The following is a 228966-nucleotide window of genomic DNA, read 5'->3' on the forward strand; positions in this document are numbered from 1 at the left end:
CACCGAATCCGACGGTTCCGCGGTCATCCGCGTCCTGAGCTACAACATCCGCTCGATGCGCGACGACACAGCCGCCCTTGCCCGCGTGATCAGGGCCTGCGCCCCGGACCTCGTCCTGGTCCAGGAAGCCCCCCGCTTCTTCCGCTGGCGCAAGAAGCTCGCCCGCCTGGCCTCCGCGTCCGACCTGGTTGTCCTCTCCGGCGGAGGCACCGCCGCGGGCCCGGCCCTGCTCTGTTCCCTCCGCGCCACGGTCGAACGCACCGAGGACGTCCTCCTCCCCCTCACCCCCGGCGAACACCGCCGCGGCTTCGCGACCGCGGTCGTCCGCTTCGGCGGCGCCCGCCTCGGCGTCCTCAGCTGCCACCTCAGCCTCCGCGACGACGAGCGCTACGACCAGGGCGGCATGCTGCTCGACCGGCTGGCCGGCATGGGCGTGGACCACGCGATCGCGGGCGGCGACCTCAACGACCGCCCCGGAGGCCGGACTTTCACCCGGCTGGCCAAGGACCTCCAGGACTGCTGGGCCACCAGCCCCTGGGGCGCCGAGTACACCTGGACCCCCGGCAACCCCTTCCAGCGCATCGACGCGATCTTCGCCACGCAGGGTGTCGAGGTACTGGGCTGCGGGGTGCCGTCGGAGCAGCCGGGAGTGACGGAGACGGACTTGAGGGCGGCCACGGACCACTTCCCGGTCCTGGCCGCCCTCAGAATTCCCGCCGCTCGATAACGTCAGACGACGGCCCCGCGCCCGGGGTCGTCCCCCTCCTCGTCGTCCGTCCGCATCCGCATCACCAGCGTGCCGAAGCCGCCGAGGAAGCCGCCGATGCCGACGGTCGCCAGCCACCAGGTCATGTCCCAGCCGAGCAGCACCGCGAGCAGCAGCAGGATCGGGCCGCCGATCACCCCGAGCCAGGCGAACTTGGCCGTCGTGTCGGCGGCCGGCAGCGGCGGCGGCTCTGGCGGCACGAAGTGGCCCTCGTCGTCCTCGTCGAAGTCCTCCTCGGAGGAGTCCGGCGCGGTGTAGTCACGGGGGCCGCCGACACCGGGCGCGAAGGAGACGGAGCTGCCCAGCGGCTTGGCGGGCGCGGGCTCCTCTGTGCCTTTGTCCTTGTCCTTGGAGTCCTTGGAGGACTGCTCCTTGGCCTTGGGCTGCTCGTCGTTCTTCTCGGGGTCGAGCAGCGCCAGGTCCTCGATCGACTTGAACGGCTTGGCGCCCGGCGGATCCTTGGGCTCGTCGCCGTATCCGGCGACGATCGCGGCCCACGCGGCCTCCTCGTCGAACGGGACGCCCTGCTCGTCCGGTTCGAGGCCCTCGCGGTCGGAGTCGTGCTCAGCCACCTGTGGCCGTCCCTTCCTGCTCGCTCACCCGGCCCGTGTCGGACGCCTGCTTGCCGACACTGGGTGCGAGCCGGCCGATGAACGTGAAGCTCTCCTCGAAAATCCGGTCCGCGTCGTGGTCCAACGTCGCGACGTGGTAGCTCTGTTCCAGCAGGATTTCCGTCACGTCGGCCGAGGAAACGCGACTGAGCACACGGGCCGAGTCGGCCGGCGGCACCACATGGTCCTGGGTGCTGTGCAGCAGCAGGAGCGGCTGGGTGACCTGCGGGAGCTCGCGGTCGACCAGCCGGAAGAAATTGCGCAGCGAGTGCGCGGAGTGCAGCGGCACCTTGTCGTAGCCGACCTCGTCGCTGCCCTCCTTCGCGATGTCGCTGGCGATGCCCGGCGCCGTACGCACCAGGTGGCGGGCGACCGGAAGGGCGTACGCGGCGAGGCCGTGCACCTTGATACCGGGGTTGACGACCACGACGCCGCTGATCTCGTCGCCGTGCCTGGCGGCCAGCCGCAGGGCCAGCGCGCCGCCCATGGACAGGCCCGCGACGAAGACCTGCGAGCAGCGCTCGCGCAGGGCGCGCAGCTCGCGGTCCACCTCCGCGTACCAGTCCTGCCAGCCGGTGAGCTGCATGTCCTCCCAGCGGGTGCCGTGCCCGGGCAGCAGCGGCAGCGACACGGTGAGGCCGCGCTCGGCCAGATACTCCGCCCAGGGGCGCAGCGACTGCGGGGAACCGGTGAAGCCGTGGCAGAGGAGAACTCCGACCTCCCCGCCCTCGTGGCGGTACGGCTCGGCTCCGGGGAGGACCGGCACCTTCGGTCTCCTGTTCATGAGAGGGGCGTGTTCATGTTCATGAAGAAGGGTGTGCGTCAGTGAGGCGTGAACGAGTCCAGGTGCGGTCAACCGTACGCGACCGCACTGACACCGACCAGGGCCGTCGGGTCCTTTGACGGTGCTCCGGGTTAAGGTCTGATCGACGAGCACAGGAGGCACTCGGTTGTTGTACGGCACGATGAAGGTCGCCATCGGTGGGCCGCTGAAGGTCGCCTTCCGGCCGTGGGTGGAGGGCCTGGAGAACATTCCGGCGGAGGGCGCCGCGATCCTGGCGAGCAATCACCTCTCGTTCTCGGACTCGTTCTTCCTGCCCGCGGTCCTCGACCGCAAGGTCACCTTCATCGCGAAGGCCGAGTACTTCACCACACCCGGGGTGAAGGGCAAGCTGACGGCCGCGTTCTTCAAGGGCGCAGGCCAGCTCCCGGTGGACCGCTCGGGTGCGCGCGGGGCGGGCGAGGCCGCGATCAAGGCCGGGATCGACGTCCTGGAGCGCGGTGAACTGTTCGGTATCTATCCGGAGGGCACGCGCTCCCCGGACGGCCGTCTGTACCGCGGCAAGCCCGGCGGCCTCGCGCGCGTGGCGCTCGCCAGTGGCGCCCCGGTGATCCCGGTCGCGATGATCGACACGGAGAAGATCCAGCCGCCCGGCAAGGTCGTCCCGAAGCTGATGCGCCCGGGCATCCGGATCGGCAAACCGCTCGACTTCAGCCGGTACAACGGCATGGAGCACGACCGTTTCGTGCTGCGCGCCGTGACCGACGAGGTCATGTACGAAATCATGAAGCTCTCCGGCCAGGAGTACGTCGACATCTACGCGACGGCCGCCAAGCGGCAGATCGCGGACGCGGCGAAGGCCGAGAAGGAAGCGGACAAGGCCACCAGGGCCGCGCTCGCACAAGCGGAGAAGGAACAGACCAGCCCCTAGGGTGGGGCCGGCTGTGTCGGGGGTGGGGATCATGGCCAGGCGCGAGCGCGTCATCAGAATGTCGGTCGAGCAGCCGCTGTGGCGTGCCCTGAGCGGCTACCGGGTGCTGACCATGCTGTACGCGGTCGGACTGTTCGCCTCCGAGTACGACCAGTTCGACCGCCCGGGCATCGCGATCGCCTTCTACGTCGTCCTGTTCGTCTGGACGTTCGCCACCCTGCCCCGCGTGCAGAGCGCGGTCGCGTGCACCAAGCGCTTCCTCGCCGCCGACCTCGCGATCGCGCTGACCGGCATCGTCCTCACGCCGGTCGCGGCCGACGCCCACCACATAGACAGCGGCGGCCCCACCCTGCCGTCGATATGGACCGCCGGCTCGGTCCTCGCCTACGCCATCAAGGGCGGCTGGCGCTGGGCCGCGTTCGCCTCCACCCCGGTCGCCGCCGCCAACCTGATCGAGCGCGGCTCCCCGGCTCGCGACACCGTCCACAACGTGGTCCTCGTCTGGGTCGCCTCCATCGCGATCGGCTACGTCGTGGAGGTCGCCCGCGCCTCCGAGCGCACCCTCGCCCGCGCCCTGGAGATCGAGGCCACCACCCGGGAACGGGAGCGGCTGGCCCGGGACATCCACGACGGTGTCCTCCAGGTGCTGGCCATGGTGCAGCGGCGCGGTGCGGTGCTCGGCGGCGAGGCGGGCGAGCTGGGCCGGATGGCGGGCGAGCAGGAGATCGCCCTGCGCACCCTGGTCTCCGGCGGCCTGGTCCCCGTCTCCCGGGTCTCGCTGGACGCGGCGGAGGGCGCGGTCGTGAGGGCCGTGGAGGAAGAATCCGACGAGGTCGACGACGGGCCGGTCGATCTGCGGTCGCTGCTCGCGCCGTACGCCGCCGCGAAGGTGAGTTTCGCGGAGCCCGGTGCCCCGGTGCCGTTGCCCGCGCCCGCCGCGAAGGAGCTGGCCGCCGCTGTCGGTGCCGCCCTGGACAATGTGCGCAGGCACGCCGGTGCGGACGCCCGTGCCTGGATCCTGGTCGAGGACGAACCCGGGGAGGTCGTGGTGACCGTACGGGACGACGGGCCAGGTATCCCGGAGGGGCGGCTCGCGCAGGCCGAGGGGGAGGGGCGGCTCGGGGTCGCCCTGTCGATCCGGGGGCGGCTGCGGGACCTGGGCGGGAGTGCCGAGCTGGTCTCGATTCCCGGGCAGGGCACGGAAGTTGAGCTGAAGGTACCGAAGTCGCGGGGGAAGGCGGGGACACGATGAGTGAGCAGCGGGGCCCGATCAGGGTCATGGTGGTCGACGACCACCCGATGTGGCGCGACGCGGTCGCCCGCGACCTGGCCGAGTCCGGCTTCGAGGTGGTCGCCACCGCCGGGGACGGCGAACAGGCGGTACGCCGGGCCAAGGCCGCCGCCCCGGACGTACTCGTCCTGGACCTGAACCTGCCGGTGCTGCCCGGCGTCCAGGTCTGCAAGGAACTGGTGGGCGCCAACCCGGCGTTGCGCGTCCTGGTCCTCTCCGCGAGCGGTGAGCACGCCGACGTGCTGGAGGCGGTGAAGTCGGGCGCGACCGGCTATCTGCTCAAGTCGGCCTCCACGGAAGAGCTGTTGGACGCGGTGCGGCGGACGGCGGTCGGCGACCCGGTGTTCACCCCGGGGCTCGCCGGACTGGTCCTCGGCGAGTACCGCCGCCTTGCCTCGGACCCGGCACCGGCCGCCGGCAGCGACGAGCCCAAGGCGCCCCAACTCACCGACCGCGAGACCGAAGTGCTCCGCCTGGTCGCCAAGGGCCTGAGCTACAAGCAGATCGCCGAGCGCCTGGTCATCTCGCACCGCACGGTCCAGAACCACGTCCAGAACACCCTGGGCAAGCTCCAGTTGCACAACCGCGTGGAGCTGGTGCGGTACGCGATAGAGCGCGGACTCGACGACGCGTAGCCGGACGGGGTAGATCAACTACCCCACAATTCAGCTGAATTGACCTTCCCGCCCATCCCTCTGTGACCTGGATCACCATTAGCGTGGCTGTCACAGGAAACTGCGGCGAAGGGATATTTCCATGCGCGTCGGAGTACTGACCGGAGGCGGCGACTGCCCCGGACTCAACGCCGTCATCCGGGGCATCGTCCGCAAGGGCGTCCAGGAGTTCGGCTACGACTTCGTCGGCTACCGGGACGGCTGGCGAGGTCCGCTCGAAGGCGACACCGTCCGTCTCGACATCCCCGCCGTGCGCGGCATCCTGCCCCGCGGCGGCACCATCCTCGGCTCCTCCCGCACCAACCCGCTGAAGCTGGAGAACGGCATCGGCCGCATCAAGGCCAACCTCGCCGCGCAGGAGGTCGACGCGCTGATCGTGATCGGCGGCGAGGACACCCTCGGCGTGGCCGCGCGGCTCTCGGACGAGTACGGCGTGCCGTGCGTCGGCGTACCGAAGACCATCGACAACGACCTGTCCGCCACCGACTACACCTTCGGCTTCGACACCGCCGTCGGCATCGCCACCGAGGCCATCGACCGGCTGCACACCACCGCCGAGTCGCACATGCGGGTCCTGGTCTGCGAGGTCATGGGCCGGCACGCCGGCTGGATCGCGATCCACTCAGGCCTGGCCGGCGGCGCCAACGTCATCCTCATCCCCGAGCAGCGCTTCGACGTCGAGCAGGTGTGCGGCTGGATCACCTCCCGCTTCAAGGCGTCGTACGCCCCGATCGTGGTCGTCGCGGAGGGGGCCATGCCCAAGGACGGCGACGTGGTCCTCAAGGACGGCACCCTCGACTCCTTCGGGCACGTCCGGCTGTCCGGGGTCGGCGAATGGCTGGCCAAGGAGATCGAGAAGCGGACCGGCAAGGAGGCCCGCACCACCGTCCTCGGCCACATCCAGCGCGGCGGCACCCCCAGCGCCTTCGACCGCTGGCTCGCCACCCGCTTCGGCCTGCACGCCATCGAGGCCGTCCGCGACGGCGACTTCGGCAAGATGGTCGCCCTGCGCGGCACGGACATCGTCCGCGTACCGATCGCGGAGGCGACGGCCCAACTGAAGACGGTGGACCCGAAGCTGTACGAGGAGGTCGGGGTGTTCTTCGGCTGAGACTTGGCTGCGCTCTTGACGTCGACTGGGCCGGCCGGGCATCCCAGCCCGTCCGGCGTTTGAGGACGAGGCCCCTTCAGGGCCGAAGCGGGGGTCCGGGGGCGCAGCCCCTGGACGGTGCGTTCGGTCGCCAGCGCCTGGACATGCACGGTGCTGGAGTACACCGGTCCACCCCCTGGAGGGGCTCGTACTACTCCCCGTACTCCGTCGCCGAGAACCCGGCCTGTGTCGAGCTCGGCATGACCTACGTCCCCAAGGAACAGCTCCTCGCCGAGTCCGACCTCATCACCCTGCACGTCCCGCTGCTGCCGGACACCCAGCGGCTCATCGACGCCGACGCCCTGAAGGCGATGAAGGACGACGCGATCCTCGTCGACTCCAGCCGCGGCGGCCTGATCGACACCGCGGCCCTCGTCGCCGAACTGCGCGAGGACACCCTGGCCCGCCTGGTCACCTTCCCGAACGTCCTGGTCACCTCCCACCAGGCGTACTACACCGAGGACGCCGTCGGCCAGATCATCGACGCCACCGTCCGCAACGTCCTCGACTACACGGCCGGCCGCCGCTCCGAGAACGTGCTCGTACCCCGTAGCTGACCCACCAACTCCCGTACGACAGCAGCCCCGTTGAGCGTCAGCACCGACTCCGGGTGGAACTGCACACCGGCGAACCCCGGCCCTCGCAGCGCATGCACCTCACCACTCGCGCTACGGCTGACCTCCACACCGTGGGCCTCCAGCTCGGCGGCCGCCTCGTCGTCGCAGCGCGCCACGAAGCTGTTGTAGAAGCCGACGGTCTCCTCCCGGCCGAACAGGTCGACCGTCGTCTGCGCCCCCTGGTACGGAACCTCCTTGCGGACGATCTCCAACCCCAGCTCCGCCGCGATCAGTTCGTGCCCGAGGCACACACCGAGGACACCGTGCCGGTTCGCCCGGAGGACCTCGGCGGTCAGCGCCCGCAGGAACCGCATCTTCGGGTCGGCCGTGTCGGAGGGGTCACCGGGACCCGGCCCCAGCACCACCGGCCCCTCGTGCGCGAGCACCGCCTCCCGCAGCCCCTCCTCGTCGTACCGGCGCACGGTCACCTCCAGGCCGCTCGACCGCAGCACGTGCGCGAGCATCGCCGTGAAGGTGTCCTCCCCGTCGACGACCAGCGCGTGCCCGGTCAGCTCCTCGGAGCGCTCCTGCATCCGCAGCCAGAAGGGGGCCAGGGAGGTGCGGCGACCGTCGAGGGCGGCGCGCACCCGGGGATCGTCGGCCAGCCGGGGCCGCGTGCTCTCCTCGTGCGGCCGGGACGGTCGTACGCCGAGAGCCGCCAGGACGCCCGCCGCCTTCGCGTGGGTCTCCGCGACCTCGCCCGCCGGGTCGGAGCCGCGCACCAGGGTGGCGCCGACCGGGACCCGCAGCCGGCCGGCCGGGTCGATGTCGGCGGTGCGGATGAGGATGGGGGAGTCGAGGGTCTGGGCACCGCCGGAGTCGCGGCCGAGCAGGGCGAGGGCGCCCGCGTAGTAACCCCGCCCGCCGACCTCGTGCCGCTCGATGACCCGGCAGGCGTTCTGCACCGGCGACCCGGTGACGGTCGCCGCGAACATGGTCTCCTTCAGGACCTCCCGCACATCCAGCGAGGACCGGCCGCGCAACTCGTACTCGGTGTGCGCGAGATGGGCCATCTCCTTCAGCCGGGGCCCGACGACGACCCCGCCCATGTCGCCGACCGTGCACATCATCTTGAGCTCCTCGTCGACGACCATCGACAGCTCCTCGATCTCCTTGCCGTCGGCGAGGAAGTCCAGCAGGTGCTCGGGCGTGGGCCCTTCCGCCGGATAGCGGTACGTCCCGCTGATCGGGTTCATGACGACCGTCCCGCCGGACATCCGGACGTGCACCTCGGGACTCGCGCCCACCAGCGTGCGCTCGCCCGTGTGCACGACGAACGTCCAGTACGCGCCCCGCTCACCCACCAGCAGCCGCCGGAAGAGCGCGAGAGCGTCTTTGCGCGAGAACCCCGGGATCTCGCCCTCGTACGTCCGCCGGATGACGAAGTTGGCGCCCTCGCCGCGCCCGATCTCCTCCCGCAGCACCCGCCCGACGATCTCGCCGTACCGCTCGTCGTCGACGTCGAAGCGGCCGCCCTCCACCCGCACGTCGTGCGCGGGCAGCTGGTCCAGCGCGTCGGCGAGCGGGATGCCGTACGACTCCTCGGGGGTGAGGAAGGCCAGCGGGGTGCCGTCGTCGCGGACGTCGAAGCCGCGCTCGCGGATCTGGCGGTAGGGGATCAGGGCCAGGCCCTCGGCGGGGAGGTCGGCGAGGCGGTCGTGGGTGGAGACCGGGCCGAGGAGGACCTCCACCGTGTTCTCGTCGTGGCCCGGCGTGCGGCGGCGCAGCAGGGCGAACGGTCGGTCGTCGTGCAGCAGCTGTGTCAGGTCCATGGTTCCTCTGCCATCGATGGAGGAGGAACGACCCCGGAAACGCCGAAGGCCGCCCCTCGGGCGGCCTTCGCGGAGTACTGGGAGTACGCGCAGTCAGTGGGCCGCCGGATGAGCGGTCCACCACCAGTTCTGGTTCGTGTGCTGGGTCGAGTGCGCGAACATGCGAGGCACCCTACCCCACGCGCACCTGAGCGTGCGGGTGTCTCACCTGTCGAGCCGCGCGAAAAACGGTCGACACGACCCCGTAATGTTGAGTCCGTGACCGTGAACGCTAAGACCAGCGCCAGCGCTGGCAACACCTGGCGAGACCTGCCCGCGGCGCAGCAGCCCGAGTACCCCGACACCGAGGCTCTGCGCGCAGTGATCGCGGACCTCGCGTCGTATCCGCCGCTCGTCTTCGCGGGCGAGTGCGACCAGCTGCGTGCCCGGTTGGCGGCCGTCGCCAAGGGAGAGGCGTTCCTCCTCCAGGGCGGCGACTGTGCCGAGGCCTTCGACGCGGTGTCCGCCGACCACATCCGCAACAAGCTGAAGACCCTGCTCCAGATGGGTGCCGTGCTCACGTACGCAGCCTCGGTGCCGGTGGTCAAGGTCGGCCGGATCGCCGGCCAGTACTCCAAGCCGCGCTCCAAGGGGACCGAGACCCGCGACGGGGTGACCCTCCCGACCTACCGGGGCGACTCCGTCAACGGCTTCGCCTTCACCGAAGAGGCCCGCATCCCGGACCCCGAGCGCCTGAAGCGGATGTACAACGCGTCCGCCTCCACGCTCAACCTGGTCCGCGCCTTCACCACCGGCGGCTATGCCGACCTGCGCCAGGTGCACGCCTGGAACCAGGACTTCGTGAAGTCGTCCCCCTCCGGCCAGCGCTACGAGCAGCTCGCCCGCGAGATCGACAACGCGCTGAACTTCATGCGGGCCTGCGGCACCGACCCGGAGGAGTTCAAGACCGTCGAGTTCTACGCCTCGCACGAGGCGCTGCTGCTGGACTACGAGTCGGCCCTGACCCGCGTCGACTCCCGCACCGGCAGGCTCTACGACGTCTCCGGGCACATGGTGTGGATCGGCGAGCGCACCCGCCAACTGGACGGCGCGCACATCGAGTTCGCGTCCCAGATCCGCAACCCGATCGGCATCAAGCTCGGCCCGACGACGACCGCGGAGGAGGCGCTTCAGTACATCGAGCGCCTCGACCCGGACCGCGAGCCCGGCCGGCTCACCTTCATCGTGCGGATGGGCGCGGACAAGGTCCGCGACAAGCTGCCCGAGCTGGTCGAGAAGGTCACCGCGTCCGGTGCGACCGTCGCCTGGATCACCGACCCGATGCACGGCAACACGTACGAGGCGGCCTCCGGTCACAAGACCCGCCGCTTCGACGACGTGCTCGACGAGGTGAAGGGCTTCTTCGAGGTCCACAAGGGCCTCGGCACCCACCCGGGCGGCATCCACGTCGAGCTCACCGGTGACGATGTCACCGAGTGCGTGGGCGGCGGCGACGAGATCTTCGTCGACGACCTGCACCAGCGCTACGAGACGGCCTGCGACCCGCGCCTGAACCGCAGCCAGTCCCTTGACCTGGCCTTCCTCGTCGCCGAGATGTACAGGGACCAGTAACTGTTTCACCTGTTACAGCAGAGTGCCGTGGGGCGGGGATCACATACGATCCCCGCCCCACAGCACTTTTACAGGACCTGCGGGCCGGGTAAGGTTAGGTTGGCCTTATCAAGTTCCGGCGGGAGGTGAATCCGCGTGTACGTCTGCAGTTGCTTCCAGGTGACCGAGGCACAGGTCCAGGAGCACGCGGGTGGGGGTGCCTGTACGCCCCGCCAGATCGCCTCCGCCTGCAAGGCCGGCACCGACTGCGGTTCGTGCGTCCGCCGGATCCAGGCGATCCTCGGCCGCGGCAACTGCCCGCGCCGCGATCTCGTGGAAGAGGGCGCGTCGGTCTTCGCCGAACTGGACGAAGCCGCTTAGGGGCGGACCCCGGCGGGACCCTAGCTGGGCTGCTCGATCTGCTGCGCGATGTAGAGCGCCTCGCCGAGCTGCTCGATCAGCTGGAGCTGCGTGTCGAGGTAGTCGATGTGGTGCTCCTCGTCCTCCAGGATGTCCTCGAAGATGTTCGCGGACGTGACATCGCCCTTCGCGCGCATCACCTCGATACCCCGCTTGAGCCGGTCGATCGCCTCGACCTCCACCTGCCGGTCCGCCTGGAACATCTCGGTGACCGTCTGGCCGACCCGGACGTGGAACAGCCGCTGGTAGTTCGGCAGACCGTCCAGCATCAGGATGCGCTCGGTGATCTTGTCCGCGTGCTTCATCTCGTCGATGGATTCTTCACGCGTGTACTTGGCGAGCTTGGTCCAGCCGTTGTTGTCCTGGATGCGGTAGTGCAGCCAGTACTGGTTGATCGCGGTCAGCTCGCCGGTGAGCTGCTCGTTCAGGAACTCGAGGACCTCGGGGTCGCCCTGCATCGCAGAGGCTCCTTCCAAAACAAGGGGAACTGGCGGGTTGCGCCGCATGATTGCACCGGCGCGAAGAGGTCGTCCAGTAAGTGCATGCTTAGTAGGAGTTGCCCGAATCCGCCCAGAGCCGGTCATGTGCACCGGCCCCCGTCTGTCAGGATGGAGCCATGGGTCAGAGAGGGGTCGAACAGTCCGAGCTGCCGCCCGGCCAGCGACTTCAGCGCGGCTGGCCGGTCACCCACTACGGCCCGGTCCCCAAGTTCCGCCCCGAGCGCTGGGAGTTCAGGGTCTTCGGCGCCACCGCCGACGCCGACAAGCACTGCTGGAACCACGACGAGTTCACGGCGCTGCCCTACGACTCGGTCGTGGCCGATCTGCACTGCGTCACGAAGTTCAGCATGCTGGGCGCCGAATGGGGCGGCATCCCCGCTCGCACGATCCTGGAGACCGCCCCGCCGTCACCCGCCGTCACCCATGTCATGGTCTGGGCGGAGTACGGCTTCAGCGCCAACCTCCGGCTCGCCGACTTCGCCGCCGAGGGCACGATCTTCGCCACCCACAAGGACGGCGAACTCCTCACCGCGGAACACGGGTTCCCGCTCCGCCTGGTCGTCCCCCACCTGTACGCCTGGAAGGGCCCGAAGTGGGTCCGGGGCGTCGAGTACATGACGGCCGACCGGCGCGGCTTCTGGGAGGAACGCGGGTACCACAACGTCGGAGACCCGTGGAAGGAACAGCGGTACTCGTACCAGGAGGGCCCGGGCGAGGGGCCGGAGCTGTAACCCCCTTCGGGGCTACGAGTCCCTGAGCTTCTTCAGCCGCTCCATGTCCGCCGCGTGCCCTTCCTTGCCGCCGGGCGTCTCGATGATCAGCGGTACGCCCTCGGTCGCCGGGTGGGTCATCAGCGCGCGGAACGGATCCTCGCCGATGTGCCCGGAGCCGATGTTCTCGTGGCGGTCCTTGTGGGCGCCGACGACGTCCTTGGAGTCGTTGGCATGGATCAGTTTCAGCCGCCCCTCGCCGACCGTGTCCACCAGCAGGTCGAGCGTCCGGTGCATCCCGCTCGGGCCGGTCAGGTCGTGCCCGGCGGCGAAGATGTGGCACGTGTCCAGGCACACGCCCAGCTTCGGATGGGCGTCCAGCGCCTCGAAGTACGGCCCGAAGTCCCAGGTCCGCGAGCACAGCGAGGAACCCTGACCGGCGGTCGACTCCAGCAGCAGGAACGGGTCGTCGTCGTGGGTGAGTTCGTCCAGCAGCGGCAGCAGATACTCCCGCACCTGCGCCAGCGCCACGGCCCGCGCCCGCCCGCCCGTAGCGCTCCCGGTGTGCACGACCACACCGAGCGCGCCGATCTCGCGTCCCCGCCGGAGTGAGTGCCGCAGCGACTCGACGGACTTCTCCACGGTGGCCTCGGTGTGCGAGCCGAAGTTGATGAGGTACGGCGCGTGCACGTACGCCGGGATCGACTCGGCCTCGCACACCGCGCGGAACTCCTCGTCCTGGCGCGGGTTCCCGGCCGGTGTCGCCCAGCCGCGCGGGTTGGCGACGAAGACCTGCACGGTCTCGGCGGCCAGCTCACGGGCGTAGGACAGCCCCACGGAGTGGAGACCGCCGGCCACGGGGACATGGCCGCCGACGGGGTTGCGGGAAGGGATGCGGGAGGGGGACGCGCTACTCACCCGACCAGGGTGTCACGCGCGCGTGCCGCCCCCGTCACCGGATGGTGATCGTGATCGTCGACCCCTTGGGAGCCTGCTCGCCCGCGTCCACGGACTGTTTCTTCACGGTGTCGCCGAACAGACCGAGCAGACCGCGGTCCTCCTTGACCTCGAAGCCGGACTGTTCGAGGAGTTTCGTCGCCGCGTCGACGCTCGCGCCGACCACGTTCGGGACCTCGACCAGCTCCGGGCCCTTGGACAGGGTCAGCGTCACCGTGTCGCCCGCGGCGGCCTGGCTGTCGCCGGCGGGGGTCTGCTGGGCGACCTGGCCCGCGTCGTACTCCGAGGTGACCTCGGTGTCGGACACCTTCACCGTGAGACCGGCCTCCTGGAGGTCCGACTTCGCGGTGTCCAGGTCCTCACCGGTGACGTCCGGCACGTCGACCGCGCTGCCCTTGCTGACGGTCAGGGCTATCGCGGAGCCCGCGTGGCGCTCGGTGCCCGCCCCGGGGTCCGTGCTGATCACGAAGCCCTTGGGGACGTCGTCGCTGAACTCCCTGGTGACCATGCCGGCCGCCAGCCCGTCCGTCTTGAGCAGGGCCTGCGCCTTGCTCAGGGCGTAGCCCTCCAGGTCGGGCACCTTCACGGTCTCCGGGCCGTCCGAGACGGTCAGGGCCACCGAGTCGTTGTCCCGGATGCGGGCGCCGGCCACCGGGTCGGTGCTGATGACCGTGCCGCGCTTCACGGTGTCGCTGTAGGCGTGCTTGACCGACTTGACGTCGAGACCGGCCTCCTTCAGCCGCTCCTTCGCCTGCGCCTCGGTCTTCGCCAGCAGCGGCGGGACCTTGGTGAACTGGCCGGAGTTGATGTACCAGACGCCCGTCCCGACCCCGATGACCAGCAGGATCGCGGCAATGATCGCCAGCAGCCCGCGCCGGGGCCGCCGCGCGTCGCGCCGCCGGGGCGGCAGCGGCGGCCCGCTCTCGAACCGGCTGGTCCGGTTGTACGGGTCACCGGGCCCGTCGTCCTCGTTGACCGGCAGCGGACGCGGCACCGTCAGCGAGCGCGGGATCACACTCGTACGGTTCTCGGAGTCGGGATGCTCCGAGGTCAGCGCCTGCGGCGGCACCGCGTCCAGCTGCTCGTCGCTCAGCCCCGCCCGCGCCTCGCGGACCAGCCCGAACAGCGAGACCGCGTCGTACGGCCGGATGTCCGGAGTGCGCGCGGTGGCCGTGGCGACCAGCTCGTCCAGCTCGTACGCCAGCCCCGGCACGACGGCCGAGGGCGGCGGGACGTCCTCGTGCAGGTGCTTGTAGAGCACGATCGCGGGGGAGTCCCCGTCATGTGGCTTCTGGCCGGTCAGCATCTCGTACAGGACGACACCGCACGCGTACACGTCGACCCGGGGGGACGCCGTGCCGCCCTCGATCTGCTCCGGCGCGAGATACGAGACCGTGCCGAGCACGTTCTCCGTGGTGCTGGTGACCGTGTCCACGGACCGCACCAGCCCGAAGTCGGCGACCTTGACCCGGCCGTCGTCCCCTATGAGCACGTTCTCCGGCTTCATGTCCCGGTGCACGAACCCGGCCCGGTGCGCGGCACCCAGCGCGGCCAGCACCGGCTCCAGGATGTCCAGCGCGGCCCGCGGCTGCAGAGCGCCGCGCTCGCGCAGCACGTCCCGCAGGGTGCAGCCGGCGACGTACTCCATCGCCAGATAGACGTACGCCCCCTGGGCGCCCTGGTCGAAGACCTGCACCACGTTCGGATGCGCCAGCCGCGCCACCGACTTGGCCTCGCGGATGAACCGGTCGACGAAGGAGGCGTCGGCCGCCAGCGTCGGGTGCATCACCTTGAGTGCGAGAACCCGGTCCAGGCGGGTGTCCACGGCCCGGTAGACCGTGGCCATCCCGCCGACGGCGATCCGCGCGTCGACGCGATAGCGGCCGTCGAGCAACTGCCCGACGAGAGGGTCATGAAGGGTCGTATCCACGCAGGTGAGTGTACGAGCCGAGGCTGACAGCGCCCTCTTTTCGGCCAGTTTCGGGGCGGTACTGCAGCCGAGCTGTGACGGATCGCACGCTGTGGAGCGGGGGATCAGAAGGCAGGACGTTCCGGGTCCAACCGTGCCAGGCCCTCCGCAGGAGACGACGCCTCGGCGAAGTGCCTACGGGGGATACGCCCCGCCCGGAACGCCAGCCGCCCCGCCTCGACCGCGCTGCGCATCGCGGACGCCATCAGCACCGGTTCCTGCGCCCGTGTCACCGCCGAGGCGAGCATCACACCCGCGCATCCCAGCTCCATCGCGAACGCCGCGTCGGACGCCGTACCGGCCCCCGCGTCCAGAATCACCGGCACGCGCGCGTGCTCGGTGATCAGCTGGAAGTTGTGCGGATTGCGGATCCCGAGCCCGGAGCCGATCGGCGACCCCAGCGGCATGATCGCCGCACACCCGACGTCCTCCAGCTTCCGCGCGAGGACCGGATCGTCGTTCGTGTACGGCAGCACCGTGAAGCCGTCGTCGACCAGGGTCTCGGCGGCGTCCAGCAGTTCGATGGGATCGGGGAGCAGTGTGCGCTCGTCCGCGATCACCTCAAGTTTGACCAGTGCCGTCCCGAGCGCCTCCCGCGCCAGCCGCGCCGTCAGCACCGCCTCGCCCGCCGTGAAGCAGCCGGCGGTGTTGGGCAGCACCCGGATGCCGAGCCGCTCCAGGACGGACAGCACCGAACCGTGCACGGAAGCGTTCACGCGCCGCATCGCGACCGTCGTGAGCTCGGTTCCGGAGGCCACCAGGGCGCGCTCCAGGACGTCGAGGCTGGGCGCGCCCCCGGTGCCCATGATCAGCCGGGACGTGAAGGACGTAGCCCCGATGAAGAAGGGGCCGAAGGGGTCGTCGGCCATGGGTCAGCCTCCTTGGACGGCGGTCAGGACCTCGACGCGGTCCCCCTCGGAGAGGGAGGTCGAGGGCCACTCCGCGCGCGGGACGACGGTTTCGTTGAGGGCGGCGGCCACCCCGGCGGGCGACGGGGCCAGGGTGCGCACGAGGGTGTCGAGAGCCGTGCCGGGATCGATCACCCGGGGCTCCCCGTTGACGGAGACGTTCATACGGGCTGCTCCACCAGTGCTCCGGCGCCGAACCGCTTCGGCGTGAACGGGCGGGCCTCGTCCGGGAGTTCACCCGTGGCCAGCGCGTGCGCGAGGGCGTCGCCGGTGACTGGTGTGAGCAGTACGCCGTTGCGGTAGTGCCCGGTGGCCAGCAGCAGTCCCGGGAGTGCAGTCGGGCCGAGCAGTGGCGCGTTGTCGGGGGAGCCGGGGCGCAGTCCGGCCCGGGTCTCGGTGAGTGGCAGTTCGGTGATGCCGGGGACCAACTCGTGGGCGTCGCGCAGCAGTTCGTAGACCCCGCCGGCGGTCACCGCGGTGTCCCAGCCCAGTTCCTCGCTGGTGGCGCCGACGACCAGCTCGCCGTTCTCGCGCGGCACCAGGTAGACCTGGCTGCCGCGCACCACGGCCCGCACGGTCCGGCTCAGGAACGGCGCGTACCGCTCCGGCACGGTCAGCCGCAGCACCTGCCCCTTCACGGGCCGTACGGGCGGCAGGACGTCGTCGGGGACCCCGGCCAGCCGCCCGCTGAGGCTGCCGCCCGCGAGCACCACCTGGTCCGCGCCGAGCACATCCCCCTCGCGCGTGACGACCCCCGTGGCGCGGTCCTGGCCGACCGTGAGCCGCTCGGCCCACGTCCGGTGGAAGGCGACCCCGGCGCGCTCGCACGCGGCCACCAGCGCCCGCGTCAGCCGCCGCGGGTCGACCTGGTGGTCCCCGTCGACCCGGAGCCCCCCGCGCACCCCCGGCGCGAGCATCGGCTCCAGCCGCCGGCACTCGCGCCCGGACAGCCACTCGGAGTCCAGCCCCGAACGGTGCTGGAGGGCGTGCAGTTCACGGAGATGGGCGCGGTCGTCGGCGTCCAGGGCGACGGCGAGGGTGCCGCAGCGCCGGTAGCCGAGGTCCAGGCCGGTGAGGTCGGTCAGCTCGGCCGCGAAGTCCGGATAGCGCTGCGCCGAGGCCAGGTTGAGGGCCAGCAGGGTCTGTTCGCCGTAGTGCAGTTCCGTGACGGCGGCCAGCATCCCGGCGGCCACCTGCGCGGCCCCGCCGCCCGGCTCGGGGTCCACGACGGCGGTCGCGAACCCGCGTTGCGCGGCCCGCCAGGCCGTGACCAGGCCGATGATCCCGCCCCCGACCACGAGGACGTCTGACGTACGTGTAGGCATGGGCGTCCAGCCCCTCCCTTCGCCGGCATGACCCGGATCAGGTTCGTACGGTCGGAGGCCGCCAGCCTCCCTCTCAGCCCGGTGCGTCCGGACTCCCGCGAGTGCTTGTACGTTGGCCACCCTAGCCCGAGCCGTATGTCTCAGTAAGGGAGCCTCCGTCCATGGCCCGCTCGCTCGACGGTCTCGTCCTCGCCCCGGTCGCGGACCAGGCACCGGGCCAGGTCGGCACCTGCACCCGGTTCGAGTACCACGAGAAGGACGGCGAGATCTGGGCCGAGTACGCGGGCGGCGACGTCGTCCGCGGGCATCTCGTCGGCACGCGCGCGGGGGACCGGCTCGACTTCCGGTACGTACAGCTGAAGACGGACGGGACGACGTCCTCCGGGCACTGCGTGTCCGAAGTGGTCGAGTTGTCCGACGGCCGCGTCCGCCTCGACGAGACCTGGGAGTGGGAGTCGCAGCAGGGCAGCGGGACGAGTGTTGTGGAACAGGTCACTGAACGCGCCCCCTGACTGACGATTTGTCAGGTGTCTATGGTGATCGGATGAGCGAGCAGACACCGGGACAGGGCGCGGGAGCGGGACGGCGCGTGGTCGTCGTCGGCGCGGGCATGGCCGGGGTGCAGACCGCGGTCGCCCTGCGCGAACAGGGCTTCACCGGCACCGTCACCCTTCTCGGCGCCGAACCCCATCAGCCCTACGACCGGCCCCCGCTGTCCAAGGCGGTCCTGCTCGGCAAGGCCGAGGGCTCCGCCTTCGACGTCGACTTCGAGGCACTCGGCATCGAACTCCGGCTCGGCCGCGAGGTGGTGGGCCTGCGCCCCGTGGACCACGAACTGGACACCGCCGAGGGCCCGGTGCCGTACGACGTCCTCGTGCTGGCCACCGGGGCCGAACCGATCCAACTACCGGGCGCCGACGGCATCCCCGGGGTGCATCTGCTGCGCACCCTGGACGACGCCGAGCGGCTGCGGCCGGTGCTCGCGCGCCAGCACGACATCGTGGTCGTCGGCGCGGGCTGGATCGGAGCGGAGTTCGCCACGGCCGCGCGCGAGGCGGGCTGTGCGGTGACCGTCGTGGAGGCCGCCGACCGGCCGCTCGCGGGCGCGCTGCCCGCAGAGGTGGCCGCGCCCATGGCCGCCTGGTACGCGGACGCCGGAGCCGTGCTGCGCACGCACACGCGCGTGGAGCGCGTCGAACCCGGCGAGGTGGTCCTCGGCGACGGGACCCGGTTGCCCGCCGGCGCCGTCGTGGTGGGCATCGGCGCCCGCCCCGCCACCGGCTGGCTCGCGGACTCCGGCATCGAGCTGGGCGCCCACCGCGAGGTCGTGGCCGACGACCGGCTGCGCACCTCGGTGCCGGACGTGTACGCGGTCGGCGACTGCGCATCCTTCCCTTCGGGGAGGTACGGCGAGCGCCTTCTCGTCCACCACTGGGACAACGCCCTCCAGGGCCCGCGCACGGTCGCCGCGAACATCGTCGGCCAGACCCCGGCGGTCTACGACCCGGTGCCGTACTTCTGGTCCGAGCAGTTCGGCCGCTTCGTCCAGTACGTCGGCCATCACGCGTCCGCCGACACACTCCTGTGGCGCGGCGACCCGGCCACCCCGGCCTGGACCGTCTGCTGGCTGCGCGGAGACCGCCTGGTGGCCCTTCTCGCGGTCGGCCGACCCCGTGACCTGGCCCAGGGCCGCCGCCTCATCGAGTCGGGCACGCCGATGAATCCCGGACCGCTGGCGGACCCTTCCCTCCCGATGAAGGCCGCTATCGCCTAGTTCGTGACACCGAGTCGGACCGGCCCGGCTTCCGACTGTCAGTCCGGGATGGCACGCTGTTTACGTGACCGAGATTGACGCAAAGATCGATGCTCTCGTCCCCGCCTGGCTCACGCTGCCCGACATCGCAGAGATGCTCGATGTCGAGGTGACACGCGTGCGGCAGCTGGTCAAGGAGGGCCAAGTCATCGCCGTACGCCGTGGTGAGAACCGCGCGCTGCACGTCCCCGCCGCCTTCATCGACGGGGCCGAGCAGAAGGTCGTCAAGGGCCTCACCGGGACCCTGACGCTCCTGCGGGACGACGGCTTCTCCGACGAAGAGATGCTGGAATGGCTCTTCACCCCCGACCCCAGCCTGCCCGGCACCCCCGCGCAGGCCCTGAGCGAGAATCGCGGCACGGAGGTGAAGCGCCGCGCCCAGGCGCTCGCCGTCTGACCCGGACGACCGGCTGACCCGGACGACCGACCGGTGTACGGGCCCGCGGCGCGCCCGCCCGCGGCCCGTACACGGCACCACCGCGCACGACGACGAACGACAACGGGGGACACCGCCATGCCCGACACCGCAGCCGCCGTACGCGCGGAACTCGCCGACGCCCGGGTCTACCTCTGCACGGACGCCCGCAGGCGGCAGGGGGACCTCCCGGAGTTCCTGGACGCGGTCCTGGCCGGCGGGGTCGACATCGTGCAGCTGCGCGACAAGGGCATGGAGGCCGCCGAGGAGCTGGAGCACCTCCAGGTGTTCGCCGACGTCTGCGCCCGGCACGGCAGACTGCTCGCGGTCAACGACCGCGCGGACGTCGCCCACGCCGCCGACGCCGACGTACTGCACCTGGGACAGGGCGACCTCCCGGTCCCCGCGGCCCGCGCGATCCTCGGCGACGACGTCCTGATCGGCCGCTCCACGCACGCCGAGGCGGAGGCCGCCGCAGCCGCCGTCCAAGAGGGCGTGGACTACTTCTGCACGGGCCCGTGCTGGCCGACCCCCACCAAGCCCGGCCGCCATGCCCCGGGCCTCGACCTGGTCCGGTACACGGCCGCCCTGGGCACCGACCGCCCCTGGTTCGCCATCGGCGGCATCGACCTCGGCAACCTCGACGAGGTGCTTGAAGCGGGCGCCCGCCGGGTCGTCGTCGTACGGGCGATCACGGAGGCCGACGACCCGGGCGCGGCGGCGGCCGAGTTCGCCAAGCGGCTCCGGCAGCCCTGAGGACGGTCAGAGTGTCGGGCTGTTGTCCGGTGGGTGGACAACGGGGCGACAAATCAGGCAAATTTCCGGTTCCGGTTGGGGGACCGCCGTCCCCTGACTAACCTGCGGGTATGGCCTTCGGAATCGCATCCACCAGGACCGATCGCGCACGGACGGTGCGCGACATGCTCGCGACCGGCAAGAACACGTACTCGTTCGAGTTCTCCGCGCCGAAGACCCCCAAGGGTGAGCGAAGCCTGTGGAGCGCGCTGCGGAGGGTCGAGGCGGTCGCCCCCGACTTCGTCTCCGTGACCTACGGCGCCGGCGGTTCGACCCGCGCGGGCACCGTCAAGGAGACCGAGCAGATCGTCGCCGACACCACGCTCACCCCGGTCGCCCACCTCACCGCGGTCGACCACTCCGTCGCCGAACTGCGCAACATCATCGGCCAGTACGCCGATGCCGGGATCCGCAACATCCTCGCCGTGCGCGGCGACCCGCCCGGCGACCCCATGGCCGACTGGGTGGCGCATCCCCGGGGCCTGACGTACGCGGCCGAACTGGTCCGGCTCATCAAGGAGTCGGGCGATTTCTGCGTCGGCGTCGCCGCCTTCCCGGAACTGCACCCGCGCTCCCCGGACTGGGACACGGACGTGCGGCACTTCGTCGACAAGTGCCGGGCCGGCGCCGACTACGCCATCACCCAGATGTTCTTCCGCCCGGAGTCCTATCTTCGCCTGCGCGACCGGGTCGAGGCGGCAGGCTGTGCCACACCGGTCATCCCCGAGGTCATGCCGGTGACCAGCGTGCGGATGCTGGAACGGTTGCCGCAGCTCAGCAACGCCGTCATCCCGGACGCTCTGAAAGAGCGAATCCTCACAGCCAAAGACGATCCGGCGGCTGTACGCTCGATCGGGATCGACTTCGCCACGGAGTTCTGCGCCCGGCTGCTGGCCGAGGGAGTGCCCGGACTGCACTTCATCACGCTCAACAACTCCACGGCGACGCTGGAAATCTACGAGAACCTGGGCCTGCACCACCCACCGCGGGTCTAGACCGGCCGCCCGGACATACGACACACTGCGTAGCGGCCACTGGGAGAGGGGCGTACATGGGCTGGACGGTCCTCTACATCGCGTTCGGCATCGTCGCACTGTGGTTGCTCGGTGAGGTGCTGCTGCAGTACAAGGCGCGACTGCGCTGGCGACTGCTTGCCTTCGTCGGCTTCCTGGGCGTCGTGCTCGGCGTTCTCATGCCCTCCGTAGTCGTGATCGGACTGGGCGCGGTGGCCTTCGCCATCGGCCAGACCTACGTCACCCTGTCGTTCCGCCGCGGCTTCGAAGCCGGCTGGGCGGTCTCCGGCCGGCCCGGCGCCGGCGGCTTCATGCGCCGCGGCGGCGAACCGGACGAGCAGGACCCTGGCCTGGACGCCTCGGGCCTCGACTCGACCGGCTCCCAGCCCGCCTTCCAGGACTACGGCCAGAACAAGTCCGACTTCGGCGCGGACGACGACTACGACCGCGACGACGTCTTCACGCCGAACCGCCCGCTCGACCCCACGGCCGCCGAGACCACCTCGGTCTACGAGCCGCAGCCCCTGCCGGACGACACCGGTTCCTACGGCGTCTACAGCGCCACCGCCTACGCGAACGCCGCCGACCCGAACTACGCGGGCACGGACCAGGCCTACGCGGCAGCGGCGGCCGGCCAGCCCCAGGACCAGGCCTACGCGGCGGCCGACCAGCAGCAGTACGGCTACGACACCTACGCGGGCTACGACCAGCAGCAGTACGGCTACGACACGACCGGCCAGCAGCAGTACGCGGCCTACTCCGACCCGTACATCGGCACCCAGACCTACGGCGGCGCCACGTACGACACGGGCTACGACGGCCAGCAGCAGTATCCCCAACAGGGCTACACGCAGGACCAGTACGGCAACAACGGCTATGTGGGCGAGACCCCGGCCGGCGGGGTGTGGGTCCCGCAGCAGCGCAACGACGAGACCTACGGCGGCGAAGTCCCGGCGGACCAGCAGTACTACCAGGGCGACGGCCAGCAGCAACAGCAGCAGCCGCAGTCGGGCCCCGGCTACGACGAGCAGTACCGTTTCTGAAGCCTACTGAGACCCTCTGAACTGCGGTCCCTCCACGATCAGTCCGGCCACCAGCGCCCCCGACATGCCGGCGTGCGGCAGCCCGCCGCCGGGGTGCGACCAGCCGCCGACGCGGTAGAGACCGGGCAGGCGCGTGGTGTTCGCGGGGTGCAGGAAACGGCCCTGACCGGCGGCGAGCGACGGGGCGGGCACAGCACCGAAGTGGGCACCCGTCTCGTCCTCCGTGTGATCGGGTGTGCGCACCTCGTGCCAGACCAGGCGCTCCCGCAGGCCCGGTACGGCGGACTCGGCGGCCTTGAGGAGGAAGTCGGTGTAACGCGTGACCGTGCCCTCCTCTCCCCAACCGGCTTCGCTCGACAGCACGGCGGACACCACCGCGGACTCGTGCTCGCCGTCCGGCCGTAGCGCGGAGTCGTCGGGGCGCAGCACCGTCACGGTGGGGCAGCGGGGTTCGTCGCCGCCCGGGGAAGCCAGGAAGTCCAACTCGGCTTCACGGTCCGGCGCGTGGACGACCGTCCGGTGGACGGCTCCGGCCTCGCGCGGGCCGCGCAGGGCCAGCAGGAGCGTCAGGCGTGCGGGCCTGGGCGAGACCCGGTCGGCGCGCACGTCACCGTCCTCGTCCAGTGGATGTTCGGTCAGGGCCCACAGGCGCACCGGGTCCACATCCGCCACGACATGATCCGCGTCGACCACGGTGCCGTCGCCCAACTCCACCCCCGCCGCCCGCCCGTCCTTCTCCAGGACCCGGGCGACCTCGGCCCCGAAGACGAACTCGACCTTCCGCACCAGACACCGCTCGTACACCGCACGCGCCAACTCCCGCATGCCGCCCCGCACATACCAGGTGCCGAAGGCGTGCTCCATGTACGGCAGCACGGCCGCGCTCGCCGGAGCGGACCGGGGATGGAGGCCGTACGCGAGGGCGTGGCTCTCCAGGAGGGCCGTCAGGCGGTCGTCGCGCAGTTCCCAGGCGCCGATCTCGGCGAGGGTGCTCGCCCGGCGGGTGCGCAGCAGCTTCTTGTGCGGAACCGCCGGATAGGGCTCCTGCGCGGCCAGTACCGACCAGTTGGGCCACAGCGGCTCCTCCAGGAGAGGCCTGCGGGTGCGGTCCCAGGCCTCGCGGGCCCGGATCAGGAAGTCGCCCCAGCGCTGCCCCGCGCCGCCGCCCAGGGCCTCGTCCAGGGCCGTGACGACGCCCGCGCGGGAGGCGTTCGGCAGCGACACCTCCGTGCCGTCCGCGAAGACGTGCCGCGAGGACGGGTCGACCTGGACCAGCTCGACCAGGTCCTCCAGCGGCTGCTTACCGGTCTTGATGAACAGGTCGCGGTAGACCGCGGGCACGGGCAGCAGCCCGGGGCCGGTGTCGAAGGAGAAGCCGTCCCGCTCGAAGCGGCGCACCGCACCGCCGTACGTCTCCGTACGCTCGTACACCGCCACCCGGTGGCCCGCGACGGCCAGCCGGGCAGCGGCCGCCATCGCGCCCATGCCGGCGCCGATCACCGCAATCCGTGCCATGCCCGCGACTTTATCGGCCGCCACTGACAGCCCGGTCACGGACCGTCACCAGGGCGGCCGGTCCGGTGGCCCTCCCACCTGCGAGGCCAGCCGTTTCTCCTCCCGGAGCTGGGCCCGGCGGCGCAGGAACCGGCGGATCCGCGAGACCAGGAAGAACAGGACCGTCAGCCCGGCCGCCAGCAGCACGGCCGCGATGATCGCCGCCGCCTGCGGATGGAACATCGCGAACGAGACGATCCCGCCGACCCCGAGGTCCTCCGCGAGACTCACCACGATGTTGCTGAACGGCTCCGGCGAGGTGTTGATCGCCATTCGCGTCCCGGCCTTGACCGTGTGGCTGGCCAGCGCCGTCGAACCGCCGATCAGCCCCGCCGCCACATCGTTCAACGATCCGCTGTGTCCGGCGAGCACCGCGCCGACCCACGCCCCGGCGGCCGGCCGGATCAGGGTGTGCACTGAGTCCCACACGGAGTCGACGTAGGGGATCTTGTCGGCGACCGCCTCGCACAGGAACAGCACGGCCGCTGTGACGAGGACCTCAGGGCGTTGCAGCGACTCGGGGACGGCGTCGCTCACCCCGGTCGCGCCGAAGACACCGAGCAGCAGCACCACCGCGTAGGCGTTGATGCCGCTGGCCCAGCCGCTGGTGAAGACCAGGGGGAGTACGGACACGGGGGCGATAGTAACCACTCGGCAACAGGGCGTCCTGGGCCTGAGTGCGTACGGCTGAGTATGCGTACCTAGGGAGTGAGATGAGTACGCGCGCGGATGGGGTGCGACCTGCGCGAACGAGAGAGTGGGGACACGGAAAGGGGCGCGGCTCCGGCACCGCCGACACGGGGCGGCGGAACGGGGCCCGCGCCCTTGGCCGCTCCTTCCGCCGGAACGTCGGCGGAAGCGAGGCACGGGGGAACCCAGGGGGACTGACCGACGGGGGTTCCAACAGGGGGAACGTACGGGGAAGCACAAGGGAGCGCCGGTTCGGGGTGGCCCGCGGGGGACGCGGCCACAACGGACCGGCGCTTCTGTGCGTGCGCTCAGTGCCCCCCGCTGACCCGCCCCTGGAGCAGCCGGGACAACGCCGAGTGGACGTCGTCCAGGGAGCGCTCCGGCTGGAACGACTGCCAGTCCAGGGCGGCCACCAGAACCATCCCGACCAGCGCGGCGGCCGTGAGCCGGACATCGATCTCGGGGCTGAACTCGCCGTTCGCCACGCCCGCGTGCAGCACGTCCTCGATGGCCGCGTTCACCTGCTGGCGCACCACCATGAGCGTGGACTGCCAGGCGCGGTTGGTGCGGTAGAGCTCGGCCACGTAGAGCTGCGTGAAGGACGGGTAGCGGGCGATGAAACCGAGGCCCGCGCGGATCATCGCGTCCAGGGCGTCCACCTTGCTGCCGCCGTCCCGCGCGGTCTGCTCGGCGGCCTCTCTCAGAGAGGCGGTGAGGAGGCCCACGCCGTGCCGCAACAGCTCCTCGAAGAGGACGGACTTGCTGGCGAAGTTGTAGTAGACGGTGCCCTTCGCGACCCCGGCACGCTCGGCGATCTCGTCCACCGTGGTGGCCGAGAAGCCCTGTTCGGCGATGAGGGTGACGGCCGCCTCGTAGAGCTTCTGCCGGGTGGCCTCGCGGCGCGTGCTGCCGCCCGACGGGGTGCTGCTGCTTTCCATGGGCCTGATTGTCACAGGCCCGGCTCCGGCGGTGGGCACGGGTGCCGAGGTCCTGGGCGAGGTCACAGGCTCAGCTCCGGGTGCAGCCGGTCCAGTGTCCACACCTGGCGACGCCGCGCGGACAGCGCGGTCAGCGCGAGCGCGCCCGCGGTGAAGGCTACGAGCACCACGCACGCGTGCCACACGGGTGCAAGGCCGCCGCCCGTGATGAGCCTCCGTAGGGCCTCGACTACGTAACTCATCGGCAGGAAGGGATGGATCGCGTTGAAGAAGCCCGGGCTGGTCTGCACCGGATAGGTGCCGCCCGCCGACGTCAACTGGAGCATCAGCAGGGCGAGTACGAGGATCCGGCCCGCCGCCCCGAAGCGTGCGTTCAGCCACTGCACGATCGCCGCGAAGCACGCCGACACCAGGAACAGGAAGCCGACCGTGCCGGCCGCGTGCGCCATCTCCAGACCGATCGCCCAGTGCAGTACGGCCATCAGGGCCGCCGTCTGGAGCACCCCGACCGCCACCACCGGCAGCCAGCCCGCGAGCGCGATCCGCCGGGCCGGGGCGCCGGCGGCGAGTGCCCGTCGGTTCATGGGCGTGATCAGCATGTACGCCACCATCGCGCCCACCCACAGGGACAGCGGGATGAAGTACGGGGCGAATCCGGTGCCGTAGTTGGGCGCCTTGTGCAGGTCCTGGGAGGCCAGTCGGACCGGGTCGGCCATGACTCCGGTGCGCTGCTCGCGGTCCTGCTTGTCGTAGTCGGGGATCCGGGCCGCGCCGTCGTGCAGTCCGCCGGCGAGCTTCCCGGAGCCGTCGACGAGCTTGTAGAGGCCGCCGCTGAGGTCCACGGCGCCGGTCTTCAGCCTGCCGACCCCGGTGTCCAGGGCGGTCGCGCCGGTCTTGGCCGTGCCGAGCCCGGTGTGCAGGGTCTTGGCGCCCGCGGCGACCTTCCCGGCGCCGTCGTTCAGCTTGTTGATCCTGGCCACCGCGTCGTCGAGGTCCTCGGAGAGGTGCGGTGCGCGGTCGGCGAGCGCCTGGGCCTGGGTCTGGAGGGTGCGCAGGTTCGTGTCGAGCTTCTTCAGGTCGCCGTTCTGGTCCGCCACCAGGCTGTTGACGTCGTCGGCGACCTTGGCCACGTCGGAGGCGGCCTGCGCGGCCTTCTTGAGGTCGGGGCAGGCGGCGTCGTCCAGGACGGCGGTTTCGCAGCGCGCCCTGTAGACGTCGTCCAGGGTGTCCGAGGCCGAGTGCGCTCCCTCGGCGGCTACCGGGGCGGCCTTCACCAGGGTCCCGAGGTTCGCGCGGATCGTCCTCGCCGAGTCGGCGACCAACTGGGCCGTGTCCCCGATGGTCTTCTCGTTGTCCTTCAGGAAGGGCCCCACCTTGTCGGCGACCCCGTTGACCGTGTCCGCGAGGGTCTGCGTCCCGGCCGCCACCTGCTTCGAACCGTCCTCCAGGCCGCCCGCACCGGTGTCGAGCTTCTCCAGCCCCTTGGAGAGCTTCCCGCTGCCCTTCTTGGCGTCCTTCAGACCGTCGGCGAGATCCTTGGAGCCCGCCTCGGCCGTCCCGATCCCGCCCTTGAGCCGGTCGGCGCCGTCGGCCGCCTTCACGGTCTGCCCGTGGATGTCGGAGAACGACACGAAGATCCGGTCCAGGAAGGTCCGCGAGGCCTTGGTGGACGCGGCCGAGCGCACCTCGCTGAACACGGTCCGGGAGATCTGCCCGACGATGTAGTTGTTCGCGTCGTTCGTGCGCACCTGGAGCGCGCCCGTCTCGGGGGAGTCGCCCGCACTGGAGGCGATGCGCCTACTGAAGTCGGCCGGCATGGTCAACGACAGGTAGTACGTGCCGTCCTCGACGCCCTTCCGCGCGGTGGCCGCGCTCACCTCGTGCCACTCGAAGGTCCTGCTGTCGAGCAGCCCTTCGGTGATGGAGTCGCCGGCGGCGAGCTTCTTCCCGTCGGCGGTGACGCCCTTGTCGTCGTTGACGAGCGCCACGGGGATGCGGTCCAGGCGGCCGTACGGGTCCCAGAAGGACCACAGGTACAGGGCGCCGTACAGCAGCGGCAGCAGCAGGAGGGCGACGAGCGCTGCGCGCGGCAGCTTGCCCCTGCCGAAGCGCCGTAGCTCAAGCGCGGCCAGTCCGGGCGCGTGCATCGGCCTTCTCCGTCCACTCGGTGGACACTGCCACGACAGTCGTTCCGGAATCCGCGAGTGACCTCAACAGGTCCCAGATCTCCGCCCGTTCGGTATCCGAGAGCTTGAGATCGACATCGTCCACACCGAGCAGCGCCGGCCGCCCGATCAGCGCCAGCGCGATGGACAGCCGCAACTCCTGCGGCCGTTCCAGATCCCGTACGGCGGTCCGTGAGCCCTTGGGCAGGGCGTCGAGGTCGAGACCGGAGGCGGTCAGCGCCCGCTCGATCCGCTGCCCCGCCTCGGCCGCCCGCTCGGTCCGCGGCCGCAGCAACGCGCGCACAGAGTCCCCGAACCGCCTTTGCAGCGCGGCCCGTTCACGCAGGTGCTCGCCGACGGTCAGCGCCGGATCGAGGTCGGTGACCCCGGCGACATTGGCCAGCGCGCCGACCCGCCGTACGGCCGCAGACTGCTTCGGCAGCGTCGACCCGCCCACGCGGGCGGTCCCTTCGGACGCCTTCATCCGCCCGGTGAGCGCGAGCAGCAGGCTCGTACGCCCGGACCCCGACGGCCCCTCGACGGCGATCAGCGACCCGGGCCCGGCGTCCAGGGAGATCCCCCGGAACGCCCAGCCGCGCGGCCCCTTGACCCCCAAGTCCTCGGCCGTGACACCGACCCCACCCACGGTTCCCCATCCCCTGTTGCCGAACTCTTTTGAACTGACTGGTCAGTGCAAAAACTAACGCGAACCTTCGATCGAAGCAAAAGCGCAGGTCAGAACGGATTGTCAGTGCCATACCCCACGATGGGCACATACGGCATCAGTGCCGTCACACAGACGACAGGAGGTTCGTCATGGCCAACTCGTCCGCAGCCGCCGCCCGTCGGCGCCGCGCCCCCGGCCCTGCCCCCTCACTGACCGGCCCGGCGAGCGACGTACACCCCGTGCTCCGCCGGGCCACGGCCCCGCCCGCCGCCCTCGACCTCCTCGCCCAGGCCCGCGCCGGACTGGACGAGGCGGCCGTCCTCGAAACGCCGAACGAGCGTTACGCGACGGCCCACCTCGCCGCCCTGCGCACCGCCGCCGCGGTCCTCGCCGCGCGGGTCCAGCCGGAGCCCACGGGCCGGCGCCGGGCCCGCATCCGCAGCGCCTGGGAAGTACTCCCCGAGATAGCACCCGAACTGACCGAGTGGAGCGCCCTGTTCGCCTCCGGTGCCCGGCGCCGCGCCCGGGCCGAGGCGGGCATCCAGGGCGCGGCGACCCGCCGGGACGCCGACGACCTCATACGCGACGTGGCGATGTTCCTGCGCCTGGTGGAGCGGATGCTCGTCCTCCAGCCGGTCCTGCCCCAGCCACGCCAGGACCCGGAGCGGCCGGGGGACCGCGCCGGCTGAGCGGGCGGGGGTCCGCCGCGCGAGACACATCACCGGGTACGGCACCGGAGGCAATAGGGTGGAGGGCGCCTGAAGCCCTCCCTCCACCCGCACCGGGACCGGGGAGGCAGCCCGTTCGCTCCGCCGTGCACAGGCGGTGCCGCGCCGAGGAGTCAACTGCCGTGTCGGACCCGAGCCGCCCCCGCGCCTCCCTCCGTACCGCCGTGGTCTGGGACGTTCTTCAGGACGCCCTCGACCGCCGGGTCAAGGCCACGGGTCGGGACGCGCTGGACGTCCTCGACACCGGAGGCGGCAGCGGCAACTTCGCGGTGCCCGTCGCCCGCCTCGGCCACCGCGTCACCGTCGTCGACCCCAGTCCGAACGCGCTGTTCGCGCTGGAGCGCCGCGCCGCCGAGGCCGGTGTCGCCGACCGCGTGCGGGGCGTCCAGGGCGACGCGCACGGCCTCTTCGACGTGGTCGAGCGCGGCGGCTACGACGCGGTGCTGTGCCACGGAGTCCTGGAGTACGTCGAGGACCCCGCAGAGGGCGTCCGCACGGTGGTGGCCGCGCTGCGCCCCGAGGGCGTCCTCAGCCTGCTCGCCGCCGGACTCGGCGGTGCCGTCCTCGCGCGCGCCCTCGCCGGCCACTTCACGGAGGCCCGCCAGGCCCTCGCCGACCCGAACGGCCGCTGGGGCGCCGCCGATCCCGTCCCGCACCGCTTCACCGCCGAGCAGCTCACCGCGTTCGTCGAGGGCGCGGGCCTCGACGTCGGCGCCGTGCACGGGGTGCGGGTCTTCGCCGACCTGGTCCCCGGTGTACTCGTGGACACCGAGCCCGGCGCCCTGGACGCGCTGCTGAAGCTGGAGGCCGCGGCGGCCGAGCTCCCGGCGTACCACTCCGTGGCCACCCAGCTTCATGTGCTCGGCGAGACGCGGGGTGCCGGCGAGGCGTGAGTGGCCTCCCGTGACGGAGCCCTGATCAGGGGCTCGGCCGCACATGGAGTACGCCACAGGCCCCCCGATCGCGGGCCCGGCGCCGTATGATCGAGGGAGACCGCCCGGCATGACGGGACGGCCGCTGGGGAATGGAAGCTTCAGCGAGCCGGAACGGCCATGGCGGATTCCGGTTGGTCAATTGGCGTAGAGGGGCGGGTTTCACGGGGGCGATTCCCTGCCTATCCTGAAGGGACCCCCCGGGTCGCCCCGGCGACTGCACGATGAGGAGGACTCCGTGCCGCTCTCGGAGCACGAGCAGCGAATGCTCGAGCAGATGGAGCGAGCGCTGTACGCCGAAGATCCCAAGTTCGCGACAGCGCTTGAGGGAAGCGGGCTGCGCACGTACACCCGGCGACGGGTCTACCAGGCGGTGGCCGGCTTCCTTGTAGGTATTGCGCTCCTCATGGCAGGAATGGTCGCAAAGCAGATTTGGGTCAGCGTGGTGGGATTCCTCGTCATGCTGGGCTGTGCGGTACTCGCCGTGACCGGCTGGCGCAAGGCTCCCAAGCCTGGCGAACAGCCCGCCGCGGGCGCTCCGCACGCCCGCCGCCAGGGACGGCAGCGGCGCTCGGTCATGGATCGTATCGAGCAGCGCTGGCAGCGCCGCCGCGACGAGCAGCAGGGCCAGTAACGGCGGCCCGGCTCCGCCCGACGCGAGGCACCCCAGAACACGAGTGAGGGGGTGACCACCGGTTCGGTGGTCACCCCCTCACTCGTGTTCTGGCCCCTCCTCCACCCGGGCGGCGGAGGGGCCAGGGCATCAGCCCTGCTGTCCCGACGGCTTGCGCAGGGTCGGCCGGATCGCCGCCGCCCGCGCCGTCACGGACGCCCACCAGGCCGACAGCTCCCACGCCACCCGGACGGTCGAGCGCGGGGCGACCACCGCGCGCAGTCGCGTGGAGCGGCTCGCCGTGTCCTGGAAACCGACGACCACCCGGCGCACGTCCTGCGCGAGCCCCGCCGCCGGCTGCGGCCTGGGGGCGTAGAGGACCTGTTCCACGGCGTCCGCCACCCGGTGCACCGAGGCGGCGGTCGGCGGATCGAGATGCCCGAGCCGCACGATCCGGTCGGCGGCCTTGCGCGGGGTCAGCGAGTCGTCCGGCGAGATCCCGAAGTCCCAGGCCGTGTCGGTCAGTTCCTCCCACACGGCCAGCGTGTGCAGGGCCGCGTCCGCCGCCGTACGGCCGTGCGCGCCCAGCCGTACCGAGCGCGTCCGGGTCCGCCAGAGCATCGGCGAGAACGGGATCGTCAGCAGCAGCAGCGCGCCCAGGCCCAGCAGCGACGCCCGCACGTACCACCACGGGCCCCTGCCGTCGTCGCCCGCGGCGAGCGCCGGGGCCTGGCTGTCACAGCCCTCGATCTTCTTCAGCTGGGCCGTGCAGCTCTCGCTCGCCGAGGGGGCGGCCGAGGGCGCCGCGCTCGTCGCGGCCGAGGAATTGGCCGGGTCCGGGATGTCGCTGCCGGGGGTGGTCGACTGGGTGTACGACGGCACCGAGCCCCGGTTGGGGGTCGGCTCGAAGCGGGTCCAGCCGATGCCCTCGAAGTACAGCTCGGGCCAGGCGTGCGCGTCCTTCAGGCCCACCGACACCGTCTGGTTGGCCTCCGGGGTGCCCGGCGCGAAGCCCACCGCGACCCGGGCCGGGATGCCCAGGGTGCGGGCCATCGCCGCCATCGCGAAGGAGAAGTGGACGCAGAAGCCCTGCTTGTCCTTGAGGAACTTCGCTATCGCGTTGCGGCCGGTACCGACGTCCACCTGGGTGTCGTACTGGAAGCCGCCGGTCACCGCGAAGTAGTCCTGGAGCTTGACCGCCTGCTCGTACGCGTTGGCCGAGCCCGCGGTGACCCGGCGGGCGGTCTGGGCCACCACCGCGGGCAGCGAGTCCGGCACCTTGGTGTACTGGGTCTCCAGGGCCTTGGACGGGGCCGGCGCGGTGGCCAACTGCTCCGCGGTCGGCTCCACGTCCAGGCTGGTGACCGTGTAGGTCACCCCCCGTGTGTTCTGGCCGTGGTCGCCCACGACCGTCATGCCCACCGGCTCGTAGCGCCAGCTGCCGTCGATGTTCACGCCGCTGGGCGGGTACGGCATCGGCAGCCAGTCCTGGGCGTACCAGTCCGCGGCCGAGATCCGGGTCGTGATCGTCGCGCGCTTGACGTCGCCGCCGAGACCGGTCGGCGTGGGGAACTTGTCCGGCACGCCTTCGATGTGGCGCTGCGACGGCTTCCACGTGATGCCGTCGAAGTCGTCCAGGGACACGATCCGCAGATACATGTCCGAGAGGTCGTTCGAGTTGGTGCGCAGGGACAGGACCTGGCGGTTCTCGTCCACGTTCAGGCTGTCCCGCAGCGAGACCAGCGGGTTGACCGCGGAGATCGTGCCGCCGCCTCCGGTGCCCGCGCCGACACCGGTCCCGGCGGCGTCCAGCAGACCGCCCGAGATCGTGGGCAGCGGCAGCAGGGCGACGGCCAGCGCGACCGCGCCGATCCGCCGCCCGGTGCGGACCGGGGCGAGCGGCCCGGAGGCGTCCGAGCCCGGCGCGGTGCGTGGTGCCCCGCCGAAGACGCGGCCCCACTGGGCGAGCCGGTCCCGGCCTTCGGACAGCAGCAGCATCAGATAGCCCGCCGCCGCGAACAGGAACCACAGCCAGTCGTAGCCGCTGTTCGACAGCCCGGCGGCCACCGAGTACAGGGCGAGCAGCGGCAGCCCGGCCGGGGCCGCGCTGCGGAAGGTGACCGCGAGCGTGTCCACCGCGAGGCCGATCACCAGCACACCGCCGATGATCATCAGCCGGATGCCGTCGTGCAGCGGTGCCGGGATCGCGTACCGGGAGACGTCGTCCGAGCCCTGCTGGAGCAGGTCGGCGAAGTGCCGGAAGGCCTCGGGGCCCGGGACGATCCCGGCGAAGGCCTGCGCCCGCGCGAAGACCAGGGTCAGCATCAGCAGCGTGACCAGGGCCTGCGCCGCGACGGTCAGCGGCCGGGCCAGCGGGACCCGCCGGGTCGCCGCGCCCACCCCGGCCTGGACCGCCAGCATGAACCCGGCCTGGAAGATCCAGATCGCCGGGGAGACCAGGGGGATCAGCGCGGTGGACGCCAGCATCGTCGCCGCCCAGGCGCAGAGCGCCAGTCGTGCCCGCCCGCTCATCCCCATCCCTCCCCGAGACCGGCCGCGGTGATGCCGTTGCGCTCCTGGTCGGCCTGGCGCCACAGCTCGTTCAGGGACGCGCCGCGCGGCACACCCAGGGCGGTCCAGCCCGCGTCGCGCAGCATCCGCAGCCGCTCCTCCTGCTCGTTCTCCGGTCCGGGTACGTCGGTCGGCTCGCGCACCCAGCCTCCGCTGTCCAGCACGAAGGCGAGGGCGCCCCCGCTGCGCTGCCGCATCCGGGCGACGATCGCCGCCTGCTCCTCGTCGAGGTCGCCGAAGAAGGCCACCAGCAACCCTTCGTTTCCGCCGCGCAGGAGGTCGTAGGCCCGGGACAGGCCGGCGCCGTCCGAGTGGTCGATCACCGCGAGGGTGTCCATCATCAGCCCGGCCGCGTCCGCCGACTCCTGGCTCGCGCCCGCGAACCCGTCGGCGCCCTCGCCGGGCACCGAGTTGCCGGTGTCGGTCAACAGCCGTACGGAGAAGCCCCGTTCCAGCATGTGCACCAGGACGGAGGCGGCGCCCGAGACGGCCCACTCGAAGGCCGAGTCGGGGCCCTGGCCCGCGAAGGCGATGCCCCGGGTGTCGAGGAGCACCGTGCAGCGGGCGCGCTGCGGCTGCTCCTCGCGGCGCACCATCAGCTCGCCGTAGCGGGCGGTGGAGCGCCAGTGCACGCGGCGCAGGTCGTCGCCGTAGCGGTAGCCGCGCGGGATCACGTCGTCCTCGCCGGCCAGGGCCAGCGAGCGGTTGCGTCCGTCGCCGTACCCCTTGGCCTCGCCGCTGAGGCGGACCGGGGGCAGGGCCTCCACGCGCGGGATCACGGTCAGGGTGTCGAACGTCGAGAAGGAGCGGGTCAGTTCGCACATCCCGAACGGGTCCGTCAGCCGCAGCTGAAGCGGTCCCAGGGGATAGCGGCCGCGCAGGTCGGAGCGGACCCGGTAGGACACCTCGCGCCGACCGCCCGCCTCCACCCGGTCCAGGACGAACCTGGGGCGCGGGCCGAGCACGTACGGCACCCGGTCCTGGAGCATCAGCAGGCCCGTGGGCAGCCGCGAGACGTTGTCCATGCGCAGATGGACGCGGGCCTCGCTGCCGGCGGGCACGCGCGCGGGGGAGAGCCGGCGGCTGCCGGCGACCCGGTACCGGGTGCGGTAGAGCACGGTCGCGCAGACCAGGGGCAGCACGGCCAGCAGCAGTCCGACCCGGAGCAGATCGCCCTGCCCCAGGACGTACGCGCAGACGGCCGCCGCGATGCCGGCGGCCAGGAACGAGCGACCGCGGGTGGTCAGCCCCGCCAGGGCCGTACGGACACCGCCCTTCTCGTCCCGCTCGGGCTCCGGGATCCCCGGCCCCCCGGCGGCCATCACAGCCTCCGGGGCGGCTGTTCGCCGTAGGACGCCGGGCCGCGGCCCATGCCGAAGCTGCTCTGCTGCGGCGGCGCCGCGGGCACGGGGGTGCGCTGGAGGATCTCCTGGACGACCTGCTCCGCCGTACGGCGGTTCAGCTGCGCCTGGGCGGTGGGCAGCAGGCGGTGGGCCAGGACCGCGACCGCGAGCGCCTGGATGTCGTCCGGCAGCGCGTACTCGCGGCCGCTCAGGGCGGCGGACGCCTTCGCCGCGCGCAGCAGGTGCAGCGTCGCGCGCGGGGAGGCGCCGAGTCTGAGGTCGGGGTGGGTGCGGGTGGCGGAGACCAGGTCCACCGCGTATCTGCGCACCGCGTCGGCGACATGGACGCCGCGGACCGCCTCGACCAGCTTCACGATGTCGTGCGCGTGGGCCACGGGCTGGAGGTCGTCCAGCGGGCTCACCCCGCCGTGGATGTCCAGCATCTGCAACTCGGCCTCCGCGCTGGGATAGCCGATGGAGACCCGGGCCATGAAGCGGTCGCGCTGGGCCTCGGGCAGCGGATAGGTGCCCTCCATCTCGACCGGGTTCTGCGTGGCCACCACCATGAAGGGGCTGGGCAGCTCGTAGGTCTGGCCGTCGCTGGTGACCTGTCGCTCCTCCATCGACTCCAGGAGCGCGGACTGCGTCTTCGGCGAGGCGCGGTTGATCTCGTCGCCGATCACGATCTGCGCGAAGATGGCGCCCGGTTTGAACTCGAAGTCCTGCCGCTGCTGGTCCCAGATGGACACACCGGTGATGTCCGAGGGCAGCAGGTCCGGCGTGAACTGGATTCGCCGCACCGAACAGTCGATCGACCGCGCCAGCGCCTTGGCCAGCATTGTCTTGCCCACGCCCGGAACGTCCTCGATCAGGAGATGTCCCTCGGCGAGCAGCACGGTCAGCGAAAGCCGTACGACCTCGGGCTTGCCCTCGATCACTCCTTCCACCGAACTGCGGACTCGCTCCACAGTGGCGGTCAGATCTGTAAGGCTCGCTCGATCGTCATAGGTCGTCACCCGGCCCTCCTCGGCCCGTTCTTTCCATGGGCCGACGCGCATACGGCGGACCGGCCCACCCCGAAACACGGACGGCACGCGGGAAAAGTTCCGCGTGACGCCACACCCGCATTCTTGTTGCCGTTACCGGTTCGTGTCACTCGCCTGTGGACAACTGCCTTCGCTTTGTCGGGTCTTACGACCTTTTGGGCGGTCCGAGGGGCGAACTTTTCGAAAGTTTCGGGGCGGGCGGGTGTGTCAGGCGGGGTCGATCTCGCGGAGCAGACCCGACTTCACGTCGAACACGAAGCCGCGCACATCATCAGTGTGCAGCAGGAACGGCGAGGTCCGCACGCGCTGCATGGACTGCCGTACGTCCTGCTCCACGTCCCGGAAGGCCTCCACCGCCCAGGCGGGGCGCTGGCCGACCTCCATCTCCAGGTCGTGCCGGAACTCCTCGGTGAGGGACTCCAGGCCGCAGCCGGTGTGGTGGATGAGCACGACGCTGCGGGTGCCGAGCGCCCGCTGGCTGATGGTGAGGGAGCGGATGACGTCGTCGGTGACCACACCGCCCGCGTTGCGGATGGTGTGGCAGTCGCCGAGCTGGAGGCCGAGCGCCTTGTGCAGGTCGAGACGGGCGTCCATACAGGCCACGACGGCCACCTGGAGGACGGGGTGGGCGTCCATCCCGGGGTCGGTGAACGCGGCGGCGTACTGGGCGTTGGCGTCGACAAGGCGGTCCGTCACGGTTCCGCCGTGGGCTATGGCGCCTTCGGACTCTGTGGGTACGGATGCGGAGGTCGTCATACCTATGACGGTACTGGTCACCGGCGGTGCGGTCTTGGTGTGAGATGGGAAAAAGAGCGTCATCGTGTCCTCTTGTGAGGTAACCCACACGGGTGGCGGGGGTGCACCCGCGTGGGTGGTTCTTCCCGTTTTGAGGCTTCGCACGCGCCCCGGCCCGCGACGCGCAGGCCGGTTGATTGACCGTGAGACAGCGTGGACTAAAGTTGCGCGAAGCGGGAGGCGAGGCCTCCCTGCTGGACTTTTCCCGGAGACCCCGGCGACCTTCCGGATTCTCCCCACGTGCGCGGCGCGTACGTACGGCTCGGCCTCCTCCCGCTCCCGGTCGGCTGACGCTTCCGGCGCCGGCAGGCCTTCCCCTTCCTGAGCGGGCGGGGACCCGGCGGTGCGTACGGGCCCGCCGGACCTGAGAGGGCCCCTTGAGCAACAGTCGACACGTCCCGGTGATGCTCCAGCGGTGCCTGGACCTGTTGGCACCCGCCCTGGAGCGGCCGGGAGCGGTCGTCGTCGACTGCACCCTCGGCCTCGGCGGGCACAGCGAGGCACTGCTCGCCCGCTTCCCCGAGGCCCGCCTCGTCGCCCTCGACCGCGACAAGGAGGCCCTGCGCCTCTCCGGTGAACGCCTCGCCCCCTTCGGGGAGCGCGCCACCCTCGTGCACGCCGTCTACGACGAGCTGCCCGAGGTACTGGAGCGGCTCGGCCTCGCGCGCGTGGAGGGCGTCCTCTTCGACCTCGGCGTCTCCTCCATGCAGCTGGACGAGGCCGACCGAGGCTTCGCCTACGCCCAGGACGCGCCCCTGGACATGCGCATGGACCAGACGACCGGCATCAGCGCCGCCGAGGTCCTCAACACCTACCCGGCGGGCGAACTCGTCCGCATCCTGCGGGCGTACGGCGAGGAGAAGCAGGCCAAGCGGATCGTCTCCGCGGTCGTACGGGAACGCGACAAGGAGCCGTTCAGCAACAGCGCGCGGCTCGTCGAGCTGATCCGCGACTCGCTGCCCCAGGCCGCCAAGCGCACCGGCGGCAACCCGGCCAAGCGCACCTTCCAGGCGCTGCGCATCGAGGTCAACGGCGAACTGTCCGTCCTGGAGAGGGCGATTCCAGCCGCCGTGAAGTCCCTTGCCGTGGGCGGCCGGATCGCCGTCCTGTCGTACCACTCGCTCGAAGACCGCCTGGTGAAGCAGGTGTTCGCGGCCGGCGCCGCCAATACCGCGCCTCCTGGACTGCCGGTGGTGCCCGAGCAGTACCAGCCCCGGCTCAAGCTCCTGACGCGCGGTGCCGAACTTCCCACCGAGGAAGAGGTCGCCGAGAACCGGCGGGCGGCACCCGCGCGGCTGCGGGGGGCCGAGCGCATCAGGGAGGACATCGGGTGAGTACGTACCAAGTGAGCGCGGGGTGCGTGAGTGAGTAGGAAACCCGAACTGAGGGGCAGGGCCGCCCGGCTCGCGCGGCTCTTTCCGACCGGCCCGGGACAGGCGGCCCGTACCCCGTTCGTCCTCCTTGTCGTGCTCCTCCTCGGCGGCGGCCTGATCGGCCTGCTCGTGCTGAACTCCGCGCTCAGCGAAGGGCAGTTCAAGCTGGACGACCTCCAGAAGCAGACCAAGAGCCTCACCGACGAGGAACAGGCCCTCCAGCGGGACGTCGACGCCTACTCCGCCCCCGACGCCCTCCAGCGCCGCGCACACGAACTCGGCATGGTGCCCGGGGGAGACCCCGCCTTCCTCGACCCGAACGGCACCGTGAAGGGTGTCCCGGAGCAGGCCGCCGCCGAGAAGACCTCCGCGGACACACCGGTGGTGCTCGCCCCCGAGGCGCTCATCAGCAGGCCGAGCCCGAGCCCGACCCCCGCGCCCGGCGCGGCGGCACCCGTGGCCGGCCCGACCCCCACCCCGGCCCGGTCCGTACCGCCCGTGCGGTCCACGGCAGTTCAGTCCTCCACCCCGACTACACCCGGCAGGTGACGGAAGTGTCCGACAGGGAACCGCCGCGCCGCCGAGTGCCCGGACCGGCCAGGCCCGAACGGCCCGATGCCCGGCGCCGCCCCGGGCCCGGCGCCCGCCCGGCCCGCCGCCCCGCACCGGCCCCGCCCGCCGCCCGCCCGGGAGGCCCGCGCTCCCTCCGGCTCGGCAGCCCCCGCCCCCGGCTGCGGATGATCAGCCTCGCGCTGACCCTCGTCCTGATCGCGTTCGTCGTACGGCTGCTCCAGGTACAGGCCGTCGACGCGAGCGCGTACGCCGCCAAGGCCGCGCAGAACCGGTACGTCGACTACGTCCTGGCCGCCGAGCGCGGTGAGATCACCGACCGCTCCGGGGTGGCCCTGGCGACCAGCGTGGACGCGTACACGATCACCGCCGACCCGACGCTCTTCACCCGCAAGCAGCTCAAGATCGACGACGGGCCGGAGCAGGCGGCCGCCCTCCTCGCCCCGATCCTCGGCGTGGACCAGGCCTCGATCGTCAAGAAGCTCAGGCCGGCGAACAAGAACCTGCGCTACGTGGTGCTCGCCAACCGGCAGACCCCGCAGGTCTGGAAGCAGATCAAGGACCTGAAGAGCGCGCTCACCACCAAGTCCGGAACCGACCCGACCACGGTCAACGTCCTTGCCGGTGTCCTCGCCGTCCCCACCACCAAGCGCGTGTACCCGAACGGAGATCTGGCCGCCGGGATACTGGGCTGGGTCAACGCCGACGGCAAGGGCGGCGGCGGGGTCGAGCAGCAGCTGAACAAGGACCTGACCGGCAAGGACGGCAAGGTCCGATACGCCCAGTCCGGAGGCCTCCAGGTGCCCACCGCGGGCTCCACGGAGACACCCGCGGTGCCCGGTTCCGACGTCGAGCTGACCATCGACCGCGACATCCAGTGGGCCGCGCAGAACGCCATCACCGAGCAGGTGAAGAAGTCCAAGGCGGACCGCGGGTACGTGATAGTGCAGGACACCCGCACCGGAGAGATCCTCGCCATGGCCAACGCGCCCGGCTTCGACCCGAACGACCTCGCGCAGGCCAACGCGGCCTCCCTGGGCAACGCGGCCCTCCAGGACGCCTACGAGCCCGGTTCCACCGCCAAGGTCATGACGATGGCCGCCGTACTCCAGGAGAACGTGGCCACCCCGCTGACGCACGTCGTCGTGCCGAACCGGCTGCACCGCGGCGACCGGCTCTTCCAGGACGACGTCGACCACGCGACCTGGAACCTCACGCTCAACGGCGTCCTCGCCAAGTCCAGCAACATCGGCACCATCGAGGCGGCCGGCCAGCTCGGCAAGACGCAGGCACAGGCCAACCAGGTCCTGTACTCGTATCTGCACAAGTTCGGCATCGGCACCTACAGCGGGCTCGACTTCCCCGGCGAGACCAAGGGCATCCTCGCGACGCCCGACAAGTGGTCGACCTCGCAGCAGTACACGATTCCTTTCGGCCAGGGCATGTCCCTCAACGCGCTCCAGGCGGCCTCCGTCTACTCGACGGTCGCCAACGGCGGAGTCCGCGTCGAACCCACCCTGGTGCGCGGCACGAAGGGCCCCGACGGCCGCTTCACACCGGCCGCCACGCCCAAGAAGACCCGGGTCATCAGCGCGAAGACGGCGAAGACTCTCGCCCAGATGCTGGAGTCCGTGGTGGACGACGAGCAGGGCACCGGTGGTAAGGCCGCGATTCCGGGGTACCGGGTCGCGGGCAAGACCGGTACCGCCAACCGCGTGGATCCGGCCACCGGCAAGTACAAGGGCTACACCTCGTCGTTCGCCGGGTTCGCGCCCGCCGACAACCCCCGCATCACCGTCTACTGCGCGATCCAGAACGCCACCAGCGGAAGCTACTTCGGCGGTCAGATCTGCGGACCGATCTACAAGCAGGTGATGGAGTTCGCCCTCAAGACCCTCCAGGTCCCGCCCACCGGGGCGAAGGCCGCGAACCTGCCCGTGACCTTCACTCCCTGATCAGCGCAACAGCCAGGAACCGATCCGTGACCATGATCACTTCCCACTCCGGGAACCAGGGCGAGCCCCGCCCCTCGCTTCGCCCCTCGGCCGGTGCGCCCGGTACGCTCACCGCCGTGCCAACCGCCGATCAGTCCCAACCACCCCAGAAGGGCGCATCCGTGACATACCCGGGGCCGCCCAGGCCGGCGCAGCTCTCCGCCACACCCCTCGCGGAACTCGCCGACCAACTGGGCACCGCCGAGCCGGTGTCGACCGCCGAGGTCACGGGTATCACCCATGACTCGCGCGCCGTCCGCCCCGGCGACCTGTACGCCGCCCTGCCCGGCGCCCGTGTGCACGGCGCCGACTTCGTGACCCAGGCGGCCGGTCTCGGCGCCGTGGCGGTCCTCACGGACCCGGCGGGCGCCGAGCGCGCGACCGCGACCGGCCTGCCGGTACTGGTCGTGGCCGATCCGCGCGGGCGGATGGGCGAGCTGGCGGCCACCATCTACGGCCACCCCGGCCGCGACCTCCTCCAGATCGGTATCACCGGCACCTCCGGGAAGACGACCACCGCCTACCTCGTAGAGGGCGGGCTGAAAACGGTCCGGTCGACCGGTCTGATCGGTACGGTCGAGACCCGCATCGGCGACGAGCGCATCAAGTCCGAGCGCACGACCCCCGAAGCCACCGATCTCCAGGCCCTGTTCGCGGTCATGCGCGAGCGCGGGGTCGACGCGGTCGCCATGGAGGTCTCCAGCCACGCGCTGGTCCTCGGCCGGGTCGACGCCTGCGTCTTCGACGTCGCGGTCTTCACCAACCTCAGCCCGGAGCACATGGAGTTCCACTCCGGCATGGAGGACTACTTCCGGGCCAAGGCGCAGCTTTTCACCCCGCTGCGCAGCAGGCAGGGAGTGGTCAACCTCGACGACGAGTACGGCCGCAGGCTCGCCGCCGAGGCCACGGTCCCCGTGACCACCTACTCCGCCGAGGGCCACCCGGACGCCGACTGGCGCGCCGAGGACGTCCAGGTCGGCCCGATGGACTCGGCGTTCACCGCGGTCGGCCCCAAGGGCGAGCTGATCACCGCTCGTTCGCCGCTGGCCGGCTCCTTCAACGTGGCCAACACTCTCGCCGCGATCGCCGCCCTGGCCACCGCGGGCCTCGACCCGCAGCTCGCCGCCGACGGCATCGCCGCCGTGCCGGGCGTACCGGGGCGCCTGGAGCGCGTGGACGCCGGACAGCCGTATCTCGCGGTCGTCGACTACGCCCACAAGACGGACGCCGTCGAATCGGTCCTGCGCGCGCTGCGCAAGGTCACCGAGGGCAAGGTGCACGTCGTGCTCGGCTGCGGCGGGGACCGGGACAGGACCAAGCGCGAGCCGATGGGCGCCGCCGCCGCCCGGCTCGCCGACACCGCCGTCCTGACGTCGGACAACCCCCGCTCCGAGGACCCCCTCGCGATCCTCGCGGCGATGCTCCGGGGTGCGGCCTCCGTGCCGGCGCACGAGCGCGGCGAGGTCGAGGTCTTCGAGGACCGGGCCGCCGCCATCGCCGCCGCCGTCGCCCGCGCACGGCCGGGGGACACCGTGCTGGTAGCGGGCAAGGGCCACGAGCAGGGCCAGGACATCGCCGGAGTGGTCCGTCCCTTCGACGACCGCCAGGTGCTTCGCGAAGCCATCAAGAAGACCCAGGGATGAACTTGTGATCGCCCTCTCCCTCGCCGAGATCGCAGCAGTCGTCGGCGGGCAGACGCACGACATACCGGATCCGTCCGTCCAGGTCACCGGCCCGGTGGTCCGCGACTCCAGGGAAGTGCAACCAGGCAGCCTCTTCGTCGCCTTCGTCGGCGAGCGCGTCGACGGCCACGACTTCGCGGACGCAGTCGTCGAGGCGGGCGCGGTGGCCCTCCTGGCGTCCCGCCCGGTCGGCGTGCCCGCGATCGTCGTGGACGACGTCCAGAGCGCCCTGGGCGCCCTCGCCCGCCATGTCGTACGACGGCTCGGCGCTACCCTCGTCGCCCTCACCGGCTCGGCGGGCAAGACCAGCACCAAGGACCTCATCGCCCAGGTGCTCTCGCGCAAGGCGCCCACGGTGTTCACACCGGGATCGTTGAACAATGAGATCGGGCTGCCGCTGACCGCGCTGAGCGCCACCGACGAGACGAGGTTCCTCGTCCTGGAGATGGGCGCCCGCGGGATCGGTCACATCCGCTACCTCGCGGACCTGACGCCCCCGCAGATCGGCCTCGTCCTCAACGTCGGCACCGCCCACATCGGCGAGTTCGGCGGCCGGGAGCAGATCGCGCAGGCAAAGGGCGAACTCGTAGAAGCGCTCCCTTCGGTTGAGGACGGCGGTGTCGCGGTCCTCAACGCCGACGATCCGCTCGTACGGGCCATGGCGTCCCGTACGAAGGCGAAGGTGATCCTTTTCGGAGAGTCCGGCGAAGCGGACGTACGGGCCGAGAACGTGAGACTCACGGACAGCGGACAGCCCGCCTTCAGCCTTCACACACCCTCCGGGTGCAGCGAAGTGACCATGCGCCTGTACGGTGAGCACCACGTGTCGAACGCGCTCGCCGCGGCCGCCGTCGCCCATGAGCTGGGCATGTCCGCAGACGAGATCGCCACCGCGCTCTCCGAGGCGGGCTCCCTCTCCCGCTGGCGGATGGAGGTCACCGAGCGACCGGACGGCGTGACCATCGTCAACGACGCCTACAACGCGAACCCCGAGTCCATGCGAGCCGCCTTGCGCGCGCTCGCGGCCATGGGCAAGGGGCGGCGGACCTGGGCGGTGCTCGGCAAGATGGCCGAGCTCGGGGACGAGGCGCTCGCCGAGCACGACGCGGTCGGACGGCTGGCCGTCCGGCTCAATGTCGGCAAGCTCGTCGCGGTCGGGGGCAGGGAAGCGTCCTGGCTGCAACTGGGCGCATATAACGAGGGTTCGTGGGGTGAGGAGTCGGTGCACGTGTCCGACGCACAGGCGGCGGTCGACCTGTTGCGCAGCGAGTTGCGCCCGGGAGACGTCGTTCTCGTGAAGGCGTCCCGGTCGGTCGGTCTGGAGAGCGTGGCGCAGGCGCTCGTCGAGGCCGGTACCGAGGGTGGGGTTGCCGTCCGATGATGAAGCAGATCCTGTTCTCAGGAGTCATCGGCCTGTTCCTGACCCTGGTGGGCACCCCGCTGCTGATCAAGCTGCTGGCCCGCAAGGGCTACGGCCAGTACATCCGCGACGACGGCCCGCGCGAGCACGCCAGCAAGCGCGGTACGCCGACGATGGGCGGCATCGCCTTCATCTTCGCGACGGTCGCCGCGTACTTCCTGTCCAAGGTCATCACCGGTTACGCGCCGACCTATTCGGGTCTGCTGGTGCTCGGTCTGATGGTCGGCATGGGCCTGGTCGGCTTCCTCGACGACTACATCAAGATCGTCAAGCGGCGTTCGCTGGGCCTGCGGGCCAAGGCGAAGATGGCCGGCCAGCTGATCGTCGGCATCAGCTTCGCGGTGCTCGCCCTTCAGTTCCAGGACGCCCGCGGCAACACCCCGGCCTCCACGAAGCTGTCGTTCATCACGGACTTCGGCTGGAAGATCGGCCCGATCCTGTTCGTGATCTGGGCGCTGTTCATGATCCTCGCGATGTCGAACGGCGTGAACCTGACGGACGGTCTGGACGGCCTGGCCACCGGCGCCTCGGTGCTGGTCTTCGGCGCCTACACGTTCATCGGCGTCTGGCAGTTCCAGGAGTCCTGCGCCAACGCGCAGACCCTGACCAACCCGAACGCCTGCTACGAGGTGCGCGATCCGCTCGACCTCGCGGTCATCGCCTCCGCGCTGATGGGGGCCTGCCTGGGCTTCCTGTGGTGGAACACCTCGCCGGCCAAGATCTTCATGGGGGACACCGGTTCGCTGGCCCTCGGCGGTGTCCTCACCGGTCTGGCGATCCTCTCCCGCACCGAGCTGCTCGTCGCCATCATGGGCGGCCTCTTCGTCCTCATCACCATGTCGGTGGTCATCCAGGTCGGCTCCTTCAAGCTCACCGGCAAGCGGGTCTTCCGCATGGCCCCGCTCCAGCACCACTTCGAACTCAAGGGCTGGTCCGAAGTGCTCGTGGTGGTCCGCTTCTGGATCATCCAGGGCATCTGCGTGATCGTCGGCCTGGGCCTCTTCTACGCGGGATGGGCAGCGGAAAAGTGACCGATGGGCAGGGGCTCTCCTGGGAGGGCAAGCACGTCACCGTCGCCGGACTCGGCGTCTCCGGGATCCCGGCGGCCAAGGTCCTGCACGGCCTCGGCGCGCTCGTCACGGTCGTCAACGACGGCGACGACGAGCGCTCCCGGGCCCAGGCGGCCGACCTGGAGACGCTCGGCATCACCGTGCGCCTCGGCGACGGAGCGACCCTGCCCGAGGGCACCGAACTGATCGTCACCACCCCCGGCTGGCAGCCCGACAAGCCGCTGTTCACGGCGGCCCGTGAGGCGGGCGTGCCGGTCTGGGGCGACGTGGAGCTGGCCTGGCGCCTGCGCGGCCCCGAGGCGGCCCCCTGGCTGGCCGTCACCGGCACCAACGGCAAGACCACCACCGTCCAGATGCTCGCCTCCATCCTGAAGGCGGGCGGCCTGCGCACGGCGGCGGTCGGCAACATCGGCGTCTCGGTCCTGGACGCCGTACTCGGGGACGAGGAATACGACGTCCTCGCCGTCGAACTGTCGAGCTATCAGCTCCACTGGGCACCTTCAGTCCGCGCCCACTCCGCCGCCGTTCTGAACCTGGCGCCCGATCACCTCGACTGGCACGGCTCGATGGAGGCGTACGCCGCCGACAAGGGCCGTATCTACGAAGGCAATCGGGTCGCCTGCGTCTACAACGTCGCCGACAAGGCCACCGAGGACCTGGTCCGCGAGGCCGATGTCGAGGAGGGCTGCCGGGCGATCGGGTTCACGCTGGGCAGCCCCGGGCCGTCCCAACTCGGCGTCGTGGACGGCATCCTGGTAGACCGCGCCTTCGTCGAGGACCGGCAGCGCAACGCGCAGGAGCTGGCGGAGATCTCGGACGTCAATCCGCCGGCCCCGCACAACATCGCCAACGCCCTTGCCGCCGCTGCCCTCGCGCGCGCCTTCGGGGTGCCCGCCAAGGCCGTACGGGACGGGCTGCGGGCCTTCACGCCCGACGCGCACCGCATCGCGCACGTGGCCGATGTGGACGGCGTCGCGTACATCGACGACTCCAAGGCCACCAACACCCATGCGGCGGAAGCCTCGTTGGCGGCCTACGAGTCGATCGTGTGGATCGCGGGCGGACTCGCCAAGGGTGCCACCTTCGACGAACTCGTGGCCAAGTCGGCAAAGCGACTTCGGGGCGTGGTGCTGATCGGCGCCGATCGTGCGCTCATCCGGGAAGCCCTGGCGCGACACGCGCCGGAAGTACCCGTCGTCGACCTCGCCCGGACCGACACTGGGGCGATGCTCGCGGCTGTCCAGGAGGCACAGCGGCTCGCCGCCGCCGGCGACACGGTGCTGCTCGCCCCGGCCTGCGCCTCCATGGACATGTTCGCCAACTACAACAAGCGCGGTGACGCGTTCGCCCAGGCGGTTCGCGAACTCGGCGCCTGACCGACGTGAGCGGAGGCGCTGATGCCCAGTAGCCGTACCGGCCGGCCGCCCGTGCAGCAGCGGCCCCCCAGACGTCCCGCCGCCGCACGGACCGTACGGGACAACCCCCTACGACGGCTGTACGCCAACGCGCGCCGGGCCTGGGACCGGCCGCTGACCGCCTACTACCTGATCGCCGGCGGCAGCGTGCTGATCACCGTGCTGGGTCTGGTGATGGTCTACTCGGCCTCCCAGATCACCGCGCTCCAACTGTCGCTGCCCGGCTCGTATTTCTTCCGCAAACAGTTCCTCGCCGCCTGTATCGGCGGGGTGCTGGCGCTGGCCGCCTCGCGGATGCCGGTCAAGTTGCACCGGGCGCTGGCCTATCCGATCCTCGCGGGCGCCGTCTTCATGATGGCGCTGGTGCAGCTGCCGGGGATAGGGATGTCGGTCAACGGCAACCGCAACTGGATCTCGCTCGGCGGCTCCTTCCAGATCCAGCCCAGCGAGTTCGGCAAGCTGGCCCTCGTCCTGTGGGGCGCCGATCTGCTCGCCCGCAAGCAGGACAAGGCGATGCTGTCCCAGTGGAAGCACATGCTGGTGCCGCTGGTGCCGGTCGCGTTCATGCTGCTCGGACTGATCATGCTCGGCGGCGACATGGGCACGGCGATCATCCTCACCGCGATCCTGTTCGGCCTGCTGTGGCTGGCCGGTGCGCCGACCCGGCTCTTCGCCGGCGTGCTGTCGATCGCGGGCGTGATCGGTGTGATCCTCATCAAGACCAGCCCCAACCGCATGGCCCGGCTCGCCTGCATCGGCGCCACCGAGCCCAAGACCGGGGTCGCCGACTGCTGGCAGGCCGTGCACGGGATCTACGCGCTGGCGTCGGGCGGGATCTTCGGCTCCGGGCTCGGCGCGAGTGTGGAGAAATGGGGTCAACTCCCCGAAGCCCACACCGACTTCATCTTCGCCGTCACCGGTGAGGAACTGGGCCTGGCGGGCACGCTGTCGGTCCTCGCTCTCTTCGCGGCTCTAGGCTATGCGGGTATCCGCGTGGCCGGACGCACGGAGGACCCCTTCGTGAGGTATGCCGCGGGAGGTGTGACCACCTGGATCACCGCTCAGGCGGTGATCAACATCGGTGCGGTGCTCGGCCTGCTGCCGATCGCCGGCGTCCCGCTCCCGCTGTTCTCCTACGGGGGTTCCGCCCTGCTGCCGACCATGTTCGCCATCGGGTTGCTGATCGCCTTCGCGCGCGACGACCCCGCTGCGCGGGCGGCGCTTGCGATGCGGCAACCCCGCTTTGGTAGAAAGCGGGGGGCCAGGGGACCCGGTTCCGGTCGGAGTCCCCGCAGATGGAACACGATGAGACGGCGTGCCTCGGCGGCGCGTTCGTCCGGAGAGCGGTGAATTTCGGTGCATGTCGTACTCGCCGGTGGGGGGACCGCCGGCCACATCGAGCCCGCGCTCGCCCTCGCGGACGCCCTGCGCAGGCAGGACCCCACCGTGGGGATCACGGCCCTGGGTACGGAACGCGGCCTTGAGACCCGCCTCGTACCCGAGCGGGGCTACGAACTCGCGCTGATCCCCGCCGTACCGCTGCCCCGCAAGCCCACCCCGGAACTGATCACCGTGCCGGGCCGGCTGCGCGGCACGATCAAGGCCGCCGAGCAGATCCTGGAGCGCACCAAGGCGGACGCGGTCGTCGGCTTCGGCGGCTATGTGGCGCTGCCCGGCTATCTCGCGGCCAAGCGCCTCGGGGTGCCGATCGTGATCCACGAGGCCAACGCCAGGCCCGGGTTGGCCAACAAGATCGGCTCGCGCTACGCGGCCAGGGTCGCCGTCTCGACGCCCGACAGCAAGCTGCGGGACGCCCGCTACATCGGCATCCCGCTGCGCCGCTCCATCGCCACCCTGGACCGCGCGGCCGTACGGCCCCAGGCCCGGGCCGCGTTCGGCCTCGACCCGAACCTGCCGACGCTGCTGGTCTCCGGCGGCTCGCAGGGCGCCCGGCACCTCAACGAGGTGGTCGAGCGGGTCGCGCCGTACCTCCAACAGGCCGGAATCCAGATCCTGCACGCGGTCGGCCCGAAGAACGAACTGCCGCAGGTGCACCAGATGCCGGGGATGCCCCCCTACATCCCGGTACCGTACGTGGACCGGATGGACCTCGCGTACGCCGCGGCCGACATGATGCTCTGCCGCGCGGGCGCGATGACCGTCGCCGAACTCTCCGCCGTCGGACTCCCGGCCGCCTACGTCCCGCTGCCCATCGGCAACGGCGAACAGCGGCTGAACGCCCAGCCGGTGGTCAAGGCCGGCGGCGGACTCCTGGTCGACGACGCGGAACTGACGCCCGAGTGGGTCCAGGGCAACGTCCTGCCCGTGCTCGCCGATCCGCACCGGCTGTACGAGATGTCGCGCGCGGCAAGCGAGTTCGGCCGCCGGGACGCCGACGACCTGCTCGTCGGCATGGTGTACGAGGCGATCGCCTCGCGGCACCGCTAGCCAGATGTGAGAGAGGCAGGGGATCGTGGCCGGACCGACGACCGCCGAACGCGGTGAACGCCAACAGGGGTCGTCCGGCCCGCCCCTTGTCCGGCGCCTGGGGCCGCGACGCCTTCGTCTGATTGTCGTACTCGCCCTCGCCGCAGTCCTGTTGGGCGCCGCCGCGGTCTGGCTGCTCTACGGCTCGCAGTGGCTGCGGGTGGAGAAGGTGTCGGTCTCCGGGACGAAGGTTCTGACGCCGGAGCAGGTGCGCGAAGCCGCCGGAGTTCCGGTCGGCGGACCGCTCATTTCCGTCGACACCGATGCGATCGAAGCCCGACTTCGTAAGAAATTGCCCCGAATTGACACTGTTGACGTAGTCCGTTCCTGGCCTCATGGAATCGGGCTGAAAGTGACCGAACGCAGCCCGGTACTGGTGGTGAAAAAGGGCGGAAACTTCATCGAAGTGGACGACGAGGGCGTCCGATTCGCCACCGTTTCCACGCCGCCGAAGTCCATCCCCACCCTCGAATTGGCGCTCTCTCCCACAGCTTCCTCCGCCGTCGGCCTGCGCCGTTTCGGCGAGGACCGACTCGTCCGCGAGGCGGTGCGCGTCACGGGTGACATTCCGGCCGCGGTCGCGCGGGACACACAGGTCGTCAAGGTCCGTTCCTACGACGACATCTCGCTGGAGTTGAGCGGCGGCCGGACCGTCTCCTGGGGAAGCGGCGACAAGGGCGCGGCGAAGGCGCGTACGCTCACCGCTCTCATGAAAGCAGCTTCCGGAGCCCGGCACTTCGACGTAAGTGTTCCCACCGCCCCTGCGTCAGCCGGGAGTTGACGCACATTCGCGCAGGCCAGCACCCTGGTTGGGCACCGCTACGGCTGATCACATAGGGTGAAAAGAAAAACGGGAGGTTCGGCGTGTTCGTTGAACGTGCGCCACTTGTCGACTTAGTGTCCTGTTCAGAAGACTTCAAGGAACAGACACACTGGTAACCCTAAACTTCAACGTTAGGGTTCGGGTCGGCACTACGGACCGTCCCATTCGGCATCTGTCGTCGGGGTGCGGGCAACCGCGCGGCGACGGCAACGTAATTCGAGGCGAGAGGCCTTCGACGTGGCAGCACCGCAGAACTACCTCGCAGTCATCAAGGTCATCGGTGTCGGCGGCGGTGGTGTCAATGCCATCAACCGGATGATCGAGGTCGGCCTCAAGGGCGTCGAGTTCATCGCCATCAACACCGACGCGCAGGCGCTGTTGATGAGCGACGCCGACGTCAAACTCGACGTCGGCCGCGAACTCACCCGCGGACTCGGCGCCGGCGCCAACCCGGCCGTCGGCCGCAAGGCCGCCGAGGATCACCGCGAGGAGATCGAGGAGGTCCTCAAGGGGGCCGACATGGTCTTCGTGACGGCAGGCGAGGGCGGCGGCACCGGCACCGGCGGCGCCCCCGTCGTGGCCAACATCGCCCGCTCGCTGGGCGCCCTCACCATCGGCGTGGTCACCCGCCCCTTCACCTTCGAAGGACGGCGCCGGGCCAACCAGGCCGAGGACGGCATCGCGGAACTCCGCGAAGAGGTCGACACCCTCATCGTCATCCCGAACGACCGGCTGCTGTCCATCTCGGACCGCCAGGTCTCGGTCCTCGACGCCTTCAAGTCGGCGGACCAGGTCCTGCTCTCCGGCGTCCAGGGCATCACCGACCTGATCACCACGCCCGGCCTGATCAACCTCGACTTCGCCGACGTCAAGTCCGTGATGTCCGAGGCCGGTTCGGCCCTCATGGGCATCGGCTCGGCCCGCGGCGACGACCGCGCGGTGGCGGCGGCCGAGATGGCGATCTCCTCGCCGCTGCTCGAAGCCTCCATCGACGGCGCCCGAGGCGTCCTGCTCTCCATCTCCGGCGGCTCCGACCTCGGCCTGTTCGAGATCAACGAAGCGGCCCAGCTGGTCAGCGAGGCCGCCCACCCCGAGGCCAACATCATCTTCGGCGCGGTCATCGACGACGCCCTCGGCGACGAGGTCCGGGTCACCGTGATCGCGGCCGGCTTCGACGGCGGCCAGCCGCCGACCCGCCGCGAGACGACCATGGGTTCGTCCTCGGCCCGCCGCGACGAGCCGACTCCGGTACGGCAGAACGAGAGCCGTCCGTCCTTCGGCTCGCTCGGCAGTGTCAAGCCCAAGGAGGAGCCGGAGCCCGCGCAGGAGCCGGTCGCCGACCTCCCGGTGGCCCCGCCGGTCCCGCCGTCGCGGACCTACTCGGACAGTGCCGCCGAGGAGCTGGACGTACCGGACTTCCTGAAGTGATAGGACAGTCCGACACCGTGAGCGGCGCGCATTTCGCCTTCACCGACAGGTGGGGCGGGGTGAGCGCCGTTCCGTACGAGGAGCTCAACCTCGGCGGCGCGGTCGGTGACGACCCCGACGCGGTCCGTACCAATCGCGAACTGGCCGCCAAATCACTGGGCTTGGACCCGGCCCTGGTGGTCTGGATGAACCAGGTGCACGGCGCGGACGTGGCGGTCGTCGACGGGCCCTGGGGCGCCGACGGCATCCCGTCCGTCGACGCGCTCGTCACCGCCCGGCGCGGACTCGCCCTCGCGGTCCTGACCGCCGACTGCACCCCGGTCCTGCTCGCTGACCCGGTCGCCGGGATCGCGGGCGCGGCCCACGCCGGACGCCCGGGCATGGTGGCGGGGGTCGTACCCGCCGTCGTACGGGCCATGACGGAACTCGGCGCCGATCCCGCCCGGATCGTCGCCCGCACCGGACCCGCCGTCTGCGGCCGGTGCTACGAAGTACCCGCGGACATGCGCGCCGATGTCGCCGCCGTGGAACCCGCGGCGTACGCCGAGACGAGCTGGGGCACTCCCGCGGTCGACGTGACCGCCGGAGCGCACGCGCAGCTCGACCGGCTCGGGGTGCGCGACCGGGAGCGGTCGCCGGTGTGCACCCGTGAATCGGGCGACCACTTCTCGTACCGCCGCGACCGCGTCACCGGGCGGCTCGCGAGCTATGTGTGGCTGGACTGATGGTGCATGACGGACCGTAGGGACGAACTCGCCGCGAATCTGGCGAAAGTCGAGGAGCGCATCACCGCCGCCTGTACGGCGGTCGGGCGGAAGCGCGAAGAAGTGACCCTGGTCGTGGTCACCAAGACCTATCCGGCGAGCGACGTACGGACGCTGGCCGAACTCGGTGTGCGCCATGTCGCCGAGAACCGGGACCAGGACGCCGCCCCGAAGGCGGCCGAATGCGCGGATCTGCCGCTGAGTTGGCACTTCGTCGGTCAGTTGCAGACCAACAAGGTGCGATCGGTGGTCGGTTACGCCGATGTCGTGCAGTCGGTCGACCGGGCCCGGCTCGTGACCGCGCTGTCGAAGGAGGCCGAGCGGTCCGGGCGCGAACTGGGCTGTCTCATCCAGGTCGCGCTCGACGCGGGAGTGAGCGGGCGGGGCGAGCGCGGTGGCGTGGGGCCCGGCGGCGTAGGGGAGTTGGCCGACCTGGTGGCCGCCTCGCCGGGGCTGCGGCTCGACGGGCTGATGACCGTCGCCCCGCTCACCGGGGAGTACGCGGGACGCCAACAGGAGGCGTTCGGGCGGTTGATGGATTTGTCGACTGACCTGCGCCGAGCCCATCCGGCTGCGAACATGGTGTCGGCAGGGATGAGTGCGGACCTCGAACAGGCCGTGGCAGCCGGAGCGACACATGTACGCGTCGGCACTGCGGTACTCGGCGTGCGCCCCAGGCTCGGGTAACGTCGCCAGGAAGTCGGACCACAGCAGAAAATATGGTCATTGCCGCCGAAGGCGGGCACAACGACCTCGTGGATCGCGGGCACTTGGCAGTCGTCAGCCGATCCACCACAGAGCGGAGGACTCAGAGAATGGCCGGCGCGATGCGCAAGATGGCGGTCTACCTCGGCCTCGTGGAGGACGATGGGTACGACGGCCGGGGTTTCGACCCCGATGACGACTTCGAACCCGAACTGGACCCGGAGCCCGAGCGGGACCGTCGACGGCACGAGCCGTCGCACCAGGCGCACAGTTCACATCAGTCCCAAAGGGACGAACCGGTACGAGTGGTGCAGCCTCCGGCCCCTCGCGATCCGGTGTCCCATTCCGCTTCACTGGGTGCGGAATCAGGGCGTCCGGCGCGCATCGCGCCCGTGGCATCCATCACACAAGAACGCCAGTCCCTGGAGAAGAACGCACCGGTGATCATGCCCAAGGTCGTGTCGGAACGAGAGCCTTACCGGATCACCACACTTCACCCCCGGACCTACAACGAGGCCCGTACCATCGGGGAACACTTCCGTGAAGGCACCCCGGTGATCATGAATCTGACTGAGATGGATGACACAGACGCGAAGCGACTTGTCGACTTTGCGGCCGGTTTGGTGTTTGGTCTTCACGGCAGCATCGAGCGGGTGACGCAGAAGGTGTTCCTGTTGTCGCCTGCTAACGTCGATGTCACGGCGGAGGACAAGGCCCGCATCGCAGAGGGCGGGTTCTTCAATCAGAGCTGAGACAGACAGCCGCTAGGAAGCACGGAACAGGGGAGAGGGAAAGACAGACCATGAGCGTGTTCGCGCAGGTGATCTACATCGCGCTGATGGTGTTCCTCATCGTGCTCATCTTCCGGTTGGTCATGGACTACGTCTTCCAGTTCGCCCGCTCATGGCAACCCGGCAAGGCGATGGTGGTCGTTCTTGAGGCCGCCTACACTGTCACCGATCCACCGTTGAAGCTTCTACGGCGGTTCATTCCGCCGTTGCGTCTCGGGGGCGTGGCGCTCGACCTGTCCTTCTTCGTCCTGATGATCATCGTCTACATCTTGATCTCTATCGTGGGCAATCTCGCGGGGTGACAGTGGACGATACGGTCTTGCCGACTGCCGATGACTACGTTGAGGTGAAGAGATGCCGTTGACCCCCGAGGACGTGCGGAACAAGCAGTTCACGACCGTCCGCCTCCGAGAAGGCTATGACGAGGACGAGGTTGATGCCTTCCTCGACGAGGTCGAAGCCGAACTGACGCGCTTGCTCCGCGAGAACGAGGACCTGCGCGCCAAACTGGCCGCGGCCACGCGTGCCGCTGCCCAGAACCAGCAGAACATGCGCAAGCCCCCCGAACAGGACCAGCAGCAGGGCGGCATGCAGCAACAGGGGATGCCCCAGCAGGGCATGCCCCCGCAAGGCATGCCGCAGCAGGGCATGCGCGGTCCGGGCGCCCCGGTGCCCGCCGGCATATCGGGCCCGCCGCAGCAGATGGGCGGCCCCATGGGCGGCCCGCCCCAGCTGCCGAGCGGCGCCCCGCAGCTCCCGCCCGGCCCCGGCGGCCAGGGTGGCCCGCAGGGTCAGGGTCCGATGGGACAGGGCCCCATGGGCCAGGGTCCGATGCAGGGTCAGATGGGCCAGGGGCCCATGCAGGGCCAGATGCAGCAGATGGGCCAGGGCCCGATGCAGGGTCAGATGGGCCAGCCCCCCATGCAGCAGCAGATGGGCATGGGCGGACCGATGGGCGGCGGCATGCCGCAGCAGGGCCCCGGTGGCGACAGCGCCGCCCGTGTCCTCTCGCTGGCCCAGCAGACCGCCGACCAGGCGATCGCCGAGGCCCGTTCCGAGGCCAACAAGATCGTCGGCGAGGCCCGTTCGCGCGCCGAGGGTCTTGAGCGCGACGCCCGAGCCAAGGCCGACGCCCTGGAGCGGGACGCGCAGGAGAAGCACCGCGTCGCGATGGGCTCCCTGGAGTCCGCCCGCGCCACGCTGGAGCGCAAGGTCGAGGACCTGCGCGGCTTCGAGCGCGAGTACCGCACGCGCCTGAAGTCCTACCTGGAGTCCCAGCTGCGCCAGTTGGAGACCCAGGCCGACGACTCGCTGGCTCCGCCGCGCGCTCCGGCCGCCGCGTCGCTTCCGCCGTCCCCGGCGCCCTCGATGGCCCCGGCAGGCGCGAGCGCCCCGTCGTACGGCGGCCCGCAGGGCATGGGTGGCATGGGAGGCCCGGCTCCGGCCGGTCCGTCCTACGGCGGCCAGCAGCAGATGTCCCCGGCGATGACCCAGCCGATGGCTCCGGTCCGCCCGCAGGGCCCGTCCCCGATGGGCCAGGCACCCTCGCCGATGCGCGGTTTCCTGATCGACGAGGACGACAACTGACCGGCCTGTAGTACGCCTCAGGCGTCGGCAGCGTTCAAAGGGCGGGGCCCCCGGGATCTTCCGGGGGCCCCGCCCTTTTGCTTTCAGGGGCGCGGGGGCTGTATCGATGTGCGGCTCCGCCGCGTGGGCGCACGGCTTCCGGCCCGAACCGGGGCAACGAGAAGGGCCCAGCCTCCTCCACGGAGACCGGGCCCTTGCTCACACCAGCGGTGTCTACGCCTTACGCAGGCGGAACACCAGCGACAGCCCCTCGTCCGTGAACGGGTCGCCGTAACTGTCGTCCGCCTCGCCCTGGGCGAAGTCCGTCGCCAGCACCTCGTCGGCGATCAGCCCCGCGTGCTCGGCCAGCGCCGAGATGACCTCCGGGTCGGTCGAGGTCCAGCGCAGCGCGATCCGGTCGGCCACGTCCAGGCCGCTGTTCTTGCGGGCCTCCTGGATCAGCCGGATCGCGTCACGGGCCAGGCCCGCCTGCCGCAGCTCCTCGGTGATCTCCAGGTCGAGGGCGACCGTCGCACCCGAGTCGGAGGCCACGGACCAGCCCTCGCGCGGGGTCTCTGTGATGATCACCTCATCCGGAGCCAGCGTGATGGTCTCGCCGTCCACCTCGACGGTCGCCGTGCCCTCGCGCAGGGCGAGGGACAGGGCGGCCGCGTCGGCGTTCGCCACGGCCTTGGCCACGTCCTGGACGCGCTTGCCGAACCGCTTGCCCAGGGCGCGGAAGTTGGCCTTCGCCGTGGTGTCGACCAGCGAGCCGCCGACCTCGCTCAGCGAGGCGAGCCCCTCGACGTTCAGCTCCTCCGTGATCTGCGCGTGCAGTTCGCGGTCCAGGGCGGCGAAGCCCGTCGCCGCGATCAGCGCGCGGGACAGCGGCTGACGCGTCTTGACGCCCGACTCCGCGCGCGTGGCCCGTCCCAGCTCCACCAGGCGCCGTACGAGCACCATCTGCTTGGACAGCTCCGGGTCGATGACGGACAGGTCCGCCTCCGGCCACGAGGACAGGTGGACGGACTCCGGGGCGCCCGGGGTCACCGGGACGATCAGGTCCTGCCAGACCCGCTCGGTGATGAACGGGGTGAGCGGGGCCATCAGCTTGGTGACCGTCTCGACGACCTCGTGCAGCGTGCGCAGCGCGGCCTTGTCGCCCTGCCAGAAGCGGCGACGGGAGCGGCGGACGTACCAGTTGGAGAGGTCGTCGACGAACGCCGAGAGGAGCTTGCCTGCGCGCTGGGTGTCGTACGCCTCCAGAGCCTGCGTCACCTGGTCGGTGAGCGCGTGGAGTTCGGACAGCAGCCAGCGGTCCAGGACCGGGCGGTCGGCCGGCGCCGGGTCCGCCGCGCTCGGCGCCCAGTCGGACGTGCGCGCGTACAGGGCCTGGAAGGCGACCGTGTTCCAGTACGTCAGGAGCGTCTTGCGGACGACCTCCTGGATGGTGCCGTGGCCCACCCGGCGGGCCGCCCACGGGGAACCGCCCGCCGCCATGAACCAGCGCACCGCGTCCGCGCCGTGCTGGTCCATCAGCGGGATCGGCTGCAGGATGTTGCCCAGGTGCTTGGACATCTTGCGGCCGTCCTCGGCGAGGATGTGGCCGAGGCACACCACGTTCTCGTACGACGACTTGTCGAAGACCAGGGTGCCGATCGCCATCAGCGTGTAGAACCAGCCGCGGGTCTGGTCGATCGCCTCGGAGATGAACTGCGCCGGGTAGCGGGACTCGAACATCTCCTTGTTCTTGTACGGGTAGCCCCACTGCGCGAACGGCATCGAACCCGAGTCGTACCAGGCGTCGATGACCTCCGGCACGCGCGTGGCGCTCTCGCCGCACTGGGGGCAGGCGAAGGTGACCGCGTCGATGAACGGGCGGTGCGGGTCGAGGTTCGACTGGTCGGTGCCGGTCAGCTCGGTCAGCTCGGCGCGGGAGCCGACGACGGTGAGGTGGTCGTCCGCGCAGCGCCAGATCGGCAGCGGGGTGCCCCAGTAGCGGCTGCGGGACAGCGCCCAGTCGATGTTGTTGTTCAGCCAGTCGCCGTACCGGCCGTGCTTGACGGTGTCCGGGAACCAGTTGGTGTTCTCGTTCTCCTGGAGGAGACGGTCCTTGACGGCCGTGGTGCGGATGTACCAGGAGGGCTGCGCGTAGTACAGGAGCGCGGTGTGGCAGCGCCAGCAGTGCGGGTAACTGTGCTCGTACGGCACGTGCTTGAAGAGCAGGCCGCGGTCCTTGAGGTCCTCGGTGAGCTTTTCGTCGGCCTTCTTGAAGAAGACACCGCCCACCAGCGGGACGTCCTCGGCGAAGGTGCCGTTGGGGCGGACCGGGTTCACGACCGGCAGGCCGTACGCGCGGCAGACCTTGAGGTCGTCCTCGCCGAAGGCGGGGGACTGGTGGACCAGACCCGTGCCGTCCTCGGTCGTCACGTACTCCGCGTTCACCACGTAGTGGGCCGGCTCCGGGAACTCCACGAGCTCGAACGGACGTTGATACGTCCAGCGCTCCATCTCGGCGCCGGTGAAGGTCTCGCCGGTGGTCTCCCAGCCCTCGCCGAGGGCCTTGGCGAGCAGCGGCTCGGCGACGACGAGCTGCTCCTCGCCGTTCGTCGCCACGACGTAGGTGACCTCGGGATGGGCGGCGACGGCGGTGTTGGACACCAGCGTCCAGGGCGTCGTCGTCCACACCAGGAGCGCGGCACGACCGGCCAGCGGACCGGAGGTGAGCGGGAAACGGACGTACACGGAGGGGTCGACGACGGTCTCGTAGCCCTGCGCCAGCTCGTGGTCCGAGAGACCGGTCTGGTCGCGCGGGCACCAGGGGGCGACGCGGTAGTCCTGGACCAGCAGGCCCTTGTTGAAGATCTCCTTGAGCGACCACCAGACCGACTCGATGTACTCGGGGTCCATGGTCCGGTACGCGTCGTCCAGGTCGACCCAGTACCCCATGCGGGTCGTCAGCTCGGTGAAGGCGTCGGTGTGCCGGGTCACGGACTCGCGGCACTTGTCGTTGAACTCGGCGATGCCGTACGCCTCGATGTCCTGCTTGTCGGTGAAGCCGAGCTCCTTCTCGACCGCGAGCTCCACCGGGAGGCCGTGGCAGTCCCAGCCGGCCTTGCGGCCCACGTGGTAGCCGCGCATGGTCCGGAAGCGGGGGAAGACGTCCTTGAAGACGCGTGCCTCGATGTGGTGGGCGCCCGGCATGCCGTTGGCCGTGGGCGGGCCCTCGTAGAACACCCACTCGGGGCGACCCTCGGACTGGTCCAGGGTCTTGGCGAAGATCTTCTGCTCGCGCCAGAAGTCGAGCACGGCGTGCTCCAGCGCGGGCAGGTCGACCTGGGCGGGCACCTGGCGGTACGTCGGCGTTGTCATCAGCGAGCTTCCTCCGGCGGACTTTCTGCCTTCCGTCCGGAGGGACGAGAGCTACGAATTTCCGTACGCCGTGTGCGGCGCGCTCCCGCGGTACCACCCTCCTTGGCTCCCCGGTGCACCCTGCGCACCAATGAGCCCCCTCATTGGGGTCGCGATACCGGGTCTACTCGCCGCGGCCGGTCGGCTGCGGCTTTCTTCCGGCGGCTCCGGGGTGATCTTCACGTCGCGCTCGCCCCCGGGCTTCCACCGTCCCCGGGTCGCTCTGGGCTGCGTACGCCGCTACTCGTCCCCATCCACGCTTCTCGCTCCGCCCAGTGTACGGGCCCGCGCCGACAGCGGCCGACCGGTTTTGCGGGGGCCTCGGCGGGTGTTTCGCGCGGGAGCTTCCCGGCCTCCCGTCTGACTCGAATGGCGCTGAACGCGCGTTCGGTTTTCGGGCCGCCGGGCTCGGCGGATTACCCGGCGGGGAGCTGGGCACAACGCTTGAAGGCTTGCCGCGCGGGGCCGGAAGGGTGGACGAATCGGGCGGCGTGCCCCGTTGCCGCGGGACTCAAGTCGATTTATCGTCCCAGCACGATTCGCGTGCGTGATCACAAAATGTGAAGGGGCCGCGGCCATGGTGGCGAAGAAGACCGCAACGAAGAAGACCGCGGCGAAGAAGGCGGTCGCTACGAAGGCGGCTTCTTCGGAGAAGGCGACCGGTGTGAAGAGGACGACCGGTGCGAAGAAGACGACCGGTTCGAGGGCGACGACCGGCTCGGAGAAAGCGACCGGCTCGGGAAGAGCGACCGGTTCCGAGAAGGTGACCGGTTCGAAGAAGACGACGGTGAAGAGAACGGCCGCGAAGGCGACGGCCGCCGACGCGAAGAAGACGGCTGTGAAGAAAGCGGCCGTGAAGAAGACGGCAGCCCCGAAGGCGGCCGTCGCTCTGGACGACTCCCCGAAGGGGACCGCCACGAGGACGGCCGCGAAGTCGACCGCGAAGTCGACCACTACGAAGAAGCCGGCCGTGAAGCCGACCACCAGGTCGACGGCGACCGCCAGGACGACGAACAGCGCGAAGCGCACGAAGAGTGCGGCCAAGAAGGCAACGGCGGGCGCGGCGCGGGCCGCGGAGCAGACGGGAGCCACGACGGTGGTTGCGAAGAAGACTCCTGGCACGGCCACGGCGGCGAAGACACCGGTTCCGAAGGCGCGGCTCGCTGCGGCGGCGGGGCCGGGCGAGCTTGCGGTCCGCCCGGGCGAGGACCCCTGGACGCCGCAGGAGGTCGAGGAGGCCCGCACCGAGCTGCAGGCCGACGCCGAGCGGCTGAGCGAGGAGATCACGTCCACCGAGCGGGCCCTGGCCGGTCTGATGCGGGACTCCGGGGACGGCGCAGGCGACGACCAGGCCGACACCGGCACCAAGAACATCACGCGCGAGAGCGAGATGGCGCTCGCCGCCAACGCGCGCGAGATGCTCATCCAGACCGAGCGCGCCCTCGGGAAGCTGGACGCCGGCACCTACGGCCTCTGCGAGAACTGCGGGAACCCGATCGGCAAGGCGCGCATGCAGGCCTTCCCGCGGGCCACCCTGTGCGTCGAGTGCAAGCAGAAGCAGGAACGCCGGTACTGAGTGCCAGGACCAGGCGCCGGTACTGAACGCCGGTACAGAGGGTGCCGAGAGGTGTGCCGTACCCTCTTCCTCAGTCAGGTACCTAGGTTCGAGGGACTCACGTGGCAGAGGCGGAGCGCATCATCGGTACGCCGGATACCCCAGAGGCGGCGGGGGCCGAGCCGGAGCGGGGTGAGACCGCGCGCCCCAGGGGCAAGCGCCGGATCGCCGTGCTGTTCGTGGTGGCCGCGTTCGCGTACACCCTCGACCTGGTGAGCAAGCTGCTCGTGGTGGCCAAGCTGGAGCACCACGCGCCGATCGAGGTCTTCGGGGACTGGCTGGAGTTCCACGCGATCCGCAACCCCGGGGCCGCCTTCGGGTTCGGCGCGGCCTTCACGGTCATCTTCACGATGATCGCCGCCGCCGTGATCGTGGTGATCGCCCGGCTGGCCCGCAAGCTCTACAGCCTGCCCTGGGCGATCGCGCTCGGGCTGCTGCTGGGCGGCGCGCTCGGCAACCTCACGGACCGGATCTTCCGCTCGCCCGGCATCTTCCAGGGCGAGGTCGTCGACTTCATCGCGCCCAAGGGCTTCGCCGTCTTCAACCTCGCCGACTCGGCGATCGTGTGCGGCGGCATCCTGATCGTGCTGCTGTCGTTCCGGGGTCTGGACCCCGACGGCACCGTCCACAAGGACTGACCGCACCGGCTCGCGTAAGGCGGTGTCGGACCCGTCCGGCATACTCGACCGGGTGAGCACAGTTCCCGAGATCCGAAACCTGCCCGTGCCCGACGGCCTGGAGGGCGAGCGTGTCGACGCCGCCATCTCCCGCATGTTCGGCTTCTCCCGTACGAAGGCCGCCGAGCTGGCCTCGGCGGGGAAGGTCACGGTCGACGGCTCGGTGGTCGGGAAGTCCGAGCGCGTGCACGGCGGGGCCTGGCTGGAGGTCGAGATGCCGCAGGCGCCCGCGCCCGTGCAGATCGTCGCCGAGCCGGTCGAGGGCATGGAGATCGTCTACGACGACGACGACGTGATCGTGATCGTCAAGCCGGTCGGCGTCGCCGCCCACCCCAGCCCCGGCTGGACCGGTACGACCGTCATCGGCGGCCTGGCCGCCGCCGGGTACCGCATCTCCACCTCCGGTGCCGCCGAGCGCCAGGGCATCGTGCACCGCCTCGACGTCGGCACCTCCGGCCTGATGGTGGTCGCCAAGTCGGAGCGGGCGTACACCTCGCTGAAGCGCCAGTTCAAGGAGCGCACGGTCGACAAGCGCTACCACACGCTGGTCCAGGGCCACCCGGATCCGACGAGCGGCACCATCGACGCCCCCATCGGCCGCCACCCGAACCACGACTACAAGTGGGCGGTCACCGCCGAGGGCAAGCCGTCGGTCACGCACTACGACCTCATCGAGGCGTTCCGCGCGGCCTCCCTGCTCGATGTGAAGCTGGAGACCGGCCGCACCCACCAGATCCGCGTGCACATGGCAGCCCACCGGCACCCGTGCGTGGGCGACCTGACGTACGGCGCCGACCCGACGCTCGCCAAGCGGCTGCGTCTGACCCGCCAGTGGCTGCACGCCGTCCGGCTCGGCTTCGAGCACCCGGCCGACGGCCAGTGGGTGGAGTTCGCGAGCGAGTACCCGGACGACCTCCAGCAGGCCCTGGACCTGGTGCGCGAGGAGACGTACGCATGAGTCGGACGTCCTACGCGGTGCGCGTCGCCGAGGACCCGGCCGACCGTGAGGCCTGTTCCGCGGTGCGCAAGGAGGTCTTCGTCGTCGAGCAGGGCGTGCCCCAGGAGCTTGAGTACGACGAGTACGACGCCGTGGCGACGCATGTGCTCGCCGTGCGTGAGGACGGGCTGCCGCTGGGCACCGGGCGGCTGCTGTACGGCGAGGCGGCTGCCGCGAAGACCGACGGGGATCTCACCGTGGGCTCCCTGGGGCGGCTGGCCGTCACCAAGGAGGCGCGGGGGCTCGGGGTCGGGGTCGCGCTGGTGCGGGCCATCGAGGACGCGGCACGCGCGCGTGGGCTGGCCGCGGTCGACCTGCACGCCCAGACGCACGCGCTGGGGTTCTACGAACGGCTCGGCTACGAGGCGTACGGCCCGGAGTTCCCGGACGCCGGGATACCGCACCGGGCGATGCGGCGCTCACTTCACCAGCCGTAGGGCGTCGAAAAGGCTGGTCCGGCGGGTGGCGTGGCAGGCTGGGGCGTCCGCTGTGTGAACGTCGAGATCCCGCCGGAGCCCTGACCGTGGATCAATTGGCCCTGCTTTTCGTCCTGTTGCTCGGGGCCGTGGTGAGCGTCCCGCTGGGGGACCGGTTCGGTCTGCCGGCGCCGGTGCTCATGACGCTCCTCGGGATGGCCCTCGCGGTGGCCGACTTCGTGCCGAACGTGAACGTCCCGCCCGAGCTGATCCTGCCCCTGCTGCTGCCACCGCTGCTGTACGCGGCCGTACGGCGCACCTCCTGGCGGCAGTTCACCGCCAACATCCGGCCCATCTTCCTGCTCGCCGTCGCGCTCGTCTTCGTCACCACCCTCGCCGTGGCCTTCGTCGCGAGCGCGATCGTGCCCGGGCTGCCGATCGCCGCCGCCGTGGCGCTCGGCGCGCTGGTGGCGCCGCCCGACCCGGTCGCCGCGACCGCCGTCGCGGGCCAACTCGGGCTGCCGCGGCGGCTGGTGTCGATCCTGGAGGGCGAGGGCCTCTTCAACGACGTCACGGCCATCGTGCTGTACCACGTGGCGATCGCCGCGGCCGTGAGCGGATCGTTCAACCCCTGGCGCGCGGGGCTCGACTTCGTGCTGTCCGCCGTCGTCGCCGTGGCGATCGGACTGGCCCTGGGCTGGGCCGCGAACAAACTGATGTCGGTCCTGGACGACGCCACCCTGCAGATCGGGCTGACCCTCCTGGTGCCGTACGCCTCGTACGTCCTCGCCGACGAACTGCACGGCTCCGGTGTGCTCGCCGTACTCACCACCGCGCTGTTCCTCGCCGAGTACTCGCTCGGCGCCGACGACGTGCTGACCCGGCTCGCCGGGGCGACCGTGTGGGACGTGGTGGACACACTGGTCACAGGGGTCGCGTTCGGGCTCATCGGGCTGGAGCTGCACAACGCGATCCGTACGGCGTCCGGGCGGTGGGGCGAGATGCTCGGCTGGGCCGCCGCGATCGTCGGCGTCGTCGTGGTCGTACGGCTGGCGTGGCTGCTGCCGGCGACCTGGCTGACCAAACGGCTGCACGCCAAGCGGGACTACGACGAGGAGATCCCGACGTCCTGGCGGGAGACCGTGATCATGTGGTGGTCGGGGATGCGCGGGGTGGCGTCGGTCGCGCTGGCGCTGGCGATTCCGCTGACCATGGACGACGGGTCGGCGTTCCCCGACCGGGACGAGATCGTGTTCATCGCGTTCGGCGTGATCATGGCGACGCTGGTGTTGCAGGGGCTCACGTTGCCGTGGCTGGTGAAGCGGCTCGGGGTGCGGGCCGATGCCGACAGCGAGAAGGCCTTCGAGAAGGAGCTCGCGGTGCGGGCGGCGAAGGCCGCGAAGCGGCGGCTGCGGGAGATCGAGGACGTGGAGGAGTTGCCGGAGGAGGTGTCCGAGCAACTGCTGCGGCGGGCGTTCGACATCGGGGTGCGGATCTCTCCCGAGGTGGGGGACGGGGAGCGGCGGGAGGCGTACGAGAAGCGGGTGCAGCGGGTGAAACGGATGCGGCGGATCCAGTCGGAGATGATGAGCGCGGCGCGGCACGAGGTGCTGGCGGCGCGGAGCGAGCCGGGGGCGGATCCGGAGATCGTGGACCGGGTGCTTCGGCATCTTGACGTGCGCAGCCTGCGCTGAGTCCCTTGTACCGACATGGCAGTCGTGTAAACGCGCGAGAGGGCCACCCGGTTTCCTTTGTACGCTCGTGTTCATGGCTCGTAACGTCGTAATCAGTGGTGGTGGTACGGGAATTGGGCTCGCCGCGGCGCATGCCTTCGTGGCCGGTGGGGATCGGGTGTTGCTGCTCGGGCGGCGGCGTGAGGTGCTGGAGAAGGCCGGGGTGCCCGGGGCGCTGACGTATGCCGGGGATCTGAGTGAGCCCGAAGTGGTGCGCGGGGTCGCGCGGTTCGTCGCCGAGGAGTTCGGCACGGTGGATGTGCTGGTGCACAGCGCGGGTGGCAACGGGACGTTGGAACCCGGGAGCGGCAGCGGCGACGCGCTGGACGCCGTCGCGCACGACTGGACCGTCAACTTCCGCATCAACACCCTGAGCGCCGCGCTGCTGACCGAGGCCCTGAAGGCGCGGCTCGCGGAGCCGGGCGGGCGGGTGCTGTTCGTCAGTTCCATCGCCGCGTACCGGGGGTCGGGGAGTGGGGCGTACGGCGCGGCCAAGGCCGCGTTGCACCCGTACGCCCATGATCTGGCCCGGGATCTCGGGCCGCGCGGCATCACCGTGAACGTGGTCGCGCCCGGGTACATCGAGGACACGGAGTTCTTCGGGCCGGAGATCGCGGAGGCCCGGCGCGAGCGGATGATCCGCGACACGTCGACCGGGCGGGCCGGTACGCCCGGGGATGTCGCCGGGACGCTGCACTGGCTCGCCTCGCCGGCGGCGGGGCATGTCACCTCGCAGGTGATTCAGGTCAACGGTGGGGCTGAGCGGGGGCGTTGAGGGGAGTGCCGGACAGGTAGTTGGTTGGCCGCGGCGCCGTCTCGGCTGGGCGCGCAGTTCCCCGCGCCCCTAAAAGACCGGGCGTCGCCGCCGAAGCCGGCTTGAGCAGAAACCGCGCGACCAGCCCCCGATCCGTCACCCGCGCCCGGCCCCCGGCGGCTCATGAGCCGCCCGCCCCGCCCCGCCGTTGGGTGACGTGTCCTCGCCCGGTACCGGTGCCGCGTCCGCCGTGTTGACGCGGGGGAGGGCGTACGGGTGTTCCGCGTACAGCCAGCGGATCATCTGTTCGCGGACCGTGACCCGTACCGTCCAGATGTCGTCGGCGTCCTTGGCCGTGACCAGGGCGCGTACCTCCATGGTGTTGGGGGTGGTGTCGGTGACGACCAGGCCGTACTTGCGGCCGTCCCAGGCGGGGCAGGCGCGGAGGATCTCGCGGAGCTGTTCGCGCATCGCGTCGACGGGGGCCGAGTGGTCGACCTGGAAGTAGACGATGCCGGTCATCTGCGGGGTGCCGCGCGACCAGTTCTCGAACGGCTTGGACGTGAAGTACGACACCGGCATGGTGATCCGGCGTTCGTCCCAGGTCCGTACCGTGAGGAAGGTCAGGGTGATCTCCTCGATCGTGCCCCACTCGCCGTCCACGACGACGGTGTCGCCGATGCGGACCATGTCGCCGAAGGCGATCTGGAGCCCGGCGAAGAGGTTGGCGAGCGTGGACTGCGCGGCGACACCGGCGACGATGCCGAGGACGCCCGCCGAGGCCAGCAGCGAGGCGCCGGCCGCGCGCATCGCGGGGAAGGTGAGCAGCATCGCGGCCACCGCCACCACACCCACGATCGCGGCCACCACCCGCGTGATCAGCGTCACCTGGGTCCGCACCCGGCGGACCCGGGCCGCGTCGCGGGAGGCGCGGGCGTAGCGCGCGTACGACGACTCCACGACCGCCGCCGCGACCCTGATCATCAGCCAGGCCGTGGCGCCGATCAGCACCAGGGTCAGGGTCTGGCCGATGCCGATCCGGTGTTCCTCAAGGAGCTGCGCCTGGTCGTAGGAGCCTCTGAGGAAGGCCGCGCAGAGCAGTAGTTGGTAGGGGACGCGGCCTCGGCGCAGCAGGCCCCACAGGGTGGTGTCGTCGTGGCGGGCGTCCGCCTTGCGCAGCAGCAGGTCGGTGATCCAGCCGATGAGCAGCGTGAGGACCACGGAACCGCCGATGACGATCAGCGGGCGCAGCACGTTCTCCATGTGTCCGACCGTACTGGCACGATGGCTTCATGAACATCATGCTCTTCCACTCGACGTACGGACTCCGGCCGGCGGTCCGCGAGGCCGCCGACAGGCTGCGCGCCGCGGGCCACGAGGTGTGGACGCCGGACCTCTTCGAGGGGCATACGTTCGAGACGGTCGAGGAGGGCATGGCCTTCAACGACGGGATCGGCAAGGACGAGCTGCTGAAGCGGGCCGTGCTGGCCGCCGCTCCCTACTCGGAGCGCGGGCTCGTCTACGCCGGGTTCTCGCTCGGCGCCTCCGTCGCCCAGACCCTCGCCCTCGGCGACGAGAAGGCCCGCGGGCTGCTGCTTCTGCACGGCACCTCGGACATCGCGGTCAACGCTTCCGTCGACGACCTCCCGGTCCAGCTGCATGTCGCCGAGCCGGACCAGTTCGAGACCGACGACTGGCTCAGCTCCTGGTATCTCCAGATGGGCAGAGCGGGTGCGGATGTGGAGATCTACCGGTACGCCGGAGCCGGTCACCTGTACACCGACCCCGGCCTCCCGGACTACGACGAGGAGGCCGCCGAGGCCACCTGGCGGGTGGCCTCCGGCTTCCTGGAGACCCTCTGAAAAGACCTAGACCGGGTCGTACGTCCGCTCGACCTTCTGTGTGCCGCTGCGCGTGCGGTACGACCGCTCCCAGGACGAGGTCGCGGTGGCCGAGGTGCGGTCGGACAGGACGTAGTAGTCCATCTGCGCGCGGTCGGCTGTGATGTCGAGGACGCCGTAGCCGTGGCGGTCCGTGTCGACCCAGTGGACGTGCCGGTTGGCGAGCTGGATGAGCGGGGCGGCGAGCGCGGAGACCGTGCCCTCGGGCACCTTCACTATGTCGTCGAGGTTGTCGGAGGTCACCGAGGTGATCACGAACTCCGTCGCCGCGGACGCCGAGAGCGGGTAGGTGCCGGCGTCCACCGGTACGTCGTTGGCCCACGACATGTGGATGTCGCCGGTGAGGAAGACCGTGTTGCCGATCGCGTTCGAGCGCAGATGGGCGAGGAGTTCACGGCGGTCGTCGGTGTAGCCGTCCCACTGGTCGGTGTTGACGCCGATGCCGTCCTGCGGCAGGTCCAGCAGCTTGGCGAGCGGTTTGAGCAGGTCGGCCGTGAGCGAGCCGATGACGAACGGCGCGATCATCACCGAGTTGCCGACCAGCCGCCACTTGGTGTCCGACGCCTTCAACCCGGCCTTCAACCAGTCGAGTTGGGCGCGGCCCGTGATCGTACGGTCCGGGTCGTCGACCGCACCGCTGCCCGAACTCGCCTGCTGCGAACGGAAGGAGCGCAGGTCGAGGAGGGAGAGGTCGGCCAGTTTGCCGAAGCGCAGGCGGCGGTAGGTGGTGCCCGCGATGGCCGGGCGGACCGGCATCCACTCGAAGTACGCCTGTTTCGCGGCTGCTTGGCGCGCCGTCCAGGTGCCCTCGGCGCCCTCGGTGTGGTTGACCGCGCCGCCCGACCAGGCGTTGTCCGCGAACTCGTGGTCGTCCCAGATCGCGATGACCGGCGCCTTCAGGTGCAGTGCCTGGAGGTCGGGGTCGGTCTTGTACCTGCCGTGCCGGGTGCGGTAGTCGGCGAGCGTGATGATCTCGTTCAGCGGCGCGTGCGGCCGGACGACCGTGCCGCGCGCCGCGTACTCGCCGGACTTGTACTCGTAGATGTAGTCGCCCAGGTGCAGCCAGGCGTCGAGGTCGTTCCTGGCCGCGAGATGGCGGTACGACGAGAAATAGCCCGCCTCCCAGTTGGCGCAGGTGACGACGCCGAAGCGGAGGCCGGTCACGTTGGCGTCGGTCGCCGGCGCGGTGCGGGTGCGCGCCGCCGGGGAGTCGGTGCCGCCGGCCGAGAAGCGGAAGAAGTAGTCGGTGGCCGGGGCCAGGCCGCGGATGTCGGCCTTGACGGTGTGGTCGGAGGCGGCGGTCGCGGTGAGCGAGCCCCTGGAGACGATGTTCGTGAACGCCTTGTCGGTGGCGACGGTCCAGCTCACCTCGGTGTCCGGGCCGAGCCCAGAACCGGGGACCGCCTCGCTCGTGGGCGTCACCCGGGTCCACAGCAGGACGCCGTCCGGGAGCGGGTCCCCGGAGGCGACCCCGTGCAGGAAGGCGGGCGCCTCGGTCGCGGCCCCCGCGGGCAGCGCGGCGACGAGCGGGCCGGCCAGCACGGCGGTGGCGGCAGCGGCCTTGACGACCGTACGGCGGCGCGGGAAGGGCGAGTTGGCGCCCTCGGTTGCTCTGTATCGACTGGTCACGAGCGAACAGGTTACTGACCGGTATTAACAACAGCGGGCGAACTCGTAAAAGTTCGCCCGCTGTTGTACCGCGCGTCTCGTAAAGGGGTGCCGGCCGGCTCAGGCCTTGAGGGCCGCCGTGATCGCCGTGTTGAAGTCGGCCACCGTCATCGGCGCGTTCGTGCCGTCCGAACCGGTCAGCGTCTTGCCGTCCATCTTCAGGGTCGGGGTGCCGGTGACCCCGCTCTTGTCGAAGGTGGCGGACATGTCCAGCGCCCACTTGTCGTAGGTGCCGTCCTTCACGGCCTTCTGGAAGGCCGCGTTGTTCTTCAGGGCGGGGACCGTGTTCGCGACCTTGATCAGGTACGAGTCGTCCTTGAACTTGTCGGTCGTCTCGTCCGGGTGGTACTTCGTCGAGTAGAGCGCGGTCTTGTACTCCAGGAACGCCTCGGGGCTGACGTTCAGCGCGGCGCCCATGGCGCTCAGCGCGTTCTTGGAGCCCTCGCCGTTGTCCTTGTTGTCGATGAACGTGGCGCCGACGTACTGGATCTTGAACTTGCCGGCGTCCCAGTCGCTCTTCACGGTCGAGCCGACGGTCTGCTCGAACTGGGCGCAGATCGGGCAGCGCGGGTCCTCGTACATGACGAGGGTCTTCTTGGCGGTGCTCTTGCCGAGGACGACGGTCGTGCCGTTGGTGCCGGTGGTGTTGGCCGGCTTGACGAGCTTGTCGTCCTTCGCCGCCTCCCAGTAGCCGGGCTTGTTGCCCTGCACGACCGCGTAGCCGATGCCGCCGGCTATCGCGAGGACGCCGACGACCGAACCGGCGACTATCAGCTGCCGCCTGACCTTCGCGCGCTTGGCCTCGCGCTCGCGCTCGGCGCGCAGCCGCTCACGGGCCGCCGTCTTCGCCGCCGCGCTGTTCCGCTTGCTCATGGTGGTGATCTCCATCAGGGACGCGCACAGGGTGTGCGCGGAATACGTATGGGGGGACTACACAGGGGTGCTCGTGGTGCTCGGTGCGTGCGGTGTCGTTCAGACCGCGAGAAGGAGCGAGCACGGCGGTCCACGCCGTCCCAGGGAGTGCACCAGCAGCCGCTCACGGGCGCCGGCGCCGCGGTGCGTGGTGCGCGGCAGCCGGCCGACCAGCAGGGTGCGCCGGCCCGTCATCGCGGTCACGGCGAGCAGCAGCGGCCGGAAGCCCACCGCCGTCGCCGCGCGCAGCAGTTCGGTCAGCGCGCGCTCGCCGCGGCGCAGATACGCGGCGGCCAGCAGCCCGATGCCGATGTGCGCGCCGAGCAGCAGCCAGGCGGCGGTGGCGTCGGTGTGCGCGAGCAGCGCCGCCGCCTGCTGGGGGTTGTCGGTCATCCGGGCCAGCGGGGTGCCCACGCTGCCGCCGCTGCACAGTACGTCCAGGCCGACCGCGCGCAGCGGTCCGGCGACCGGGCCGCCCGCCCTGCCGTAGCAGGCGTGCTGGCCGGTGGTGAAGACCGTGTCGGCGGCCAGTTCGAGCGGGATCAGCAGGGCGGCGATCCGGCCGAAGCCGCGCTCGCGGCCCGCCAGCGCGTACGCGAGGACGAACACGGTGGCCGCGATCGCGGCCACCGTGCCGAACGGAAGGGGAACCCGGGACAGCAGCACGTGCGACGCGGTGCTGAGCGTCACGACCAGTGCCGTGAACAGCGCCGCGCGTACGGCCCTGAGCTGGATCCCGGATATGTCCATAGCGGAGTGAGTGTGTCATGCGCTCCGGTAAGGGACCCTTAAAGGGTTCCTGTGAGCGTACGGATGGTTACAGACCCGGAATCCGGCCGTTGCGGAACAGGTCGACGAAGATCTGGTGGTCACCGCGCGCGCGTGTGCCGTAGTCGTGCGCGAAGTCCACGAGCACGCCCGCGAAGCCGTCCTCGTCGGCCGCGATCGCCGCGTCGATGGCCCGCTCGGTGGAGAACGGCACCAGGGACTCCCCGGACTGGTCGTCGGCCGCCGCGTGCATGGTGGCCGTGGCCCGCCCGAGGTCGGCGACGACGGCGGCGATCTCCTCCGGGTCGTCGATGTCGCTCCAGTCCAGGTCCACCGCGTACGGCGACACCTCGGCGACCAGCTGCCCCGAGCCGTCCAGCTCGGTCCAGCCCAGCCACGGGTCCGCGTGCGCCTGGAGGGCGCGCTGCGAGATCACCGTGCGGTGGCCCTCGTGCTGGAAGTAGTCCCGGATCGCCGCGTCCGTGATGTGCCGCGAGACGGCCGGCGTCTGGGCCTGCTTGATGTAGATCACGACGTCGTTCTCCAGGGCGTCGCTGTTGCCCTCAAGGAGGATGTTGTACGACGGCAGCCCCGCCGAGCCGATGCCGATCCCGCGGCGGCCGACGACGTCCTTCACGCGGTACGAGTCCGGGCGGTCCAGGGAGGACTCGGGGAGCGTCTCCAGGTAGCCGTCGAAGGCCGCGAGGACCTTGTAGCGGGTGGCCGCGTCCAGCTCGATGGAGCCGCCGCCCGACGCGAACCGGCGCTCGTAGTCGCGGATCTCCGTCATCGAGTCCAGCAGCTCGAAGCGGGTCAGCGAGCGGGCCGTGCGCAGCGCGCCCAGCAGCGGGCCGTCGGCCGTGTCCAGAGTGAACGGCGGCACCTCGTCGCTCTTCGCGCCGGTCGCCAGCGCGTGCACCCGCTCGCGGTAGGCGCCCGCGTAGATCTTCACCAGCTCGGTGATCTGCTCGTCGCTGAGCGCCTTCGCGTACCCGAGGAGCGCAATGGAGGCCGCGAAGCGCTTCAGGTCCCAGGTGAACGGGCCGACGTACGCCTCGTCGAAGTCGTTGACGTTGAAGACCAGGCGGCCGTTGGAGTCCATGTACGTGCCGAAGTTCTCGGCGTGCAGGTCGCCGTGGATCCACACGCGCGAGGTGCGGTCGTCCAGGTACGGGCCGCCGCGCTTCTCGGCATCGAGGTCGTGGTAGAAGAGGGCCGCCGTGCCCCGGTAGAAGGCGAAGGCGGAGGCCGCCATCTTCCGGAACTTCACGCGGAACGCGGCCGGGTCGGCGGCCAGGAGCTCGCCGAAGGCGGTGTCGAAGACGGCGAGGATCTCCTCGCCGCGGTGCTCGTCGTTGAGCTGCGGAACCGACATCGCTCTGTGCCTCCTGGTACGGGTGGTACGTGACATGTGACGGGTCTGTCGTCACCTTCCAACGCTCGAAGGTACGTGGGAGTGCCCGCCTTGTGTCAGTGGGCAGGCATAGGATTCGGTCTCGTCCCCCCAGACCGTCCGCTGCTCTTTGTCGATCGTTTCCCCTGTTATCCCTGGAGGCCAAGCCGTGTCAAAGCCGCCGTTCACGCACCTGCATGTCCACACCCAGTACTCGCTGCTGGACGGTGCCGCGCGGCTGAAGGACATGTTCAACGCGTGCAACGAGATGGGCATGACCCACATCGCGATGTCCGACCACGGCAACCTCCACGGGGCGTACGACTTCTTCCACACGGCGAAGAAGGCGGGCGTCACGCCGATCATCGGCATCGAGGCGTACGTCGCCCCCGAGTCCCGGCGGAACAAGCGCAAGATCCAGTGGGGCCAGCCGCACCAGAAGCGCGACGACGTGTCCGGTTCCGGTGGTTACACCCACAAGACGATCTGGGCGGCGAACAAGACGGGCCTGCACAACCTCTTCAAGCTCTCCTCGGACGCGTACGCCGAGGGCTGGCTCCAGAAGTGGCCGCGCATGGACAAGGAGACCATCTCCCAGTGGTCCGAGGGGCTCATCGCCTCCACCGGCTGCCCCTCGGGCGAACTCCAGACCAGGCTGCGCCTCGGGCAGGAGGAAGAGGCCCTGAAGGCGGCGGCCGAGTACCAGGACATCTTCGGCAAGGACCGCTACTTCCTGGAGCTGATGGACCACGGCATCGAGATCGAACGCCGGGTCCGTGACGGCCTGTTGGACATCGGCCGCAAGCTCGGCATCCCGCCCCTGGTGACGAACGACTCGCATTACACGTACGCGCACGAGGCGACCGCCCACGACGCCCTGCTCTGCATCCAGACCGGCAAGAACCTCTCCGACCCGGACCGCTTCCGCTTCGACGGCACCGGCTACTACCTGAAGTCCACCGACGAGATGTACGCCGTGGACTCCTCGGACGCCTGGCAGGAGGGCTGCCGCAACACCCTCCTGGTCGCCGAACAGATCGACACCACCGGCATGTTCGAGGCCAAGAACCTCATGCCGAAATTCGACATCCCGGACGGCTACACCGAGGTCACCTGGTTCAAGGAGGAAGTGCGCCTCGGCATGGAGCGCCGCTTCCCCGGCGGCGTCCCCGACGACCGCCAGAAGCAGGTCGACTACGAGCTGGACGTCATCATCCAGATGGGCTTCCCGGGCTACTTCCTCGTGGTCGCCGACTTCATCATGTGGGCCAAGAACAACGGCATCGCGGTCGGCCCCGGCCGAGGCTCCGCGGCCGGCTCGATCGTCGCGTACGCCCTGGGCATCACCGACCTCGACCCGATCCCGCACGGCCTGATCTTCGAGCGGTTCCTCAACCCCGAGCGCGTCTCCATGCCCGATGTCGACATCGACTTCGACGAGCGCCGACGCGTCGAGGTGATCAGGTACGTGACGGAGAAGTACGGCGCCGACAAGGTCGCCATGATCGGCACCTACGGCAAGATCAAGGCCAAGAACGCGATCAAGGACTCCGCGCGCGTGCTGGGCTACCCGTACGCGATGGGCGACCGGCTCACCAAGGCGATGCCCGCCGACGTCCTCGGCAAGGGCATCGACCTCTCGGGCATCACCGACCCCAAGCACCCGCGCTACGGCGAGGCGGGCGAGATCCGCGGGATGTACGAGAACGAGCCGGACGTCAAGAAGGTCATCGACACCGCCAAGGGCGTCGAGGGCCTGGTCCGGCAGATGGGTGTGCACGCCGCCGGCGTCATCATGTCCAGCGAGCCCATCGTCGACCACGCCCCGATCTGGGTGCGGCACACGGACGGCGTGACCATCACGCAGTGGGACTACCCGCAGTGCGAGTCGCTCGGCCTGATCAAGATGGACTTCCTGGGGCTGCGCAACCTCACGATCATGGACGACGCCGTGAAGATGGTGAAGTCCAACAAGGGCATCGACCTGGAGATGCTCGCCCTCCCGCTGGACGACCCGGCGACGTACGAACTGCTGTGCCGCGGCGACACGTTGGGCGTGTTCCAGTTCGACGGCGGTCCGATGCGATCGCTGCTGCGCCAGATGCAGCCCGACAACTTCGAGGACATCTCCGCCGTCTCGGCCCTCTACCGGCCCGGCCCGATGGGCATGAACTCGCACATCAACTACGCCGAGCGCAAGAACAAGCGCCAGGAGATCACCCCGATCCACAAGGAGCTGGAGGAGCCCCTTGAGGAGGTCCTCGCGGTGACCTACGGGCTGATCGTGTACCAGGAGCAGGTGCAGAAGGCTGCCCAGATCGTCGCCGGTTACTCGCTCGGCGAGGCCGACATCCTGCGCCGCGTGATGGGCAAGAAGAAGCCCGAGGAACTGGCGAAGAACTTCACCATCTACCAGGCGGGCGCCCGGAAGAACGGCTACAGCGACGAGGCGATCCAGGGCCTGTGGGACGTCCTGGTCCCCTTCGCCGGCTACGCGTTCAACAAGGCGCACTCCGCCGCGTACGGCCTGGTCTCGTACTGGACCGCCTACCTGAAGGCCAACTACCCGGCCGAGTACATGGCGGCGCTCCTCACCTCGGTCAAGGACGACAAGGACAAGTCCGCGATCTACCTGAACGAGTGCCGGCGCATGAAGATCAAGGTGCTCCCGCCGAACGTCAACGAGTCGGTGCACAACTTCGCCGCCCAGGGCGACGACGTGATCCTCTTCGGCCTGGAGGCCGTCCGCAACGTCGGTACGAACGTGGTCGACTCGATCATCAGGTCCCGCAAGGCGAAGGGGAAGTACGCCTCGTTCCCCGACTACCTGGACAAGGTCGAGGCCGCCGCCTGCAACAAGCGCACCACCGAATCCCTCATCAAGGCAGGCGCGTTCGACACCCTCGGGCACACCCGCAAGGGCCTGACCGCGCACTTCGAGCCGATGATCGACAACGTGGTGGCGGTCAAGCGCAAGGAGGCCGAGGGACAGTTCGACCTCTTCGGCGGCATGGGCGAGGAGGACACCAGCGAGCCCGGCTTCGGACTCGACGTGGAGTTCACCACCGACGAGTGGGAGAAGACCTATCTCCTCGCCCAGGAGCGGGAGATGCTCGGCCTGTACGTCTCCGACCACCCGCTGTTCGGCCTGGAGCACGTGCTGTCCGACAAGGCCGACGCGGGCATCGCCCAGCTCACCGGAGGTGAGCACGCGGACGGCGCGGTCGTCACCATCGGCGGCATCATCTCGGGCCTCCAGCGCAAGATGACCAAGCAGGGCAACGCCTGGGCGATCGCCACCGTCGAGGACCTCGCGGGCTCCATCGAGTGCATGTTCTTCCCGGCGACCTACCAGCTGATCTCGACCCAACTCGTCGAGGACACCATCGTGTTCGTCAAGGGCCGCCTCGACAAGCGCGAGGACGTGCCCCGCCTGGTCGCCATGGAGATGCAGGTCCCGGACGTGTCGAACGTGGGCACCAACGCGCCCGTGATCCTCACCATCCCGGCGACCAGGGTCACCCCGCCCATGGTCAGCAGGCTCGGCGAGATCCTCAGCCACCACCGCGGCGACAGCGAGGTCCGCATCAGGCTCCAGGGCCCCACCAAGACGACGGTCCTGCGCCTGGACCGGCACCGGGTCAAGCCCGACCCGGCCCTGTTCGGCGACCTGAAGGTGCTGCTCGGCCCGGCCTGCCTGGCGGGCTGAGCAACGGACTCGCAGAAGTGACTGAGGGGCGCATCCGCCAACGGATGCGCCCCTCAGTCACTCAACGACCCTTGATACGGGCCTCAGTTGTGGCCGAAGCGCTTCTGTTTGCCCTTGCGGGCCATGTCGCTCGGCGTCGCCTGGGATATGCGCTGTTCGGCCTGTGCCTCCATCGAGGACGACGTGGCCTGCTCCTGGGCGCGCTCCGACTGCGGCTGCTTACGGTCACGGTGCTTGTTCTTGGCCATGGTGATCTGCCTCCTGAGGGGGATCTAGGGGCCAGAGACGCGACCAGATTCACATAGGCTGACGAAGAACGCATTTCGGATAATTACCGTGTGTGACATGGTTGATGCGAGAGAGAAGCCCCGAAACGCCACGCCGAAGATCGAGTTCGGGCCGTTAACCCCTGCGCGGTCGGGCAGACTCGAAGCAAGCCCGAAGCACAACCGACCGGGAAGAGGGTGAGTCGCGTGGACCGCTGCATCGTCCTGGTGGACGCCGGGTATCTGCTGGGGGCGGCGGCCAGTCTCCTCGCCGGAGAGCCCTCGCGTTCCCGGATCACCGTCGATCACGCCGCCCTCATCCAGGGCCTGCGCGAGCGCGCCGAGTCCGACACGGAGCGGCCCCTGCTCCGCATCTACTGGTTCGACGGCGCCCCCGACCGCGTCCCGCAGCCCGAGCACCGCAGGCTGCGCGTGATGCCCCGCGTGACCGTCCGCCTCGGCGCCCTGACCCGCAGCGACGGCCGCTGGGCGCAGAAGGGCGTCGACGCCGCCATGCACGCCGAACTGACCGAGCTGGCCCGCAACCGCGCCTGCTCCGACGTCGTCCTCGTCACCGGCGACGGCGACCTGCTGCCGGGCATGATGGCCGCCAAGGAGCACGGCGTCGCCGTACACCTGTGGGCCGTGCAGGCCGCCGACGGGGACTACAACCAGTCCGAGGACCTGGTCGCCGAGGCCGACGAGCGGCGGGTGCTGGACCGGACGTGGATCACCAAGGCCGTACGGGCGAAGGACCTCGGCGGGGTGTGCGCGCCGCAGCCCGTGCCCCGGCCGGAGATCGCGGCGATCCTGTCCGCGCCGCTGCCCGAGTCGGCGCCGGCGACACGTGAGCGGCCCGTCGAGGACGGCGAGCACGCGGCCGCCGAGGCGGGTTCGGAGAACGGCACGCAGGAGCGGGTGCCCGCGCCCAAGGGCGTGCCCACCCCGAAGGACCTGGCGAGCCTGAAGGCCCCGGGGGCCGCCGCGCCGGCGCAGCATCCCGCGAGCGCGACCCTGCGCTGGTCCTCCGACAAAGGGTGGGTCGACCGGCCGGGCGGGGCCGCCGAGCCGCCCGAGGTCGCCTCGATGCCGACGCTGGCGCAGCTGACCACCGCCGAGCAGCGCTGGGCCGACCGCGAGGAGGACATCACCACGGTCGGCGGCGACCCCTTCGAGGTCGGGCAGGTGTTCGCCCGCCGGTGGATGGGCCGCCTCGGCGACCAGGGCGCCCACCTGCAGAAACTCTCCGGAATGTACCCCCGCGTCCCGCACCGCATCGACGGGGAACTGCTGCGCTACGCGGCCCGCTTCGGACTCCTCGCCCACAAGGACGACCAGATCGACGAGCACGACCGGTACGCGATCCGCGCCGGGTTCTGGCGCGAGATCGACGTCCGCACGGCGGCCGAGCACGCCCCCGCGGGGGATTGACGCTCTTTACCGGGGTATTTGCGGTTCTCGACCCACCCGCGAACGGGCGGGGGCCGCGGACCCCGTAGTCTCGTCCCTTGTGAGTACGCGCGCGGGACAGGCACTTCGACACGGTGGGGATGTCGTGTGCGCGGTGCGCGGACTCAGCAAGACCTACCCGGCGGTGCGCGGACGGCGCGGTGCGCCGGGCACCCCCGAGGTGCGGGCCACCGACGCGGTGACCCTCGACATCCGCCGGGGCGAGATCTTCGGACTGCTCGGACCCAACGGCGCCGGCAAGTCCACCCTCGTACGCCAGCTCACCGGGCTGATGCGGCCCGACGCCGGCAGCGTTGAGATCCTCGGGCACGACATCGTGCGCCACCCGGAGCGGGCCGCGCGGATCCTCGCCTACCTCGGCCAGGAGTCCACCGCGCTCGACGAACTGACCGTGTCCCTCGCCGCCGAGACCACCGCCCGGCTGCGCGGCCTGGACCTGCGCCAGGCTCGGGCCGAACGGGACGCCGTACTGGACGAGTTGGGTCTTACGGCCATTGCCGGACGGCCGCTCAAGAAGCTGTCCGGCGGGCAGCGGCGGCTGGCGTGTGTGGCCGCCGCGCTGGTCGGGGAGCGCCCGCTGCTGGTGCTCGACGAGCCGACCACCGGGATGGATCCGGTGGCGCGCAGGGCCGTGTGGGCCGCCGTCGACCGGCGCCGGGCCGAGCGCGGGTCCACCGTGCTGCTCGTCACCCACAACGTCATCGAGGCCGAGACGGTCCTCGACCGGGTCGCCGTTCTCGACCAGGGCCGGGTCATCGCCTGCGACAGCCCCGCCGGGCTCAAGGAACAGGTCGCCGGAGAGGTCCGGGTCGAGCTGGTGTGGCGGGAGAAGCCGCCGCTGGACGTCCCGGAGGTCGCCGCGCTGCGGGACCGGGCCGTCGAGTCCGGCCGCCGCTGGACGCTCAGGCTCGCCCCCGAGGAGGCCCGGGTGGCCGTCGCCACGGTGACCGGAGGGGCCGCCTTCGCCGCCCTGGACGACTTCACCCTGGCCACGCCCAGCCTGGAGGACGTCTATCTGACCCTGGGCGGAAACGGACAGGGGCTGGTGAAGGCATGAGTACACGAGCTGTCGTATCCGTATGGGACAGGGCGACTGCCGGCGTCGAGAGGAGCAGCGCGACGTGAGTGTCGTATCCGCCGATGTTCTGCCGAGTGGCCCGCTGGCCGTGCCACAGGCCGCCGGGGCAGGCGCTGCCGAGCTGGGGCCGAAGGCGCGGCTGTGGCCCTCGCTGGCCGCTGTGTACCGGGCGCAGCTGTCCCGGGCGCGGGTCGCGCGGATCCCGCTGCTGTTCGTGGCGACCTTCCAGTCGGTCGGCATCCTGATCATGATGCGCGGGGTCGTCGACGGCGGCAGCCACGACGCCCGGTTCGTCGTCGCGGGGTCGTCCGTGCTGGTCGTCGCCTACGTCGGGCTGAACCTCCTCGCGCAGTACTTCGGGCAGCTGCGCGGCAGCGGCGGGCTCGACCACTACGCCACCCTGCCGGTGCCGCCCGCCGCCGTCGTGCTCGGCGCCGCGGGCGCGTACGCCTCCTTCACCGTGCCGGGGACCGCGCTCACCGCTGTCTTCGGATGCGTGCTGTTCGGGCTGCCGATGGGCAACATCTGGATCCTCGCGGCGGTGATCCCGCTGGCCGGAGCCGCCCTCGCCGGGCTCGGCGCGGCTCTGGGGCTGCTTGCGCCTCGCCCCGAACTCGCCACGCTGCTCGGGCAGTTGGGCATGTCCGCTGCTTTGCTGCTGGGTGTGCTGCCGGCCGACCGGATGCCCGACGCGGTGCGGTTCCTGCGGGACCTGGTGCCCTCGACCTACGGCGTCGAGGCCTTCGCGCAGACCTTCGCGGCGCACCCCGACTGGGCGCTCGTCCTCGGTGACCTCGCCGTATGCGCCGCGGTCGGCGTCGTTTCGCTGGCCGTCGCCGCCTGGGCCTACCGCCGGGCTGCCGTCCGGTGACGCGCCGCACAGCCGGGCCTGGCACGATGGCGTTGTGACCGCACCGCTGACTCCGCCTCCGCCGCCGCGTGACCAGTCCCCGCACGACCCGTGGCAGCCGCCGGGTGACCCGGGTACCCCGGGCGCCGGATACCCCGTGCACGGCCCACAGGACGCGTCCTACGGCTCTGACGGGCCCGGAATGAAGACCGAGCTGATCGAGGCCGCCGTCGCCACGGTCGTCGTCGCGCTCGGCGGGGTGCTGCTCGGGCTGCTGTGGTGGTGGCTGGCGCCGCATGTGCCGCTGGTCGGGGACGTGGTCGACAAGAGCTGGGTCGTCTACCTCAAGGACTCCGAGGGGGAGCAGGCGGTGGGGGTGGACGGAACGTTCACTCTGCTCGCGGTGGGTTTCGGGGTGCTCAGCGCCCTCGCCGCGTTTCTGCTGCGGCGGCGTGGGGGAGTGCCGCTGGTGGTCGCGCTGACCGTGGGTGGGCTGCTGGCCTCGCTGCTCGCGTGGCGGCTGGGGATGTGGCTGGGGCCGACGAAGGACGTGCTCGCGCATGCCAAGTCCGTGGGCAAGGGGGTTACGTTCTCGGCGCCGCTGAAGTTGGGGGCGAAGGGGGCGGTGCTGGCCTGGTCCATCGCCGCGCTGGTTGTTCATCTGGGGCTGACCGCGTTGTTCGGGCCGCGGGATCCTGAGCCGCACGGTGTTCCGACCGACGGGTACGGGGCGCCGCTGTCGTAGGGGCGGGGGGTTTCTTCGCCCCCGCCGCCCCTACCCGTCCCGTCACTGGGGGCTCTGCCCCCAGACCCCCGATCGGCCCTGAAGGGGCCTCGTCCTCAAACGCCGGACGGGCTGGATATAGCCGACCCGCGTTTCTATGCCGGCCGGTGTCCGTGGTTCGAGCGGCGTTTCTTGATGCGCCACTTTCGTTTCCTGGTTTTCTTCGACATGCCCCTTGTACTTAACACGCACGGCCGATGGGGGCCAGTACTGCTGCTGTGAGGGTGGCGAGGTCGCCGGGGGAGAGTTCTACCTCCAGGCCGCGGCGGCCCGCCGAGACGCAGATCGTGGGGTGGACGGTGGCCGAGTCGTCGAGGACCGTGCGGAGTTTTTTGCGCTGGCCGAGCGGGGAGATGCCGCCGCGGACGTAGCCCGTGGTGCGTTCGGCGAGGGTCGGGTCGGCCATCGCGGCGCGCTTGCCGCCGACCGCCGCTGCCAGGGCCTTCAGGTCCAGTTGGCCTGCTACCGGGACCACGGCCACCGTCAGCGCGCCGTCCACGTCCGCGACCAGTGTTTTGAAGACGCGGTCGGGGGAGACGCCCATCGCCTCGGCCGCCTCCTCGCCGTAGGACGGGTGGGCGGGGTCGTGGTCGTAGGCGTGCACCTCGTACGGCACTCCGGCGGCCGTCAGGGCGACGGTCGCCGGGGTGCCGCCGGACTGGGGCTGTTGTTGCTTCCTGGACTTCTTCGCCATGGTGGGTCTCAGTTCAGGCTCGTCGGGTTGCGCGTCAGGTCCGAGGCGGGCAGGGACGGCAGGTTGCGGATGATGGCCGTCTCGGAGCGCAGGAGCTTCAGCTCGTCGCGCAGGCGGGAGGCGGTGTCGGGGGCCTGGAGCAGGCGTTGTTTCGTCGCCGTGTCGAGCATCATCGCGGCGGCGACCAGGTAGGAGACCACCGCCGGTTCGTCGGGGAGTTCCGCGTCGCCGGTCGACAGGGAGCGTTCGCGGGCGCCCGCGAGGCGCTTCTGGTACTGGCGGAACGCGCGTAGCACGCCCTCCGCAAAGGCGCCCGCCTCGTCGCCCTTCTCCTCGGGCAGCTCCTCCAGCTCGGCCGTCAGGAACGGGCCCGAGGCGTCGACGGTGAGCAGCCGCATCCGGGTCGTGCCCGTCGCCAGCACCTCGAAGGTGCCGTCGGCGCGCTCGCGGATGGTGGCCGCGTCGGCGACGCAGCCCACGGAGTGGAAGGCCTTGAGCGGGTCGGGGCCGAAGCCTGCCGTGGGCCCGCGTTCGGGCACGGCGGTCTGGTCCGGCATGCCCTGGGCGGTCTGGGCCACCTCGTGGCCGTCACGGATGGCGACGACGGCGAATCGGCGCGGTTCCTCCTCGGGGGTCTTGAGCAGTTCGCGCATCATGGCGCGATAGCGCTCCTCGAAAATGTTCAGAGGAAGCACGAGCCCCGGGAACAGAACCGAGTTCAGGGGGAAGAGCGGCAGCCGGACGGTGGTCACGGCGCAAAAGCCTAGTGGTCGCCGGAGCGGGCGCGACCGTCGTGCTCACTCCGTGGATACGGCGGCGCGTCCTCGAAGCCCCACGGCTGCCGCGGAACCGCCGCGAGACCGGGCGGAACCGGCCCGCCCAGGGGCAGTTGCGAGGCCACCGCGATCCGCACCCCGTCGCGCACCTCCAGGAACTGGCCGAGCGGGTCGTCCGAGATCCGGTCCCAGGGGAAGGACGTGGCGTACGGGCCGATCAGGCGCAGCTGGTCGAGGGCGTCCGGCCAGCGTTCGAGGCGGATCAGGACGTAGACCAGCAGGTTGCGGACCTCGGCGGGCCAGGGGTCGGCCGTCGCGTAGCCGACCGAGAGGGCGATCGCGAGGTCGGCCGCCGCGTCCAGCCGGGCGCGCGGCACCGCGGCGCCGCAGCCGTCGGTCAGACAGGCGAAGGCGGCCCGCACCGGCAGCGCCTGGACGAGCGAGCAGGGCAGGGCGTCCTGCGCGGCCCGTTCGGCGAAGTCGAAGCACTCGCGGTGGGAGGACCGCGAGGTGTGGGGCGTGTCGTCCCACTCGGCGCGGCAGGCGGCCGAGAGGTACTGGAGGGCGGCCACATGGCAGCCGTAGTGGTGCGGGGAGCGGCGGACCGCCTCGCCCCACAGCCGTTCGAAGGCGGCGTGTCCGGCGTGGGTGCCCCGCGCGTGGTCGAGCGCGATCCGCCAGGGCACCGGGTCGCGCGGTTCGGCCTCGGCCGCCGCGGTGATCAACGGGCCGAGTTCGCCGAGCAGTTCGGCACGGGCCGGTGACTCCCAGCAGCGGTCCACCGCCAGCTGGGCGCCGACCAGCAGCGCGTCGGGGTTGTGCGGGTCGGCTGCGCGCCAGCCGGCCAGCCACTCGGGACGGGAGCGCGCGAAGGCCGCGAGCCTGCGCGCGCAGCGGTCGCGGTCCTCCCACTCGGCGGACGCGCGGGTGGTGGCCAGCAGTTCGGCGGCCGGCCCGTACTCGCCGCGGCCGGCCGCGACCAGCGCGGGGCCGAGCCGGTCGTCGGGCGCGTCGAGGAGTACCTCGTCGTCGGCCGGCAGTCCGGCGGCGAGCCGCGAGGTGTTCCTTGCCATCCGGGCGGTACGGATGAGAGCGCGCAGCAGAGCCATGGTGCCGACCATTGAAGAACCGGGATCCGGAGTGCGCCAGACCGTTTGAGCACCCCGTGGAAAGTTGTACGCGTCTCGGTCAAGCCCCGGTAAAAGGTGACTTTTGCTCACCTGTTCGATAACTGTGCCCGGGCAGGCCCTAACCCCGCCTGAGCAGCCGGGTCGCCCCCGCCGCCACCGTCGTCGCCAGGATCCAGCCCAGCAGGATCAGCACCACCGACAGCCACTGCCAGCCCCCGTGCAACTGCCACTGGCCCACCTGCCCCAGGTCGATCACCGGCAGCAGCAGATCCAGCGCGAACAGGGCGGGACTCCACGGCGGATGCCCGCTCGGGTTCACCGGCACATGGTCCGCGTGCGCGAAGGCCAGTGAACCGGCCGCCCACAGCACCGCCATCCACACGGCGGCCCGGCCCGGCCGGTACCCGTAGGCGACCGTCCAGTCCTGCGCGAACCCCCACAGCTTGGCCGCGACGGGCAGGCTCTCCCGGCGCCGCCGCTGCTTGGCGAGCAGCACCTCGCGCGCGTCCTCGTCCTCCCCGGCGTTGCGCAGCACGGTCGCGAGCCGCTCGTACGGCTCCGGGTTGTACTCGGCGGTCGCGGCGGCCACCCAGTCGAGCCGGGCCTCCAGCGGGAACGGGCCCTGCGGTACGAGGTTCTCGTACACGAAGCCGCCCGTGTGGAGGTTGCCCGGACCCGGCCAACTGTCCTTGCCGTCGATCAGGTTGACGACCCGCGCCCCCGACAGCACCACCTTCCCGCGCTGCGGCTTCTCCCCGAGGAAGCGCAGTTCGGGCGCCTGGACCCGCAGCAGCGACAGCTCCTGGTCGTCCGTGAAGGTGAACCGGGCCCGCTCCAGGTCCACCGCGTCCCCGAACCGCCCGTCGTCCAGGCGCACTCCGCCCTGGCAGGTGAAGCGCTGGATGCGGGTCCCGCGCGCGGGTGTGGTGCCACTCAGCCACGGTCCGCCGACGCCCGCCGGGGTGAGGTACAGGGTGCGGCCGACGGTCAACTGGGGCGCGTTCAGGGCCAGTCGGGAGTACGGGTTGGCCAGCCGGGCGCCGCGCAGACTCAGCGAGACCCCGACCTTCGCGCTGCGCAGGCTCAACTCGCCGTGCGATTCGAGGAGTTCGGCCTGGAGATCCTGCCCCACGGTCATGCCGTCGGCGGCGATCGAACGGCCCGTGCGGTCCCGGTAGACGATCGCCTGGTTGAGCAGCAGATCGGTGCCGATGTGCGCGTCGGTCAGCCGTACCCCGTTGTGGAAGCGGCAGCGCGGCAGATGGAGGTCACCCTCCGTGTGCACCCGCGCCGCCTCCAGCCGCGGTACCGCGCAGTTCACCAGCCGTACGGTCTGGAAGCGGGCCTCCGGCAACAGGATCTCGTGCTCGAAGCGGCAGCCCTTCAGTTCGACGAAGGGGTGGATCGTGCCGCCCGCCAGGTCCAGGGTGCCGCTGATCCGCACTCCGGTGAGTTTCAGCGAGGCCACCCGGCCCGACAGCGCGGGCGGTCCGTCCAGCAGGAGCCAGCACACGAACCGGGCCCGTACGGTCCGCTCCGGGCCCCACGGATGGCCGCCGTGCGGATCGTCGACGACGGTGTCGCCGCTGCTCAGGTCGTACACACTGCCGTTGCGGAAGGCCTGCCACATCCCGGCCTCGGCGGCGGTCGCGTCGTCCGGCACATCCCCCGCGCGGAGGCCGGCACCCTCGGTCACTGCTCTGTCATCCCTCTCGACTGCTCACGGGTTTCGCACAGCTGTTCATGCCCGCTGAGTAACGCCCGGAACACTAGACGTACTGTGCTTTGTGGGGGGGACACCCCCCACACCCCCCTGATCTTCCGGGTTCCGGCCACGTTCTGTATCAGCCATTGATACGCGCGGACGACGCCCGATCGCCGTCTGAGAGAATTGGTTCGTGATCTCCCGAATCGATCTGCGCGGCGACGCCCTCCCCGAAGGGCCCGCCCTGCGCGACCTGCTGCCCCGAGCCGACTTCGACGTCTCGGCCGCCCTGGAGAAGGTGCGGCCGATCTGCGAGGCCGTGCATCATCGGGGCGACGCGGCGCTGATCGACTTCGCCGAGAAGTTCGACGGCGTGCGGCTGGAATCGGTACGGGTCCCGGCCGAGGCGCTGAGCGACGCGCTGGAACAGCTCGACCCGGCCGTGCGCGCGGCCCTGGAGGAGTCCATCCGGCGCGCCCGGCTCGTCCACCGCGAGCAGCGCCGTACGACCCACACCACCCAGGTCGTGCCCGGCGGCTCGGTCACCGAGAAGTGGGTGCCGGTCGACCGCGTGGGGCTGTACGCGCCCGGCGGGCGGTCCGTCTACCCGTCGTCCGTGATCATGAACGTCGTCCCCGCGCAGGAGGCCGGCGTCGGCTCCGTCGCGCTCGCCTCGCCGCCGCAGGCGGACTTCGGCGGGCTGCCGCACCCGACGATCCTCGGCGCCTGCGCGCTGCTCGGCGTCGACGAGGTCTACGCCGTCGGTGGCGCCCAGGCCGTCGCGATGTTCGCCCACGGCACCGAGTCCTGCGCCCCCGCCAACATGGTCACCGGGCCCGGCAACATCTGGGTCGCCGCCGCCAAGCGCTACTTCACGGGCAGGATCGGCATCGACACCGAGGCCGGACCCACAGAGATCGCGGTCCTGGCGGACGAGACCGCCGACCCGGTGCACGTCGCCGCCGACCTGATCAGCCAGGCCGAGCACGACCCGCTGGCCGCCGCCGTCCTGGTCACGGACTCCGTCACACTCGCGGACGCGGTCGAGAAGGAACTGGAACCGCAGGTCGCGGCCACCAAGCACATCGAGGACCGGATCGCCCCGGCGCTGGCCGGCCGGCAGTCCGCGATCGTCCTGGTCGACGGCATCGAGGAGGGACTGAGGGTCGTCGACGCGTACGGCGCCGAGCACCTGGAGATCCAGACGGCGGACGCGGCTGCCGTCGCCGACCGGGTGCGGAACGCGGGCGCGATCTTCGTCGGACCCTGGGCGCCCGTGTCGCTGGGCGACTACGCGGCCGGCTCCAACCACGTGCTGCCGACCGGGGGTTGTGCCTGCCACTCTTCCGGGTTGTCGGTGCAGTCCTTCCTCCGGGGCATCCACATCGTCGACTACACCCGCGACGCCCTCGCCGACGTGGCGCATCACGTGGTGACGCTGGCGGAGGCGGAGGACCTGCCCGCGCACGGCGCGGCGGTCAAGGCAAGGTTCGGTTGGAAGGTGCCCGGCAAGTGAGCTTCGGAATCGACGATCTTCCCGTACGCGACGAACTGCGCGGCAAGTCCCCTTATGGCGCGCCCCAGTTGGACGTCCCCGTACGGCTGAACACCAACGAGAACCCCTACCCGCTGCCCGAGGCACTGGTCGAGCGGATCGCGGAACGGGTCCGCGAGGCGGCCCGCAGCCTCAACCGGTACCCGGACCGGGACGCGGTCGAGCTGCGCACCGAGCTGGCCGACTACCTGACGAAGACCGGCGGTTACCGGGTCGGCGTCGAGAACGTGTGGGCGGCCAACGGCTCCAACGAGGTCATCCAGCAGCTGCTCCAGACCTTCGGCGGCCCCGGCCGTACGGCGATCGGCTTCGAGCCGTCGTACTCGATGCACGCGCTCATCGCGCGCGGCACGGGCACGGGCTGGATCTCCGGGCCGCGCAACGAGGACTTCTCGGTCGACCTCCCGGCCGCCGAGCGCTGGATCGCCGAGAACAAGCCCGACGTCGTCTTCGTCACGACCCCCAACAACCCCACGGGCAACGCCGTTCCGCCCGGGACGGTGCTCGCGCTGTACGAGGCGGCGCAGGCCGCCAAGCCGTCGATGGTGATCGTCGACGAGGCGTACATCGAGTTCAGTCACGGCGACTCGCTGCTGCCGCTGCTCGAAGGTCGGCCGAATCTCGTCGTCTCGCGGACGATGTCGAAGGCGTTCGGGGCGGCAGGGCTGCGCCTGGGCTATCTCGCCGCGCACCCGGCGGTCGTCGACGCCGTCCAACTCGTCCGGCTGCCCTACCACTTGTCGGCCGTCACCCAGGCGACCGCGCTGGCCGCCCTGGAGCACACCGACACGCTGCTCGGCTATGTGGAGCAGCTGAAGGACGAACGGGACCGGCTGGTACGGGAGTTGCGGGCCCTGGGCTGCGAAGTCGTCGAGTCCGACGCCAACTTCGTGCAGTTCGGCCGGTTCGCGGACTCCCACACCGCCTGGCAGGCGATCCTCGACCGGGGCGTCCTGGTCCGGGACAACGGCATCCCGGGGTGGCTGCGGGTCTCCGCCGGAACCCCCGAAGAGAACGACGCGTTCCTCGACGCGGTCCGTGAGTTGATGAAGGAGCAGAGCACATGAACCGCGTTGGACGGGTGGAGCGGACGACCAAGGAGACCTCGGTCCTGGTCGAGATCGATCTCGACGGCCACGGCAAGGTCGACGTGTCGACAGGAGTCGGCTTCTACGACCACATGCTCGACCAGCTCGGCCGGCACGGTCTGTTCGACCTCACCGTGAAGACCGAGGGCGATCTGCACATCGACTCCCACCACACCATCGAGGACACCGCCCTCGCCCTCGGCGCCGCCTTCAAGCAGGCGCTCGGCGACAAGGTCGGGATCTACCGCTTCGGCAACTGCACGGTCCCGCTGGACGAGTCCCTCGCCCAGGTCACCGTCGACCTCTCCGGCCGGCCGTACCTCGTACACACCGAGCCCGAGAACATGGCGCCGATGATCGGCGAGTACGACACCACGATGACCCGGCACATCCTGGAGTCCTTCGTCGCCCAGGCCCAGATCGCACTGCACGTGCACGTGCCGTACGGGCGCAACGCGCACCACATCGTGGAGTGCCAGTTCAAGGCCCTCGCGCGCGCCCTGCGGTACGCCTCCGAGCGCGACCCGCGCGCGGCCGGCATCCTCCCCTCCACGAAGGGCGCGCTGTGACCAGCCTGTCGAGCCTCCTGATCGTCGTCGGGCTCTTCCTGCTCGGCGGGGTCTACTCCTTCGTCAAGCAGAAGATGCCGCGCCAGCTCATCGTGCTGATCTCCATCGCCGCCGGGATGTGTCTGGTCGCCGGGGTCATGAGGCTGGAGGTGTGGAATTGAGCGCAGCGAAAAAGGTTGTTGTCTTCGACTACGGCTTCGGGAACGTCCGTTCCGCCGAGCGTGCCCTCGCGCGCGCGGGTGCCGAGGTCGAGATAACGCGTGACTACGACAAGGCCATGAACGCGGACGGGCTGCTGGTGCCCGGCGTCGGCGCCTTCGCCGCCTGCATGGAGGGCCTGCGCTCGGCGCGCGGCGACTGGATCGTCGGGCGCCGGCTGGCCGGCGGACGCCCGGTGATGGGCATCTGCGTGGGCATGCAGATCCTGTTCGCGCGCGGCATCGAGCACGGCGTGGAGACCGAGGGCCTGGACGAGTGGCCCGGCTCGGTCGAGCCGCTCCAGGCCGAGATCGTGCCCCACATGGGCTGGAACACCGTCGACACCCCGGAGGGCTCCCAGCTCTTCGCGGGCCTGGACGCCGACGCGCGCTTCTACTTCGTGCACTCCTACGCCGTGCACGACTGGTCCCTCGAAGTCTCGAACCCCGCGATGCGCGCCCCCTTGGTGACCTGGTCGACGCACGGCAAGCCCTTCGTGGCCGCCGTGGAGAACGGCGCCCTGTGGGCCACCCAGTTCCACCCCGAGAAGTCCGGCGACGCCGGAGCGCAGCTGCTCACCAACTGGATCGGAACCCTGTAGACCATGGCCAAGCTCGAACTCCTCCCCGCCGTCGACGTCCGCGACGGCCAGGCCGTCCGCCTCGTCCACGGCGAGTCCGGGACCGAGACCTCCTACGGCTCCCCCCTGGAGGCCGCCCTCGCCTGGCAGCGCTCCGGTGCCGAGTGGCTGCACCTCGTCGACCTGGACGCCGCGTTCGGCACCGGCGACAACCGCAAGCTCATCGCCGAGGTCGCCGGCGCCATGGACATCAAGGTCGAGCTGTCCGGCGGCATCCGCGACGACGACACGCTCGCCGCGGCCCTCGCCACCGGCTGCACCCGGGTGAACCTCGGCACCGCCGCGCTGGAGACCCCCGAGTGGGTCGCCAAGGTCATCGCCGAGCACGGCGACAAGATCGCGGTCGGCCTCGACGTACGCGGCACGACCCTGCGGGGCCGCGGCTGGACCCGCGACGGCGGCGACCTCTACGAGACCCTGGACCGCCTCAACTCCGAGGGCTGCGCCCGCTACGTGGTCACCGACATCGCCAAGGACGGCACCCTCCAGGGCCCCAACCTGGAGCTGCTGCGCAACGTCTGCGCGGCGACCGACCGCCCGGTCGTGGCTTCCGGCGGCGTGTCGTCGCTCGACGACCTCCGCGCCATCTCCGAGCTGGTACCCCTCGGTGTCGAGGGCTCCATCGTCGGGAAGGCCCTGTACGCGAAGGCGTTCACTCTGGAAGAGGCCTTGGAGGCGGTGGCCCGGTGACCGAGCTACGACGCGTGTCGACCGGCGCGCCCTGGGAGGACGTCTTCGGCTACTCCCGCGCGGTGGAGCTGCCGAACGGCCTGGTGCTGGTCTCCGGGTGCACGTCGATAGTGGACGGCGAGATCGCCGGGGGCGGTCCCTACGAGCAGACGGTCAACGCGTTCAACGTCGCGTTCGCGGCGCTGGAGCAGCTGGGCCTCGGCCCCGCCGATGTGGTGCGCACCCGTATGTACATCACCCACGCCCGGGACGTCGAGGACGTGGGCCGCGCACACAAGGAACTCTTCGACGCGATCCGCCCCGCCGCGTCCATGATCATCGTGTCCGGCTTCGTCGACCCCAGCCTGGTCGTCGAGGTCGAGGTGGAGGCGTACCGGGGGGAGGGTTCCGCATGACCCTCGCCGTACGCGTGATCCCCTGCCTGGACGTCGACAACGGCCGGGTCGTCAAGGGCGTCAACTTCCAGAACCTGCGCGACGCGGGCGACCCCGTCGAGATGGCCAAGGTCTACGACGCCGAGGGCGCCGACGAGCTGACCTTCCTGGACATCACCGCGTCCTCCGGCAACCGCGAGACGACGTACGACGTGGTCCGCCGCACCGCCGAGCAGGTCTTCATCCCGCTCACGGTCGGCGGCGGCGTCCGCACGGCCGAGGACGTGGACAAACTGCTGCGGGCCGGCGCGGACAAGGTCGGCGTCAACACTGCGGCGATCAACCGACCTGAACTGATCAAGGAGATCGCGGAGCGGTTCGGCCGCCAGGTCCTGGTCCTGTCGGTGGACGCGCGCCGGACTTCCGAGGGCTCCTTCGAGGTCACCACCCACGGCGGTCGCAAGGGCACCGGCATCGACGCCGTCGAATGGGCGCACCGGGCCGCGGAGTTGGGGGCCGGGGAGATCCTGCTCAACTCGATGGACGCGGACGGCACGAAGGACGGCTACGACCTGGAGATGATCGCGGCGGTCCGCAAGCACGTGACCGTGCCCGTCATCGCGTCCGGCGGCGCGGGCAAGCTCGCCGACTTCCCGCCGGCGGTCGCGGCGGGCGCGGACGCGGTGCTGGCGGCCTCCGTCTTCCACTTCGGGGATCTGCGGATCGGCGACGTCAAGCAGGCGCTGCGGGAGGCGGGGCACCCCGTGAGGTGACCCCTCCTGTGGAGGCGTTGTAAGCCCCGACCGCCTGGCGGTCGGGGCTTACGCATGCTTCCTCATGGGTGGATACGAAAGGAAAGTTGCGCAAGAAATGTTGTGCAACTTTCCTTTCGTATCTAGCCTGAGGGAGTGACCGACAGGGACAGAGACCGCCGTATCAAGGACGTGGGCACGCTCAAGGCCATCGCGCACCCGTTGCGGGCGCAGCTGTACCGGCTGCTGATCATCACCCAGGTGGCGACCGCCTCCCAGCTCGCCGACCAGGTCGACGAGGCCGTCTCACTGGTCAGCTACCACCTGCGCAAGCTCGCCGAGCACGGGCTGATCGAGGAGGCGGAACCGCGCAGCGGGGACGGCCGGGAGCGCTGGTGGCAGCCCGCCTCGGACGGCCTGAGCGTCCACGACGAGGACTTCCGGGACGCCCCGGAGAAGGCCGCCGCACACACCGCCGCCAGCCGCCTCTTCTTCGACCAGCGCATCGACATGTACCGGCGCTACATCGACGAGCGTGCCCACTGGAGCGACGAGTGGACGTCGGCTGCCGACAACTCCGAGTGGCTGCTGCGGCTCACCCCGGACGAACTGTCCGAGCTGTCCAAGGAGTTGGGCGACGCCGTGCGCCGGTATCAGGAAGACAGCCGGGCCGCCGTCGCCGCCGGTGACACCGAGGGCCGCGAGAACGTCGCGGTGCACACGTACGGCTTCCCGTTCCGCGTCTGAGTCCGAGAGAGGGCCAACTCCCTTGACCACCGCGCTCATAGCCCCCGGCAGACCCGCTCACCGCGACCCCAACGTCCTGCGCTGGCTCGGCGCCTACGCGGCGTCGATGGCCGGCGACGGCGTCTACTACATCGCCCTGTCCTGGGCCGCCGTACAGGCCGGATCCCCGGCGCAGGCCGGCCTGGTGATGTCGGTCAGCGCGCTGCCGCGTGCCGTGCTGATGCTGGGCGGCGGAGTGGTCGCCGACCGCTTCGGTCCGCGCCGGGTCGTCATCGGCAGCGACGCCGTGCGCTGCGCGGCCGTACTCGCCGTGGCCGCGCTGCTGTTCCTCACCGGCCTGGGACTGTGGCCGCTCGCCGCGCTCGCCCTGGTCTTCGGCACCGTGGACGCCGTTTTCGTCCCCGCGGTGGGCGCGCTGCCCGCGCGGATCACCGACAAGGCACAGCTCGCGAGGGTGCAGGGCATGCGGGGCCTCGCGTACCGGTTCGCCGTGATCTTCGGCGCCCCACTCGGCGGTCTCGCCGTGGCGTTCGGCGGCGCGGCGACCGCGTTCGCAACGGCCGGGCTGCTGATCGCGATATCGGTACCGCTGCTGATCTCCGTACGGGTACGGGAGTTGCCGCCGGACGACACCGCCACCGGGACCCCGACCACCGCCTGGCGCGACCTGGTGACCGGTCTCCGCTACATCCGCCGGCACCGTGTCCTCGCCCCCTTGATACTTGCGATAGCCCTCGGCGACCTGGGTTTCGTCGCGCCGCTCAACGTGGGCCTGACCCTGCTCGTGGACCAGCGTGGCTGGGGGGCGTCCGGGATGGGGTGGGTGCTCGCCGGGTTCGGGGTCGGCGCGGGCAGTGCCTCGATGACGCTGACCGTACGGGGCCGACTGCCGCGCGCGGGGCAGGTCGCCGCCTGGTCGATCATCGCCGGCTCGATCGCCATCGCCGCCCTCGCCTACGCCCCGAGCCTCCTCCTGGCCGTAGGGGTGGCCCTGCTCATCGGACTGCTCGCCGGGCTCAGCGGCGTGATGTGCGGCGCCCTGCTCCAGACCCACTCCGACCCCGCCTACCTCGGCCGCGTCACCGCCCTCTCCAGCCTGGTCAGTCTCGGCCTCGCGCCCCTCACCATGCCGCTGTCGGCGGCGGCGATCGGCGCGTGGGGAACCGGCCCGGTGTTCGTGGTGAGCGCGGTGGTGTGCGGGCTCGGCGGAGTCATCGCCCTGGCCGTACGGGACCTGCGCCGGGCCGAACTGCCCCACTGACCCCTCAGATCCCCAGCTGCTTGGCCTCCTGGAGCTTGGCGATCGCGTTCTCGTCGCCGTCCAGTTCCACCTTGGCCACGTTCTGCCGGCCGTGCGCGAACAGCAGCAGCTCCGAGGGCTCGCCGGTCACCGTCACGACCGGTGCCCCCTTGTGGGCGACCGCCGTCTGCCCGTCCGGGCGGCGCAGCACCAGTCCGGTCGGCGCGCTCCGGCCCACCAGCCGGGCCATCCGCTCCAGCCGCGACCACAGGGCGTCCTGGAACACCGGGTCCAGCTCGCGCGGAGTCCAGTCCTCCTGGGCCCGCCGCACGTCCTCGGTGTGGACGTAGAACTCGACCGTGTTGGACGCCTCGTCGAGCTGCTTGAGCTGGAACGGCGAGAAGCGCGGCGGGCCGGTACGGATGAGCTGGATCAGCTCCTCGTACGGCTTCGCCGCGAACTCCGCCATCACCCGGTCCAGGCGCGGCGCGAGCTGCTTGATCATGATGCCGCCCGCGGCATCCGCGCGGCGCTCCCGCACCACCACGTGCGCGGCCAGATCACGGGTCTGCCAGCCCTCGCAGAGGGTCGGGGCGTCCGGGCCCGTCGTCTCCAGGAGGTCGGCGAGAAGAAGTCGTTCACGCTTGGCGAAGGTCGACATACCGTCAGCCTACGACCGCCCGTCCGCTCCGCACAGTGGACGCCTGGCCGGTCCGCACAGTGGACGTGGGCCTGGGTTGTCGGTGCCGCGCGGCACAATGGGCCCATGACCAGCGCGCCCCAGTCCAGTCGCCTCGACCCCGAGATCGCCGCCCGCCTCAAGCGGAGCGCCGACGGGCTCGTCCCCGCCATCGCCCAGCAGTACGACACCGGTGAGGTGCTCATGCTCGGCTGGATGGACGACGAGGCGCTGCACCGCACCCTGACGACCGGCCGTTGCACGTACTGGTCCCGCAGCCGCCGGGAGTACTGGGTCAAGGGCGACACCTCCGGCCACTTCCAGCACGTCAAGTCCGTCGCCCTGGACTGCGACGCCGACACGGTCCTGGTGAAGGTCGACCAGATCGGCGCCGCCTGCCACACCGGCGCCCGCACCTGCTTCGACGCGGACGTGCTCCTCAAGGACGGCGTTGGTAACAGCGCCGCCACTTCGGATCAGTAAGGTCAGCCGCCATGGATCTTGAGACCTTCCGCAAACTGGCCTCCGACCGTCGCGTCATCCCGGTCACCCGCAAGCTGCTCGCCGACGGCGACACCCCGGTCGCGCTCTACCGCAAGCTCGCCGCGGAGCGCCCCGGCACCTTCCTCCTGGAGTCCGCGGAGAACGGCCGCACAGCTTTTCAATGGTCTCGGTACTCCTTCGTGGGCGTCCGCAGCGCCGCCACCCTCACCGCGCGCGACGGCCAGGCCCACTGGCTCGGCACCCCGCCCGTCGGCGTCCCGGTCGACGGCGATCCGCTCGCCGCCCTGCGCGCCACCATCGACACCCTGCACACCCCGCACCAGGAGGGCCTGCCGCCCTTCACCGGCGGCATGGTGGGCTATCTCGGCTACGACATCGTCCGCCGCCTGGAGAAGATCGGCCCCGGCGAGCGGGACGACCTCAGGCTCCCCGAGCTGACCATGCTCCTCACCAGCGACCTCGCGGTGATGGACCACTGGGAGGGCTCGGTCCTGCTGATCGCCAACGCGATCAACCACAACGACCTCGACACGGGCGTCGACGAGGCCTACGCCGACGCGGTGGCCCGCCTGGACGCCATGGAGGCGGACCTCTCCCGCCCGGTCGCCCAGCCGCCAGCCCAGCTCCCGCCCTCCGAGCTCCCCGAGTACACCGCGTTGTGGGGCGGCCCCGACTTCAAGGTGGCCGTCGAGGACATCAAGGAGCGCATCCGCGCGGGCGAGGCCTTCCAGGTCGTCCCCTCCCAGCGCTTCGAAACCCCGTGCACGGCAAGCGCGTTGGACGTGTACCGGGTGCTGCGCGCGACCAACCCGTCCCCGTACATGTACCTGTTCCGCTTCGACGGCTTCGACGTCGTCGGCTCCTCCCCGGAGGCCCTCGTCAAGGTCGAGGACGGCCGCGCGATGGTCCACCCCATCGCCGGCACCCGGCACCGCGGCGCCACCCCGCAGGAGGACCAGGCCCTCGCCGATGAACTCCTCGCCGACCCCAAGGAGCGCGCCGAACACCTCATGCTGGTCGACCTCGGCCGTAACGATTTGGGTCGCGTCTGCGAGCCCGGCTCGGTCGAGGTCGTCGACTTCATGTCGGTGGAGCGCTACTCCCACGTGATGCACATCGTCTCCACGGTCACCGGCCGCGTCGCCCCCGGCCGCACCGCCTTCGACGTCCTCACCGCCTGCTTCCCGGCCGGCACCCTCTCCGGCGCGCCCAAGCCGCGCGCGATGCAGATCATCGACGAACTGGAGCCCTCCAGAAGGGGGTTGTACGGCGGCTGCGTCGGCTATCTCGACTTCGCGGGCGACTCCGACACCGCCATCGCCATCCGTACGGCCCTGCTCCGCGACGGCACGGCCTACGTCCAGGCGGGCGCCGGCATCGTCGCCGACTCGGACCCGGAACTGGAGGACCAGGAGTGCCGCAACAAGGCTGCGGCGGTCCTCCGCGCGGTGCACACGGCGAACCGGCTCGGGCAATAGGACGAGGGTCATATGAACCCCGGGTGACGGTTCGCCCGGGGTTCGAGCGATAGTGGACTACGTGACTGCAGCTGTTCCTCACCCCCGTTCCGAAGGCGAAGGCCCCGCGCGCGCCGGCCGCCGCAGCCTCGCCGTAGCGCTGATGAGCGGTGCGCTCGGCGCGGCCGTGGCGCTGCTGGCCACCCGTCAGCGCTGGTCGGAGGGGATCGCGACGGTGGCGGGCGACCCGTTCCCGCTGTCCGCCAAGGGCAGCGACGTCACGGGTGTGCCCGCGGCGCTCGCCATAGTGGGCCTCGCCGCGCTCGTCGCCGTCTTCGCCGTCCGCAGGACCGGCCGCTTCGCGGTCTCCGCGCTCCTCGCGCTCTCCGGCGCCGGCATCGTCGCCGCGGCCCTCCTGGGCGCCACCGACAGCTCGGCACTCGACGACAAGGCCACCCAGGCCTCCGGCGGCACCTCGTCCGCCGTGCACGCCTTCGACCACACCGCCTGGCCCTACGTCGCCGCGGTCGGCGGCGCCCTGATCCTGCTGGCCGGCCTCCTCGCCCTCCTCTACGGCCGCCGCTGGCCCGCGATGTCGGGCCGCTACGAGCGCAACGGCGCCCCCCGGGCCCGCCGCGCCCCCGTGGTGGACCCCGACCGCCCCGAGGACATCTGGAAGGCCCTGGACCGCGGCGAGGACCCGACAGGGGCGTAGCCGGGCCGACGCGCGCGTGCACCCACCCCGAAGCACCGCACACGCACGCGTGCGGAACAATGAGCCGTGAGCGTCTGCTCACACACGTACACAGCAACGAGGAGCACGTCATGGCGGGCAACAGCCACGGTCACACTTTGGCCGCCTGGACCGGTACCACCATTGTCTTCATCGGGTTCTTGGTCGCCGGCGCCTTCATGGTCATGGCGCAGCCGATCGGCTTCTGGGCCGGTATGGCGATCACGGTCATCGGCGGCATCGTCGGCTGGGTCATGAGCGCGATGGGTATGGGCATGCCCAAGGACCGTCCCCAGGACCTGACCGAGCTGCTCGGCAAGACGGCGCACGCCGACAGCTGAACACGCGGCTGTCAGCCACCACTTCGTGGAGGGGCGGTCCCGGACACACCGGGAACCGCCCCTCACGCGCGACAGGGGGCACAATGCGAGACGTGAACGCCGACAGCGACAGCCGGAGCATCCCGAAGACCCGCACCCCCGGTTCCGCCTCCGTGCTGAACCGCGTGGCCGTGCCCGCGGGCATCCTGGCGGCCGTCGCCGGAGCCTTCGCCTACGTCGGCACGGTCGACCCGAACCAGCCCGGCCACTACCCCGTCTGCCCCCTGTACCGCCTCACCGGCCTGTACTGCCCCGGCTGCGGCGGCCTGCGCAGCGCGCACGAGTTCATCCACGGCGACTTCCTCGCCGCCCTCCAGGACAACGCGATCGCCGTGGTGGGCTATCTGGCCTTCATGGTCGTATGGACCGTCTGGGTGGTCCGCGCGGCCCGCGGCCGACCGGTGCGGATCGAGCTCGGCGGGGTCCGGCTCTGGACTCTGGGCGCATTGGTGCTGGTCTTCACGGTTGTCCGGAACCTGCCGTTCGGTGGCTGGCTACACCCTTGATCAACCGACCGATGTCCAGGTACTGGGACCGGCGTCAACCGGATGCGAGGCCTACGCCTTCCTCCGGATACCATCGAGGTCAGATGTGACCATTGCTTTTCCACCGTCCGGAAGGGGGCCGCTCGCGTGAGTGTGCTCGACGAGATCATCGACGGAGTCCGTGCCGACCTGGCGGAACGGCAGGCGCGCGTCAGCCTCGACGAGCTCAAGGAGCGCGCGGCGAAGGCACCCGCTGCCAAGGACGGCGTCGCGGCCCTGCGCGGCGACGGCGTCAAGGTCATCTGCGAGGTCAAGCGCTCCAGCCCCTCCAAGGGCGCGCTCGCGGCGATCGCCGACCCGGCGGGCCTCGCGGCGGACTACGAGGCGGGCGGCGCCGCCGTCATCTCCGTCCTCACCGAACAGCGCCGCTTCGGCGGCTCCCTGGCCGACCTGGAGGCCGTCCGCGCGCGGGTGGACATCCCGGTCCTCCGCAAGGACTTCATCGTCACGTCGTACCAGCTCTGGGAGGCCCGGGCCTACGGCGCCGACCTCGCCCTGCTGATCGTCGCGGCCCTGGACCAGCCCGCCCTGGAGTCCCTCATCGAGCGCGCCGAGTCGATCGGCCTCACGCCGATCGTCGAGGTCCACGACGAGGACGAGGTCGACCGCGCGGTCGACGCCGGCGCGAAGATCATCGGCGTCAACGCCCGCAACCTCAAGACCCTTGAGGTCGACCGCTCCACCTTCGAGCGCGTCGCCCCCGAGATCCCGGCCCACATCGTCAAGATCGCCGAGTCCGGCGTCCGCGGCCCCCACGACCTCATCGCCTACGCCAACGCCGGCGCCGACGCGGTCCTGGTCGGCGAGTCCCTGGTCACCGGCCGCGACCCCAAGTCGGCGGTCTCCGACCTGGTGGCAGCAGGCGAACACCCGGCACTGCGCCACGGCCGCAGCTGATCACCCGCTAGGCTGCCCCCGATGACACTCACCCTGACCCCCATGAACCGGCACGCCCGCCTCGCGCGCGGCTGCCGTCCGAGGGGCTGCCGTGCGCCCGCGAGGCGAGTCCACGGTCGTCGGGTGCGCTACGTCATCGGTGACGAACCTGGGCAGGTAAACGGCCGTCGATGGCAGCGCGCCCCATAGGGGCGCGGGGAACTGCGCGACCAGCCACATCCGGCCGGCACTCAACAGTGGTCCCTGCCCCCACGGCGATTAGGCATTTCCCAAACTCACCGTGAGGTTTCCGCATGCCCAGCGAGTTCTTCATCCCCGACCCCGACGGTCAAGTCCCCAGCCCCGAGGGCTACTTCGGCGCCTTCGGCGGCAAGTTCATCCCGGAGGCCCTCGTGGCCGCCGTCGACGAGGTGGCCGTCGAGTACGACAAGGCCAAGCACGACCCCGAGTTCGCCCGCGAACTGGACGACCTCCTGGTCAACTACACCGGCAGGCCAAGCGCGTTCACTGAAGTACCCCGTTTCGCCGCGGAAGCGGGTCGCGCCCGGATCTTCCTCAAGCGCGAGGACCTGAACCACACCGGCTCCCACAAGATCAACAACGTCCTCGGCCAGGCCCTGCTCACCAAGCGCATGGGCAAGACCAGGGTCATCGCGGAGACCGGCGCTGGCCAGCACGGCGTCGCGACGGCCACCGCCTGCGCGCTGTTCGGCCTCGAATGCACCATCTACATGGGCGAGATCGACACCCAGCGCCAGGCGCTGAACGTGGCCCGCATGCGCATGCTCGGCGCCGAGGTCATCGCCGTGAAGTCCGGCAGCCGCACCCTCAAGGACGCGATCAACGAGGCCTTCCGCGACTGGGTCGCCAACGTCGACCGCACGCACTACCTCTTCGGTACGGTCGCCGGCCCGCACCCCTTCCCCGCCATGGTCCGCGACTTCCACCGCGTGATCGGCGTCGAGGCCCGCCGCCAGATCCTGGAGCGTGCCGGCCGCCTCCCCGACGCGGCCATCGCCTGCGTCGGCGGCGGCTCGAACGCCATCGGCCTGTTCCACGCCTTCATCCCGGACGCGGACGTACGCCTCATCGGCTGCGAACCGGCCGGCCACGGCGTCGAGACGGGCGAGCACGCGGCGACCCTCACCGCGGGCGAGCCCGGCATCCTGCACGGTTCGCGGTCCTACGTCCTCCAGGACGAGGAGGGCCAGATCACCGAGCCGTACTCGATCTCGGCCGGTCTGGACTACCCGGGCATCGGCCCCGAGCACTCCTACCTCAAGGACAGCGGTCGCGGCGAGTACCGCGCGGTCACCGACGACGCGGCCATGCAGGCCCTGCGCCTGCTGTCGCGCACCGAGGGCATCATCCCGGCCATCGAGAGCGCCCACGCGCTCGCCGGCGCGCTGGAGGTCGGCAGAGAACTGGGCAAGGACGGGCTGATCGTCGTCAACCTGTCCGGGCGCGGCGACAAGGACATGGACACGGCCGCGCGCTACTTCGGCCTGTACGACAACGGGACCGACGCCACCGTCGCGGCCAACGCGGCCGACACCGCCGAGATCGAGGGGGACGCCAAGTGAGCGGGAACATTCAGCTGCTGTCCGACACCCTCGCCGCCGCCAAGGCCGAGGGACGCGCCGCGCTCATCGCCTACCTCCCGGCCGGGTTCCCGACCGTGGACGGCGGCATCGAGGCGATCAAGGCCGCGTTCGACGGCGGCGCGGACGTCGTCGAGGTGGGCCTGCCGCACAGCGACCCCGTCCTCGACGGTCCCGTCATCCAGACCGCCGACGACATCGCCCTGCGCGGCGGCGTCAAGATCGCCGACGTCATGCGCACGGTCCGCGAGACCCACGCGGCGACCGGCAAGCCGGTGCTCGTCATGACGTACTGGAACCCGATCGACCGCTACGGCGTCGAGCGCTTCACCGCCGAACTGGCCGAGGCGGGCGGCGCCGGCTGCATCCTGCCCGACCTGCCCGTCCAGGAGGCCGGGCTGTGGAGGGAGCACGCGGAGAAGCACGGGCTCGCCACGGTCTTCGTCGTCGCGCCCAGCAGCAAGGACGCGCGCCTCGCCGAGATCACCAAGGTCGGCACCGGCTTCGTCTACGCCGCCTCGCTCATGGGCGTCACCGGCACCCGTGAGTCCGTGGGCGCGCAGGCGCAGGACCTCGTCGAGCGCACCCGGGCCACCACCGACACGCCCGTCTGTGTCGGCCTCGGTGTCTCCGACGCCCGGCAGGCCGCCGAGGTGGCCCGCTTCGCGGACGGCGTGATCGTCGGTTCGGCCTTCGTCAAGCGGATGCTGGACGCGCCGGACGACGCGGCCGGGGTCGAGGCGGTCCGCACCCTCGCGGGCGAGTTGGCGAAGGGCGTGCGCGGACAGGCGTAACCGAACGACTGGTCCCTCGTATGGGTGGACCTGGGACCGGGGAGGCGCGCTGCGCCTCCCCGGTTCGTTCTGCGGGGTGTGAGCGAGAAGAACCGTGACGGAAAGCGCACCGCCCGCGAGCGGCTGGCGGCAGAGCGTGAGAAGCAGAAGTCCGCGGAGCGGCGGCGGCGCACGCTGATCGTGGCCGCGAGTGTCGTCTGCGTGCTGGGCCTGGCGTCGGTGATCGGCGTCCTCGCCGCGAACCACAAAAAGGACGACAGCGGCAGCAAGAGCGCGGGCCCGGTCGTGGCGCCCTCCGGGGCGACCGGCAAGGACAGCCTGGCGATCCAGGTCGGCAAGGACAGCGCCAAGCCGACGCTCACGGTGTGGGAGGACTTCCGCTGCCCGGCCTGCCAGGCCTTCGAGACGGCGTACCGCTCGACCCTGCACGAGCTGACCGACTCCGGCCAGCTCAAGGTGCAGTACCACCTGGTCACGATCATCGACGGCAACCTCGGCGGCACCGGCTCCAAGCGCGCGGCCAACGCGGCGGCCTGCGCCCAGGACGCCGGAAAGTTCCGCGACTTCCACGACGTGCTGTACGAGAACCAGCCCAAGGAGACGGACGACGCGTTCTCCAGCAACGCCAAGCTGATCGAGCTGGCGGGCAAGGTGAGCGGCCTCGACACGCCCGCCTTCCAGAAGTGCGTCAACAGCGGTACGCACGACAGCTGGGTCACCAAGTCCGCCGCCGCGTTCCAGGCGGGCGGATTCACCGGCACCCCGACCGTCCTCTTCGACGGCAAGAACATCTACGCGGACCAGACGATGACCCCGGCGAAGCTGAAGCAGCTGGTCCAGGCCGCCAACAAGGGGTAAGCGGCGGGCCGGTTTTCACACCGGCCCGTTATGGAGCCGTAGCCGGGCCGCTTGCCGAGGTCGCGGTCCGGCACGGTAGCGTCGACCCTGCCATGGAACTTGCCTACATTCCCAGCCCGTCGCGCGGGGTCATCCACCTCGGCCCCATTCCGCTGCGCGGCTACGCGTTCTGCATCATCATCGGCGTCTTCGTCGCCGTCTGGCTCGGCAACAAACGCTGGGTCGCCCGCGGCGGCAAGGTCGGGACGGTGGCCGACATCGCTGTCTGGGCCGTGCCGTTCGGCCTCGTCGGCGGTCGCCTCTACCACGTGATCACGGACTACGAGCTGTACTTCAGCGAGGGCCGCGACTGGGTGGACGCCTTCAAGGTGTGGCAGGGCGGCCTCGGCATCTGGGGCGCGATCGCGCTCGGTGCGGTGGGCGCGTGGATCGGCTGCCGCCGCCGTGGCATCCCGCTGCCCGCCTGGGCCGACGCGCTGGCCCCCGGCATCGCCTTCGCCCAGGCCATCGGCCGCTGGGGCAACTGGTTCAACCAGGAGCTCTACGGCCGCGAGACCCACCTGCCCTGGGCGCTGCACATCACGTCCTCGACGGACGGCCGCGTCCCGGGCTACTACCACCCGACCTTCCTGTACGAGTCCCTGTGGTGCGTCGGCGTCGGCTTCCTCGTCATCTGGGCCGACCGCCGCTTCAAGCTGGGCCACGGCCGGGCCTTCGCGCTCTACGTCGCCGCGTACTGTGTGGGCCGCGGCTGGATCGAGTACATGCGCGTCGACGACGCCCACCACTTCCTGGGCCTGCGGTTGAACGACTGGACCGCGATGATCGTCTTCCTCCTCGCGGTGACCTACTTCGTCATCTCGGCGAAGAAGCGCCCGGGCCGCGAAGAGGTCGTCGAGCCGGAAGCGCCCGGCGACGGAACCGACGGGGACGACGAGCCCACGGCGAAGGAAGACCCGGAGACCGACGAGTCCGAAGCCACCGAGGCCGAGGAAGACGCGCCGGAAACCGAGGACGCCGACGTGGACCTGAAGAAGGACGAGCCCGAGTCGGCCAAGAAGAGCTGACAACCGGTTCTACGACGACGAGGGCGCCCTGATCGACAGGGTGCCCTCGCCGCATGTCAGGTCCGGCGCGCCAACGCCAGCGTGCGCTGCGCCGCCGCCACCACCGCCGCGTCGATGAACCGGCCGTCCGGAAGAGCCTGGGCGCCCTCCTCCCGGATGGCCGCCTTGACGATCGTCTCGGCCTGTTCGATCTCCCTGTTCGTCGGGAGGAACGCGCTCTCGATCACCGGGAGTTGACGGGGATGGATCGCCGCGCGCCCCAGGAATCCGAGGGCGCGGCCGTGGGCGCAGGAGGCCGCCAGGCCTTCCAGGTCGCGGATGTCGGGGTGGACGGACTGCGGCGGCGGGGCCAGCCCTGCCGCCGAGGCGGCCACGATCACCCGGGACCGGGACCAGTCGAGCCCCGGGTCCTCGCGCACGCCCAGGTCGGCCCGTAGATCCGCCTCGCCGAGCGCGATGCCGTGCAGGGCCGGGTGGGCCGTGGCGACGGAGAAGGCCCGCTCGATACCGAGGGCCGTTTCCAGGAGCGCGAACAGGGGCACGCCGTCCGTCTGTTCCGCTACGGCTACGACCTCCTCGGCGGACGTCACCTTCGGCAGCCGCAGGCCCGAAACGCCGGGCAGCGGCGCGATCGTACGGAGGTCGTCCGCCGCCCACGGGCTGTCCAGGGCGTTCACCCGGACGTGGACATCGAGGTGAGGCTCCGAGAGGAGTTCCGCCGTGGCCGCGCGGGCGTACTCCTTGCGGTCCGGGGCGACCGCGTCCTCCAGGTCGATCACGACCACGTCGGCGCCGGCGGCGAGGGCCTTGGTGACGACCGGGGGGCGGTCGCCGGGGACGTAGAGCCAGGTCAGGGGGTACGGGGTCACAGGGCGCCCGCCTGCCGGAGTGCGGTCAACTCGGCTTCCGTCAGGCCGAGTTCGGTCAGGACCGGGTCCGTGTCGGCGCCGTGGGGACGGCCGGACCAGCGGATGGAGCCCGGGGTGGCGGAGAGCCGGAAGAGGACGTTCTGCATGCGGAGGGGGCCGAGTTCGGGGTCGTCGACGGTGGTGATCGTGTCGAGGGCCTGGTACTGGGGGTCCGTCATCACGTCCCGTACGTCCTGGATGGGAGCCACGGCCGCCTCCGCCTTCTCGAAGGCGGCCAGGACCTCGGAACGCGGGCGCCGCGCGATCCAGTCGCCCACCGCCGCGTCGAGGATGTCGGAGTGCTGGGCCCGGTCCGCGCCGGTCGCGAACCACGGTTCGTCGATCAGTTCCGGGCGGCCGACCAGGCGCATCACGCGTTCGGCGATCGACTGGGCCGAGGTCGAGACGGCGACCCAACTGCCGTCCGCAGTGCGGTAGGTGTTGCGCGGGGCGTTGTTCTGCGAGCGGTTGCCGGTGCGCGGCTGGACGTGGCCGAGCTGGTCGTACCAGAGGGGTTGCGGGCCGAGCGCGGTCAGGATGGGTTCGATGATCGCCATGTCCACCACCTGTCCCTCGCCGGTGCGGTCGCGGGCCGCCAGGGCCGTCATCACCGCGTACGCCGTCGCCAGCCCGGCGATCGAGTCGGCGAGGCCGAACGGCGGGAGCGTCGGGGGCGCGTCCGGTTCGCCGGTGATCGCGGCGAAGCCGCTCATCGCCTCGGCGAGGGTGCCGAAGCCGGGGCGGTGCGCGTAGGGCCCGAACTGGCCGAACGCGGTGACCCGGGCGAGCACCAACTTCGGGTTGGCGGCGGAGAGTTCGGCCCAGCCGAGGTCCCATTTCTCCAGGGTGCCGGGGCGGAAGTTCTCGATGATCACGTCGGCGGTTGCGGCGAGGCGGAGGAGGGTGTCCCGGCCGCCCGGCTTCGACAGGTCGAGGGTGATGGTGCGCTTGTTGCGGCCCAGCAGCTTCCACCACAGGCCGACGCCGTCCTTGGAGGGACCGTGCCCCCGGGACGGATCGGGTTTCGTCGGGTGCTCGACCTTGATGACCTCGGCGCCGAAGTCGCCGAGCATGGTGGCGGCGAGGGGGCCGGCGAAGAGCGTGGCGAGGTCGAGAACGCGCAGGCCGGACAAGGGAGTTGTGGTTGTCGTCCCGGTCATGAGGCGTACTGCTTGTCGATTTCCGCGCGGTACGGCATCGACGCCGTCGCACCCGGCCGCTGCACGGACAGCGCCGCCGCCGCTGCCGCCCAGCCCAGCGCGTCCCGCGTCGGGCGGCCTTCGGCGAGGGCCACCGCCAGCGCGCCGACGAAGGTGTCGCCCGCGCCCGTCGAGTCCACGGCGGTCACTTGAGGTGCGGGGACGGTGAACGGCTCGGCGTCCCGGGCCGCGTACAGGCTGCCCGCCGCGCCCAGGGTGACGATCACCTCGGGGACCTGGTCGAGGAGGGCCGCCGCTGCCTTGCGCGGGTCGGTGTGCCCGGTGAGGGCGGTGGCCTCGTGCTCGTTGGGCACCAACAGGTCCACGGCCGCCAGGAGTTCGGGTGGGAGGGGTTGGGCGGGCGCCGGGGTGAGGATCGTACGGACGCCGTGGCGGCGGGCCGCCTCCGCGCCCGCGACGACTGCCGCGAGGGGGATCTCCAGTTGGAGGAGCAGGGCGTCGGCGGAGGCGATGAGGGCCTCGTCGCCGGGGGCGAGGTGGTCGACGGTGCCGTTGGCGGCGGGGATGACGACGATCGCGTTGCCGCCCTCGTCGTCCACGACGATGTGCGCGGTGCCGGACGGGCCCTCGACGGTGCGCAGATGGTCGGTGTCGACGCCGGAGTGCTCGAAAGTGGAACGGAGTTGGGCGCCGTAGGCGTCGTCGCCGACCGCTCCGATGATGGTGACGTCGGCGCCCGCGTGGGCCGCGGCGATCGCCTGGTTGGCGCCCTTGCCGCCGGGGATCGTACGGAACTCCCGTCCCGTAACGGTCTCTCCGCGCCGCGGGGCCTTCGTGACGTAGGCGACGAGGTCCATGTTCGTGCTGCCGAGCACGGCGATGAGGGTCATGGGCGGGCGGTCTCCTGGTGGGTGAGCCGGGCGAGGGTGTCGAAGCCGATGCCGTTGAAGTCGCCTACGGAGGTGGCGAGTCGGTTCTTGAGGGGGGTCGTCCAGCGGTCGGGGAGTGCGGCCGGGCTACCCGCGAGCAGGGCCGAAATGGAGCCGACGGTCGCGCCGTTGGAGTCGGTGTCCCAACCTCCCGACACCGCACGGCAGATGGATCCCGTGAAGTCGCCGTCCGCGTGGGTGAGGGCGGCGGCGATCAGGGCGGTGTTGGGGATCGCGTGGACCCAGTGGTGGGTGCGGGCGTGGGTGGCGTGGAGTTCGTCCACCACTGTGTCGAAGTCCCGGTGTTTCCGGGCCAGTTGGAGGGCGTGGTGGATGGCCTTGGCGAGGCGGGAGGCGGGCGGTACGACCGTGAGTCCCGTGCGCAGGCAGGTGTGGATGTCCTGGGTGCCGGTGGCCGCGGTGGCGATGACGGCCGCCGTGAACATCGCCGCGTAGACGCCGTTCGCGGTGTGGGTGAGGGTGGCGTCGCGGTGGGCCTGTTCGGCTGCTGTGCCCGGGTCCCCGGGGTTGGTCCAGCCGTGGACGTCGGCGCGGATCAGGGCGCCGATCCATTCGCGGAACGGGTTGCGGTGGCGGGCCGTTCGCGGGGGTTCCAGACCGGAGAGCAGATTGCGGTAGGCGATGCGTTCGGCGGTGAAAGTGCGGCCCGCGGGGAGTTCGTCGAGCCAGAGCTTCGCCACGTCGGCGGTGGTGAAGTCCTTGCCGTGGCGCTGGAGCAACAGGAGGTTCAACAGGGGGTAGTTGAGGTCGTCGTCCTCGGGCATGCCGTCGATGTTCTCGGCGAGGGAGGTGGGGGCGGAGCGGCGGTTCCAGGGGTGGGCGGCGAGGAGTTCGGCGGGGACGCCCCGGGCGGTGAAGTAGAAGTCGAGGGGCCAGTTGCCGGTGGCTCGGGCGAGTCGGCGAATGCCGTCGAGGGGGAGTTTCTCGACCGGCTTGCCGAGCAGGCAGCCGACGGCGCGGCCCAGCCAGGCGGCCTGGAGGGTGGCCGGGCGGGGTGGGGAAGTGGCTTGTGGGGCCGGCCAGTTGGGGCACAGGGCCTTGATCCTCGCCAGGTCCGTCGGCTCCTGGTCCGCCAACCGGCTGGGCAGGTCGGCCAGTTCGTCCAGCAGGTCCTCGGCGAGCAACCGGAGGTAACGGGAGGCGGGTTGGTCCGACGCGCCCGCCCGGGTCGGGGCCTCCGCACCGCCCGCCGCCCGCCAGCGCGCCGCGATCGCCGACGGTTCGCGTCCGTCCTGGACGGCCTGGCGCAGTTCGTGGCCGAGCAGGTCCTCCGGCTGGACCCAGGTCAGTCGGAGCACCGGAGCCCTCCGATCTCGGTGAACGCGGCCTCGTGGGCCCGGCGTCGGCGGACGTCCTGGGCGAAGACCTCGCGGGTGACGGCGGTGAGGGTGGCCGCCGGTTCCCAGAGGTCCAGGCGGCTGGCCTCTGCGACCGTCTTCGACCAGTCCTGCGGAACCGGTGAACCGAGCGCGCCGGCCACCGCGCCCGCCATCGTCGCGATGGAGTCGCAGTCCCGGCCGTAGTTCACCGAACCCAGCACCGCGTGGCGGTAGTCGCCGCCGGAGACCACCAACATGCCCAGCGCGATGGGGAGTTCCTCGATCGCCTTGGTGCGGGAGGGGCGGCGGGCGTCCAGGGAGGGGGAGCGGTAGACGGGGCCCACCGTGTCGTACGGCGCGACGGCCTCCCGCAGCGGGGCGAGCGCCGACTCGAAGTCCGAGTAGCGGGCGGCCACTTCGCAGACCTTCTCGATGGCGGTGCGCGTGCCGTCCTTCGCCAGGGCGAGGCAGGCGGTCACCACCGAGTCGGGGGTCGCGCCCGGTGCGCAGGCCGCGGCGACGGCCGCCGCGAAGACACCGGCCGCCTCACGGCCGTACGACGACTGGTGGGCGCCCGCGATGTCGACGGCCTCGGCGTAAGCACCGGCAGGATTCGCCGCGTTGACCAGGCCGACCGGCGCCATGTACATCGCGGCACCGCAGTTGACGATGTTGCCGACGCCGGCCTCGCGGGGGTCGACATGACCGTAGTGGAGTCGGGTCGCGAGCCACTTCTCGGCGAGGAAGATCCGCTGGAGCGGGATGGCCTCCGTCTCCAACTCCGGGATCCAGCGCGGGTTCTGCATCAGGTCCGGGACGAGGTGGTCGGCGAGCGCGTACGCGTCGAGGTGGTCGCGGACGGTCGCGTAGACCCGTACCAGGGCGTGGGTCATCAAGGTGTCGTCGGTGACGTGGCCGTCGCCCTTGTGGTACGGCGCGATGGGGCGGGCGGTGCGCCACGCGTCGCCGTTCCAGGGGCCGACGACGCCGTGGACGCGACCGCCGTGGCGTTCCAGGATCTGGTCGGGGGAGTAGCCCTCGACGGGACCGCCGAGGGCGTCGCCGACCGCCGCCCCGACGAGGGCTGCGGTGATCTTCTCGTCAAGGCTGCTTTCTGGTTCTTTGGGCGTCATGCACCGAATCATCCTCCTGGTGGGGGCGGTTGTGTGGCTTCCAGGAGTTCGGCGAGTTCCACGAGGTCGGTGCCGGTGAGACGGGGGAGCGCGCAGCCGGAGAGGGTACGGCAGGCGTCCCGCCAGGTGGCGGGGATGGCCGCGCCGCCGCTCAACGCGCCGGTCAGGGCGCCCGCGAGGGCGGGGGCCGAGTCGGCGACGCGGGAGAGGCAGGCCGCGGCGGGGACCGCTTCCGCGATACGGCCGCGGGACGCCGTGGCGAGGGCGAGGGCGACCGGCACGGTCTCGGCGGCGGCGATGCCGTAGCTGTAGACGTGGTCCACGATCTGGTGTTCCAGGAGGGGGATCAGGGCGAACGCGTTGTCGCTGTCCCGGGCCAACTTCAGGGCGTGGCGGGCGTTGCGGCCGATCTCGGTGGCTTCGGGGAGTTCGGCGAGGGCGGCCGCGACGCACTCGTCCACGTCCGCGCCGGCGAGCGCGAGGGCGAGGGCCGCCGCCATGGCTCTGGCGCCGTGGACTCCGTCGCCGTCCTGGGTGTAGCGGGCGTCGAACTCGGCGAGGGCGGCGGCGCGTTGGGGGTCGCCGGGGTGGGCCACCGCAAGGACGCAGGCTCTGACGCAGGCCGCGTCGTCGAAGTAGTGGGGGTTGTCGTGGCCGGTGGCGGGTGGGCGGAGGCCGGCGGCGAGATTGCCGAGGCCGGCTCGTACGGAGATGCGGGCGCGGAGGGGGAGTACGGCGGACTCGACCTCGGGGGCGCGGTCCGCCGCGGCGGCTACCTCGCTGGCTACGGCGTTCCAGCTGAGGTCGATCGAGGCGCGCATCCGGCGTTCTCTGCTGAGGTCGCCCAGGACTGTGTCGTCGCCCGCTCTCAGTACGGCTTCTGCGGCGAAGGCCGCCCATTCGGCGTCGTCGGAGGGGCCCAGGCGGAGTGGCTCGGGAGGTTGGTTGAGGGCGATGGGGACGGGGAGTGTCGTGGTCGCGTTCTGCTCGGCGAAGGTGTCGAGCTCACGGGTGAGGCGGCGGGTCCACTCGGGCATCCTGGCGGCGCGGTGCCTTGCGGCGGGCCAACCGGCGGCGTCCCCTGCGGCGAGTCCGAGCAGCAGCCCCTCGACGCGACACACCTCGGCTCCGCCCTCGGCTTTTGTTCTCCCACCCGCACCGCCCGTGCGACTTTCGTTGTCGGGTGCGGGTGGCCCCTGTGGGGCGGGATCGCCGTCGGCGGCTGCCGGTTGGTGGGGGGTGGTGTGGGGGGTGCGGCGAATGGGGTCGGGTGCGGGTGGCCGCTGTGGGGCGGGGTCGCCGTCGGCGGCTGCGGGGCGTCCTACCTGTGCGCGACCGCCCTCAGCCGCTCCAACTCCCGCCTCTGCTCCCGCTCCCGGCTCCAGTGGATACCGCGGAGTGTTCGCGTCCCCGGCGGCGAGGCCGTCGCCGTTGGCTGTTCTCATGCCTGCACCTCGTTCTCGTCCGCCGCCAGCACGTACTTGTGCGGCCCCTGATCTCGTCGCACCGCGTCGCCCCACTTGCCGCCGTCCCCCGGCACCAGCAACTCCGCGATGTCCAGCACGTGGTGGCCCGCCATCGCCGGCAGGCAACTGCCGCGTGCCGGGCCGATCGCCGATGCCCAGTCGGAGGGGATCGCGGACGCGCCCCGTGTCGCTCCTGCCAGGGCGCCCGCCACCGCTGCCGTCGTGTCCGCGTCGCGGCCCATGTTGACCGCGGTGAGGACGGAGTCCACGAAGTCGCCGTCGGCTGCCGCGTAGGCGCCGAAGGCGAGGGCGACCGCCTCGGGGGCGAGGTCGGTCCAGGGGTAGCCGCCGATGACGACCGCGGAGCGGACCGCGCGTTCGCCGCGGTGGGCGACCGCCACCGCGCGGCGCAGGGAGCGGGCCGTCCAGGAGTCGTCGGGGACGACGGCGAGGGCCGAGGCGACCACCGCGATCGTCGGGGCTCCCGCCATCGCCGCCGCCACACCCGCCGCGACCGCCTGGCCGCCGTAGATGCCCTCCCCGTCGTGGCTCACCGAACCGTCGATCGCGACCAGACGGGCCGCCTCGGCGGGGCGGCCCGCCGCGAAGACGCCGAAGGGGGCCGCCCGCATGGCCAGGCCGTCGCTCCAGGCGTGGCGGTGCTGGGCGGAGATGGGGGCGGCGAGGCCCCGGCGGAGGTTCTCCAGGGTGCCGCGTTCGCTGAAGCCCGCGCCCCGGAACGGGCCCTCGTCGCGGTCCGCGATCCACTCGTGCCAGGCCGCCTCCACATGGGAGGGGGTGAGGGCCGAGCCGTGCCGGGCGAGGAGCAGGCCGGAGAAGATCGCGTACTCGGTGTCGTCCGTGCCCGCCGGGTTCTCCGCCACGTATCCCTCGATGCGGCCCCAGCGGGCGCGGATCTCGGAGGGCTTCATGTTCTCCGCCGGTGCGCCGAGGGCGTCCCCGACCGCCAGGCCGAGCAGCGCGCCGCGTGCCCGTTCGCGGAGTTCGGTGGCGTTCTTGGGCGCCGGGACCGGGGGAATGCAGGCGATCGATGCCATACGCGCGACCTCTCCTACGGGGTTCCCGCAGAGCGCCTCAGGGCGCGGAACCCTTTGCGGATCTCTCCCACGGGAGGCCTTCGGCAGAGCCTGACGGAGCGCAGCATCACCCGGTCGACATTTGATGGATCAATGGCTCGGATGAGCGTTCGAGGGTAAACGTGCTGGTTAGCCGAGCCTTTCCTTGCTGGTGGGCGCGAAATGAAAGGCGTATGTTCAGTGTTGTCGAAGAGTAGAACTTGTCTAAACTTAGCCTTACCTTAGCCCCTGGGGGATCATCGCATGGCCATCATCGAGACCGGGGCGACGCTCCACGAGGCGCACCGCGACAACCACACCCACCGCGATGTGAACGGCGGCTGGCTGCGCCCCGCGGTGTTCGGCGCGATGGACGGTCTCGTCTCCAATCTCGCCCTGATGACCGGTGTCGTCGGCGGCGCCGTCAGTCATCAGACCGTCGTCATCACCGGGCTGGCCGGGCTCGCGGCCGGTGCCTTCTCCATGGCGGCCGGCGAGTACACCTCCGTCGCCTCCCAGCGTGAGCTGGTCGAGGCCGAACTGGACGTAGAGCGGCGGGAGTTGCGCAAGCACCCGGAGGATGAGCAGGATGAGCTCGCCTCCCTCTACGTCTCCCGTGGGGTGGAGAAGGAGCTCGCCCGTGAAGTCGCCCGGCAGCTCTCGCGCGATCCCGAGCAGGCCCTGGAGATACACGCCCGCGAGGAGCTGGGCATCGACCCGGGCGAGCTGCCCTCGCCGCTCGTCGCCGCCGTGTCGTCCTTCGGCTCGTTCGCGCTGGGCGCGCTGCTCCCCGTACTGCCGTTCCTGCTCGGCGCGACCGCGCTGTGGCCCGCGCTGCTGCTCGCGTTCGTCGGGCTGTTCGGCTGTGGTGCGGTGGTGGCCCGGGTGACCGCGCGGACCTGGTGGTTCAGCGGGCTGCGGCAGCTCGCGCTGGGCGGCGCGGCGGCCGGTGTGACGTACGCCCTGGGCACCCTGTTCGGAACGGTCGTAGGATAGCTCGACGCGCACTTATGCGGGGGTCCGCATAAGTAGCCGTTACTCGCTGGTTTCGAACGCTTAACCACTGGGCATGAGCCGTAAGCGCTGCGGGCAACGACGCCCGGGGCGCACCCGCGGGACGGGCGACAACGCTCCCTCTGCCCCGGACCGACGGACACCGATCTGTCCGCTTCGGTCCCCTTAATTTCCACCGCATGTGCGGTGCCGCGCCGCCACCCCGCGGCGTCCGCATGTTGGAACGGAGTATCCGGTTCCCGAGAACCGCTCCATCATGTAACCTGCACGAAATTTTGCGCTTACCCCGCAGAGGGCCAACGTCGTCCCTATGCACACGCATATGCCACGACGACGACGGGAGAGCCGATGCGTACGCCGCGCCAGCCGTCCCAGCAGCCCGCGAATGGCCAGAACTGGTCCTTCATGGATGCTCGCCCTGCCGCGCAGGGTATGTACGACCCCCGCAACGAGCACGACGCCTGTGGCGTCGGCTTCGTGGCCACCCTCACCGGCGAGGCGAGCCACGCGCTGGTCGAGCAGGCGCTCACGGTGCTGCGCAACCTGGAGCACCGCGGTGCGACGGGTGCCGAGCCCGACTCCGGCGACGGCGCGGGCATCCTGTCCCAGGTGCCGGACGCCTTCTTCCGTGAGGTGGCCGGATTCGACCTGCCCGCCGCCGGTGGCTACGCGGTCGGCATCGCCTTCCTGCCTCCGGACGGCGCGGACGCCGCCGTCTCACAGATCGAGACGGTCGCCGCCGAAGAGGGCCTCACCGTCCTCGGCTGGCGCGAGGTTCCGACCGCGCCCGAACTCCTCGGCGCCACCGCCCGCTCCACCATGCCGCTCTTCCGGCAGGTCTTCGTGAGCGACGGCGAGACGCGGGGCATCGACCTCGACCGCAAGGCCTTCGCGCTGCGCAAGCGCGCCGAGCGGGAGGCCGGTGTCTACTTCCCGTCGCTCTCCGCGCGGACCATCGTCTACAAGGGCATGCTCACCACCGGTCAGCTGGAGCCCTTCTTCCCGGACCTGTCCGACCGGCGCTTCGCCTCCGCGATCTCGCTCGTGCACTCCCGGTTCTCCACGAACACGTTCCCGTCGTGGCCGCTCGCCCACCCGTACCGCTTCGTCGCGCACAACGGCGAGATCAACACGGTCAAGGGCAACCGCAACTGGATGGCGGCCCGCGAGTCCCAGATCGCCTCCGACCTCTTCGGCGACCAGGACAAGATCGACCGGATCTTCCCGATCTGCACGCCCGAGGCCTCCGACTCCGCGTCCTTCGACGAGGTGCTCGAACTCCTGCACCTGGGCGGACGCTCGCTGCCGCACTCCGTGCTGATGATGATCCCGGAGGCGTGGGAGAACCACGACTCCATGGACCCGGCCCGCCGCGCCTTCTACCAGTTCCACTCCACGATGATGGAGCCCTGGGACGGCCCGGCCTGTGTCACCTTCACCGACGGCACCCAGGTCGGCGCGGTCCTCGACCGCAACGGCCTGCGCCCCGGCCGCTACTGGGTCACCGACGACGGCCTCGTCGTCCTCGGCTCCGAGGTCGGCGTCCTCGACATCGACCCCGCGAAGGTCGTCCGCAAGGGCCGCCTCCAGCCCGGCCGCATGTTCCTCGTGGACACCGCCGAGCACCGCATCATCGAGGACGACGAGATCAAGGCCGGCCTCGCCGCCGAGAAGCCGTACGCCGAGTGGCTGGAAGCCGGCGAGATCGAGCTGTCCGACTTGCCCGAGCGCGAGCACATCGTGCACACGCACGCCTCGGTCACCCGCCGCCAGCAGACCTTCGGCTACACCGAGGAGGAGCTGCGCGTCATCCTCGCGCCGATGGCCAAGGCCGGTGCCGAGCCCATCGGTTCGATGGGCACCGACTCGCCGATCGCCGCGCTGTCCTCGCGCCCGCGCCTGCTCTTCGACTACTTCACCCAGCTGTTCGCACAGGTCACCAACCCGCCGCTGGACGCGATCCGCGAAGAACTCGTGACCTCGCTGCGCTCGTCGCTGGGTCCCGCGAGCAACCTGCTGGAGCCGACGGCCGCGTCCTGTCGTAGCGTCACCCTGCCCTTCCCGGTGATCGACAACGACGAGCTGGCCAAGCTCATCCACATCAACGCCGACGGCGACATGCCCGGCATGAAGGCCGCGACCCTCTCCGGCCTGTACCGGGTCTCCGGCGGCGGCGACACCCTCGCCGCCCGCCTCGCCGAGATCTGCACCGAGGCCGACGCGGCCATCGAGAACGGCGCCCGCCTGATCGTCCTCTCGGACCGGCACTCCGACGCCGAGCACGCGCCGATCCCCTCGCTGCTGCTCACCGCGGCCGTCCACCACCACCTCATCCGCACCAAGCAGCGCACCCAGGTGGGTCTGCTGGTGGAGGCCGGTGACGTGCGCGAGGTCCACCACGTCGCCCTGCTGATCGGCTTCGGCGCCGCCGCGGTCAACCCGTACCTGGCGATGGAGTCCGTCGAGGACCTCGTCCGCGCGGGCACCTTCCTCACCGACATCGAGGCCGAGCAGGCCATCCGGAACCTGATCTACGCGCTCGGCAAGGGCGTCCTCAAGGTCATGTCCAAGATGGGCATCTCGACGGTCGCCTCCTACCGGGGCGCCCAGGTCTTCGAAGCGGTCGGCCTCGACGAGCAGTTCGTCAACAGCTACTTCAGCGGTACGGCCACCAAGATCGGCGGCGTCGGCCTCGACGTCATCGCCAAGGAGGTCGCCGCCCGGCACGCGAAGGCGTACCCCGCGAGCGGCATCGCGCCCGCCCACCGCGCCCTCGACATAGGCGGCGAGTACCAGTGGCGCCGCGAGGGCGAGCCGCACCTGTTCGACCCGGAGACGGTCTTCCGCCTCCAGCACTCGACGCGCACCAACCGCTACGACATCTTCAAGAAGTACACGGACCGCGTGAACGAGCAGTCCGAGCGGCTGATGACCCTGCGCGGCCTCTTCGGCTTCAAGTCGGACCGCCCCTCGATCTCCATCGACGAGGTCGAGCCCGTCTCCGAGATCGTCAAGCGCTTCTCCACCGGCGCCATGTCGTACGGCTCCATCTCCCTGGAGGCGCACGAGACGCTCGCCATCGCCATGAACCAGCTGGGCGGCAAGTCCAACACCGGTGAGGGCGGCGAGGACGCGGACCGGCTCTACGACCCGGCCCGGCGCAGCGCCATCAAGCAGGTCGCCTCCGGCCGCTTCGGCGTGACCTCCGAGTACCTGGTCAACGCGGACGACATCCAGATCAAGATGGCCCAGGGCGCCAAGCCCGGCGAGGGCGGCCAGCTGCCCGGCCACAAGGTCTACCCGTGGGTCGCGAAGACCCGGCACAGCACCCCCGGTGTCGGCCTCATCTCCCCGCCGCCGCACCACGACATCTACTCCATCGAGGACCTCGCCCAGCTGATCCACGACCTGAAGAACGCGAACCCGCAGGCGCGGATTCACGTCAAGCTGGTCTCGGAGGTCGGTGTCGGCACGGTCGCCGCGGGTGTGTCGAAGGCGCACGCGGACGTCGTCCTCATCTCCGGCCACGACGGCGGCACGGGCGCGTCCCCGCTGACGTCCCTCAAGCACGCCGGTGGACCTTGGGAGTTGGGCCTCGCCGAGACCCAGCAGACGCTCCTTTTGAATGGCTTGCGCGACCGGATCGTCGTGCAGACCGACGGCCAGCTCAAGACCGGCCGTGACGTCGTCATCGCCGCGCTGCTCGGCGCCGAGGAGTTCGGTTTCGCGACCGCGCCGCTCGTCGTCTCCGGCTGCGTCATGATGCGCGTCTGCCACCTCGACACCTGCCCGGTCGGCATCGCCACCCAGAACCCGGTACTGCGCGACCGGTTCGCCGGCAAGGCCGAATACGTCGTGAACTTCTTCCAGTTCATCGCCGAAGAGGTCCGCGAGATCCTCGCCGAGCTGGGCTTCCGCACCATCGAGGAGGCCGTCGGCCAGGCCGGCACGCTCGACGTCGAGCGCGCCGTGGACCACTGGAAGGCGCAGGGCCTGGACCTGGCCCCGCTGTTCTACGTCCCCGAACTCCCGGACGGCGCAGCCCTCCACCAGGTCATCGAGCAGGACCACGGCCTGGAGAAGGCGCTGGACAACGAGCTGATCAAGCTCGCCGCCGACGCCCTGGCCGCGTCCAGCGCCACCGACGCCCAGCCGGTCCGCGCCCAGATCGCGATCCGCAACATCAACCGCACGGTCGGCACGATGCTCGGCCACGAGGTGACGAAGAAGTTCGGCGGGGCGGGCCTGCCCGACGACACCATCGACATCACCTTCACCGGCAGCGCCGGCCAGTCCTTCGGCGCCTTCCTCCCGCGCGGTGTCACGCTGCGCCTTGAGGGCGACGCCAACGACTATGTCGGCAAGGGCCTTTCGGGCGGCCGGGTCATCGTCCGCCCCGACCGGGGCGCCGACCACCTCGCCGAGTACTCCACCATCGCGGGCAACACCATCGCCTACGGTGCGACCGGCGGCGAGCTGTTCCTGCGCGGCCGTACCGGTGAGCGGTTCTGCGTCCGCAACTCCGGTGCCACCGTGGTCTCCGAGGGCGTGGGCGACCACGGCTGCGAGTACATGACCGGCGGCCGGGCCGTCGTGCTCGGCGAGACCGGCCGCAACTTCGCGGCGGGCATGTCCGGTGGCATCGCCTACGTCATCGACCTGAACCCCGACAACGTCAACGTCGGAAACGCGGGCGCCGTAAGCGAGTTGGACGAAACCGACAAGCAGTGGCTGCACGACGTGGTGCGCCGCCACGCCGAGGAGACCGGTTCCACGGTCGCCGAGAAGCTGCTCGCCGAGTGGGCCGTCTCCGCGGACCGCTTCAGCAAGATCATCCCCAGTGCCTACAAGGCCGTGCTCGCCGCCAAGGACGCCGCCGAGCGAGCCGGACTCTCCGAGTCCGAGATCACCGAGAAGATGATGGAGGCGGCGACCAATGGCTGACCCGAAGGGCTTTCTGAACCACGGGCGCGAGGTCGCCAAGTCCCGTCCCGTGGACGTCCGGTTGAAGGACTGGAACGAGGTCTACGTCCCCGGTTCGCTGCTGCCGATCATCGGCAAGCAGGCCGGCCGCTGCATGGACTGCGGCATCCCGTTCTGTCACAACGGCTGTCCGCTGGGGAACCTGATCCCCGAGTGGAACGACTACGCCTACCGCGGTGACTGGACGGCGGCCTCCGAGCGCCTCCACGCCACCAACAACTTCCCCGAGTTCACCGGGCGGTTGTGCCCGGCTCCCTGCGAGTCGGCGTGCGTGCTGGGCATCAACCAGCCGCCGGTCACCATCAAGAACGTCGAGGTCTCCATCATCGACAAGGCCTGGGAGACGGGCGACGTCGCCCCGCAGGCCCCGGAGCGCCTCTCCGGCAAGACCGTCGCGGTCGTCGGCTCGGGCCCGGCGGGCCTCGCCGCCGCCCAGCAGCTGACCCGGGCCGGCCACACGGTCGCGGTGTACGAGCGCGCGGACCGCATCGGCGGCCTCCTGCGCTACGGCATCCCCGAGTTCAAGATGGAGAAGCGGCACATCAACCGCCGTATCGAGCAGATGCGCGCGGAGGGCACCCGCTTCCGCACGGGCGTCGAGATCGGCGTCGACCTCAAGGCCACCGACCTGCGCAAGCGCTACGACGCGGTCGTCATCGCCGCCGGTGCCACCACCGCGCGCGATCTCCCCGTCCCCGGGCGGGAGTTGACCGGTGTCTACCAGGCGATGGAGTACCTGCCCCTGTCCAACAAGGTGCAGGAGGGCGACTACGTCACCGCCCCGGTCTCGGCCGCGGGCAAGCACGTCGTCGTCATCGGCGGCGGCGACACCGGCGCGGACTGCGTGGGTACGGCGCACCGCCAAGGGGCCGCCTCCGTCACGCAGTTGGAGATCATGCCCCGCCCGGGCGACGAGCGGAACCCGGTCTCCCAGCCCTGGCCGACCTTCCCGATGCTCTACAAGGTGACCTCCGCGCACGAGGAGGGCGGTGAGCGGGTCTACTCCGTCAACACCACCCACTTCGAGGGCGACGAGGACGGCAACGTCCAGTGGCTGCACCTCGTCGAGGTCGAGTTCGTCGACGGCAAGCTGACCCAGAAGCCGGGCACGGAGCGCAAGATCCCCGCCCAACTGGTCACGCTGGCCATGGGGTTCACCGGCACCGACCGTGAGAACGGCCTGGTCGACCAGTTCGCCCTGGACCTCGACGAACGCGGCAACATCGCCCGCGACGCCGACTTCCAGACCAACGTCCCCGGCGTCTTCGTCGCCGGTGACGCGGGCCGCGGCCAGTCCCTCATCGTCTGGGCCATCGCGGAGGGCCGCTCGGCCGCCCGCGGCGTCGACCGCTTCCTCACCGGCGCCAGCGAACTCCCGGCCCCGATCCGCCCGACGGACCGCTCACTGATGGTCTGACGGGAACCAAGAAGAACGAGGGGAATCCCCTCAACAGACGTCCCGCACAATGGCGTGCGGAACAGAGCGCGGCGCTTGCTCAGTCCCCGACCGGACCGGCAGGCGCCGCGGCGCGTCCACCCTCGTTTCTACGGAACGCGGTACGTCTCCCCGTACACCTTCCACACCAACGGCGGACGCAGCGCCAGGTTCCCTTCATCCAGGAACTTCCGCTGGGCCGTGTCCACGCGGGAGGTGTCGATGCCGGGGTGCTTGGCGCGCATCGTGGCGCGACGGACGTCGAGGAAGGCGCTCAAGTAGGCCTTCTCGTCGCCGCCTTGGGCCGGAGGTGCGGCCCGCTGCATCGCGCGCGTGCGGATGCCGTAGAAGCCGTCCGTGCCCGGGCCGTGGAAGACCATCGCGTCGTAGTAGATGAACTGTCCCAGCGGGCCCAGTCCGTCGCGTTTGGCCTCGCCGACCGCCGGGTCGAAGTAGATGCGGTCGCGCTCCGCGTCCTGGGCGGCCTGGAACGCGGGGACCTTCGCCTCGGCGCGCCAGGCGGCCGGGAAGCCGGGGTCCAGGCCCTGGTGGGAGTCCGTGCCGTCGACCCTGCGCAGCGCGGGGAGGTAGCGGGCGAGGCCGTTGCCGGGGTGGTCGGCGGTGTACTTCTCGACGAGGACGAGCAGGTCGTGGGTGCCGGTGCAGAAGCCGATGATGCCCGCGGTGTAGCCCTGGCCGTCGCCGATGTCCTGCACATATCCGTATGCGCTGCGCCAGTTGAGCGTGGAGTTCTCGGCGCTGGCCACCAGCTCCTGGGCGAGGTTCTTCATGGCCGGCGCGGCCAGTCCCTCGGGTGCTCTGTGCTGCGCCGCGGCGGCCGGGTGCGCGGGCCGCGGGTCGTCGTGGGCGGTGGGTGAGGAGCCGTAGGCCGTCGCCGCGAGGAGGACGAGGGGTACGGCGGCGAGGATCAGGACGCCGGCGCGTTTCATGGGGCCCAGAGTAGGGGCGGTTACGTCCCATATTCCGGGGGTTGGGGGGACATGGGGACTGCCGGACCTGCGTGGCGTAATCTCGGTCCTTTCGCCGTGATCCGAAGGGAGCCCCTGTGGCCGCGATCTCGCTCAGCAAGGTCGAGGAGACCGCACCCGCGCTGGTCAGCCTGTACAAGAGCGCCGGGGTCTCGCTCCGCAAACACGGGCTGGACGGGCAGCGGGCGGCCGTCTACCTGGTGGTCGACTATTCGGGCTCCATGAAGCCGTACTACAAGGACGGCAGCGTGCAGGCGCTGGCAGACCGGGTGTTGGGCCTGTCGGCGCACCTGGACGACGACGGGACCGTGCCGGTCGTCTTCTTCTCCACCGACGTCGACGCCGTCTCGGACATCGCCCTCGCCGACCACGCGGGCCGGATCGACCGCATAGTGGCCGGACTCGGACACATGGGCAAGACGAGCTACCACCTCGCCATGGACGCCGTCATCGACCACTACCTCGACAGCGGCTCCAAGGAGCCCGCGCTCGTCGTCTTCCAGACCGACGGCGGCCCGATCAACAAGCTCGCCGCGGAACGCTATGTGTGCAAGGCCGCGAAGCTGCCGATGTTCTGGCAGTTCGTCGGCTTCGGCGACGCGAAGAGCAAGCAGTTCGAATTCCTGCGCAAACTCGACGAGTTGGCGGTGCCCCAGAAGCGGGCCGTCGACAACGCGGGCTTCTTCCACGCCGGTTCGGACCCGCTGAAGATGTCCGACGCGGAACTCTACGACCGGCTCGTGGGCGAGTTCCCGCAGTGGCTGTCGACGGCACGGCAACAGGGGATCGTCCAGTGACCCGCCTCCTCCCCGCCTCGGCCCGAACTGCCGTGCCCTGGAAGAACGGTGGCGGTGTCACCCGGGAGATCGCCGCCTGGCCCGAGGGCTCGGGCATGGACGACTTCGCCTGGCGGGTGAGCCTCGCCGAGGTCGGCGCGGACGGGCCGTTCTCCGCCTTTCCGGACGTCGACCGGACCCTGACCGTCGTCGAGGGCGCGGGCATGGACCTCACCGTGGGCGGCGAGCGGGTGCTCGTCAACTCCCCTTATGTGCCACGCGACTTCAGGGGCGACCTGCCGACCGACGGCCGGCTGCTGGACGGCCCGGTCGTCAACCTCAACGTCATGTGGCGCAGAAGCGCGGTCGCTACGGCCCCCACGGTCGCCGTCGTCCGGGGGCGGCTGCGGGTGGGCGCGGACACCCTGGTCGTGGCGCTGGACGGGACCGCCGAGGTGGCCGGACTGGCCCTCGGGCCTTATGACGCCGTGCAGTTGGGCGAGGAAGCCGTCCTGCACGCGCGGGGTCGTACCGCCGTGATCGGGCTGTCATTGCCCGCTGACGCACCGTTGGCTTAGCCCGGCCCCCGTGACACCCTGTGGGGTGATCCGGACGGGGAGGCGGCGAACGTATGGACGGCGCACGATCGGTGAACGGCACAGTGGGCGGCGGGCGGCCGGGTGAGGCCGGCAAGGGGGAGAAGCTCGCCGACTGGGCGGACGGACGGCTCGGGCTGTACGCGCTGGCCAAGGCCAATATGCGCAAGGTCTTCCCGGACCACTGGTCCTTCATGCTGGGCGAGATCTGCCTCTACAGCTTCATCATCCTGATCCTCACCGGCGTCTATCTCACCCTGTTCTTCGAGCCGAGCGGTGTCGAGGTCATCTACCACGGCTCGTACACGCCGTTGAACGGCATCCCGATGACCCGGGCGTTCGAGTCCACGCTCGACATCAGCTTCGACGTGCGCGGCGGACTGCTGATCCGGCAGATCCACCACTGGGCGGCCGTCGTCTTCATCGCGGGCATGCTCATCCACATGATGCGGGTGTTCTTCACCGGCGCCTACCGCAAGCCGCGCGAGCTCAACTGGGTGTTCGGCTGGACCCTGTTGTTCCTCGGCATCATCACCGGGCTCACCGGCTACTCGCTCCCCGACGACCTGCTCTCCGGTACCGGCATCCGCTTCGCGGACGGCGCGATCCTGTCCGTGCCGATCGTCGGGACGTACATGTCGATGTTCCTGTTCGGCGGGGAGTTCCCGGGCCACGACATCATCTCGCGGCTCTTCCCCGTCCATGTCCTGCTGCTGCCGGGGATCATGCTGGGCCTGGTGGTCGCGCATCTGATCCTGGTCTTCTACCACAAGCACACGCAGTACCCCGGGCCCGGCCGGGACCAGAAGAGCGTGGTCGGCATGCCCTTCCTGCCCGTCTACATGGCCAAGGCGGGCGGCTTCTTCTTCCTCGTCTTCGGGGTGCTCGCCGTCATGGGCGGCATCGCCAGCATCAACCCCGTGTGGGCCTTCGGACCGTACCGGCCCGACCTGGTGACGACCGGCGCCCAGCCCGACTGGTATCTGGGCTTCTCCGAGGGACTCATCCGCGTGATGCCGGGATGGGAGATCAACGCCTGGGGCCACACACTGGAGTTGGGCGTCTTCATCCCCTTCACGCTCTTCCCGCTGATCCTCGCCGCCATCGGCGCCTACCCCTTCATCGAGGCCTGGATCACCGGCGACAAACGCGAACACCACATCCTGGACCGGCCGCGCAACATGCCGGTGCGCACCGGACTCGGCGTGGCCTGGCTGAGCCTGTACGGCGTGCTGCTGATCGGCGGCGGCAACGACGTGGTCGCCACCCATCTCAACCTCTCGATCAACGCGATCACTTGGTTCGTACGGGTCTCGTTCTTCGTGATGCCGGTGGTCGCCTTCCTTGTCACCAAACGCGTCTGCATGGGACTCCAACGCCGGGACCGGGACAAGGTGTTGCACGGCCGCGAGTCCGGCCTCATCAAGATGCTGCCGCACGGCGAGTACGTCGAGGTCCACGAACCCCTCGCGCAGGACGAGTTGTTCAGACTCACCCAGCACGAACAGGAACCGCCCTACGAGATCGGCCCGCTCGTCGACGCCAACGGTGTGCAGCGGCAGGTCAAGGGCGGGCAGCGGGTCCGGGCCCGGCTCGCCAGGGCGATGTTCGGCCCCGAGACGCGGATCGCGAAGCCGACGGTGGAGGAGTACCGGGAACTCACGAGCGGCGATCACCACCACTGAAGCTTTCTAGTACGGCGGCCCGGCATTCGCCCGGGTCGCCCCAACTCGCGCGCAAGGCACGGGCCTTGGTCAGCCACAGGGACAGGTCGTACTCGGCGGTGTACCCGATCGCACCGTGCAGTTGAAGCGCTGTACGGGCGGTCCTGTACGCCGCCTCGCACGCCGTGACCTTCGCGGCGGCCACATCGGCCGGGTCCATGGTGAGCGCGGCACCGAAGACCAGCGGACGCGCGAACTCCAACGCGATCTTCGCATCGGCCAGTTGATGCTTCACCGCCTGGAACGAGCCGACGGGGACCCCGAACTGGGTGCGCTGCCTGACGTAGGCGACGGTCCGGTCGAGGAGAGCGAGGCCGACGCCCAGGGCCTGGGCGGCGGTGGCGAGGCGGGCCCAGGTGAGGGCGTGGGCCAGGGCGGCGGGCACCTGCGGGCCGACGGCGAGGAGTTCACCGCCGGTGGGGGTGGGGAAGAGCCGGCGGGCGGGGTCGAGAGAGGTGTGGGGCACGGTCGCCGGGGGCGCGAGCCGCAACTCGGCCGCCGAGGGCGCGCCGCCGGGCAGGGGGGCGAGCTGCCGCTCCATCGCCGACTCGCCCGCCTCGGGTGCCGACTTGGCTGCGCCGGACGCCAGTTCGCCCGCTGCCGCAGGCTCTCCGACCGCCTCTCCGGAAGCCCTTCTCGCCGGGCCGCCTGCCGCCGAGACCGTCAGGCGCACGTCCGCCACGTCCGCGTCCAGCGCGTACCGCCCCGTCGCCAGCGTGACCACCGACTCGCCGGAGGCCAGCGCGGGCAGCAGCCTCTTGGCCGGAGCGGGGTCGTCCAGGGTGGTCAGCAGGGCCGCCGCCGCGACCGTCTCCACCAGCGGCCCCGGAACCGCGTGCCGTCCCAACTCCACGAACGCCACCGCGAGTTCGACCGGCCGGGGACCGAGCCCCTCGTACGCCTCGGGCACCGCGAGCGCGAACACCCCGGCCCCCGCGACCCGGCGCCACAGCGAGCGCCCGCTCGTCGGCTCGCCGCGGCTCCAGGACCGTACGACCGACGGGGTGTCCGCGGCCGTCAGCATCGCGTTCAACGAGTCGGCGAACGCCCGCTGTTCGGAGTCGAGGAGGAAGCGCATCAGCGGCGGCCCTTCGGCAGGCCGAGCAGGTGCTCGGCGATGATGTCGCGCTGGATCTCGTTCGTACCGGCGTAGATGGGGCCCGCGAGGGAGAAGACATAGCCCTCGGCCCAGTCGGTGTCCGCCAACTCGCCCTCTGTTCCCAGCAGTTCGAGGGCCGTCTCGTGCAGGGCGATGTCGTACTCGGACCAGAAGACCTTGTTCAGGCTGGACTCCGGGCCGATGGACTCGCCGTCGAGGAAACGGGAGGCGTTGGCGTAGGTGAAGAGCTGGTAGGCGCGGGCGCCGATCACGGCGTCCGCCACCCGGTCCCTTGTGGTGGCCGAACTGCCCTGCTCCCGCCAGAGGTCGAGCAGGCGGTCGGCGGCGGCGAGGAAGCGGCCGGGGGAGCGGAGGGTGAGCCCGCGCTCGTTGCCGGCTGTCGACATGGCGACCCGCCAGCCCTGGCCCGGCTCGCCGATCACGTCCTCGTCGGGCACGAACACCTCGTCCAGGAAGAGTTCCGCGAAGGCCGGTCTGCCGTCCAGGCGGCCGATCGGGCGGACCGTGACGCCGGGTGCGCGCAGGTCGAACATCAGGTAGGTCAGGCCCTGTTGGGGCTTCGGGGTGTCAGGCTCGCTGCGGAACAGGCCGAACGCGCGGTCCGCGAAGGCCGCCCGCGAGGACCACGTCTTCTGGCCGCTCAGCAGCCAGCCGCCGCCCGTGCGCACCGCCCGAGAGGTGAGCGAGGCCAGGTCCGAACCCGCCTCCGGCTCCGACCACGCCTGCGCCCACACCACCTCGCCGGTCGCCATCGACGGCAGCACCCGCGCGCGTTGCTCCCGCGTGCCGTGGTCGAAGAGGGTCGGGGCGAGCAGGTTGATGCCGTTCTGGCCGACCCGGCCCGGCGCGCCCGCCGCGTAGTACTCCTCCTCGAACAGCAGCCACCGCACGATGTCCACGCCCCGGCCGCCGTACTCCTTGGGCCAGGACACCACCGACCAACGCTCCGCGGCGAGTCGGGCCTCCCACTCCCGGTGCGCGGCGAAGCCCTCCTTCGTCTCCAGGGAGGGGAGTGGCGTGGCCGGCACCTGCGCGCGCAGCCAGGCGCGGGCCTCGGCGCGGAACGCCTCCTCGGCGGGAGTGAAGTCGAGGTCCATCGCCAACCGTCCTTCCCTAACAAGTGTTTGGTAGGTTAGCGTGGCCGTATGACAGGCGTCGAGAGTCCGGCATACGTCCCCGGGCACGGGCTGCTGAAGGGGCGCACCGCCGTCGTCACCGCCGCCGCCGGCGCGGGGATCGGCGGGGCCACCGCGCGCCGCTTCCTGGAAGAGGGAGCGCGTGTACTGATCAGCGACGCGCACACGCGGCGGCTGAAGGAGTACGAGGCCGAGCTGGCTGGGGAGTTCGGCGCGGACGCGGTCGCCGCGCTGCCGTGCGACGTCACCGACGAAGCGCAAGTGCAGGCGCTGTTCGACGCGGCCGTCGCGGCGCACGGGCGGCTGGACGTCGTCGTCAACAATGCGGGTCTGGGCGGGACTTCGGACCTCGTCGACATGAGCGACGAGCAGTGGTCGAAGGTGCTGGACGTGACGTTGAACGGCACCTTCCGCTGCACCCGGGCCGCCCTGCGCGCGATGCGCGGGACCGGCGGCGGGGTGATCGTCAACAACGCCTCCGTCGTCGGCTGGCGCGCCCAGGCCGGGCAGGCGCACTACGCGGCGGCCAAGGCGGGCGTGATGGCGCTGACCCGGTGCGCGGCGATCGAGGCCGCCGCGTACGGCGTGCGGATCAACGCGGTCTCGCCGAGCCTCGCCATGCACCCGCACCTGGTGAAGGTGACGACCCCCGAACTGCTCGCGGACCTCACCGCCCGCGAGGCCTTCGGGCGGTACGCCGAGCCCTGGGAGGTGGCCAACGTGATCGTGTTCCTGGCCTCGGACTACTCCTCGTACATGACGGGCGAGGTCGTCTCCGTGAGCAGCCAGCATGCGTAGCGGCGCGGGAGGCTGCGTGAGGGGCCGGGTCCGGGGCACGACAATGGGTCCGTGCCGACCAAGAAGAAACCCCCGGTGACCGCCGCTCCGGCCCGCCGTCGCGAACTCCTCGACACGGCCGCCGAGGTCTTCGCCGAGCAGGGCTACAACGCCACCACCGTACGGAAGATCGCGGACCACGCGGGCATGCTCGCGGGCAGCCTCTACTACCACTTCGACTCCAAGGAATCGATGCTGGAGGAGATCCTGCGCACCTTCCTCGACGAGCTCTGGGGCGGCTACGACACCGTCCTGGACGCCGAGTCCGGGCCGCGCGAGACGCTGGAGGCGCTGGTCACCGAGTCGTTCCGGGAGATCGACCGGCACCGCGCGGCCGTCGCGATCTACCAGAAGGAGAGCAAGCAACTGGTCGCGCAGGAGCGGTTCGCGTTCCTCGCCGAGTCGCAGCGCAAGTTCGAGAAGGCGTGGCTGTCCACGCTGGAGCGCGGGGTCGCCGCCAAGGTCTTCCGGGCCGACCTCGACGTCCGGCTCACCTACCGGTTCGTCCGCGACACGGTGTGGGTCGCCGCGTCCTGGTACCGGCCCGGCGGACAGCACAGCGCCGAGGAGATCGCCCGGCAGTACCTGTCGATGGTGCTGGACGGGATCGCCGTACGCACGTAACTCGCGGGCAAGTATGGGGAGTTGACATGGCCGAGGCCTACATCGTCGAAGCGGTCCGGACGCCCGTCGGGCGGCGCGGGGGAGGGCTCGGCGCGGTCCATCCGGCCGACCTCGGGGCGCATGTGCTGGGGGAGCTGGTCGCGCGCTCGGGGATCGATCCCGCCGCCGTCGAGGACGTCGTCTTCGGGTGTCTGGACGCGGTGGGGCCGCAGGCCGGGGACATCGCGCGGACCGCCTGGCTGGCGGCCGGGCTGCCCGAGGAGGTGCCGGGCGTGACGGTCGACCGGCAGTGCGGATCCTCGCAGCAGGCCGTGCACTTCGCGGCTCAGGGGGTGCTCTCCGGCACCCAGGACCTGGTCGTCGCCGGGGGCGTCCAGAACATGTCGCTGATCCCCATCGCCTTCGCCTCCCGCCAGGCCGCCCTGCCGCTCGGCCTGACGGAGGGCCCCTTCGCGGGCAGCGAGGGCTGGCGCGCCCGCTACGGGACACAGCCCGTCAACCAGTTCGCCGGGGCCGAGATGATCGCCGCCAAGTGGGGCATCAGCAGGCAGGACCAGGAGGAGTTCGCCCTCCGCTCGCACCGGCGGGCCCTGCGCGCCATCGACGAGGGCCGCTTCGAACGGGAGACGGTCGCCTACGGCGCGGTCGCGGTCGACGAGGGCCCGCGCCGGGACACCTCGCTGGAGAAGATGGCCGGCCTGAAACCGGTCGTCGAGGGCGGCACCATCACCGCCGCGTGCTCCTCCCAGGTCTCCGACGGCGCGGCGGCGATGCTGCTCGCCTCGGAACGGGCCGTGCGGGAACACGGACTGACGCCCCGCGCCCGCATCCACCACCTCTCCGTCCGCGGCGAGGACCCGATCCGCATGCTGTCCGCACCCATCCCGGCCACCGCCCACGCCCTGAAGAAGACCGGCCTGACCATCGACGCCATCGACCTCGTCGAGATCAACGAGGCCTTCGCGCCCGTCGTCCTCGCCTGGCTGAAGGAGACGGGCGCCGACCCCGACAGGGTCAACGTCAACGGCGGCGCGATAGCCCTCGGCCACCCCCTCGGCGCGACCGGCGTCAGACTCATGACCACCCTCCTGCACGAACTGGAGCGCACCGGCGGCCGGTTCGGCCTCCAGACCATGTGCGAGGGCGGCGGCCAGGCCAATGTGACGATCATCGAACGGCTGTGACCGTCGAGCGGGCGGCCGTCAGCCGCTGAGTGAGAAGCCCAGCAGCACTCCGGCGGACACCTCCACCAGCCCCGGCGCGAGATCGCCCTGCGAACTGCCGTTCCCGGAACCGTGGCCGCGGGACTGGCGGAACTCGTACGACTCGGCGTCCACATCCTGGATGTGTACCACCGGCCCCAGTGGCACGCCCGTCGCCTCCGTGTACACCTCGGCCTTGCGGCGGGCGGCGGCCACCGCCTTGCGGCGCGCCTCGTCCCGCAGCGCGGGCTTGTTCCGTACGTCGAAGTCGACGCTGTCGATCTGGTGCGCCCCGGCCTCGACCGCGTCCACGATCAACTGCCGCAGGTCGTCGAGCGCCTCGGTCTCGATGACGTAGGAAGCCTGGCAGCGGTATCCGAGGAACTTCCGTTCCTCCCCGTACCCGGAGTAGGACGAGTTGAGCCCCAGCCGGGAACCCGACACCGACGCGTCGGGTATCCCGTGCCCGCGCAGCACCTCGCGCAGCCGGGTCACCGCCGCGTCCGCCTCCTGGAACGCCTGGTCCGCCGAGGGCTCCAGTACGTTGACCGCCAGCTGCACCCGGACCAGTTGCGGCTCCGCCCGCACACTGCCCGCACCGAAAACACTGAGCCCCCAGGGCTCCCGGATCGTTTGCGTCATGCGCGCATTGAAGCACCGCCGGACGCCAACTCGCCCACAATTGAAGCCGCTTGATCCATCATCCCGGCCACCAGCTCCGCACATGACGGCAGGTCGTCGATGACCCCGGCGACCTGCCCGGACGCCATCACCCCGAGATCCGTCCGGCCGTCCACCATCGACGCCTTGAGCAGCATCGGCGTGTTCGCGGCGAGCAGGACCTGGCTCCAGGGCAGCTCCTTGCCGTGCTTCATGGCGAGGCCGTCGCGGATCATGCGCCGCCAGGTCAGACCGGACAGGCGGCGGAAGCCCGCCGCCCGGCGTACCGCCTGGAGCAGGGTTCGCGTACGGCCGGAGCGCTCCAGGGCGTCGACCAGTTCCGTGCGGAGCATGCGGTGCGGCAGGCCGTCGACCGCCCGGGTGACCGTGACGTCCTTGACCGTCGCCGCCAGATACGCCGCCTTCACCGCGTCCGGGACCGTCGAGTCAGAGGTGAGGAGGAAGCGGGTGCCCATGGCGACGCCCGCCGCGCCGTAGGCCAGCGCCGCGACCAGCCCCCGCCCGTCGAAGAAGCCGCCCGCCGCCACCACCGGTATGTCCACCGCGTCCACCACCTGCGGCAGCAGCACCGTCGTCGCCACCTCCCCGGTGTGGCCGCCGCCCTCCCCGCCCTGCACGATCACCGCGTCCGCGCCCCACGCCGCGACCTTCTCCGCGTGCCGCCGTGCCCCGATCGACGGGATCACGACCACACCCGCCTCCTTCAGCTCGGCGATCAGCTCGGCGGACGGCGCGAGCGCGAAGGACGCGACCCGCACGCCTTCCTCGATCATGATCCGCACCCGGTCGCCGGCGTCGGCCGCGTCCGCCCGCAGATTCACCCCGAACGGCGCCCCCGTACGGGACTTGACCTCGCGGATCGCCTCCCGGAGCCGGTCGGTGTCCATGGTCGCGGAGGCCAGGATGCCCAGCGCGCCCGCATTCGCCGTGGCCGACACCAGCCGCGGGCCCGCCACCCAGCCCATCCCCGTCTGCACGATCGGATGCCGCACCCCGACCAGTCTGGTCAGCGCGGTCTCCATCAGCCGGCCACCTCCCTGCGCCGGATGTCGGACGGGTCGATGACCTCGCGGATCAACCGCAGCTCCTCCGGGGTGGGTTCACGGGTCGCCTCCACCTCGTCCGGAACCGTCAGCTCGAAGCCGGTCGCCTCCCTGACCTGCTCCACCGTGACCCCCGGATGCAGCGAGGCCAGCCGCATCGAGCGGTCGGGGGTCGCGAAGTCGAAGACACCGAGGTCGGAGACGACCCGGGGGATACGGTGGAAGCGGGCCGTCCCCGGATGCTCGGCGACCCGGTCGTACCCCACCCCGCACACCATGTCGACCTGCTCCACGAACACCCGCCGGGAGTGCCGCGGTATCCAGTAACTCGTCGGATTGTTCAGCGTGTTGACCGGCGCCCCGCGCACCCCGAGCAACTGCCGCTTCGGGCGCGCCCAGTCACCGACGCACGAGATGTTCTGGTTGCCGTACCGGTCGATCTGGCTCGCGCCCATCATCACGTGCCGGCGCCCGCCGGACACCAGGGCGAGGTGCTGCCGGTACGGCAACCAGCCTTCCGGTGTCCCGTCCGGACGGACGATCATCGCCTCGCCGTCGGTCAGCAACAGGTCGGGCGCGAAGGTGAGCCGGGCCAGCCGCGCGCCGACGGACGGGATCAGGCCCATGGGGCTGGCCAGGATCTCACCGGCGTCACGCCACGCCTCCGCACAGGCGATCACGCAGTATTCGGAACGCAGTACCTCCATCACCCCTGTTCCTCCTGCCAGTTGCGTACCGCCGACCGGTAGTCCGCCTCGTCCCCGGCGAGGAAGCGCTCGGAGAACTCCGCCCAGGGTGTCGTCGCGTACAGCCGCTGGAACTCCTCGTCCCTGCCGTGGTCGGGGGCGCACGACGTGAAGTGGGCGCCGCCGGGCGCCTCGACGACCCCGGTCACGTGCAACCGCTTGACGAGCAGGGACTGCGGCGGCGCCTCCTTCGTCAACTCGGCCGTGTCCACGATCCGTTCGCAGGAGACATAGGCCGCGTCCGCCGCCTCGCAGAACAGGTCGTCGAAGTAAGGGTCCGGGCCCAGATACTGCCCGTTGCCCAGCCGGTCGGCCCGGTTGACGTGCACCAGGGCCGCGTCCAGCCGCAGCGCGGGCATCGCGACGAACGTCTCCCCGTCCTCGTACGGCGAAGTCACCGTCCGCAGAGCGGGGTTGACCCGCATCACGTCCGAGCCGATCCCCGCGCGCACCGGCAGGAACGGAAGCCGGTTCGCCGCCGCGCGCAGGCCCCACATGAACATGGCCTCGTCGACCTCGGTCAGCTCGAACTCCCCGCGCTCGCGCGCCGCCCGGTAGCGCGGTTCGAGCGGGATGGAATCGAGGGTGACGAAGGGCGCCACCAGTCTGCGGACCCGGCCGGCCGCCACCAGCATCCCGACGTCCGGGCCGCCGTACGAGACCAGGGTGAGATCGCCGATGCCGCTCCGCAACAGCGCCCGGACCAGTGACATCGGCTTGCGGCGGGAACCCCAGCCGCCGATGCCCAGGGTCATGCCGCTCGTCAGCCGCGAGACGACCTCGTCGGCGGTCATCGTCTTGTCGGTCACCTACGCCTCCTCCCCTCCGGTAGTGCCGGTCGTTCCGAACGTGTCGCGCACCCGGTCCGCCACCCCGCTGACGCTCGCCTCGAAGGTGAAGCCCTGCTCGAAGCGGTAGCTGCGGCGGACGTCGACGGGGTCGATGCCGTTGATCGCGGACTTGGCGAGCCGGATCAGCTCGCCGTCCTTGGCGGCTATCTCGGCCGCCAACTCCAGCGCGGACGGCAGCAGTTCGGCGCGCGGTACGACCCGCCACACCGAGCCGTGCGCGTGCAGCTCGGCCGCCGTCGCCGTGCGCGAGGTGTAGTACAGGGCGCGCATCAGGTGCTGGGGGACCAGCCGGGCCAGATGCGTGGCGGCACCCAGCGCGCCCCGGTCCAGCTCGGGCAGCCCGAAGGTGGCGTCCTCGCTGGCCACGATCACGTCCGCGTTCCCCACCAGGCCGATGCCTCCGCCCAGGCAGAAGCCCTGCACGGCCGCCACCACGGGCACCTCGCACTCGTACACCGCGGCGAACGCCTCGAAACAGCCCCGGTTCACCCCCACCAGGGCCGACTGTCCGCGCGCCTGTATCTCCTTGATGTCCACGCCCGCGTTGAAGCCCCGCCCCTCGGCCGCCAGCACCACACAGCGCACGCCGGGGTCGCGGCCGGCCGCGCGCACGGCGTCGGCCAGCGCGAACCAGCCGTCCACCGGCAGCGCGTTCACCGGCGGGAAGTCGACCGTGACGATCGAGATCCCCTTGCTCGCGAACGAGTTTTCCGGGGAGGAGGTGGAGACACCCATGGCCGCATCAGCTACCTTTCCACCAAACATTTGTTAGGTGTGAGGCTTCGAAGCTAGCAGCCGGAGAATCCGAGCGGGAGGCCCTGTGGACAACCCTCATGTGGACAACTCGCCCGACCGCTCCTTGAACGGCCGGACCGTCCTCGTCACCGGCGGCACCCGAGGCGTCGGCGCCGGAATCGCGCGAGCCTTCGTCGAGGCCGGCGCCCGGGTGCTGACCTGCGCGCGCAAACCGCCGGAAGTCCCCGTCGAGGGAACGGAATTCAGCCCCCTGGACCTGCGCGACCCGCACGCCGTACGGGAGTTCTTCGCCGCGCTGCCCCGGCTCGATGTCCTCGTCAACAACGCGGGCGGCGCGCCGTACCGCCCGCTCGTCGACGCGACGGCCGAACGCCACGCGCGGATCATCGAGTTGAACCTCCTCGCCCCGCTCACCGCCTCCCTCGCCGCGTACGAACACCTCAGGCGGGCCAGGGGCTCGGTCGTGATGATCGGCAGCGTCAGCGGCAGCCGGCCCTCGCCCGGTTCGGCGGCGTACGGGGCGGCCAAGGCGGGACTGGAGAACCTGGCCCGTTCGATGGCCGTGGAGTGGGCGCCGGACGTCCGCGTCAACACCCTCGTCGTCGGCATGGTCCGCACGGAGTCGTCCCATCTGCACTACGGCGGCGAGGACGCCGTCGCGGCCGTCTCCCGCACCGTCCCGCTCGGCCGCCTCGCCGAACCCGCCGACGTGGGCGCCGCGGCGGTCTTCCTCGCTTCCCCCGCCGCCGCGTACATCAGCGGCGCGAGCCTGCTGGTCCACGGCGGCGGGGAGCGGCCGGCCTTCCTGGACGCCGCAACCGCCAACAAGGAGACGTGAGATGAGTGCCAGTGCTCTCTGCGACGGCCGGGTCGTCGTCGTCACCGGCGCGGGCCGCGGCCTGGGCCGCGCCCATGCCCTCGCCTTCGCCGCCGAGGGCGCCAGGGTCGTCGTCAACGACCTCGGCGTCGGCCTCGACGGCACCCCGGACCCCGACAGCCCCGCCGCCCAGGTCGTTGCGGAGATCCGCGCGGCGGGCGGCGAGGCGGTGGCCCACGGCGGCGACATCGCCACGGGCACCGGTGCCGCGTCCCTGGTCACGACCGCCCTGGAGACCTACGGCCGCCTCGACGCCCTGGTCAACAACGCGGGTTACCTGCGCGACCGCATGCTCGTCAACCTCGACGAGGACGACTGGGACGCGGTGCTCCGCGTCCACCTGAAGGGCCACTTCCTGCCCCTCAAGCACGCCGCCGCGCACTGGCGCGCCGAGTCCAAGGCGGGCCGCACCCCCACCGCCCGCATCATCAACACCAGCAGCGGAGCAGGCCTGTTGGGCTCACTGGGCCAGGGCAACTACAGCGCCGCCAAGGCCGGCATCATCGGCCTCACCCTCGTCGCCGCCGCCGAACTCTCCCGCTACGGCGTCCAGGTCAACGCCATCGCCCCCGCGGCCCGCACCCGCATGACGGAACACACCTTCGCCGACACGATGACCGCCCCCGCCTCCGGCTTCGACACGATGGCCCCGGAGAACGTCTCCCCGTTGGTGGTGTGGCTGGGCTCCGCCGCGAGCGCGGGGGTCACTGGCCGCGTCTTCGAGACGGAGGGCGGACGCATCACCGTGATGGAGGGGTGGAGGGCGGGCCCCAGCACGGACAAGGGGGCGCGATGGGGTGCGGGGGAGGCGGGAGAGGCTGTGCTGAAACTGCTGGCGGAGGCGGAGACTCCGGGGGCGGTGTACGGGGCGTAGCAGTGGTTGGACCTGCCCTGTCGTCCCAGTGGGCCACACCCGACTACGTGTCGCACTCCAGCACCGTCCGGCACAAGGAGCACCGCGCTCGTACTCGCCCCCGCACCGGCACCCTGATCCGCTGATGGCACGTGGGGCAGGGGAACGACACCCGCAGACTGCCGTGCCCGTCCCCGGTGAAGGCGTACGGCACCCCTTTCTGGACTCCGGGCCCGTGCCGTCGGTCGGCCGCGTAGCGTCGCCGTCCCGCCCACCCCGCCGCCGTGAGGGGAGGCTGCTGCTCGTCACGCCGGGCCTGTTCCATGCCCTTGACGTACGCCGTGTAGGCCTGCGGACTCGTGAACCACACGGAGGGATCCTCGCCGAAGACGAGTGCCCGCTTGGCGAGGACGTACCCGAACTCCTCCGGCGTGAGATAGCCGAGCTTCTGGGAGGACGCCGAGTCCTCCCGATACGCGTCCAGCAGCAGCCACCCCGCGCCGAGATATGTCGCCGCCGTGTCCGTGAGGATCTCGTTCTCCCGGGTGCCGGGGAAGGACAGGTCCAGGCGGTGCAGATAGACGTGCATGACCTCGTGCGCGAGAGCCGCGCCGATGTCCCGCCGATGGGTGCGGAACCGGTCGTTCAACTCCACGAAGTACTCGGGCCCGGCCGTGAGTTCGACGTTCGCCGCATGCTTCATCTCACGGAAGCTGACGATCAGCCGGGCATCCGGGAGCCGGTAGTGCCGGACCATCTCCCGCGCCACCCGCTGCGCCCCCAGATGCAGGTCGTCCGTGTCGCAGAACGCCACGTCGACGGGGGCCACACTGGTCGCGAACGTCTGGACGGTGTCGTACGACAAGCGCTTGTAGAGCGCGGTGATGGAGTCCCGCACCGTGTCCAGATGCGGGTAGCCGTGCTCGACCGGTCCGTCGTCCGCCACGTCCACAACCCCCAGAGACGCCCTGAACCCGCATCCACTGTATGCCGAGGGGCCCGGATGCACGCCCCCAATAATTCCCTGACGGATCGCGGCCGAGAAGGCTATGCTCCCCGCGATGACGACTCACTCTGTTCACAGAACGGGGGTCCCGTCCGCGCAAGGTGAGTGCTGATGCTCCCTCACACCGCGAACGGGAATTCCCCGCTTTCCTTCTGGCCGCACGTGCGCGAGTTCGCCGTGCCGCCCTCCATGATCGAGACCGCCACGGTCCGCCGCGCCGCCGGTGACTGGGCGGGCGCCTGCGCCGCCGCCGGTGTCGACGTCGATCTCGACCTACGGTCCCTCGCGCGCGCCCACGGCCGGGAACTGGCCGCCCAAGTGCGCGTCGATCTCCGCCGACTCGCCCCCGACCTGCTCCGCTGGCATCTGCCGAGGATCGCGCCCGACGGGCTGCTGCGCCCGGGACTGACCCTCACCCTGGCCCGCTACAGGCACGATGCCGCCCGCCCGCTCCACCTGGTGGTGCGGACCCCACCGGCCTGGGCCGACGGCGGTCAGCGGATCGGCCTCGCGCTGTGGGACGGCACCCGTCGGGACGCCGTAGCCCGACGGCATCCGCATCCCCGGCCGAACCGACGGTTCCGCCTCGACCTGCACCGACACCTGTGGGACGCGGGAAGAAGCGGTGAGCTGCGGGTCCGCTCCGGGGCCGACCGACCGCCCGGCGACGGACCTCCACCAATCCCGGCTCCGCTGGACACCGTGCCCGAGGCGTGGCACTGCGCCGTCGACCGGTGGGCGGACGAGGCGGCGATCCTGCTCCACGCGGAGGGGCGGACGGCCGGTCCCGTCACCGTACGGTTCGGTTCCCGGCACCGGTTCGTCCTGGCACCGGATCCGGCCGCGGGCACCCTGCGGATCGAACCGGCACCGACCGACGGCGGTGCCGCCCCGCTGCCGGTCCTGCCCGACGCGGCGACCTGGGTCCCGCCCGACCTGGAACTCCTCCGCACCGGCGCGATCGAGGCCGGCCGGCTCCATCCGCTGGTCGCCGCCGCACTCGTACCGGATCGCCCCCGGCCGGACGGTTCCGTACGGACTCAGGGGCGGTCAGGACAGCCGCACCTGGTCGAATGCCGGGGCGCCCTGCACCGGATCGGGCTGGTCGACGGCGTACTGGCACCCCTCGACCACGATCCGGACGAGATCCGGCGCGAGGAACTGCTCGTCGCGCTGACCGGCACCCCGCTGCCCTGCCTCCAGGCCGTCGACGACGCCCACCGCCACCCGGACTGCCTCACCGGCGTCCGCGAACGCCTCATCCACGGTGACACCACCGGCGCGCTGGCCGTCGTGGAGGGACTGCTCGGTCCCGACGCGGTGCTGCGCGGCGGCGCGCTGCGGGACGAACTCCACGCGGCGGCGCAACGGCGGCTCACGTACGGGCTGTTCAGGGCCGGCCTGACCGGTCCCGGACCTCGGTCCGGCCACTTCTTCCCGGGACTTCCACTCCCGCGGAAGGAACGCCTCCGCGCTGCCAACGGCCTCTGACCGCACAGAACTTCGCCTCAACCGGCCAGGCCGCACCCCCGCACGCCCCACCACGACCCAAAGGTGACCACATATGCCCACACGCACCCTGTACGCCGCCACCGACACCCCCGCCCACCCCACCCAACTCGACGTCGCGGGCGACCTGTTGACCCTCCTGCGCGACACCACCACCGAACCGCGCCCCGACGACCAGCTGGAGGCCCTGACCCTCGCCGTCGCCGCCGACCTCCCCGTGCTGCTGTGGGGCGAGCCGGGCATCGGCAAGACGGCGGCCCTGACCCAGCTCGCCGCGGCCCTGGACCTGCCGTTGACGACGGTGATCGCCAGCGTGCACGAGCCGTCCGACTTCTCCGGGCTGCCCGTCGTGGGCGACGACCCGGCCGAACAGGGCGTCCCGATGGCCCCGCCGGACTGGGCCGTACGACTCGTACGGGCGGGCCGGGGGCTGCTGTTCCTGGACGAGTTGTCGACCGCGCCGCCCGCCGTGCAGGCCGCGCTGCTGCGGCTGGTGCTGGAGCGGCGGATCGGCGCGCTCCAACTGCCGCCCGGGGTACGGATCGTGGCCGCCGCCAACCCGCGGTCCTCGGCGGCCGACGGCTGGGAGCTGAGCCCGCCGCTGGCCAACCGGTTCGTGCACCTCCAGTGGACCCACGACCACGAGGTCGTCGTACGCGGCCTCGGCGGTACCTGGCCGCGGGCGACCCTGCCGCGCCTCGACCCGGAGAAGCTGCCCGGAGCCGTGGACTACGCGCGCCGCGTGGTGTGCGGACTGCTCACCGGCCGCCCCAAGCTGGTCCACCAACTGCCCAGCAGCGAGGCCCGCCGGGGCGGTGCCTGGCCCTCGCCCCGGAGCTGGGAGACGGCCGTGTGCCTGACCGCGTTCGCGACCGCGGCCGGCTCCTCCCGAGAGGTGCTGTCCCTGCTGGTCAGGGGTGCGGTCGGGGACGGTCCCGGGCTGGAACTGCTGGCCGCCGTGGACCGGATGGACCTCCCCGACCCCGAGACGTTCCTCGCCGATCCGACCGCCGGCGAGCTGCCCGAGCGCGGGGATCTGCGCCAGGCCGTGCTCGACGGCGTGGTGGCCGCGGTCCGCAACCGTCCCGACCGGGCCCGCTGGGACGCGGCCTGGGCGGTCCTGGTCCGGGCGCTGGAGACCGGCGCCCCCGACCTCGTCGTCGTCCCCGCGACCACCCTCGCCTCGCTGCGCCGGGAGGACTGGGACGTACCCGAGTCCATCGAGCGACTCGCCGGAGTGGTCGCCCTGTCGCACCGGGCGGACCGTGCCGCCGCGACCGTGAAGGGCGGCCGATGAACCCGGCCATGGACCTCGACCTCGACCTCGGCAAACTCTTCGCCGCCCGCCTCTACGCGGCCCGCGTCCGCCCCTACCTGGCCACCGCCCTGTTCGCCCTGCACACCGTCCCGTCCCGGCAGGTGCCGACGATGGCCGTCGACCGGCACTGGCGCTGCTATGTCTCGCCGGGGTTCGTGGACGGCATGTCGGTCGAGGACCTGGCCGGAGTCTGGGTCCACGAGGTCTCCCACCTGCTCCGTGACCACCACGGGCGCAGCGACCGCCTGGCCCGCGAGCGCGGACTGACCGGCCCGGGGGAGCGGCTGCGGATGAACATCGCCGCCGACATGGAGATCAACGACGACGCGTACGGCGAGGGCCTGGTCACCCCCGCGGGCGCGGTCCGGCCGAAGACACTGGGCCTGCCCGCCGGGAACCTGATGGAGGACTACCTGCGCTGGTTCCGACTGGGGCCGCGCACCCAGGCCTTGGCGTGGCTGGACTGCGGCAGCGGCGCCGACGGGCTCGACCGGGGCTGGGAGCTGGGCCCGGACGGCGCGCACGGGCTCAGCGAGCAGCAGCGCGACGCGGTCCGCTTCCGGGTGGCACAGGGCATCACCGGCCACCCGGGCAGCGCGCCGAGCGGGTGGCGGCGGTGGGCCGAGGAGGCGTTCCATCCGCCGCAGCCCTGGCGGGAGTTGCTGGGCGCGGCGGTCCGCTCGGCGGTCTCCGCGCCCGGCGCGGGCGAGGACTACAGCTACGGCAGGCCCTCGCGCCGCTCGGCCGGACTGCCCGGGGTGGTGCTGCCGAGCCTGCGCCGCCGCCCGCCCCGGGTCTGCGTGGTCGTCGACACCTCCGGGTCGGTCAGCGACGCCGAACTGGGCAGCGCGCTCCTCGAAGTCGCCGCGATCTCCAGGGCGGTCGGCGGCCGCCGCGACCTGGTCACCGTGGTGTCCTGCGACGCGGCGGCCCGGGTCGCGCAACCGCTGTGCCGCGCCGAGGGCATCGAACTGCTGGGCGGCGGCGGGACGGATCTGCGCGCCGGCTTCGACAAGGCGCTGCGCACCCGGCCCGACGCCGTCGTGGTCCTCACCGACGGCCAGACCCCCTGGCCGGAGCGGCGACCGCTGTGCCGGACGGTGGTCGGCCTCTTCCCGCGCCGCTACGCCACCGGGTTGTACGCCGAGGACGACCCCGACTACGTGCCGGACACACCGCCCGACTGGGCCCGTGTGGTCGAGATCGGCTCCGCCCCCGTCTCCCGCTGAGCCCGCAGGGAGAGGGACTTCCCGGCGAGCGGCGCCTCCTGGAGCTCGAGCACCCACACGTCGTTCACCCCTTCCCGCAGCACGGGCCCGGGCACGTACAGCTCCCGCTGCGGCCCCGCCGACCAGTACCGCCCCAGGTTGAACCCGTTGACCCACACGAACCCCCGCGTCCACCCCGGCAGTTCGAGTACGGCGTCCCCGGCGCCCCGCACCTCGACGGTGCCCCGGTACAGGCCGGGGGAGTCGCCCGGGGGCAGTGCCCCCAGCGCGATGCCCTCGACGTCGTCCAGCGCGTCCAGCCGCAGCCCGCGCGCGCGGACGTCGTGCAGGTACTGCCGCTCGTGCAACAGGCCCCCGGTGATGCCCTTCGGCTCCCCGAGCCGGGGCCCGTAATTGGCCCTCCCCAGGGACTCCACCCACAGCTCCACGCGCGCGTGCCCGGCGACGGGTTCCTTGAGCTGCTCGTCGCCCTCCATGAGGATCCCGGCCCGCTCCCCGTCGACGTACACCACCGCCAGGTCCCGCAGCCCCCGCGCGGTGAGCGGATACGGGGCGCGCGGCCCCGGCACGGTCACCGCGTAGCGGACGAGACCGCGGTCGACGTCCAGCTCCTCGAAGGTGGGCGGGACCGGGTCCGTGCGTTCCGGTCCGCCGCGTGCCTCCAGTACGTCGCTCAAGGACGCCCAGCCGGTCAGGCTCGCCTCGGCCGGGTGGTCCAACACGGGCGGTGCGGGCGGGGGTTCGGGCAGCGGGGCGTCGGCGTACTCGGCGAACACCTCGCGCAGGCGCCAGAACTTCTCCGTGGGGCGCCCGTGCTCGTCGATCGGGGCGTCGTAGTCGTAGGACGTCACATCGGGCTCCAGCGGGCCCTCGTGCAGCGCGCCGCCGCCCCGGTTGGCGCCCGCCCAGCCGGCGAAGTTGGTGCCGCCGTGCGCCATGTAGACGTTGACCGACGCGCCGCACTCCAGGATCTCCCGCAGCGCGGACGCCGCGTCCTCGGCCGCGCGGACGACATGCTCGCCGCCCCAGTGGTCGAACCAGCCGCACCAGAACTCCATGCACATCAACGGCCCCTCGGAGCGGAACGCGCGCAGCGTCTCGAAGGCCTCCCGCGCGCGGGACCCGAAGTTCACCGTCGCCAGCACACCGGGGAGCGAGCCGCCGTCCAGCATGTGGTCCTCGGGGCCGTCCGAGGTGCACAGCGCGACCGTCACCCCCTGGTCCCGCAACAGCGCCTCCACCCGCCGCAGATAGGCGGCGTCGGAGCCGTAGCTGCCGTACTCGTTCTCGACCTGCACCATGATCACCGGGCCGCCGCGGTCCAGCTGGCGGGGTACGACCTCGGTCAGCAGCCGGCCGAACCAGCGCTCCAGGTGGCCCAGGAAGCGTGCGTCACGGGTACGCGCGCGTGGCCCCAGCTCGCCCGTCAGCCAGTGCGGCAGCCCGCCGTTCTCCCACTCCGCGCAGATGTACGGCCCCGGGCGCACGATCGCCCAGAGGCCCGCCTCCCGGGCCGCGTCCAGGAACCGGCCCAGCGCCTCCACGTCCCGGAAGTCGCCCGGCGCCGGCTCGTGCAGGTTCCACGGGACGTACGTCTCCACGCAGTTGAGGCCCATGGCCCGCAGCATCGCCAGCCGGTGCCCCCAGTACGCCTCGTGCACCCGGAAGTAGTGCAGCGCCCCGGACAGCAGCCGCACCGGCTGCCCGTCCAGCAGAAAGTCCCTGTCGCCCACGGTGAACTCGCTCATGCGCCGACTCTCTCCCCTTGGCGTCGATCACGTCCATGGACAAAGATCGCCTCTACTTGGACGCAGCGGACCGAGCGATGCGTGAGGGGGCGCGGATGTACCACACCTGGATGCGGTTCTTCACGCCCACACCCGCCCACCACCGCCTCGGCCTCGCCTGCCTCGGCGTCGGCCTCCAGTACGGCGAGCTGCCCACGGTCGGCCCCCGCACCCTCGACCACCACGTGGCCGTGGTGATCAGCGCGGGCGGCGGCTGGTACCTCGCTCCCGACGGCCGCCGCACCACCGTCACCGCGCCCGCCCTGCTGTGGCTCACCCCCGGAGTGCCGCACCACTACGCGCCCGACCCCGGCGCCGGCTGGGACGAGGGGTTCGTCGACTTCACCGGGCCCGCGACGGCGACGTACACCGAACTCGGCTACATCGAGCCGGAGCGGCCCGTGGTGCCCCTCTCGGACGCGAGCGGACCCCGCGCGGTCATCGGGCGCATGGCCCGCGCCGCGCGGCGCGGAAACCCCCTCCTGGAGGTGGAGACCGGGGCCGCCGTCCACGAGCTCCTGGTCGCCCTGCGCCGGGCCCGCGCCGACCTCGCCCCCGACGGCGACCCGGTCCTCCAGGGCCTCGCCCGCGACGCCTGTCTGCCGCTGACCGTCGCCGACCACGCGGCCCGGCACGGCATGACCCCCGCCGCCCTGCGCGCCGCCGTCCGCCGGGGCGCCGGATGCAGCCCCAAGGACTACCTCCTCGGCATCCGCCTCGGCCGCGCCAAGGAACTCCTCGCCGCCACCGAACTCCCCGTCGCCGCCGTCGCCCGCCGCGTCGGCTACGACGACCCCGCCTACTTCTCCCGCCTGTTCACCCGCCGCGTCGGCATGCCCCCCGTCCGCTTCCGCGCCCAGCAGGGCCGCACCGTCCCCGGCGGCTGGAGCGACCAGGTCCCCGACCCGGCCGATCCGCCGGTCATCGGGTGGGCCCACTCCACAGAGGCCGGCTGATCGGGTGGGCGCACTCCACGTAGGGTGGTCGCCCATGACCACCAGCAACAACGGAACCGGTGACGTCGACCCCGCCGTGCGCGAGGAACTGGCCAGGCTGCGCGACAGCATCGACAACATCGACGCGGCCGTCGTCCACATGCTCGCCGAACGCTTCAAGGCCACCCAGCAGGTCGGCTTCCTCAAGGCCACCCACCGGCTGCCGGCCGCCGACCCGGCGCGCGAGGCCCGCCAGATCGAGCGCCTGCGCACCCTGGCCGAAAACGCCAAGCTCGACCCGGCGTTCGCCGAGAAGTTCCTCAACTTCATCATCGCCGAGGTGATCCGGCACCACGAGCGCATCGCCGAGGACGCCGTGAACGGCGGTTCACCCACGGCGAACTGACCCCGCCGGACCCGTAAGGGGCGTGACACCGGGGTGTGTTCGGGGCGATGCTGCGCTGTGCACCTGCATGTGCACTCCTTGTCAGCCGACGGGCACACCCCGTCAGCGCCTGCGTCATAAGCTGGTCGTCCCACGCGGGAGGGACCTCGGGTCATGCCGTCGGATGCCAGGATCCTCATCGTCGACGACCATGAGGACACGCTGTACGCGCTGGAGAGCGCCCTCGCCCCGCTGGGCTACCGGCTCGCCCGCGCCACCAGCGGCGACGAGGCGCTCAAGCAGGTGCTCCGCGGCCAGGTCGGCCTGCTCCTGCTCGACGTGCGGATGCCCGGCGTCAGCGGCCTGGACGTGGTCCGCTATCTGCGCCGCCTCGAACAGACCCAGCACATCCCCGTCGTCCTCCTCACCGGCTTCGGCCTCGACCCCGAACTGACCGCCACGGCCTTCGGCCTCGGTGTCGCCGACCTCATCACCAAACCCGTCGACCCCTGGACCCTGCGCACCAAGATCCGCTACCTCTACGACGCCCACCAGCGCCACCAGGCCCTGGAGCAGGAGCTCCGCGAACTGCGCGCCCTCCTCAAGGAGCCCCGGGAATCCCGCCCCGCCCTGCCGCACCCGGACGCGCGCGTGCCCTACCAGCGCGACCCCCAGAACACCGCCACCACCACCGAGCGGACATAAGTCGCGTAGCGGACCGACTCTGTGCCATGCCGGTGCCATCAGGCAGCATGTCCACCATGTCCGTACTGACGCGCGACGAAGCGCAGACCCGTGCCAGGCTCCTCGACGTCCACCGCTACACGATCGAACTCGATCTGACGACGGGCGAAGACACCTTCGACTCCCGCACCGTCATCCGGTTCACCGCTCGCGCGGACGCGGACACCTTCGTCGAACTCAAGCCCGCCGAGCTGCGCTCCGTCACCCTCGACGGACACCCCCTCGACCCGGAACAGCTCGTCGAGAACCGGCTCCCGCTGCCCGCCCTCACCGCCGGCGAGCACGAACTGCGCGTCGACGCGAGCATGCGCTACTCCCGCACCGGCGAGGGCATGCACCGCTTCACCGACCCCACCGACGGCGAGACCTACCTCTACACCCAGCTCTTCATGGACGACGTCCAGCGCGTCTTCGCCGCCTTCGACCAGCCCGACCTCAAGGCCGTCTTCGACCTCACCGTCACCGCCCCCGAAGGCTGGACCGTCCTCGCCAACGGCATCACCGAACACCTCGGCGAAGGCCGCTGGCAGGCCGCCACCACCCCCCTCATCTCCACCTACCTCGTCGCCGTCGCCGCCGGCCCCTGGCACTCGATCCGCACCGAACACCGGGGCCTGCCCTTCGGCATCCACTGCCGCCGCTCCCTGGCCCCCCACCTCGACGCGGACGCCGAGGAGATCCTCGACATCACCCGCCAGTGCTACGACCGCTACCACGAGAAGTTCGAGGAGCCCTACCCCTTCGACTCCTACGACCAGGCCTTCGTCCCCGAGTTCAACGCCGGCGCCATGGAGAACCCCGGACTCGTCACCTTCCGCGACGAGTTCGTCTACCGCTCCGCCGTCACCGACACCGAGCGCCAGACCCGCGGCATGGTCATCGCCCACGAGATGGCCCACATGTGGTTCGGCGACCTCGTCACCCTCCAGTGGTGGGACGACATCTGGCTCAACGAGTCCTTCGCCGAGTACATGGGCTACCAGACCCTCACCGAGGCCACCCGCTTCACCGACACCTGGACCGACTTCGGAGTCGTCCGCAAGGCCTGGGGCTACGACGCCGACCAGCGCCCCTCCACCCACCCCGTGGCCCCCGAGAACGTCGACGACACCGCCTCCGCCCTCCTCAACTTCGACGGCATCTCCTACGCCAAGGGCGCCTCCGCGCTACGGCAGTTGGTGGCCTGGCTCGGCGAGAAGGACTTCCTCGCCGGCATCAACACCCACTTCGCCCGCCACAGGTTCGCCAACGCCACCCTCGCCGACTTCATCGACTCCCTCGCCTCCGGCACCGAACGCGACGTCCACGCCTGGGCGGACGTATGGCTGCGCACGACGGGGGTGGACACGCTCACGCCCGAAGTCCGGACCGAAGACGGGAACTGGCACCTCGACGTCGGTCACCGGGGCAGCCCCGGAATCTACTCCAAGCCCGACCCCGCCCAGAACCGGGACGGGCTCAGCCACCTCGGCACCCTCGTATCCACCGGCGCCACCCGCCCGCACCGCATCACCATCGGCCTCTACGACCACGACCTCCACGACGCGAGCCGCCTGATGCTCCGCAGCCGACTGGAGGCGGACCTTCCCACCACCGGCGACATCGGCATCAGCACCGGAGGCCCCCGACCCGCCCTCGTCCTCCTCAACGACGGCGACTACACCTACGCCAAGATCCGCTTCGACGCCGAGTCCCTCGAAACGGTCCGCACCAGCCTCTCCGGCCTCCCCGAACCCCTCACCCGCGCGGTCGTCTGGAACGCCCTGCGCGACGCCGTCCGCGACGGCGAACTCCCCGCCTCCACCTACCTGGACGCGGCCCGCGCCCACCTCCCGCACGAGACGGACCTCGCCCTCGTCCAGGGCGTCCTCGCCTTCGCCTCCGCCCAGGTCGCCGACCGCTACCTCACCCCCGAGGCCCGCCCGGCCGCCCTCGCCACCCTCACCGCCCTGTGCCGCGACCTCATCCGCCGCACCGAGGACGGCTCCAACCCCGGCCTGCGCCTCATCGCCGTACGCCACTTCATCGACGTCGCCGCCCACCCCGACACCATCGCCGCCTGGCTCGCCGAAGGCACCGTCCCCGGCGGCCCCGAGCTCGACCCCGAGCTGCGCTGGCGCGTCCTGGCCCGCCTCGCCGTCCTCGGCGCCACCGAAGAGACCGCGATCGCCGCCGAGTTGGCCCGCGACCCGTCCGCCACCGGCCAGGAGGGCGCCGCCCGCTGCCGCGCCGCCCTGCCCGACCCCGAGGCCAAGCGCACGGCCTGGGAGGCGATGTTCACCACCGACGACCTCTCCAACTACCTCTTCACCGCCACCGCCCAGGGCTTCTGGCAACCCGAACAGGCCGATCTCGTACGGGAGTACGTGCCCCGCTTCTACCAGGACGCGGTCACCCTCGCCGCCCGCCGGGGCCCCGCCATGGCCGACGCCGCGGGCCGCTGGGCCTTCCCCACCCACGCCGTCGACCCCGAATCCCTCCGCCTCGGCGAGGAATGCCTGCGCGACGCCGACCTCACCCCGTCCCTGCGCCGCAAGCTCGTCGACCAACTCGACGACCTGGCACGGGCGTTGCGGGTACGGGAGGCATAGCACCGATTCGAGTGATCCTCCCCCCGCGACGATGCGGCGGGCCGACCGTCCTTCCTGGGCTCGACACCGCCAAGGACGATCAGCCCAGGAGGAACCCGCGATCGTAGTGACAGGCGCCACCGGCAACGTCGGCCGCTCACTGGTGGAACGCCTCACCGCCGCGGACCGGCCCGTGCGGGCGCTGACGCGCGACCCCCAACGGGCCGGATTACCGCGGCAGGAGGAGGTCGTCCGACACCAACCGGACGACCCCGCCGCCCTGTTCACCGGCGCGACCCGGCTCTTCCTGAACCTCCGGGCCACCGGCGACACGACCCCGGCACTGCTCGACGCGGCCCGCGCGGTCGGCGTCCGGCACGTCGTCATGCTCTCCTCCGGAATCATCCGCGAGGGCGCCGACACCAGCCACCCCATTCACAGCTGGCACGCCAGGGCCGAACAACAGGTCCGCGACAGCGGCCTCGCGGCGACCGTCCTGCGGCCCAACGCCTTCGCGGCAAAGGCCCTCCAGCGGGCCCCGCAGATCCGCGCGGACGACACCGTACGCGGCCCCTTCGCCGACGGCGTCTCGGCACCGATCCACGAGGACGACATCGCCGCCGTCGCCGAACGCGCCCTCCTCGACCCCGGCCACGAGGGAGCGGCGCACCGCCTCACCGGCCCCGAACCGGTCACCACCGCCCAGCAGATCACCGCGATCGGCCACGCGATCGGCCGCGACCTGCGCTTCACCGAGATCCCCGTGGACGAGGTCGGCCCCGAACTCTTCCCCCACGTACCCCCGGAGATGCTCCCCGGCCTCCTCAAGGCCTTCGGCACAAGCGTCGGCACGACACCGGAGATCACCACCACGGTGGAGGAGATCACCGGCGTACCGGCCCGCCCGTTCACCATCTGGGCCAAGGACCACGCGGACGACTTCCAGTGACCCGCCCACCCCGTCCACACAACACTTTCGGGTTCTGATCGTTGTACTTTCCGGGCGCGTCGACCCACCTGCGTACAAGCTGGAACTCCCCCTGCCCCGCGCCCCGGAGGACAGCCCATGAGCAACGCGCCCCTCGCCTCAGGCGCCGAAGGACCCGACGCCCTGCGGCCGTTGCTCGACACCGTCCTCGACGCTCTGGGCACCGGACGGCGGGCCCGCGGCGGACCCTTCCCGGCGGGCGGCCCCGAAGCCGTCGCCGCCCGCCTCCGGGACGCCGTGGGGGACGTACTCCCCGAGGACGGCGACCCGACCGCCCTGCGCACCCTCGTGCACGCCCTCGCCGAAGGCGCCGCCGACCCCGCCGACCCGCTGTGCGCGGCACACCTGCACTGCCCGCCGCTCGCCGTCAGCGCCGCCGCCGACCTCGCCGTCAGCGCCCTGAACCCCTCCCTGGACTCCTGGGACCAGGCCCCCGCCGCCTCCGCCCTCGAAGCCCTCGTCACCCGCACCCTCGCCCACGAGATCGGCCTCGCCGACGCCCTCGTCACCAGCGGCGGCACCGAAGCCAACCAACTCGCCCTGCTGCTCGCCCGCGAAGCCCACAGCGGCACAGTCCAGTTGGTCTGCGGCAGCAACGCCCACCACTCGCTGCCCCGCGCCGCCTGGCTCCTCGGCCTGCCCGACCCCGTCGTCGTCCCCGCCCCCGCCGGCACCCTCGACCCCGCCGCCCTCGACGAAGCCCTCACCGCACTCCCGGGCCCGCGCGGCTCCGTCCTGGTCGCCGCCACCGCCGGCACCACCGACGCCGGACTCATCGACCCGCTCCCCGAGATCGCCGGCCTCTGCGCCGCCCACGGCGCCCGCCTCCACATCGACGCCGCCTATGGCGGAGGCCTCACCTTCAGCGACCGTCACCGCGACAAGCTCGCCGGCCTCGACCGCGCCCACACCGTCACCCTCGACCTGCACAAACTCGGCTGGCAGCCCGTCGCCGCCGGCCTCCTCGCCGTACGCCACCCCCGCGACCTCGCCGCCCTCACCCAGCGCGCCGACTACCTCAACGCCGACGACGACACCGAAGCCGGCCTCCCCGACCTCCTCGGCCGCTCCATGCGCACCACCCGACGCCCCGACGTCCTCAAACTCGCCGTCACCCTGAAAACCCTCGGCCGCACCGGACTCGGCACCCTCGTCGACCAAGTCTGCGCCCGCGCACGGGAGTTCGCCGCCATGATCCACAACCACCCCGGCTTCGAGCTCTACGACCCACCCGTCATCAGCACCGTCCTGTTCCGGCCCGCCGAAGCCGGCGACGAAGCCGTGGCCGCCGTACGCCGACAACTCCTCCACGACGGACGCGCCGTCCTCGGCCGGGCCGCCCTCGACGGCCGGCTCTGGCTCAAGGCCACCCTCCTCAACCCCCACACCCGGCCCGACGACCTGGCCGCCCTCCTGAAACTGGTGGAAGGACACACCCCCCGATGAGCCACCCCCCGACGGGTCACCCCCAGGCCCCCAACCCCCCGCGCCACGAACCCGATCCACCCCGCGACCTGGTCGGCATCGGCATCGGCCCCTTCAACCTCTCGCTGGCCGCCCTCGCCCACCCGCTCACCGAACTCGACACCGCCTTCTACGAACAGCGCCCCGGCTTCGACTGGCACCCCGGCCTGCTCATCGACGGCACCACCGTCCAAGTCCCCTTCCTCGCCGACCTGGTGACCCTCGCCGACCCCGCCAGCCCCTGGTCCTTCCTCAACTACCTGAAGGCCCGCGACCGGCTCTTCCCCTTCTACTTCGCCGAGCGCCTCCGCATCCAGCGCGCCGAGTACGACGCCTACTGCCGCTGGGTCGCGGGCAGCCTCCCCGGACTCCACTTCGGCCACCAGGTCGACGCCGTCCGCTTCAACCCCGAACGCGACGTCTTCGAGGTCGACTTCACCCAGCTCGACAGCGACGGAGAGGCCGAAGCCCTCGGCCGGACCTACACCAAGAACATCGTCCTCGGCGTCGGCACCGCCCCCTACGTCCCCGACCCGCTCAGGCCGCTCGTCGAGGCCCCGGGCGTCCCCGTGATCCACGCCGCCGACTACCTCGCACACCGCGAGACCTTCCTCGCCGCCGGGCACATCACCGTCATCGGCTCGGGACAGACCGGCGCCGAGGTCTTCCTCGACCTGCTCCGCAACCGGCCCGCGGGACACGAGAAACTCCACTGGATCGGCCGCAGCGAGGCCTTCGCCCCCATGGAGTACTCCAAGCTCGGCCTGGAGCACTTCACCCCCGACTACACCCGCTACTTCCACGCCCTCGCCGAAACCGTCCGCGACCGCCTCGTCACCGCGCAGTGGCAACTCCACAAGGGCATCGACGCCGACACCATCGCCGCCATCCACGACGAGCTCTACCGCCGTACCCTGCACGGCGGTTGGCCCGAGGCCGTCCTCACCCCCGGCGTCCGCGTCCGTACGGCGGGCCGGATCGCGACCACCAAGGTCGAACTCCACCTGGAACACGCCCAGCAGAACACCCGCTCACGCCTCACCACCGACGCCGTCGTCCTCGCCACCGGCTACCGCGAACGCCCGCTCGGCCGCATCCTCGCCGGACTCGACCCCTACCTGCGCCGCGACAGCGCCGAACGCCCGCACGTGGACGAGCAGTTCAGACTCGTCCTCGACCCCTCCGTCACCGGCGTCGGCTGCCACGTCTACGTCCAGAACGCCGAACTCCACACCCACGGAGTCGGCGCCCCCGACCTCGGCCTCGCCGCCTGGCGCAGCGCCACCATCCTCAACTCCCTGACCGGCAAGGAGCCTTACCCCCTGCCGGACCGGACGGCCTTCACCACCTTCGGACTCGACCCGCAACCGCAGATCCCCCCGGCCCGGCAGGCCCGGACCCTCACCCCCCTCGTCGAAGGCAGGTGAGCGGCCCGAGCAGGCACTAGAAGACGGGCGTGCCGTTCCGCGTCAACTTCCAGTCCACCGAGGCGAATTCGGCCGGATCCAGCACACCCTTCGCGGTCACCCACTCCGCGATCCGTGTCCGGATCTCCGTCGACTCCGACCACACCTCGGTCGCCGACGCCACATGCGGGAACGCACCGCCGCCGTTCGCCCGGTAGTTGTTCACCGCCAGCACGAACTGCTGCGCGTCGTCCAGCGCCGCACCGCCGTACGTCAGGTTCCTGATCCGCGAACCGGCCGCCTGCGCGATGTCGATGTCGTACGAGAACCCCGACACGTAGTCGTAGTTGTAGTCCGGGCGGCCGTTCGCGTTGGTCAGCTTCGCCGGGTCGACCACCGCGTCCGCGGCCGTCTGCACGAAGTACTCCGCCGAGTACTCCAGGTACGCCCGCACCTGAGCACCCGTCAGCACCTTCGCGACCAGCGTGTTGTCGTACACGTACAGCCCCGACAGGTCCCGGACGGTCACCTCGCCCGCCGGGATCTCCGAGGTCCGCGAGAACGGCGAGGCCTGCGCGATCACCGGCAGCGAGGCGTACGCGGTGCCCGCCAGGGCCGCCTTGACGACGTCCTCCTGGACCTTGGTGATCAGGTCGATGATCGGGGCGTCCTTGTAGCGCGCCTCGGCCGTCGTCAGCGTCTGCGTGGCCGTGCCGACCACCTGGTTGACGTACTCGACGACCTTGGCGTGCTCGTCCGAGAGGAGCCGGGTGATCTTCGGGTCGTCGGCGACCGTGTTGGTGTTGAGGACCTTGGAGGCGACCGACTCGACGCTCCAGCGCCCCTTGCTGAAGACCAGCTCGACGTCGAACTGCGAAAGCCGCTCCGCGTACGCCAGCGGCTCCGAAAGAACCACCGTCCTCCCGGTCTTGGCGTTGGTGACCCTCAACTCCGGGATCTCCACGTGCGCGTGGCCCACCAGGATCGCGTCGATCCCGGGCACCTGCTGCGCGACCAGCGCCGCCGAGTTCTCCACGTACGGCAGCTGGTCACCGTAGGACGAGGTGCCCGAGGAGCCGGAGTGCGCCGACACGACGACCACGTCCGCACCCATCGACCGCAGCTTCGGCACCCACTTCGCGGCCTGCTCCTCAAGACCCGGGAACGTCAACCTGCCCTGCACATAGGCCTTGTCCCAGATCGCGATGCCCGGGTTGGTCAGACCGAGCACGGCCACCTTCACCGGCGGCGCGCCCCGCACGCAGAACTTCTTGATGAAGTACGGCGGGAAGGCGGGCTTCAGCGTCTTCGCGTCCAGCGCGTTCGCCCCGAGGAGCGGGAAACGGCACTGCTCCTCGAACTTGCGCAGCGTCTCGATGCCGTAGTTGAACTCGTGGTTGCCCAGCGCCACCGCGTCGTACCCGATCGCGTTCATCGCCTGCGCCATCGGGTGCACCGGGCCGCCCTTGGCGGTGATCGGGTCGACCTTCGCGTAGTAGTACGTCAGCGGGGTGCCCTGGATCGTGTCGCCCGCGTCCAGCAGCAGCGTGTTCTCGCGGCCCTTCTCCTTGCGGATCCGGTTCACCAGCGTCGAGATCCGGGCCAGGCCCTGTGCGTTGCCGGCCGCGTCCGAGTACTCCGCGTCCTTGAAGTAGTCCCAGTTGAAGACATGCCCGTGCAGGTCGGTCGTGCCCAGCACGGTCAGCGAGTACCGCTTCGCGGGCCTGCCCGGCTTCCTCTCCGCGGCCTGCGCCGCCGGAGCCGCCGCCGCACCGGCCAGCGCGACCCCCGCACCCGTCACGGCGGACTTCTTCAGGAACTTCCGGCGGTTCAAGGGCATGTCTGGATCTCCTCGGGAAACGGTCAACAACGCGCGTAGATTCTTACTCGCTTCTTACTGGCCGCGACAGGTCCCACAGGTTTCGATCTGATGACCGGCAGGCGGCAGGGCTGACAGAGTGGGACGTATGACCGCGCCCAGCACGGACGACCAGCAACCCCCCGTCCCCTACGGCACCCCCGACGCACCCCGCATCGCCGTCCGCGGCGAAGCCCGCCTCGAAGTCGACCCCGAGATCGCCCGCATCGGCATCACCGTCGCCGCCCGCGGCCGCGACCGCCGCGCCGCCCTCGACGACCTCACCCGCCGCAACGCCGCCGTCCTCGACCTGGTCAAGGCCTACGGCGAAGCAGTCGAGCGCATCGAAACCGGCGGCTTCTCCATCACCCCCGAACTCAACCCGCACGCCCGCGGCGAACGCGTCCGCGCCTACCTCGGCCGCGTCCACATCACCGCCGAACTCACCGACTTCACCGCACTCGGCGAACTCACCACCCGCCTCGCCGACCTCGACCTCACCCGCGTCGACGGCCCCTGGTGGGCCCTGCGCCCCGACTCGCCCGTCCACCGCCAGGCCCGCCAGCAGGCCGTCCGCGAAGCCGTCCAACGCGCCCGCGAATACGCCGAAGCGCTCGGCACCAGCCTCGCCGCCCTCGTGGAACTCGCCGACATCGGCGCCGAGAACGCCGAGACCTACGGAGCGCCCCAGCGTCGTATGCGCTCCATGTCCATGGCCGGCGCCGCCGTCGAGGACACCGCCGCCGCACCCCTCGACCTCGAACCACAACGGCAACACGTCTACGCCCAGGTCAACGCACGCTTCACGATGCTGCCCCCGAGCCTGTGACCGGAGATCCCGATTCAGCGATTCGAACGCTCATTGGAGCACCCCACCGCACATTCAAGCCTTGTCAATAACCCTTCACCCAAAGGTTGTTGAGTAGTCATGCGCGACCAATTCCCTACCCATCGGTAAGGCCTAGGCTCAAACCATGCGCCGAGCAAAAATCGTCTGTACTCTAGGCCCCGCCACCGACTCGTACGACCAGATCAAAGCCCTGGTCGAAGCCGGAATGGACGTAGCCCGCTTCAACCTCAGCCACGGCACCCACGCCGAACACGAGGAGCGCTTCCAGCGGGTCCGAAAGGCCGCCGAAGAGACCGGCCGCAGCATCGGAATGCTCGCCGACCTTCAAGGCCCGAAGATCCGACTCGGCCGATTCACCGAAGGCCCCGTACTCCTTGAACGCGGAGACACCTTCACCATCACCGTCGAAGAGGGCGCCGAAGGCGACCGCCAGTCCTGCGGCACCACCTACGCGGGCCTCGCCACCGACGTCACCCCCGGCGAACGCGTCCTCGTCGACGACGGCAAGGTCTGCCTCGAAGTCACCTCCGTCGACGGCCCCCGCGTCCACACCAAGGTCGTCGAAGGCGGCATGGTCTCCGACCACAAGGGCCTCAACCTCCCCGGAGTCGCCGTCTCCGTCCCCGCACTCTCCGACAAGGACGAGGACGACCTCCGCTGGGCGCTGCGCGCCGGCTTCGACGTCATCGCCCTCTCCTTCGTCCGCAGCGGCAAGGACATCGACGACGTCCACCGCATCATGGACGAGGAGGGCCACCGCCTCCCCGTCATCGCCAAGGTGGAGAAGCCCCAGGCGGTCGAGGCCATCGACGGCATCGTCGCCGCCTTCGACGGCATCATGGTCGCCCGCGGCGATCTCGGCGTCGAAATGCCCCTCGAACAGGTCCCGATCGTTCAGAAGCGCGCGATCAAACTGGCCAAGCGCAACGCCAAGCCGGTCATCGTCGCCACGCAGATGCTCGACTCGATGATCGAGAACTCCCGCCCCACCCGAGCGGAGGCCTCCGACGTCGCGAACGCGATCATCGACGGCACGGACGCGGTGATGCTCTCCGGCGAGACCAGCGTCGGCAACTACCCCATCGCCACCGTCACCACCATGGCCCGCATCGTCGAAGCCGCCGAGGAGGACATCCTCGCCAAGGGCCTGCCCCCGCTGACCGAACGCAACAAGCCCCGCACCCAGGGCGGCGCGGTGGCCCGAGCGGCAGCGGAAATGGGCGACTTCCTCGGCGCGAAGTACCTGGTGGCCTTCACCCAATCCGGCGACACGGTACGCAGGCTCTCCCGCTACAGGTCCCCCATCCCCGTAATGGCCTTCACCCCCGACCCCGCCACCCGCGCCCAACTCACCCTCACCTGGGGTGTCGAGACCATCCTCGGCCCCCACGTCGACTCCACCGACGCGATGGTCGACCAGGTCGACGAGCTTCTGCTGAAGTACGGCCGCTGCCAGAAGGGCGACATCGTCGTCATCACAGCGGGCTCACCGCCCGGAGTGGCCGGTTCTACGAACCTTGTCCGCGTGCACCATGTGGGTGAGGACGACAGTCCCAAGTAGGCGGCGGGGGTCAGTGTTTGGGGCCTACGTGGGTGTCCATGAGGGCTACTGAGGCTTTGCGGGCGACGGAGATGTTCTGCGCGTTCGCCTGTTTCCAGCTGACGCCGACTTTGTCGAGGGTGTCGGTGTAGAGCTGCCTGATGTCCGTGGACAGGTTGGTGAAGAAGTAGCGGGGGTATTCGTAGCGCTTTCTCTCGCCGCCTACGACACGAGTCGTCCAGTTGGTGATTCGGCAGCCGTCGGAGTGGATGAGGCCCCGGATGAATTCCCAGGGGTGGGCGTCGACGATGTCCTGTTGCCAGGGTTCGAGGGTGATTTCGCGTTTGTGCTTCACGCCGGGGCCGTGCTGGGGGAACAGGCAGGGCCAGTGTTTGCTGCTACCGGTGACTGCCACGCAGCCTTGCTTCTTGACGCGGAATACGCTGTTGTCCGGGCGTACAGCGCGGATGGCTGCTTCGCAGGCGTCGATGATGCCGGGCCAGGCGTTGTCGCACACGATGCGGATGAAGTACACGCTGCGCCGATGGGCGTTGATGCAGCCGTCGCCGAGATAGAGGCCGAGGAGGTACGCGTATGCCTCTGGGTTCTCGGGCGGGGAGGGCGCGCCCTGGCATCGTGGGCATGGTTTGCCCGCTCGCTGCAATGGTTCAATGCGAGTCAGCCAGGCCCGGATGGCGGCGCGGGAGATGCCGGTCTCCTTGCTCACCGAGTTCAGGCTGCGCCCTTGTTCGAGCAGCGCGAGTGCTCGCTTGCGTGTGCTGATGTCGTACATGTGCACACTCTGTGAGAGTGATCGTCGCGACACGCAGCAAAAAGCGGAGGTTCACGCGAACGTGAACCTCCGCTTAAATCTCATCCTTCGATTTGAAGGAAAAGTACCCCGAGTCGGATTCGAACCGACGCTTGATGGGTTTTGAATCCATTGCCTCTACCGCTGGGCTACCGGGGCCCCTTTGAAACGAAGGTCAGCGGTCTCCCGCTGTGCCCCTACCTTATCGCAGCTAGGTAGGCTCTTGCTCAGCACTACCCCCGTGCCCTGAACGAGGAGCCCCCGTGACCGCCCCCGAGTCGCCCCAGCCCGTAGACGCGCCCGACGACGACAAGTCGCACGTGCCTCCGCTGACGACCCGTGTCGTCATCGCCGAGGACGAGGCCCTGATCCGGCTCGATCTCAAAGAGATGCTCGAAGAAGAGGGGTACACCGTCGTCGGCGAGGCCGGTGACGGTGAGCAGGCCGTCGAGCTGGCCCGTGAGCACAAGCCCGACCTCGTGATCCTCGACGTGAAGATGCCGAAGCTGGACGGTATCTCCGCCGCCGAGAAGATCGCCGAGGAGGGGATCGCCCCGGTGCTGATGCTCACCGCCTTCTCGCAGCGCGACCTTGTGGAGCGGGCTCGGGACGCCGGTGCGATGGCGTACCTCGTGAAGCCGTTCAGCAAGAGCGACGTCGTGCCGGCGATCGAGATGGCCGTCTCCCGCTTCACCGAGCTCAAGCAGTTGGAGCAGGAGGTCGCCGACCTCACGCTGCGGCTGGAGACCCGCAAGCTGGTCGACCGTGCGAAGTCGATTCTCCAGACGGAGTACGGGCTGAGCGAGCCGGCCGCGTTCCGGTGGATCCAGAAGACGTCGATGGACCGTCGGATGTCGATGCAGCAGGTCGCCGAGGCGGTCATCCTGGACGCGGACGAGAAGAAGTCCTCGAAGGGCTGACAGCCACGGCCGTGACTACGACGAGGCCCGCGCCCCCAAGCTGGGGACGCGGGCCTCGTCGTAGAAGTAGAAAGGGAACCCGGCTCAGTCCTCGCCGAGGTACGCCTTCCGTACCGACTCGTCGTGCAGCAGGTCCTCGCCCGAGCCGGAGAGGACGATGTTGCCGACCTCCATGACGTGGCCCTGGTCGGCGAGGGAGAGCGCCGCCTGGGCGTTCTGCTCGACCAGGAGGATCGTCGTGCCCGATGCCTTGAGCTCGACGATCGTCGCCATGATCTTCTGCATCATGATCGGGGAGAGGCCCATGGACGGTTCGTCCAGCATCAGCAGTTTCGGCTGGGACATGAGCGCGCGGCCCATGGCCAGCATCTGCTGCTCGCCGCCGGAGAGGGTTCCCGCGGCCTGCTTCTGACGTTCTCCGAGGATGGGGAAGAGGTCGTAGGCGCGCTGGATGTCCTTTTCGATGCCTTCCTTGTCCTTGCGGAGGAAGGCGCCGAGCTGGAGGTTCTCCGCGATGGTGAGGCGGGGGAAGATGTGCCGGCCTTCGGGGGAGTGGGCCAGGCCGAGGGCGACGATCTTGTGGGCGGGGACGCTGTTGAGCGGCTTGCCGTCGAAGGTGATCTTGCCGCCGGAGGGCTGGAGCAGTCCGGAGAGGGTGCGCAGGGTCGTCGTCTTGCCGGCGCCGTTGGTGCCGATGAGGGTGACGACCTGGCCGGCCTCGACGCTGAAGGAGATGCCCTTGACGGCTTCGATCTTGCCGTAGGCGACCCTGAGGTCCTCGACCTCTAGCAGTGCGGTCACTGGGCTTCTCCCTTGGCGCTGGTGGTGCTCTCCGCTTCCGTCGCGGGCGGGGTGTCCTCGGGTTCGGGTGTGCCCTCGAAGGGTTCGCCGAGGTAGGCGGCTACGACGCGTTCGTCGGCCTGGACGACGTCGGAGGTGCCTTCGACGAGTTTCTCGCCCTGGACGAGGACGGCGACGCGGTCGCAGAGGTTGAAGATGAAGCGCATGTCGTGCTCGATGACGAGGACGGCGATGCCCTTGTCGCGGATGGCGAAGACCAACTCCTCGGTCGCCCGCGTCTCCTGGGGGTTCATGCCGGCCGTGGGCTCGTCGAGCAGGAGCAGGCCGGGCTCGGAGGCGAGGGCGCGGGCGATCTCCAGCTTGCGCTGCTCGCCGTAGGGAAGATTGCGTGCCAGGTGGTCGCGCTTGTGGGCGAGGCCGATGAACTCCAGGAGTTCCATGGCGCGTTCTTCGCTGGCCTTTTCGGCCTTCTTGAAGCCGGGGCCGCGCAGGAGGGCCGACCAGAGGCCTTCCTTGGTGCGGGTGTGGCGGCCCACGAGGACGTTTTCCAGGACCGTCATGTTGGCGAACAGGCGGATGTTCTGGAAGGTGCGGGCGATGCCGGCCTTGGTGACGAGGTGGGGCTTCGGGGGAAGCACCGTGCCCTTGTAGGAGACCGTGCCCTCGGTGGGGACGTAGAGGCCGGTGAGGCAGTTGAAGAAGGTGGTCTTGCCGGCGCCGTTGGGGCCGATGAGGCCTACGATCTCGCCGGAGTTGACGGTGAAGTCGACGGAGCGGACGGCGGTGAGGCCGCCGAAGCGCATGGTGACGTCACGGGCTTCGAGTACTGGTGTCGTCATGGCTCTCTACGCCCCTGCCTTGGTGATGGCCGGTTCGTCGGTCAGGGTCGTGGTGTCCGGTACGTCGAGCTGGCCGGTCTCGTGGAATTCCAGCTGGCGTCGGCGGTTGGGGATGATGCCCTCGGGGCGGAAGCGCATCAGGAGGATGAGCGCGATGCCGAAGGCGAGGAGCGACTTGTCCTGGAGGGCGACGAGCTTCTCCGGGAGCAGGTAGAGCAGGGCGGCGCCGAGGAAGGGTCCGGAGACGGTGCCCATGCCGCCGAGGACGACGGCGGCGAGGAGGAACGCGGAGTTGGGCGGGGCCGCTCCGGCGAACTGGTACGGGTTGGGCACCACGCTGTAGGTGACGTGGGCGCTGACCGTGCCGGCGAGGCCGGCGAGGGTGGCGCCGAGGGCGAAGGCGATGAGCTTGACGCGGAAGCCGTTGATGCCCATGGCGGTGGCGGCGGTCTCGTCCTCGCGGATGGCGATCCAGGATCGGCCGATGCGGGAGTCGGAGGCGCGGCGGTAGATCGTGACCACGAGCGCCATGATCAGGACCATGAGCAGGTAGTAGTTGGCGAACCGGCCGATGGTGAATCCGGCGATGTCGTGGTTGTCCCCGAAGTTGAAGCCGAAGAACGACAGGTCGGGGATGGACGGGATGCCGTTGGGGCCGTTGGTGATGTCCGGGCCGGAGACGCCGTCCATGTTGTTGACGGCGATGCGGAAGATCTCTCCGAAGCCGAGGGTCACGATGGCGAGGTAGTCGCCGCGCAGGCGCAGGGTCGGGGCGCCGATGAGGACGCCGAAGACCAGGCTGGCGGCGGCGCCGGTGAGGGCGGCGGCCCAGAAGGGGAACTGGACGCCGGAGAACTTGGAGAACTCGGAGCCGGAGACCAGGGCGGCGGTGTAGGCGCCGACGCCGAGGAATGCGACGTAGCCGAGGTCGAGGAGTCCGGCGAGGCCGACGACGATGTTGAGGCCGAGGGCGACGGTGCCGAAGATCAGGATGTTGACGCCGAGGTTGGCGTAGTGGTCGTTGGTCTGGGTGAACGGGAAGCCGATCGCGGCGACGAAGCCCATGGCGAGGGCGAAGCTGCGGTTGGTGGCCGTGAGGTGGCTGAACCGGTCGAAGAGGCCGGCGCTGTGCAGTGCCCAGGAGGTGAAGACGACCACGATGAGGAAGCCGACGAAGAGCTCGTCCTCGGCGTCGATGCCGTAGGCGAAGACGGTGAGGGCGAGGGCGGCGACGATCGTGATGATCAGTCGCTGGATCCAGGGTGCGGTGGCCTGGGGGGCCGGGATGCCGTCGGGCTTGGCGATGTACGCCTTGAGCGCTTCCTTGGTGGTGTCGGTGGCGTCCTGCGGGAGGGCGAGGGCGCCGATGACGGGGAGCAGGGAGGCGACGGCGGCGATGTAGGTGCCGGGTTCCCAGTTGACGATTCCGCCGAGTTTGGCGGCGATCGCGATGACCGTGTACCAGGTGACGGCGAAGCCGCCGAGGGCGGTGAGGACGAGGGGCGCGTTGTTGCGGGCGGGCAGGAGCCAGCCGAGTCCTCGGATGCCGTAGGAGGCGAGGGCGAACAGCGCGGTGAGGAGGCCTGCGACGAGGGTGAGGACCTGGAGGCCGCCGGGGTAGCCGTTGACGGTGAGGTCGCCGGGGAAGTCGGAGGTCCAGGTCCAGCGCAGGAAGGTGGAGGCGGTGGTGGCGATGCCGCCGACCAGGAGGAGGGCGCGGGCGGCTGCGAGGGGCAGCGGGATGAGGCCGCGCTGTTCCGCGGGGGCGGCGGCCGGCGTCTTGGGGGTCTCGGTCGTGTCGGTCATGTGATCACGCCCTGTCCGCGACGCGTTCGCCGAGCAGACCCTGTGGCCTGAACAGCAGTACGAGGATGAGGAGACAGAAAGCCCAGACGTTGGCCCAGCTGGAGCCGCCGAGCTGTTCCATGCCGGGGATCTTGCTGATGTAGGCGGAGGCGAGGGTCTCGGCGACGCCGAGGACGACTCCGCCGAGCATGGCGCCGTAGATGTTGCCGATGCCGCCCATGACCGCCGCGGTGAAGGCCTTGAGGCCCATCAGGAAGCCCATGCGGTAGTCGATGTTGCCGTACTTGAGGCCGTAGGAGACGGCTGCTACGGCGGCGAAGAAGCCGCCGATGGCGAACGCTATGACGATGATGCGGTTGGTGTCGATGCCCATGAGCTGGGCGGTGTCCGGGTCCTGCGCGGTGGCCTGCATGGCGCGGCCGGTGCGGCTCTTGCGGACGAACCAGGCGAGGCCCGACATGCAGATGACGGCGGCGATGACCAGGAAGATGTCGGCGTCGGAGATGGTGACGGAGCCGATGTCGTGGTTGCCGTCGAGGCTCGGGAAGGAGCGGGCCTTGTCGGCGCCCGGGTAGAAGTTCCGGACGAGTTCCTGCAGTGACAGGGAGAGGCCGATGGCGGTGATCAGGGGCGCCAGTCGTGGTGCTTGCCGCAGGGGGCGATAGGCGAATCGTTCGGCCCCTACCGCGACGAGGACGGAGACGATTCCGCCGCCGATCAGCATGAGTGGTACGGCGACCACCATCGAGGTGCCGTCGGGCAGGATGTAGGCGTAGACCGTGAGGGCACCGAAGGCCCCGGTCATGAAGATCTCGCCGTGCGCGAAGTTGATGAGCTGGACGATGCCGTACACCATCGTGTAGCCGATGGCGATCAGCCCGTACATCGAGCCTAGGAGCAGCCCGTTGGCCAGCTGCTGCGGCAGGGTGTTCACCGCGTGGCCTCCATTGTCGCTGGGGTCGTGTGCACAGATCGCGTGCCTGGGGGTGGGGGTGTGACAACGGGCCGCGCGGTCGGGATCCTCCTTCCGCGCGGCCCGTGGTGCGGTGGTGCTGGAGCTGAGATCAGCTGCCGTTGAAGGTGCCGGTCTTCACGGCCTTCCAGGCGCCGTTGGTGACCTGGTAGACGGTGAGCTGCTTGTTGGTGGTGTCGCCGTACTCGTCGAACGCGACCTTGCCGGAGATGCCCTCGAAGTCGGACTTCTGGACGGCGTCGACGACCTTGGAGCGGAGGTCGTTGCTGGCGGGGAGCTTGTCGCCGTTGGCGTCCTTGACGGCCTTCACTGCCTTGATGATGGCGGTGGCGGCGTCGTAGGCGTAGGCGCCGTAGGCGCCGTAGTCACCCTTGTAGCCCTTGGCCTTGTAGGTCGCGATGAACTGCTTGGCGGCGGGCAGCGTGTCGGCGGGGACACCGACGGAGGTGGCGAGGTCGCCCTCGGCGGCCGCGCCGGCGGTCTGGATGTAGGTGGTGGCGAACATGCCGTCACCGCCGAACAGCGGGATCTTGACGCCGGCGCCCTTGAGCTGCTTGGTGATCTTCTCCGACTCGTCGTACTGGCCGCCGTAGTAGAGCAGGTCGGCGCCGGAGTTCTTGATCTTGGTGACGAGCGAGCTGAAGTCGGTGTCGCCGGTGTTGACGTGGTCGGTGCCCGCGATGGAGCCGCCGAGCTTCTTGAAGGCGCTGTTGAAGATCCCGGCCAGGCCGGCGCCGTAGGTCTGCTTGTCGTCGACGACGAAGGCCTTCTTCTTCTTGAGGCCGTTGTACGCGTAGTCGGCGGCGAACGCACCCTGGAGGGCGTCGGTGGTGGCGGTGCGGAAGTACGTCTTGTACGGCCGCGTCTTGGTGGTCGCCCAGTCCTTGCCCTGGGTCAGGGCCGGGTTGGTGTTCGAGGGGGAGATCTCGACCATGTTGGCCGAGGCGAACACCTGCTGCATCGACTGGGCGACGCCGGAGTTCAGCGGGCCGACGGCGCCGACAACGTTGCTGTCGCCGGTGAAGGCGGTGGCGTTGGACTGGCCGGTGGCGGGCTGCGCCTTGTCGTCCAGGGCCTTGAGCTTGAACTTGACGCCGGGGACCCAGTTGTTCTTGTTGGCGTCGTCGACGGCGATCTGGACGCCGTACTGGATGCCGAGGCCGGTGGTGGAGTTCTCACCGGACAGGGGAGCGTCGACGCCGATCGTCAGGGTGGTGGACCCACTGTCACTCTTGCTGCCGCTGTCCCGGGAACCGCAGGCGGTGAGGGTCAGAGCTCCGGTGGTGAGTACGGAGGTAAGAATCACCAGAGAACGCTGTCGCACAATCTGTCCTTTCCGCAGGCACAGTCGCCCGGGTGGGGGCGGAGGGTGCTGCGCTGGTACCGAACTCCCGATGGAGCGGTGACTGGCCGTGACTCTAAGCCCGGTGTGAGGGCATGAGCATCGTCGTGCGCTGGCTTGTGACTTTCTTGTTATGACGTGCCGGTTGGCGACCTTCGCGGAAGGTGGGTCTCAGCCGTTTTGGCGCAATTCCCTCTCAGTCCACATTTTGAGAACCTGCACTTCCGCTTGGCCGTGGGCCTGGCCTGGCGTTTGTCGTACCGCAGGCCCTGTGGAGGAGCTGGGAAAGGTCCTTGGAGTAGGAGGCGCCGAAGATGAAACTGTGGCGTTGTATTGCGCGCGTGTTACGCAGCGTTACGTCCAGAAAGGCGAGGTCCGCATTCAGGGGCAGTCCCGAACAGTCGGAAACCGAAATCTCCACGGTGACGCGGCGGGTCGCTCCGGTGCGCACGGTGAAGGACGGTTCCGGAACGGCCTCGGCGGTGAGTCCGTCGAAGGCGGCGCCGGTTACGCGCAGGGTGACGGGGGGTCCGCTGTCCACGGTGACCGCGAAGCGGAAGAAACCGGTCGTGGTGGGGGTGTCGGTGGTCTGGGCGAGTCCGACGTAGCGCCACTCGGTGATGTTCGCGGGCCACGGCGTGGGTGGCTGCGGGTCGCTCTGCCGGGAGGTGTGGACGGGCGGCAGGAGGACGGCTCCGACGCCCAGGGCGGCGACCGCGCCCGCCGCGAGCGCGGCTCTGCGGGTGCGCGGCGACAGGGCGTGCCAACGGTCCGTCAGATGGGGCGGATCGCCGCCGATGACTTCGTAACTCCCGTTCGTCTCCGGCGAGTCGACGGATTCGACGGGCCCGATACCGCTCATGCCGACAGCCTCATGGGAAAACGGTAGGGGAGTGGACGGGGGTGCGGAAGACGGAGTCCGGCCCACCGCCCCCGACGGGGTGAGGGACCGGCGGGATCAGCTCGCGGCGCCCGCGGGGATCCCGTCTCCCGGCTTCACGTCCCGCAGCAGACAGGTCAGCCGTGCACTGCACACCCGTCGCCCCTCCTCGTCACTGATCACGATCTCGTACGTCGCCGTCGAGCGGCCCCGGTGCACGGGGGTGGCCACTCCGGTGACCAGGCCGGAGCGGGCGCCGCGGTGGTGCGTGCAGTTCAGGTCGACGCCGACGGCGATCTTCGAGCTGCCGCCGTGCAGCATGGCCCCGAGCGAGCCCAGGGTCTCGGCCAGTACGGCGGACGCGCCGCCGTGCAGCAGTCCGTAGGGCTGGGTGTTCCCCTCGACCGGCATGGTCCCGACGACGCGCTCGGCGGACGCCTCCACGATCTCCACGCCCATGCGCGTGCCGAGGTGGCCCGCCGAGAACAGGGCGACCAGGTCGATGCCGAGTGCCGAGTACTCGTCGATGACGTCCTGCGGGAACTTCCCTCGCTGCTGCTCGCCCATGGGACCGGACTCCGTTCGTCTTTCGCCTGACTGGATGGACCTGACGGTCGGCTGAGCAAACGCTCAGTCGGTCGCCGATTGTTCCAGACGTACGACGACGGACTTGCTGGCCGGGGTGTTGCTGGTGTCCGCGGTGGCGTCCAGCGGGACGAGGACGTTGGTCTCGGGGTAGTAGGCGGCGGCGCAGCCCCGCGCGGTCGGGTAGTGCACCACCCGGAAGCCGGGCGCCCGCCGCGCCACACCGTCCTTCCACTCGCCGACCAGATCGACGTACGACCCGTCGGCGATGCCGAGCCGGGCAGCGTCGTCGGGGTGGACCATGACGACCCGGCGGCCGTTCTTGATGCCCCGGTAGCGGTCGTCGAGGCCGTAGATCGTGGTGTTGTACTGGTCGTGCGAGCGCAGCGTCTGCAACAGCAGGCGCCCTTCGGGGAGTTCGGGGTATTCGACGGGCGCGGCGGTGAAGTTGGCCTTTCCGGTGGCCGTGGGGAAGCGGCGCTCGTCGCGCGGGGCGTGCGGCAGGGCGAAGCCGCCGGGGTGGGCGACCCGCTCGTTGAAGTCCTGGAAACCGGGAATCACGCGCGCGATGCGGTCGCGGATCGTCCCGTAGTCCTTCTCGAACTCCTCCCAGGGGGTGCGGGATTCGGCGCCGAGGACGCGGCGGGCGAGGCGGCACACGATGGCCGGCTCGGACAGCAGCCGGCTGCTCGCGGGCTCCAGCCGGCCGCGCGAGGCGTGCACCATGCCCATCGAGTCCTCGACGGTGACGAACTGCTCGCCGCCGCCCTGGAGATCGCGCTCGGTACGGCCCAGGGTGGGCAGGATCAGGGCACGCGCGCCCGTGACGGCGTGCGAGCGGTTGAGCTTCGTCGACACGTGCACGGTGAGGCTGGCGCGCCGCATGGCCGCCTCGGTGACCTCGGTGTCGGGGGAGGCGGCCACGAAGTTGCCGCCCATCGCGAAGAACACCTTCGCATCGCCGTCGCGCAGGGCGCGGATCGCGGCGACCACGTCGTAGCCGTGCTCGCGCGGCGGGGCGAAGCCGAACTCCTTCTCCAGGGCGTCCAGGAAGGCGGGCGCGGGGCGCTCGAAGATGCCCATGGTGCGGTCGCCCTGCACGTTGCTGTGGCCGCGCACCGGGCACACACCCGCGCCCGGGCGGCCGATGTTGCCGCGCAGCAGAAGGAAGTTGACGACCTCGCGGATCGTCGGCACGGAGTGCTTGTGCTGGGTGAGGCCCATCGCCCAGCACACGATGGTGCGCTCGGAGGCGAGCACCATCTCCAGGGCCTTCTCGATCTCCGGGCGGGTCAGCCCGGTCGCGAGCAGCGTCTCGTCCCAGTCGGCCTCCCGCGCGGCGGCCGCGAACTCCTCGTAGCCGTGCGTGTGTTCGTCGACGAAGGCCTGGTCGACCGCGCCCTCCGTCTCCAGGATGAGCTTGTTGAGGAGGCGGAAGAGGGCCTGGTCGCCGCCGATGCGGATCTGGAGGAACAGGTCGGTGAGGGCGGCGCCCTTGAGCATGCCCTGCGGGGTCTGCGGGTTCTTGAACTTCTCCAGGCCCGCCTCGGGCAGCGGGTTGACGCTGATGATCTTCGCGCCGTTGGCCTTGGCCTTCTCCAGGGCGGAGAGCATGCGCGGATGGTTGGTGCCCGGGTTCTGGCCGGCGACGACGATCAGGTCCGCCTTGTAGAGGTCCTCAAGCAGGACGCTGCCCTTGCCGATGCCGATCGTCTCGCTCAGAGCGGAACCCGACGACTCGTGGCACATGTTCGAGCAGTCCGGCAGGTTGTTGGTGCCCAGCTCCCGCGCGAACAGCTGGTACAGGAACGCGGCCTCGTTGCTGGTGCGGCCCGAGGTGTAGAACAGCGCCTCGTCGGGCGAGCCGAGGGCGGCGATCTCCTCCGCGACGATGTCGAACGCCCGCTCCCAGGTGACCGGTTCGTAGCGCTCGGCCCCTTCGGGGAGATACATGGGGTGCGTGAGCCGGCCCTGCTGGCCCAGCCAGTAACCGCTGCGGGTCGCGAGATCGGCCACCGGATGGGCGGCGAAGAACTCGGGGGTCACCCGGCGCAGGGTGGCCTCCTCGGCGACCGCCTTCGCGCCGTTCTCGCAGAACTCCGCCGCGTGCCGGTGGTCCGGCTCCGGCCAGGCGCAGCCCGGGCAGTCGAAGCCGTTCTTCTGGTTCACCCGCAGCAGCGTCAGCGCGGTGCGCTTCACACCCATCTGCTGCTGGGCGATACGCAGCGTGTGCCCGATCGCCGGGAGGCCGGCTGCGGCATGCTTCGGCTCGGTGACCTGCGGCGCGTCCTGGACCGGATCGCCCTGGGGCGGCTTCGTGGCCATCGCGGGCCCTCCTTCGCTGGCACATGTGCTCTACATCTCCGATCCTCGCACGCGGCAGTGACAGCGCCGAGGGCGGTTCGTGGGCTCTATGTTTTCGGCGTGTGTGCGGGGCGAGGTGTGGGGCGGAGTGGGTTTCTCCGGTTCCTTGCTGCTGCGAGTGGTGCCGGTCGGTGCGATCCGCCGGGCGGCGGGCCGGGGAGTGTCCGCCCGGGTCTTCTGCGGCGACCGCCTGGGCCTCCTGCGGCGACCGTCCGGATCTTCTACGGCGATGGTGGCCTCGCACGCGTGCGAGGCCTTCCACGCGGCCACGGGGACCGGTTCCCGTGCGACCGTCGCCGCGACGGGACGTGACGCGACGGGCCACACCGCCCCCGCCCTACGCGGGTTTCCTCCGTTTCCTCTGTTTCCTCCGTCACCACGGTCTCCGCACCGCGGGCCGCGCCGGATCGGCCGCCGCTCCCGCTGTCGCGGCGGCAACCACCGTCCCGCCCACGCCTCCCGTTCACCCTCGCCCGACCTTCGTTCGTCGCGGCCACGGCCTCCGACGCGGCGGCTGTGACTCCGACTGTCAGTGGGGCGTGGCAGGATCGGGGTCGTGGCAGAGACAGCATCGAAGAAGACCGACAAGACCTCCGGCGGAGACCGTCCACGGCTGATGCTGATGGACGGGCACTCGCTGGCCTACCGCGCGTTCTTCGCGCTGCCCGCGGAGAACTTCACGACCGCGACGGGCCAGCCGACGAACGCGATCTACGGCTTCGCGTCGATGCTGGCCAACACCTTGCGGGACGAGGCGCCCACGCACTTCGCGGTGGCCTTCGACGTGTCCCGCAAGACCTGGCGCTCCGAGGAGTTCACCGAGTACAAGGCGAACCGCTCCAAGACCCCGGACGAGTTCAAGGGCCAGGTCGAGTTGATCGGCGAGCTGCTCGACGCGATGCACGTCTCCCGGTTCGCGGTCGACGGCTTCGAGGCCGACGACGTCATCGCCACGCTCGCCACCCAGGCCGAGGCCGAGGGCTTCGACGTGCTGATCGTCACCGGCGACCGGGACTCCTTCCAGCTGGTGTCCGACCACACCACGGTGCTCTACCCGACGAAGGGCGTCTCCGAGCTGACCCGGTTCACTCCGGAGAAGGTCGTCGAGAAGTACGGGTTGACGCCCGCCCAGTACCCCGACTTCGCGGCCCTGCGCGGCGACCCGTCCGACAACCTCCCCGGCATCCCCGGCGTCGGCGAGAAGACCGCCGCGAAGTGGATCAACCAGTTCGGTTCCTTCGCCGAGTTGGTCGAGCGCGTCGACGAGGTCAAGGGCAAGGCCGGGCAGAACCTCCGCGACCACCTGGACGCGGTCAAGCTCAACCGCCGCCTCACCGAGATGGTCAAGGACGTCGAACTGCCCAGGACGGTCGTCGACCTGGAGCGCGCTCCCTACGACCGCACGGCCGTCGCGATGGTTCTCGACACCCTGGAGATCCGCAACCCCTCGCTGCGCGAGCGCCTGCTGGCCGTCGACCCGGGCAGCGAGGAGGCCGACGCGACCCCGCCCGCCGAGAGCGGTGTAGCGGTCGACGGCTCGGTCCTCGGCACCGGCGAACTGCCCGGCTGGCTCGCCGACTACGGCACCGAGCCCCTCGGCGTCGCCACCGTCGACACCTGGACCCTCGGCTCGGGTTCGGTCACCGAGGTCGCGCTCGCCACCGCCGGGGGAGCTGCCGCCTGGTTCGACCCCGCCGAGCTGGACGAGGGCGACGAGAACGCGTTCGCGGCCTGGCTGGCCGACGCCGACCGCCCCAAGGTGTTCCACAACGCCAAGGGCGCGATGCGGGTCTTCGCCGAGCACGGCTGGACCATCAACGGCATCACCATGGACACCGCGCTCGCCGCCTACCTGGTCAAGCCCGGCCGCCGCTCCTTCGACCTCGACGCGCTGTCCCTGGAGTACCTCGGCCGCGAGCTGGCCCCCGCCGCCACGGCCGACGGGCAGCTGGCCTTCGGCGCGGACGACGGCGCCGAGGCGGACGCCCTGATGGTGCAGGCCCGCGCGATCCTCGACCTGGGGGACGCCTTCGGGGAGCGCCTCGATGAGGTCGGCGCGGCGGACCTGCTGCGGGACATGGAGCTGCCCACCTCGATCCTGCTCGCCCGCCTGGAGCGGTACGGCATCGCGGCCGACAAGGCCCATCTCGAGGCCATGGAGCAGATGTTCGCCGGTGCCGTCCAGCAGGCGGTGAAGGAGGCGCACGCGGCGGCCGGACACGAGTTCAACCTCGGCTCGCCCAAGCAGCTCCAGGAAGTTCTCTTCGGCGAACTCGGCCTGCCCAAGACCAAGAAGACGAAGACCGGCTACACCACGGACGCGGACGCCCTGGCCTGGCTCGCCAACCAGACCGAGAACGAACTGCCGGTCATCATGCTCCGCCACCGCGAACAGGCGAAGCTGCGTGTCACCGTCGAGGGCCTGATCAAGACGATCGCGACGGACGGCCGCATCCACACCACGTTCAACCAGACGGTGGCGGCGACGGGACGTCTGTCGTCGACGGACCCGAACCTCCAGAACATCCCGGTCCGCACGGACGAGGGCAGGGCGATCCGCCGCGGCTTCGTGGTCGGCGAGGGCTTCGAGTCCCTCATGACCGCGGACTACAGCCAGATCGAACTCCGCGTGATGGCCCATCTCTCCGAGGACGAGGGCCTGTTGGAGGCGTTCACCTCCGGCGAGGACCTGCACACCACGGTCGCCTCCCAGGTGTTCTCCGTCGAGGGTTCCGCGGTCGACGCGGAGATGCGCCGCAAGATCAAGGCGATGTCCTACGGCCTCGCCTACGGACTCTCGGCGTTCGGCCTCTCCCAGCAGCTGAACATCGACGCGGGCGAGGCACGGGTCCTGATGGACACCTACTTCGAGCGCTTCGGCGGCGTACGGGACTATCTGCGCCGCGCGGTCGACGAGGCACGGGCCACGGGCTACACGGCAACCCTCTTCGGGCGCCGCCGCTACCTCCCCGACCTCAACAGCGACAACCGCCAACGCCGGGAAGCCGCCGAGCGGATGGCGTTGAACGCGCCGATCCAGGGCACCGCGGCCGACATCGTCAAGATGGCCATGCTCAAGGTCGACACCGCCCTGCGCGAGGCCGGCCTCAAGTCCCGCATGCTCCTCCAGGTCCACGACGAAATCGTCCTGGAGATCGCCCCCGGCGAACGAGCGGCCACGGAGGAACTGGTCCGCCACGAGATGGCGGGCGCGGTGCACCTCCGGGCACCGCTCGACGTCTCGGTGGGTGTGGGCCCGGACTGGGAGTCGGCGGCGCACTAGCCTGCGGCGGTGCGGCGGAGGGGTGCCCCGGGCGAGCTTTTCAACTCGGCCCGCTTCAGCTCTCCGCCGCAACGGCGAGCACGCGCGACGGCGTATCCCGGCGGTGCCGAACCCGCTCTCGCCCTTCCCCGGCAACGGAAACTTCCCGCACGACCCCCGCCCAACCCCTAACGGACCCGTCACCCGCGTGGCCCCCGCGGAGACGCCACCTGCCCCCGGTGACCGTAAGGATGCGGGCATGGGTATACGCATGCTCCATCGCCGGTCGGGCCGGGCGCGGACCCGGATACAGGCAGCGGGCGCCGCTGCCGCCCAGGTCACGCCCCGCCCGCCGGTCCCGGCCCTCGCCGCCGGCGCAAGCACCGCCCGCATCCCCGCCGACCTCGCCATGGCCGTCCGGCACACGGCCGCAGGCCTTCGGCACCGCCTCACGTTCCGGGACGAGACGGCCGTGGACCCCCGAGAACAGGCCAGACACCCGCAGGGGCCGGCCACCACGCCCACCGGCACCCCCGTGTGGCGGCTCTGGGCCGAGCTGGGCCGCAGCTATCTGGACCTCGTGCTCACCCGGCTGCCGAGGTCACGTTCCGTGCACACCATGACGGTGTTCATCGCGACCCCGCCGGACGGCTCCGCTCCGCGCTGACCCCGTCGGGCACTCCGGAGGCCGCCGGGCGCCACACCCGGACGCCCACCGCGTACAGCAGCACGCCCAGGACCAGCCCGGCGCCCGCCCCGAAGCACAGGGTCGGGATCAGGTCCCAGGCGCTCGCCGTCGAGCCCCAGTACGCCCACCAGTGCGACGCCCGCTCCACCGCCGCGACCAGCGCGCAGCCGCCGATGACGGCACCGGCCGCCCACCGGTCCCGCGCCGACAGCACGGGCACCCCGACCGGTGCGGTGGCCGGAACCCGTCGTAGCGCACGCACCAGGAACGCGGCGATCAGCAGCGCGCCGACCGCCGAACTGCCGTACTGGAGAGCCGAGAACAGCGGTCGGCCGCCCACCGTGCGGTCGAGGACGGGGAACAGCCGTACGCCCCACCGGTCGTGGTGCGTGAACGCGTCCCACACGACATGGGTCAGGCCGCCGAGCACCGCGGAGACGTACCACCACGCGGCCAGTGACGGGGTGGCACGCGCGCGTGGCGTGCCGCAGCGCAGCAGGGTCGCCGTCCGGGACCGGCGGGCGCGGGGGAGGAGCGCCACCAGGGGCTCGCGCAGCAGGAGCCACAGGGCGACCGTCGTCCAGGTGATGAGGACGTCGACGGTGAAGACGCCCGGGAAGGAATGCGTGACGTTGCCGAACTCCATCGCCCCCGGGGCCGCGCTCGCCGCGTAGTAGGTCATGTCGGGGGCGAAGGAACCCGCGATCAGCACCGCCGGTACCAGTCGGCCGCGCCCTGTGCCGTCGCCGCGCACGGCGGGCAGTACGGCGGCGGCATGACTCAAAGTGAACGGCAACAGGGGCTCCCCGTAGGAGTCATCGGCATATGGCCAGGTGGTGAATAACGGCCACCAACGGGTGCCCGTGCAAAGCAAGTTGTCGTAGGGTCGCCTGGGTCCCCGCGCGGGGCCCGCATGGCGGGCGGAGACGGAGAACAAGTACACACCATCCGATAACCACCACGAGGGCAACCTGCGGGGCGGCTCGACCGTCACAACAGGCGCAGAGGCAACAGACAAGGACGGGCGCTCGGGCGTCCCTGGGAGGGGTTCACTCCATGACGGCGCATTTCGGCAGGCGGCTGCGCAAGGGTGCGGCGACGACAGCGGTGGCCGCGGCAGCGGTCGCGGCACTGTCCGCGTCCCAGGCTCCGGCGGCGACCGGCGGCCACAGAACGCTCCCCGCCGGCCGGACCGCACTCGACGGGAGTGACGGAAGCACCGGTCGCAGCGCCACCGGAGACTCGCCGTACTACACGGACCTCCCGCCGCTGAGCAGCCCGAACCCCAGTACGAGCGCCAGTCAGTCGCCGTCCATAGGGACCCCGGTCTCGGTGGGCGAGGCCGAGGCGGGCATCCCCGCGACCGTCCTAGACGCCTACAAGAAGGCCGAGGCCGAACTCGCCACCTCCAAGCCCGGTTGCAACCTGCCCTGGCAACTCCTCGCCGCCATCGGCAAGGTGGAGTCGGGCCAGGCGCGCGGCGGCCAGGTCGACGCGAACGGCACCACGACCTCCAAGATCCTCGGCCCCGCGCTCGACGGCAACGGCTTCGCGCTCATCAGGGACACCGACAACGGCAAGTACGACGGCAACAGCGAGTACGACCAGGCCGTCGGGCCCATGCAGTTCATCCCGTCGACCTGGGCGTGGGCAGGCCGCGACGGCAACGGCGACGGGGTCAAGGACCCCAACAACGTCTACGACGCCGCACTCGCCGCCGGCCACTACCTCTGCCGCAACAACTGGAACCTGTCGACCGACGCGGGCCTGCGCAGCGCGATCCTCAGCTACAACAACTCGACGGACTACCTGAACACGGTCCTGTCGTGGCTGGAGTTCTACCGCAAGGGCACCCACTCGGTCCCGGACGGCACGGGCACCCTGCCCTCGGGCCGCAGCGATGACGGCTCGACGGCCAGCCCCTCGCCCTCGCCCTCCCCGTCGACTCCGACGACCTCGTCGCCGAGCCCCTCCACGCCGGCCACCCCGACGCCCACGCCGACCCCGACACCCACGCCGACCCCGACGGACACGGTGGCCAAGCTGGCGGACGCGGGTACGGCGAAGCTGACCGCGATGGCGGGCGACGCGTTCACCAAGACGATCAGCACCCGCGCCCAGACCTCGGCGGGCAAGGCCGTCGCCAAGGTCAAGATCCGGTTCACCGTCGTCGGGGACACCGACGCCACCTTCGCCGGCGGCGAGAAGGTCGCCACGGCCCAGACCAACAGCTCCGGCGTGGCCGTCGCCCCCGCCCTGCAAGCAGGCGAGACGACCGGTGACTTCACCGTCCGTGCCACCATCCTCGGCCGGACGATCGCCGCTCTCGACTACACGGCGAGCGTCACGCCCCGGGTCGCCGACACCCTCGTCCGCACCAGCACCACCGCGCTGACCTGCACCCCGGGCGGCGAGTTCGCCGACCAGGTCGAGGTGAAGGCCACCGAGGGCGGCGCGGTCGCCGACAAGGTCGCGGCCACCGCGACCCTCATCAAGGCGACCGACGACGCCACCGAGAACGACAAGGGCCCCTACTTCAAGGACGCCGACGGCAAGACCGTCCGCACCCTGACCGGCCTGGCCACGGACGCCGACGGCCTCCTGAAGCTGCCGAAGCTGTACGCGGACGACACCACCGGCACCTTCCTGCTCCGCATCACCACCACGGGCGGTGCGACCCTCACGGTCGAACTGACCGTGGCCGCGGCGACCGACACCTCCTCGCCCAGCCCGAGCGCCTCGGCCGACCCGAGCCCGTCGGCCTCGCCGAGCGCGTAGCCCCACCGCACGACCGCACCACGGCAGTCCGCACGACCGCACCACGAGGGCGCCCCTCCGCTTCGGCGGGCGGGCGCCCTCGTCGTGCCGGCCCCCAGTCCGTGTGCAACGTGTTCTCATCTCGCCCGCGCGTTGCTACGGTGCCCGACCTGACGACCTATCAGTTCCTGAATCCATTGGTTTCTGTCTGTCGGGAGGCCGGCATGCGTGCCCTGATCGCCGCCGCGACCGGACTGGTGCTCGCCTTCGCGCTGATCCTGACGATCACCGCGATGGGCTCGCCGATGGGGAAGACCTCCCCGAAACCGCTGCTGACGACGGTGCCCGCGCACCCGTAAACGCTTGCGCAAGCGTTTACGCAAGCGTTTGACCGCCCGGGAAGGAGGCCGAGATGCGCCGCAAGGCCAGCCTGATCCTGCTCGCCCTCGCCGTGTTCTTCACGGCGCTGTCCCCGCTGCTGCGCTGGTACGCCTTCCCGCGCCTGGCCAAGATCCCGGCGAACCAGTACCAGGACATGGTCCTGGAGGCGAAGAACGCCACCCTCCTCGACTACGGCACCATGCAGGCCAAGACGGTCCCCAAGGTCACCATCGTGCAGACCCTCAAGGGCAACGTGGAGGCCGCCAAGAAGATCGACAAGACGGCCGGCCGGGACGTCGTCGTCTGGGACGGCCTGTCCTACGTCCAGGGCCCCGACGGCAAGATGGTCTCCTCGATCCCCGAGCGCTACATCTTCGACGCGCACACCCAGGACCCCGTCCACGCCACCGGCGAGATGGTCGACGGCGACCCGGTGAAGCGGGACGGCATCGAGTTCAAGTGGCCGTTCCTGACCCAGAAACGGGACTACGAGTACTTCGACGCGCAGACCCGCACCACCAACCCCATCCACTACAAGGGCACCCAGAACTTCCGCGGCGTCAAGGTCTACTACTTCGAGCAGACCATCCCCTGGACCAAGGTCCCCTTCCCGAAGACGATGCCGGTCAAGGGCATCACCCCGGAGTCGGTCGCCAAGACGGGCACCACCCGCTGGTACACCACGGTCCGCAGGTTCTGGGTCGAACCCGTCACCGGGGCACCCGTCTACGGCGAGGAGATCCACAAGGAGGAACTGCGCGGCGGCACCCTCCTGGGCGGTCGCGCGAAGGTGACGGCGTTCGCCGGTGACGTGAAGATGCGCGAGGACTACATCAAGCACACCGTCGCCCTGGTGAAGTCCAACCGCACCCTCGTCCTGCTGATGGTCTCCTACCTCCCCTGGGGCTTCCTGTCCCTCGGCCTCGTCCTGCTGGCGCTCTCGCTCTACCTGGAGGCCCGCAGCAGGCGCCCCGGCGACCCCGCCCCCAGCGAGGTCCAGAAACCGGAACCGGTCACCGCCTGAGCCGCGCGTTGGTGAACCGCGTGGCCTCGGCGGTCGCCGGGTCCTCGGGCCACGGGTGCTTCGGATACCGCCCCCGCAACTCGGCCCGCACACCCCGGTACCCGTCCTTCCAGAAGGACGCGAGATCAGCGGTCACGGCGGCGGGCCGCCCGGCGGGCGACAGCAGATGCACGAGCACCGGCACCCCGGCAACCTTCGGCGACTCGTGGAGCCCGAACATCTCCTGCAACTTCACGGCCAGCACGGGCTGTTCGGGGTTCCCGTAGTCGATCCGGATCCTGGACCCGCTCGGTACGGCGATCCGTTCCGGCGCCAGCGCGTCGAGCCGTCCTGCATCCCCCGAGGCCCACGGCAGCAACCTCTGGAGTGCCTGCCCGGCCTCGATCCGTCCCAGATCACTCCGCCGTCGCGCCCGCCCCAACTCCGGCTCCAACCACTCGTCCACGCGCGCGTGCAGCGCCTCGTCGGACACGTCGGGCCACGGCGCCCCGACGTGTCTCCGCAGGAACGCCAGCCGCTGCCGCAGCACTTGGGCATCCGCCGACCACCGCAACAGCCCGAACCCCTCCTGCCGCAGCCCGTCGACAAGCGCCTCCCGTACGGCGACGGGGTCGGCGTCCTTGAGCGGCCGTACCGCCAACTCCACCGCCCCGAGCCGCTCGACGCGCCGGGCCACCACGTCGCCGCCGGCCCAGTGCACCTCGTCCACCTCGCTGAGCAGCGCACCGGCCGCGAACCGGGCGACGTCCTCGTCGACGACCGCCCCGAGCTGCACGCGCGCGTGCCCTTTGCCGATGGGCCGGTCGGCTGCGGCGACGGCGATCCAAGGGGCGCCGCGAAGGGGGCTGTTGTCGCCGAGTTCGGCACGGGTTCCGGAGACGAGGAGATACGAACCGCCGTCGGCCTTGGCGACACGCTCGGGGTAGGCGAGGGCGGCGACGAGGCCTACGAGGGCGTCGTCGCTGTTGTAACGGGTGGCCGGTCGGGAAATCTCCGCCCCCACGGCCCGCAGCCGCCGAACCTCCGCACGCCACCGCCCGGAGTAAGCGTCACCCCCACGCCGGGCACGCCGCAAAGCAGACGCAAGATCATCGCCGTACTCCCGCGGAGCCTCCTCACTGAGCAGCGCGACAACCTCCGCGCCCGCCGCCCCCGTGTCCAACAACGCCCGCCCCAGCCGGGGATGCAACCCCAGCCGAGCCAACTGTCCACCCCGGGACGTGGCCCGCCCGTCGGAGTCGACCGCGCCCACGGCGGTCAGTACGCCCCGCGCCGCCGCCATCGCCCCGGCCGGAGGGGTGTCGAGCAACGCCAGCCCCGACGCCTCAGGATCGCCCCAGCAGGCCGCCTGGAGGGCGAACGCGGTCAGGTCGGCCACCTTGATCTCCGGCGCCGGGAAACGCGGCAGACGCGCGTCCTCGGCCTCCGCCCAGCACCGGTACACCGCCCCCGGTGCCTCGCGCCCGGCCCGCCCCGCGCGCTGCCGCCCGGCCGCCTGCGAGGCCCGTACCGTCGCGAGCGCGCTGAGCCCGCGCGCGTGATCGACCCGTGGCTCCCGCGCCAGCCCGGAGTCCACGACCACTCGCACGCCGGGAACCGTCAGCGAGGACTCCGCCACGGACGTGGCCAGCACCACCCGCCGTCGCGCCCCCGGAGACAGCACCGCGTCCTGTACGGCAGCCGGCGCCCGCCCGTGCACCTGGAGCACCTCGACGTCACCGATGTCCCCCAACTGCCCGGCGACACGGGCGATCTCACCCACGCCGGGCAGGAAACACAGCACGTCCCCGTCCCGCTCGGCCAGCGCCCGCCGCACCACCGACGCCACGTGCGTGAGCAGCGCCGGGTCCACGCGCATCCCGTGCGGCGGCCGTACGGGCCGTACCGGGGGCGTCCACACGACCTCCACCGGGTACGCGACACCCTCCGCCTCGACCACCGGCGCATCGCCCAACAGCCGGGCCCAGCCCTGCGCGTCGGTGGTCGCGGACGCCGCGAGCAGACGCAACTCGGGCCGCAGCGCCTCCCGTACGTCGACCAGGAAGGCGGCCACGGTGTCCGCGTCCAGGTGCCGTTCGTGGCACTCGTCCAGGACCACGGCGTCGACGCCCGTCAACTCCTGGTCCCGTTGCAGGCGTTGGAGCAGCACTCCGGTCGTGACGACCTCCACGCGCCCGTGCCGCCCCACGACCCGCTCGCCGCGCACGGTGTAGCCGACGCTCTCCCCGACCTTCTCGCCCAGCAGCCAGGCCATCCGCCGGGCCGCCGCCCGCGCCGCGATCCGCCGCGGCTCGGCGACGACCACCCGCCGCGCGGGCCCCTCGTTCTCCTTGCCGAGCAGCCCGGCAAGCGCGAGCGGCACCAACGTCGTCTTGCCGGTACCTGGCGGCGCGACGAGCACGGCGGCACCGCCCGCCTCCAGGGCCGCGTCGAGTCCGGGCAGGGCGCTTCGGACGGGCAGCGCGTCGAGGGCGTCGTAGCGGATCACGCCCCCAGTGTCGTACGGCTTCCGGAACGGCCTCTACGCGCGCGTGCCCGCGTTCGGTCAGTCCCGCCCGCGGTCGCGTTCGCAGACGTAGATGGCCGTTCCCGGGATCAGGTTGCCGCGCAGAGGCGACCAGCCGCCCCACTCGGCGGTGTTCCAGGACGGCCACTCCGGCTCGACCAGGCCCACCAGGCGCAGGCCCGACGCGACGATGTCGCGGATGCGGTCGCCGAGGGTGCGGTGGTGCTCGACGTAGACCGCGCGGCCCTCGTCGTCCTGCTCGACGTACGGAGTGCGGTCGAAGTAGGAGGCCGAGACCGTGAGTCCCTCGGGGCCCGGCTCGTCGGGGAACGCCCAGCGGATCGGGTGCGTGGCCGAGAAGACGAACCGGCCGCCGGGCCGCAGCACCCGGTGCACCTCGCGCAGCACCAGGGCGGGGTCCGCGACGAACGGCAGCGCCCCGTACGCCGAGCACGCCAGGTCGAACGATGCGTCCGCGAACGGCAGCGCGCCAGCGTCGGCACACACCAGAGGGAACGATCCGCCGATCCGCAGCGCGTGCTGGAGCTGGCGGTGCGAGAGGTCCAGGGCGACCGGACGGGCGCCCTGGGCGGCCAGCCAGCGCGAGCACTGGGCCGCGCCGGCGCCGATCTCCAGGACGTCCTTGCCCTTCAGCTCCTCCGGCGGGCCGAGCAGTTCGGCCTCGACCTCGTCGAGGCCCTCGGGGCCCCACACGAAGCGGTCGTCGCCGAGGAACGTGCCGTGCTCGACCTGGTAGTCGTCCGCGTTCCGGTCCCACCAGCCGCGGTTGGCGCGGGAACTCTCGGTGACGTCGGCGTCACGTCGGGTGGCTTCCGGTTCGAACGTATCGGGCTCTTGGATGATCGGCTCCCTCGTCGTACTCTTCCGTCACCTCTACGGTGCGGCTGCCCCGGCGGCGTCACTGAAGGGGTGTGTCAGGCCTGCGTGGCCTCGCGGGACACGTTTTGTGCCGGGTATGCGGCGATCCGCCCCGGGTGTGCGCCTTCGCGCATTGACCCTGCCTGGCTGCCCCCGTATGCTACAAGTTGCGCTGCGGGCCTGCGCACCTCAGACGTAGCAGGTTGCGCTCGCATCTGTATGTATGTCCCCTCGGTTTTCGAGGCGCCACCGGACACCTGGTGTTCCGGATCGGCGCTTCCTTGGCTGTCCGGCCTTCTGCAGAGCGAAGCGAAAAAGGCTCTCGGCGTGAGCAGTACCTACGACTTCAATGTCCGTACCGGAGCCCTTTCCCACATGACGAGCAGCACCGAGACCACCGCCACCACCCCGCAGGTAGCGGTCAACGACATCGGTAACGAGGAAGCCTTCCTCGCCGCGATCGACGAGACGATCAAGTACTTCAACGACGGCGACATCGTCGACGGCGTCATCGTGAAGGTCGACCGGGACGAGGTCCTGCTCGACATCGGTTACAAGACCGAAGGTGTCATCCCGAGCCGCGAGCTCTCGATCAAGCACGACGTCGACCCGAACGAGGTCGTCAAGGTCGGCGACGAGATCGAAGCCCTTGTTCTCCAGAAGGAGGACAAGGAAGGCCGCCTGATCCTCTCGAAGAAGCGCGCCCAGTACGAGCGCGCCTGGGGCACCATCGAGAAGATCAAGGAAGAGGACGGCATCGTCACCGGTACCGTCATCGAGGTCGTCAAGGGTGGTCTCATCCTCGACATCGGCCTCCGTGGCTTCCTGCCGGCTTCTCTCGTCGAGATGCGCCGTGTCCGCGACCTCCAGCCCTACGTGGGCAAGGAGCTCGAGGCCAAGATCATCGAGCTGGACAAGAACCGCAACAACGTGGTCCTGTCCCGCCGTGCCTGGCTGGAGCAGACCCAGTCCGAGGTCCGCCAGACCTTCCTCACGACCCTCCAGAAGGGTCAGGTCCGCTCCGGCGTGGTCTCCTCGATCGTCAACTTCGGTGCCTTCGTGGACCTGGGTGGCGTCGACGGTCTGGTCCACGTCTCCGAGCTGTCCTGGAAGCACATCGACCACCCCTCCGAGGTTGTCGAGGTCGGCCAGGAAGTCACCGTCGAGGTCCTCGACGTCGACATGGACCGCGAGCGCGTCTCCCTGTCGCTGAAGGCGACCCAGGAAGACCCGTGGCAGCAGTTCGCCCGCACCCACCAGATCGGTCAGGTCGTGCCCGGCAAGGTCACGAAGCTGGTTCCGTTCGGTGCGTTCGTCCGCGTGGACGAGGGCATCGAGGGTCTGGTGCACATCTCCGAGCTGGCCGAGCGCCACGTGGAGATCCCGGAGCAGGTCGTCCAGGTCAACGACGAGATCTTCGTCAAGGTCATCGACATCGACCTCGAGCGTCGCCGGATCTCGCTGTCCCTGAAGCAGGCCAACGAGTCCTTCGGTGCCGACCCGGCCTCGGTCGAGTTCGACCCGACGCTCTACGGCATGGCCGCGTCGTACGACGACCAGGGCAACTACATCTACCCCGAGGGCTTCGACCCCGAGACCAACGACTGGCTCGAGGGCTACGAGACCCAGCGGGAGGCGTGGGAGCACCAGTACGCCGAGGCGCAGCAGCGCTTCGAGCAGCACCAGGCGCAGGTCATCAAGTCCCGCGAGGCCGACGCCCAGGCGGCGGCCGAGGGCGTCGACACCCCGGGTGCGGCTCCGGCCGCCGCCGGTGGTGGCGGTTCGTACTCCTCCGAGGGTGCGGACACGTCCGGCGCGCTGGCGTCCGACGAGGCGCTCGCCGCGCTGCGTGAGAAGCTGGCCGGCGGCCAGAGCTGATCACCTGAGCAGTAGCTCTTGAACTGAGGGGCCGTACCTTTCGAGGTGCGGTCCCTCGGTCGTTTCCCCGGCCTTGCAGAAACTTGTGGGATACATCAGTAACTGCCGTGCCGTAACCGGCTGTTGGCACGCTTCCCCGGTCATTCATGATCGGAGAGGGGAGCCGGACCATGGCAAGCAACCAGAGCCGACGTGCTTTTCTGCGGAACGTGGGCCTCACCGGTGGCGCGGGCACGATGTTCGCCACCATGGGGGCCCTCGGGCTCGCCCCCACCGCGCAGGCCGCCCAGCGGGAGCAGCCCTTCCGCGCCCTGAACGCCGGCGACTTCACGCTCACCGGACGCGGCGCGGCCAAGGTCGTCATCGTCGGCGGCGGCATCGCCGGACTGGCCACGGCGTACGAACTGGGCAAGGCCGGCTACGACTGTACGATCCTGGAGGCCAGGGACCGTACCGGCGGCCGCAACTTCACCGTCCGCGGCGGCGACACGACGACCGACCTCTACGGCAACCGGCAGACCGCCCGCTTCGCCGACGGGCACTACATGAACTGCGGTCCCGCGCGGATCCCGCAGTGGATGATCACTCTTGACTACTGCCGTGAACTCGGCGTCCCCATCCAGGTGTTCACCAACGTCAACGCGGACGCGTACATCTACAACGAGTCCGCCGGGATGACCAGGCCGGAGCGCTATCGCACCGCCAAGGCCGATGTCTACGGCTATGTCTCGGAGTTGCTCGCCAAGGCCACCGACAAGGGCGCCCTGGACAAGGAGTTGACCGCCACCGACCAGGAGCGGCTGGTGGAGTTCCTGAAGGACTGGGGCGAGCTGGGCGACACACTGAAGTACGCGGGCGGTGAGCGGCGCGGCTACACGACCGTACCGGCAGCCGCGGGCACTCCGGGTGTGCTGCTGGGCGACGTGCCCAGCGCCTCCGAGGTCCTCGCCAGCGGTGTCGGCCGCTACTTCTCCTTCGAATTCGGCTTCGACCAGGCCATGTTGATGTTCCAGCCGGTCGGCGGCATGGACCAGATACCGAAGGCGCTGACCCGCGCGATCGGCGCCCATCGCATCCGTACCGGAGCGGTCGTCTCGAAAATCACCGACAAGGGGAGCGGTGTTTCGGTCACCTACACCCAGGGAGGCCGCACCAAGGTCGTCGAGGCCGACTACTGTGTCGGCGCCCTGCCGCCCAACATCCTCGCCAAGATCCCGCACAACCTCGGCACCGGCGTCCAGACCGCACTGGAGGCGATCACCCCGTCGTCCGCCGCGAAGATCGGCCTGGAGTACAAGTCCCGTTGGTGGGAGCTCGACCACCGGATCTACGGCGGCATCACCGAGACCGACCAGGACGTCACCCACATCTGGCACCCTTCGTACGGCTTCCACGGTGAGCGGGGCGTCCTCATCGGGTACTACAACTACGACGACGACGCGGACTCGTACGCGAAGCTCACCCCGAAGGGGCGTGAGGAGCGGGCAGTGGCCGCGGGCGTGAAGATCTACGGGGAGAAGTACCGCAGCGAACTGGCATCGTCCTTCTCCCACCACTGGCGTCAGACGCCCCACCTGGAGGCCGCGTGGCACGACACCCCCGGCGGCCCCGACGACGTCCGCTACAAGCCGCTCAACGAACCCACGGGACGCGTCTACTTCGCCGGCGACTGGCTCAGCTACACCGACGCCTGGCAGCACGGCGCGTTCTCCTCCGCCCGCAAGGCCGTGACCGCGCTCCACGCGCGCGTGCTGTCCTCGTGACGTGGACGCCCTCCTGGTGACACAGGGGAGCGGCGCATGAAAAGCCCGTAAGAGGTGCCTGATCAGGGGCATGGGCGGGAATGCCCATGCCCTGTAGGGCGTTGTGCAGTACGAACACGAGGAGGAGCGGTCACAGTGCTTGATCCGCAGGGTTTGTACGCATGGGAGCCGAAGGGCCTGGCCGTCGTCGACATGGCGCTCGCACAGGAGTCGGCCGGTCTTGTCATGCTCTACCACTTCGACGGATACATCGACGCGGGCGAGACGGGCGACCAGATCGTCGAACGCCTGCTCGACACGCTGCCCCACCAGGTCGTGGCCAGATTCGACCACGACCGGCTCGTGGACTACCGCGCCCGCCGTCCGCTGCTCACCTTCAAGCGCGACCGGTGGACCGACTACGAGGAGCCCACCCTCGACGTGCGGCTGGTCCAGGACGCCACCGGAGCGCCCTTCCTGCTGCTCTCCGGCCCCGAGCCGGACGTGGAGTGGGAGCGCTTCGCCCTGGCCGTCCAGCAGATCGTGGAGCGCCTCGGCGTCCGCCTGTCGGTGAACTTCCACGGCATCCCCATGGGCGTCCCGCACACCCGCCCGGTGGGCCTGACCCCGCACGGCAACCGCACCGACCTCGTCCCGGGCCACCGCAGCCCCTTCGACGAGGCACAGGTCCCCGGCAGCGCCGAGGCGCTCGTCGAGTACCGCCTCATGGAGGCCGGCCACGACGTCCTGGGCGTCGCCGCGCACGTCCCGCACTACATCGCCCGCTCCCCGTACCCGGACGCGGCCCTGACCGTCCTGGAGGGCATCACAGCGGGCACCGGACTGGTCCTCCCGGCCATCGCGCACTCCCTGCGCACCGAGGCCCACCGCACCCAGACCGAGATCGACCGCCAGATCCAGGAGGGCGACGAGGAACTCGTGGCGCTCGTCCAGGGACTTGAGCACCAGTACGACGCCGCCGCGGGCGCCGAGAGCCGCGGCAACATGCTCGCCGAGCCGGTCGAGATCCCGTCGGCGGACGAGATCGGGCAGGAGTTCGAGCGCTTCCTGGCGGAGCGCGAGGGCGACGGCTGACAGGCAGTCAGCGGTCGCCGGTCGCTGGGTGGTCTGTCAGTGACAGGCCGTAGGCTTCTGTCCATGCTGAAGGTCGGCCTCACCGGGGGCATCGGTGCCGGTAAGAGTGAAGTGTCGCGGCTGTTGGTCGGGTACGGCGCCGTCCTGATCGACGCCGACCGCATCGCGCGCGAGGTCGTCGCGCCCGGAACTCCCGGGCTCGCGGCCGTCGTCGAGGCCTTCGGCGAGGACGTGCTCGGCGCGGACGGCGGCCTGGACCGGCCGAAGCTGGGCTCCATCGTCTTCGCCGACCCCGAGAAGCTGGCCGTCCTCAACTCGATCGTCCACCCCCTGGTCGGCAGACGCTCCCGCGAACTCGAGACCGCCGCGGCCGACGACGCCGTGGTCATCCACGACGTACCCCTCCTCGCCGAGAACGCCCTCGCCGCGCTGTACGACCTCGTGATCGTCGTCGACGCGAGTCCCGAGACCCAGCTCGACCGGCTGGTGCGGCTGCGCGGCATGACCGAGGAGGACGCACGCGCGCGTATGGCCGCCCAGGCGACGCGCGAGAAGCGGCTCGCCATCGCGGACGTCGTCATCGACAACGACGTACCCCTGGAGGCGCTGGAGCGGCGCGTACGGGACGTATGGGCCGAACTCGTGCGCAGGGCACACGCGCCCCAGGAGCCACCCCAGGAATAGCGGGCCTTGCATCGGGCGTTGAAACGTCCGAGCGAGGGAAGGAATTCGCCGTGCCCGAGAACAGCGGAACGACCGGACGTACTCCGGAGACGCATGTCATCGACTTCCGCGCCGCCGAGCAGCTGCTCGCCGCGCGGGACCCGCGGGGCGCGGTGAAGCTGCTCGACAACGTCATCGACGCGCACCCCGAGAACACCGCCGCCCGCCTGCTGCGCGCGCGTGCCTTCTTCGCCGCCGCGCAACTGCGCCCCGCCGAGCTGGAGTTCACCATCGTCCTGGAGCGCGAGCCGGACAACGCGTTCGCCCACTTCGCGCTCGCCCGGACGTACGAGCGGCAGGGGCGCGCCGACCAGGCCAAACGCCACTTCCGGCTGGCCGCCGCGCTCGATCCCCAGCCGCAGTACCTGAAGGCCGCCCGCTTCGACGGGTAGGCTCCCGCGCGCGAGCCGGTCAGGGGTGGCGGTGCTCCGGTGGCCGGTACGGCGGGATGTCGGGGCCCGGCTGGTAGTGCGGGCCCTGGCGCATATGTCTGAGGATCATGGTCATGTCGACCGTGACGACCAGCCACAGCACCCCGCAGGCAGCCGCCCAGCCGGGGCGCCCGGCGAGCGCGAACGCCGCCGTGCCGAAGATCGTCCAGACCAGCCCCCACACGCTCAGCCAGAACCGCGCCCGCAGGGGACTGCGCGCGGTCGTCGGCTCACTGCCCGTACGCATCAGGATCACTACTCCTCCTTGAAACGTACTCTTCGGGTCGGACGTTCTCCACAGGTAGGAGACCCGACAGGGAGGGGAAACGCACTGTGCTGCCGGACGCCGAGGAACTGCCCGAGATCCTGTTCGACCTCGCCGTACCCCACCAGGACATCAACGAACTGGTCCGACTGCGCCGGGTGCTGGCACGCGACCCCGACGCGATGCGGCTCCTGGAGGAGTGCGTCGAGGCATTGGTGAAGGACATCGGGGAGCACGGCCACTGGACCCGGCTCACCGAGCTGCTCCTGGCCCGGCTGCCCGAGGCCCCGCCGGAGATCGGCACCTACTTCTCCGTGTACGTGTTCGCCGCCGCGCTGCCCGCCACGCGCGCGTACCACCGCGAACGCGGCATCCCCGCCGACATCTCCCGGCACACCCTCGCCGACCTGGGCCGCAACATCGCGGTCAACCACAAGCGGTACGGCGCGGGAGGCGTACCGGTCCCGCAGTGGCTCGTCCCGCACTTCCGCGGCGAGCTGTACCAACTGGGGCGACTGCAGTACGAACGGGCGCGGCTCGGGGAGCGCACCGCGCGGGGGCTCGCGGCGGCCGGACTGGACGCCGAGCCGGGGACCCCCTGCCTGAACCTGCACATCCCCGACTTCCAGGGACCGCTCTCGCCGGCCGCCTGCGACCGCTCGCTGGAGCTGGCCCGCCCGTTCTTCGCCCGGCACTTCCCCGAGGAACGCCACACGGTCGCGGTCTGCCACTCCTGGCTCCTGGACCGGCAGTTGAAGCAACACCTCCCGGCCGACTCGAACATCGTCCACTTCCAGGAACGGTTCCAGGTGGCCTACGACGACACGGAGCCGTCCGACGGCGATCCGGTCCAGTTCGTCTTCGGCAACTCCGAACTGCCGGTGGCGACCCTGCCCCGGCGTACGTCCGTGGAGCGGGTCGTCGGGGATCATCTGCGGGCGGGCGGGCACTGGTACCTCGGGCACGGGTGGTTCCCGCTCTGAGCCAGGGCCCGCCGTCCGGGTCCGGCAGCTGCCGCTCCGATTCCGGCGGGGGCCGCTCCTGCTTCGGCAGGTTTCGCTCCAACGGTTGCCTCTCCAAAGGGAATTGACTCGTACGGGTGAACCAGTGCGAGTCGGGAACGGGCGTGCGGTCGCGGGCCGTTGGACGGGCATGCGAAGCGAAATGCGTGAGGGGTACGAGGGGACAGGACCCGGGGCGATCACTCCGGACGGCTGCGCGGTGGAGATGTACTCACGGCTGCCCGTGGGAGCGGAGCCGGACATCATCGCGGCGGCCGTGCCGGCGGGCGCGCGCATCCTGGAGCTGGGCAGCGGGGTGGGACGGGTGACCCATCCCCTCCTGGAGCGCGGGTTCACGGTCACGGCGGTCGACGAGTCCGCCGAGATGCTGGAGCGGGTCCGCGGCGCACGCACGATATGCGCTCCGATCGAGAACCTCGACCTGGGCGAGACCTTCGACGTCGTGATGCTGGCGTCGTTCCTGGTGCACGCCTGGGACGAGGAAATGCGGCGCGGACTGCTGCGGACCTGTGTACGGCATGTCGCGGCGGGCGGCTGTGTGCTGATCCAGCGGGAGGGCGAGGACTACCACTCGAACGTGCCGCGCGAGCGCGTCGACCCCAGCGGCTTCACCGTGCGGATCGTGTCGGCGGAGCCGGTCGGGGACGGGGTCAACTCCGTGCGCGCCGAGTATGTGTTCCCGGACGTGGTCTGGACCCAGACCTTCCAGACCCGGCCGCTGACGAAGGACCAGTTCGAGGAGGCGCTCGCGGAGGCGGGGTTGAAGGTGGACAGCTATCTGACACCGGACCGGGTGTGGGTGCGGGCGGTGCCCATGGACTGACAGCCGGCAGCCGCGCCGGAGCTCACCGCTGCGTGCCCCGGCGGGTGTTGTGGCGGGCGGTGCCGTGCGCTCCGCGGTGCGGGTCGGACGCATCACCGGGGGAGGTGGGCAGATCGCGCAGGCGTTCCAGCTCGCGGCGGTCGCGCTTGGTGGGGCGGCCGGTGCCGCGGTCGCGGATACCGGCCGGGGCCACGGTCTCGCGGGGCGGGGGCGGCGGGGAGTTGTCCACATAGCACTCGGCGGCGACGGGAGCGCCGACCCGCTTACGGATGACGCGCTTCACGACGACGATCCGTTCCCGGCCCTCATGGCGCAGTCGTACCTCGTCGCCGACGCGGACGGAGTGGGCGGGCTTCACCCGCTCGCCGTTGACGCGGACGTGGCCGCCCTTGCAGGCGGCGGCGCCCATGGAGCGGGTCTTGACCAGTCGGACGGACCAGATCCAGCTGTCGACGCGGACGCTCTCGCCGTTCGAGGGACCGGCGGCGACGGCGGCCACGGCATGACCGGCGGCCACGGCATCGTCCTGCGGTTCGGGCGCGGGGCGATGGTCGTCGGTCTCGTCGCTCACGTCGTCGCTCTCGTGCACGCCCTCGGAAGCCATGCGCCGATTTTAGTCCCCGGGGGACAGCGGGCAGTGGCGGTTGCCGACGCTGCTGGTCAGGGTGACCGGCTGATCCGAGGCTGCCCGGTGCTGGGCCCGGTGCTCGGCCCGGTGCGTGGCCCGGCCCGCACCGGAGCCCGTGCGGTGATCGCCGGTGTCCGTACGGTGCGTACGGTGAGGGGATGAACCTGTCCGACCTCGATCGCGGGATCACCGGCTGCCGGGCCTGCCCCCGGCTGGTCGCCTGGCGCGAGGAGGTCGCCCGCACCAAACGCGCGGCCTTCGCCGACTGGACGTACTGGGGCCGCCCGGTGCCCGGTTTCGGTCCCGCCGACGCGCCTCTGCTGATCATCGGTCTCGCCCCGGCCGCGCACGGTGCGAACCGGACCGGCCGCATGTTCACGGGTGATCGCTCCGGGGACGTGCTGTACGAGGCCCTGTACGACGTGGGTCTCGCCTCGCAGCCGACGGCCGTGAGTGCCGACGACGGCCTGGAGCTGTACGGCGTGCGCATCACCTCGCCGGTGCGCTGCGCGCCGCCCGCCAACAAGCCCACCCCCGAGGAGCGGGACACCTGCCGCTCCTGGCTCGTCGACGAACTGACGCTGCTGCGGCCGACGTTGAAGGCTGCGATCGTGCTCGGCGGCTTCGGCTGGCAGGCCGCGTTGCCGGCGTTCGCGGCGGCGGGGTGGGCCGTGCCGAGGCCGCGGCCGGTGTTCGGGCACGGGGTGCGGGTGCCGCTCGACGGCCTCGACCTCTTCGGCTGCTTCCATGTCAGCCAGCGCAACACCTTCACCGGGAAGCTCACCCCCGCGATGCTGCGGGACGTGCTGCGCACGGCGGCCGGGGCGGCGGGGCTGCCGGTCGCCCGATAAGCGGTGGCAGGCGGGTCGCGGCGGGCGTTACGGTCGCCGGATGGGCCTGTATCCGGAGATCGAACCGTACGACCACGGCATGCTCGACGTCGGGGACGGCAACCTCGTCTACTGGGAGACCTGCGGAAACCCGCACGGCAAGCCCGCGGTCGTGCTGCACGGCGGCCCGGGATCGGGCTGCTCGCCCTATCCCCGGCGCTTCTTCGACCCCGACGCCTACCGGATCGTGCTGCTCGACCAGCGCGGGTGCGGACGCTCCACCCCGCACGCGAGCGCCTACGACACCGACATGAGCGTGAACACGACGGCTCACCTGATCGCCGATCTGGAGCTGCTGCGGCGGCACTTGGGAATCGAACGATGGCTGGTGCGGGGCGCGTCGTGGGGGTCGGTGCTCGGGCTGCGGTACGCGCAGACGCATCCCGAGGCGGTGTCGGAGCTGGTGCTGACCTGTGTCGCCACCGGATCCAATCGCGAAGTGGCCTTGCTGACCAGGGGACTTGGGAAACTCTTCCCGGAGGCGTTCGAGCGCTTCGTCGGTGAACTGCCCCCGGGGGAACGCGACGGGAACCTCGCGGCCGCCTTCAACCGGCTCATCGAGTCTCCGGACCGGGCGGTGCGGGAGCGGGCGGCACGTGCGTGGACCGACTGGGAGACGGCGATCATCCCCGCCCCGCCGCGTTCCGAAGAGCGGTACGAGGAACCGGAGTTCCGGATGTGCTTCGCCCGCACCGTCACGCAGTACTTCGGCAAGGACCACTTTCTCGGCGAGGGCAACGACGAGGGTGTCGTGCTCCGGGACGCGCACCTGCTCAAGGGCATCCCCGGCACCCTTGTTCAGGGCAGCCTCGACCTCGGCAACCTTCTCGGTATCGTCTGGCGGCTTCAACAGGCCTGGCCCGAGAGCGAGTTGGTGATCGTGGACGAGGCCGGCCACGACGTGAGCACGCCCGGTGTCGTGGAGGCGCTGGTGGCGGCGACGGACAAGTACGCCCGCCGTTAGCCCAGTTGGGGGCAGCCCGGTTGGTAGTGCAGCCCGGTTGGTCGGCTAGTCCGGTTCGTCGCCGAAGAGGTGGTGCACCGTGGAGCGGTAGTTCGCCTGGACGTGGCTGAGGGCGTGGGCGCGGGCCCGGTCCGGGTCGCCGGAGGCGATCGCCTCGTACAACTCCTCGTGCTCGGTAAGGAGTTGGGGCCACTCCTCGTTCTGCCGGGTGAGCCAGCGCAGTCTGCCGTCGACCGGCTCCATGACCGAGATCAGCAGGCTGTTGCCGGCCAGGGCCAGGATGCGGTCGTGGAAGCGGGTGTTGACGTCGGTGATGGCCTCGGCGTCGTCGGACCGGGTGGCTTCCGCCGCGCTGTCCAGCAACTCCCTTAGTTCGGCGAGTGCTTGAGGGGTGGCGCGGGACGCGGCGAGCCCGGCCGCGTACACCTCCAGCGCCTCGCGCAGCTCGAACAGCTCCTTGACGTCGGTCGGGGTCAGCCGTCGTACGACCGTGCGGCGCGCCGACTCGAACAGGACGAAGCCCTCGGCGACCAGGGCCCGGATCGCCTCCCGGACCGGCACCCGTGAGACCCCGAAGCGTTCGGCCAGCTCGCGTTCCACCAGCCGGTCCCCGGGACGGAGGCGACCGGCGATGATGTCCTGCCGCAGGGTCGCCAGGACGCGTTCGCGCACCGCCCCGAGGGGTTCGATCTTCGCTGTCATGGAGCTCATGGGGCCATCTTCGCCGACTCCGGGGGTCTTTTACGGAGCGTTAACAGTGGGGACATCGGTCGGAACGGTTGACGGGAGGACTATGACGGCAGTTTGGTATACCAAACGACAACGGCAAGCAGTCCTCCTCCCGCTCTTCCGTCCCCTTGCCCTGGAGGCCCCGTGTCCCTCGCCGATCGTGCCGAAGCCACCGGCACACCAGCGTTCGTCCCCGACCCCCGGCTCACCAACGAAGACCTCGCCCCCGCCGACAAGCGCAACTGGAAGGTCTTCGACCTCTTCGCCATGTGGATGTCGGACGTCCACAACCTCGGCAACTACACGTTCGCCGCGGGCCTGCTGGTCCTCGGCATGAACGTCTGGCAGGTCTTCACCTCCCTCCTCGTCGGCTTCGTGCTCATCTACGTCGGCATGAACTGGATGGGGAGGATCGGCCAGGCGCACGGCGTCCCGTTCCCGGTCGTCAGCCGCATCAGCTTCGGCGTGTGGGGCGCCAACATCCCGGCCCTGATCCGGGCCGTGATCGCCATCATGTGGTACGGCATCCAGACCTACCTGGCCTCCGTCGCCGTCAACGTGATGCTGCTGGCCGCCTGGCCGGGCCTCGACTCCTGGACTCACCACTCCTTCCTGGGACTTGACGCCCTCGGCTGGGTCTCCTTCGTGTCCCTGTGGCTGATCCAGGCCGTGATCATCAGCCAGGGCATGGAGTCGGTACGGAAGTTCCAGGACTTCTGCGGCCCCGCGATCTGGCTGGTGATGATCGCGCTGGCCATCTGGGTTCTGGCGAAGGCCGGTTGGTCGATCTCGCTGACCTCCACCCCGCACCCGGTCTCGTTCGGCGAGCAGTGGCGCCAGTGGTTCGGCGCGATCGGCCTGATCCTCGCCACCTACGGCACTCTGATGCTCAACTTCTGCGACTTCTCCCGCTTCGCGCCCGACTACAAGACCGTGCGCCGCGGCAACTTCTGGGGCCTGCCCATCAACTCCACGGCGTTCGTGGTTGTTTCGGTGATCGTCACGGCCGGCTCCCTTGAGGTCTGGGGCCAAGCCATCACGGATCCGGCCGAGTTGGTCGCCAAGGTCGGCAACACCTGGGTGATGGTGCTGGGCGCGTTCACGTTCGCCGTCGCCACCATGGGCGTCAACATCGTCGCCAACTTCGTCTCACCGGCGTACGACCTGGCCAACGTCTGGCCGCAGAAGATCACCTTCAAGATCGGCGGCATGATCAGCACGGTCGCCGCACTGGTTGTCACTCCGTGGAACCTCTTCTCCAACCCCACGGTCGTCAACTACTTCCTCGGCGGCCTCGGCGCCTTCCTGGGCCCGCTGTTCGGCGTGATCATGGTCGACTACTACTGGGTCAAGCGCGGCCGTATCGACGTCGACGAACTCTTCGACGCGACCCCCGGCTCCCGCTACTACTACCGCAAGGGCGTCAACCCCAAGGCCCTGTGGGCGTTCCTGCCCTCGGCGGGCGTCGCGGCCGTACTCGCACTCGTGAAGACGTTCAGCGACGTCGCCCCGTACTCCTGGTTCATCGGTACGGCACTCGGCGCCGGCCTGTACCTGCTGATCTGCCGCTCCGAGCGAGCCGCCGCCGAACCCGTCCTCAAGCCGGTGGAGGTCTGAGCGGAGTGCGCATCGTCGTCACCAACTGCAACACCACGCAGGAGATGACCGAGGAGATCGTACGAGGTGCCCGGGCCGCCGCAGGCCCGGGCACCACCGTGACCGGACTGACCCCCGCGTGGGGACCGGAGTCGGCGGAGGGCTGGCTCGACAGCTACCTCTCGGCGGCGGCCGTCATGGACCTGCTGCGGACCTACGACGGCCCGTCCTACGACGCGGTCGTCATGGCCGGCTTCGGGGAGCACGGACGGGAAGGCGTCCGGGAGTTGGTGGACGTACCGGTCGTCGACATCACTGAGGCGGCGGCCCATCTGGCCTGCCTGCTGGGCCGCCGCTACGGCGTCGTCACCACGCTGGAACGCTCCTGCGGCCAGATCGAGGACAGCCTGGAGCTGGCGGGGGTGGGCCGCAACTGCGCGGCCGTGGTGGGGACCGGGCTGAGCGTCCTGGACCTCGGCGGTGACGAGGCCCGCACAGAGGCGGCGTTCCTCGCGGCGGCGGAACGGGCGCGGGCGGCCGGCGCCGAGGTGCTGGTGCTGGGCTGCGCGGGGATGACGGGCCTTCAACGGGCGGTGGGGGAGAAGCTGGGGCTGCCGGTGGTCGACGGGGTCGGCGCGGCGGTGAAGCTGGCGGAGTCGCTGGTGGGGTTGGGACTGAGGACGAGCAGAGCGGGGAGCTATGCGACCCCGGTGCCCAAGAAACGAGCCTGGGGCAGTGGCCTTTAGGGGCGCGGGGCTGTATCGATTTGCGGCTCCGCCGCGCGGGCGCGACAAGCCACGATGGCGCCGCACCCGCCAAACAACACATCGCGGCACTCTCGACAGCGCATCCATAGGGGTGATCTCGCAGCGACCTGACGGACGCCTCGGCGACTCGCGAATGCGTGCCCCGCAAACTCCCGGAAGGACAAGTCCCCACCGGCAAGAACGGAGTCCCCCTTGCCCACGCCGGTACGCCGAGCCCTCCTCACCACGCTCCTCGCAGGACTCTGCTGCGCCGGGGCGACCCGCGACGCACCGGAACCCTTCTGGACCACCCCCGACTCCCGAGCCGCACAGCAGGCAGCCGCCTGGCGCGAGGACGGCCGAACAGCCGACGCCACGCTCATGGACCGCATCGCCGCCCGACCCGAGGCGGAGTGGCTCAACGGACCCGGCCCCGGCCCGGTCGTCCGCGCCCGCACCACCGCCGCCGCTCGCGCCGGCCGCCTCGCCGTACTCGTCGCCTACTACATCCCGAACCGCGACTGCGGCCAGTACTCGCTCGGCGGCGCCCCCACCGCGGCCGCCTACCGCACCTGGATCGACGAGTTCGCGACCGCTCTCGGCGACCGGGGCGCCTACGTCGTCGTCGAACCGGACGCCGTCGCCCAGGTGGTCGCCGGCTGCACCCGGGTCGTGGCGACCGACCGCTACGCCCTGCTCTCGTACGCCGTCGACCGCCTCAAACGCCAACCGCGCACCCACGTCTACCTAGACGCCGGCAACTCCGGCTGGATCCCCGAGGCCTGGCGACTGGTCGACGCGCTGAAGGCGTCCGGCGTCGCCCGTGCCGACGGGGTCTCCCTGAACGTCTCCAACTTCCAGACGAACAAGGCGAGTTCGAGGTACGGCGACCAGCTCTCCAAGGATCTCTCCGGCACGCACTACGTCATCGACACCAGCCGTAACGGCAACGGCCCCTACTCCGGCACCGACGCATGGTGCAATCCGCCCGGCCGGGCCCTGGGCACCCCGCCGACGACCCGCACGGACAACCCCCTTCTCGACGCCTACCTGTGGATCAAACGCCCCGGCGAGTCCGACGGCACCTGCCGCGGTGGCCCGGCGGCGGGCCAGTGGTGGCCGTCGTACGCCCTGGAGCTGGCCCGCAACGCGGCCCCCTGACCTAGGACTTGGGCTCCCACACGTACCGCACATCGGGCTCGCGCTCCTCGTTGGCGCTGCCGTCCGTGAACTCGACGGCGACGAAGGCGTGCCGCTCGTAGAACCGGTGGGCGGGCTTGTTGACCTGGAAGGTCCACAGCTCCAGACCGCCCGGACTCCGCTCCTTGGCCAGCTCCACGAACCGGTCCCCGAGGCCGCGCCCGCGCCAGTCCGGATCGAGGTAGAGCTGCGACATCAGACCACCGTCGAGCACCATCAGCCCCACGACTCCGCCACCGTCCCCCGCGTCGGCCACCCACACCTCGCGCAGCGGCACGACGACGTCCCGGAAGTATCCGCGCACATCGTCGGCGGACCGCGGGCTGACAACGGTCGGCAGCGCGGCGGCGAAGGACCGCAGCCATACGTCGGCGACGGGTCGGGCGTCGGGAGCGGTCGCCCGGCGCAGGGTGACGACGGTCTCGGGGCCGGGATTCACGGCTGTGCCACCTCATCCGGTGCGGACGATGCGAACGGTTCGGCCGGTACGACGGCTGTCGCCGTGATCTCCACGAGCTGCCCGCTGTACCCGAGGCAGGCCACGCCGACGAGCGTCGACGAGTGCGGCCCCGCGCTGAGCCCGGACGCCTCGACTACCTCCCACACGGCGGACAGCACCGAGGGCTCACTGCTCACGACGTACACGTCCGTCGCCACGACATGCCCCAAGTCGCTGCCGACCGCCCGCAGTTGCTCACCCAGATTCACCAGCACCTGCTCGGCCTGGCGCACCGCGTCCCCCTCGCCGACCACCTTGCCGTCGGCGCCGAGCGGCACGGCTCCGGCGAGGAAGGCGAGCTTCGTACCGGCCTCGACGACGGTGGCGTGGGAGTACGTGGGCGGTGGGAAGAGGGCGGGGGCGGTGACGCGTTCGAGCATGGGGTCTCCCAGCGGTGGGGGTGGCGGCGGGCGTCGGATTGCGGGACGTCAGCGGATCACGTGGACGGCGGCCCCGCATCCGAATTACTCCTCGCTCGCTGCGGAGGTGGACTGAACTCCCTTTCAGACAGCTGGCGTTCGCACTCCCGTGCGAGGAGCGGGTATGTCTCGGCGATGGCCGCGTAGACCCGCCGTCGAAGCAGTTCCTCGGCAGCGGCCCGCCCGGCACCTCCGTGCAGCCCCTTCAACAATTCCTCATACCGGGCCAGTCGGTGCCGTAGGCAGTCGACCTTCCACCGGTCGAGCCCGCCGGGATCGGTACTCCCGGCCGCGCGGTGGCCACTGTCCGGCAGCGGCCCCTGCCCCGGTCGCTCGCACGCCTCCGCCCCGTCCCGCCGATCGCGGTACTCGACCGCCAGAGCCGCCAACTCCTGCGGAGCCAGGCGCGGTACGTCGATCGGCTCGGTCGCGATCCGCGTCAGCACCTCCCGCCGCCTGCGCCGAGCGACGACCCGCGCTGCGACGACCCGCGCTGCGACGCTCCGTGCTGCGGCGGACCGCCGCGCGGCAGCCGCCGTCACCGCCCGGAACTCGGCGCTCCGCTCGGCGGCCTCGACCCGATCGACGCGGTACAGCCGAATCCGCGGAGCCGCCCGGGAATACGGATTGCCCCGGAACGCATCTGGTTCACCGAGCAGTTGACGCACCATCCCGGCCGTCCATCCCCGCGCGCGCAACCCGGCGACCGAGAGATGCGTGCGGGCGGAGGGCGAGTCACTGCCGCCCTCCGATTCCCGCGCCTGTCCCGGCCCCGGCCTCCGTGCACTCTCATTCATCTCGTGCGCTGCCATCGATCCGCTCCCCCGTGGTGACTCTCAGTGACGACTCCAGTGAAGCGCACGCCACTGACAATCGCCCCGAGGCGCCCTGTTCCCTGATATCGCGTGGCAACGAACGCGCCGCCTGCGTACCCTTCGGGCGATCCCCGTCCCCCCACCAGCCGGAGCCGCAGCCGTGCCCATGCTCGACGACGCGGAGTTCCTCGACGCCGTCGCCGACCGCCTCGCCGGGCTCCCCGCGGTCCAGGCCGCGGCCCTCGGCGGTTCCCGCGCCCAAGGGACCCACCGTCCCGACAGCGACTGGGATCTGGCGGTCTACTACCGGGGCTCCTTCGACCCCGCAGATCTCCGCGCTCTCGGCTGGGAGGGCGAGGTCTCCGAGATCGGCGGCTGGGGCGGTGGAGTCTTCAACGGGGGCGCGTGGCTGACCGTCGACGGGCGGCGAGTGGACGTCCACTACCGTGATCTCGACGTGGTCGAACACGAGTTGGCGGAGGCCGGCGAAGGCCGTTTCCGGGTGGAGCCGTTGCTGTTTCATCTCGCGGGGATTCCCAGTTACCTGGTGGTCGCGGAACTGGCGGTCAATCGGGTGCTGCGAGGTGAACTACCGCGTCCCGCCCGGTATCCGGAGAAACTGCGGAGGACGGCCCACGAGCGCTGGTACTCGACCGCCCGGGCCACGCTCGCCTACGCGGGGGCCAACCACGCGCCGTCCGGCCGTCGCACCGAGGTCGCCGGAGCCATCGCCACGGCCGCCGCGCAGACCGGGCACGCGGTGCTCGCCGCGCGCGGGGAGTGGGTGACCAACGAGAAACGACTGCTGGACCGGGCGGGGCTGCGGGAAGTGGACCGTATCGTCGCGTCATTGGGCACGGAACGCGGCCCGAACGCGTCCGCGGAGGCGGTCGCCGCGGCGGAGTCCCTTTTCCGGACGGTGTGTTCGCCGTACTCGACGGACCAATAGCGCGGTCGAATAACCCTTGGGGAAAAGGAAGTTGCCGCTGCTACGGTCACCCCTGTGGCGAAACTCAATCAGATCATCGCAGTCGAGAAGGGCGTCAAGTCCAAGGCCCACCAGGACCTGACGGCGGCTCATCACGGTTTGCAGAAGCCCGCGTTGCTGGCCGGTATCTCCCGGACGTACCAGCCCAAGGACGAGGAGGGCGAGCAGTTGCCGCCCGAGTCGACGCGGGTGCAGGTGCAGGCCGAGGACGTGCTGCGGGAGACCGCGGCCACCCTGTCACGCTTGTTCGACGTGACCGCCACGAAGGACTGGGCCAACTGTGCCGCGCGGGCGGACGTGACCGTCGACGGACGGGTGCTCGTTGCCGACGTTCCCGTGTCCTATCTGCTGTTCCTGGAAAAGCAGTTGGTCGATCTCACCACGTTCGTACGGAAGTTGCCGCTGCTCGACGCGTCCGAGTCCTGGGTGCAGGACCCGTCGACCGACGCGTGGAAGACGGAGCCCGTGCGCACCCTGCGCACCAAGAAGGTGCCGCGCAACCATGTGAAGGCGGAGGCGACCGACAAGCATCCCGCTCAGGTCGAGGTCTACTACGAGGACATTCCCGTCGGTTACTGGACGACGGTGAAGTTCTCGGGAGCCCTTCCCGCCCGTCGCGTCAATGAACTCCTCGACCGCGTCGAGAAGTTGCAGCAGGCCGTGAAGTTCGCCCGCGAGGAGGCGAACGGCTCCGACGTCGTCGACCAGCGGGTCGGTGACGCCGTGTTCGGCTACCTCTTCGGGTAGCCTTCCAGACTCCCCGGTCCTCTGTGACCGGGGTGCGCGAGGAGCGCAAAGCTGAAACTGAAGCTTGTCGTGACGGCACGGTCGGGACCCTGAATCCCGCCCGTGATCAATCTCAGACTCTCGCTCCAGACTCAGCATTCGCCGCCGATCGCCGGATCGACCGGGCCCAGGCTCCGGACGTCGAAATGCCGGTTCAAGTCCGGCCCGCACAGCTCGATGTGCGGTGGTCCAAAGGCAGGACGCGGCGACATCATGACTGACCTGGGTCCTCAAGCGTGCCGGCGTGCCGCATGGGCGGCATCACAGGGTCCGGGGGCAGGCTACGCCCCCGGATCCGCTCCTTTTCGGAGCCCGGCCCGGCGCTTTTCCGGGCCTCTCCCCGCCCCTTCCCGGCCTCTCCCGGCCGTTTCCGGCGTTGCGTTCATAAAGAAAGCCCCCCAACGGCCAACCTTCACACCCCCGAAATACCACCGGCCCGTTCCGCACGGATCCCCGAACTACCGTGGACACACAGCCTCAGTTCCGCCCCGGCCACCGTCGCCCGAAGGCACACCCCGCCCTCGCCACGACAGGAGCTCCGTGTCCCGACGTACCGCCGCACTGTCCCTTCCGCCCTGGCTCGCCCACGCCCTGCGCGCCCAGCGCGGGCCGGTTCCCTGGAGCGCGGTCACGCGGGGGGCGCTGTCCGCCGGGCCCCTTCTTCTCGTCGCCGTACTCGTCGACAGGACGTCCCTCGGCGTGCTGGCCGCGCTCGGCGCGATGCTCGCCGGGATCAACGACCGGCCCGGCAGCCGGCGGGCCTCCGTCAAGCGGCTCGGTGGGCCCGCCCTCGCGGGCGCCTCGGGGCTGCTCGTCGGGACGTACGCCGGGGAGCACGTCGGAGCCGTCGTACTGACGCTGCTCCTCACCGGGATCGGGCTGGTCGCCGGCGGGTTCAGCGCCATCGGGCCGGTCGCGTCCGGTGCCGGTACGCAGCTGCTCGTCGCCTCCGCCATCGGTGCCGGCATGCCCCTGCCCGAACCGGGCTGGCAGCGGGCCCTCGCCTTCCTCGCCGGGGCCGCCTGGCTGGTCGGGCTGCGGCTGGCGCTGCCCACGCCCGGGGCCATCGCCGGCGACTACCGCTTCGATGGCGAGCGGGACGCCGTAGCCGCCGTCTACGACGCGATCGCCGCGCTGCTCGACGCCACCGGCGGTCCGGAGGCGACGGCCCGGCGCGCCGCGCTCACCGCCGCTCTCGATCACGCGCAGGACGCCCTCGCCGGGCCCCGGCTGCGGCGGTACGCCAGCTCCGCGGCCGAACGGCGGCTGCACGGGCAGTACGCCGCCGCGCTGCCGCTCGCCGAGGCCGCGACCGCGCTCGCGTGGGGTGGGGAGGCGGTGTCGGGCCGGGCCGCGGAAGGGCCGCGTCGGCTCGCCGCCGCCGTACGCGACAACGCGCACACCGGGCCGTTGCCCGCGCCCAATCGTTCCGCGCCCGCGCTGCGCGCCCTCGACGACGCCCTGCTGCACGCCGCCGACGCCTTCGACCAGGCGGAGGGGAGCGATCTGCACACACGGAAGCGGACGGCGACCGATCTGCTGCGTACGGCATTTGGGGCCGGAGGACGCGAGTACGGACTGCGGGTCGCCCTCTGCTTCGGGGCGAGTGTCGCCGTCGCGAAGGCCCTGCACCAGGCCCGCTGGTACGGGCTGCACGAGCACTGGTACTGGCTGCCCGCCACCGCCGTCTTCCTCGTCAAGCCCGACCTCGGACCGCTCGCCTCCCGGGTGCTGTGCCGGGCGGCGGGGACCGTGCTGGGGGCGCTGCTCTTCGCCGGGTTCGCCGCCGTGCTGCCCAGGCCAGAAGGGCTCGTCGCCCTCGTGGCGCTCAGCGGGGCGCTCATTCCCGTCGCCACCAGGCACTTCGCCGCGCAGACCGCCGTCGTCACCGTCCTCGTACTCTCGCTCGTGATGGTCGGCGGCGAACCGCAGGCCTCCGCCGGAAGGATCGCGGAGACGCTGATGGCCTGTGCGATCGTGCTGATCGTCGGGCATCTGCCGATGCCGGGGAAGCGTGGTGGGGGAGTGCGGGCGCGGCTCGCGGCGGCGGGCGACGCCGCGCACGCCTATCTCGTGCACGTACTGAACGAGTCCGGCGACCGCGCCGAGCGCTGGACCCTGCGCCGCGAGGCCTACCGCACGCTCGCCGAGGCCCGCGGCGCCATCGCCGTCTCGGCCGCCGAACTCCCGGCCCTCGCCCGGCACACGGAGGGCACCGACGAGGTCGCCGCGGTCCTCGAACGGCTCGTCGACACCACGACGGCCTGCGCGGTCCACCTCGACGACACGGGTCGGCTCACGCGCCGGCACATCGAGCAACTCACCCAGTTGTTGGAGGAGTTCGAACAGGGGCGGGAACGCGTCGGACTGCGGGCGATGGAACTCCCGGTCGCCGTCTAGTCACTCCACCCGCACCCACACCGGGGCGTGATCCGATCCCGGCGCACCGCGCCGCTCCGCCGGATCCGGCCCCACCGACGGCAGCCGCAACGTTCCGTCACCCGGCAGCCCGGTACCTGCCGCCGTGACCCGGTGGACCAGGTGGTGACTGGTCAGGATGTGGTCGATCAGTTCGCGCCGCCCGGAGTTGATCCGGGAGTAGCGCTGGTCGGCGGGGATGAGCGGGGCCACGTCCCAGAGGCGGACCGCGTCGCCCCTGTCCGGCTTGTCGTACCCGGAGGTGCCGATCTCCGAGCCGGGCGGACCGAGGAGGATCTGCGTGGTGGCAGCCTGTACCTCGTCGTTCATGTCGCCGAGCACCGCCACGTCCCGGGTCTTTCCCTCGCCGGCCAGCAACTCGTCCGCCAGCGCCCGTAGCGAAGCCGCCTCGGCGGCCCGCCGGTAGAGGGCGTAGGCGCCGTAGCGGGCCCGTTCGCCCTCGTCGTGGGGGAAGAACCGGTTGCCCGGGTAGGTCAGCAGCTTCGACTTCAGATGGGCGACCGCCACGGTCAGCGGCCCGGTCGCCGTCGTGACCTCCACCGCCAGCAGACCGCGGCCCGTGGCCGACTCCTCGGCGCCCGAGTCGTCGGACTGCACCGGGCGCAACTTCGCCGGGAACGCGTTCGTGTCGGCGACCACCTGTGGAGCCGTACGGCTGAGGAAGCCGACCCGGATGCCCCGGCCGTCCGGATGCGCGGACAGGGCGATGTGCCACTCACCGCTCAGCATCCCGGTCAGGTCCTGGAGCGCTTCGGGCTCCCCGACCTCCTGGACGCCCAGCAGCACCGGGTCCAGCTCCGTGATCACCGCGGCGAGGGCCGCGAGTTTCGTCTCGTAGGCGGCCTTGTCCTTGGGGCCGAACGGGCCGCCGGGACGGTACAGGTTCTCCAGGTTCCAGGTGCCGAGGAGCATGCCGGGCTCCTTCCAGAAGCCTTGTCCTGAGCCAAGCGTGCTGGCCCGGACCGGTCCGCGACAGCACAACACCGGGATGCGCGGTTCGGCTCACGCCGCGCGAGGACGACGCCGTACGTTGGCGTGATGAGGCCCTCTCGAACCGAAGCTGCCGCCGATCTCATCATCACCCGATGCACAGTCCTTGTGCACGACGATCAAGAGCGGATCGCGTTCCGGGAGGACGCCGCGATCGTCGTACGGGACGGGCTCGTCGCGTCGGTGACGAGCGCGGCGGACGTGGCCGGCCTCGCCGCCCTCGAACGCATCGACGCGCGCGGGCAGATCGCCCTGCCGGGGCTGATCAACTGCCACACCCACGCGCCGATGGTCGCGCTGCGCGGGCTCGCCGAGGATCTGCCCACGGAGGAGTGGTTCAACGACGTCGTCTGGCCCGTCGAGTCCAACCTCACTGAAAAGGATGTCGAGTTGGGGGCGCGGCTCGCCTGCGCCGAGATGATCCGCGCCGGGGTCACCTGCTTCGCCGACCACTACTTCTCGATGGACGCGGTCGCCGCCGTGGTCACCGAGTGCGGGATCCGCGCCCACCTCGGCGAGGCCTACTTCTCCTCCCAGGGACCTCAAGGCCGGGAGAAATCCGTGGAGTTCGCGCTACGGCACCGGGGCACCGCCGACGGCCGCATCACCACCGCCCTCGCCCCGCACGCCCCTTACACGGTGACCAACGCCGACCTCGCTGCCACCGCCGAACTCGCCCTGGAACACGGCCTCCCCGTCCACCTCCACGCCGCCGAGAACCGCGACCAGACCGACACCAGCCTCGCCCGCCACGGCGTCACACCGATCGAAGTCCTCGACCGCACCGGCCTGTTGGCCACCGACCTGCTCATCGCCCACGGCACCGGCATCACCGAACGCGACCTGCCCGTCCTGGAGCGCGCGAGCGGCCGTGTCGCGGTCGCCACCGCACCCCGCGGCTACCTCAAGTTCGGCTGGCCCGACACCACTCCGATCCGCGCTCTGCGCGCCCTCGGCATCCCGGTCGGACTCGCCACGGACGGCGCCGCCTCCAACAACTCCCTCGACGTGTGGGAGTCGATGGCCCTCACCTCCCTCGTCCAGAAGTCGACCGAGGGCGACCCACGCTGGCTGACATCCCGTCAGGCGCTGCACCACGCCACCCTCCAGAGTGCCCGGGCGGTCGGACTGGGCGACTCGATCGGTTCCATCGAACCGGGCCGCCGGGCCGACATCATCCTGGTCGACCTCACCGGTCCGCACACCCAGCCCGTCCACGACCTCGCCGCCACGCTCGTGCACAGCGCCCGTTCCGCCGACGTCCGCACCACGATCGTCGACGGCCGCGTCCTGATGCGCGACCGCGAGCTGCTGACCCTCGATGTGCCCGCCGTCGTAAGGGAGTTGGGGGTCCGGCTGCCCGCCCTCGTCGACCGGAGTCACGGGCGGCGCATCCAGGAGTACGACACCTGAGCCGCGCCCCGGCCGCCTCTAGGCTGTCCTCATGGATCTCGCGGACGGCCTTCTCGACCACCCGTACGACGTGTACCGGCGCCTGCGCGACAGCGCCCCCGTGCACCGCATCGCCGGCCCCGACGGCACCCCCGCCTGGCTCGTCACCCGGTACGAGGACGTCCGGGCGGCGCTGGCCGACCCTCGGCTCTCGCTCGACAAGAGGCATGCCACGGCCGGGACCTACAAGGGGTTCGCGCTGCCGCCCGCGCTCGACGCGAACCTCCTCAACATGGACCCGCCGGACCACACCCGCATCCGCCGCTTGGTAGGTCGTGCCTTCACCCCACGCCGAACCGAGCAGCTCCACGCGCCCGTTCGGCGCACCGCAGACCAACTCCTCGACGCACTGGGCGAGAACGGCGACACGGACCTCATCGCCTCCTACGCGGCGCCGCTGCCCATCACCGTCATCTGCGATCTGCTCGGCGTGCCCGACCGGCACCGCAGGGACTTCCGGGTGTGGACCGACACCCTGGTCGCGCCCGCCCCGGGGACACCGCCCGAGGCCGGCAAGCATGCCGTTGTCGCGATGCTCGGCTTCTTCACCCAACTCCTCGCCGACAAACGGGAGGAGCCCGGCGACGACCTGCTCTCCGACCTGATCGCCGTGCGCGACGAGGGCGACCGGCTCAGCGAGGACGAGCTGATGTCGCTGGCCTTCCTCATCCTCTTCGCCGGGTACGAGAACACGGTCCAGCTCATCGGGAACGCCGTGCTCGCTCTGCTGCAACACCCGGAGCAGCTGGCCTCGTTGCGCAAGGATCCCAGCCAACTTCCCGCCGCCGTGGAGGAGTTCCTGCGCTACGAAGGGCCCGCGCTGCTCGCCATCCGGCGCTTCCCCGTCGAGGACGTCACCATCGGCGGGGTCACCATCCCGGCAGGCGAGACGGTCTGGGTGTCCCCGTCCGCCGCGAACCGCGACCCCGACCGCTTCCCCGCCCCGGACCGGCTCGACCTCGCCCGCGACACCACCGGGCATCTCGCGCTGGGCCACGGCATCCACTACTGCCTGGGCGCACCGCTCGCCCGCGCCGAGACCGAGATCGCCCTCGCGGCACTGCTGGAGCGCTTCCCCCGGCTGGAGTTGGGGGAGGGCGAGGTGCGGTGGCGGCCCTCGCTGCGCGCGCGGGGACTGCTCACGCTCCCGGTATCGTACGGGAAGCACTCGGCCTGAAATTCTTTTCGCGGCAGCGATGAGTTCCGGTGCGCGCCCCGGTCCACCCCTCAACGGACCGTTGTCACAGGAGGGCCCATGTCGCTTCCGGAGATCGTCTCGCGTGCGCAGTGGCGCGCGGCGCGCGAGGAACTGCTCGGCAAGGAGAAGGCGGCCACGCGCGCGCGGGACGCGCTCAACGCCCAGCGGCGCGGGCTGCCCATGGTCGAGATCGACAAGGAGTATCTGTTCGAGGGCGGTGACGGGAAGGCCACCCTGCACGACCTCTTCGAGGGGCGCGGCCAACTCGTCGTCTACCACTTCATGTTCGCGCCCGAGTGGGACGCGGGCTGCCGCAGCTGCTCGGCGTTCCTCGACCAGATCGGGCATCTCGCTCATCTGAAGGCGCGGGGTACGACGTTCGCCGCCGTGTCGAGGGCGCCGTACACGAAGATCCTGCCGTTCAAGGCGCGGATGGGGTGGACGGTGCCCTGGTACTCGTCCTTCGGCGGGGAGTTCAACTGGGACTTCGACGTGACGCTCGTCGGGGACGGGGAGCCTGTCGAGCGGCCGGGTGTCAGCTGCTTCCTGCGGGACCGCGACCGGGTGTTCCACACCTACTCGACCTACGAGCGCGGGCTCGACGGGCTCGGCTCGACCACCTCCTTCCTGGACCTGACCGCGCTGGGGCGGCAGGAGGAGTGGGAGGAGCCGAAGGGGCGCGCGTCGGCACTCGGGGCGCCTGCGGGCAGTGAGGGCATCCGCTATCACGACGAATACGAGGACTGAGACGGGTACCTGCGCGGAAACCTGTTCCGAAACCTGTGCCGAAGATGTGTGGCCAGGTGTCGACTATGTCTCAGTACCGTCACTTCGCGAGCCGTTCACCGTACTGTCGGCGTTTAACTCTACGAGGCTTCACGAAGCTCTCCGAGTTCGGCACGACAGGGAGGTACAGGGTGAACGGGCGAACGGTGCTTCAGCGTTTTCCCGCCGGCGGGCCGCGTGGTTCCTGGCCGGCGGAGGAGTTCGCGCAGGCACGCCGTCTGGAAGGGCTGCCCGCCGAGGTCGTCATGGACATCGCGAGCGACATGTTCCTGGTGATCGTGCGCAGCGCCGACACCGTGGACGTGGCCGCCTGACCCGTCAGCCCGCCTTCGGGGCGGGCACCTTCGCCGTGAACTGGTCCGCCTGGAGCGCGTACAGCTCCGCGTAGACACCGCCGCTGAGCAGGAGTTCGTCGGGCGTCCCGGACTCCACCAGCCGCCCCTGGTCGAGGACGTGCACCAGATCCGCGTGGCGTACGGACGCCAGCCGGTGGGTGATCAGGACCACCGTCTGGCCGGTGCCGGCCAGCGCGCGGATCTTCTCGAAGACCTCCAGCTCGGCGCGGGCGTCGAGGGCCGCGGTCGGCTCGTCCACGATCAGGATGCGGCCCTTGCGGTAGGCGGCCCGGGCGATGCCGAGCCGCTGCCACTGGCCGCCCGACAGCTCGTGCCCGCCGCTGAAGTTGCGGGCCAGCAGGGTGTCCAGGCCGCGCGGCAGATCCGCGACCACGTCCTCGGCACCGGCCTCGGCGAGCGCGCCCGCCAGCCGCTCCTCGGTGAGCGGCGCGGCGGACCGCCCGACGGCCACATTGACGCGGGCCGTGAACGGCCAGCGCTTGAAGTTCTGCGCCACCATCGCGATCCGGTCGGCCAGTTGGTGCCGGTCGGCCGTCGCCGCGTCGACGCCGTCCCACAGGATCCGGCCCCGGTCCGGCCGGTACAGTCCGGCCAGCAGCTTGACCAGGGTCGTCTTGCCGGAGCCGTTCTCGCCGACCAGCGCGATGATCCGGCCGAGCGGCAGCCTGAGCGTGACGTCGTCGAGCGCGGGATGGGTGGACTCGCCCGGGTAACTGAACGTGACGTTCTCGAAGCGGATCTCCCGCGGCTCCTCCGGCAGCGCCGCCCCGCCGACCGGAATCGCCCGCTCGGCCGCCTCCTTGTACAGCTTCTCCAGATCGCCCACGAACAGGGCCTCCTCGTGCAGCTGGTTCACCGCCAGCACCAGCGTGTCGAGGCTCCCGGAACCGGTGCGGATGGCGATCACCGCCGTACCCGCCACTGACAGGGCCATCGCCCCGGACAGCAGCAGCCCGCCCAGCGTCGCGTACGTCGCCGCCGTCGCGAGGCCCGTCCAGGTCGCCGCGATCAGCCCGGTACGGGCCGCGAGCCGGGCCAGCCGCGCCTGCTCCGCCTCCGCGCTCTCCGACATCGAGTGGAAGTGGCGCAGCAGGAACGGGCCGACCCCGTGGACGCGGATCTCCGGCGCCGCCTCCGGTTCGGTGAGCAGACCGCTGATGAGATGGCCGGCGCGGGCGTGCTGCACCCAGATGTGGAACGACTCGTAGCGGCGGCGCGCGTTCGTCAGGGCGCCCCACGCGCTCGGCAGCGTCATCGTCACCAGCAGCGGCAGCAGCGCCGGATGCAGCACGGTCAGCACACCGGCCGCCGCGATCAGCGAGATCACCGCGTTCATCACCCGCGTCGCCAGCGAGATCATGCGGCGCGCCGAGGAGGCGCCGTACTGCGCGGTGTCCAGCAGCTTGTGGAACGCGTGGTCCTCGATCGCGGCCAGCTCCACGGCCGCCGCCCGCTCCAGATACAGCTCGGTGGCGACCCGCTCCACCTTCGGCTCCAGCCGCCCGGTCGCATACGTCGACGCGGCCCGCAGCAGCGCGCCCACCAGCAGGACGGCGGCCATCGTGACCAGCGCGGGCACAGCGCCGTGCAGCCGGTCCGCGATCGGGCCGCCGGTGATCAGCCGCCCCAGCACGCTGTTGACCGCGAGCAGACTCACCGCCTGCGTGACACCCCGGCCCGCTTCGGCGGCCAGCACGATCCGCGCGGCCCGGTGATCGGCCTGCCAGGCCAGCCGGAAACTCGACCCCAGCATCGCCGGCAACCGCGTCACCATGGCCCGGAAGCTCAGCTCCAGGAACGCGTCGGTGTGCTGGTTCCACCCCATGTCGTACCGCAAGGGCCCACCGAACAGCAGCTGCTCCGACGCGGACGGCCCCGCCTGCCCCGAGTCACCCTTGCTTCCCACCGTCGACCTCCCCCGATAGCGGACGAACGGCCACTATCGCGGGGGTGGGGCGGTGCGGGGGAGAGCGCGAGGGAAAGGGGGTGCGGACGCGCGGGCGTGCGCCCCGTCAGGGGTGCGGGGCTGTGTCGATATGCGGCTCCGCCGCGTGGGCGCGACCAGCCCCCACCGGCCCGCAGACGAAAGACCGCCCAACCTGCGGAGCGCTACGCGCTGATGGGCCGAGACCAGGAAGGCGTAGCCCCCGTAACCCGGCACACAGCCAGGTACAACGGAATCGGCGGCGTGTACGGCAGCTTCCCGTCAGGCCGGTGAATCAGCCCGGGCGCGCGAGGCGCGTCCGGAACCAGCGCCCCGGCCGTGTACCGCGCAGGCGCCGGCCAGTCCAGCGCGTAGTCGGAGTCGGACGGCACGATCCACCACCAGTGCGCCTCGTCGGCGTAGACACAGCCGACGCGCGGCAGCCGGGGCAGGACCAGCGGTCCGAAACGGGCGGGCACCGCGACCGCGTCGCAGCCGAGCGGAGCGGTCATGCCCTCGGGGACGGGCAGTCGCCGGGGCGTGCCGGGTCCGTGCAGCGCGCGTCCCAGACGGACCAGCGTGTCGAGACTGAGTACCTGGCCGGGACCGGAGGCGCCGCTCAGACCCATTCGACCCCCGACCCGAAGTCCCCGAACCCGCTGGAATCGCCGGGCGCACCCGGGTTCACGAGCCCACCGGCATCCCCGGTACCCACGGTGTCCGGGAGGTCGCCGGCGTCCAGGTGGCCCCGGCCTCTGGAGGATCCTGTTTCCTCCCGGCCCGGCTCCCCGAAGTGTCCGGCGACCTCCCGGCTCCGGTGTCCGGAGCCGGTCCCGATGCCGGGACCCACCCCGTTTCCGTGTTCCCGGCCCCCGAAGCCGCCGAGATCCAGGCCTCCGAACTCGCCGGCACCCCCATGCCCGCGGGGGGCATCCCCATGCCCCCGTGCCGGATATACGCCCAGATTCTCGAAGGCCCCGAAGTGTGCCGTCGCCTCGTCCTCGTCGCCCGAACCGCCCGACGGCACCGGTTTGGGTCGTGCGCCCCATCCCAGGTCGTTGCGCGGTACGGAAGCGTCGTGGCCGGGGGCCGGGTGGTGGCCGTGGGACGGGTCGGCCTGCCGGGGCAGGTCGGCCCAGACGAGCAGGCCGGGTCCGTGTTCCTGAGCGCCCCAGGCCCGGCACAGCCCGTCGATGAGAAGCAATCCCCTCCCGTGCTCCTCATCGGGCCGCTGCGGGGACGGATACGACTCCCCAGGAGCGCAACCCTCGTCACGGACGGCTATCCGCACCAGGTCGTCGCCGTCGTGCAGCTCGCAGACTATGTGGCTGCTCGCGGTGTGCACGATGGCGTTGGTGACCAGCTCGGAGACGACCAGAACCGCCGTGTCGCAGGTGTCCTCGCACACGGACCAGCCGGACAGCCGGGCCCGCGTCAGGCGTCTCGCCTGGGCAGGGGAAGCCGGATGGGCGGCCAGCTCGAACCGGAACCGGCGCTCGGCAGCGGCCCCACCTGGGGCGGCTCCCGTGGCGGCACCGAGACCGAGGCGGCCTGCGGCGGCGTCTGTTCCTAAGGGCGCGGACGGAATCACGCTTGCCACTATCGCCCCGCCGTGAACACTTGGCAAGTGTCACTATGAAAAATGCAGAGTGCCGTATGACGCTCTGCACGGGCGTGGCACACTGCTCGCAACAGAACGTTGCGCGGCGCCAGTTGGAATCTCCGGAGGTCTCTCCCGATCTTCGAATGAGTCTTCGAATGGCGCCGCAGGGCTGTCAGGATTCAGCCACCGGGCTCATTCGCCGTACGGGACTCAACGGGACTCATTGGGGGAGGTGGAGCGTGAGCGAGCCGCGGTCCGCACCGACGGTCGGCCAGGTCGTCCTCGGTCGGCGCCTGCTGGACCTGCGGGAACGCGCCGGGCTCAAGCGCGAGGAGGCCGCCAAGGTCCTGCGCGTCGCGCCCGCCACGGTCCGCCGTATGGAGATGGCCGAGGTCTCCCTCAAGATCCCGTACCTCCAGTTCCTCCTGAAGACCTACGGCGTCTCGGACGAGGAGGCCGAGGCCTTCGTCCGGCTGGCCGAGGAGGCCAACAAGCCCGGCTGGTGGCAGCGCTTCCACGACATCCTGCCCGGCTGGTTCTCGATGCACGTCAGCCTGGAGGGTGCCGCCGCGCTCATCCGGTCGTACGAACCGCACTTCGTGCCCGGGCTGCTGCAGACCGAGGAGTACGCGCGCGGTGTGCTGCTGTCGGGCGCCATCGGCCAGACCGAGCCCGACGAGATCGAGCGCCATGTCGCGCTGCGCATGCAGCGCCAGGACCTGCTGACGCGTCCCGACGCGCCCCGCTTCTGGGTCGTCATGGACGAGACCGCCCTGCGCCGCCCGGTCGGCGGCCCGGAGGTGATGCGTGCCCAGATCGACAAACTGCTCGACGCCACGAAGCTGCCCAACGTGACCCTCCAGGTCGCCCCGTTCTCCTCGGGGCCGCACCCGGGCACGTACGGGCCCTTCGTGCTGTTCCGATTTGCCATGCCGGAACTGCCGGACATGGTCTACAGCGAGTACCTGACCGGCGCCGTCTATCTGGACGCGCGCGAAGAGGTGGCGACCCATCTCGAGGTCATGGACCGCATGGCGGCGCAGGCCGCTACGGCACATCGCACGAAGGAGATCCTCAGGGATCTCCGCAAGGAGCTGTGAATGGATCGCATCAAGCCGCGTATGAGCGTCTACAACGGTATGCCCGCGCGGGACTTGGGAAGCGAAGGCTGGCACAAGCCGTGGAGCGGCGGCAACGGCGGCAACTGCCTGGAGGCGATGAAGCTCGCCGACGGCCGGATCGCCGTCCGCCAGTCCACCGACCCGGACGGGCCGGCACTGATCTACACCACCGACGAGATGACGGCCTTCATCGAGGGGGCGAAAGCGGGCGAGGCGGATTTCCTGCTCTCATGACCCGGCCCCTGACCCAACTGTGCTGAATGCTTTTTCCTTAATGAACCTGCTCATTTTGCTATCAGTCACCATTGGTTCTGATCGAATCCGTTGATTCCGAAGGGATGGGATGCGCCCCATCGCTGTCCGCGCCCAGGCTCCCGAGCAGGCGCAGCCCGTCCTCGGCGGGGCTGCCGGGAGCCGCGGACAGCACCAGCAGTTCCATGCTCGACTCGTCCGGCAGCGCGAAGTTCTCCTGGTGCAGTTCCAGCAGTCCGACCAGCGGGTGCCGGTACACCTTGCGCCCATGGGTGCGGGCGCGCACGTCCGCACGGGCCCAGAGGCGGCGGAAACGCTCGCTGCCCATCGCCAACTCGCCGATGAGTGAGGCCAGTCCGGGGTCCTCGGGGTATTTCCCGGCGGCCAGGCGCAGATGCCCGACCACGTCGAGGGTGCACTGCTCCCACTCCGCGTAGAGGCCGCGCTCGGCCTCCTCCAGGAAGATGTGCCGTGCGGTGTTCAGGCCCGGCAGCGGCCGGCCCAGGAGAAGCCCGGCGAGACGGTTCCCGGCGAGCACGTCCAGACGGTGGTCCATGATCAGCGCGGGTGCCCCGGCGACCAGGTCGAGGACGCGCAGCAGCTCCGGCCGGACCCGTCCGCCCGGTGTCCTCGCGCGCCGTCGGCGTTGCCGGGCGAGCCGGTGGAGGTGCCCGCGCTCGGTCCCGTCGAGGCCGAGCACGCGGGCGAGCGCGTCGAGGATCTGCCCGGAGGGCTGGGTCGCACGGCCCTGCTCCAGGCGTACGTAGTAGTCCACGCTGACTCCGGACAGGTGGGCGACCTCTTCGCGGCGCAGCCCCTCGACCCGGCGACGGCTGTCGGTGGGGATACCGACGGCCGCCGGGTCGACCCGGGCACGCCGGGTCCGCAGAAAGCCCGCGAGATCGTCCATGCCCCCACCGTCCATGCACCCGAGTATCGCCTCGGGCAAGGCACTTGAAGGTGGCCCTGCCGATACCAGGAAGTCCCGTCCGACGGAAGAGCCGCCCCTGTCGCGACGCGACCCCGGCGGCCGAGCATCTGTGGCGACACACCTTGTCGAAGGCCTTGCCGAAGGGAACAGCCATGAAGACGCTCCTCGTCCACGCCCACCCCGAGCCGCGTTCGCTGAACGGCGCACTGAAGGACCTCGCCGTGTCCACTCTCGAAGCCGCCGGGCACGAGGTGCGGGTGAGCGACCTGTACGCGATGAACTGGAAGGCCGTGGTGGACGCGGCGGACTTCGGCGAGCACGCCACGAACCCGCTGCGGGTGGTGCCGAGTTCGGCCGGGGCCTACGACGCCGGTGCGCTCACGCCCGACGTGGCGGCCGAGCAGCAGAAACTCCTATGGGCCGACACCATCGTCTTCCAGTTCCCCATGTGGTGGTACACCATGCCGGCGATCCTGAAGGGCTGGGTGGACCGGGTGTTCTCCTTCCACTTCGCCTACGGGGTCGGAGTGCACGACGAGACGCGCTACGGCGAGCGTTTCGGTGAGGGGACGCTGCGGGGGCGCCGGGCGATCCTGTCGGTGACCGTCGGGGGCCCGGAGTCCCACTACACCGATCGCGGGATCAACGGTCCGATCGAGGACCTGCTGTTCCCCATCCACCACGGGATCCTGTACTACCCGGGCGTGGAGGTGCTGCCGCCCTTCGTGCTGTACGGCACCGACAGGATCACCGGCAGCGACTTCGAGGACGCCGCGAAGGCCTGGCGGGAGCGGCTGCTGTCACTGGAGACGACGGAGCCGATTCCGTTCCGGCGCCAGAACTTCGGTGACTACGAGATCCCGTCACTGCGGTTGAAGGAGGGCCTGGAGGTGCCCGGCCGCAAGGGGTTCGGCCTGCATGTGCGCGGTTAGCGGCAGGAGCGGGGCGCGTCACAGGCCATGGGCGGCTTCGCCGGGCGGGAGCACCTCGCACAGCGCCTCCAGCGCGGCCCCGAACCTGGCCTCCGAGGGCGTCGCGTACCCCACGACGAGACCGTCCTCAACTCGCGCCCCCGACCCGGTGGTCGCCGCCTCCGGATGCCGGAACGCGGCCAGCCCGTCCAGCGCGACGCCCTGCCACGCGGCGGCCTTCAGCGCGGAGCGCTCCGTGCCGGGCGGCAGCCGCAGCACCGCGTGCAGGCCCGCGGCGACCCCGGTGACCCCGATGTGCGGGGCCCGCGCGGCGAGCGCCGCGACCAGGCGGTCACGGCGGCTGCGGTACCGCTGCCGCATCCGCCGCACATGACGGTCGTAGGACCCGGACGTGATGAAGTCGGCGAGGCTCAGCTGGTCGAGGACGCTCGCCCAGGCCTCGCGTTCGCCCTTGGCCGCGAGCACGCCCTCGACGTTCCGCTCCGGCAGGACCATCCAGCCCAGGCGCAGTGCGGGGGAGAGGCTCTTGCTGACCGAGCCGAGGAGGATCACCCGCTCCGGGTCGAGGCCCTGGACGGCGCCGACGGGCTTGCGGTCGTAGCGGAACTCGCCGTCGTAGTCGTCCTCCAGGACCAGCCCGCCACGCGCGCGTGCCCAGTCGATCACGGCGGCCCTGCGCTCGGCGTGCAGCGGGCCGCCGGTGGGGAACTGGTGCGCGGGCGTGAGCAGTACGGCCCGTTCCTTCGCCAACTCCCCGACGCGCGCGCCGTGTTCGTCGACCGGCAGCGGCACGGTCCGTACGCCGGCCGTGCGCAGCAGCTCCCGGTGGAAGCCGAGTCCGTACGTCTCCACGGCCAGTGGTCCGCGCAGCGGCCCGCCGCCGCCCTGGCCGAACAGCAGGCGCAGCCCGTGCGCGAAGCCGGAGCAGATCACGATCCGGTCGGGCGCGGTGCGCACCCCACGCGCGCGTGCCAGGTATTCGGTGAGCGCCTCCCGCAGCTCGATCCGGCCGGCCGGATCGCCGGGCCCGAACACCTCGTCGGGCGCCTGCTGGAGCGCCCGCCGGTAGGACGCGAGCCAGGCCGCGCGCGGGAACGCCGACGCGTCGGGCGTGCCCTGCCGCAGGTCGTGCCGGGGCGCACGCGCGCGTGGAGGTGCCGTAACCGGGCCGTTCCCGGCGTGTCGCGTCGGCTGCGCCCGTAGGGGCCGGGCGCTGTCGGCGACCCGGGTGCCCGAGCCCTGGCGCGCGGTCAACCAGCCCTCCGCGACGAGTTCCGCGTACGCGCCCGCGACCGTGTTCCGGGCGACCCCGAGGTCGGCGGCGAGCGAGCGGTACGGCGGCAGCCGGGTACCGGGGGCGAGTCGCCCGCCGCGCACGGCCTCTCGCAGTGCGTCGATGAGGGCGGCCCGCCGACCACCCGTCCCGGACAGTTCCAGATGCAGATCGGCCCCGATCCGCTCCGCCGAATTGACCCACGATTCCACCATGGAAATGCACTCTACAAGGGGTCTTTCTGACTCGTAGATTTGTTGCATGACGACGAACACGAACACAAACACCCAGGTCACCACTACGACGCCCCGCATCGACCTCGCCCGCACCGCCCCGAAGGTCTTCCGCGCCCTCATCGGCTTCGACGCCGCCGCCCGCGAGGGTCTGGACCCGGCCCTGGTCGAGCTGATCCAGATCCGCGCCTCGCACCTCAACCACTGTGCGTACTGCCTCCACATGCACACGAACGACGCCCGCAAGGCCGGCGAGAGCGAGGACCGGCTGCACATGGTCGCCGTCTGGCGCGAGGCCCGGCACTTCTTCACCGAGCGCGAGCAGGCGGCCCTCGCCCTCACGGAAGCGGTGACCCTGGTGGCCGACGGCGGCGTCCCGGACGACGTCTACGCGCAGGCCGCCGACCGGTTCGACGAGGCGGAGCTGGCCCACGTCCTGTCCCTGATCCTCACGATCAACACCTGGAACCGGGTGGCCCTGGCGACCGCGAAGGCGGCGGGCACGGACCAGCGCCGCTGAGCCGGCACATCACACCGCCGCGCCTCACGCCTCGCACCTCGCGCTTCCCCGCGTCACACCGTCATCGGCCGGTCGTACGGCCCGATCGGCGCCGGGAGCTGCGAACTCCCGGTCAGATAGCGGTCGACGGCCGCCGCCACGGCCCGCCCCTCCGCGATTGCCCACACGATCAGCGACTGGCCTCGCGCCGCGTCCCCCGCGACGAACACGCCCCGCGCGCTCGTCGCGAAGTCCGCGTCCCGGGTGACCGTGCCGCGCGGTGCCATCGCCAGCCGCAGCTGGTCGATGAGCCCGTCGGCCCGGTCGGGCCCGGAGAACCCGAGCGCGAGCAGCACGAGATCGGCGGGCAGGCTGCGCCCGGAACCGTCCAACGGGCGCCGCTCCGCGTCCACTTCGACCAGGTGCAGGGACCGCACCCGCCCGTCCGCGTCCCCCTCGAAGCGGAGGGTCGAGGCCGCGAACAGCCGGGCGTCCGCGTCCGCCGCGGGCGCCGTCTCCAGATCCCGCGCCTCCTCGTGGGCGGCCGACAGCCGGTAGATCTTCGGATACGTCGGCCAGGGTTCCGCGTCCTCGTCGCGCTCGGCGTCCGGCTGGGCGTAGATGTCCAACTGGGTTACGGACGCGGCCCCTTCACGCACCGCCGTGCCGAGGCAGTCGGCCCCGGTGTCACCGCCGCCGACGATGACGACATGCTTCCCGGCGGCGGACATCGGCGACTCGGCCAGGTCCCCCTCGCACACCCGGTTGGCCAGCGGCAGATACTCCATCGCCTGGTGGATGCCGGTCAACTCCCGCCCAGGTACGGCGAGTTCGCGCCATGCCGTCGCTCCGGTGGCGATCACCACCGCGTCGTAGCGCGCCCGCAGTTCGGCCGCTCCGACATCCCGCCCGACCGTCGTGGACGTACGGAACTTGGTGCCCTCGGCCCGCATCTGCTCCAGTCGCCGTTCCAGATGCCGCTTCTCCATCTTGAACTCGGGGATGCCGTACCGCATCAGCCCGCCGAGCCGGTCGTCCCGCTCGTACACGGCGACCGTGTGCCCGGCGCGCGTCAACTGCTGTGCCGCGGCAAGGCCGGTGGGCCCGGAGCCGACCACCGCGACGGTCCGCCCGGACAACCGGTCCGGTGGTCTGGGTGGCGCGAAACCGTCGGTCCACGCACGGTCGGCGATGGCCACCTCGACGTTCTTGATGGTGACCGCGGGCTGGTTGATGGCGAGCACGCAGCCGGCCTCGCACGGCGCCGGGCACAACCGCCCGGTGAACTCCGGGAAGTTGTTGGTGGCGTGCAACCGGTCGGCCGCCGCCCGCCAGTCCTCCCGGCTCACCAGATCGTTCCACTCGGGGATCAGGTTCCCGAGCGGACAGGCGTCGTGGCAGAACGGGACACCGCAGTCCATGCACCGGTCGGCCTGCCTGCTCACGATCGGCAGCAGCGCGCCCGGGACATACACCTCGTCCCAGTCCCGCACCCGCTCGTCGACGGGCCTGCGGGGCCACTCCTCGCGCGGAGTGGTCATAAAACCCTTGGGATCGGCCATGGCGGTCTTCCTCGCGTCCGCATGCGACAGGCCGTGCGTCATCGAGCGGCACTCTTTCAGCCACGATAAGGCCCCCCGGCCGAGCGCGCAGAGTGGGCGAGACCGCTTTCTCACGGGGGTTTCCGCAGGCTTGTGCCGCCCTTTGCCCGCGTTCCTCAGCCCGCGCCCAGTTGATCTTGGGACTTCGCTCAGGCGAGGGCCAGCATGTAGACCAGCGCGGCGGCGGCCGAGGTCACCGCGCGGACGTGGTTCCACATCGTCCACTCGCGCACGTACGACGGCCAGTACGCGGCGGCCTCCGGGGTCCCCGGGTCCAGCTTCAGCAGGGCGTCGTTGCGGGGCACGTTCGCGACGAGGGTCAGCCCGAACGCCCCGAACAGATACAGCGCGCTGCCCAGCAGCAACTCCGCGGTCCCCCGGTCCGGCCACAGCACGAACGTCACCACCGCGATCACCGCGCACACCAGCGCCGAACCGGCGAACAGCAGCATGAACGCGGGCGTCATCGCCGCCCTGTTGATCGCGTTCATCGCGGCGACGCCCTGCGCGGGCGGCAACTCGGCCAGCCCCCGCATGACCAGCACGGAGAAGGCACAGAACACGCCCGCCATCACCCCGGTCGCGAGCACCCCCAGAACCGTCAGCGCGAAATACGGTTCACCGATCATGCCGACACCAACTCCCGCCCGTTGAGCCGAGATCCTGCACACCACCAACCATCACGACAAGTCGAACCCATCCCCGCCCGCGCAACCATGGCCGAGAATCGCCGGGGCATACGCGGGCGTCCACGGCGCCGTCTCCCGGCATGGGTTGGGCATCACGCCGGGACGTCCCGCCAGTCCCGCAGCACCTGTTCCACCCCCGCCGCGATCCGCCGTCGCGCCTCGTGTCTCGGCACCCCGCTCATCAGCAACTGGTCGTAGGGCGTGTCCACATGCCGTGCGGACGCCACCACCGCCGAGACCACCGCGCCCTCGGACAGTGCCCGTCCCGCCGCGCTCCGCCCCACCCGCCCGCTGCCCCGCAGCGAGGCGTGCGCGGCGATCGTCCGGGCCCGCTCCTCGGGGCAGCCGGGGAACAGCCGTCGTATCTCCGCCGCGAACGCCTCCGCGAACCGCACGTCCTCCGCGGCCCGCCGCCCGGCGTCCCGCACCCGGCGCCGCCGCCGCGCCTCGGCGTCCGCGAGGCACCGCTCCTCGGCCCGGGCGAGCCCCGCCTCCTCGACGAGGACGCCCTGCCGCTCGTACCGGCCCCGGCGCCGGTTGAACCGCACGACCACCGCCGACAGCGTGCTCTCCTCCCGCGCCCTGCGCGTCAGCGCGGTGTCGCCGCGCGGCAGGAACACCAGATGCCCGAGGTCCACGCAGTCGAGACACCGCGGCACCCCGGCCTCGACGACCAGCAGCGCCAACGGCCCGCGACGACACCCCGCACAGTGCCGTTTCCTGAGCGGCTGGACGACCACGAGTCCGGCGCCGACCACAAGTCCGTTGCGGAGCGGGGGAGTCGAGAGCGATGCCATACGAGATCCATTCCCTGCCACCGACCACCTCTCTCCTGTCTCTCTGTCCTGTCTGTCCTGTCTTCCAGGTCCGCCGCACCTGCGCCTCGCGCGGAACGAACACCGACACCCGCGTCCGAGCGCCTCTGCCGTCACCGCCCGTCCCGCCAGGCCTCCGGCCCCGAAGACGACGATCCCGTCCATGCCCAACCCCCTTGCCCGGCAGCGTCCTTCGCCGCCCGACCTGGACGTTGGGGACCAGGGGCCCGGTTACTTCAACGGTATCGGCGCTAGCCTCGACGGATGACCGACGCGACGGACGACGTAGGGCGGCAGCCGCTCGACCGGGACATGTTCGACCCGTCTGCCCCTCCTCCGTGATGCCGTTCCGGGTCGGTGACTGGGGGCACCGCCCACGCCGTTAAGGCAGTGGGGGAGGACCGGCATGGTCGTCCGCTGGCTCGAGGGCGGTCCGCGCCGGTTCACCGAACTCCGGGTGCCGCTCGGGGCCGTCACCCCCAAGGTCCTCAGCGAGACCCTGCGTGCCATGCGGCGCGACGGCCTGCTGACCAGGACCGCGTACGACGAGAACCCGCCGCGCGTCGAATACGCCCTCACCCCTCTCGGCCGCAGTCTCATTCCCCTCCTCGACGCGGCCCGCGCCTGGAGCGAGACCCATCTCCCGCACCTGCTCGCCGCCCGCCGGAGCCACCCGGACGACACCCCCTGACCGGGGGCTGACGCATCATGGGCCCTGTGCGACTGGAAGCGATCACCTGGGACCGGCTCGGCGACCTCCTCGCCGAGCGCCTGCTCGACCTCAAGCCGGCCGACGGTGGCCCTTGGCCGCGCATCGCCTTTGACGGCGCCCCGGCGGCCCGCCCGGGCGACCTCGCCGAGCGGGTCGCGGAGGCGCTGCGCGTCCGCGGCCGTCCCTCGCTCGTCGTCGGCACGGAGGGCTTTCTGCGCCCCGCCTCGCTGCGCCTGGAATACGGGCACCAGGACGCCGACGCCTACTACGACGGCTGGTTCGACACCCGGGCCCTGTGGCGCGAGGTCTTCGGCCCGCTCGAACCGGACGGCGACGGCCGCGTCCTGCCCGACCTGTGGGACCCGGCCGCCGACCGTGCCACCCGCAGCCCCTACGTCCAACTCCCGCCCGGCGCCCTTCTGTTGCTGCACGGTCCCTTCCTCCTGCGGCACTGGTTCCCCTTCGACCTGACCCTCCACGTCCTCCTCTCACCGGGCGCCCTGCGCCGCCGTACCCCCGAGACCGAGCACTGGACCCTGCCCGCCTTCGAGCGCTACGAGGACGACACCGACCCGGCCGGCACGGCGGACGTCCTGGTGCGCGCCGACGATCCACGGCACCCGGCGTGGGGCGGGCTGCCCACGGGCTGAGCGACCTGGCGTTGCCCAAAGGCTTTTGTATGCGCATGCATTTAGTTAGGGTGTCGTCATGCCGATCTTCGACGACTCCGTCCGTGCTCTCCTCGACGGCAGGAACTTCGCCGGCGTCGCCACCCTCCGGCCAGACGGCGCTCCGCAGACCTCGGTGGTCTGGATCAAGCGCGAGGACGACACCGTCCTCTTCTCCTCCCTCCAGGACCGGCAGAAGGTGCGCAACCTCCGCCACGATCCCCGCGTCAGCCTTTCGGTGTTCGACCTCGCCAACCCCTACGCCTCGGTCGAGATCCGCGGCACCGCCGAGAGCCTCCCCGACCCGGACAGGCGGCTCCCGCACGAGCTCTCGCACAAGTACCTCGGCATCGACCCGCCCGGCGAACGAGACGACCGGGTGCGGGTGATCGTCCGCGTCGTGCCGACGAAGATCGTGGGCTTCCAGGTCTGAGTGCCGTGCGAACTCCGTCCGAGTGCCGTCCGAGTACCGCCCGGCGCCGCCCGAGAGCCGTCCCGGACTTCCCGTCGGCGCACCGGAAGTCGCGACCGTCCGGGTGCGTTCGCCCCGCCGCGCGGCGAGAATGTAGGGCGCCGGGACTAGCGGAACGTTCTGTGCCGCGCCGGCCGTCCGGCACCGGGAGGTACTTCATGACCACCGCCGGAGACATCATGCACCGGGGCGCCCAGTGGATCCCCGCCCATGAAACCCTGGACCGCGCCGCCCAGCTGATGCGCGAACTGGGCGTCGGAGCCCTGCCCATCAGCGACGAGAACGAACGGCTCTGCGGCATCCTCACCGACCGGGACATCGTCGTCGGCTGTGTGGCCATGGGCCACGATCCGGCGAAGATCACCGCGGGCGAGATGGCCCAGGGCACGCCCCGTTGGATCGACGCCGGCGCCGATGTCGGCGAGGTGCTCCAGGAGATGCAGGGACACCAGATCCGCCGGCTTCCCGTCATCGAGAACAAACGCCTCGTCGGCATGATCAGCGAGGCCGACCTCGCCCAGCATCTGACGGAGGAACAGCTCGCCGGCTGGGTCGAGAGCGTCTACGCCCGGAGCGGCATGCGGTGAACCGCCGGACGGTTCCGGTTCAGCGGCTGTCTCTCAGAGCCAGCCGTTGCGCCGGAAGCCCCGGTACAGCGCGAGACAGGCGATGGATATCACGCCGAGGACGAGGGGATAGCCGAACCGCCAGTGCAGCTCCGGCATGTGGTCGAAGTTCATGCCGTACACACCGCACACCATCGTCGGCACGGCGATCACCGCGGCCCAGGCCGTGATCTTCCGCATGTCCTCGTTCTGCGCGACCGTCACCTGGGCGAGGTGCGCCTGCAGAATCGAGTTGAGCAGTTCGTCGAAGGACGCGATCTGCTCCTTCGCCCGCAGCAGATGGTCGGAGACATCGCGGAAGTAGGCCTGTATCTCCGGTCCGACCACCCGCATCGGCTGCGTGGACAGCGCCTCCAGCGGACCACTGAGGGGGACCACCGCCCGCTTCAACTCCAGCAGTTCACGCTTGAGTTGGTAGATACGGCCGGGGTCCGCCCGCGCGCCGTTCTCCGCGAACACGTCCGTCTCCACCTGGTCGATGTCCGCCTGCACCGAGTCCGTGACGCTCAGATAGTCGTCGACCACGTGGTCCGCGATCGCGTGCAGCACCGCGGCCGGTCCCTTGGCGAGCTGCCGGGGGTTCGACTCCAACTCCTCGCGCAGCGGCCCCAGTGAGCCGTGCCGTCCGTGTCGCACGGTGATGACGAACTCGGCGCCGACGAACACCATGATCTCGCCGGTGTCCACGACCTCGCTCGTCGCCGTCAGCTTCTCGTGCTCGACGTAGCAGACCGTCTTGAACACCGCGAACAGCGTCTCGCCGTAGCGCTCCACCTTCGGGCGCTGATGGGCCTCGATCGCGTCCTCGACCGCCAGCGGGTGCAGGTCGAAGAGCTCGGCGATGCCCGCGAACTCCTCGTTCGTCGGCTCGTGCAGGCCGAGCCAGACGAAGCCGTCGTCCTTCTTGCGCACCCGCTCGACGGCGTCCACCAGATCGCCGCCGACCGGGACCCGGACGCCGTCCTGATACGTGACGCACTTCACCACCGAGGAGCCCAGGGGCGACCGGGCGTGGTGGCTCAGGTCGACCCGCGGGCGCCGTCGCGCCAGCCGCGCCACCTTGCGGAGGCCGCCGACCCTGCCGAGGCCCGTGACCTTCCGAAGATTCCCTGCCATGGACATCCGGATCTCCTTGCGTGGATCCCCTCGCATCGCATTTCTGCGCCTGGCGTGCCAGTTTGCCAGGCCGACGTGAGCGGCGGGTAAGCCTGTGGGAACGGAATCCTCCGCTTTGTTCCCGGCTGTGGACGAAGCCGCGCGAGGGCGTTCCGAACCGGAGCGTCGCCCCCTCCCGAGAAGCGGGGCAACTGGGATGATCGCGGCATGACGCGATCCGACGGGTACCTCCTCGACAACCGCCAGTCCGAGGCGGGGCAGCGCTTCGACGCCTTCGCCACGCTCTTCGACCCCACCACGTTCCGGCACCTGGAGGGGTTCGGCGTCGGACCCGGCTGGCGGGTCTGGGAGGTCGGCGTCGGCGGCACCTCGGTGGTGTCCTGGCTGGCCAAGAAGGTCGGACCGACCGGGAAGGTCCTCGCGACCGACATCGACACCTCCCAGGTCGCCTCGGTGGCCCGCCCGCCGATCGAGGTGCGCGTCCACGACGTCGGCGCCGAGGAGCCGCCGGGGGAGGGCTTCGACCTCGTGCACGCCCGACTGGTCCTCGTCCATGTCCCGGACCGGGAACGGGCGTTGCGCTCGATGATCAAGTCCCTGCGTCCCGGCGGCCGCCTCCTGATCGAGGACGCCGACCCCGCCCTCCAGCCCCTGCTCTGCCCCGACGAACACGGCCCCGAGCAGCAACTGGCGAACCGTCTCCGCAACGGCTTCCGCGCCCTCCTCGCCGACCGCGGCGCGGACCTCTCCTACGGCCGCAGACTCCCGCGCCTGCTCCGCGAGGCCGGCCTGCGCCGGGTGGAGGCGGACGCGTACTTCCCGGTCACCTCACCGGCGTGCGCCGCCCTGGAATCCGCGACGGTCCGCCAGATCCGCGACCAGCTCGTCGCCGCGGGCCTCGCCACGGACGAGGACATCGACCGCCATCTGGCCAATGTCGCCTCCGGCACGATGGACCTCGCGACGGCACCGATGATCTCGGCTTGGGGGCGGAAGGGGTAGGCGGGGAGCGGGAGTTGACTCCGGGCGGGCGCTGCTTGGGATGTGATGCCCGGTCCTTCCCCAAGGGGCGCTGCCCGTCACGCCCGCCCAGGCGGTCGTCCTCCCACCCGTTCCACCGCTCGCGCCCCCGCCCGGCACCCCTCCCGCGCCGCCCTCTCGGGATCGGCGCCCGTCAGCAGCGTCGCGAGGAACGCGCCCGTGAACGCGTCGCCCGCGCCCGTGGTGTCCCGGGGCGTGGCGGGCTCGGCCGGTACACGCGCGTGGACCGTGCCGGAGTGGGCCACCAAGGCCCCCTCGGCGCCCTGCTTGGTGACGACCAGGGGGACATGGCGGCTCAACTTGGCCGCCGCGTCCGCCGGATCGGGCAACCCGGTGAGCAGACACGCCTCGTCCCGGCTGGGCAGCAGCACGTCCACCCCCTCGGCGAGCGCCAGGAAACGGTCCACCCCCAGCTCCACCAGGAACCCCGCCGACGCCGGATCCAGACTCACCGGCACCTCACGCGCGCGTGCCGACTCCACCGCCGCGGCCACGAACGCCCGGCTGGACTCGGAGAACAGCAGATAGCCCGACAGATGCAGCCGTGCGACGCCGTCCAGCAGCGAGTCCGACCAGTCCTCGGGGCCGAGCCGCAGCGCCGCGCCACTGTCGGTGAGGAACGTCCGCTCGGCCGAGGCTCCTGTGTCGACCAGGCAGATCACCGTCCCGGTCGCCGCCTCCGGATCGACGACGAGCCGGGGCCGTACCCCGGAGGCGACCAGCTCCCGCTCGTGCCACGCCGCCGCGTCCGCACCCACACGACCGAGCAGCCGTACGTCCGCGCAGCCCCAATGGGCCGCCCAGCACGCCACGTTGGCGCCCGCGCCGCCCGGCACGGTCCGGATCACCGCGGCCGTGTCGGTGCCCGGGGCGAGCGGGTCTCGATGCCGGGCCACGATGTCCGTGATCACGTCCCCGACGACCAGGAGCGCGCCGGCCGGCCCGGTCGTCACGCCTCCTCGGCCCAGGCCGCCGCGATCCGCCCCGCCAGCCGTACGTTGCCGCGCACGGCCGCCAGGTTGGCGCTCAGCGAGGCACCGTCCGTGTGCTCCACGAGGTAGCCGAGGAGGAACGGGGTGACCGCCTGCCCGGTGATGCCCTCCGCCTCGCACGCGTGCAGCGCGTCGGCGAGCACGCGCGCGTGCAGCGCGGGATCCAACTGCTCGTCCTCGGGCACCGGGTTGGCGACGATCAGCGTCGACTCCGGGGCGTCGAGCGCGTCCTGCGCCCGCATCACGGCCGCCACCTGCTGCGGGGTCTCCAGCGTCCAGTCCACCGGGTATCCGGAGTCGGAGAGGTAGAAGCCCGGGAAGCGGTCCGTGCCGTACCCGGCGACCGCCACGCCCAGCGTCTCCAGGCGCTGCAAGGTCGCCGGCACGTCCAGGATCGACTTCACGCCCGCGCAGACCACCGTGATCCGGGTGGAGGCCAGCAGCCCCAGGTCGGCGGACTCGTCCTGCGTCACCGTCCACTCCCGGTGCACCCCGCCCAGGCCCCCGGTCGCGAACACCCGGACGCCCGCCCGCGCCGCCAGCAGCGCCGTCGCCGACACCGTGGTCGCCCCGCTGGCCCCCGCCGCCACCGCGAGCGGCAGATCACGGTGGCCGAGCTTGCGGATCCCGTCCTCGTTGGCGACCCGCTCCAACTGCTCCTTGTCCAGGCCGACATGGGGCCGCCCGTCCAGCACGGCGATGGTCGCGGGGACGGCGCCCTCCTGGCGTACCGCCGCCTCCAGCTCCAGCGCCACCTGCAGATTGCGCGGGCGCGGCAGCCCGTGCGCGATGATCGTCGACTCCAGGGCCACCACGGGTCGACGCGCGTCGATCGCCTCGCGTACTTCCTCGGACACCACCAGCACCACGCGCCTCCTGTCGTTCGGTCTTCCCTCATCCCTGGCGGGCTCGGCGCCCGGTCAAACCCTCGCGGGCTGTGGGGGACATCATCACCGTCCGACATGGAAAACGGGGGCCACGCGTGCGTGGCCCCCGCTCTCCCGTGCGTCAGACCGGGCTGATGCCCGCCAGCGTCCCGTGCGGATCGAGCACGTACTTGCGGCTGGCGCCCTGGTCGAACTCGGCGTAGCCGCGCGGTGCGTCCTCCAGCGCGATCGGGGTGGCGTTGACCGCCTTCGCGATGTGCACGCGCCCGTGCAGGATCGCCATCATCAGACTCCGGTGGTACGTCATCACCGGGCACTGACCGGTCGTGAACCGGTGGCTCTTGGCCCAGCCGAGGCCGAGCCGCACCTTCAGGGTGCCGCTCTTGGCGTCCTCGTCGATCCCGCCGGGGTCGGCGGTGACATACAGCCCGGGGATGCCCAGGGCACCGCCCGCGCGCGTGACGCCCATCAGCGAGTTGAGGACGGTCGCCGGCGCCTCCGGGGCGTGCGGGCCGTGGGCCCGTGCCTCGAAGCCGACCGCGTCGACCGCCGCGTCCACCTCGGGCTCGCCGACGATCTCGGCGATCTGCTCCCCGATGTCGCCGCGCGAGACGTCGACGGTCTCGCAGCCGAAACTCCTTGCCTGGGCCAGGCGTTCGGCGTTGAGGTCGCCGACGATGACGACCGCGGCGCCCAGCAGCTGCGCCGACGCTGCCGCCGCCAGCCCGACCGGACCCGCCCCGGCGACGTACACCGTGGACCCGACCCCGGCGCCCGCGGTGACCGCGCCGTGGAACCCGGTCGGGAAGATGTCCGAGAGCATGGTCAGATCGAGCAGCTTCTCGCGTGCCTCGTCCCGGTCGGGGAACCTCAGCAGGTTGAAGTCCGCGTACGGGACCATGGCGTACTCGGCCTGACCGCCGACCCAGCCGCCCATGTCGACATAGCCGTAGGCCGCCCCCGGGCGGGCCGGGTTGACGTTCAGGCAGATGCCGGTCTTGCGTTCCTTGCAGTTGCGGCACCGCCCGCAGGCGATGTTGAACGGTACGGAGACGATGTCGCCCACGTCGATGAACTCGACGTCCGGACCCCGTTCGACGACCTCTCCGGTGATCTCGTGTCCGAGGACCAGTCCCTCGGGCGCGGTCGTCCGGCCGCGCACCATGTGCTGGTCGCTGCCACAGATGTTGCTGGCGAGTACCTTCAGGATCACCCCGTGCCGGACCTTGCGGCCGACGTTGGCCTGGGCGACTCCCGGCCCGTCCTGCAGTTCGAGCGTCGGGTAGTCGATGGTCCTGACCTCGACCGCGCCCGGCTTGAGATACGCGACTGCCCTGTTTCCGCTTCCACTCATGCGTGATCGCCGTCCCTTCGGCTCCGATCCCCCGGATGCCAGTGGCTGTGCGCGCGCATGGCGGAGTCTGCTACCGGCTCGGCGTCCCGGCCACCCTCCGCGGGCCATCGGGAACCGGGATTTTCCGGGAGCGGGTGAACAGCGCCAGCACTGCCAGGGGTATCAGCAGGCAGGCGGCGGCCAGGTTCAGCCAGCCGTAGCTCGCCTCCGCGACCACCAGGCCGGCCACCGCCCCGCCGATGCCCGCCGAGGTGTTCATGGTGAGGTCGGACAGGCCCTGTGCGGCGGCCCGCGCGGGCTGCGGCACCGAGTCGGTGAGCAGCGCCGAGCCGGAGACGAGCCCCGCCGACCAGCCCAGGCCCAGCACGAACAGCCCCAGCGCGATCCGCCCGTGACTCCCGCCCGCCGTACCGGCGAGGAACGCGGCACAGGCCAGCAGCCCCATCGCGAGCCCTATCCCCGACAACCGCCCCACCCGGTCGGACAGCCTGCCCATCAGGGGCGAGAACGCGTACATCCCCGCGATGTGCCCGCTGATCACCAGCCCGACCAGATCGATGCTCGCCCCGTGATGACCCAGTTCGACCGGGGTCATCGCCATCACCGACACCATCGCCGTGTGCACCACGGCCACCGTCACCAGCGCGAGCCGGGCCCGCGGCGACGCGGCCACCGCCGCGAACCCCGCCCGCAACGACCGCGCGGCCGGCGACCGGTCCTCCTCCGGCGCGAGCGCCCGGGCCGTCAGCAACGGATCGGGCCGCAGCAGTACGGCGACCACGACCGCGGCGACCAGGAAGATGCCGCCCGCCCACAGGAAGGGGCCAGCCGCCTCGGGTATCCCGAGCCCGGAGACGCTACGGCCCGCGGGCGCGGCGATGTTGGGGCCGAGGACCGCCCCTATGGTCGTCGCCCACACGACACGCGAGATGGCCCGGGCCCGCTGCTCCGGCTCGGCCAGATCGGCGGCGGCGAACCGGGACTGCAGATTCGCCGACGAGGCAGCCCCGAAGCAGGCCATGCCGCCCAGCAGCAGCGGAAAGCTCCCGATGCTCGCGGCGAGCACCACGACACCGGCTCCCAGGGCCCCGACCAGATAGCCGAGGACCAGGCCGGGACGCCGGCCGCGTGCCGTCATCAGCGCCGCGAGAGGCATCGACAGCAGCGCGGTGCCCGTGACGGTCGCCGTGGGCGCCAGCCCCGACAGCGACTCGGTCCCGCTGATCTGCTTGGCCAGGACGGCGGCCAGCGCGATCCCGGTGGCGACACCGAGCCCGCCCAGGATCTGGGTCGTGATCAGCACGCCGGAGGTCCGACGGCGCAGGGCGGGCAGCCGTTCGGCCATGACGGCCCGCTCTTCCAGGGCGGTCACAGCGCGCACCCGATGTCCCTGTGACCGCATGTGCAACCGGTCTTCCCCAGCACGGTCTCTCCCCCCGTAGTTGTCTGCCCGAGCTCAGAACAACGGCTCGGGCAGCACTCCCTCCAGCGCCAGCAGCTTCCGCTTCGTCTCCAGGCCGCCCCCGAACCCGCCGATGCCGCCGTCGCTCTCGACGACCCGATGGCACGGCACCACGACCGGCAGCGGATTGGAACCCATCGCCACCCCCACCGCCTGGGCCGCGCGCGGCTGACCGACCCGCCCGGCCAGATCGCCGTAGCCGACGACCGAGCCGTACGGGACGCCGGACGCCAGCTCGCGCAGCACCTGCCGGTTGAAGCCGGAGATCAGGGACCAGTCGAGCGGCAGGTCGAAGTCGCGTCGCGTTCCGGCGAAGTAGGCCTCGAACTGACGTATCGCCTCGGCCAGCAAGGGGGAGTCGGGCGCCTCGACCGGTTCGGTGCCCAGCCGGGACGCCAGCCGGTCGAGGGTCCTGTCGCGCACCGCGTCCGTGGCGTGGAACACGACGTTGACCAGGCCGTCCTGTGTCGCGGCCAGCAGCAGCGGACCGATGTCGGTGCCGACGACGGTCCACACGACCCGCTGCTCGTTCTGCCCATGGCTGTCCATGCGCCCACCGTACGACCCGGCACTGACAACGCCCCGCGAGCAGTCTCAGAACCCGCTCAGCGCGGACCGCACCACGTCCGGTCTGTTGGTGATGATGCCGTCCACGCCGTACCCGGCGACCTTCCACGCCGTGGGTGCGTCGTCGACGGTCCAGGCGTACACCTCCATCGGAGTGCCGTGCGGGCCCGTGAACCCGTGCACGGCGGAGACGTAGCTCGTGGAGATCGAGCCGTACGACGGGTTGATCAGGTCGGTGAAGGCGGCGTACTCGTGCAGGGCGGAGACGGAGGGTGTGCCGAGGAAGCCGGTCCTGATGCCGGGGCTGAGGTCGTGCACGATCCGGATGCTGTCCGCGCTGAAGCTCTGGACGATCAGCCGGCTGCCGAGGTGGGACTGGTCGAGCCATCCTTCGTTGCCCAGGACCTTGAGGGTCTGCTGCTCGATGCCGGGGTACAGCTCCGGGTTCTTGATCTCCAGGAGCAGGCTCTGGTGGTTGTGCTCCACCTCGCGCATGTACTGCGTGAGCGTGGGCACGCGCGTGCCCGTGAACGCGGGGCCGAACCAGCTGCCCGCGTCGAGGCGGGCGATCTCGGCGGCGGTGAAGTCCTTGACCTTCCAGGGGGCCCGGTCGGGGAACACCTTCGCTACGTCGGTGGTGCGCTTCAGGCTGTCGTCGTGGATGACGACGAGTTCGCCGTCCTTGGTGCGCTGGACGTCGTTCTCCACCCACTGGAAACCGAGTCGGGCCGCCTTGTCGATGGAGGCCAGGGTGTTCTCGGGGGCGTAGGCGGACGCGCCGCGATGGGCGACCACGGTGGGCCACTGGGTGGCGTCACCGGCACTGGCCCGGGGGGAGGGGAGCAGGAGGGCGGCGGCCCCCAGGAGCGCGGTGGTCGAGGCGGCAACTGCGCGCAGGTGCATGCGTACTCCTCGCGTCGAGCGATCACATACAGCTCAAGAATGACAGCGGAACGTCACTACCCGTGGGGTACGGGATGGACACAGAATGAATGGAGTTGCCCAAGTCCGCTCACCGGTGCCGCACAAGTGGGGCGGGGCCGTGTTTCTTTGCCGGAAAATCGTTCGACCATTCCGGTGGGGGTCATACTCTCTGCGTCGACCCTGACCGTTCCTGCGGTCCTGGGGCTGGGCGGGTTTCAGGAATTTGCGGGACGGAACAGGGCGGAAGGGTTACTGCGCATGCAGGGCACGGTCGACGGTTTCAGCTACGGACTCGTCACACCGCTGGTGGCCTACCTCATGGCCTGCCTCGGCGGTGCGCTCGGCCTGCGCTGCACCACCAGATCGATGCTCGTGGCCCAGTCCTGGAGGCCCGGCTGGCTCGCCCTGGGATCGGCGGCGATCGGTTCCGGCATATGGACGATGCACTTCATCGCGATGATGGGTTTCTCGGTCCGCCAGACACCGGTCCACTACGACAAGCCGATGACCTTCGCGAGCCTCGCCGTCGCCATCGTCATGGTGGGCGTCGGGATCTTCATCGTCGGCTACCGGGGAGCCAGGGGGACGGCCCTGTTCACCGGCGGTACCCTCACCGGCCTGGGCATCGCCTCGATGCACTACCTGGGCATGGCCGGCATGCGTCTCAACGGGAAGCTCGAATACAACACCTTCACGGTCTCCGCCTCCGTCGTCATAGCGGTCGTCGCCGCGATCAGTGCCCTGTGGGCGGCCGGGCAGGTCCGCGGGTTCCTGTGGAGCGTGGGCGCGAGCCTGATCATGGGGCTCGCCGTCACCGGCATGCACTACACCGGCATGGCCGCCCTCACCGTCCACGTCCACGGCACGGCCGCGACCACCGACGGAGTCTCCGCCGCGTCACTGCTGGCGCCCATGATGATCGGGCCCCTGGCCTTCCTCCTCCTGGCCGGCGTCGTCGTGATGTTCGACCCGCTGATGGTCATGGGCAAGCCCGCCCGGCTCCCCGTCGAGCACAAGCCCGGTGTCCCGGCCGGCGCCCTCGTCCCGCACCCCCGGCGCACCCCGGTCCGGGCCGACCGCGACCTCGGGCAGCGCCGCTCCCGCACCCCGCAGAACCGCTGATCCGACCCCGTTGTCAGTGGCGGGTCGTACGGTTGGTTCCATGCGGCCCGTTTCCCACATCGAACGCACGGTGGCGCCTTTCGAGGTCGTCAGTTCCTACCAGCCCAGCGGCGACCAGCCGGCGGCCATCGCCGAGCTGGCCCGGCGCGTCGAGGCAGGTGAGAAGGACGTCGTCCTGCTCGGCGCGACCGGCACCGGCAAGTCCGCCACCACCGCGTGGATGATCGAGAAGCTCCAGCGCCCCACCCTCGTGATGGCGCCGAACAAGACCCTGGCCGCCCAGCTGGCCAACGAGTTCCGCGAGCTCCTGCCGAACAACGCGGTCGAATACTTCGTCTCGTACTACGACTACTACCAGCCCGAGGCCTACGTCCCGCAGTCGGACACCTACATCGAGAAGGACTCCTCGGTCAACGAGGAGGTCGAGCGCCTGCGCCACTCCGCGACCAACTCGCTGCTCACCCGCCGCGACGTCATCGTGGTCGCCTCGGTGTCCTGCATCTACGGCCTCGGTACTCCACAGGAGTACGTGGACCGCATGGTCCCCCTCAAGGTCGGCGACGAGATCGACCGCGACCAGCTGCTGCGCCGCTTCGTGGACATCCAGTACACGCGCAACGACCTCGCCTTCACCCGCGGCACCTTCCGCGTCCGCGGCGACACCATCGAGATCTTCCCGGTCTACGAGGAACTGGCCGTCCGCATCGAGATGTTCGGCGACGAGATCGAGGCCCTCTCCACCCTCCACCCGCTGACGGGCGAGATCATCAGCGAGGACGAGCACCTCTACGTGTTCCCGGCCTCCCACTACATCGCCGGTCCCGAGCGCATGGAGCGGGCCGTCAACGACATCGAGAAGGAACTCGCCGAGCGGCTGGCCGAGATGGAGAAGCAGGGCAAGCTCCTGGAGGCCCAGCGCCTGCGGATGCGCACGACGTACGACCTGGAGATGCTCCGCCAGATCGGCTCCTGCTCCGGCGTCGAGAACTACTCGATGCACTTCGACGGCCGCGAGCCCGGCTCCGCGCCGAACACCCTGATCGACTACTTCCCCGAGGACTTCCTCCTCGTCATCGACGAGTCGCACAACACGGTCCCGCAGATCGGCGCGATGTACGAGGGCGACGCCTCCCGCAAGCGCACCCTCGTCGACCACGGCTTCCGGCTGCCCTCCGCCCTGGACAACCGCCCCCTGAAGTGGGAGGAGTTCCAGAAGCGCATCGGACAGACCGTCTACCTGTCGGCGACCCCGGGCAAGTACGAGCTCTCGCGCGCGGACGGCACGGTGGAGCAGATCATCCGTCCCACCGGCCTCATCGACCCCGAGGTCGTCGTCAAGCCCACCGAGGGCCAGATCGACGACCTGGTGCACGAGATCCGCAAGCGCACCGAGAAGGACGAGCGGGTCCTGGTCACCACCCTCACCAAGAAGATGGCCGAGGACCTCACCGACTACTTCCTCGAACTCGGCATCCAGGTCCGTTACCTGCACAGCGACGTCGACACCCTGCGCCGTATCGAGCTGCTGCGCGAGCTGCGCTCCGGCGAGTTCGACGTCCTGGTGGGCATCAACCTCCTGCGTGAAGGTCTCGACCTCCCCGAGGTGTCCCTGGTCGCCATCCTGGACGCCGACAAGGAGGGCTTCCTGCGCTCCGGCACCTCCCTGATCCAGACCATCGGCCGCGCGGCGCGCAATGTCTCCGGCCAGGTCCACATGTACGCCGACAAGATCACCCCGGCGATGGAGAAGGCCATCGAGGAGACCAACCGCCGCCGGGAGAAGCAGGTCGCGTACAACACGGCCAACGGCATCGACCCCCAGCCGCTCCGCAAGAAGATCAACGACATCGTCGCGCAGATCGCCCGCGAGGACGTCGACACGGAGCAGCTGCTCGGCTCCGGCTACCGCAAGGCGGCCAAGGACGGCAAGGGCGCCAAGGCCCCCGTGCCCGCGCTCGGCTCCAAGGCCGCGAAGGGCGGCAAGTCCGCCAAGGGCAAGGCGAAGGACGGGGCGCCGACCGACCGTCCCGCGGCCGAACTCGCCGAGCAGATCGAGGAGATGACCCAGCGCATGCGCGCCGCCGCCGCCGACCTGCAGTTCGAGGTCGCGGCCCGGCTGCGCGACGAGGTGCACGAGATGAAGAAGGAGCTGCGCCAGATGAAGGAGGCGGGCCTCGCCTGACCCCCTCAAGGCAGTGCCGGACCTCGGGATATGCGCTCTGTGTTGCAAGACCGACACAAAGTCCGATGCGGGGTTCGGCACTGTCAGTGCCGCTGCGTAGGGTTCTGGGCAGCCGTGGATTCCGCGGCAACAGGGGACAGTTCGAGAGGGGAACAGCCGTGACCGTCAACATGACCAAGGGTCAGGCCATCAGTCTTGAGAAGAACGACGGGACCGGCCTGACCGCGGTGCGCATGGGTCTCGGCTGGCAGGCGGCTCCCCGGCGAGGCCTGTTCGGCTCGCGCACCCGGGAGATCGACCTCGACGCGTCCGCCGTGCTGTTCGCCGACAAGCAGCCGGTCGACGTGGTGTTCTTCCGCCACCTGGTGAGCGACGACGGCTCCGTCCGGCACACCGGCGACAACCTCGTCGGCGGCGTCGGCCAGGGCGGCGACGACGAGGCCATCCTCGTCGACCTCGCGCGCGTGCCGGTCCACATCGACCAGATCGTCTTCACCGTGAACTCCTTCACGGGCCAGACCTTCCAGGAGGTGCAGAACGCGTTCTGCCGCCTGGTCGACGAGACCAACGGCCAGGAGCTGGCCCGCTACACGCTGGCGGGCGGCGGCCAGTACACGGCCCAGATCATGGCGAAGGTGCACCGCTCCGGCTCCGGCTGGACACTGACGGCCCTCGGCACACCGACCAACGGCCGCACCTTCCAGGACCTGATGCCGGCGATCCTGCCGCACCTCTAGGGCGGCACGGCGCACTTGAGACGACACGGCTGAGCAGGGGGACGAGAGCGATGGCGGCCGAGCTGGTGCGAGGGCAGAACCACCCGCTCTCCCAGATGCGTCTGGAGATCCGGGTCGCGGCCGGCAAGCCGGTCGTGGCCGCCGCCACGCTCGGCGACGAGCGCGGCAGGATCCACGGCGTGGAGTGGGTCGCCCACCCGGGCACATCCACCCTGCCCGGTCTGGAGGTCTCCAAGCAGGCCGCCGCCGACCACCGCCTCGCGGTGGACCTCGGCGCCATGCCGGAGGCCGTCCACCGCGTCAGCGTGCTGCTCTCGCTGCCCCTCGGCGCCGACGGCCCCACCCGCTTCGGCGCCGTCGCCGCACCCTTCGTCGCGGTCACCGGCCTCGACGGCACCGAGGTCGCCAGCTACACGATCACCGGCCTGGACGCCGAATCGGCCGTCGTGGCCCTGGAGTTGTACCGCAGACAGGGCGCCTGGAAAGTGCGCGCCGTCGGCCAGGGCTACGCGGGCGGTCTGGCCGAACTCCTCACCGACCAGGGCCTGCCCCAGGCCGCCCACCTCGCGGGCAGCATCAACGAAGCGGTGGCCCGGGGCCTGGCCCGCTCCGTGGCAACGCCCCCACCCCGCACCGCGGACGGCGACCGCACCCGCCAGACGGCCACACCGGGCATCGGCCCCGAGGGGAGCGGCACCACCGCGCAGGGCGCACCCGGGGCTGTCGCGCCGCAACCGACGTCGCCGTACGACGCGCAGGGCGCCCCCAGCGCCGTAGCACCGCAGCCCACGTCTCCGTACGGTCCGCAGGGCACCCCGGGTGCCGTGGCGCCGCAGTCCGGATATCCCGGTGCCGGCGCGTCCGCGGATCCCGCCGCCCAGCCCGCGGCCCCCGCCGCCGGTGGCCCGATCGACTACAGCCACCCACGCCGGGGGACCGGGGCGCCTCCGTCGCCCGCGCCGACCGTGCCTCCGGCTCCGCCGGGACAGGCCGCGCAGCCCGTCGCCGGGGATGCGACCGGGTGGTCGATGGAGGAGCGGCTCTACAACCAGGTGTGGGGCATGTTCGAGGACCTGGCCCGCACCATGGCCGCGTACCGCAGCGCGGTCGACTTCGCCGACTCGCGTATGGAGAAGGAGCTCGACCAGGCGCTGTCCGACCCGCGCAGCCGGATCGGCGGCCAGGGCGACGCGGCCCGGGAGGCGGCTCAGGCCAAGCACGCCCAACTCGTCGACCAGGCGCGGGCGGCCCTCGACCGGGACCTCGCCCAGCTGGCCGCCGAGTCCGAGGTGGTCGAACCCGCGCTTCCGCTGGCCTTCGCCGGTTGGGACAATCCGGTCTGGCACGGCTACCGCGTCCCGATGGAGATCCCCATGGCCCTGCGCCTCGGAGACCTCCATCTCCCGGAGAGCCCCGACCTGCGGATCCCGATGCTGGTCCGGCTGCCGTTGGAGCGCGGTCTGTGGATCGACAGCGGTGGCGGGGAGTCCCTGGACGGCTCGTTCGCCGACTCGCACGAGCTGCGGCGCCTCGCGCTGGACACGGCCGTGGCGCACGCGGCCCGGCTGCTGGCGGTCTATCCGGTGGGCGAGTTCGCCGTGCATGTCATCGACCCGGCCGGTTCGGCGGCGCAGGCGCTGGTCCCACTGGTGCACACCGGCGTGCTCGCGGCGCCGCCTGCCGTGGGGGCCGCCGGGGTCGCGGACGTGCTGGCCCGGCTCACCCAGCGGGTGGACCTGGTGCAGATGGCGGTGCGGGGCGGGGCCGCCGACTCACTGCCGCCCGGCCTCGACACGGCCGAACAGCTGCTGATCGTCAACGACTTCCCGCACGGCTTCGACGACCGTGCCGTGACCCAGCTGCGCTATCTCGCGGACGAGGGCCCGGCCGTCGGCGTCCATCTCATGATGGTCGCGGACCGCGAGGACGCGGCGGGCTACGGCCCGTTGCTCGACCCGCTCTGGCGTTCGCTGATGCGACTCACGCCGCTGCCCGACGACCATCTCGCCGACCCGTGGGTGGGTCATGCCTGGACGTACGAGCCCTCGCTCGTGCCGCCCGGCAGCCAGGTGCTCCAGCGGGTGCTGACCGAGGTCGCGACGGCTCGCACCAAGTACAGGTAAAGCGCTCCCACCTGCTGCTTTGTCTTTTCTTTGCCCATCTCTTTACCTTTCCTTGGTGATTGGGGTAAGCTCTTCCGTACGGAGGGGAGTACTCCCTATCTGCTGCGGCGTACCCGTCAATACGGATCAGGCCAGATCCCGGGGCGTCGGCCCTGGACGCCCGTCCAAGGTGGAAGAGACCTCCGGTAGCGACGACGCTGACCATTTGCCGTTAATACCGCCGGAGGAGCAGTAGTGGATGTTTCCGTGACCCTGTGGGTCCTGACCATCGTGGGGCTGGCCGCCCTCATCGCCGTCGACTTCTTCATCGGCCGCAAGCCGCATGACGTGTCGATCAAGGAAGCGGGGATCTGGACGATCGTCTGGATCGCCCTCGCCGGACTCTTCGGACTCGGCCTGCTCATCTTCGGAGGCGGCCAGGCCGGCGGCGAGTTCTTCGCCGGATTCATCACCGAGAAGTCGCTGAGCGTCGACAACCTCTTCGTCTTCGTCCTGATCATGGCGAAGTTCGCCGTGCCCTCGCAGTACCAGCAGCGGGTGCTGCTCGTCGGCGTCCTCATAGCCCTGGTCCTGCGGGCCATCTTCATCGCTGCGGGCGCGGCCGTCCTCGCCAACTTCGCCTGGGTCTTCTACATCTTCGGCGCCTTCCTCATCTGGACCGCCTGGAAGCTCATCCAGGAGGCCCGGGGTGACGAGGAGGACGAGGAGTTCGAGGAGAACAAGCTGCTCAAGGCCGCCGAGCGCCGCTTCGGTGTGGCCGACCGGTACCACGGCACCAAGCTGTGGATCCAGGAGAACGGCAAGCGGGTCATGACCCCGATGCTGGTCGTGATGCTCGCCATCGGTACGACGGACGTGCTGTTCGCGCTCGACTCCATCCCCGCGATCTTCGGCCTCACCCAGGACCCGTACATCGTGTTCACGGCCAACGCGTTCGCCCTGATGGGCCTGAGGCAGCTGTACTTCCTCATCGGCGGCCTGCTGAAGAAGCTGGTCCACCTCAGCTACGGCCTGTCGGTCATCCTCGGCTTCATCGGCGTCAAGCTGGTGCTGCACGCGCTGCACGAGTCCGGTGTCCATGTCCCGGAGATCTCCATCCCGGTCTCGCTGGGCGTGATCTGCGGAGTCCTGATCGTCACCACGATCACCAGCCTGATGGCCAACAAGAAGCAGGCGGCGGCCGAGGCGGCGCAGACGGGGACCGAAGGCGCTCCGAAGGACAGCATCGACGCCTGACCACGCCGGACGTAGGAACAACGATCACCGGGAGCACCGCACGATGAATTGCCGACCACCGCTCCCGGTGCTTCGTTGGATACCGAGCGCCCCCGCCCCGGGGGTGGCACGGCCGGGTGGAGGCATCCATGGACGCAGCGATGAAATTCGTGCAGATCGTCGACTTCGAGACCGACCGCTTCGACGAGATGCGAGCGCTGGCGGAGGAGGCGGACAAGCGCATGGCCGGCCGCGACGGCGGGCCTACGCACCGCCTCGTCCTGCGGGACCGGAGCAATCCCGGCCATGTCCTCGTCGTGATCGAGTTCGACTCGTACGAGGACGCCATGCGCAACAGCAACGACCCCGGCACCACCGAATTCGCCCAGCAGATGGCCGCGTTGTGTACCAGGCCGCCGTCCTTCACCGACTGCGACGTACTGGACATGACCGAGTTCAAGTAGTGCGCGACGGGCTCCGTGACGCCGGAGTGCGGGGCCCGTACGCCTCTGCGA

The 228966-nt window shown here is 70.8% G+C and carries 211 protein-coding genes, 1 tRNA gene, 2 pseudogenes and 1 riboswitch (1 of these 215 only partly in view); of the genes and pseudogenes, 130 read left to right on the forward strand and 84 right to left on the reverse strand.

All coding sequences use genetic code 11. The annotated features are described in order from the left end of the window. A protein-coding gene (locus ACQHII_RS34770) for an endonuclease/exonuclease/phosphatase family protein (protein WP_427922987.1) crosses the window boundary here: on the forward strand, positions 1 to 727 show its 3' portion. It extends 23 nt beyond the left edge of the window; the window shows 727 of its 750 coding nt (coding positions 24–750); its start codon lies off the left edge, out of view; it ends in the stop codon at positions 725 to 727. A 2-nt stretch (positions 728 to 729) separates the two neighbouring features. On the opposite strand, the gene ACQHII_RS34775 is transcribed toward ACQHII_RS34770, so the two are convergent. Together ACQHII_RS34775 and ACQHII_RS34780 are read right to left on the reverse strand one after the other, a co-directional pair. After that, complete coding sequence (locus tag ACQHII_RS34775; RefSeq protein ID WP_427922988.1) at positions 730 to 1338, reverse strand: hypothetical protein; 609 nt, start codon at positions 1336 to 1338, stop codon at positions 730 to 732. Then, complete coding sequence (locus ACQHII_RS34780; protein ID WP_427925476.1) at positions 1331 to 2143, reverse strand: alpha/beta hydrolase; 813 nt, start codon at positions 2141 to 2143, stop codon at positions 1331 to 1333. Before ACQHII_RS34780 ends, ACQHII_RS34775 begins: the two co-directional genes overlap by 8 nt. A gap of 199 nt (positions 2144 to 2342) precedes the next feature. Here ACQHII_RS34780 and ACQHII_RS34785 point away from each other — a divergent pair, with 199 nt between their 5' ends. From ACQHII_RS34785 to ACQHII_RS34805, 5 genes and pseudogenes are all read left to right on the forward strand, one after another. Beyond that, positions 2343 to 3089, forward strand: a complete 747-nt coding sequence (locus ACQHII_RS34785) for a lysophospholipid acyltransferase family protein (protein WP_427925477.1) — start codon at positions 2343 to 2345, stop codon at positions 3087 to 3089. A gap of 31 nt (positions 3090 to 3120) precedes the next feature. After that, on the forward strand, positions 3121 to 4341 hold the full coding sequence (macS, locus tag ACQHII_RS34790) for a MacS family sensor histidine kinase (RefSeq protein ID WP_427922989.1): 1221 nt from the start codon (positions 3121 to 3123) through the stop codon (positions 4339 to 4341). Next, positions 4338 to 5015, forward strand: a complete 678-nt coding sequence (locus tag ACQHII_RS34795; protein ID WP_427922990.1) for a response regulator — start codon at positions 4338 to 4340, stop codon at positions 5013 to 5015. The genes macS and ACQHII_RS34795 overlap by 4 nt, the downstream gene beginning before the upstream one ends. Before the next feature lie 121 nt (positions 5016 to 5136). Beyond that, a complete protein-coding gene (locus ACQHII_RS34800) occupies positions 5137 to 6165 on the forward strand; it encodes a 6-phosphofructokinase (RefSeq protein ID WP_406460688.1) in 1029 nt (342 codons plus the stop codon). Between the two features lie 110 nt (positions 6166 to 6275). After that, a pseudogene (locus tag ACQHII_RS34805) lies at positions 6276 to 6761 on the forward strand (NAD(P)-dependent oxidoreductase); the annotation flags it as partial. Here ACQHII_RS34805 and ACQHII_RS34810 read toward each other — a convergent pair. Beyond that, positions 6713 to 8593, reverse strand: coding sequence for an anthranilate synthase family protein (locus ACQHII_RS34810; RefSeq protein WP_427922991.1), 1881 nt, complete (start codon positions 8591 to 8593; stop codon positions 6713 to 6715). The pseudogene ACQHII_RS34805 and the gene ACQHII_RS34810 overlap by 49 nt on opposite strands. Before the next feature lie 93 nt (positions 8594 to 8686). Further along, positions 8687 to 8755, reverse strand: a complete 69-nt coding sequence (locus tag ACQHII_RS34815; protein WP_369407086.1) for a trp operon leader peptide — start codon at positions 8753 to 8755, stop codon at positions 8687 to 8689. A 96-nt stretch (positions 8756 to 8851) separates the two neighbouring features. On the opposite strand from ACQHII_RS34815, the gene ACQHII_RS34820 reads away from it, so the two are divergent. Together ACQHII_RS34820 and ACQHII_RS34825 are read left to right on the forward strand one after the other, a co-directional pair. Next, on the forward strand, positions 8852 to 10204 hold the full coding sequence (locus ACQHII_RS34820) for a class II 3-deoxy-7-phosphoheptulonate synthase (RefSeq protein ID WP_427922992.1): 1353 nt from the start codon (positions 8852 to 8854) through the stop codon (positions 10202 to 10204). Positions 10205 to 10339: 135 nt separating this feature from the next. Next, positions 10340 to 10564 carry a (2Fe-2S)-binding protein gene (locus ACQHII_RS34825; protein ID WP_200711582.1) on the forward strand — a complete coding sequence of 75 codons (225 nt, stop codon included), beginning with the start codon at positions 10340 to 10342 and terminating at the stop codon, positions 10562 to 10564. A gap of 20 nt (positions 10565 to 10584) precedes the next feature. On the opposite strand, the gene bfr is transcribed toward ACQHII_RS34825, so the two are convergent. After that, positions 10585 to 11061, reverse strand: a complete 477-nt coding sequence (gene bfr, locus ACQHII_RS34830) for a bacterioferritin (RefSeq protein WP_317885067.1) — start codon at positions 11059 to 11061, stop codon at positions 10585 to 10587. Between the two features lie 158 nt (positions 11062 to 11219). On the opposite strand from bfr, the gene ACQHII_RS34835 reads away from it, so the two are divergent. Next, the gene (locus tag ACQHII_RS34835; RefSeq protein WP_427922993.1) at positions 11220 to 11834 is read left to right on the forward strand and encodes a sulfite oxidase-like oxidoreductase; all 615 of its coding nucleotides are present in this window, start codon (positions 11220 to 11222) and stop codon (positions 11832 to 11834) included. 12 nt (positions 11835 to 11846) lie between these two features. Here ACQHII_RS34835 and ACQHII_RS34840 read toward each other — a convergent pair whose 3' ends face one another. The 5 genes from ACQHII_RS34840 to thiO all read right to left on the reverse strand — a co-directional run bounded on the left by ACQHII_RS34840 (position 11847) and on the right by thiO (position 16972). After that, entirely contained in the window at positions 11847 to 12731 is an 885-nt protein-coding gene (locus ACQHII_RS34840) for a deoxyribonuclease IV (protein ID WP_427922994.1), read from the reverse strand. A gap of 34 nt (positions 12732 to 12765) precedes the next feature. Continuing rightward, positions 12766 to 14700 (reverse strand): Stk1 family PASTA domain-containing Ser/Thr kinase, encoded by a 1935-nt coding sequence (pknB, locus tag ACQHII_RS34845; RefSeq protein ID WP_427922995.1) that lies wholly within the window; start codon positions 14698 to 14700, stop codon positions 12766 to 12768. 104 nt (positions 14701 to 14804) lie between these two features. After that, positions 14805 to 15608, reverse strand: coding sequence for a thiazole synthase (locus ACQHII_RS34850; RefSeq protein WP_427922996.1), 804 nt, complete (start codon positions 15606 to 15608; stop codon positions 14805 to 14807). 3 nt (positions 15609 to 15611) lie between these two features. Then, positions 15612 to 15812, reverse strand: coding sequence for a sulfur carrier protein ThiS (gene thiS / locus ACQHII_RS34855; protein ID WP_427922997.1), 201 nt, complete (start codon positions 15810 to 15812; stop codon positions 15612 to 15614). Further along, positions 15809 to 16972, reverse strand: coding sequence for a glycine oxidase ThiO (thiO, locus tag ACQHII_RS34860; RefSeq protein ID WP_427922998.1), 1164 nt, complete (start codon positions 16970 to 16972; stop codon positions 15809 to 15811). Before thiO ends, thiS begins: the two co-directional genes overlap by 4 nt. After that, positions 16970 to 17081: riboswitch (TPP riboswitch) on the reverse strand. It overlaps the preceding gene by 3 nt. A gap of 52 nt (positions 17082 to 17133) precedes the next feature. On the opposite strand from thiO, the gene ACQHII_RS34865 reads away from it, so the two are divergent. The 6 genes from ACQHII_RS34865 (at position 17134) to ACQHII_RS34890 (ending at position 22051) form a co-directional block, all read left to right on the forward strand. Next, a complete protein-coding gene (locus ACQHII_RS34865) occupies positions 17134 to 17484 on the forward strand; it encodes a hypothetical protein (protein ID WP_427922999.1) in 351 nt (116 codons plus the stop codon). Positions 17485 to 17516: 32 nt separating this feature from the next. Beyond that, positions 17517 to 18746, forward strand: coding sequence for an NAD(P)/FAD-dependent oxidoreductase (locus tag ACQHII_RS34870; RefSeq protein WP_427923000.1), 1230 nt, complete (start codon positions 17517 to 17519; stop codon positions 18744 to 18746). 64 nt (positions 18747 to 18810) lie between these two features. Continuing rightward, positions 18811 to 19182: an Rv2175c family DNA-binding protein gene (locus ACQHII_RS34875; RefSeq protein ID WP_019067778.1), complete on the forward strand. Its 372-nt coding sequence runs from the start codon at positions 18811 to 18813 to the stop codon at positions 19180 to 19182. Between the two features lie 117 nt (positions 19183 to 19299). Then, on the forward strand, positions 19300 to 19956 hold the full coding sequence (thiE, locus tag ACQHII_RS34880; protein ID WP_427923001.1) for a thiamine phosphate synthase: 657 nt from the start codon (positions 19300 to 19302) through the stop codon (positions 19954 to 19956). A 110-nt stretch (positions 19957 to 20066) separates the two neighbouring features. Then, entirely contained in the window at positions 20067 to 20990 is a 924-nt protein-coding gene (gene metF / locus ACQHII_RS34885) for a methylenetetrahydrofolate reductase [NAD(P)H] (RefSeq protein WP_026178404.1), read from the forward strand. Positions 20991 to 21046: 56 nt separating this feature from the next. Beyond that, the gene (locus ACQHII_RS34890) at positions 21047 to 22051 is read left to right on the forward strand and encodes a hypothetical protein (RefSeq protein ID WP_427923002.1); all 1005 of its coding nucleotides are present in this window, start codon (positions 21047 to 21049) and stop codon (positions 22049 to 22051) included. Positions 22052 to 22054: 3 nt separating this feature from the next. Here ACQHII_RS34890 and ACQHII_RS34895 read toward each other — a convergent pair whose 3' ends face one another. The 5 genes from ACQHII_RS34895 to ACQHII_RS34915 form a co-directional block, all read right to left on the reverse strand. Continuing rightward, positions 22055 to 23566 carry a phytoene desaturase family protein gene (locus tag ACQHII_RS34895; protein ID WP_427923003.1) on the reverse strand — a complete coding sequence of 504 codons (1512 nt, stop codon included), beginning with the start codon at positions 23564 to 23566 and terminating at the stop codon, positions 22055 to 22057. 45 nt (positions 23567 to 23611) lie between these two features. Further along, on the reverse strand, positions 23612 to 24238 hold the full coding sequence (locus ACQHII_RS34900) for a DUF4126 domain-containing protein (RefSeq protein ID WP_427923004.1): 627 nt from the start codon (positions 24236 to 24238) through the stop codon (positions 23612 to 23614). A 365-nt stretch (positions 24239 to 24603) separates the two neighbouring features. After that, positions 24604 to 25233, reverse strand: coding sequence for a TetR/AcrR family transcriptional regulator (locus ACQHII_RS34905; RefSeq protein ID WP_427923005.1), 630 nt, complete (start codon positions 25231 to 25233; stop codon positions 24604 to 24606). A gap of 62 nt (positions 25234 to 25295) precedes the next feature. Next, complete coding sequence (locus tag ACQHII_RS34910; RefSeq protein WP_427923006.1) at positions 25296 to 27380, reverse strand: YhgE/Pip family protein; 2085 nt, start codon at positions 27378 to 27380, stop codon at positions 25296 to 25298. Continuing rightward, positions 27352 to 28044, reverse strand: coding sequence for an ATP-binding cassette domain-containing protein (locus tag ACQHII_RS34915; RefSeq protein WP_427923007.1), 693 nt, complete (start codon positions 28042 to 28044; stop codon positions 27352 to 27354). The genes ACQHII_RS34910 and ACQHII_RS34915 overlap by 29 nt, the downstream gene beginning before the upstream one ends. Positions 28045 to 28214: 170 nt before the next feature. Between ACQHII_RS34915 and ACQHII_RS34920 the strand changes: the two genes are divergently transcribed. The 3 genes from ACQHII_RS34920 (at position 28215) to ACQHII_RS34930 (ending at position 30359) form a co-directional block, all read left to right on the forward strand. Further along, positions 28215 to 28754: an SAV_6107 family HEPN domain-containing protein gene (locus tag ACQHII_RS34920; RefSeq protein WP_427923008.1), complete on the forward strand. Its 540-nt coding sequence runs from the start codon at positions 28215 to 28217 to the stop codon at positions 28752 to 28754. A gap of 161 nt (positions 28755 to 28915) precedes the next feature. Continuing rightward, positions 28916 to 29686: a methyltransferase gene (locus tag ACQHII_RS34925; protein ID WP_403654957.1), complete on the forward strand. Its 771-nt coding sequence runs from the start codon at positions 28916 to 28918 to the stop codon at positions 29684 to 29686. 277 nt (positions 29687 to 29963) lie between these two features. Beyond that, complete coding sequence (locus ACQHII_RS34930) at positions 29964 to 30359, forward strand: DUF3040 domain-containing protein (RefSeq protein ID WP_019067767.1); 396 nt, start codon at positions 29964 to 29966, stop codon at positions 30357 to 30359. A 129-nt stretch (positions 30360 to 30488) separates the two neighbouring features. On the opposite strand, the gene ACQHII_RS34935 is transcribed toward ACQHII_RS34930, so the two are convergent. From ACQHII_RS34935 to ACQHII_RS34950, 4 genes are all read right to left on the reverse strand, one after another. Further along, positions 30489 to 32870, reverse strand: coding sequence for a transglutaminase TgpA family protein (locus tag ACQHII_RS34935; protein ID WP_427923009.1), 2382 nt, complete (start codon positions 32868 to 32870; stop codon positions 30489 to 30491). Continuing rightward, entirely contained in the window at positions 32867 to 34231 is a 1365-nt protein-coding gene (locus ACQHII_RS34940) for a DUF58 domain-containing protein (RefSeq protein ID WP_427923010.1), read from the reverse strand. Before ACQHII_RS34940 ends, ACQHII_RS34935 begins: the two co-directional genes overlap by 4 nt. Then, entirely contained in the window at positions 34231 to 35268 is a 1038-nt protein-coding gene (locus tag ACQHII_RS34945; RefSeq protein WP_427923011.1) for an AAA family ATPase, read from the reverse strand. The genes ACQHII_RS34940 and ACQHII_RS34945 overlap by 1 nt, the downstream gene beginning before the upstream one ends. 237 nt (positions 35269 to 35505) lie before the next feature. Further along, positions 35506 to 36054 (reverse strand): beta-class carbonic anhydrase, encoded by a 549-nt coding sequence (locus ACQHII_RS34950; protein WP_019067763.1) that lies wholly within the window; start codon positions 36052 to 36054, stop codon positions 35506 to 35508. 416 nt (positions 36055 to 36470) lie between these two features. On the opposite strand from ACQHII_RS34950, the gene rsmH reads away from it, so the two are divergent. The 16 genes from rsmH (at position 36471) to ACQHII_RS35030 (ending at position 54202) form a co-directional block, all read left to right on the forward strand. Continuing rightward, positions 36471 to 37427 carry a 16S rRNA (cytosine(1402)-N(4))-methyltransferase RsmH gene (gene rsmH, locus ACQHII_RS34955; RefSeq protein ID WP_078532411.1) on the forward strand — a complete coding sequence of 319 codons (957 nt, stop codon included), beginning with the start codon at positions 36471 to 36473 and terminating at the stop codon, positions 37425 to 37427. A 30-nt stretch (positions 37428 to 37457) separates the two neighbouring features. Continuing rightward, positions 37458 to 38015: a hypothetical protein gene (locus ACQHII_RS34960; protein ID WP_427923012.1), complete on the forward strand. Its 558-nt coding sequence runs from the start codon at positions 37458 to 37460 to the stop codon at positions 38013 to 38015. Between the two features lie 5 nt (positions 38016 to 38020). Further along, entirely contained in the window at positions 38021 to 39991 is a 1971-nt protein-coding gene (locus tag ACQHII_RS34965; RefSeq protein ID WP_427923013.1) for a peptidoglycan D,D-transpeptidase FtsI family protein, read from the forward strand. Positions 39992 to 40152: 161 nt separating this feature from the next. Then, positions 40153 to 41673 carry a UDP-N-acetylmuramoyl-L-alanyl-D-glutamate--2,6-diaminopimelate ligase gene (locus tag ACQHII_RS34970; RefSeq protein WP_427925478.1) on the forward strand — a complete coding sequence of 507 codons (1521 nt, stop codon included), beginning with the start codon at positions 40153 to 40155 and terminating at the stop codon, positions 41671 to 41673. 4 nt (positions 41674 to 41677) lie between these two features. Then, positions 41678 to 43093, forward strand: a complete 1416-nt coding sequence (locus tag ACQHII_RS34975; RefSeq protein WP_427923014.1) for a UDP-N-acetylmuramoyl-tripeptide--D-alanyl-D-alanine ligase — start codon at positions 41678 to 41680, stop codon at positions 43091 to 43093. Beyond that, a complete protein-coding gene (gene mraY, locus ACQHII_RS34980; RefSeq protein WP_019067757.1) occupies positions 43090 to 44163 on the forward strand; it encodes a phospho-N-acetylmuramoyl-pentapeptide-transferase in 1074 nt (357 codons plus the stop codon). The genes ACQHII_RS34975 and mraY overlap by 4 nt, the downstream gene beginning before the upstream one ends. Continuing rightward, positions 44145 to 45578, forward strand: coding sequence for a UDP-N-acetylmuramoyl-L-alanine--D-glutamate ligase (gene murD, locus ACQHII_RS34985; RefSeq protein WP_427923015.1), 1434 nt, complete (start codon positions 44145 to 44147; stop codon positions 45576 to 45578). Before mraY ends, murD begins: the two co-directional genes overlap by 19 nt. A 21-nt stretch (positions 45579 to 45599) precedes the next feature. Beyond that, on the forward strand, positions 45600 to 46967 hold the full coding sequence (ftsW, locus tag ACQHII_RS34990; RefSeq protein WP_427923016.1) for a putative lipid II flippase FtsW: 1368 nt from the start codon (positions 45600 to 45602) through the stop codon (positions 46965 to 46967). A 6-nt stretch (positions 46968 to 46973) separates the two neighbouring features. Next, positions 46974 to 48065 carry an undecaprenyldiphospho-muramoylpentapeptide beta-N-acetylglucosaminyltransferase gene (murG, locus tag ACQHII_RS34995; protein WP_427923017.1) on the forward strand — a complete coding sequence of 364 codons (1092 nt, stop codon included), beginning with the start codon at positions 46974 to 46976 and terminating at the stop codon, positions 48063 to 48065. Positions 48066 to 48090: 25 nt separating this feature from the next. Then, positions 48091 to 48885 carry a cell division protein FtsQ/DivIB gene (locus tag ACQHII_RS35000; protein ID WP_427923018.1) on the forward strand — a complete coding sequence of 265 codons (795 nt, stop codon included), beginning with the start codon at positions 48091 to 48093 and terminating at the stop codon, positions 48883 to 48885. Positions 48886 to 49164: 279 nt separating this feature from the next. Beyond that, entirely contained in the window at positions 49165 to 50355 is a 1191-nt protein-coding gene (ftsZ, locus tag ACQHII_RS35005; RefSeq protein ID WP_427923019.1) for a cell division protein FtsZ, read from the forward strand. Further along, positions 50352 to 51080, forward strand: coding sequence for a peptidoglycan editing factor PgeF (gene pgeF, locus ACQHII_RS35010; RefSeq protein WP_427923020.1), 729 nt, complete (start codon positions 50352 to 50354; stop codon positions 51078 to 51080). Before ftsZ ends, pgeF begins: the two co-directional genes overlap by 4 nt. A gap of 6 nt (positions 51081 to 51086) precedes the next feature. Then, a complete protein-coding gene (locus tag ACQHII_RS35015; RefSeq protein ID WP_427923021.1) occupies positions 51087 to 51806 on the forward strand; it encodes a YggS family pyridoxal phosphate-dependent enzyme in 720 nt (239 codons plus the stop codon). A 128-nt stretch (positions 51807 to 51934) separates the two neighbouring features. Next, the gene (locus ACQHII_RS35020) at positions 51935 to 52576 is read left to right on the forward strand and encodes a cell division protein SepF (RefSeq protein WP_026178397.1); all 642 of its coding nucleotides are present in this window, start codon (positions 51935 to 51937) and stop codon (positions 52574 to 52576) included. A gap of 50 nt (positions 52577 to 52626) precedes the next feature. Further along, on the forward strand, positions 52627 to 52917 hold the full coding sequence (locus tag ACQHII_RS35025) for a YggT family protein (protein WP_019067748.1): 291 nt from the start codon (positions 52627 to 52629) through the stop codon (positions 52915 to 52917). Positions 52918 to 52969: 52 nt separating this feature from the next. After that, entirely contained in the window at positions 52970 to 54202 is a 1233-nt protein-coding gene (locus tag ACQHII_RS35030; protein ID WP_427923022.1) for a DivIVA domain-containing protein, read from the forward strand. Between the two features lie 213 nt (positions 54203 to 54415). On the opposite strand, the gene ileS is transcribed toward ACQHII_RS35030, so the two are convergent. After that, positions 54416 to 57553, reverse strand: coding sequence for an isoleucine--tRNA ligase (gene ileS / locus ACQHII_RS35035; RefSeq protein WP_427923023.1), 3138 nt, complete (start codon positions 57551 to 57553; stop codon positions 54416 to 54418). A 616-nt stretch (positions 57554 to 58169) separates the two neighbouring features. Here ileS and ACQHII_RS35040 point away from each other — a divergent pair. The 6 genes from ACQHII_RS35040 to ACQHII_RS35065 all read left to right on the forward strand — a co-directional run bounded on the left by ACQHII_RS35040 (position 58170) and on the right by ACQHII_RS35065 (position 63805). Then, on the forward strand, positions 58170 to 59168 hold the full coding sequence (locus ACQHII_RS35040) for a TraR/DksA family transcriptional regulator (protein WP_427923024.1): 999 nt from the start codon (positions 58170 to 58172) through the stop codon (positions 59166 to 59168). A gap of 101 nt (positions 59169 to 59269) precedes the next feature. Then, the gene (gene lspA, locus ACQHII_RS35045) at positions 59270 to 59845 is read left to right on the forward strand and encodes a signal peptidase II (RefSeq protein ID WP_427923025.1); all 576 of its coding nucleotides are present in this window, start codon (positions 59270 to 59272) and stop codon (positions 59843 to 59845) included. Positions 59846 to 59897: 52 nt separating this feature from the next. After that, positions 59898 to 60842, forward strand: coding sequence for an RluA family pseudouridine synthase (locus ACQHII_RS35050; RefSeq protein ID WP_427923026.1), 945 nt, complete (start codon positions 59898 to 59900; stop codon positions 60840 to 60842). Beyond that, the gene (locus tag ACQHII_RS35055; RefSeq protein ID WP_427923027.1) at positions 60839 to 61318 is read left to right on the forward strand and encodes a GNAT family N-acetyltransferase; all 480 of its coding nucleotides are present in this window, start codon (positions 60839 to 60841) and stop codon (positions 61316 to 61318) included. The genes ACQHII_RS35050 and ACQHII_RS35055 overlap by 4 nt, the downstream gene beginning before the upstream one ends. A gap of 86 nt (positions 61319 to 61404) precedes the next feature. Next, the gene (locus tag ACQHII_RS35060) at positions 61405 to 62991 is read left to right on the forward strand and encodes a Na+/H+ antiporter (RefSeq protein WP_427923028.1); all 1587 of its coding nucleotides are present in this window, start codon (positions 61405 to 61407) and stop codon (positions 62989 to 62991) included. 73 nt (positions 62992 to 63064) lie between these two features. After that, positions 63065 to 63805, forward strand: a complete 741-nt coding sequence (locus ACQHII_RS35065; RefSeq protein WP_427923029.1) for an SDR family NAD(P)-dependent oxidoreductase — start codon at positions 63065 to 63067, stop codon at positions 63803 to 63805. A gap of 135 nt (positions 63806 to 63940) precedes the next feature. Here the strand turns inward: ACQHII_RS35065 and ACQHII_RS35070 are convergent, their stop codons facing one another. Further along, the gene (locus ACQHII_RS35070; RefSeq protein WP_427923030.1) at positions 63941 to 65047 is read right to left on the reverse strand and encodes a mechanosensitive ion channel family protein; all 1107 of its coding nucleotides are present in this window, start codon (positions 65045 to 65047) and stop codon (positions 63941 to 63943) included. A 29-nt stretch (positions 65048 to 65076) separates the two neighbouring features. Here ACQHII_RS35070 and ACQHII_RS35075 point away from each other — a divergent pair, with 29 nt between their 5' ends. Then, entirely contained in the window at positions 65077 to 65646 is a 570-nt protein-coding gene (locus tag ACQHII_RS35075; RefSeq protein ID WP_427923031.1) for a dienelactone hydrolase family protein, read from the forward strand. A gap of 6 nt (positions 65647 to 65652) precedes the next feature. Here ACQHII_RS35075 and ACQHII_RS35080 read toward each other — a convergent pair whose 3' ends face one another. The 4 genes from ACQHII_RS35080 to ACQHII_RS35095 all read right to left on the reverse strand — a co-directional run bounded on the left by ACQHII_RS35080 (position 65653) and on the right by ACQHII_RS35095 (position 70408). Beyond that, complete coding sequence (locus ACQHII_RS35080) at positions 65653 to 67314, reverse strand: alkaline phosphatase D family protein (RefSeq protein ID WP_427923032.1); 1662 nt, start codon at positions 67312 to 67314, stop codon at positions 65653 to 65655. A gap of 99 nt (positions 67315 to 67413) precedes the next feature. Further along, the gene (locus ACQHII_RS35085) at positions 67414 to 68226 is read right to left on the reverse strand and encodes a thioredoxin domain-containing protein (RefSeq protein WP_427923033.1); all 813 of its coding nucleotides are present in this window, start codon (positions 68224 to 68226) and stop codon (positions 67414 to 67416) included. 99 nt (positions 68227 to 68325) lie between these two features. Beyond that, positions 68326 to 69015: a hypothetical protein gene (locus tag ACQHII_RS35090; protein ID WP_427923034.1), complete on the reverse strand. Its 690-nt coding sequence runs from the start codon at positions 69013 to 69015 to the stop codon at positions 68326 to 68328. A 67-nt stretch (positions 69016 to 69082) separates the two neighbouring features. Beyond that, positions 69083 to 70408 (reverse strand): DUF2252 domain-containing protein, encoded by a 1326-nt coding sequence (locus ACQHII_RS35095; protein WP_427923035.1) that lies wholly within the window; start codon positions 70406 to 70408, stop codon positions 69083 to 69085. A 187-nt stretch (positions 70409 to 70595) separates the two neighbouring features. Here ACQHII_RS35095 and dnaE point away from each other — a divergent pair, with 187 nt between their 5' ends. Next, positions 70596 to 74135, forward strand: a complete 3540-nt coding sequence (dnaE, locus tag ACQHII_RS35100) for a DNA polymerase III subunit alpha (protein WP_427923036.1) — start codon at positions 70596 to 70598, stop codon at positions 74133 to 74135. Positions 74136 to 74218: 83 nt separating this feature from the next. Here dnaE and ACQHII_RS35105 read toward each other — a convergent pair whose 3' ends face one another. Next, complete coding sequence (locus ACQHII_RS35105; RefSeq protein WP_019067731.1) at positions 74219 to 74383, reverse strand: hypothetical protein; 165 nt, start codon at positions 74381 to 74383, stop codon at positions 74219 to 74221. A gap of 225 nt (positions 74384 to 74608) precedes the next feature. Here ACQHII_RS35105 and ACQHII_RS35110 point away from each other — a divergent pair, with 225 nt between their 5' ends. The 4 genes from ACQHII_RS35110 to ACQHII_RS35125 all read left to right on the forward strand — a co-directional run bounded on the left by ACQHII_RS35110 (position 74609) and on the right by ACQHII_RS35125 (position 78544). Beyond that, entirely contained in the window at positions 74609 to 75832 is a 1224-nt protein-coding gene (locus ACQHII_RS35110) for an NYN domain-containing protein (protein WP_427923037.1), read from the forward strand. Positions 75833 to 75956: 124 nt separating this feature from the next. Beyond that, positions 75957 to 76928, forward strand: a complete 972-nt coding sequence (locus tag ACQHII_RS35115; protein ID WP_427925479.1) for an ABC transporter ATP-binding protein — start codon at positions 75957 to 75959, stop codon at positions 76926 to 76928. A gap of 64 nt (positions 76929 to 76992) precedes the next feature. After that, positions 76993 to 77820, forward strand: coding sequence for an ABC transporter permease (locus tag ACQHII_RS35120; protein ID WP_427923038.1), 828 nt, complete (start codon positions 76993 to 76995; stop codon positions 77818 to 77820). A 34-nt stretch (positions 77821 to 77854) separates the two neighbouring features. Then, the gene (locus ACQHII_RS35125) at positions 77855 to 78544 is read left to right on the forward strand and encodes a DUF2567 domain-containing protein (RefSeq protein WP_427923039.1); all 690 of its coding nucleotides are present in this window, start codon (positions 77855 to 77857) and stop codon (positions 78542 to 78544) included. Between the two features lie 220 nt (positions 78545 to 78764). On the opposite strand, the gene ybaK is transcribed toward ACQHII_RS35125, so the two are convergent. The 4 genes from ybaK to ACQHII_RS35145 all read right to left on the reverse strand — a co-directional run bounded on the left by ybaK (position 78765) and on the right by ACQHII_RS35145 (position 82879). Then, on the reverse strand, positions 78765 to 79277 hold the full coding sequence (ybaK, locus tag ACQHII_RS35130) for a Cys-tRNA(Pro) deacylase (RefSeq protein ID WP_427923040.1): 513 nt from the start codon (positions 79275 to 79277) through the stop codon (positions 78765 to 78767). Between the two features lie 8 nt (positions 79278 to 79285). Further along, a complete protein-coding gene (locus ACQHII_RS35135) occupies positions 79286 to 80029 on the reverse strand; it encodes an LON peptidase substrate-binding domain-containing protein (protein ID WP_427923041.1) in 744 nt (247 codons plus the stop codon). An 11-nt stretch (positions 80030 to 80040) separates the two neighbouring features. Further along, positions 80041 to 81174, reverse strand: a complete 1134-nt coding sequence (locus tag ACQHII_RS35140; protein WP_427923042.1) for a hypothetical protein — start codon at positions 81172 to 81174, stop codon at positions 80041 to 80043. 127 nt (positions 81175 to 81301) lie between these two features. Continuing rightward, entirely contained in the window at positions 81302 to 82879 is a 1578-nt protein-coding gene (locus ACQHII_RS35145; RefSeq protein WP_427923043.1) for an oxidoreductase, read from the reverse strand. 202 nt (positions 82880 to 83081) lie between these two features. Here ACQHII_RS35145 and hisD point away from each other — a divergent pair, with 202 nt between their 5' ends. From hisD to ACQHII_RS35195, 10 genes are all read left to right on the forward strand, one after another. After that, positions 83082 to 84404 (forward strand): histidinol dehydrogenase, encoded by a 1323-nt coding sequence (hisD, locus tag ACQHII_RS35150; protein WP_427923044.1) that lies wholly within the window; start codon positions 83082 to 83084, stop codon positions 84402 to 84404. Further along, positions 84401 to 85510, forward strand: a complete 1110-nt coding sequence (locus ACQHII_RS35155; protein ID WP_427923045.1) for a histidinol-phosphate transaminase — start codon at positions 84401 to 84403, stop codon at positions 85508 to 85510. Before hisD ends, ACQHII_RS35155 begins: the two co-directional genes overlap by 4 nt. Continuing rightward, the gene (hisB, locus tag ACQHII_RS35160; RefSeq protein WP_043675308.1) at positions 85507 to 86100 is read left to right on the forward strand and encodes an imidazoleglycerol-phosphate dehydratase HisB; all 594 of its coding nucleotides are present in this window, start codon (positions 85507 to 85509) and stop codon (positions 86098 to 86100) included. Before ACQHII_RS35155 ends, hisB begins: the two co-directional genes overlap by 4 nt. Continuing rightward, positions 86097 to 86261, forward strand: coding sequence for a hypothetical protein (locus ACQHII_RS35165; protein ID WP_019067720.1), 165 nt, complete (start codon positions 86097 to 86099; stop codon positions 86259 to 86261). The genes hisB and ACQHII_RS35165 overlap by 4 nt, the downstream gene beginning before the upstream one ends. Next, a complete protein-coding gene (hisH, locus tag ACQHII_RS35170; protein ID WP_427923046.1) occupies positions 86252 to 86899 on the forward strand; it encodes an imidazole glycerol phosphate synthase subunit HisH in 648 nt (215 codons plus the stop codon). The genes ACQHII_RS35165 and hisH overlap by 10 nt, the downstream gene beginning before the upstream one ends. Before the next feature lie 3 nt (positions 86900 to 86902). Continuing rightward, positions 86903 to 87628 carry a bifunctional 1-(5-phosphoribosyl)-5-((5-phosphoribosylamino)methylideneamino)imidazole-4-carboxamide isomerase/phosphoribosylanthranilate isomerase PriA gene (gene priA, locus ACQHII_RS35175; RefSeq protein WP_262059918.1) on the forward strand — a complete coding sequence of 242 codons (726 nt, stop codon included), beginning with the start codon at positions 86903 to 86905 and terminating at the stop codon, positions 87626 to 87628. Continuing rightward, positions 87625 to 88023, forward strand: a complete 399-nt coding sequence (locus tag ACQHII_RS35180; protein WP_427923047.1) for a RidA family protein — start codon at positions 87625 to 87627, stop codon at positions 88021 to 88023. The genes priA and ACQHII_RS35180 overlap by 4 nt, the downstream gene beginning before the upstream one ends. Next, positions 88020 to 88775, forward strand: a complete 756-nt coding sequence (gene hisF, locus ACQHII_RS35185; protein WP_427923048.1) for an imidazole glycerol phosphate synthase subunit HisF — start codon at positions 88020 to 88022, stop codon at positions 88773 to 88775. Before ACQHII_RS35180 ends, hisF begins: the two co-directional genes overlap by 4 nt. Positions 88776 to 88910: 135 nt before the next feature. Continuing rightward, positions 88911 to 89501: an ArsR/SmtB family transcription factor gene (locus tag ACQHII_RS35190; protein ID WP_427923049.1), complete on the forward strand. Its 591-nt coding sequence runs from the start codon at positions 88911 to 88913 to the stop codon at positions 89499 to 89501. Between the two features lie 22 nt (positions 89502 to 89523). After that, positions 89524 to 90762 carry an MFS transporter gene (locus ACQHII_RS35195; RefSeq protein WP_427923050.1) on the forward strand — a complete coding sequence of 413 codons (1239 nt, stop codon included), beginning with the start codon at positions 89524 to 89526 and terminating at the stop codon, positions 90760 to 90762. Positions 90763 to 90766: 4 nt separating this feature from the next. Here the strand turns inward: ACQHII_RS35195 and ACQHII_RS35200 are convergent, their stop codons facing one another. After that, positions 90767 to 91402 carry a TIGR03085 family metal-binding protein gene (locus ACQHII_RS35200; RefSeq protein ID WP_427923051.1) on the reverse strand — a complete coding sequence of 212 codons (636 nt, stop codon included), beginning with the start codon at positions 91400 to 91402 and terminating at the stop codon, positions 90767 to 90769. A gap of 105 nt (positions 91403 to 91507) precedes the next feature. On the opposite strand from ACQHII_RS35200, the gene hisI reads away from it, so the two are divergent. The 11 genes from hisI (at position 91508) to lgt (ending at position 100256) form a co-directional block, all read left to right on the forward strand. Next, positions 91508 to 91903, forward strand: coding sequence for a phosphoribosyl-AMP cyclohydrolase (hisI, locus tag ACQHII_RS35205; RefSeq protein ID WP_427923052.1), 396 nt, complete (start codon positions 91508 to 91510; stop codon positions 91901 to 91903). A gap of 11 nt (positions 91904 to 91914) precedes the next feature. Next, a complete protein-coding gene (locus tag ACQHII_RS35210) occupies positions 91915 to 93402 on the forward strand; it encodes an anthranilate synthase component I (RefSeq protein ID WP_427923053.1) in 1488 nt (495 codons plus the stop codon). Between the two features lie 52 nt (positions 93403 to 93454). After that, entirely contained in the window at positions 93455 to 94096 is a 642-nt protein-coding gene (locus ACQHII_RS35215; protein WP_427923054.1) for a TIGR02234 family membrane protein, read from the forward strand. 110 nt (positions 94097 to 94206) lie between these two features. Further along, positions 94207 to 94455 carry an HGxxPAAW family protein gene (locus ACQHII_RS35220; protein ID WP_427923055.1) on the forward strand — a complete coding sequence of 83 codons (249 nt, stop codon included), beginning with the start codon at positions 94207 to 94209 and terminating at the stop codon, positions 94453 to 94455. Positions 94456 to 94538: 83 nt separating this feature from the next. Continuing rightward, positions 94539 to 95000 carry a DUF2752 domain-containing protein gene (locus tag ACQHII_RS35225; protein WP_427923056.1) on the forward strand — a complete coding sequence of 154 codons (462 nt, stop codon included), beginning with the start codon at positions 94539 to 94541 and terminating at the stop codon, positions 94998 to 95000. A 126-nt stretch (positions 95001 to 95126) separates the two neighbouring features. After that, positions 95127 to 95936, forward strand: coding sequence for an indole-3-glycerol phosphate synthase TrpC (trpC, locus tag ACQHII_RS35230; protein ID WP_019067707.1), 810 nt, complete (start codon positions 95127 to 95129; stop codon positions 95934 to 95936). Between the two features lie 42 nt (positions 95937 to 95978). After that, entirely contained in the window at positions 95979 to 96125 is a 147-nt protein-coding gene (gene trpM / locus ACQHII_RS35235; RefSeq protein WP_427925480.1) for a tryptophan biosynthesis modulator TrpM, read from the forward strand. Between the two features lie 104 nt (positions 96126 to 96229). Further along, positions 96230 to 97519 (forward strand): tryptophan synthase subunit beta, encoded by a 1290-nt coding sequence (gene trpB / locus ACQHII_RS35240; RefSeq protein WP_427923057.1) that lies wholly within the window; start codon positions 96230 to 96232, stop codon positions 97517 to 97519. Next, complete coding sequence (gene trpA, locus ACQHII_RS35245; protein ID WP_019067705.1) at positions 97516 to 98331, forward strand: tryptophan synthase subunit alpha; 816 nt, start codon at positions 97516 to 97518, stop codon at positions 98329 to 98331. The genes trpB and trpA overlap by 4 nt, the downstream gene beginning before the upstream one ends. A 78-nt stretch (positions 98332 to 98409) precedes the next feature. Then, the gene (locus ACQHII_RS35250) at positions 98410 to 99189 is read left to right on the forward strand and encodes a DsbA family protein (RefSeq protein ID WP_427923058.1); all 780 of its coding nucleotides are present in this window, start codon (positions 98410 to 98412) and stop codon (positions 99187 to 99189) included. A gap of 92 nt (positions 99190 to 99281) precedes the next feature. After that, on the forward strand, positions 99282 to 100256 hold the full coding sequence (lgt, locus tag ACQHII_RS35255; RefSeq protein ID WP_427923059.1) for a prolipoprotein diacylglyceryl transferase: 975 nt from the start codon (positions 99282 to 99284) through the stop codon (positions 100254 to 100256). Between the two features lie 56 nt (positions 100257 to 100312). Here the strand turns inward: lgt and ACQHII_RS35260 are convergent, their stop codons facing one another. Genes ACQHII_RS35260 through ACQHII_RS35290 form a run of 7 tightly spaced genes read right to left on the reverse strand, consistent with a single transcriptional unit; the run spans position 100313 to position 108250 of the window. After that, positions 100313 to 101125: an HpcH/HpaI aldolase/citrate lyase family protein gene (locus tag ACQHII_RS35260; RefSeq protein ID WP_427923060.1), complete on the reverse strand. Its 813-nt coding sequence runs from the start codon at positions 101123 to 101125 to the stop codon at positions 100313 to 100315. Further along, positions 101122 to 102324: a CaiB/BaiF CoA transferase family protein gene (locus tag ACQHII_RS35265; protein WP_427923061.1), complete on the reverse strand. Its 1203-nt coding sequence runs from the start codon at positions 102322 to 102324 to the stop codon at positions 101122 to 101124. The genes ACQHII_RS35260 and ACQHII_RS35265 overlap by 4 nt, the downstream gene beginning before the upstream one ends. Next, a complete protein-coding gene (gene rbsK / locus ACQHII_RS35270; protein WP_427923062.1) occupies positions 102321 to 103214 on the reverse strand; it encodes a ribokinase in 894 nt (297 codons plus the stop codon). Before rbsK ends, ACQHII_RS35265 begins: the two co-directional genes overlap by 4 nt. Beyond that, positions 103211 to 104572 carry an ADP-ribosylglycohydrolase family protein gene (locus ACQHII_RS35275; protein WP_427923063.1) on the reverse strand — a complete coding sequence of 454 codons (1362 nt, stop codon included), beginning with the start codon at positions 104570 to 104572 and terminating at the stop codon, positions 103211 to 103213. The genes rbsK and ACQHII_RS35275 overlap by 4 nt, the downstream gene beginning before the upstream one ends. Further along, a complete protein-coding gene (locus tag ACQHII_RS35280; protein ID WP_427923064.1) occupies positions 104560 to 105726 on the reverse strand; it encodes an ADP-ribosylglycohydrolase family protein in 1167 nt (388 codons plus the stop codon). The genes ACQHII_RS35275 and ACQHII_RS35280 overlap by 13 nt, the downstream gene beginning before the upstream one ends. Positions 105727 to 105734: 8 nt before the next feature. After that, complete coding sequence (locus ACQHII_RS35285; protein ID WP_427923065.1) at positions 105735 to 107171, reverse strand: ADP-ribosylglycohydrolase family protein; 1437 nt, start codon at positions 107169 to 107171, stop codon at positions 105735 to 105737. Next, a complete protein-coding gene (locus ACQHII_RS35290; protein ID WP_427923066.1) occupies positions 107168 to 108250 on the reverse strand; it encodes an ADP-ribosylglycohydrolase family protein in 1083 nt (360 codons plus the stop codon). Before ACQHII_RS35290 ends, ACQHII_RS35285 begins: the two co-directional genes overlap by 4 nt. A gap of 282 nt (positions 108251 to 108532) precedes the next feature. Here ACQHII_RS35290 and ACQHII_RS35295 point away from each other — a divergent pair, with 282 nt between their 5' ends. From ACQHII_RS35295 to ACQHII_RS35305, 3 genes are all read left to right on the forward strand, one after another. Further along, the gene (locus tag ACQHII_RS35295) at positions 108533 to 109264 is read left to right on the forward strand and encodes a VIT1/CCC1 transporter family protein (RefSeq protein ID WP_427923067.1); all 732 of its coding nucleotides are present in this window, start codon (positions 108533 to 108535) and stop codon (positions 109262 to 109264) included. 366 nt (positions 109265 to 109630) lie between these two features. Further along, positions 109631 to 114226: a glutamate synthase large subunit gene (gene gltB / locus ACQHII_RS35300; RefSeq protein WP_427923068.1), complete on the forward strand. Its 4596-nt coding sequence runs from the start codon at positions 109631 to 109633 to the stop codon at positions 114224 to 114226. After that, positions 114219 to 115682 carry a glutamate synthase subunit beta gene (locus ACQHII_RS35305; RefSeq protein ID WP_427923069.1) on the forward strand — a complete coding sequence of 488 codons (1464 nt, stop codon included), beginning with the start codon at positions 114219 to 114221 and terminating at the stop codon, positions 115680 to 115682. The genes gltB and ACQHII_RS35305 overlap by 8 nt, the downstream gene beginning before the upstream one ends. Positions 115683 to 115810: 128 nt before the next feature. On the opposite strand, the gene ACQHII_RS35310 is transcribed toward ACQHII_RS35305, so the two are convergent. Beyond that, the gene (locus ACQHII_RS35310; RefSeq protein ID WP_427923070.1) at positions 115811 to 116650 is read right to left on the reverse strand and encodes a chitosanase; all 840 of its coding nucleotides are present in this window, start codon (positions 116648 to 116650) and stop codon (positions 115811 to 115813) included. Positions 116651 to 116766: 116 nt separating this feature from the next. On the opposite strand from ACQHII_RS35310, the gene ACQHII_RS35315 reads away from it, so the two are divergent. The 3 genes from ACQHII_RS35315 to ACQHII_RS35325 are packed head-to-tail and all read left to right on the forward strand — an operon-like array spanning position 116767 to position 119746. Further along, positions 116767 to 117486 (forward strand): vWA domain-containing protein, encoded by a 720-nt coding sequence (locus tag ACQHII_RS35315; RefSeq protein ID WP_427923071.1) that lies wholly within the window; start codon positions 116767 to 116769, stop codon positions 117484 to 117486. Continuing rightward, entirely contained in the window at positions 117483 to 118043 is a 561-nt protein-coding gene (locus tag ACQHII_RS35320; protein ID WP_427923072.1) for a HutD/Ves family protein, read from the forward strand. The genes ACQHII_RS35315 and ACQHII_RS35320 overlap by 4 nt, the downstream gene beginning before the upstream one ends. A 53-nt stretch (positions 118044 to 118096) precedes the next feature. Next, positions 118097 to 119746: a cytochrome b gene (locus ACQHII_RS35325; protein ID WP_427923073.1), complete on the forward strand. Its 1650-nt coding sequence runs from the start codon at positions 118097 to 118099 to the stop codon at positions 119744 to 119746. On the opposite strand, the gene ACQHII_RS35330 is transcribed toward ACQHII_RS35325, so the two are convergent. Continuing rightward, positions 119721 to 120863 (reverse strand): acyl-CoA dehydrogenase family protein, encoded by a 1143-nt coding sequence (locus ACQHII_RS35330; protein ID WP_427923074.1) that lies wholly within the window; start codon positions 120861 to 120863, stop codon positions 119721 to 119723. The two genes, ACQHII_RS35325 and ACQHII_RS35330, sit on opposite strands and share 26 nt — an antisense overlap. Next, the gene (locus tag ACQHII_RS35335; RefSeq protein ID WP_427923075.1) at positions 120863 to 122002 is read right to left on the reverse strand and encodes an acyl-CoA dehydrogenase family protein; all 1140 of its coding nucleotides are present in this window, start codon (positions 122000 to 122002) and stop codon (positions 120863 to 120865) included. The genes ACQHII_RS35330 and ACQHII_RS35335 overlap by 1 nt, the downstream gene beginning before the upstream one ends. A gap of 48 nt (positions 122003 to 122050) precedes the next feature. Between ACQHII_RS35335 and ACQHII_RS35340 the strand changes: the two genes are divergently transcribed. Genes ACQHII_RS35340 through ACQHII_RS35350 form a run of 3 tightly spaced genes read left to right on the forward strand, consistent with a single transcriptional unit; the run spans position 122051 to position 124686 of the window. Then, positions 122051 to 122839 (forward strand): SDR family oxidoreductase, encoded by a 789-nt coding sequence (locus ACQHII_RS35340; RefSeq protein WP_427923076.1) that lies wholly within the window; start codon positions 122051 to 122053, stop codon positions 122837 to 122839. Between the two features lie 51 nt (positions 122840 to 122890). After that, entirely contained in the window at positions 122891 to 123502 is a 612-nt protein-coding gene (locus ACQHII_RS35345; protein ID WP_381242194.1) for a TetR/AcrR family transcriptional regulator, read from the forward strand. Positions 123503 to 123528: 26 nt separating this feature from the next. After that, entirely contained in the window at positions 123529 to 124686 is a 1158-nt protein-coding gene (locus ACQHII_RS35350; RefSeq protein WP_427923077.1) for an acetyl-CoA C-acetyltransferase, read from the forward strand. An 18-nt stretch (positions 124687 to 124704) separates the two neighbouring features. Here ACQHII_RS35350 and ACQHII_RS35355 read toward each other — a convergent pair whose 3' ends face one another. Genes ACQHII_RS35355 through ACQHII_RS35375 form a run of 5 tightly spaced genes read right to left on the reverse strand, consistent with a single transcriptional unit; the run spans position 124705 to position 128760 of the window. Next, positions 124705 to 125346: an SIMPL domain-containing protein gene (locus ACQHII_RS35355; protein ID WP_427923078.1), complete on the reverse strand. Its 642-nt coding sequence runs from the start codon at positions 125344 to 125346 to the stop codon at positions 124705 to 124707. Then, a complete protein-coding gene (locus tag ACQHII_RS35360; protein WP_427923079.1) occupies positions 125343 to 126407 on the reverse strand; it encodes an NAD(P)H-dependent flavin oxidoreductase in 1065 nt (354 codons plus the stop codon). The genes ACQHII_RS35355 and ACQHII_RS35360 overlap by 4 nt, the downstream gene beginning before the upstream one ends. Continuing rightward, complete coding sequence (locus ACQHII_RS35365) at positions 126407 to 127135, reverse strand: CoA-transferase subunit beta (RefSeq protein WP_427923080.1); 729 nt, start codon at positions 127133 to 127135, stop codon at positions 126407 to 126409. The genes ACQHII_RS35360 and ACQHII_RS35365 overlap by 1 nt, the downstream gene beginning before the upstream one ends. Then, positions 127135 to 127983 (reverse strand): CoA transferase subunit A, encoded by an 849-nt coding sequence (locus tag ACQHII_RS35370; protein ID WP_427923081.1) that lies wholly within the window; start codon positions 127981 to 127983, stop codon positions 127135 to 127137. The genes ACQHII_RS35365 and ACQHII_RS35370 overlap by 1 nt, the downstream gene beginning before the upstream one ends. Then, positions 127984 to 128760, reverse strand: coding sequence for an enoyl-CoA hydratase family protein (locus tag ACQHII_RS35375; RefSeq protein ID WP_427923082.1), 777 nt, complete (start codon positions 128758 to 128760; stop codon positions 127984 to 127986). Positions 128761 to 128845: 85 nt separating this feature from the next. Between ACQHII_RS35375 and ACQHII_RS35380 the strand changes: the two genes are divergently transcribed. Both ACQHII_RS35380 and ACQHII_RS35385 read left to right on the forward strand, forming a co-directional pair. After that, the gene (locus ACQHII_RS35380; protein WP_427923083.1) at positions 128846 to 129619 is read left to right on the forward strand and encodes an SDR family oxidoreductase; all 774 of its coding nucleotides are present in this window, start codon (positions 128846 to 128848) and stop codon (positions 129617 to 129619) included. 1 nt (position 129620) lies between these two features. Further along, positions 129621 to 130532 (forward strand): SDR family oxidoreductase, encoded by a 912-nt coding sequence (locus tag ACQHII_RS35385; protein ID WP_427923084.1) that lies wholly within the window; start codon positions 129621 to 129623, stop codon positions 130530 to 130532. Positions 130533 to 130575: 43 nt separating this feature from the next. On the opposite strand, the gene ACQHII_RS35390 is transcribed toward ACQHII_RS35385, so the two are convergent. After that, the gene (locus tag ACQHII_RS35390) at positions 130576 to 131457 is read right to left on the reverse strand and encodes a hypothetical protein (protein ID WP_427923085.1); all 882 of its coding nucleotides are present in this window, start codon (positions 131455 to 131457) and stop codon (positions 130576 to 130578) included. A 171-nt stretch (positions 131458 to 131628) separates the two neighbouring features. Here ACQHII_RS35390 and ACQHII_RS35395 point away from each other — a divergent pair, with 171 nt between their 5' ends. The 3 genes from ACQHII_RS35395 (at position 131629) to ACQHII_RS35405 (ending at position 135573) form a co-directional block, all read left to right on the forward strand. Beyond that, complete coding sequence (locus ACQHII_RS35395) at positions 131629 to 133008, forward strand: hypothetical protein (RefSeq protein ID WP_427923086.1); 1380 nt, start codon at positions 131629 to 131631, stop codon at positions 133006 to 133008. A 73-nt stretch (positions 133009 to 133081) separates the two neighbouring features. Continuing rightward, positions 133082 to 134323 (forward strand): AAA family ATPase, encoded by a 1242-nt coding sequence (locus ACQHII_RS35400; protein ID WP_427923087.1) that lies wholly within the window; start codon positions 133082 to 133084, stop codon positions 134321 to 134323. Beyond that, complete coding sequence (locus tag ACQHII_RS35405; RefSeq protein WP_427923088.1) at positions 134320 to 135573, forward strand: vWA domain-containing protein; 1254 nt, start codon at positions 134320 to 134322, stop codon at positions 135571 to 135573. Before ACQHII_RS35400 ends, ACQHII_RS35405 begins: the two co-directional genes overlap by 4 nt. Here ACQHII_RS35405 and ACQHII_RS35410 read toward each other — a convergent pair. Continuing rightward, entirely contained in the window at positions 135504 to 137321 is a 1818-nt protein-coding gene (locus ACQHII_RS35410; protein WP_427923089.1) for a glycoside hydrolase family 35 protein, read from the reverse strand. The two genes, ACQHII_RS35405 and ACQHII_RS35410, sit on opposite strands and share 70 nt — an antisense overlap. 95 nt (positions 137322 to 137416) lie before the next feature. Here ACQHII_RS35410 and ACQHII_RS35415 point away from each other — a divergent pair, with 95 nt between their 5' ends. The 7 genes from ACQHII_RS35415 (at position 137417) to ACQHII_RS35445 (ending at position 145873) form a co-directional block, all read left to right on the forward strand. Further along, positions 137417 to 138316 carry a helix-turn-helix domain-containing protein gene (locus tag ACQHII_RS35415; protein ID WP_427925481.1) on the forward strand — a complete coding sequence of 300 codons (900 nt, stop codon included), beginning with the start codon at positions 137417 to 137419 and terminating at the stop codon, positions 138314 to 138316. A gap of 34 nt (positions 138317 to 138350) precedes the next feature. Continuing rightward, complete coding sequence (locus ACQHII_RS35420; protein ID WP_019067671.1) at positions 138351 to 138701, forward strand: chorismate mutase; 351 nt, start codon at positions 138351 to 138353, stop codon at positions 138699 to 138701. Positions 138702 to 138854: 153 nt separating this feature from the next. Further along, on the forward strand, positions 138855 to 139385 hold the full coding sequence (locus ACQHII_RS35425; RefSeq protein WP_427923090.1) for a response regulator: 531 nt from the start codon (positions 138855 to 138857) through the stop codon (positions 139383 to 139385). 47 nt (positions 139386 to 139432) lie between these two features. Beyond that, a complete protein-coding gene (pepN, locus tag ACQHII_RS35430) occupies positions 139433 to 142015 on the forward strand; it encodes an aminopeptidase N (RefSeq protein WP_427923091.1) in 2583 nt (860 codons plus the stop codon). A gap of 106 nt (positions 142016 to 142121) precedes the next feature. Then, the gene (locus ACQHII_RS35435; protein WP_427923092.1) at positions 142122 to 142943 is read left to right on the forward strand and encodes an NAD(P)H-binding protein; all 822 of its coding nucleotides are present in this window, start codon (positions 142122 to 142124) and stop codon (positions 142941 to 142943) included. 117 nt (positions 142944 to 143060) lie between these two features. Next, positions 143061 to 144428, forward strand: a complete 1368-nt coding sequence (locus ACQHII_RS35440) for a pyridoxal phosphate-dependent decarboxylase family protein (RefSeq protein ID WP_427923093.1) — start codon at positions 143061 to 143063, stop codon at positions 144426 to 144428. Continuing rightward, positions 144425 to 145873 (forward strand): lysine N(6)-hydroxylase/L-ornithine N(5)-oxygenase family protein, encoded by a 1449-nt coding sequence (locus ACQHII_RS35445; RefSeq protein ID WP_427923094.1) that lies wholly within the window; start codon positions 144425 to 144427, stop codon positions 145871 to 145873. Before ACQHII_RS35440 ends, ACQHII_RS35445 begins: the two co-directional genes overlap by 4 nt. Positions 145874 to 145889: 16 nt before the next feature. Here ACQHII_RS35445 and ACQHII_RS35450 read toward each other — a convergent pair whose 3' ends face one another. Further along, on the reverse strand, positions 145890 to 147692 hold the full coding sequence (locus ACQHII_RS35450; RefSeq protein ID WP_427923095.1) for a bifunctional metallophosphatase/5'-nucleotidase: 1803 nt from the start codon (positions 147690 to 147692) through the stop codon (positions 145890 to 145892). A gap of 127 nt (positions 147693 to 147819) precedes the next feature. Here ACQHII_RS35450 and ACQHII_RS35455 point away from each other — a divergent pair, with 127 nt between their 5' ends. Together ACQHII_RS35455 and pyk are read left to right on the forward strand one after the other, a co-directional pair. Next, entirely contained in the window at positions 147820 to 148539 is a 720-nt protein-coding gene (locus tag ACQHII_RS35455) for an SIMPL domain-containing protein (protein WP_427923096.1), read from the forward strand. A 145-nt stretch (positions 148540 to 148684) separates the two neighbouring features. Next, positions 148685 to 150121, forward strand: coding sequence for a pyruvate kinase (pyk, locus tag ACQHII_RS35460; protein WP_427923097.1), 1437 nt, complete (start codon positions 148685 to 148687; stop codon positions 150119 to 150121). A gap of 10 nt (positions 150122 to 150131) precedes the next feature. Here the strand turns inward: pyk and ACQHII_RS35465 are convergent, their stop codons facing one another. Both ACQHII_RS35465 and ACQHII_RS35470 read right to left on the reverse strand, forming a co-directional pair. Next, positions 150132 to 150893 carry a transcriptional regulator gene (locus ACQHII_RS35465; RefSeq protein WP_427923098.1) on the reverse strand — a complete coding sequence of 254 codons (762 nt, stop codon included), beginning with the start codon at positions 150891 to 150893 and terminating at the stop codon, positions 150132 to 150134. A 104-nt stretch (positions 150894 to 150997) separates the two neighbouring features. Continuing rightward, positions 150998 to 151070, reverse strand: a tRNA-Leu gene (locus tag ACQHII_RS35470). A gap of 104 nt (positions 151071 to 151174) precedes the next feature. Here ACQHII_RS35470 and ACQHII_RS35475 point away from each other — a divergent pair. Next, a complete protein-coding gene (locus tag ACQHII_RS35475) occupies positions 151175 to 151831 on the forward strand; it encodes an ANTAR domain-containing response regulator (protein WP_427923099.1) in 657 nt (218 codons plus the stop codon). 84 nt (positions 151832 to 151915) lie between these two features. On the opposite strand, the gene ACQHII_RS35480 is transcribed toward ACQHII_RS35475, so the two are convergent. The 8 genes from ACQHII_RS35480 to ACQHII_RS35515 form a co-directional block, all read right to left on the reverse strand. Continuing rightward, positions 151916 to 152632, reverse strand: a complete 717-nt coding sequence (locus ACQHII_RS35480) for an ABC transporter ATP-binding protein (RefSeq protein WP_362980036.1) — start codon at positions 152630 to 152632, stop codon at positions 151916 to 151918. Beyond that, positions 152629 to 153471 carry an ABC transporter ATP-binding protein gene (locus ACQHII_RS35485; RefSeq protein WP_427923100.1) on the reverse strand — a complete coding sequence of 281 codons (843 nt, stop codon included), beginning with the start codon at positions 153469 to 153471 and terminating at the stop codon, positions 152629 to 152631. Before ACQHII_RS35485 ends, ACQHII_RS35480 begins: the two co-directional genes overlap by 4 nt. Positions 153472 to 153477: 6 nt before the next feature. Next, positions 153478 to 155277 (reverse strand): branched-chain amino acid ABC transporter permease, encoded by a 1800-nt coding sequence (locus tag ACQHII_RS35490; protein WP_427923101.1) that lies wholly within the window; start codon positions 155275 to 155277, stop codon positions 153478 to 153480. A 4-nt stretch (positions 155278 to 155281) separates the two neighbouring features. Then, positions 155282 to 156211, reverse strand: coding sequence for a branched-chain amino acid ABC transporter permease (locus tag ACQHII_RS35495; protein WP_362980042.1), 930 nt, complete (start codon positions 156209 to 156211; stop codon positions 155282 to 155284). A 130-nt stretch (positions 156212 to 156341) separates the two neighbouring features. After that, on the reverse strand, positions 156342 to 157559 hold the full coding sequence (locus ACQHII_RS35500; protein ID WP_427925482.1) for a branched-chain amino acid ABC transporter substrate-binding protein: 1218 nt from the start codon (positions 157557 to 157559) through the stop codon (positions 156342 to 156344). A gap of 229 nt (positions 157560 to 157788) precedes the next feature. Beyond that, positions 157789 to 158454: a hypothetical protein gene (locus ACQHII_RS35505; protein ID WP_427923102.1), complete on the reverse strand. Its 666-nt coding sequence runs from the start codon at positions 158452 to 158454 to the stop codon at positions 157789 to 157791. Between the two features lie 96 nt (positions 158455 to 158550). Continuing rightward, the gene (locus ACQHII_RS35510; protein ID WP_427923103.1) at positions 158551 to 159039 is read right to left on the reverse strand and encodes a PaaI family thioesterase; all 489 of its coding nucleotides are present in this window, start codon (positions 159037 to 159039) and stop codon (positions 158551 to 158553) included. A gap of 63 nt (positions 159040 to 159102) precedes the next feature. After that, positions 159103 to 161382 carry an FdhF/YdeP family oxidoreductase gene (locus ACQHII_RS35515; protein WP_427923104.1) on the reverse strand — a complete coding sequence of 760 codons (2280 nt, stop codon included), beginning with the start codon at positions 161380 to 161382 and terminating at the stop codon, positions 159103 to 159105. Between the two features lie 595 nt (positions 161383 to 161977). On the opposite strand from ACQHII_RS35515, the gene polA reads away from it, so the two are divergent. Then, the gene (gene polA, locus ACQHII_RS35520) at positions 161978 to 164704 is read left to right on the forward strand and encodes a DNA polymerase I (RefSeq protein WP_427923105.1); all 2727 of its coding nucleotides are present in this window, start codon (positions 161978 to 161980) and stop codon (positions 164702 to 164704) included. A 238-nt stretch (positions 164705 to 164942) separates the two neighbouring features. Beyond that, positions 164943 to 165350, forward strand: a complete 408-nt coding sequence (locus ACQHII_RS35525) for a hypothetical protein (RefSeq protein ID WP_427923106.1) — start codon at positions 164943 to 164945, stop codon at positions 165348 to 165350. Here ACQHII_RS35525 and ACQHII_RS35530 read toward each other — a convergent pair. Continuing rightward, positions 165313 to 166167, reverse strand: a complete 855-nt coding sequence (locus ACQHII_RS35530) for a DUF4184 family protein (RefSeq protein WP_427923107.1) — start codon at positions 166165 to 166167, stop codon at positions 165313 to 165315. The genes ACQHII_RS35525 and ACQHII_RS35530 overlap by 38 nt on opposite strands. A 260-nt stretch (positions 166168 to 166427) precedes the next feature. Here ACQHII_RS35530 and ACQHII_RS35535 point away from each other — a divergent pair, with 260 nt between their 5' ends. The 3 genes from ACQHII_RS35535 (at position 166428) to ACQHII_RS35545 (ending at position 169533) form a co-directional block, all read left to right on the forward strand. Continuing rightward, the gene (locus tag ACQHII_RS35535) at positions 166428 to 168149 is read left to right on the forward strand and encodes a lytic transglycosylase domain-containing protein (RefSeq protein ID WP_427923108.1); all 1722 of its coding nucleotides are present in this window, start codon (positions 166428 to 166430) and stop codon (positions 168147 to 168149) included. Between the two features lie 203 nt (positions 168150 to 168352). Then, positions 168353 to 168487: an SPW_0924 family protein gene (locus ACQHII_RS35540; protein ID WP_106417094.1), complete on the forward strand. Its 135-nt coding sequence runs from the start codon at positions 168353 to 168355 to the stop codon at positions 168485 to 168487. Between the two features lie 53 nt (positions 168488 to 168540). Further along, positions 168541 to 169533 (forward strand): DUF3068 domain-containing protein, encoded by a 993-nt coding sequence (locus tag ACQHII_RS35545; protein WP_427923109.1) that lies wholly within the window; start codon positions 168541 to 168543, stop codon positions 169531 to 169533. On the opposite strand, the gene hrpB is transcribed toward ACQHII_RS35545, so the two are convergent. Both hrpB and ACQHII_RS35555 read right to left on the reverse strand, forming a co-directional pair. Next, positions 169523 to 172021, reverse strand: coding sequence for an ATP-dependent helicase HrpB (hrpB, locus tag ACQHII_RS35550; RefSeq protein WP_427923110.1), 2499 nt, complete (start codon positions 172019 to 172021; stop codon positions 169523 to 169525). The two genes, ACQHII_RS35545 and hrpB, sit on opposite strands and share 11 nt — an antisense overlap. A 57-nt stretch (positions 172022 to 172078) precedes the next feature. After that, entirely contained in the window at positions 172079 to 172900 is an 822-nt protein-coding gene (locus tag ACQHII_RS35555) for a class I SAM-dependent methyltransferase (protein ID WP_427925483.1), read from the reverse strand. Positions 172901 to 173293: 393 nt separating this feature from the next. On the opposite strand from ACQHII_RS35555, the gene rpsA reads away from it, so the two are divergent. The 5 genes from rpsA to ACQHII_RS35580 all read left to right on the forward strand — a co-directional run bounded on the left by rpsA (position 173294) and on the right by ACQHII_RS35580 (position 178748). Next, on the forward strand, positions 173294 to 174796 hold the full coding sequence (gene rpsA, locus ACQHII_RS35560) for a 30S ribosomal protein S1 (protein ID WP_019067645.1): 1503 nt from the start codon (positions 173294 to 173296) through the stop codon (positions 174794 to 174796). 236 nt (positions 174797 to 175032) lie between these two features. After that, positions 175033 to 176559, forward strand: a complete 1527-nt coding sequence (locus ACQHII_RS35565; RefSeq protein ID WP_427925484.1) for a flavin monoamine oxidase family protein — start codon at positions 175033 to 175035, stop codon at positions 176557 to 176559. 135 nt (positions 176560 to 176694) lie between these two features. Beyond that, entirely contained in the window at positions 176695 to 177633 is a 939-nt protein-coding gene (locus tag ACQHII_RS35570; RefSeq protein WP_427923111.1) for a PAC2 family protein, read from the forward strand. Between the two features lie 63 nt (positions 177634 to 177696). After that, positions 177697 to 178317 (forward strand): dephospho-CoA kinase, encoded by a 621-nt coding sequence (coaE, locus tag ACQHII_RS35575; protein ID WP_427923112.1) that lies wholly within the window; start codon positions 177697 to 177699, stop codon positions 178315 to 178317. A 50-nt stretch (positions 178318 to 178367) separates the two neighbouring features. After that, the gene (locus ACQHII_RS35580) at positions 178368 to 178748 is read left to right on the forward strand and encodes a tetratricopeptide repeat protein (RefSeq protein ID WP_019067641.1); all 381 of its coding nucleotides are present in this window, start codon (positions 178368 to 178370) and stop codon (positions 178746 to 178748) included. Between the two features lie 19 nt (positions 178749 to 178767). Here ACQHII_RS35580 and ACQHII_RS35585 read toward each other — a convergent pair whose 3' ends face one another. After that, a complete protein-coding gene (locus tag ACQHII_RS35585) occupies positions 178768 to 179034 on the reverse strand; it encodes a DUF6343 family protein (RefSeq protein WP_427923113.1) in 267 nt (88 codons plus the stop codon). 86 nt (positions 179035 to 179120) lie between these two features. On the opposite strand from ACQHII_RS35585, the gene ACQHII_RS35590 reads away from it, so the two are divergent. Then, a complete protein-coding gene (locus ACQHII_RS35590) occupies positions 179121 to 180035 on the forward strand; it encodes an acyltransferase domain-containing protein (protein ID WP_427923114.1) in 915 nt (304 codons plus the stop codon). Positions 180036 to 180216: 181 nt separating this feature from the next. After that, the gene (locus ACQHII_RS35595; RefSeq protein WP_427923115.1) at positions 180217 to 180897 is read left to right on the forward strand and encodes a class I SAM-dependent methyltransferase; all 681 of its coding nucleotides are present in this window, start codon (positions 180217 to 180219) and stop codon (positions 180895 to 180897) included. 22 nt (positions 180898 to 180919) lie between these two features. Here ACQHII_RS35595 and ACQHII_RS35600 read toward each other — a convergent pair whose 3' ends face one another. Next, complete coding sequence (locus ACQHII_RS35600; protein WP_427923116.1) at positions 180920 to 181501, reverse strand: RNA-binding S4 domain-containing protein; 582 nt, start codon at positions 181499 to 181501, stop codon at positions 180920 to 180922. Between the two features lie 182 nt (positions 181502 to 181683). Here ACQHII_RS35600 and ACQHII_RS35605 point away from each other — a divergent pair, with 182 nt between their 5' ends. Further along, the gene (locus ACQHII_RS35605; RefSeq protein ID WP_427923117.1) at positions 181684 to 182376 is read left to right on the forward strand and encodes a uracil-DNA glycosylase; all 693 of its coding nucleotides are present in this window, start codon (positions 181684 to 181686) and stop codon (positions 182374 to 182376) included. A gap of 40 nt (positions 182377 to 182416) precedes the next feature. Continuing rightward, on the forward strand, positions 182417 to 183379 hold the full coding sequence (pip, locus tag ACQHII_RS35610) for a prolyl aminopeptidase (protein ID WP_427923118.1): 963 nt from the start codon (positions 182417 to 182419) through the stop codon (positions 183377 to 183379). Between the two features lie 45 nt (positions 183380 to 183424). Here pip and ACQHII_RS35615 read toward each other — a convergent pair whose 3' ends face one another. After that, complete coding sequence (locus tag ACQHII_RS35615) at positions 183425 to 184090, reverse strand: GntR family transcriptional regulator (protein ID WP_427923119.1); 666 nt, start codon at positions 184088 to 184090, stop codon at positions 183425 to 183427. 162 nt (positions 184091 to 184252) lie between these two features. Between ACQHII_RS35615 and ACQHII_RS35620 the strand changes: the two genes are divergently transcribed. The 3 genes from ACQHII_RS35620 to ACQHII_RS35630 all read left to right on the forward strand — a co-directional run bounded on the left by ACQHII_RS35620 (position 184253) and on the right by ACQHII_RS35630 (position 187611). Further along, on the forward strand, positions 184253 to 185725 hold the full coding sequence (locus ACQHII_RS35620) for an NCS1 family nucleobase:cation symporter-1 (protein ID WP_427923120.1): 1473 nt from the start codon (positions 184253 to 184255) through the stop codon (positions 185723 to 185725). Between the two features lie 5 nt (positions 185726 to 185730). Continuing rightward, positions 185731 to 186450: an aspartate/glutamate racemase family protein gene (locus ACQHII_RS35625; RefSeq protein WP_427923121.1), complete on the forward strand. Its 720-nt coding sequence runs from the start codon at positions 185731 to 185733 to the stop codon at positions 186448 to 186450. A gap of 213 nt (positions 186451 to 186663) precedes the next feature. Continuing rightward, a complete protein-coding gene (locus ACQHII_RS35630) occupies positions 186664 to 187611 on the forward strand; it encodes a glycoside hydrolase family 6 protein (protein ID WP_427923122.1) in 948 nt (315 codons plus the stop codon). 1 nt (position 187612) lies between these two features. On the opposite strand, the gene ACQHII_RS35635 is transcribed toward ACQHII_RS35630, so the two are convergent. From ACQHII_RS35635 to ACQHII_RS35645, 3 genes are read right to left on the reverse strand one after another with little or no spacing between them, the layout of a single operon-like run. Beyond that, entirely contained in the window at positions 187613 to 188089 is a 477-nt protein-coding gene (locus ACQHII_RS35635; RefSeq protein WP_427923123.1) for a GNAT family N-acetyltransferase, read from the reverse strand. After that, entirely contained in the window at positions 188086 to 188529 is a 444-nt protein-coding gene (locus ACQHII_RS35640; RefSeq protein ID WP_427923124.1) for a RidA family protein, read from the reverse strand. The genes ACQHII_RS35635 and ACQHII_RS35640 overlap by 4 nt, the downstream gene beginning before the upstream one ends. Positions 188530 to 188585: 56 nt before the next feature. Continuing rightward, a complete protein-coding gene (locus ACQHII_RS35645; protein ID WP_427923125.1) occupies positions 188586 to 189239 on the reverse strand; it encodes a hypothetical protein in 654 nt (217 codons plus the stop codon). 304 nt (positions 189240 to 189543) lie between these two features. Between ACQHII_RS35645 and ACQHII_RS35650 the strand changes: the two genes are divergently transcribed. The 3 genes from ACQHII_RS35650 to ACQHII_RS35660 all read left to right on the forward strand — a co-directional run bounded on the left by ACQHII_RS35650 (position 189544) and on the right by ACQHII_RS35660 (position 193557). Beyond that, entirely contained in the window at positions 189544 to 190332 is a 789-nt protein-coding gene (locus tag ACQHII_RS35650; protein WP_427923126.1) for a nucleotidyltransferase domain-containing protein, read from the forward strand. Between the two features lie 54 nt (positions 190333 to 190386). Then, entirely contained in the window at positions 190387 to 191118 is a 732-nt protein-coding gene (locus ACQHII_RS35655) for a hypothetical protein (protein ID WP_200690936.1), read from the forward strand. 579 nt (positions 191119 to 191697) lie between these two features. Then, on the forward strand, positions 191698 to 193557 hold the full coding sequence (locus tag ACQHII_RS35660) for an FUSC family protein (RefSeq protein WP_427923127.1): 1860 nt from the start codon (positions 191698 to 191700) through the stop codon (positions 193555 to 193557). Here the strand turns inward: ACQHII_RS35660 and ACQHII_RS35665 are convergent, their stop codons facing one another. Beyond that, complete coding sequence (locus ACQHII_RS35665; protein ID WP_427923128.1) at positions 193558 to 194508, reverse strand: endonuclease/exonuclease/phosphatase family protein; 951 nt, start codon at positions 194506 to 194508, stop codon at positions 193558 to 193560. A 126-nt stretch (positions 194509 to 194634) separates the two neighbouring features. On the opposite strand from ACQHII_RS35665, the gene ACQHII_RS35670 reads away from it, so the two are divergent. The 4 genes from ACQHII_RS35670 to ACQHII_RS35685 all read left to right on the forward strand — a co-directional run bounded on the left by ACQHII_RS35670 (position 194635) and on the right by ACQHII_RS35685 (position 198336). Continuing rightward, positions 194635 to 195999 carry an amidohydrolase gene (locus ACQHII_RS35670; RefSeq protein WP_427923129.1) on the forward strand — a complete coding sequence of 455 codons (1365 nt, stop codon included), beginning with the start codon at positions 194635 to 194637 and terminating at the stop codon, positions 195997 to 195999. A gap of 31 nt (positions 196000 to 196030) precedes the next feature. After that, the gene (locus ACQHII_RS35675; RefSeq protein WP_427923130.1) at positions 196031 to 197215 is read left to right on the forward strand and encodes a cytochrome P450 family protein; all 1185 of its coding nucleotides are present in this window, start codon (positions 196031 to 196033) and stop codon (positions 197213 to 197215) included. 78 nt (positions 197216 to 197293) lie between these two features. After that, positions 197294 to 197983, forward strand: a complete 690-nt coding sequence (locus ACQHII_RS35680) for a DUF899 domain-containing protein (protein WP_427923131.1) — start codon at positions 197294 to 197296, stop codon at positions 197981 to 197983. 170 nt (positions 197984 to 198153) lie between these two features. Next, positions 198154 to 198336 carry a hypothetical protein gene (locus ACQHII_RS35685; protein WP_381242286.1) on the forward strand — a complete coding sequence of 61 codons (183 nt, stop codon included), beginning with the start codon at positions 198154 to 198156 and terminating at the stop codon, positions 198334 to 198336. Between the two features lie 4 nt (positions 198337 to 198340). Here the strand turns inward: ACQHII_RS35685 and ACQHII_RS35690 are convergent, their stop codons facing one another. The 3 genes and pseudogenes from ACQHII_RS35690 to ACQHII_RS35700 form a co-directional block, all read right to left on the reverse strand. Next, positions 198341 to 200284, reverse strand: a complete 1944-nt coding sequence (locus tag ACQHII_RS35690) for an ABC transporter ATP-binding protein (protein WP_427923132.1) — start codon at positions 200282 to 200284, stop codon at positions 198341 to 198343. Positions 200285 to 200487: 203 nt separating this feature from the next. Next, positions 200488 to 200931: a hypothetical protein gene (locus ACQHII_RS35695; protein ID WP_399120625.1), complete on the reverse strand. Its 444-nt coding sequence runs from the start codon at positions 200929 to 200931 to the stop codon at positions 200488 to 200490. 362 nt (positions 200932 to 201293) lie between these two features. Next, positions 201294 to 201902: pseudogene (locus ACQHII_RS35700) on the reverse strand (ATP-binding protein); the annotation flags it as partial. A 242-nt stretch (positions 201903 to 202144) separates the two neighbouring features. Between ACQHII_RS35700 and ACQHII_RS35705 the strand changes: the two are divergent. Both ACQHII_RS35705 and ACQHII_RS35710 read left to right on the forward strand, forming a co-directional pair. After that, entirely contained in the window at positions 202145 to 203005 is an 861-nt protein-coding gene (locus ACQHII_RS35705; protein ID WP_427923133.1) for a helix-turn-helix domain-containing protein, read from the forward strand. Further along, positions 203006 to 203260, forward strand: coding sequence for a DUF397 domain-containing protein (locus tag ACQHII_RS35710; RefSeq protein WP_019060458.1), 255 nt, complete (start codon positions 203006 to 203008; stop codon positions 203258 to 203260). It abuts the gene before it with no gap. A gap of 61 nt (positions 203261 to 203321) precedes the next feature. On the opposite strand, the gene ACQHII_RS35715 is transcribed toward ACQHII_RS35710, so the two are convergent. Continuing rightward, on the reverse strand, positions 203322 to 204188 hold the full coding sequence (locus ACQHII_RS35715) for a helix-turn-helix transcriptional regulator (protein WP_427923134.1): 867 nt from the start codon (positions 204186 to 204188) through the stop codon (positions 203322 to 203324). Positions 204189 to 204361: 173 nt separating this feature from the next. On the opposite strand from ACQHII_RS35715, the gene ACQHII_RS35720 reads away from it, so the two are divergent. Further along, positions 204362 to 205141, forward strand: a complete 780-nt coding sequence (locus ACQHII_RS35720) for an NAD(P)H-dependent oxidoreductase (RefSeq protein WP_427923135.1) — start codon at positions 204362 to 204364, stop codon at positions 205139 to 205141. Between the two features lie 18 nt (positions 205142 to 205159). Here ACQHII_RS35720 and ACQHII_RS35725 read toward each other — a convergent pair whose 3' ends face one another. Then, the gene (locus tag ACQHII_RS35725; RefSeq protein ID WP_427923136.1) at positions 205160 to 206629 is read right to left on the reverse strand and encodes a PLP-dependent aminotransferase family protein; all 1470 of its coding nucleotides are present in this window, start codon (positions 206627 to 206629) and stop codon (positions 205160 to 205162) included. Between the two features lie 46 nt (positions 206630 to 206675). Between ACQHII_RS35725 and ACQHII_RS35730 the strand changes: the two genes are divergently transcribed. Then, complete coding sequence (locus ACQHII_RS35730; RefSeq protein WP_427923137.1) at positions 206676 to 207167, forward strand: carboxymuconolactone decarboxylase family protein; 492 nt, start codon at positions 206676 to 206678, stop codon at positions 207165 to 207167. 53 nt (positions 207168 to 207220) lie between these two features. Here the strand turns inward: ACQHII_RS35730 and ACQHII_RS35735 are convergent, their stop codons facing one another. From ACQHII_RS35735 to ACQHII_RS35745, 3 genes are all read right to left on the reverse strand, one after another. Further along, on the reverse strand, positions 207221 to 208708 hold the full coding sequence (locus ACQHII_RS35735) for a glutamate synthase subunit beta (protein ID WP_427923138.1): 1488 nt from the start codon (positions 208706 to 208708) through the stop codon (positions 207221 to 207223). Between the two features lie 188 nt (positions 208709 to 208896). Beyond that, entirely contained in the window at positions 208897 to 209376 is a 480-nt protein-coding gene (locus ACQHII_RS35740) for a DUF1772 domain-containing protein (RefSeq protein WP_427923139.1), read from the reverse strand. Positions 209377 to 209528: 152 nt separating this feature from the next. Further along, entirely contained in the window at positions 209529 to 210233 is a 705-nt protein-coding gene (locus ACQHII_RS35745; RefSeq protein WP_427923140.1) for a DUF2293 domain-containing protein, read from the reverse strand. 424 nt (positions 210234 to 210657) lie between these two features. On the opposite strand from ACQHII_RS35745, the gene ACQHII_RS35750 reads away from it, so the two are divergent. The 4 genes from ACQHII_RS35750 (at position 210658) to ACQHII_RS35765 (ending at position 212690) form a co-directional block, all read left to right on the forward strand. Then, a complete protein-coding gene (locus tag ACQHII_RS35750; RefSeq protein WP_427923141.1) occupies positions 210658 to 210942 on the forward strand; it encodes a winged helix-turn-helix transcriptional regulator in 285 nt (94 codons plus the stop codon). A gap of 17 nt (positions 210943 to 210959) precedes the next feature. Beyond that, complete coding sequence (locus tag ACQHII_RS35755) at positions 210960 to 211613, forward strand: uridine kinase (RefSeq protein WP_427923142.1); 654 nt, start codon at positions 210960 to 210962, stop codon at positions 211611 to 211613. 58 nt (positions 211614 to 211671) lie between these two features. After that, complete coding sequence (locus ACQHII_RS35760) at positions 211672 to 212064, forward strand: PPOX class F420-dependent oxidoreductase (RefSeq protein ID WP_427923143.1); 393 nt, start codon at positions 211672 to 211674, stop codon at positions 212062 to 212064. A gap of 197 nt (positions 212065 to 212261) precedes the next feature. Then, positions 212262 to 212690: a CBS domain-containing protein gene (locus tag ACQHII_RS35765; protein ID WP_019067604.1), complete on the forward strand. Its 429-nt coding sequence runs from the start codon at positions 212262 to 212264 to the stop codon at positions 212688 to 212690. 33 nt (positions 212691 to 212723) lie between these two features. Here ACQHII_RS35765 and ACQHII_RS35770 read toward each other — a convergent pair whose 3' ends face one another. Then, positions 212724 to 213851 carry a magnesium and cobalt transport protein CorA gene (locus tag ACQHII_RS35770; RefSeq protein WP_427923144.1) on the reverse strand — a complete coding sequence of 376 codons (1128 nt, stop codon included), beginning with the start codon at positions 213849 to 213851 and terminating at the stop codon, positions 212724 to 212726. A gap of 201 nt (positions 213852 to 214052) precedes the next feature. Here ACQHII_RS35770 and ACQHII_RS35775 point away from each other — a divergent pair, with 201 nt between their 5' ends. Then, positions 214053 to 214847, forward strand: a complete 795-nt coding sequence (locus ACQHII_RS35775) for a methyltransferase domain-containing protein (RefSeq protein WP_427923145.1) — start codon at positions 214053 to 214055, stop codon at positions 214845 to 214847. Between the two features lie 77 nt (positions 214848 to 214924). Here the strand turns inward: ACQHII_RS35775 and ACQHII_RS35780 are convergent, their stop codons facing one another. From ACQHII_RS35780 to ACQHII_RS35805, 6 genes are all read right to left on the reverse strand, one after another. Beyond that, positions 214925 to 215839 (reverse strand): carbohydrate kinase family protein, encoded by a 915-nt coding sequence (locus ACQHII_RS35780; protein ID WP_427923146.1) that lies wholly within the window; start codon positions 215837 to 215839, stop codon positions 214925 to 214927. Beyond that, complete coding sequence (locus ACQHII_RS35785) at positions 215836 to 216747, reverse strand: pseudouridine-5'-phosphate glycosidase (RefSeq protein ID WP_026178375.1); 912 nt, start codon at positions 216745 to 216747, stop codon at positions 215836 to 215838. The genes ACQHII_RS35780 and ACQHII_RS35785 overlap by 4 nt, the downstream gene beginning before the upstream one ends. 139 nt (positions 216748 to 216886) lie before the next feature. Further along, positions 216887 to 218119 (reverse strand): formaldehyde dehydrogenase, glutathione-independent, encoded by a 1233-nt coding sequence (gene fdhA, locus ACQHII_RS35790; protein ID WP_427923147.1) that lies wholly within the window; start codon positions 218117 to 218119, stop codon positions 216887 to 216889. A 70-nt stretch (positions 218120 to 218189) separates the two neighbouring features. Then, complete coding sequence (locus ACQHII_RS35795) at positions 218190 to 219464, reverse strand: MFS transporter (RefSeq protein ID WP_427925485.1); 1275 nt, start codon at positions 219462 to 219464, stop codon at positions 218190 to 218192. A 111-nt stretch (positions 219465 to 219575) separates the two neighbouring features. Continuing rightward, positions 219576 to 220130: a methylated-DNA--[protein]-cysteine S-methyltransferase gene (locus ACQHII_RS35800; RefSeq protein ID WP_427923148.1), complete on the reverse strand. Its 555-nt coding sequence runs from the start codon at positions 220128 to 220130 to the stop codon at positions 219576 to 219578. Between the two features lie 45 nt (positions 220131 to 220175). Further along, positions 220176 to 221051, reverse strand: coding sequence for a glycerophosphodiester phosphodiesterase (locus tag ACQHII_RS35805; protein ID WP_427923149.1), 876 nt, complete (start codon positions 221049 to 221051; stop codon positions 220176 to 220178). A 279-nt stretch (positions 221052 to 221330) separates the two neighbouring features. Here ACQHII_RS35805 and ACQHII_RS35810 point away from each other — a divergent pair, with 279 nt between their 5' ends. The 6 genes from ACQHII_RS35810 (at position 221331) to ACQHII_RS35835 (ending at position 228915) form a co-directional block, all read left to right on the forward strand. After that, positions 221331 to 222194, forward strand: coding sequence for an MHYT domain-containing protein (locus ACQHII_RS35810; RefSeq protein WP_427923150.1), 864 nt, complete (start codon positions 221331 to 221333; stop codon positions 222192 to 222194). A gap of 40 nt (positions 222195 to 222234) precedes the next feature. Further along, positions 222235 to 224376 (forward strand): excinuclease ABC subunit UvrB, encoded by a 2142-nt coding sequence (gene uvrB / locus ACQHII_RS35815; RefSeq protein ID WP_427923151.1) that lies wholly within the window; start codon positions 222235 to 222237, stop codon positions 224374 to 224376. Positions 224377 to 224534: 158 nt separating this feature from the next. Then, the gene (locus ACQHII_RS35820) at positions 224535 to 225113 is read left to right on the forward strand and encodes a TerD family protein (RefSeq protein WP_200710494.1); all 579 of its coding nucleotides are present in this window, start codon (positions 224535 to 224537) and stop codon (positions 225111 to 225113) included. Positions 225114 to 225163: 50 nt separating this feature from the next. Continuing rightward, positions 225164 to 227236: a TerD family protein gene (locus ACQHII_RS35825; RefSeq protein ID WP_427923152.1), complete on the forward strand. Its 2073-nt coding sequence runs from the start codon at positions 225164 to 225166 to the stop codon at positions 227234 to 227236. A gap of 234 nt (positions 227237 to 227470) precedes the next feature. Beyond that, positions 227471 to 228472 (forward strand): TerC family protein, encoded by a 1002-nt coding sequence (locus ACQHII_RS35830; RefSeq protein ID WP_427923153.1) that lies wholly within the window; start codon positions 227471 to 227473, stop codon positions 228470 to 228472. A gap of 128 nt (positions 228473 to 228600) precedes the next feature. Further along, on the forward strand, positions 228601 to 228915 hold the full coding sequence (locus tag ACQHII_RS35835; RefSeq protein WP_427923154.1) for a hypothetical protein: 315 nt from the start codon (positions 228601 to 228603) through the stop codon (positions 228913 to 228915). Positions 228916 to 228966: the final 51 nt, after the last annotated feature.

This window comes from Streptomyces sp. cg40 (assembly GCF_050320165.1).
GTDB classification, from domain to species: Bacteria; Actinomycetota; Actinomycetes; order Streptomycetales; family Streptomycetaceae; genus Streptomyces; species Streptomyces hokutonensis.

Coding starts and splice junctions, on each gene's coding strand:
- ACQHII_RS34785 (WP_427925477.1), top strand. CDS start 2,343: ATGAAGGTCGCCATCGGTGGGCCGCTGAAGGTCGCCTTCCGGCCGTGG.
- macS (WP_427922989.1), top strand. CDS start 3,121: ATGGCCAGGCGCGAGCGCGTCATCAGAATGTCGGTCGAGCAGCCGCTG.
- ACQHII_RS34795 (WP_427922990.1), top strand. CDS start 4,338: ATGAGTGAGCAGCGGGGCCCGATCAGGGTCATGGTGGTCGACGACCAC.
- ACQHII_RS34800 (WP_406460688.1), top strand. CDS start 5,137: ATGCGCGTCGGAGTACTGACCGGAGGCGGCGACTGCCCCGGACTCAAC.
- ACQHII_RS34810 (WP_427922991.1), bottom strand. CDS start 8,593: ATGGACCTGACACAGCTGCTGCACGACGACCGACCGTTCGCCCTGCTG.
- bfr (WP_317885067.1), bottom strand. CDS start 11,061: ATGCAGGGCGACCCCGAGGTCCTCGAGTTCCTGAACGAGCAGCTCACC.
- ACQHII_RS34835 (WP_427922993.1), top strand. CDS start 11,220: ATGGGTCAGAGAGGGGTCGAACAGTCCGAGCTGCCGCCCGGCCAGCGA.
- ACQHII_RS34850 (WP_427922996.1), bottom strand. CDS start 15,608: ATGGCCGACGACCCCTTCGGCCCCTTCTTCATCGGGGCTACGTCCTTC.
- thiS (WP_427922997.1), bottom strand. CDS start 15,812: ATGAACGTCTCCGTCAACGGGGAGCCCCGGGTGATCGATCCCGGCACG.
- thiO (WP_427922998.1), bottom strand. CDS start 16,972: ATGCCTACACGTACGTCAGACGTCCTCGTGGTCGGGGGCGGGATCATC.
- ACQHII_RS34865 (WP_427922999.1), top strand. CDS start 17,134: ATGGCCCGCTCGCTCGACGGTCTCGTCCTCGCCCCGGTCGCGGACCAG.
- ACQHII_RS34870 (WP_427923000.1), top strand. CDS start 17,517: ATGAGCGAGCAGACACCGGGACAGGGCGCGGGAGCGGGACGGCGCGTG.
- thiE (WP_427923001.1), top strand. CDS start 19,300: ATGCCCGACACCGCAGCCGCCGTACGCGCGGAACTCGCCGACGCCCGG.
- metF (WP_026178404.1), top strand. CDS start 20,067: ATGGCCTTCGGAATCGCATCCACCAGGACCGATCGCGCACGGACGGTG.
- ACQHII_RS34890 (WP_427923002.1), top strand. CDS start 21,047: ATGGGCTGGACGGTCCTCTACATCGCGTTCGGCATCGTCGCACTGTGG.
- ACQHII_RS34895 (WP_427923003.1), bottom strand. CDS start 23,566: ATGGCACGGATTGCGGTGATCGGCGCCGGCATGGGCGCGATGGCGGCC.
- ACQHII_RS34905 (WP_427923005.1), bottom strand. CDS start 25,233: ATGGAAAGCAGCAGCACCCCGTCGGGCGGCAGCACGCGCCGCGAGGCC.
- ACQHII_RS34910 (WP_427923006.1), bottom strand. CDS start 27,380: ATGCACGCGCCCGGACTGGCCGCGCTTGAGCTACGGCGCTTCGGCAGG.
- ACQHII_RS34920 (WP_427923008.1), top strand. CDS start 28,215: ATGGCCAACTCGTCCGCAGCCGCCGCCCGTCGGCGCCGCGCCCCCGGC.
- ACQHII_RS34935 (WP_427923009.1), bottom strand. CDS start 32,870: ATGAGCGGGCGGGCACGACTGGCGCTCTGCGCCTGGGCGGCGACGATG.
- ACQHII_RS34940 (WP_427923010.1), bottom strand. CDS start 34,231: ATGGCCGCCGGGGGGCCGGGGATCCCGGAGCCCGAGCGGGACGAGAAG.
- ACQHII_RS34950 (WP_019067763.1), bottom strand. CDS start 36,054: ATGACGACCTCCGCATCCGTACCCACAGAGTCCGAAGGCGCCATAGCC.
- mraY (WP_019067757.1), top strand. CDS start 43,090: ATGATGAAGCAGATCCTGTTCTCAGGAGTCATCGGCCTGTTCCTGACC.
- murD (WP_427923015.1), top strand. CDS start 44,145: ATGGGCAGCGGAAAAGTGACCGATGGGCAGGGGCTCTCCTGGGAGGGC.
- ftsW (WP_427923016.1), top strand. CDS start 45,600: ATGCCCAGTAGCCGTACCGGCCGGCCGCCCGTGCAGCAGCGGCCCCCC.
- ACQHII_RS35015 (WP_427923021.1), top strand. CDS start 51,087: ATGACGGACCGTAGGGACGAACTCGCCGCGAATCTGGCGAAAGTCGAG.
- ACQHII_RS35020 (WP_026178397.1), top strand. CDS start 51,935: ATGGCCGGCGCGATGCGCAAGATGGCGGTCTACCTCGGCCTCGTGGAG.
- ACQHII_RS35025 (WP_019067748.1), top strand. CDS start 52,627: ATGAGCGTGTTCGCGCAGGTGATCTACATCGCGCTGATGGTGTTCCTC.
- ACQHII_RS35030 (WP_427923022.1), top strand. CDS start 52,970: ATGCCGTTGACCCCCGAGGACGTGCGGAACAAGCAGTTCACGACCGTC.
- ileS (WP_427923023.1), bottom strand. CDS start 57,553: ATGACAACGCCGACGTACCGCCAGGTGCCCGCCCAGGTCGACCTGCCC.
- ACQHII_RS35040 (WP_427923024.1), top strand. CDS start 58,170: ATGGTGGCGAAGAAGACCGCAACGAAGAAGACCGCGGCGAAGAAGGCG.
- ACQHII_RS35055 (WP_427923027.1), top strand. CDS start 60,839: ATGAGTCGGACGTCCTACGCGGTGCGCGTCGCCGAGGACCCGGCCGAC.
- ACQHII_RS35065 (WP_427923029.1), top strand. CDS start 63,065: ATGGCTCGTAACGTCGTAATCAGTGGTGGTGGTACGGGAATTGGGCTC.
- ACQHII_RS35070 (WP_427923030.1), bottom strand. CDS start 65,047: ATGGAGAACGTGCTGCGCCCGCTGATCGTCATCGGCGGTTCCGTGGTC.
- ACQHII_RS35075 (WP_427923031.1), top strand. CDS start 65,077: ATGAACATCATGCTCTTCCACTCGACGTACGGACTCCGGCCGGCGGTC.
- ACQHII_RS35085 (WP_427923033.1), bottom strand. CDS start 68,226: ATGAGCAAGCGGAACAGCGCGGCGGCGAAGACGGCGGCCCGTGAGCGG.
- ACQHII_RS35090 (WP_427923034.1), bottom strand. CDS start 69,015: ATGGACATATCCGGGATCCAGCTCAGGGCCGTACGCGCGGCGCTGTTC.
- ACQHII_RS35095 (WP_427923035.1), bottom strand. CDS start 70,408: ATGTCGGTTCCGCAGCTCAACGACGAGCACCGCGGCGAGGAGATCCTC.
- ACQHII_RS35105 (WP_019067731.1), bottom strand. CDS start 74,383: ATGGCCAAGAACAAGCACCGTGACCGTAAGCAGCCGCAGTCGGAGCGC.
- ybaK (WP_427923040.1), bottom strand. CDS start 79,277: ATGGCGAAGAAGTCCAGGAAGCAACAACAGCCCCAGTCCGGCGGCACC.
- ACQHII_RS35140 (WP_427923042.1), bottom strand. CDS start 81,174: ATGGTCGGCACCATGGCTCTGCTGCGCGCTCTCATCCGTACCGCCCGG.
- hisB (WP_043675308.1), top strand. CDS start 85,507: ATGAACCGCGTTGGACGGGTGGAGCGGACGACCAAGGAGACCTCGGTC.
- priA (WP_262059918.1), top strand. CDS start 86,903: ATGGCCAAGCTCGAACTCCTCCCCGCCGTCGACGTCCGCGACGGCCAG.
- hisF (WP_427923048.1), top strand. CDS start 88,020: ATGACCCTCGCCGTACGCGTGATCCCCTGCCTGGACGTCGACAACGGC.
- ACQHII_RS35200 (WP_427923051.1), bottom strand. CDS start 91,402: ATGTCGACCTTCGCCAAGCGTGAACGACTTCTTCTCGCCGACCTCCTG.
- hisI (WP_427923052.1), top strand. CDS start 91,508: ATGACCAGCGCGCCCCAGTCCAGTCGCCTCGACCCCGAGATCGCCGCC.
- ACQHII_RS35210 (WP_427923053.1), top strand. CDS start 91,915: ATGGATCTTGAGACCTTCCGCAAACTGGCCTCCGACCGTCGCGTCATC.
- ACQHII_RS35220 (WP_427923055.1), top strand. CDS start 94,207: ATGGCGGGCAACAGCCACGGTCACACTTTGGCCGCCTGGACCGGTACC.
- ACQHII_RS35225 (WP_427923056.1), top strand. CDS start 94,539: ATGCGAGACGTGAACGCCGACAGCGACAGCCGGAGCATCCCGAAGACC.
- trpM (WP_427925480.1), top strand. CDS start 95,979: ATGAACCGGCACGCCCGCCTCGCGCGCGGCTGCCGTCCGAGGGGCTGC.
- trpB (WP_427923057.1), top strand. CDS start 96,230: ATGCCCAGCGAGTTCTTCATCCCCGACCCCGACGGTCAAGTCCCCAGC.
- lgt (WP_427923059.1), top strand. CDS start 99,282: ATGGAACTTGCCTACATTCCCAGCCCGTCGCGCGGGGTCATCCACCTC.
- ACQHII_RS35265 (WP_427923061.1), bottom strand. CDS start 102,324: ATGACCGGGACGACAACCACAACTCCCTTGTCCGGCCTGCGCGTTCTC.
- rbsK (WP_427923062.1), bottom strand. CDS start 103,214: ATGACCCTCATCGCCGTGCTCGGCAGCACGAACATGGACCTCGTCGCC.
- ACQHII_RS35280 (WP_427923064.1), bottom strand. CDS start 105,726: ATGACGCCCAAAGAACCAGAAAGCAGCCTTGACGAGAAGATCACCGCA.
- ACQHII_RS35285 (WP_427923065.1), bottom strand. CDS start 107,171: ATGAGAACAGCCAACGGCGACGGCCTCGCCGCCGGGGACGCGAACACT.
- ACQHII_RS35290 (WP_427923066.1), bottom strand. CDS start 108,250: ATGGCATCGATCGCCTGCATTCCCCCGGTCCCGGCGCCCAAGAACGCC.
- ACQHII_RS35295 (WP_427923067.1), top strand. CDS start 108,533: ATGGCCATCATCGAGACCGGGGCGACGCTCCACGAGGCGCACCGCGAC.
- gltB (WP_427923068.1), top strand. CDS start 109,631: ATGCGTACGCCGCGCCAGCCGTCCCAGCAGCCCGCGAATGGCCAGAAC.
- ACQHII_RS35305 (WP_427923069.1), top strand. CDS start 114,219: ATGGCTGACCCGAAGGGCTTTCTGAACCACGGGCGCGAGGTCGCCAAG.
- ACQHII_RS35310 (WP_427923070.1), bottom strand. CDS start 116,650: ATGAAACGCGCCGGCGTCCTGATCCTCGCCGCCGTACCCCTCGTCCTC.
- ACQHII_RS35325 (WP_427923073.1), top strand. CDS start 118,097: ATGGACGGCGCACGATCGGTGAACGGCACAGTGGGCGGCGGGCGGCCG.
- ACQHII_RS35330 (WP_427923074.1), bottom strand. CDS start 120,863: ATGCGCTTCCTCCTCGACTCCGAACAGCGGGCGTTCGCCGACTCGTTG.
- ACQHII_RS35335 (WP_427923075.1), bottom strand. CDS start 122,002: ATGGACCTCGACTTCACTCCCGCCGAGGAGGCGTTCCGCGCCGAGGCC.
- ACQHII_RS35340 (WP_427923076.1), top strand. CDS start 122,051: ATGACAGGCGTCGAGAGTCCGGCATACGTCCCCGGGCACGGGCTGCTG.
- ACQHII_RS35350 (WP_427923077.1), top strand. CDS start 123,529: ATGGCCGAGGCCTACATCGTCGAAGCGGTCCGGACGCCCGTCGGGCGG.
- ACQHII_RS35355 (WP_427923078.1), bottom strand. CDS start 125,346: ATGACGCAAACGATCCGGGAGCCCTGGGGGCTCAGTGTTTTCGGTGCG.
- ACQHII_RS35360 (WP_427923079.1), bottom strand. CDS start 126,407: ATGGAGACCGCGCTGACCAGACTGGTCGGGGTGCGGCATCCGATCGTG.
- ACQHII_RS35365 (WP_427923080.1), bottom strand. CDS start 127,135: ATGGAGGTACTGCGTTCCGAATACTGCGTGATCGCCTGTGCGGAGGCG.
- ACQHII_RS35375 (WP_427923082.1), bottom strand. CDS start 128,760: ATGGGTGTCTCCACCTCCTCCCCGGAAAACTCGTTCGCGAGCAAGGGG.
- ACQHII_RS35385 (WP_427923084.1), top strand. CDS start 129,621: ATGAGTGCCAGTGCTCTCTGCGACGGCCGGGTCGTCGTCGTCACCGGC.
- ACQHII_RS35395 (WP_427923086.1), top strand. CDS start 131,629: ATGCTCCCTCACACCGCGAACGGGAATTCCCCGCTTTCCTTCTGGCCG.
- ACQHII_RS35400 (WP_427923087.1), top strand. CDS start 133,082: ATGCCCACACGCACCCTGTACGCCGCCACCGACACCCCCGCCCACCCC.
- ACQHII_RS35405 (WP_427923088.1), top strand. CDS start 134,320: ATGAACCCGGCCATGGACCTCGACCTCGACCTCGGCAAACTCTTCGCC.
- ACQHII_RS35410 (WP_427923089.1), bottom strand. CDS start 137,321: ATGAGCGAGTTCACCGTGGGCGACAGGGACTTTCTGCTGGACGGGCAG.
- ACQHII_RS35415 (WP_427925481.1), top strand. CDS start 137,417: ATGTACCACACCTGGATGCGGTTCTTCACGCCCACACCCGCCCACCAC.
- ACQHII_RS35420 (WP_019067671.1), top strand. CDS start 138,351: ATGACCACCAGCAACAACGGAACCGGTGACGTCGACCCCGCCGTGCGC.
- ACQHII_RS35425 (WP_427923090.1), top strand. CDS start 138,855: ATGCCGTCGGATGCCAGGATCCTCATCGTCGACGACCATGAGGACACG.
- pepN (WP_427923091.1), top strand. CDS start 139,433: ATGTCCACCATGTCCGTACTGACGCGCGACGAAGCGCAGACCCGTGCC.
- ACQHII_RS35440 (WP_427923093.1), top strand. CDS start 143,061: ATGAGCAACGCGCCCCTCGCCTCAGGCGCCGAAGGACCCGACGCCCTG.
- ACQHII_RS35445 (WP_427923094.1), top strand. CDS start 144,425: ATGAGCCACCCCCCGACGGGTCACCCCCAGGCCCCCAACCCCCCGCGC.
- ACQHII_RS35450 (WP_427923095.1), bottom strand. CDS start 147,692: ATGCCCTTGAACCGCCGGAAGTTCCTGAAGAAGTCCGCCGTGACGGGT.
- ACQHII_RS35455 (WP_427923096.1), top strand. CDS start 147,820: ATGACCGCGCCCAGCACGGACGACCAGCAACCCCCCGTCCCCTACGGC.
- pyk (WP_427923097.1), top strand. CDS start 148,685: ATGCGCCGAGCAAAAATCGTCTGTACTCTAGGCCCCGCCACCGACTCG.
- ACQHII_RS35465 (WP_427923098.1), bottom strand. CDS start 150,893: ATGTACGACATCAGCACACGCAAGCGAGCACTCGCGCTGCTCGAACAA.
- ACQHII_RS35485 (WP_427923100.1), bottom strand. CDS start 153,471: ATGACGACACCAGTACTCGAAGCCCGTGACGTCACCATGCGCTTCGGC.
- ACQHII_RS35490 (WP_427923101.1), bottom strand. CDS start 155,277: ATGACCGACACGACCGAGACCCCCAAGACGCCGGCCGCCGCCCCCGCG.
- ACQHII_RS35505 (WP_427923102.1), bottom strand. CDS start 158,454: ATGAGCGGTATCGGGCCCGTCGAATCCGTCGACTCGCCGGAGACGAAC.
- ACQHII_RS35510 (WP_427923103.1), bottom strand. CDS start 159,039: ATGGGCGAGCAGCAGCGAGGGAAGTTCCCGCAGGACGTCATCGACGAG.
- ACQHII_RS35515 (WP_427923104.1), bottom strand. CDS start 161,382: ATGGCCACGAAGCCGCCCCAGGGCGATCCGGTCCAGGACGCGCCGCAG.
- ACQHII_RS35525 (WP_427923106.1), top strand. CDS start 164,943: ATGGGTATACGCATGCTCCATCGCCGGTCGGGCCGGGCGCGGACCCGG.
- ACQHII_RS35535 (WP_427923108.1), top strand. CDS start 166,428: ATGACGGCGCATTTCGGCAGGCGGCTGCGCAAGGGTGCGGCGACGACA.
- ACQHII_RS35540 (WP_106417094.1), top strand. CDS start 168,353: ATGCGTGCCCTGATCGCCGCCGCGACCGGACTGGTGCTCGCCTTCGCG.
- ACQHII_RS35545 (WP_427923109.1), top strand. CDS start 168,541: ATGCGCCGCAAGGCCAGCCTGATCCTGCTCGCCCTCGCCGTGTTCTTC.
- rpsA (WP_019067645.1), top strand. CDS start 173,294: ATGACGAGCAGCACCGAGACCACCGCCACCACCCCGCAGGTAGCGGTC.
- ACQHII_RS35565 (WP_427925484.1), top strand. CDS start 175,033: ATGTTCGCCACCATGGGGGCCCTCGGGCTCGCCCCCACCGCGCAGGCC.
- coaE (WP_427923112.1), top strand. CDS start 177,697: ATGCTGAAGGTCGGCCTCACCGGGGGCATCGGTGCCGGTAAGAGTGAA.
- ACQHII_RS35585 (WP_427923113.1), bottom strand. CDS start 179,034: ATGCGTACGGGCAGTGAGCCGACGACCGCGCGCAGTCCCCTGCGGGCG.
- ACQHII_RS35595 (WP_427923115.1), top strand. CDS start 180,217: ATGCGTGAGGGGTACGAGGGGACAGGACCCGGGGCGATCACTCCGGAC.
- ACQHII_RS35600 (WP_427923116.1), bottom strand. CDS start 181,501: ATGGCTTCCGAGGGCGTGCACGAGAGCGACGACGTGAGCGACGAGACC.
- ACQHII_RS35605 (WP_427923117.1), top strand. CDS start 181,684: ATGAACCTGTCCGACCTCGATCGCGGGATCACCGGCTGCCGGGCCTGC.
- pip (WP_427923118.1), top strand. CDS start 182,417: ATGGGCCTGTATCCGGAGATCGAACCGTACGACCACGGCATGCTCGAC.
- ACQHII_RS35615 (WP_427923119.1), bottom strand. CDS start 184,090: ATGAGCTCCATGACAGCGAAGATCGAACCCCTCGGGGCGGTGCGCGAA.
- ACQHII_RS35640 (WP_427923124.1), bottom strand. CDS start 188,529: ATGCTCGAACGCGTCACCGCCCCCGCCCTCTTCCCACCGCCCACGTAC.
- ACQHII_RS35645 (WP_427923125.1), bottom strand. CDS start 189,239: ATGGTGCGTCAACTGCTCGGTGAACCAGATGCGTTCCGGGGCAATCCG.
- ACQHII_RS35665 (WP_427923128.1), bottom strand. CDS start 194,508: ATGCTCCTCGGCACCTGGAACCTGGAGAACCTGTACCGTCCCGGCGGC.
- ACQHII_RS35670 (WP_427923129.1), top strand. CDS start 194,635: ATGAGGCCCTCTCGAACCGAAGCTGCCGCCGATCTCATCATCACCCGA.
- ACQHII_RS35675 (WP_427923130.1), top strand. CDS start 196,031: ATGGATCTCGCGGACGGCCTTCTCGACCACCCGTACGACGTGTACCGG.
- ACQHII_RS35680 (WP_427923131.1), top strand. CDS start 197,294: ATGTCGCTTCCGGAGATCGTCTCGCGTGCGCAGTGGCGCGCGGCGCGC.
- ACQHII_RS35695 (WP_399120625.1), bottom strand. CDS start 200,931: ATGGGTCTGAGCGGCGCCTCCGGTCCCGGCCAGGTACTCAGTCTCGAC.
- ACQHII_RS35710 (WP_019060458.1), top strand. CDS start 203,006: ATGGATCGCATCAAGCCGCGTATGAGCGTCTACAACGGTATGCCCGCG.
- ACQHII_RS35715 (WP_427923134.1), bottom strand. CDS start 204,188: ATGGACGATCTCGCGGGCTTTCTGCGGACCCGGCGTGCCCGGGTCGAC.
- ACQHII_RS35720 (WP_427923135.1), top strand. CDS start 204,362: ATGAAGACGCTCCTCGTCCACGCCCACCCCGAGCCGCGTTCGCTGAAC.
- ACQHII_RS35725 (WP_427923136.1), bottom strand. CDS start 206,629: ATGGTGGAATCGTGGGTCAATTCGGCGGAGCGGATCGGGGCCGATCTG.
- ACQHII_RS35730 (WP_427923137.1), top strand. CDS start 206,676: ATGACGACGAACACGAACACAAACACCCAGGTCACCACTACGACGCCC.
- ACQHII_RS35735 (WP_427923138.1), bottom strand. CDS start 208,708: ATGGCCGATCCCAAGGGTTTTATGACCACTCCGCGCGAGGAGTGGCCC.
- ACQHII_RS35740 (WP_427923139.1), bottom strand. CDS start 209,376: ATGATCGGTGAACCGTATTTCGCGCTGACGGTTCTGGGGGTGCTCGCG.
- ACQHII_RS35745 (WP_427923140.1), bottom strand. CDS start 210,233: ATGGCATCGCTCTCGACTCCCCCGCTCCGCAACGGACTTGTGGTCGGC.
- ACQHII_RS35750 (WP_427923141.1), top strand. CDS start 210,658: ATGGTCGTCCGCTGGCTCGAGGGCGGTCCGCGCCGGTTCACCGAACTC.
- ACQHII_RS35755 (WP_427923142.1), top strand. CDS start 210,960: ATGGGCCCTGTGCGACTGGAAGCGATCACCTGGGACCGGCTCGGCGAC.
- ACQHII_RS35760 (WP_427923143.1), top strand. CDS start 211,672: ATGCCGATCTTCGACGACTCCGTCCGTGCTCTCCTCGACGGCAGGAAC.
- ACQHII_RS35765 (WP_019067604.1), top strand. CDS start 212,262: ATGACCACCGCCGGAGACATCATGCACCGGGGCGCCCAGTGGATCCCC.
- ACQHII_RS35770 (WP_427923144.1), bottom strand. CDS start 213,851: ATGTCCATGGCAGGGAATCTTCGGAAGGTCACGGGCCTCGGCAGGGTC.
- ACQHII_RS35775 (WP_427923145.1), top strand. CDS start 214,053: ATGACGCGATCCGACGGGTACCTCCTCGACAACCGCCAGTCCGAGGCG.
- fdhA (WP_427923147.1), bottom strand. CDS start 218,119: ATGAGTGGAAGCGGAAACAGGGCAGTCGCGTATCTCAAGCCGGGCGCG.
- ACQHII_RS35795 (WP_427925485.1), bottom strand. CDS start 219,464: ATGGCCGAACGGCTGCCCGCCCTGCGCCGTCGGACCTCCGGCGTGCTG.
- ACQHII_RS35800 (WP_427923148.1), bottom strand. CDS start 220,130: ATGGACAGCCATGGGCAGAACGAGCAGCGGGTCGTGTGGACCGTCGTC.
- ACQHII_RS35805 (WP_427923149.1), bottom strand. CDS start 221,051: ATGCACCTGCGCGCAGTTGCCGCCTCGACCACCGCGCTCCTGGGGGCC.
- ACQHII_RS35810 (WP_427923150.1), top strand. CDS start 221,331: ATGCAGGGCACGGTCGACGGTTTCAGCTACGGACTCGTCACACCGCTG.
- uvrB (WP_427923151.1), top strand. CDS start 222,235: ATGCGGCCCGTTTCCCACATCGAACGCACGGTGGCGCCTTTCGAGGTC.
- ACQHII_RS35825 (WP_427923152.1), top strand. CDS start 225,164: ATGGCGGCCGAGCTGGTGCGAGGGCAGAACCACCCGCTCTCCCAGATG.
- ACQHII_RS35835 (WP_427923154.1), top strand. CDS start 228,601: ATGGACGCAGCGATGAAATTCGTGCAGATCGTCGACTTCGAGACCGAC.